Source organism: Thioclava sp. JM3 (assembly GCF_002213185.1).
In the GTDB taxonomy this organism is placed as follows: Bacteria; Pseudomonadota; Alphaproteobacteria; order Rhodobacterales; family Rhodobacteraceae; genus Thioclava; species Thioclava nitratireducens.
In genome coordinates, this window is the sequence record NZ_NBOB01000004.1 from 113144 (window position 1) to 336196 (window position 223053).

Annotated in this window: 216 protein-coding genes and 1 riboswitch (2 of these 217 only partly in view); of the genes, 93 read left to right on the top strand and 123 right to left on the bottom strand. The window is 64.5% G+C overall.

The window, feature by feature from the left end; genetic code table 11:
• Positions 1-168, bottom strand: the start of a protein-coding gene (gene lipA, locus B6V73_RS08475) for a lipoyl synthase (protein WP_075774628.1). It extends 783 nt beyond the left edge of the window; only the first 168 of its 951 coding nucleotides appear in the window; it begins with the start codon at positions 166-168; its stop codon lies off the left edge, out of view.
• A gap of 300 nt (positions 169-468) precedes the next feature.
• Here lipA and B6V73_RS08480 point away from each other — a divergent pair, with 300 nt between their 5' ends.
• The gene (locus B6V73_RS08480) at positions 469-1017 is read left to right on the top strand and encodes a peroxiredoxin (RefSeq protein WP_075774627.1); all 549 of its coding nucleotides are present in this window, start codon (positions 469-471) and stop codon (positions 1015-1017) included.
• 57 nt (positions 1018-1074) lie between these two features.
• Here the strand turns inward: B6V73_RS08480 and B6V73_RS08485 are convergent, their stop codons facing one another.
• Together B6V73_RS08485 and B6V73_RS08490 are read right to left on the bottom strand one after the other, a co-directional pair.
• The gene (locus B6V73_RS08485) at positions 1075-1968 is read right to left on the bottom strand and encodes a LysR family transcriptional regulator (RefSeq protein WP_088721709.1); all 894 of its coding nucleotides are present in this window, start codon (positions 1966-1968) and stop codon (positions 1075-1077) included.
• Positions 1969-2239: 271 nt separating this feature from the next.
• A complete protein-coding gene (locus tag B6V73_RS08490) occupies positions 2240-3364 on the bottom strand; it encodes a DUF6456 domain-containing protein (RefSeq protein ID WP_088725021.1) in 1125 nt (374 codons plus the stop codon).
• A gap of 215 nt (positions 3365-3579) precedes the next feature.
• Here B6V73_RS08490 and B6V73_RS08495 point away from each other — a divergent pair, with 215 nt between their 5' ends.
• Positions 3580-3966, top strand: coding sequence for a DUF6477 family protein (locus B6V73_RS08495; RefSeq protein WP_240504118.1), 387 nt, complete (start codon positions 3580-3582; stop codon positions 3964-3966).
• On the opposite strand, the gene B6V73_RS08500 is transcribed toward B6V73_RS08495, so the two are convergent.
• Positions 3958-5538, bottom strand: coding sequence for a helicase HerA-like domain-containing protein (locus B6V73_RS08500; RefSeq protein ID WP_199224665.1), 1581 nt, complete (start codon positions 5536-5538; stop codon positions 3958-3960). The genes B6V73_RS08495 and B6V73_RS08500 overlap by 9 nt on opposite strands.
• A gap of 561 nt (positions 5539-6099) precedes the next feature.
• Here B6V73_RS08500 and B6V73_RS08505 point away from each other — a divergent pair.
• Complete coding sequence (locus B6V73_RS08505) at positions 6100-6837, top strand: invasion associated locus B family protein (protein ID WP_088718816.1); 738 nt, start codon at positions 6100-6102, stop codon at positions 6835-6837.
• Between the two features lie 72 nt (positions 6838-6909).
• On the opposite strand, the gene B6V73_RS08510 is transcribed toward B6V73_RS08505, so the two are convergent.
• Genes B6V73_RS08510 through B6V73_RS08525 form a run of 4 tightly spaced genes read right to left on the bottom strand, consistent with a single transcriptional unit; the run spans position 6910 to position 11202 of the window.
• A complete protein-coding gene (locus B6V73_RS08510; protein WP_088725022.1) occupies positions 6910-8115 on the bottom strand; it encodes a beta-ketoacyl-[acyl-carrier-protein] synthase family protein in 1206 nt (401 codons plus the stop codon).
• Positions 8115-8396: an acyl carrier protein gene (locus B6V73_RS08515; RefSeq protein ID WP_075774623.1), complete on the bottom strand. Its 282-nt coding sequence runs from the start codon at positions 8394-8396 to the stop codon at positions 8115-8117. The genes B6V73_RS08510 and B6V73_RS08515 overlap by 1 nt, the downstream gene beginning before the upstream one ends.
• 8 nt (positions 8397-8404) lie before the next feature.
• Positions 8405-9505 carry a UDP-3-O-(3-hydroxymyristoyl)glucosamine N-acyltransferase gene (locus B6V73_RS08520; protein ID WP_088725023.1) on the bottom strand — a complete coding sequence of 367 codons (1101 nt, stop codon included), beginning with the start codon at positions 9503-9505 and terminating at the stop codon, positions 8405-8407.
• A gap of 56 nt (positions 9506-9561) precedes the next feature.
• A complete protein-coding gene (locus B6V73_RS08525; RefSeq protein WP_088725024.1) occupies positions 9562-11202 on the bottom strand; it encodes a L,D-transpeptidase family protein in 1641 nt (546 codons plus the stop codon).
• Between the two features lie 367 nt (positions 11203-11569).
• Here B6V73_RS08525 and B6V73_RS08530 point away from each other — a divergent pair, with 367 nt between their 5' ends.
• On the top strand, positions 11570-12124 hold the full coding sequence (locus B6V73_RS08530; protein WP_075774621.1) for a DUF882 domain-containing protein: 555 nt from the start codon (positions 11570-11572) through the stop codon (positions 12122-12124).
• Positions 12125-12325: 201 nt separating this feature from the next.
• The gene (locus B6V73_RS08535; protein ID WP_088725025.1) at positions 12326-12907 is read left to right on the top strand and encodes a DsrE family protein; all 582 of its coding nucleotides are present in this window, start codon (positions 12326-12328) and stop codon (positions 12905-12907) included.
• Positions 12908-13007: 100 nt separating this feature from the next.
• On the opposite strand, the gene B6V73_RS08540 is transcribed toward B6V73_RS08535, so the two are convergent.
• The 6 genes from B6V73_RS08540 to B6V73_RS08565 form a co-directional block, all read right to left on the bottom strand.
• Positions 13008-13361: a cytochrome C oxidase subunit IV family protein gene (locus tag B6V73_RS08540; protein ID WP_077701192.1), complete on the bottom strand. Its 354-nt coding sequence runs from the start codon at positions 13359-13361 to the stop codon at positions 13008-13010.
• Complete coding sequence (locus B6V73_RS08545) at positions 13361-13975, bottom strand: cytochrome c oxidase subunit 3 (protein WP_199224666.1); 615 nt, start codon at positions 13973-13975, stop codon at positions 13361-13363. Before B6V73_RS08545 ends, B6V73_RS08540 begins: the two co-directional genes overlap by 1 nt.
• Before the next feature lie 8 nt (positions 13976-13983).
• The gene (locus B6V73_RS08550) at positions 13984-16047 is read right to left on the bottom strand and encodes a cbb3-type cytochrome c oxidase subunit I (RefSeq protein ID WP_088718822.1); all 2064 of its coding nucleotides are present in this window, start codon (positions 16045-16047) and stop codon (positions 13984-13986) included.
• Complete coding sequence (locus tag B6V73_RS08555; RefSeq protein WP_088721714.1) at positions 16044-17003, bottom strand: cytochrome ubiquinol oxidase subunit II; 960 nt, start codon at positions 17001-17003, stop codon at positions 16044-16046. Before B6V73_RS08555 ends, B6V73_RS08550 begins: the two co-directional genes overlap by 4 nt.
• A 479-nt stretch (positions 17004-17482) precedes the next feature.
• Positions 17483-18130, bottom strand: coding sequence for a Crp/Fnr family transcriptional regulator (locus tag B6V73_RS08560; protein ID WP_075774617.1), 648 nt, complete (start codon positions 18128-18130; stop codon positions 17483-17485).
• A 201-nt stretch (positions 18131-18331) separates the two neighbouring features.
• Positions 18332-19060 carry a Crp/Fnr family transcriptional regulator gene (locus tag B6V73_RS08565; protein WP_075774616.1) on the bottom strand — a complete coding sequence of 243 codons (729 nt, stop codon included), beginning with the start codon at positions 19058-19060 and terminating at the stop codon, positions 18332-18334.
• A gap of 406 nt (positions 19061-19466) precedes the next feature.
• On the opposite strand from B6V73_RS08565, the gene B6V73_RS08570 reads away from it, so the two are divergent.
• Complete coding sequence (locus B6V73_RS08570; RefSeq protein WP_143597886.1) at positions 19467-19853, top strand: response regulator; 387 nt, start codon at positions 19467-19469, stop codon at positions 19851-19853.
• Positions 19854-20058: 205 nt separating this feature from the next.
• Positions 20059-21576 (top strand): acetyl-CoA hydrolase/transferase family protein, encoded by a 1518-nt coding sequence (locus tag B6V73_RS08575; protein ID WP_088725027.1) that lies wholly within the window; start codon positions 20059-20061, stop codon positions 21574-21576.
• 268 nt (positions 21577-21844) lie between these two features.
• Here the strand turns inward: B6V73_RS08575 and B6V73_RS08580 are convergent, their stop codons facing one another.
• On the bottom strand, positions 21845-22765 hold the full coding sequence (locus B6V73_RS08580; RefSeq protein WP_088725028.1) for a manganese-dependent inorganic pyrophosphatase: 921 nt from the start codon (positions 22763-22765) through the stop codon (positions 21845-21847).
• Between the two features lie 160 nt (positions 22766-22925).
• On the bottom strand, positions 22926-23927 hold the full coding sequence (locus B6V73_RS08585; protein ID WP_088725029.1) for a TraB/GumN family protein: 1002 nt from the start codon (positions 23925-23927) through the stop codon (positions 22926-22928).
• Between the two features lie 198 nt (positions 23928-24125).
• Between B6V73_RS08585 and groES the strand changes: the two genes are divergently transcribed.
• The 18 genes from groES (at position 24126) to B6V73_RS08675 (ending at position 40886) form a co-directional block, all read left to right on the top strand.
• Entirely contained in the window at positions 24126-24413 is a 288-nt protein-coding gene (gene groES, locus B6V73_RS08590; RefSeq protein WP_075774612.1) for a co-chaperone GroES, read from the top strand.
• A 65-nt stretch (positions 24414-24478) separates the two neighbouring features.
• Positions 24479-26122 carry a chaperonin GroEL gene (gene groL / locus B6V73_RS08595; protein WP_075774611.1) on the top strand — a complete coding sequence of 548 codons (1644 nt, stop codon included), beginning with the start codon at positions 24479-24481 and terminating at the stop codon, positions 26120-26122.
• A gap of 168 nt (positions 26123-26290) precedes the next feature.
• Complete coding sequence (locus B6V73_RS08600) at positions 26291-27430, top strand: hypothetical protein (protein ID WP_088718825.1); 1140 nt, start codon at positions 26291-26293, stop codon at positions 27428-27430.
• A 72-nt stretch (positions 27431-27502) separates the two neighbouring features.
• Positions 27503-28171 (top strand): HAD family hydrolase, encoded by a 669-nt coding sequence (locus B6V73_RS08605; RefSeq protein WP_075774609.1) that lies wholly within the window; start codon positions 27503-27505, stop codon positions 28169-28171.
• Between the two features lie 5 nt (positions 28172-28176).
• Positions 28177-29124, top strand: a complete 948-nt coding sequence (locus B6V73_RS08610; protein WP_088725030.1) for a sugar-binding transcriptional regulator — start codon at positions 28177-28179, stop codon at positions 29122-29124.
• Positions 29125-29261: 137 nt separating this feature from the next.
• Entirely contained in the window at positions 29262-30581 is a 1320-nt protein-coding gene (locus tag B6V73_RS08615) for a sugar ABC transporter substrate-binding protein (protein WP_075774607.1), read from the top strand.
• 88 nt (positions 30582-30669) lie between these two features.
• Positions 30670-31542: a sugar ABC transporter permease gene (locus B6V73_RS08620; RefSeq protein ID WP_088725031.1), complete on the top strand. Its 873-nt coding sequence runs from the start codon at positions 30670-30672 to the stop codon at positions 31540-31542.
• Between the two features lie 4 nt (positions 31543-31546).
• Positions 31547-32377 carry a carbohydrate ABC transporter permease gene (locus B6V73_RS08625; protein ID WP_075774605.1) on the top strand — a complete coding sequence of 277 codons (831 nt, stop codon included), beginning with the start codon at positions 31547-31549 and terminating at the stop codon, positions 32375-32377.
• 12 nt (positions 32378-32389) lie between these two features.
• Positions 32390-33385 (top strand): ABC transporter ATP-binding protein, encoded by a 996-nt coding sequence (locus tag B6V73_RS08630; RefSeq protein WP_075774604.1) that lies wholly within the window; start codon positions 32390-32392, stop codon positions 33383-33385.
• The gene (locus B6V73_RS08635; RefSeq protein WP_075774603.1) at positions 33382-34146 is read left to right on the top strand and encodes an L-iditol 2-dehydrogenase; all 765 of its coding nucleotides are present in this window, start codon (positions 33382-33384) and stop codon (positions 34144-34146) included. The genes B6V73_RS08630 and B6V73_RS08635 overlap by 4 nt, the downstream gene beginning before the upstream one ends.
• Position 34147: 1 nt before the next feature.
• Positions 34148-35614, top strand: coding sequence for a mannitol dehydrogenase family protein (locus B6V73_RS08640; RefSeq protein WP_088725032.1), 1467 nt, complete (start codon positions 34148-34150; stop codon positions 35612-35614).
• A gap of 126 nt (positions 35615-35740) precedes the next feature.
• Positions 35741-36886, top strand: a complete 1146-nt coding sequence (locus B6V73_RS08645; RefSeq protein WP_088725033.1) for an acyl-CoA dehydrogenase family protein — start codon at positions 35741-35743, stop codon at positions 36884-36886.
• Entirely contained in the window at positions 36883-37929 is a 1047-nt protein-coding gene (locus B6V73_RS08650; protein ID WP_075774600.1) for an enoyl-CoA hydratase/isomerase family protein, read from the top strand. Before B6V73_RS08645 ends, B6V73_RS08650 begins: the two co-directional genes overlap by 4 nt.
• On the top strand, positions 37926-38798 hold the full coding sequence (gene mmsB / locus B6V73_RS08655) for a 3-hydroxyisobutyrate dehydrogenase (protein ID WP_075774599.1): 873 nt from the start codon (positions 37926-37928) through the stop codon (positions 38796-38798). The genes B6V73_RS08650 and mmsB overlap by 4 nt, the downstream gene beginning before the upstream one ends.
• Positions 38799-38906: 108 nt before the next feature.
• Positions 38907-39104, top strand: coding sequence for a DUF2892 domain-containing protein (locus B6V73_RS08660; RefSeq protein WP_075774598.1), 198 nt, complete (start codon positions 38907-38909; stop codon positions 39102-39104).
• A gap of 188 nt (positions 39105-39292) precedes the next feature.
• The gene (locus tag B6V73_RS08665) at positions 39293-39718 is read left to right on the top strand and encodes an excinuclease ABC subunit A (protein ID WP_088725034.1); all 426 of its coding nucleotides are present in this window, start codon (positions 39293-39295) and stop codon (positions 39716-39718) included.
• A gap of 236 nt (positions 39719-39954) precedes the next feature.
• Complete coding sequence (locus B6V73_RS08670; protein WP_075774596.1) at positions 39955-40302, top strand: hypothetical protein; 348 nt, start codon at positions 39955-39957, stop codon at positions 40300-40302.
• Between the two features lie 152 nt (positions 40303-40454).
• Positions 40455-40886 (top strand): hypothetical protein, encoded by a 432-nt coding sequence (locus B6V73_RS08675; RefSeq protein ID WP_075774595.1) that lies wholly within the window; start codon positions 40455-40457, stop codon positions 40884-40886.
• Positions 40887-40917: 31 nt separating this feature from the next.
• On the opposite strand, the gene uvrA is transcribed toward B6V73_RS08675, so the two are convergent.
• Positions 40918-43779 (bottom strand): excinuclease ABC subunit UvrA, encoded by a 2862-nt coding sequence (uvrA, locus tag B6V73_RS08680; protein ID WP_075774594.1) that lies wholly within the window; start codon positions 43777-43779, stop codon positions 40918-40920.
• A 288-nt stretch (positions 43780-44067) separates the two neighbouring features.
• Between uvrA and B6V73_RS08685 the strand changes: the two genes are divergently transcribed.
• Together B6V73_RS08685 and htpX are read left to right on the top strand one after the other, a co-directional pair.
• Entirely contained in the window at positions 44068-44436 is a 369-nt protein-coding gene (locus B6V73_RS08685) for a rhodanese-like domain-containing protein (RefSeq protein WP_075774593.1), read from the top strand.
• A 130-nt stretch (positions 44437-44566) separates the two neighbouring features.
• Positions 44567-45508 carry a zinc metalloprotease HtpX gene (htpX, locus tag B6V73_RS08690; RefSeq protein WP_088718832.1) on the top strand — a complete coding sequence of 314 codons (942 nt, stop codon included), beginning with the start codon at positions 44567-44569 and terminating at the stop codon, positions 45506-45508.
• Between the two features lie 218 nt (positions 45509-45726).
• Here htpX and lpdA read toward each other — a convergent pair whose 3' ends face one another.
• The 5 genes from lpdA to B6V73_RS08715 all read right to left on the bottom strand — a co-directional run bounded on the left by lpdA (position 45727) and on the right by B6V73_RS08715 (position 53660).
• Positions 45727-47121, bottom strand: coding sequence for a dihydrolipoyl dehydrogenase (gene lpdA / locus B6V73_RS08695; protein WP_075774591.1), 1395 nt, complete (start codon positions 47119-47121; stop codon positions 45727-45729).
• A gap of 36 nt (positions 47122-47157) precedes the next feature.
• The gene (locus B6V73_RS08700; protein ID WP_075774590.1) at positions 47158-47742 is read right to left on the bottom strand and encodes a DUF924 family protein; all 585 of its coding nucleotides are present in this window, start codon (positions 47740-47742) and stop codon (positions 47158-47160) included.
• A gap of 84 nt (positions 47743-47826) precedes the next feature.
• On the bottom strand, positions 47827-49122 hold the full coding sequence (locus B6V73_RS08705; RefSeq protein ID WP_075774589.1) for an MFS transporter: 1296 nt from the start codon (positions 49120-49122) through the stop codon (positions 47827-47829).
• Between the two features lie 87 nt (positions 49123-49209).
• On the bottom strand, positions 49210-50271 hold the full coding sequence (gene queA, locus B6V73_RS08710) for a tRNA preQ1(34) S-adenosylmethionine ribosyltransferase-isomerase QueA (protein WP_075774588.1): 1062 nt from the start codon (positions 50269-50271) through the stop codon (positions 49210-49212).
• A gap of 8 nt (positions 50272-50279) precedes the next feature.
• Positions 50280-53660, bottom strand: a complete 3381-nt coding sequence (locus B6V73_RS08715) for an AsmA-like C-terminal region-containing protein (RefSeq protein ID WP_168174879.1) — start codon at positions 53658-53660, stop codon at positions 50280-50282.
• Positions 53661-53839: 179 nt separating this feature from the next.
• Between B6V73_RS08715 and B6V73_RS08720 the strand changes: the two genes are divergently transcribed.
• The 3 genes from B6V73_RS08720 (at position 53840) to B6V73_RS08730 (ending at position 56549) form a co-directional block, all read left to right on the top strand.
• Positions 53840-54343 (top strand): peroxiredoxin, encoded by a 504-nt coding sequence (locus B6V73_RS08720; protein ID WP_088725036.1) that lies wholly within the window; start codon positions 53840-53842, stop codon positions 54341-54343.
• 354 nt (positions 54344-54697) lie between these two features.
• On the top strand, positions 54698-56014 hold the full coding sequence (locus B6V73_RS08725; protein ID WP_075774586.1) for a M23 family metallopeptidase: 1317 nt from the start codon (positions 54698-54700) through the stop codon (positions 56012-56014).
• Positions 56004-56549: a polymer-forming cytoskeletal protein gene (locus B6V73_RS08730; protein WP_075774585.1), complete on the top strand. Its 546-nt coding sequence runs from the start codon at positions 56004-56006 to the stop codon at positions 56547-56549. Before B6V73_RS08725 ends, B6V73_RS08730 begins: the two co-directional genes overlap by 11 nt.
• A 315-nt stretch (positions 56550-56864) precedes the next feature.
• On the opposite strand, the gene B6V73_RS08735 is transcribed toward B6V73_RS08730, so the two are convergent.
• From B6V73_RS08735 to B6V73_RS08755, 5 genes are all read right to left on the bottom strand, one after another.
• On the bottom strand, positions 56865-58253 hold the full coding sequence (locus B6V73_RS08735; RefSeq protein ID WP_075774584.1) for a TRAP transporter large permease subunit: 1389 nt from the start codon (positions 58251-58253) through the stop codon (positions 56865-56867).
• A gap of 3 nt (positions 58254-58256) precedes the next feature.
• Positions 58257-58940 carry a TRAP transporter small permease gene (locus B6V73_RS08740; RefSeq protein ID WP_075774583.1) on the bottom strand — a complete coding sequence of 228 codons (684 nt, stop codon included), beginning with the start codon at positions 58938-58940 and terminating at the stop codon, positions 58257-58259.
• 113 nt (positions 58941-59053) lie between these two features.
• A complete protein-coding gene (locus B6V73_RS08745; protein ID WP_075774582.1) occupies positions 59054-60064 on the bottom strand; it encodes a TRAP transporter substrate-binding protein in 1011 nt (336 codons plus the stop codon).
• A gap of 220 nt (positions 60065-60284) precedes the next feature.
• Positions 60285-61511 (bottom strand): sigma-54 dependent transcriptional regulator, encoded by a 1227-nt coding sequence (locus tag B6V73_RS08750; protein ID WP_075774581.1) that lies wholly within the window; start codon positions 61509-61511, stop codon positions 60285-60287.
• Positions 61508-63256, bottom strand: coding sequence for an ATP-binding protein (locus B6V73_RS08755; protein WP_088725037.1), 1749 nt, complete (start codon positions 63254-63256; stop codon positions 61508-61510). Before B6V73_RS08755 ends, B6V73_RS08750 begins: the two co-directional genes overlap by 4 nt.
• 121 nt (positions 63257-63377) lie before the next feature.
• Between B6V73_RS08755 and B6V73_RS08760 the strand changes: the two genes are divergently transcribed.
• Positions 63378-64568: a cytochrome P450 gene (locus tag B6V73_RS08760; protein ID WP_075774579.1), complete on the top strand. Its 1191-nt coding sequence runs from the start codon at positions 63378-63380 to the stop codon at positions 64566-64568.
• Between the two features lie 4 nt (positions 64569-64572).
• Here B6V73_RS08760 and B6V73_RS08765 read toward each other — a convergent pair whose 3' ends face one another.
• Positions 64573-65034, bottom strand: a complete 462-nt coding sequence (locus tag B6V73_RS08765) for an Lrp/AsnC family transcriptional regulator (RefSeq protein WP_075774578.1) — start codon at positions 65032-65034, stop codon at positions 64573-64575.
• Positions 65035-65175: 141 nt separating this feature from the next.
• On the opposite strand from B6V73_RS08765, the gene cobA reads away from it, so the two are divergent.
• The 7 genes from cobA (at position 65176) to B6V73_RS08800 (ending at position 70997) form a co-directional block, all read left to right on the top strand.
• Positions 65176-65928, top strand: a complete 753-nt coding sequence (cobA, locus tag B6V73_RS08770) for a uroporphyrinogen-III C-methyltransferase (RefSeq protein ID WP_075774577.1) — start codon at positions 65176-65178, stop codon at positions 65926-65928.
• Positions 65925-66212, top strand: coding sequence for a DUF2849 domain-containing protein (locus B6V73_RS08775; protein WP_075774576.1), 288 nt, complete (start codon positions 65925-65927; stop codon positions 66210-66212). The genes cobA and B6V73_RS08775 overlap by 4 nt, the downstream gene beginning before the upstream one ends.
• A gap of 3 nt (positions 66213-66215) precedes the next feature.
• Positions 66216-67883 (top strand): nitrite/sulfite reductase, encoded by a 1668-nt coding sequence (locus B6V73_RS08780; protein ID WP_088725038.1) that lies wholly within the window; start codon positions 66216-66218, stop codon positions 67881-67883.
• Positions 67870-68640: a phosphoadenylyl-sulfate reductase gene (locus tag B6V73_RS08785; protein WP_075774740.1), complete on the top strand. Its 771-nt coding sequence runs from the start codon at positions 67870-67872 to the stop codon at positions 68638-68640. The genes B6V73_RS08780 and B6V73_RS08785 overlap by 14 nt, the downstream gene beginning before the upstream one ends.
• Positions 68637-69008, top strand: a complete 372-nt coding sequence (locus B6V73_RS08790) for a DUF934 domain-containing protein (protein WP_088725039.1) — start codon at positions 68637-68639, stop codon at positions 69006-69008. The genes B6V73_RS08785 and B6V73_RS08790 overlap by 4 nt, the downstream gene beginning before the upstream one ends.
• Before the next feature lie 145 nt (positions 69009-69153).
• Positions 69154-69972, top strand: coding sequence for a ferredoxin--NADP reductase (locus B6V73_RS08795; protein WP_088725152.1), 819 nt, complete (start codon positions 69154-69156; stop codon positions 69970-69972).
• 383 nt (positions 69973-70355) lie between these two features.
• Positions 70356-70997, top strand: coding sequence for a hemolysin III family protein (locus B6V73_RS08800; protein WP_088725153.1), 642 nt, complete (start codon positions 70356-70358; stop codon positions 70995-70997).
• 7 nt (positions 70998-71004) lie between these two features.
• On the opposite strand, the gene tgt is transcribed toward B6V73_RS08800, so the two are convergent.
• Together tgt and B6V73_RS08810 are read right to left on the bottom strand one after the other, a co-directional pair.
• The gene (gene tgt / locus B6V73_RS08805; RefSeq protein ID WP_075774572.1) at positions 71005-72132 is read right to left on the bottom strand and encodes a tRNA guanosine(34) transglycosylase Tgt; all 1128 of its coding nucleotides are present in this window, start codon (positions 72130-72132) and stop codon (positions 71005-71007) included.
• 82 nt (positions 72133-72214) lie between these two features.
• The gene (locus B6V73_RS08810; RefSeq protein WP_168174880.1) at positions 72215-72754 is read right to left on the bottom strand and encodes a sugar-transfer associated ATP-grasp domain-containing protein; all 540 of its coding nucleotides are present in this window, start codon (positions 72752-72754) and stop codon (positions 72215-72217) included.
• Positions 72755-72872: 118 nt separating this feature from the next.
• Between B6V73_RS08810 and B6V73_RS08815 the strand changes: the two genes are divergently transcribed.
• Positions 72873-73688, top strand: coding sequence for an MBL fold metallo-hydrolase (locus B6V73_RS08815; RefSeq protein WP_075774570.1), 816 nt, complete (start codon positions 72873-72875; stop codon positions 73686-73688).
• A gap of 3 nt (positions 73689-73691) precedes the next feature.
• Here the strand turns inward: B6V73_RS08815 and B6V73_RS08820 are convergent, their stop codons facing one another.
• The 3 genes from B6V73_RS08820 to B6V73_RS08830 are packed head-to-tail and all read right to left on the bottom strand — an operon-like array spanning position 73692 to position 76166.
• Positions 73692-74231, bottom strand: a complete 540-nt coding sequence (locus B6V73_RS08820; protein ID WP_240504119.1) for an N-acetyltransferase — start codon at positions 74229-74231, stop codon at positions 73692-73694.
• Positions 74232-74236: 5 nt separating this feature from the next.
• The gene (locus B6V73_RS08825) at positions 74237-74695 is read right to left on the bottom strand and encodes a DNA polymerase III subunit chi (RefSeq protein WP_088725041.1); all 459 of its coding nucleotides are present in this window, start codon (positions 74693-74695) and stop codon (positions 74237-74239) included.
• A 1-nt stretch (position 74696) separates the two neighbouring features.
• Positions 74697-76166: a leucyl aminopeptidase gene (locus B6V73_RS08830; RefSeq protein WP_088725042.1), complete on the bottom strand. Its 1470-nt coding sequence runs from the start codon at positions 76164-76166 to the stop codon at positions 74697-74699.
• A 179-nt stretch (positions 76167-76345) separates the two neighbouring features.
• Here B6V73_RS08830 and lptF point away from each other — a divergent pair, with 179 nt between their 5' ends.
• The 6 genes from lptF to rsmA all read left to right on the top strand — a co-directional run bounded on the left by lptF (position 76346) and on the right by rsmA (position 84030).
• Positions 76346-77491 carry an LPS export ABC transporter permease LptF gene (gene lptF / locus B6V73_RS08835; protein WP_075774567.1) on the top strand — a complete coding sequence of 382 codons (1146 nt, stop codon included), beginning with the start codon at positions 76346-76348 and terminating at the stop codon, positions 77489-77491.
• Positions 77488-78606 (top strand): LPS export ABC transporter permease LptG, encoded by a 1119-nt coding sequence (gene lptG, locus B6V73_RS08840; RefSeq protein ID WP_075774566.1) that lies wholly within the window; start codon positions 77488-77490, stop codon positions 78604-78606. The genes lptF and lptG overlap by 4 nt, the downstream gene beginning before the upstream one ends.
• The gene (gene lptD / locus B6V73_RS08845) at positions 78606-80834 is read left to right on the top strand and encodes an LPS assembly protein LptD (RefSeq protein WP_088725043.1); all 2229 of its coding nucleotides are present in this window, start codon (positions 78606-78608) and stop codon (positions 80832-80834) included. Before lptG ends, lptD begins: the two co-directional genes overlap by 1 nt.
• A gap of 92 nt (positions 80835-80926) precedes the next feature.
• Positions 80927-82156 (top strand): peptidylprolyl isomerase, encoded by a 1230-nt coding sequence (locus B6V73_RS08850; protein WP_088718849.1) that lies wholly within the window; start codon positions 80927-80929, stop codon positions 82154-82156.
• The gene (gene pdxA, locus B6V73_RS08855; protein WP_088725044.1) at positions 82153-83175 is read left to right on the top strand and encodes a 4-hydroxythreonine-4-phosphate dehydrogenase PdxA; all 1023 of its coding nucleotides are present in this window, start codon (positions 82153-82155) and stop codon (positions 83173-83175) included. The genes B6V73_RS08850 and pdxA overlap by 4 nt, the downstream gene beginning before the upstream one ends.
• 9 nt (positions 83176-83184) lie before the next feature.
• The gene (gene rsmA, locus B6V73_RS08860) at positions 83185-84030 is read left to right on the top strand and encodes a 16S rRNA (adenine(1518)-N(6)/adenine(1519)-N(6))-dimethyltransferase RsmA (RefSeq protein WP_088725045.1); all 846 of its coding nucleotides are present in this window, start codon (positions 83185-83187) and stop codon (positions 84028-84030) included.
• Positions 84031-84325: 295 nt separating this feature from the next.
• On the opposite strand, the gene B6V73_RS08865 is transcribed toward rsmA, so the two are convergent.
• From B6V73_RS08865 to prfA, 3 genes are all read right to left on the bottom strand, one after another.
• Positions 84326-85096 (bottom strand): DUF4167 domain-containing protein, encoded by a 771-nt coding sequence (locus tag B6V73_RS08865; protein WP_075774561.1) that lies wholly within the window; start codon positions 85094-85096, stop codon positions 84326-84328.
• 270 nt (positions 85097-85366) lie between these two features.
• Positions 85367-86224, bottom strand: coding sequence for a peptide chain release factor N(5)-glutamine methyltransferase (prmC, locus tag B6V73_RS08870; protein ID WP_088725046.1), 858 nt, complete (start codon positions 86222-86224; stop codon positions 85367-85369).
• Positions 86221-87276, bottom strand: a complete 1056-nt coding sequence (gene prfA, locus B6V73_RS08875; protein ID WP_075774738.1) for a peptide chain release factor 1 — start codon at positions 87274-87276, stop codon at positions 86221-86223. The genes prmC and prfA overlap by 4 nt, the downstream gene beginning before the upstream one ends.
• A 388-nt stretch (positions 87277-87664) precedes the next feature.
• On the opposite strand from prfA, the gene B6V73_RS08880 reads away from it, so the two are divergent.
• The 12 genes from B6V73_RS08880 to B6V73_RS08935 all read left to right on the top strand — a co-directional run bounded on the left by B6V73_RS08880 (position 87665) and on the right by B6V73_RS08935 (position 98144).
• Positions 87665-88030 carry a DUF59 domain-containing protein gene (locus tag B6V73_RS08880; protein ID WP_078519345.1) on the top strand — a complete coding sequence of 122 codons (366 nt, stop codon included), beginning with the start codon at positions 87665-87667 and terminating at the stop codon, positions 88028-88030.
• A 193-nt stretch (positions 88031-88223) separates the two neighbouring features.
• Positions 88224-89297 carry an alkene reductase gene (locus B6V73_RS08885; protein ID WP_088725047.1) on the top strand — a complete coding sequence of 358 codons (1074 nt, stop codon included), beginning with the start codon at positions 88224-88226 and terminating at the stop codon, positions 89295-89297.
• A gap of 45 nt (positions 89298-89342) precedes the next feature.
• Positions 89343-89948: a hypothetical protein gene (locus B6V73_RS08890; protein ID WP_088725048.1), complete on the top strand. Its 606-nt coding sequence runs from the start codon at positions 89343-89345 to the stop codon at positions 89946-89948.
• Positions 89945-90679, top strand: coding sequence for a DUF3307 domain-containing protein (locus tag B6V73_RS08895; protein WP_088725049.1), 735 nt, complete (start codon positions 89945-89947; stop codon positions 90677-90679). Before B6V73_RS08890 ends, B6V73_RS08895 begins: the two co-directional genes overlap by 4 nt.
• 25 nt (positions 90680-90704) lie before the next feature.
• On the top strand, positions 90705-91076 hold the full coding sequence (locus B6V73_RS08900; protein ID WP_075774555.1) for an iron-sulfur cluster assembly accessory protein: 372 nt from the start codon (positions 90705-90707) through the stop codon (positions 91074-91076).
• Between the two features lie 83 nt (positions 91077-91159).
• Positions 91160-91903, top strand: a complete 744-nt coding sequence (tpiA, locus tag B6V73_RS08905; RefSeq protein WP_088725050.1) for a triose-phosphate isomerase — start codon at positions 91160-91162, stop codon at positions 91901-91903.
• Positions 91904-92052: 149 nt separating this feature from the next.
• A complete protein-coding gene (gene prfB, locus B6V73_RS08910; RefSeq protein ID WP_088725051.1) occupies positions 92053-93177 on the top strand; it encodes a peptide chain release factor 2 in 1125 nt (374 codons plus the stop codon).
• 6 nt (positions 93178-93183) lie between these two features.
• Positions 93184-93729, top strand: a complete 546-nt coding sequence (locus B6V73_RS08915) for an AAA family ATPase (protein WP_075774552.1) — start codon at positions 93184-93186, stop codon at positions 93727-93729.
• A gap of 45 nt (positions 93730-93774) precedes the next feature.
• Positions 93775-94512, top strand: coding sequence for an SDR family NAD(P)-dependent oxidoreductase (locus tag B6V73_RS08920; protein WP_240497800.1), 738 nt, complete (start codon positions 93775-93777; stop codon positions 94510-94512).
• Positions 94513-94617: 105 nt separating this feature from the next.
• Positions 94618-95391: a DUF2189 domain-containing protein gene (locus B6V73_RS08925; protein ID WP_088725052.1), complete on the top strand. Its 774-nt coding sequence runs from the start codon at positions 94618-94620 to the stop codon at positions 95389-95391.
• A 93-nt stretch (positions 95392-95484) separates the two neighbouring features.
• Positions 95485-96720, top strand: coding sequence for a putative DNA modification/repair radical SAM protein (locus B6V73_RS08930; protein ID WP_088718857.1), 1236 nt, complete (start codon positions 95485-95487; stop codon positions 96718-96720).
• Complete coding sequence (locus B6V73_RS08935; protein WP_088725053.1) at positions 96720-98144, top strand: UdgX family uracil-DNA binding protein; 1425 nt, start codon at positions 96720-96722, stop codon at positions 98142-98144. Before B6V73_RS08930 ends, B6V73_RS08935 begins: the two co-directional genes overlap by 1 nt.
• Positions 98145-98148: 4 nt before the next feature.
• Here the strand turns inward: B6V73_RS08935 and B6V73_RS08940 are convergent, their stop codons facing one another.
• A complete protein-coding gene (locus tag B6V73_RS08940; protein ID WP_088725054.1) occupies positions 98149-98892 on the bottom strand; it encodes a cytochrome c biogenesis protein CcdA in 744 nt (247 codons plus the stop codon).
• Between the two features lie 94 nt (positions 98893-98986).
• Here B6V73_RS08940 and B6V73_RS08945 point away from each other — a divergent pair, with 94 nt between their 5' ends.
• Positions 98987-99214 (top strand): sulfurtransferase TusA family protein, encoded by a 228-nt coding sequence (locus B6V73_RS08945; RefSeq protein ID WP_075774546.1) that lies wholly within the window; start codon positions 98987-98989, stop codon positions 99212-99214.
• Between the two features lie 122 nt (positions 99215-99336).
• Positions 99337-99483, top strand: a riboswitch (FMN riboswitch).
• 80 nt (positions 99484-99563) lie between these two features.
• A complete protein-coding gene (locus tag B6V73_RS08950; protein WP_088721748.1) occupies positions 99564-99998 on the top strand; it encodes a 6,7-dimethyl-8-ribityllumazine synthase in 435 nt (144 codons plus the stop codon).
• 72 nt (positions 99999-100070) lie between these two features.
• On the opposite strand, the gene B6V73_RS08955 is transcribed toward B6V73_RS08950, so the two are convergent.
• The 6 genes from B6V73_RS08955 to purC all read right to left on the bottom strand — a co-directional run bounded on the left by B6V73_RS08955 (position 100071) and on the right by purC (position 108599).
• Positions 100071-102992: an Rne/Rng family ribonuclease gene (locus B6V73_RS08955; protein WP_088725155.1), complete on the bottom strand. Its 2922-nt coding sequence runs from the start codon at positions 102990-102992 to the stop codon at positions 100071-100073.
• A gap of 599 nt (positions 102993-103591) precedes the next feature.
• A complete protein-coding gene (locus B6V73_RS08960) occupies positions 103592-104923 on the bottom strand; it encodes a sigma-54 dependent transcriptional regulator (protein ID WP_075774544.1) in 1332 nt (443 codons plus the stop codon).
• A gap of 3 nt (positions 104924-104926) precedes the next feature.
• Positions 104927-106669 carry an ATP-binding protein gene (locus B6V73_RS08965; protein ID WP_075774543.1) on the bottom strand — a complete coding sequence of 581 codons (1743 nt, stop codon included), beginning with the start codon at positions 106667-106669 and terminating at the stop codon, positions 104927-104929.
• A 117-nt stretch (positions 106670-106786) separates the two neighbouring features.
• Positions 106787-107455 carry a phosphoribosylformylglycinamidine synthase subunit PurQ gene (gene purQ, locus B6V73_RS08970; RefSeq protein ID WP_075774542.1) on the bottom strand — a complete coding sequence of 223 codons (669 nt, stop codon included), beginning with the start codon at positions 107453-107455 and terminating at the stop codon, positions 106787-106789.
• A 128-nt stretch (positions 107456-107583) separates the two neighbouring features.
• Positions 107584-107823 (bottom strand): phosphoribosylformylglycinamidine synthase subunit PurS, encoded by a 240-nt coding sequence (purS, locus tag B6V73_RS08975; RefSeq protein WP_088725055.1) that lies wholly within the window; start codon positions 107821-107823, stop codon positions 107584-107586.
• Between the two features lie 14 nt (positions 107824-107837).
• Complete coding sequence (gene purC / locus B6V73_RS08980) at positions 107838-108599, bottom strand: phosphoribosylaminoimidazolesuccinocarboxamide synthase (RefSeq protein ID WP_075774540.1); 762 nt, start codon at positions 108597-108599, stop codon at positions 107838-107840.
• Between the two features lie 270 nt (positions 108600-108869).
• On the opposite strand from purC, the gene B6V73_RS08985 reads away from it, so the two are divergent.
• Positions 108870-109187 carry a DUF1476 domain-containing protein gene (locus B6V73_RS08985; protein WP_075774539.1) on the top strand — a complete coding sequence of 106 codons (318 nt, stop codon included), beginning with the start codon at positions 108870-108872 and terminating at the stop codon, positions 109185-109187.
• A gap of 188 nt (positions 109188-109375) precedes the next feature.
• Entirely contained in the window at positions 109376-110398 is a 1023-nt protein-coding gene (bmt, locus tag B6V73_RS08990; protein WP_075774538.1) for a betaine--homocysteine S-methyltransferase, read from the top strand.
• 121 nt (positions 110399-110519) lie between these two features.
• On the opposite strand, the gene B6V73_RS08995 is transcribed toward bmt, so the two are convergent.
• Positions 110520-111614 carry a PA0069 family radical SAM protein gene (locus B6V73_RS08995; RefSeq protein ID WP_088721751.1) on the bottom strand — a complete coding sequence of 365 codons (1095 nt, stop codon included), beginning with the start codon at positions 111612-111614 and terminating at the stop codon, positions 110520-110522.
• Between the two features lie 169 nt (positions 111615-111783).
• Between B6V73_RS08995 and B6V73_RS09000 the strand changes: the two genes are divergently transcribed.
• The 4 genes from B6V73_RS09000 to B6V73_RS09010 all read left to right on the top strand — a co-directional run bounded on the left by B6V73_RS09000 (position 111784) and on the right by B6V73_RS09010 (position 115052).
• Positions 111784-112485 (top strand): B12-binding domain-containing protein, encoded by a 702-nt coding sequence (locus B6V73_RS09000; RefSeq protein WP_088718864.1) that lies wholly within the window; start codon positions 111784-111786, stop codon positions 112483-112485.
• Positions 112486-112602: 117 nt separating this feature from the next.
• The gene (locus B6V73_RS20765; RefSeq protein ID WP_166504540.1) at positions 112603-112761 is read left to right on the top strand and encodes a hypothetical protein; all 159 of its coding nucleotides are present in this window, start codon (positions 112603-112605) and stop codon (positions 112759-112761) included.
• Entirely contained in the window at positions 112758-113435 is a 678-nt protein-coding gene (locus B6V73_RS09005) for a DUF1638 domain-containing protein (RefSeq protein ID WP_088725056.1), read from the top strand. Before B6V73_RS20765 ends, B6V73_RS09005 begins: the two co-directional genes overlap by 4 nt.
• A 138-nt stretch (positions 113436-113573) precedes the next feature.
• Positions 113574-115052: a SulP family inorganic anion transporter gene (locus B6V73_RS09010; protein ID WP_075774534.1), complete on the top strand. Its 1479-nt coding sequence runs from the start codon at positions 113574-113576 to the stop codon at positions 115050-115052.
• Between the two features lie 97 nt (positions 115053-115149).
• Here B6V73_RS09010 and B6V73_RS09015 read toward each other — a convergent pair whose 3' ends face one another.
• From B6V73_RS09015 to B6V73_RS09025, 3 genes are all read right to left on the bottom strand, one after another.
• A complete protein-coding gene (locus B6V73_RS09015) occupies positions 115150-115749 on the bottom strand; it encodes an HNH endonuclease (RefSeq protein ID WP_075774533.1) in 600 nt (199 codons plus the stop codon).
• 217 nt (positions 115750-115966) lie between these two features.
• The gene (locus B6V73_RS09020; protein WP_088725057.1) at positions 115967-116629 is read right to left on the bottom strand and encodes an alpha/beta fold hydrolase; all 663 of its coding nucleotides are present in this window, start codon (positions 116627-116629) and stop codon (positions 115967-115969) included.
• Positions 116626-117258 carry a DNA-3-methyladenine glycosylase gene (locus B6V73_RS09025; protein ID WP_088725058.1) on the bottom strand — a complete coding sequence of 211 codons (633 nt, stop codon included), beginning with the start codon at positions 117256-117258 and terminating at the stop codon, positions 116626-116628. Before B6V73_RS09025 ends, B6V73_RS09020 begins: the two co-directional genes overlap by 4 nt.
• Positions 117259-117323: 65 nt before the next feature.
• On the opposite strand from B6V73_RS09025, the gene B6V73_RS09030 reads away from it, so the two are divergent.
• A complete protein-coding gene (locus B6V73_RS09030; protein WP_075774530.1) occupies positions 117324-118547 on the top strand; it encodes an MFS transporter in 1224 nt (407 codons plus the stop codon).
• Between the two features lie 238 nt (positions 118548-118785).
• Here B6V73_RS09030 and B6V73_RS09035 read toward each other — a convergent pair whose 3' ends face one another.
• Positions 118786-119286, bottom strand: a complete 501-nt coding sequence (locus B6V73_RS09035; RefSeq protein ID WP_075774529.1) for an Lrp/AsnC family transcriptional regulator — start codon at positions 119284-119286, stop codon at positions 118786-118788.
• A 168-nt stretch (positions 119287-119454) separates the two neighbouring features.
• Here B6V73_RS09035 and trxB point away from each other — a divergent pair, with 168 nt between their 5' ends.
• The 3 genes from trxB to B6V73_RS09050 are packed head-to-tail and all read left to right on the top strand — an operon-like array spanning position 119455 to position 121487.
• A complete protein-coding gene (trxB, locus tag B6V73_RS09040; protein ID WP_088718868.1) occupies positions 119455-120405 on the top strand; it encodes a thioredoxin-disulfide reductase in 951 nt (316 codons plus the stop codon).
• On the top strand, positions 120402-120881 hold the full coding sequence (locus B6V73_RS09045; protein WP_088725059.1) for an RES family NAD+ phosphorylase: 480 nt from the start codon (positions 120402-120404) through the stop codon (positions 120879-120881). The genes trxB and B6V73_RS09045 overlap by 4 nt, the downstream gene beginning before the upstream one ends.
• 60 nt (positions 120882-120941) lie before the next feature.
• Positions 120942-121487 carry a VOC family protein gene (locus B6V73_RS09050; RefSeq protein ID WP_088725060.1) on the top strand — a complete coding sequence of 182 codons (546 nt, stop codon included), beginning with the start codon at positions 120942-120944 and terminating at the stop codon, positions 121485-121487.
• A gap of 13 nt (positions 121488-121500) precedes the next feature.
• Here the strand turns inward: B6V73_RS09050 and B6V73_RS09055 are convergent, their stop codons facing one another.
• From B6V73_RS09055 to B6V73_RS09090, 8 genes are all read right to left on the bottom strand, one after another.
• A complete protein-coding gene (locus tag B6V73_RS09055; RefSeq protein ID WP_088718871.1) occupies positions 121501-122550 on the bottom strand; it encodes a low specificity L-threonine aldolase in 1050 nt (349 codons plus the stop codon).
• The gene (locus tag B6V73_RS09060; protein ID WP_075774736.1) at positions 122547-122996 is read right to left on the bottom strand and encodes a YcgN family cysteine cluster protein; all 450 of its coding nucleotides are present in this window, start codon (positions 122994-122996) and stop codon (positions 122547-122549) included. The genes B6V73_RS09055 and B6V73_RS09060 overlap by 4 nt, the downstream gene beginning before the upstream one ends.
• A 257-nt stretch (positions 122997-123253) precedes the next feature.
• Positions 123254-124192 (bottom strand): bifunctional riboflavin kinase/FAD synthetase, encoded by a 939-nt coding sequence (locus B6V73_RS09065; protein ID WP_075774524.1) that lies wholly within the window; start codon positions 124190-124192, stop codon positions 123254-123256.
• A 29-nt stretch (positions 124193-124221) separates the two neighbouring features.
• Positions 124222-124665, bottom strand: a complete 444-nt coding sequence (locus B6V73_RS09070) for a MaoC family dehydratase (RefSeq protein WP_075774735.1) — start codon at positions 124663-124665, stop codon at positions 124222-124224.
• A gap of 141 nt (positions 124666-124806) precedes the next feature.
• Positions 124807-125685, bottom strand: a complete 879-nt coding sequence (locus B6V73_RS09075) for a TIGR01459 family HAD-type hydrolase (RefSeq protein WP_088718872.1) — start codon at positions 125683-125685, stop codon at positions 124807-124809.
• 114 nt (positions 125686-125799) lie between these two features.
• Entirely contained in the window at positions 125800-126651 is an 852-nt protein-coding gene (locus B6V73_RS09080; RefSeq protein WP_088725061.1) for a CpsD/CapB family tyrosine-protein kinase, read from the bottom strand.
• A gap of 15 nt (positions 126652-126666) precedes the next feature.
• Positions 126667-128175 (bottom strand): hypothetical protein, encoded by a 1509-nt coding sequence (locus B6V73_RS09085; protein ID WP_088725062.1) that lies wholly within the window; start codon positions 128173-128175, stop codon positions 126667-126669.
• Positions 128175-129131: an AAA family ATPase gene (locus B6V73_RS09090; RefSeq protein WP_168174881.1), complete on the bottom strand. Its 957-nt coding sequence runs from the start codon at positions 129129-129131 to the stop codon at positions 128175-128177. Before B6V73_RS09090 ends, B6V73_RS09085 begins: the two co-directional genes overlap by 1 nt.
• Positions 129132-129375: 244 nt before the next feature.
• Here B6V73_RS09090 and B6V73_RS09095 point away from each other — a divergent pair, with 244 nt between their 5' ends.
• A complete protein-coding gene (locus tag B6V73_RS09095; protein ID WP_088725064.1) occupies positions 129376-131901 on the top strand; it encodes a tetratricopeptide repeat protein in 2526 nt (841 codons plus the stop codon).
• An 81-nt stretch (positions 131902-131982) separates the two neighbouring features.
• Positions 131983-133563 carry a VPLPA-CTERM-specific exosortase XrtD gene (xrtD, locus tag B6V73_RS09100; protein ID WP_088725065.1) on the top strand — a complete coding sequence of 527 codons (1581 nt, stop codon included), beginning with the start codon at positions 131983-131985 and terminating at the stop codon, positions 133561-133563.
• A gap of 5 nt (positions 133564-133568) precedes the next feature.
• Here xrtD and B6V73_RS09105 read toward each other — a convergent pair whose 3' ends face one another.
• A complete protein-coding gene (locus B6V73_RS09105; protein ID WP_088725066.1) occupies positions 133569-133838 on the bottom strand; it encodes a hypothetical protein in 270 nt (89 codons plus the stop codon).
• 182 nt (positions 133839-134020) lie between these two features.
• The gene (locus tag B6V73_RS09110; RefSeq protein ID WP_088725067.1) at positions 134021-135217 is read right to left on the bottom strand and encodes a glycosyltransferase family 4 protein; all 1197 of its coding nucleotides are present in this window, start codon (positions 135215-135217) and stop codon (positions 134021-134023) included.
• Between the two features lie 226 nt (positions 135218-135443).
• On the opposite strand from B6V73_RS09110, the gene B6V73_RS09115 reads away from it, so the two are divergent.
• Positions 135444-136133, top strand: a complete 690-nt coding sequence (locus B6V73_RS09115; protein WP_240497026.1) for a metallophosphoesterase — start codon at positions 135444-135446, stop codon at positions 136131-136133.
• Positions 136134-136210: 77 nt separating this feature from the next.
• Here the strand turns inward: B6V73_RS09115 and B6V73_RS09120 are convergent, their stop codons facing one another.
• Entirely contained in the window at positions 136211-136894 is a 684-nt protein-coding gene (locus tag B6V73_RS09120; RefSeq protein ID WP_088725068.1) for a sugar transferase, read from the bottom strand.
• A gap of 396 nt (positions 136895-137290) precedes the next feature.
• On the opposite strand from B6V73_RS09120, the gene B6V73_RS09125 reads away from it, so the two are divergent.
• Positions 137291-137605 (top strand): TM2 domain-containing protein, encoded by a 315-nt coding sequence (locus B6V73_RS09125; protein WP_075774515.1) that lies wholly within the window; start codon positions 137291-137293, stop codon positions 137603-137605.
• Here B6V73_RS09125 and B6V73_RS09130 read toward each other — a convergent pair.
• On the bottom strand, positions 137602-138417 hold the full coding sequence (locus B6V73_RS09130) for a DUF3445 domain-containing protein (protein ID WP_088725069.1): 816 nt from the start codon (positions 138415-138417) through the stop codon (positions 137602-137604). The genes B6V73_RS09125 and B6V73_RS09130 overlap by 4 nt on opposite strands.
• Positions 138418-138462: 45 nt before the next feature.
• Complete coding sequence (locus B6V73_RS09135) at positions 138463-138879, bottom strand: DUF6314 family protein (RefSeq protein ID WP_088725070.1); 417 nt, start codon at positions 138877-138879, stop codon at positions 138463-138465.
• 71 nt (positions 138880-138950) lie between these two features.
• On the opposite strand from B6V73_RS09135, the gene purB reads away from it, so the two are divergent.
• The 7 genes from purB (at position 138951) to B6V73_RS09165 (ending at position 145178) form a co-directional block, all read left to right on the top strand.
• Positions 138951-140255: an adenylosuccinate lyase gene (purB, locus tag B6V73_RS09140; RefSeq protein WP_075774513.1), complete on the top strand. Its 1305-nt coding sequence runs from the start codon at positions 138951-138953 to the stop codon at positions 140253-140255.
• 100 nt (positions 140256-140355) lie between these two features.
• Positions 140356-140508: a hypothetical protein gene (locus B6V73_RS20770; RefSeq protein ID WP_157771572.1), complete on the top strand. Its 153-nt coding sequence runs from the start codon at positions 140356-140358 to the stop codon at positions 140506-140508.
• A 135-nt stretch (positions 140509-140643) separates the two neighbouring features.
• Positions 140644-141681 (top strand): FliG C-terminal domain-containing protein, encoded by a 1038-nt coding sequence (locus B6V73_RS09145; RefSeq protein ID WP_240497058.1) that lies wholly within the window; start codon positions 140644-140646, stop codon positions 141679-141681.
• 178 nt (positions 141682-141859) lie between these two features.
• Positions 141860-142861: a type I glyceraldehyde-3-phosphate dehydrogenase gene (gene gap / locus B6V73_RS09150; protein WP_088725156.1), complete on the top strand. Its 1002-nt coding sequence runs from the start codon at positions 141860-141862 to the stop codon at positions 142859-142861.
• Between the two features lie 31 nt (positions 142862-142892).
• On the top strand, positions 142893-143036 hold the full coding sequence (locus B6V73_RS20775; protein WP_088718884.1) for a hypothetical protein: 144 nt from the start codon (positions 142893-142895) through the stop codon (positions 143034-143036).
• A 108-nt stretch (positions 143037-143144) separates the two neighbouring features.
• Entirely contained in the window at positions 143145-144146 is a 1002-nt protein-coding gene (gap, locus tag B6V73_RS09160) for a type I glyceraldehyde-3-phosphate dehydrogenase (protein ID WP_088725071.1), read from the top strand.
• A gap of 240 nt (positions 144147-144386) precedes the next feature.
• Positions 144387-145178: a YfdX family protein gene (locus tag B6V73_RS09165; RefSeq protein ID WP_088725072.1), complete on the top strand. Its 792-nt coding sequence runs from the start codon at positions 144387-144389 to the stop codon at positions 145176-145178.
• On the opposite strand, the gene coaD is transcribed toward B6V73_RS09165, so the two are convergent.
• The 3 genes from coaD to B6V73_RS09180 form a co-directional block, all read right to left on the bottom strand.
• Entirely contained in the window at positions 145179-145676 is a 498-nt protein-coding gene (coaD, locus tag B6V73_RS09170; protein ID WP_088721770.1) for a pantetheine-phosphate adenylyltransferase, read from the bottom strand.
• A 90-nt stretch (positions 145677-145766) separates the two neighbouring features.
• A complete protein-coding gene (locus B6V73_RS09175; RefSeq protein ID WP_075774509.1) occupies positions 145767-146201 on the bottom strand; it encodes a CBS domain-containing protein in 435 nt (144 codons plus the stop codon).
• 89 nt (positions 146202-146290) lie between these two features.
• Positions 146291-147190, bottom strand: a complete 900-nt coding sequence (locus B6V73_RS09180) for a LysR family transcriptional regulator (RefSeq protein WP_075774508.1) — start codon at positions 147188-147190, stop codon at positions 146291-146293.
• Between the two features lie 115 nt (positions 147191-147305).
• Between B6V73_RS09180 and B6V73_RS09185 the strand changes: the two genes are divergently transcribed.
• Positions 147306-148808, top strand: a complete 1503-nt coding sequence (locus tag B6V73_RS09185) for a CoA-acylating methylmalonate-semialdehyde dehydrogenase (RefSeq protein WP_075774507.1) — start codon at positions 147306-147308, stop codon at positions 148806-148808.
• Between the two features lie 96 nt (positions 148809-148904).
• Here the strand turns inward: B6V73_RS09185 and B6V73_RS09190 are convergent, their stop codons facing one another.
• The 7 genes from B6V73_RS09190 to B6V73_RS09220 form a co-directional block, all read right to left on the bottom strand.
• Positions 148905-149255 carry an H-type lectin domain-containing protein gene (locus B6V73_RS09190; RefSeq protein ID WP_088725073.1) on the bottom strand — a complete coding sequence of 117 codons (351 nt, stop codon included), beginning with the start codon at positions 149253-149255 and terminating at the stop codon, positions 148905-148907.
• A 106-nt stretch (positions 149256-149361) separates the two neighbouring features.
• Positions 149362-149763, bottom strand: a complete 402-nt coding sequence (locus tag B6V73_RS09195) for a F0F1 ATP synthase subunit epsilon (protein ID WP_088718889.1) — start codon at positions 149761-149763, stop codon at positions 149362-149364.
• A 9-nt stretch (positions 149764-149772) separates the two neighbouring features.
• Positions 149773-151191, bottom strand: a complete 1419-nt coding sequence (atpD, locus tag B6V73_RS09200) for a F0F1 ATP synthase subunit beta (RefSeq protein ID WP_075774504.1) — start codon at positions 151189-151191, stop codon at positions 149773-149775.
• 21 nt (positions 151192-151212) lie between these two features.
• Positions 151213-152091, bottom strand: coding sequence for a F0F1 ATP synthase subunit gamma (locus B6V73_RS09205; protein ID WP_075774503.1), 879 nt, complete (start codon positions 152089-152091; stop codon positions 151213-151215).
• Between the two features lie 21 nt (positions 152092-152112).
• Positions 152113-153642, bottom strand: coding sequence for a F0F1 ATP synthase subunit alpha (gene atpA, locus B6V73_RS09210; protein WP_075774502.1), 1530 nt, complete (start codon positions 153640-153642; stop codon positions 152113-152115).
• Positions 153643-154203 carry a F0F1 ATP synthase subunit delta gene (locus B6V73_RS09215; RefSeq protein ID WP_075774730.1) on the bottom strand — a complete coding sequence of 187 codons (561 nt, stop codon included), beginning with the start codon at positions 154201-154203 and terminating at the stop codon, positions 153643-153645. It lies immediately after the preceding gene.
• Positions 154204-154605: 402 nt separating this feature from the next.
• Complete coding sequence (locus B6V73_RS09220) at positions 154606-155364, bottom strand: methyltransferase domain-containing protein (protein ID WP_088725074.1); 759 nt, start codon at positions 155362-155364, stop codon at positions 154606-154608.
• Between the two features lie 62 nt (positions 155365-155426).
• Here B6V73_RS09220 and gloB point away from each other — a divergent pair, with 62 nt between their 5' ends.
• Complete coding sequence (gloB, locus tag B6V73_RS09225) at positions 155427-156197, top strand: hydroxyacylglutathione hydrolase (protein WP_075774500.1); 771 nt, start codon at positions 155427-155429, stop codon at positions 156195-156197.
• A gap of 3 nt (positions 156198-156200) precedes the next feature.
• On the opposite strand, the gene B6V73_RS09230 is transcribed toward gloB, so the two are convergent.
• The 3 genes from B6V73_RS09230 to B6V73_RS09240 all read right to left on the bottom strand — a co-directional run bounded on the left by B6V73_RS09230 (position 156201) and on the right by B6V73_RS09240 (position 160622).
• A complete protein-coding gene (locus B6V73_RS09230) occupies positions 156201-156833 on the bottom strand; it encodes a LysE family translocator (RefSeq protein ID WP_088725075.1) in 633 nt (210 codons plus the stop codon).
• A gap of 62 nt (positions 156834-156895) precedes the next feature.
• Positions 156896-158653 (bottom strand): tetratricopeptide repeat-containing sulfotransferase family protein, encoded by a 1758-nt coding sequence (locus tag B6V73_RS09235; RefSeq protein ID WP_088725076.1) that lies wholly within the window; start codon positions 158651-158653, stop codon positions 156896-156898.
• A 175-nt stretch (positions 158654-158828) separates the two neighbouring features.
• Positions 158829-160622: a sulfotransferase gene (locus B6V73_RS09240; protein ID WP_168174882.1), complete on the bottom strand. Its 1794-nt coding sequence runs from the start codon at positions 160620-160622 to the stop codon at positions 158829-158831.
• 203 nt (positions 160623-160825) lie between these two features.
• On the opposite strand from B6V73_RS09240, the gene B6V73_RS09245 reads away from it, so the two are divergent.
• The 3 genes from B6V73_RS09245 (at position 160826) to B6V73_RS09255 (ending at position 165783) form a co-directional block, all read left to right on the top strand.
• Positions 160826-162223 (top strand): HPP family protein, encoded by a 1398-nt coding sequence (locus tag B6V73_RS09245; protein ID WP_088725078.1) that lies wholly within the window; start codon positions 160826-160828, stop codon positions 162221-162223.
• A gap of 261 nt (positions 162224-162484) precedes the next feature.
• A complete protein-coding gene (gene clpA, locus B6V73_RS09250) occupies positions 162485-164803 on the top strand; it encodes an ATP-dependent Clp protease ATP-binding subunit ClpA (RefSeq protein ID WP_088725079.1) in 2319 nt (772 codons plus the stop codon).
• A 56-nt stretch (positions 164804-164859) separates the two neighbouring features.
• Positions 164860-165783, top strand: coding sequence for a M23 family metallopeptidase (locus B6V73_RS09255; RefSeq protein ID WP_088725080.1), 924 nt, complete (start codon positions 164860-164862; stop codon positions 165781-165783).
• A 3-nt stretch (positions 165784-165786) separates the two neighbouring features.
• Here the strand turns inward: B6V73_RS09255 and B6V73_RS09260 are convergent, their stop codons facing one another.
• Positions 165787-167667: a cation:proton antiporter gene (locus B6V73_RS09260; protein WP_088725081.1), complete on the bottom strand. Its 1881-nt coding sequence runs from the start codon at positions 167665-167667 to the stop codon at positions 165787-165789.
• 275 nt (positions 167668-167942) lie between these two features.
• Here B6V73_RS09260 and B6V73_RS09265 point away from each other — a divergent pair, with 275 nt between their 5' ends.
• Positions 167943-169508: a DEAD/DEAH box helicase gene (locus B6V73_RS09265; protein ID WP_088718896.1), complete on the top strand. Its 1566-nt coding sequence runs from the start codon at positions 167943-167945 to the stop codon at positions 169506-169508.
• A 125-nt stretch (positions 169509-169633) separates the two neighbouring features.
• Here B6V73_RS09265 and B6V73_RS09270 read toward each other — a convergent pair whose 3' ends face one another.
• The 31 genes from B6V73_RS09270 to B6V73_RS09420 all read right to left on the bottom strand — a co-directional run bounded on the left by B6V73_RS09270 (position 169634) and on the right by B6V73_RS09420 (position 199077).
• On the bottom strand, positions 169634-171256 hold the full coding sequence (locus tag B6V73_RS09270; protein WP_077701370.1) for a ribonuclease J: 1623 nt from the start codon (positions 171254-171256) through the stop codon (positions 169634-169636).
• A 47-nt stretch (positions 171257-171303) separates the two neighbouring features.
• Complete coding sequence (locus tag B6V73_RS09275) at positions 171304-172080, bottom strand: type III pantothenate kinase (protein ID WP_075774490.1); 777 nt, start codon at positions 172078-172080, stop codon at positions 171304-171306.
• A 16-nt stretch (positions 172081-172096) separates the two neighbouring features.
• Positions 172097-172849, bottom strand: coding sequence for a biotin--[acetyl-CoA-carboxylase] ligase (locus tag B6V73_RS09280; protein ID WP_075774489.1), 753 nt, complete (start codon positions 172847-172849; stop codon positions 172097-172099).
• Positions 172839-174278 (bottom strand): NADH-quinone oxidoreductase subunit NuoN, encoded by a 1440-nt coding sequence (nuoN, locus tag B6V73_RS09285; RefSeq protein ID WP_088725082.1) that lies wholly within the window; start codon positions 174276-174278, stop codon positions 172839-172841. The genes B6V73_RS09280 and nuoN overlap by 11 nt, the downstream gene beginning before the upstream one ends.
• Positions 174279-174289: 11 nt before the next feature.
• Positions 174290-175828, bottom strand: coding sequence for an NADH-quinone oxidoreductase subunit M (locus B6V73_RS09290; RefSeq protein WP_075774487.1), 1539 nt, complete (start codon positions 175826-175828; stop codon positions 174290-174292).
• The gene (nuoL, locus tag B6V73_RS09295; protein ID WP_075774486.1) at positions 175828-178029 is read right to left on the bottom strand and encodes an NADH-quinone oxidoreductase subunit L; all 2202 of its coding nucleotides are present in this window, start codon (positions 178027-178029) and stop codon (positions 175828-175830) included. Before nuoL ends, B6V73_RS09290 begins: the two co-directional genes overlap by 1 nt.
• Positions 178030-178035: 6 nt before the next feature.
• Positions 178036-178341 (bottom strand): NADH-quinone oxidoreductase subunit NuoK, encoded by a 306-nt coding sequence (gene nuoK / locus B6V73_RS09300; RefSeq protein WP_075774485.1) that lies wholly within the window; start codon positions 178339-178341, stop codon positions 178036-178038.
• Between the two features lie 49 nt (positions 178342-178390).
• A complete protein-coding gene (locus B6V73_RS09305; protein ID WP_075774484.1) occupies positions 178391-178999 on the bottom strand; it encodes an NADH-quinone oxidoreductase subunit J in 609 nt (202 codons plus the stop codon).
• Positions 178996-179406, bottom strand: coding sequence for a carboxymuconolactone decarboxylase family protein (locus tag B6V73_RS09310; protein WP_075774483.1), 411 nt, complete (start codon positions 179404-179406; stop codon positions 178996-178998). Before B6V73_RS09310 ends, B6V73_RS09305 begins: the two co-directional genes overlap by 4 nt.
• A complete protein-coding gene (nuoI, locus tag B6V73_RS09315) occupies positions 179403-179894 on the bottom strand; it encodes an NADH-quinone oxidoreductase subunit NuoI (RefSeq protein WP_075774482.1) in 492 nt (163 codons plus the stop codon). The genes B6V73_RS09310 and nuoI overlap by 4 nt, the downstream gene beginning before the upstream one ends.
• A gap of 3 nt (positions 179895-179897) precedes the next feature.
• Positions 179898-180935, bottom strand: a complete 1038-nt coding sequence (gene nuoH / locus B6V73_RS09320) for an NADH-quinone oxidoreductase subunit NuoH (RefSeq protein ID WP_075774481.1) — start codon at positions 180933-180935, stop codon at positions 179898-179900.
• A 15-nt stretch (positions 180936-180950) separates the two neighbouring features.
• Positions 180951-181361, bottom strand: a complete 411-nt coding sequence (locus B6V73_RS09325; protein WP_075774729.1) for a hypothetical protein — start codon at positions 181359-181361, stop codon at positions 180951-180953.
• A 14-nt stretch (positions 181362-181375) separates the two neighbouring features.
• Positions 181376-183409 (bottom strand): NADH-quinone oxidoreductase subunit NuoG, encoded by a 2034-nt coding sequence (gene nuoG / locus B6V73_RS09330; protein WP_088725083.1) that lies wholly within the window; start codon positions 183407-183409, stop codon positions 181376-181378.
• A 52-nt stretch (positions 183410-183461) separates the two neighbouring features.
• On the bottom strand, positions 183462-183800 hold the full coding sequence (locus B6V73_RS09335) for a hypothetical protein (RefSeq protein ID WP_088725084.1): 339 nt from the start codon (positions 183798-183800) through the stop codon (positions 183462-183464).
• Positions 183791-184168, bottom strand: a complete 378-nt coding sequence (locus tag B6V73_RS09340) for a hypothetical protein (protein ID WP_143597887.1) — start codon at positions 184166-184168, stop codon at positions 183791-183793. Before B6V73_RS09340 ends, B6V73_RS09335 begins: the two co-directional genes overlap by 10 nt.
• A gap of 5 nt (positions 184169-184173) precedes the next feature.
• On the bottom strand, positions 184174-185469 hold the full coding sequence (gene nuoF / locus B6V73_RS09345) for an NADH-quinone oxidoreductase subunit NuoF (protein WP_075774477.1): 1296 nt from the start codon (positions 185467-185469) through the stop codon (positions 184174-184176).
• Between the two features lie 10 nt (positions 185470-185479).
• Positions 185480-185695 carry a DUF5337 family protein gene (locus B6V73_RS09350; RefSeq protein WP_075774476.1) on the bottom strand — a complete coding sequence of 72 codons (216 nt, stop codon included), beginning with the start codon at positions 185693-185695 and terminating at the stop codon, positions 185480-185482.
• A gap of 10 nt (positions 185696-185705) precedes the next feature.
• Positions 185706-186617: a hypothetical protein gene (locus B6V73_RS09355; RefSeq protein ID WP_088725085.1), complete on the bottom strand. Its 912-nt coding sequence runs from the start codon at positions 186615-186617 to the stop codon at positions 185706-185708.
• A 50-nt stretch (positions 186618-186667) separates the two neighbouring features.
• Positions 186668-187903, bottom strand: coding sequence for an NADH-quinone oxidoreductase subunit E (locus B6V73_RS09360; protein ID WP_088725086.1), 1236 nt, complete (start codon positions 187901-187903; stop codon positions 186668-186670).
• Positions 187903-189147, bottom strand: coding sequence for an NADH-quinone oxidoreductase subunit D (locus tag B6V73_RS09365; protein ID WP_075774473.1), 1245 nt, complete (start codon positions 189145-189147; stop codon positions 187903-187905). Before B6V73_RS09365 ends, B6V73_RS09360 begins: the two co-directional genes overlap by 1 nt.
• On the bottom strand, positions 189144-189755 hold the full coding sequence (locus B6V73_RS09370; RefSeq protein WP_075774472.1) for an NADH-quinone oxidoreductase subunit C: 612 nt from the start codon (positions 189753-189755) through the stop codon (positions 189144-189146). The genes B6V73_RS09365 and B6V73_RS09370 overlap by 4 nt, the downstream gene beginning before the upstream one ends.
• A gap of 12 nt (positions 189756-189767) precedes the next feature.
• Entirely contained in the window at positions 189768-190292 is a 525-nt protein-coding gene (locus B6V73_RS09375; RefSeq protein ID WP_075774728.1) for an NADH-quinone oxidoreductase subunit B, read from the bottom strand.
• The gene (locus B6V73_RS09380) at positions 190292-190657 is read right to left on the bottom strand and encodes an NADH-quinone oxidoreductase subunit A (RefSeq protein ID WP_075774471.1); all 366 of its coding nucleotides are present in this window, start codon (positions 190655-190657) and stop codon (positions 190292-190294) included. Before B6V73_RS09380 ends, B6V73_RS09375 begins: the two co-directional genes overlap by 1 nt.
• A gap of 297 nt (positions 190658-190954) precedes the next feature.
• Positions 190955-191737, bottom strand: coding sequence for a crotonase/enoyl-CoA hydratase family protein (locus B6V73_RS09385; RefSeq protein WP_088725087.1), 783 nt, complete (start codon positions 191735-191737; stop codon positions 190955-190957).
• Positions 191730-192593: a hydroxymethylglutaryl-CoA lyase gene (locus B6V73_RS09390; protein ID WP_088725088.1), complete on the bottom strand. Its 864-nt coding sequence runs from the start codon at positions 192591-192593 to the stop codon at positions 191730-191732. Before B6V73_RS09390 ends, B6V73_RS09385 begins: the two co-directional genes overlap by 8 nt.
• Entirely contained in the window at positions 192586-193254 is a 669-nt protein-coding gene (locus tag B6V73_RS09395) for a glutathione S-transferase family protein (RefSeq protein ID WP_088725089.1), read from the bottom strand. The genes B6V73_RS09390 and B6V73_RS09395 overlap by 8 nt, the downstream gene beginning before the upstream one ends.
• On the bottom strand, positions 193251-195167 hold the full coding sequence (locus tag B6V73_RS09400) for an acetyl/propionyl/methylcrotonyl-CoA carboxylase subunit alpha (RefSeq protein ID WP_088725090.1): 1917 nt from the start codon (positions 195165-195167) through the stop codon (positions 193251-193253). Before B6V73_RS09400 ends, B6V73_RS09395 begins: the two co-directional genes overlap by 4 nt.
• 130 nt (positions 195168-195297) lie before the next feature.
• Complete coding sequence (locus tag B6V73_RS09405; protein WP_088725091.1) at positions 195298-196902, bottom strand: carboxyl transferase domain-containing protein; 1605 nt, start codon at positions 196900-196902, stop codon at positions 195298-195300.
• Complete coding sequence (locus tag B6V73_RS09410) at positions 196899-197363, bottom strand: lysozyme inhibitor LprI family protein (RefSeq protein WP_168174883.1); 465 nt, start codon at positions 197361-197363, stop codon at positions 196899-196901. The genes B6V73_RS09405 and B6V73_RS09410 overlap by 4 nt, the downstream gene beginning before the upstream one ends.
• A gap of 47 nt (positions 197364-197410) precedes the next feature.
• Positions 197411-197917: a lysozyme inhibitor LprI family protein gene (locus B6V73_RS09415; RefSeq protein ID WP_088718908.1), complete on the bottom strand. Its 507-nt coding sequence runs from the start codon at positions 197915-197917 to the stop codon at positions 197411-197413.
• A complete protein-coding gene (locus B6V73_RS09420) occupies positions 197917-199077 on the bottom strand; it encodes an acyl-CoA dehydrogenase family protein (RefSeq protein WP_088725093.1) in 1161 nt (386 codons plus the stop codon). Before B6V73_RS09420 ends, B6V73_RS09415 begins: the two co-directional genes overlap by 1 nt.
• Before the next feature lie 184 nt (positions 199078-199261).
• Here B6V73_RS09420 and B6V73_RS09425 point away from each other — a divergent pair, with 184 nt between their 5' ends.
• Together B6V73_RS09425 and B6V73_RS09430 are read left to right on the top strand one after the other, a co-directional pair.
• Positions 199262-200503, top strand: coding sequence for an FAD-dependent oxidoreductase (locus tag B6V73_RS09425; protein WP_088725094.1), 1242 nt, complete (start codon positions 199262-199264; stop codon positions 200501-200503).
• A gap of 25 nt (positions 200504-200528) precedes the next feature.
• On the top strand, positions 200529-201452 hold the full coding sequence (locus B6V73_RS09430; protein ID WP_088725095.1) for an ornithine cyclodeaminase: 924 nt from the start codon (positions 200529-200531) through the stop codon (positions 201450-201452).
• Between the two features lie 19 nt (positions 201453-201471).
• On the opposite strand, the gene B6V73_RS09435 is transcribed toward B6V73_RS09430, so the two are convergent.
• From B6V73_RS09435 to B6V73_RS09445, 3 genes are read right to left on the bottom strand one after another with little or no spacing between them, the layout of a single operon-like run.
• The gene (locus B6V73_RS09435; RefSeq protein WP_088725096.1) at positions 201472-202650 is read right to left on the bottom strand and encodes an aminotransferase class I/II-fold pyridoxal phosphate-dependent enzyme; all 1179 of its coding nucleotides are present in this window, start codon (positions 202648-202650) and stop codon (positions 201472-201474) included.
• Positions 202650-203873: a TCR/Tet family MFS transporter gene (locus tag B6V73_RS09440; RefSeq protein ID WP_088725097.1), complete on the bottom strand. Its 1224-nt coding sequence runs from the start codon at positions 203871-203873 to the stop codon at positions 202650-202652. The genes B6V73_RS09435 and B6V73_RS09440 overlap by 1 nt, the downstream gene beginning before the upstream one ends.
• A 46-nt stretch (positions 203874-203919) precedes the next feature.
• Positions 203920-204591 carry an HAD-IA family hydrolase gene (locus tag B6V73_RS09445; RefSeq protein WP_088725098.1) on the bottom strand — a complete coding sequence of 224 codons (672 nt, stop codon included), beginning with the start codon at positions 204589-204591 and terminating at the stop codon, positions 203920-203922.
• Between the two features lie 107 nt (positions 204592-204698).
• Between B6V73_RS09445 and glmU the strand changes: the two genes are divergently transcribed.
• The 3 genes from glmU to B6V73_RS09460 are packed head-to-tail and all read left to right on the top strand — an operon-like array spanning position 204699 to position 208711.
• On the top strand, positions 204699-206045 hold the full coding sequence (gene glmU / locus B6V73_RS09450; protein ID WP_075774457.1) for a bifunctional UDP-N-acetylglucosamine diphosphorylase/glucosamine-1-phosphate N-acetyltransferase GlmU: 1347 nt from the start codon (positions 204699-204701) through the stop codon (positions 206043-206045).
• Positions 206046-206048: 3 nt separating this feature from the next.
• Entirely contained in the window at positions 206049-207863 is a 1815-nt protein-coding gene (gene glmS, locus B6V73_RS09455; RefSeq protein ID WP_088725099.1) for a glutamine--fructose-6-phosphate transaminase (isomerizing), read from the top strand.
• Complete coding sequence (locus tag B6V73_RS09460) at positions 207860-208711, top strand: DNA alkylation repair protein (RefSeq protein ID WP_088725100.1); 852 nt, start codon at positions 207860-207862, stop codon at positions 208709-208711. Before glmS ends, B6V73_RS09460 begins: the two co-directional genes overlap by 4 nt.
• Here B6V73_RS09460 and B6V73_RS09465 read toward each other — a convergent pair.
• From B6V73_RS09465 to B6V73_RS09475, 3 genes are all read right to left on the bottom strand, one after another.
• On the bottom strand, positions 208706-209395 hold the full coding sequence (locus tag B6V73_RS09465; RefSeq protein ID WP_088725101.1) for a D-lyxose/D-mannose family sugar isomerase: 690 nt from the start codon (positions 209393-209395) through the stop codon (positions 208706-208708). The two genes, B6V73_RS09460 and B6V73_RS09465, sit on opposite strands and share 6 nt — an antisense overlap.
• A gap of 26 nt (positions 209396-209421) precedes the next feature.
• Positions 209422-210195, bottom strand: coding sequence for a gamma-glutamyl-gamma-aminobutyrate hydrolase family protein (locus B6V73_RS09470; protein WP_075774454.1), 774 nt, complete (start codon positions 210193-210195; stop codon positions 209422-209424).
• Between the two features lie 123 nt (positions 210196-210318).
• Positions 210319-211380: a Hint domain-containing protein gene (locus B6V73_RS09475; protein WP_088725102.1), complete on the bottom strand. Its 1062-nt coding sequence runs from the start codon at positions 211378-211380 to the stop codon at positions 210319-210321.
• Positions 211381-211587: 207 nt separating this feature from the next.
• On the opposite strand from B6V73_RS09475, the gene B6V73_RS09480 reads away from it, so the two are divergent.
• Both B6V73_RS09480 and B6V73_RS09485 read left to right on the top strand, forming a co-directional pair.
• A complete protein-coding gene (locus B6V73_RS09480) occupies positions 211588-211824 on the top strand; it encodes a hypothetical protein (protein ID WP_088725103.1) in 237 nt (78 codons plus the stop codon).
• Between the two features lie 11 nt (positions 211825-211835).
• Complete coding sequence (locus tag B6V73_RS09485) at positions 211836-212183, top strand: hypothetical protein (protein WP_075774451.1); 348 nt, start codon at positions 211836-211838, stop codon at positions 212181-212183.
• Positions 212184-212525: 342 nt separating this feature from the next.
• Here the strand turns inward: B6V73_RS09485 and B6V73_RS09490 are convergent, their stop codons facing one another.
• The 11 genes from B6V73_RS09490 to B6V73_RS09540 form a co-directional block, all read right to left on the bottom strand.
• Complete coding sequence (locus tag B6V73_RS09490) at positions 212526-213764, bottom strand: aminopeptidase (protein WP_088725104.1); 1239 nt, start codon at positions 213762-213764, stop codon at positions 212526-212528.
• An 80-nt stretch (positions 213765-213844) separates the two neighbouring features.
• Complete coding sequence (gene galE, locus B6V73_RS09495; RefSeq protein ID WP_088725105.1) at positions 213845-214816, bottom strand: UDP-glucose 4-epimerase GalE; 972 nt, start codon at positions 214814-214816, stop codon at positions 213845-213847.
• Positions 214817-216121 carry an SEL1-like repeat protein gene (locus B6V73_RS09500; RefSeq protein WP_088721801.1) on the bottom strand — a complete coding sequence of 435 codons (1305 nt, stop codon included), beginning with the start codon at positions 216119-216121 and terminating at the stop codon, positions 214817-214819.
• A 20-nt stretch (positions 216122-216141) separates the two neighbouring features.
• Positions 216142-216621: a prepilin peptidase gene (locus B6V73_RS09505; protein ID WP_075774447.1), complete on the bottom strand. Its 480-nt coding sequence runs from the start codon at positions 216619-216621 to the stop codon at positions 216142-216144.
• Positions 216618-217343, bottom strand: a complete 726-nt coding sequence (locus B6V73_RS09510) for a helix-turn-helix transcriptional regulator (RefSeq protein WP_157771571.1) — start codon at positions 217341-217343, stop codon at positions 216618-216620. The genes B6V73_RS09505 and B6V73_RS09510 overlap by 4 nt, the downstream gene beginning before the upstream one ends.
• A 378-nt stretch (positions 217344-217721) precedes the next feature.
• Positions 217722-218723, bottom strand: coding sequence for a type II secretion system F family protein (locus B6V73_RS09515; RefSeq protein ID WP_088721802.1), 1002 nt, complete (start codon positions 218721-218723; stop codon positions 217722-217724).
• 16 nt (positions 218724-218739) lie between these two features.
• The gene (locus tag B6V73_RS09520; protein ID WP_075774444.1) at positions 218740-219711 is read right to left on the bottom strand and encodes a type II secretion system F family protein; all 972 of its coding nucleotides are present in this window, start codon (positions 219709-219711) and stop codon (positions 218740-218742) included.
• A gap of 3 nt (positions 219712-219714) precedes the next feature.
• Complete coding sequence (locus B6V73_RS09525) at positions 219715-221145, bottom strand: CpaF family protein (protein ID WP_088718924.1); 1431 nt, start codon at positions 221143-221145, stop codon at positions 219715-219717.
• Between the two features lie 13 nt (positions 221146-221158).
• Positions 221159-222058: a hypothetical protein gene (locus tag B6V73_RS09530; protein WP_141104879.1), complete on the bottom strand. Its 900-nt coding sequence runs from the start codon at positions 222056-222058 to the stop codon at positions 221159-221161.
• Between the two features lie 18 nt (positions 222059-222076).
• Positions 222077-222727 (bottom strand): TadE/TadG family type IV pilus assembly protein, encoded by a 651-nt coding sequence (locus B6V73_RS09535; RefSeq protein ID WP_088718926.1) that lies wholly within the window; start codon positions 222725-222727, stop codon positions 222077-222079.
• Positions 222724-223053, bottom strand: partial view of a TadE/TadG family type IV pilus assembly protein gene (locus B6V73_RS09540; protein WP_075774440.1) — the 3' portion only. Its footprint extends 180 nt past the window's final position; only the last 330 of its 510 coding nucleotides appear in the window; the start codon falls outside the window, past its right edge; the stop codon is at positions 222724-222726. The genes B6V73_RS09535 and B6V73_RS09540 overlap by 4 nt, the downstream gene beginning before the upstream one ends.

Genomic DNA, 223053 nt, shown 5'->3' on the forward strand with positions numbered 1-223053 from the left:
TTCGCAGACGGTGACCAGCTTGTTGGTCTTCAGAATGTCGCGCGTCTTCTTGTAGCCTTCCGAGACCGGCGCTTTCACGCGGATCCAGTCGGGTTTCTTGGGCTGAGCATTGTCGGCGCGATGCGCCTTTTCGGGGTGGCGTTCACCGGGCATCTTGAGATCGCGCATGATCCATCCTTTCGGAGTGCGGTTGATCGTCACATAAGCCGATTGCGTGCCGGATGCAAATGCGCAGGCCCAAAGGCAGTATTGCACACCGCGCGAGGCTGCGCGATCAGCCCGAGGCCGTGGCAAGCGGACAGAGCGGGGACGAACATTCGCAACGCCGACATCCGCCAACGGCCTCTTGTGAAGGTCGCGCGGCGAATGCTGCATCTGCAAAGTCAGCGATTGCGACCGAAAGCGACATCCGTTAGTCAGGCCTCTCTCCAAAACGCAACCTTCCCAACCGATCAAGGAGACCTCCCTATGCTTCCCGGTTCGAAACTGCCCGACGTCACCTTCCACACCCGCGTGCGCGACGAAAGCATCGAGGGGCCGAACCCGTTCCGCTGGCAGGACAAGACCACCGCGGATTTCTTCGCGGGCAAGCGCGTGGTGCTGTTTGCGCTGCCCGGCGCCTTCACGCCGACCTGCTCGACCTACCAGCTGCCCGGTTTCGAGAAGGGCTTCGACGATTTCGCCGAACAGGGCATCGACGCGATCTATTGCCTGTCGGTCAATGACAGCTTCGTCATGAACCAGTGGGCCAAGGCGCAGGGCCTCGAGAACGTGCAGGTGATCCCCGATGGTTCGGGCGAGTTCACCCGCCGCGTCGGCATGCTGGTGCGCAAGGACAATCTCGGCTTCGGTCTGCGGTCGTGGCGCTATGCGGCCGTCGTCAATGACGGCGTGATCGAAGCCTGGTTCGAGGAGCCCGGCCTCGAAGACAACCACGGCGAAGATCCCTATGGCGTGTCCTCGCCCGAGACCGTCTTGAACTGGCTGGTCGACGCCAACGCCGAAGCGGCGGCGTGACCAACTGCCGGCCCGGTTTCGGGCCGGCGCTCTAAGCCACGGGGCGCGCGGCGGGGGTCAGAACCGTCTGCGCGCCTGCGCGACCAGCCCCTCGCCCGCCTTTCGCAACACGCGCACCAGCGGATCGAACCATGCCTCGGCATCGGAGACCTCGCGGGCCCGCACCAGCCGGACCATCCGCGCGGGCTCCTCGTCGAAACGGCTGAGCGCGAGCGTCGGGACGGCGCGCGTTTCCTGCAGGCTCGCGATCTCGGGCACCAGCGTCAGCCCCATCGCCTGCCCCGCCAGCGCACAGAGCGTGCTCAGCGACGACGCACCAAGGTCGATGCGTTGCGCCGCCCGCGTCAGCCCGCACAGCGCGAGCGCCTGATCGGCAAGGCAGTGCCCCTCATCCAGAAGCAGCAACTGATCCGGGTCGATCGCCTGCGGGCTGAGGCCGCGCACCATCGTCAGCTGGTCCGGCGTGCCCGCCAGCAGGAAGCGATCCTCGAACAGCGAGGCCTCGAACAGTTCCGGTGCCGGGGTGGCGATGATCGCAGCATCGAGGCGGCCCTCGGCTATCTCGGTCAGCAGCGTCTCGGTCGTGGCCTCGCGCAGCCGCAGCGCCCCTTGCGCGCGCAGCCCGGGCAAGGCGGCGGGCAGCAGATAGGGCGCGATGGTCGGGATCACGCCGAGATTGATCTGCCCCAGCCCGCGCCGCGCCTCGGACTGCAGATCGCGCAACTCGCCCGCGACCCGCTCGGCGGTCTCCAGCACCCGCCGACCCGCCCGCGTCAGCCGCACGTCGCGCGGGCGGCGCTCGACCAGCGGCTGACCGACCTGCTCCTCCAGCTCGCGGATTTGGACCGAGAGCGCGGGTTGGCTGACATGGACCAGTTCGGCGGCGCGCGAGAACGAGCGCGCCTGGGCGAGCGCGCGCAGATAGGTGAGTTGGCGAAGCGTTATATTCATAGTCTCCAATTATCGAGACTTGGATATTTTTACAATTTCTCTTTATGGGGATGTTGATGGAGGACGCATGCGAAGAGGCCACTCTCCAATTAAAATTCTCGCAGCGAGGAAGACGTTGGCCCGCGAACATTGAAAACGGCGCAAAGGTTTTTCGCGCCTTTTCTTATATTGTCTAGGCACCTACGGGTCTTAATTGAAGTGATACCTTAACTTTAGCGACCCGTTAGGTTTGAGCATGGGGTAGCGCATTGCGCGTTCACGGCCTCACCGCTCATCCAATCATCGGACTTGCCCCGCCATAGGTCTCCTCGTAATGCCGCTTGAGGCGTTGCAGGGCGATCCGCAGGACGATCTTGCCCGACCGCGCCGACCAGCCCAGCCGCTTCTCCGCCGTCTCCAGCCCTTCGAGGAAACAGCAGCAGCGCAGCGCCATGTCGCCCAGGCCCGGCCCCAGATCGCGCAGCGCCAGCGCCACCCGCTCCCGCGCGGTGTCGGAGCCGCCGCCCATCGCCAGTTCGGGGCGATACTGCCCGCGCCCGCCACCGCCGGTCAGAAAGCGTTCCCAGTTCTGCCCGACCCGCGGACCCATCTGCGCCAATTCGAAATCCTCGCGGAGCCGCTCGCCTGCGGCGACCAGATCGGCGCTCAGGAACGGCCGTCCCTGCTTGTCGCGCCGCCGCGCCAGCACTGCGAGCGGGCTCTCGGCGAGATTGGCGCGCACACGGCGCTGGTGCCCGTCCGTGTCGGCGCGCGTCTCCTGGGCGAACTCGCCATGTTGCGCAGCGAAGGGATTGGCGGCGGTCTCCCCGCGCGCGGCGGCCTCTTCTTCGAGCACACGCTTCAGCGCTGCGCGCCCCGCATGCGTGATCTTGTAGCTGGTGACGCGCCCCTCATGGGCCACCTCGATCCAGTCCTTCAGTGCGAAGGCCTGCGCCACCGCCCGCTCCAGCACCGCCGTGCGCACCGTGCCACGCAGCACCACGGCCTTGTCCATCTCGCGCCCCACGATCAACAGCGCGCCCGGCTCGGACAGGCGGCGCAGGATGCGGCGCGTCTCGCGGCGCAGTTGCTCTTCGTTGGCGGGAGTTTCACTAGGGCGGAAAGCTGCAGTCATGGGCGTGTCCTTCTGGAGCACGGTCGGTCCCGGAGCGATGGAGGGATTGGCAGCGTCCGATCCGGCCGCACGGCCGAGACGTTCCAGCGCCTCATCGACCAGCGGATCATCCCGCCGCGCCTCGATCCGGCGCACGCGGCGCAGGATTGTCGAGGCTGCACAGCCTTCGGCCCGTGCCAACTCCCTGATCGGAATGCCGTCTTCGACATGGCGCAGATAGAGTTGGGCATGTTTGGGCAGCCAGGCGGGAAGTTCCGCCGGGGCCGGTGCGATCGAATTCATACTGTCCCCCAGATTACGCCGGGCAAAGCTCGGCGAGTCCGTCCGGTAACAACCGTGAGTTGCTTTGGTTACCCGTTCGTTAACAAACGGGACGCCAGCAAGAATTCCTTAAACTTCCTAAACAAAGCTTTGCCGGGCGCGCGCTGACGCCGAAATTTGCGCAACACCGTGTGAAGCTGCGTCACGCTCGGGATCTCACCTCAAGGGAGTTTCCGATGACCGCCGCATTTCGCCAGAAAGACACGCCCGCTCTCCGCCCTTCCGGTCAACTGTATCTCGTCGACACCACGGCACCCGCTAACGTCGCGTCCGAACCCGTCGCCGGGGTCGCGAGAATGCGTCGCCCGCGCCTGCTGATCCGCGCCGCGCGCTTCGGACTGAGCGATTACAGCCGCAAACGCGACCTCAAGCGTGTGATGCGGATGAGCGAGCTGCCGCGCCCCGGCGCGGCGCTGCGCGCATTGATGGCGGAGGAAATGGCGCTCGATCAGGCGCGGCGCGCGGGCGAGGCCACCTACTCGGTCGCCCGCCATCTTGAACTGCTGATCGCCCTGCTCGCCGAAGCCCGGCTGGCCCGAAAATCGATGTCAGCCTCAGCGTGACTTGAAGAGCGAGCCGAGAACCCCGCGCACGATCGTCTGGCCCGTCTTGGTGCCCAGCTGACGCGCGAGGCTCTTGCCAAAGGTCTCGAGTATCGTATCGGATCGGCTCGAGGATCTGCGCGTCGGCTTCGACTTCGCCGTCGGATCGTAGCGCCGCGCGTTGTTGAAATTCTCGAACCCCGCATCGAGCTCGGAGCGGCCCGCGGCGGTCTTGGCGGCCTTCTCGCGCGCTTCCGCCTCCGCCGCCTCGCGCGCGGCCAGTTCGGCGCGCTTGGCAAGGATTTCCTGCGCCGACTCGCGATCCACCGGCGTGTCATACTTGTCGCCCAAACCGCTTTCCGCAATTACCGCGGCGCGCTCGGTATCGCTAAGCGGGCCGAGGCGCGATTGCGGCGGCCGGATCAGCGTGCGCTCGACCATCCCCGGCACGCCCTTCTTTTCGAGGAAAGAGGTGACAGCCTCGCCGGTGCCGACCTCCTTTATCGCAATCTCGGTGTCGAAGCTCGGATTGGCGCGGTAGTTCTCGGCCGCGCGGTGCAGGTCGCGCTGATCCTTCGCGGTGAAGGCCCGCAGCGCATGCTGCACCCGGTTGCCGAGTTGGCTGAGAATGCCGTCGGGCACGTCACCGGGGTTCTGGGTGATGAAGAACACGCCCACCCCCTTCGAGCGGATCAGCCGCGCCACTTGCTCTACCTTGTCGACCAGCGCCTTGGGCGCGTCGTCGAACAGCAGGTGCGCCTCGTCGAAGAAGAACACGAGCTTCGGCTTGTCCGGGTTGCCGACCTCGGGCAGTTCCTCGAACAGTTCCGAAAGCAGCCACAAAAGGAAGGTGGCGTAGAGCTGCGGATTTCCCATCAGCTTGTCGGCAGCAAGGATGTTGATCTGGCCCATCCCGTTCTCATCGGTTCGGATCAGGTCGGTCAGGTCAAGCGCCGGCTCGCCGAAGAATTGCCCGCCGCCCTGGTTCTCCAGCACCAGCAGGTCGCGCTGGATCGCCCCGATCGTCGCGGTGCCGACATTGCCGTATTCCAGCGCGATCTCGTCCGCGCGCTCGCCGATATGGCGTAGCATTGCGCGCAGATCATCGAGATCGAGCAACGCCAGCCCCTCCTTGTCGGCGATATGGAAGGCGATGTTAAGCGCGCCTTCCTGCGCCTCGGACAACCCCAGCAGCCGGCTCAGCAGCAGCGGCCCCATCTCGGAGACGGTCGTGCGCACCGGGTGGCCCTTCTCGCCGAACATGTCCCAGAAGACCGTCGGATAGGCGCGGTAGTCCAGATCGAAGCCGATCGTCTGCGCGCGCTCCATGAAGGCGTCATGCAGCTTGGCCTCGGTCGAGCCGGAGGCCGCGATACCCGAAAGATCGCCCTTCACATCGGCCATGAAGACCGGCACGCCCGCCTGCGAAAATCCCTCGGCGAGGATCTGCAGCGTCACCGTCTTTCCGGTGCCCGTCGCGCCCGCCACGAGCCCGTGACGGTTGCCGTATTGGAGCTTCAATTCCTGCGGGGTCGCGTAGCCTTCGCCGCCGCCACCAACGAACACGCCCTCTTCGGTCAGAACACCTGTCATTTCGCCCTCGCCAAACAAATCCCGGCTCAGACAATACTATCTTAACCCCTTTGCGCCAGTGTGATCCTGCCCTCGGGTTACGCTTTTGCGCAGACGGGGGCACTTCCTCCCTGTCAGACTGGCCGCGCCCTCCTCGGCGCGGTCTTTTTCTTGCATGCCAAGGGATTGCGCCGCGCGCCTCATCCCCTCACCGCGCGTAACACTTCCTCAACTTTGCCTGTTGACCTGTGAAAAATTACAGCCTAGCGTGGCGTCAATGACGAAGTCGGCCAGTCCGACAGGGGGAAAAGGAAGGGGTCCTGAACGGGCCCCTTTCGCTTGGAAAGCCCCTCTATCGTGGCCCCGAAACGCCCCGTCACACCCGCGCCCGTCGCGGATGAATCGCCCCTCTGAGCCTCTCGGCATTTCCCGCTCACAGCCAGCCCGACGCGCGCGTCCCGGCACCTCACGAAACTGTGGCAGCATGCCGCCTATCCGTGAGCGCGGCTGCCGAATTCATCACTGACAGCGCCGCGGACCCGTGTTAAGCCTTCGCCCAATACGTTTCAGGAGAAGAGTAATATGTCTCAACTGACGAAACCGCTCGCCCTCGCTCTGGCCCTCGGCCTTGCAAGCGGGGCTTGGGCACAAGACACCACGTCGAGCGACACCTCCACGACCCCGTCGGCGGATGCGACCGCAGGCGCAAGCGCCGATGGCACGACGGCCCCGGCCGCGGATGCGACCAACACCGATCAGGCGACCGACGGCCAGACCGCGCCCGATGCGGCTGCGGACGCCCCGACCATGCCCGGCGCCGACCAGCAGGCCCAGAAGCCGCAGGAGCCGCAGACCTACGTCAAGGCGACCTACGAAGACTGGGAGCTGCAATGCGCCAAGTCGCCCGACGGCAAGGATCCCTGCCAGATGTACCAGGTGATCAAGGACCAGAATGGCGGCAACGTGGCCGACATCTCGGTGATCGGCCTGCCCGATGGCAGCCAGGCCGCAGCCGGCCTCACCATCATGGTGCCGATCCAGACGCTCCTGTCGCAGAACCTCGTGATGCAGGTCGATGGCGGCAAGCCGATGGTCTACCCCTATTCCTTCTGCGACCCGCGGATGATGGGCTGCTTCGCCCGTTTCGGTGTCAGCAAGGCCGAACTGGACTCGCTCAAGAAAGGCAGCAAGGCGACGATCACGATCACGCCGCTGTCCAACCCGCAGCAGAAGGTGAAAGCGGATATCTCGCTCAAGGGCTTCACCAAGGCCTTCGAGGAAACCGTGAAAACAAACAAGGAAAATGGCGTTCAGCAGTAAGCTGGATGGATGAGCTTCGACTCATAACCATTTGAGATCAAAGACGCCGCGCCCGATCCGGGCGCGGCGTTTTCATATCGCACGCAGCGCGAGAACCGCGTTGAGCCCACCGAAGGCGAAAGCATTGGACAGCGCCGCGCCGACCTGTGCCTTGCGCGCGGTATTGGGCACGTAATCGAGATCGCAGTCGGGATCGGGCGTGGTGTAATTCGCCGTGGGCGCGATCACCCCGTCGCCAAGCGCCATCAGGCAGGCGATCAGCTCCACCGCCCCCGTGCCGCCGATGCAGTGGCCGTGCAGCGCCTTGGTCGAGGAAACCGCGACCTGATCGGCCGTCGGGCCTAGCGCCGCGCGGATCGCGGCTGTCTCGATCCGGTCATTGGCCGCCGTGCCGGTACCGTGGGCGTTGATATAGCCGACCTCTTCAGGCGCCATAGCCGCATCGCGCAGCGCGCCTGAGATCGCCGCGCTCGCCCCCTCGCGCGAGGGCATTACGACGTCACGCGCATCGGAATTCATCGCGAAGCCCGCAATCTCGGCCAAGGGCCGCGCGCCGCGCGCCTCGGCGCTTTCCAGCGCCTCGATCACGAAAACGCCCGCGCCCTCGCCCTGCACCATGCCGTTGCGATCCGCCGAAAACGGGCGGCAGCCATCGGGCGACATCACCCGCAGTCCTTCCCACGCTTTCAGCCCACCGAAATTGAGCATCGCTTCCGAGCCGCCCGCGAGCATCCCCTCGGCCATGCCGGAACGCACCATCTGGAAGGCGAGGCCGATCGCGTGGTTCGAACTGGCGCAGGCGGTGGCGACGGCGAAGCTCGGCCCCTGCAGCCCGTAGCGGATCGAGAGATGCGAAGGCGCGGAATTGCCCATCAGCTTGGGCACCGTCAGCGGGTGAACGCGGTTCTTTTGGTCGGCAAAAACAGCGCGATAGGCGTTGTTCGCGGTGGTGTGTCCCCCGCCCGCCGTGCCGATGATGCAGCCCCAGGCCGCGGGATCGGGGGCGCGCTCAAGCCCGGCTTGAGCCATCGCCTCCGCCCCCGCGACCAGCGCGTATTGGGTGAAAGGATCGTATTGCGCGAGCTGCGCCGAGGTGAAGCGGCTGGTGGCATCGAAGCCGTGGATCTGGCCGCCGATGCGAATGCTCAACCGCTCCACATCAGCGAAGGAGAGCGGCCCGATACCGCTGCGCCCCTCCGCCATGGCCGTCTTGGTTGCCGCAACGCCCTCTCCAAGCGCGTTGATCGTGCCCGCGCCCGTGATGACGACGCGCCGCATCAGGCGACGGCGGTCGAGGGTTTGCCACCCGAGACGAGACGCTCCACCGCGCCGACGATCGCCCCGATCGAGGACATGTCGAATTGCGAGGCGGCGGGCTCGTTGGCGTTGAAAGGCACCGAAACGTCGAACGTCTCTTCGATGGCGAAGATCACCTCCACCAGACCGAGACTGTCGAGCCCCAACTCGTCGAGGGTCATTTCGGGCGAAAGCTCGGAGGGCTCACGAAGGGCTTCGCGGGCGATGATCGAGAAAACCTGGTCTTGCACGTCTGGCCTCATATCTGGCGTTACTCCGTGCCGCCTTTTTGCGTGAGTTTCGTAACAGTTTCTCGAAGCTCGGCCATTTGCGCAAACAATCTCGGCAGTCTGCGCAGAGATTTGTTGATCTCGAGCTGCGTTTCCATCTTCACCGCCGGGCTGCCCCAGATCGTGCGGCCCTTCGGCACGTTGGTGTAGATATTGGTCCCGCCCGCCGCGATCACGTCGTCGCCCACGGTAATATTGTCCGACACGCCGCATTGGCCTGCGAGCACCACGCGGTGCCCGATCCGGGTGGAGCCCGCGACACCGACCTGCCCGCAGAGCAGACAATCCTCGCCGACCTGCACGTTGTGACCGATATGGACGAGGTTATCGAGCTTGCTGCCCGAGCCGATGGCCGTCGCGCGCACGGTGCCACGGTCGATGCAGGTATTGGCGCCGATCTCGACATCGTCGCCGATCTCGACCGTTCCCAGAGAATGGATGCGGGTCCATTTCTGCTCGGTGATCTCTTCGCGCTGCTCGAGCGTTTGGCGGATTTCCTCGACGCCGGAGGGCTCGGGCGTGACGAAGGAAAACCCGTCCGAGCCGATCACCGCGCCGGGCTGGCAGACGAACCGGTCGCCGATCACCACCTGCGCGCCGATGCGCACTCCGGCATGGATCAGCGCCTCGGCCCCGATCCGGGCGCCCTCACCGATCGTGACCTGCCCGACGATGCGCGCGCCCGGGCCGATCCGCACGTCCGGCCCGACGATGGTGAACGGACCGATGGCCGCGTCCGCGCCGATCACGGCGGTCGGGTCGATCACGCAGGAGGGGTGAACGCCGGAGGCGATCGAGGGGCCCGGGTCGAAGGCTTTCGACAGCCCCGCCATCGCGAGCCGGGGCCGGGTCACGAAAACCGCGGCCTCCAGCCCGTAGGCGCGCCAATCCGCACCTTCCCATACCAGCGCGGCGCGGGCCTTCCCGGCTTGCAGACCTTCGGCGTATTTCTCGCTCATCGCCAGCGCGATCTGGTCGGGCCCCGCAGCGGCGGGCTCGGAAGCTCCCGTCACCTCGATCGTCAGGTCGCCTTCGGCGCGGGCCTCCAGCGCCTTCGCGATTTGCTCGATTGTCTGGGACATGGCCGATCCTCTCATGGTCGCTTGGGGGCGGGAGTACCGCCCCCGTTGCCAGAGATTTAGCTGTCCTGCGTACCCAATTCCACCCCGGCTTTTTGCAGCGCGTCGAAGAGGATCGCGTCACGCCCGTAGACGTCGCGGCGATACTCGACATGGCCGGTCGCGGTCGGCCAAGCGGTGAAGTAGGTCAGGTGCACGGGAACGTGCTTTTCCAGCGGCACCACAGTTTCGCGCCCCGAATTGAGGATGCGCTTGAACTCCGCCTCGGGATTGTCGCTTTGCGCGCTCAGAAGGGTATACGCCAGATCGAAGGGGTCGCCGACGCGCACGCAGCCGTGGCTGAACGCCCGCGTCTCTTTCTGGAAGAGCGATTTCGACGGCGTGTCGTGCAGGTAGATATTCCAGCGGTTCGGGAACAGGAATTTCACCAGCCCGAGCGCGTTGCGGCTCGATGGCGGCTCTTTCATCGCGAAGGGGAAGTTGCTCGCATTATAAGCCGCGAAATTCACCGCCGAGCGCGGCACGACCCGGCCTTGGCTGTCGATCAACTGAAGCTGGCTCGCCGCGTTCGGATTGCGCTGCATCTTCGGCAGATATTCCTTAGTCACGATCGAGCGCGGCACATGCCATGCCGGGTTGATGACCATCCGCTCCATCTCGTCGGAGAACTCCGGCGTGCGGCGATCCGAGCTATTCTGCCCGACCACCGTGACCGAGCGGAAAATGGTCTTTCCATGATCGACCACGCGAACCGAAAAATCGGTGATGTTGACCCAGACGTAGCGTTGCGAGAAATCGATGCCGTTCATCCAGCGCAGACGTTCCATCGCGACGAGGATGGATCTCATCCGCGCCTCCGGGCTCTTGTTCAACTCGCCCAGCGTGCTCGGCCCGGCGATGCCGTCGGTCGCGAGCCCCTGATCGGCCTGGTAGGCCTGCACCGCCTTCTGCATATCGGCGTCGTAACTCGCGCTGGCGGTGCGGCCCAGATAGCCCATCTTCTGCAGCCGGTTCCGAAGCGCGATCACGTCCGGCCCGCTGTCGCCGGGCTCGAGTTTGGAGCCGGGCACCGTCGGCCCCCAGCCACCCGCTTCTATCTGATGCTCCAGATCGAGACGCGCTTTCACGAGCTGCGCATATTGCGGCATCTGCGGAGCGAGTTCGCGCAGAAACAGCGCGGGGTTCGTCGAGGCCGCGAAGGCAGTGATCCGGGCCTCGGGATCGGCGCGCTTGGGTTCGCGCTTGATATCGGAAATCACGCTGTGCGGATCGAGCACGCCATGCGACAGGTCATGCGCGTAATCGAGGAAGATCTGGCTCATCTTCACTTCGAGCAGACCGCGCTGGCGCTCGGACTGGACGGCGGCGAAGGCGACACGCAGACCCGCGGGATCGTAATGCGCGGTCGGAAGTCCCTGCAGGCTCGACAGGTCGAGCGCACGCATGAAGGCCGCGCGGCGGTCGGCATCCCCGGCGGCGGTCCAGATCGGTCGGTAATCGCGCGCGGCGTAGAAGGCGGCGAGGGCGGGAGTCTTGGCGGCGGCTTCGGCGACAGCTTGGGTGAATCCCGAGAGTTCGACCCCTGCCAATGGCGACATGGCCCCTTGGGCGGCGATCTGGGCAGTGCCTTGCGCCTGGGCGCCGGCGGCGAGCGTAGCCAGCGCGAAGGCCAGCCCTATCTTACGGAAATTGCGCGTCATGGCGTCTAAACCCCTGCCCGGACCCTTCGTTCCAGATGTTCCAAACTTACCCGCAACTGTCCAGCGAAGCGTTGCCTGCGCGCAACGAATTGAGCCGAGGCCCGAGGAAAGATGCAGGCGCGCAACAGCGCCTTTCCTCCACCCGGGGCCGCGGCCTCGCGCCGCTCCCACATGGCTGTGAGGAGATTTTTACTACCGGCAGGCGAATTTTTGCCGACCCGCCTCGTTATGGCAAAGATGCATCAGTTCCGTTCTTTATCGATTAATCGGTCTATGCCATAAGAAGTGAGAAGTTTGGGTCTACCATCCCTCAACCGCCCGAAACAGGGCGGGTAAATCGAGAGACAGGCGAACACAGGAACTTGCTATGACGACGATTTCCCGGCGCGGCCTTCTGGGCGCATTTGCTGCGACCATGGTGACGGCAGCCCCCACCATGAGTAACGCTTTCGGTCTACTCAAGGGCGCTGGGGATATCCGACGGATCAAGATGTATAACGGTCGTACCGGCGAGACGCTCGACACCGTTTACTGGATCGAAGGTGAGTACATCCCGGACGCGCTGAAGGAAATCACCTACTTCGCCCGCGACTGGCGCACCAACCAGCTGAAAAACATCGACGCGCGCACCGTGGACATCGCGGCGGCCGCACACAACCTGATGGAATCGAACGAACCTTACATGCTGCTCTCGGGCTACCGCTCGCCCAAGACCAACGCGATGCTGCGCGCCCGCTCGAAAGGCGTCGCGAAGAACTCGCTGCACATGAAGGGGCTGGCGATGGACCTGCGGCTGAAGTCGCGCTCGGTCAGCCAGATGTACAAGGCAGCGACCGCCTGCCATGCCGGCGGCGTGGGCAAGTACTCGCGCTCGAACTTCGTGCATATGGATTGCGGTCCGGTGCGGCACTGGGGCTCCTGAGCCCCGCCTGCACCGTCTAGACCACCCTGAACGCCGCTTATTCGAGCGGCGTTTTTCTTTGCGTTCTCGCGCCCGAACCTGCGCTCACAAAAACTGGATCGCGCGTGAGAAATCGTAGAGGAACGTGCGCCCCCGTCTCCGGATTGTCCCTGAGCTGCGATTTCGCAGCCCGAAGGCACCTGCAATCCGAGGAGTTTCCCGATGCGCTATCCCGCCCGCCTCGTCATCCCCTATTTCGCCGCGATCGCGCTTGGCAGCACCATGGCCTATGCCGCCTCGGACGATCCCGGAACAGGCTCCGGTCAGACCGAATGGATCAACCCGGTCGTGAAGGATTACGGCAAGATGCATCCCGTGCCCGATGGCGCGCTGACCCCTGACCCGAAAAAGGACTGGAAGATCGTCTTCGACGTCGGCGGTGGCAAGACGATGGAAGACGGCGTGAACGCAGCGCTCTGGCATGTCGCGCGCGCGGTCAACGTCTACGGCAATGCGGGGGTCGACAAGGAGCATCGCAAGTTCGCGGTGGTGCTGCACGGCGCGGCGACCAAGCTCGCCCTCTCGCCGGAAGCGTATAAGAAGAAATTCGGTAACGATGATCCAGACACGAAGCTCAAGAAGGAGCTCGCGGAGGCAGGCGTCACGCTCTACGTCTGCGGGCAGGCGCTGGCCGATCACGGCTTCAGCGAGGATCAGGTCGGGCCGAATGTGGATGTGGCGCTCTCCGCGCTGGCGGCGGTTCCGGTGCTCGAGAGCCAAGGCTACCAGCTTTTCCCGATGTGACCGCGCAGCAAAGGCGGACATGAAAAAACGCGGGCAGTTTTCGCTGCCCGCGTTTCTTTTTGTCTTGGCGGCGCGGGACCGAAGGCCCCGGCCCCTCGGCTCACATGCTGCCGGCGCCCATACCCATCCGGCTTGCCAGATCGGCCAGCACCCAGACGGTGCCCGCGGCCATAAGGATGATAAGCAGGAAGGTGAACAGCACCAGATACAGGTCCGGTCGCGCCTCTTTCGAGAAATCGAGGTGCATGAAGGCCCAGAACTGGATCACCAGCTGCGCGATGCCGAGCAGCCCCACGAGGGACCATGCGACACCGACCGAGAACATGCCGCCCGCGACGATCACGACGCCTGCGAGCGTCAGGACCACCGAGAGGGCGAAGCCCCAGACATAGCGCGCCATGTCGTGCTTGTACTCAGCCGAGTCCATGCCGACGTCGGAGTTGATATAGTCCATCACAGCACCCCCATCAGGTAGACTTTCGTGAACAGCGCGATCCAGACGATGTCCAGCATGTGCCAGAACAGGCCCAGACGCACGAGGCGCGACTTGATCAGGTCGTTCATCCCGAAGGTCTTCATCTGAACCATCAACAGGATGCCCCAGATGATACCCGAGGTGACGTGCAGACCGTGCAGACCCACCAGCGAGTAATAGGCGGTCAGGAAGCCCGACACTTGCGGCGTGTTGCCCTCGGTCCAGAACTCGTGGAATTCGTAGAGTTCGATCCCGAGGAAGATCGCGCCGAGTGCCAGCGTCAGGACGAGCCAGCCCACGGTGCGCTTCATCGACGCGCCGTATTTCATCCCCAGCGTGCAGATGCCGAAGGTGAAGGTCGAGATCAGCAGCGCCATCGTCTCGATCGTGGGCAGGCCGAGGCTGAACAGCTCATGCGGGCTCGGCCCGTTCGCGATGCCGTGCCATTCGGCATCGGCGTAGTTGGCGATCATCAGCGAGAAGGCGATGAGATCCGACATCAGGAAGATCCAGAAGCCGAAGATCACCGTGCCCGTCTTGTCGTGATGGCCGTGATCGTGGGAGGCAGCGTGCGCTGCCCCCGTGTTGCTCATAGTTGCACTCATACCTGCGTCTCCATGATCAGGCCGCGGTTCTTGGTGGTGAACTCATCGTCGAGCCGGATTTGCGGCGTGGTTTCGACGAGGCGCTTATGGGCTTCATAGCCCTCACGCAGTTCTTCCGCAGTGATGGTTTCTTCCCAATCGGTGTCGTAGGAGCGGATCAGCACCAGCACCCACATGGCCACGAAGCCCACCGCCGCGATCAGCCACATCTGGAAGATCATGGCGAACGCGAAGAGCGTCGCGACGAGGCCCACGAGGAAGGGCATACCGGTCGGCTTCGGCAGATGGATGTCGACGAACTCGGTCGGATCCATGATCCGCTTGCCCGCTTCCTTCGCATCGACCCACGGCTCGCGCGAGGTCATCGCGGGAATGGTGGTGAAGTCGTATTCCGGCACCGGGCAGCCCAGCGACCATTCGATACCACGACCGTCCCACGGATCGCCCGCCGGCACCATCAGGCTCTCACGGTTCTTGACCGAGACCCAGATCTGGATGACCTGCGCGGTCAGACCCGCCAGCACGCAGAGCGCTCCGAGCATCGCGATCACCAGCCACGGGAAGTAGGCCGGCTCGGTGAAGAAGGCCATGCGGCGCGGCGCGCCCATCAGGCCGATCGCGTAGAGCGGCATGAAGGCCCCGTAGAAGCCGATCATCCACAGCCAGAAGCTGCGACGGCCCCATTTCTCGTCCAGGCGGAAGCCGAAGCAGAGCGGGAACCAGAAGTTCACGGCCGCGAACATACCGAACAGCAGGCCCGGGATGAGCATGTTGTGGAAGTGCGCCACCAGGAACAGCGAGTTGTGGGTTGCGAAGTCGATCGTCGGGTTGGCGAGCATGACGCCCGTGATCCCGCCGATCACGAAGGTGAAGATGAAGCCGGTGGAGAACAGCATCGCGGTCGAGAACCGCAGCTTGCCGCGCCACATCGTCAGCATCCAGTTGAAGACCTTCACGCCCGTCGGCACGCCGATCGTCATCGTGGCGATCCCGAAGATCGCGTTCAGGTTGGCCGTCTGGCCCATCGTGAAGAAGTGGTGCACCCAGACGGTGAAGGACAGCACTGCGATGGCAATGGTGGCCCAGACCAGCGAGGTGTAGCCGTAGATCTTCTTGCCCGAGAAGGTCGGGATGACTTCCGAGAACACGCCGAAGGCCGGCAGGATCAGGATGTAGACCTCCGGGTGACCGAACAGCCAGAACATGTTGGCGAAGTTCATCATGTTCCCGCCTTGGGTGGCGGTGAAGAAGTGGAAGCCCGCCTGACGGTCAAGCGCCAGCATCAGCGAGGCCACCGTCAGCGGCATCATCGCGAAGATCATCAGGATCGCGGTGCACAGCGTCGCCCAGGCGAAGATCGACATGTCGAACAGTTTCATGCCGGGGGCACGCTGCTTGTAGATCGTCACGAGGAAGTTGATGCCGGAAAGCGTCGAGCCCACCGATGTCAGGCCCAGCGACCAGATCCAGTAATCCACGCCCTCGTTCGGCGACAGCTTGATGCCCGTGTAGGGCGGATAAGCGGTCCAACCGCCGGTCTCGAAGTGACCGACGACGAGCGAGGCCATCACGAGCGCCGCACCGCCGATCGACAGCCAGAGCGAAACCGCGTTCATGAAGGGGAACTCCATGTCGCGCGCACCGATCTGGAGCGGCATGACGACGTTGATGACGCCGGTCAGGAAGGGCATCGCCACGAAGAAGATCATGATCGTGCCGTGGGTCGAGAACAGCTCTGCGTGGTGTTCGACCGACAGGAAGCCCGGTGCGGGCGAGACCTGCTGGGCGCGCATCACGACCGCCTCGAGCACGCCGCGGATCAGCATGATCAGGGCAAGAACGATGTAGATGACGCCGATCTTCTTGTGATCGAGCGTAGTGATCCAGTTGGACCAGAGCGGTTTCCACCAGCCTTTGACGGTCAGCAGAACCATGACCGCGAGCGCGCCGAGCACGACGACGCCGCCGGCGCCGGCCGCGATCCCGGTGGACAGAGACGGCTCCGTAAAGAAGGGAACGATGAAGATATCGTTCCAGTCGAGACTACCAAGAATACTCATTGCGCGTCCCCTTGAGGTTGAATTTGCGAGACATGCAGCTCGTCGCGGATCGCGTCATCGATCTGTTTCTGCTCGGGCGCGTTGTCGGGAAGGATGGCGGCGCCACCATCGGTCAGCATGTCGGGGTTCATAGCCACCTTGTCCCAGAAACCGGTCTCCGGCGGCTCGAAGAGTTCAGGCCCCGACCAGGTCGCGGTTTTCTTGAACTGCTTCTCGAGCTGGGCGAAGGGGTGCTTGGGCTCTTGCAGGAAGGCGTTGAACTGATCCTGGCTCACCACGTCCACTTCGAACTTGTTGAGCGGGAAAGCCGCGCCGTTGAACTGGCTGTTGAAGCCATAGGTCTGCGACGGGTTCTCCGAGGTGGTCAGGTTCATCTTCGTCTTCATGCCGGGCATCGCGTAGATCTGGCCCGCGAGACGCGGAATCCAGAAGCTCTGCATCGCGCCGGTCGCGGTCAGGTCGAACTCGACCGGGGTGTTCTCGGGAAGAACCAGCCGGTTCACGGCGGCGACCTTGCCGGGATAGATGAACATCCATTTCCACTCGGAACCGATGACCTTCACATGCATCGGGTCCTTACCCGTCGGCTTGTAGGGGTCTTCGCCCTGCACGTGGCCCCAGGTGAGCCAGCCGACGATGAGGAAGGTGAGCGTGGCACCGCCCCAGATCACGACTTCGGCCCCAACCGAGTGTGCCCAGTTCGGGTCGTACTTGCCCTTGCCGCCATGGCGGCGATAGCGCATCGCGATCCACGGCGTACCGATCAGGATCGGCAACGTGATGGGCAGCATCCAGAGAAAGAAGCTGATCAAGTGCGCGCGTTCTCCGGCCGCGACCGGCCCGAGCGGGGTCATCACCCCGTTCTCCGCGCAACCTGACAGCCATGCAGCCGCGACGGTCAACAGGACCGGGGCAGCGAGGCGGCTGGGCCGCTTGTAGATTTTTTCAAACAACACGGAAATACCTTTCCTATTCCCTCTTCTTGGCGCGGGGGCATAGGGGTCTCTCGGGGGAGGCCGCGAGGGCTCCCATCCCGCGCGTTGCCTTCCACTCTAGGGCAGCGCCCTTGAGGTCAATCGGTCTTGACAAATTGTCGCAGGAACAGCCGCAAACATATGAAATATATGCACAATTTCCATCACAGTCCTGCGACACACGAAAAAATTCCCAATAAATAAAGGGGGTTGGGCTTGAACGCGCGCATCGAAACACAGGGGCAAACGGGCCAATCTCTCGCGCTTGTGATACGGCGGTGAGCGATCCGTGAGCAAAATGAGCAACTTAGCCGATCACGCGCGCTTGAGGTCACGCCGGATGTGAGGGGCGTCGCCGGGTGCGGGACTCGCTTTGGAGGCCGGATCTGGCTCTCCTCGGCGCTGTGTCGGACCGGCGCCAAACAAGGTCGCAGCGCGTCGTTTGGGCGACAGGGAAGAGCTTAGAGAGCGGCCGCCCGACGCAGCGCCGGAAGCGAGGAAATCCGTACGCGCCCGCCGGAGATGCGGAAGAGCCCCTGATCGCGCAGACGGCGGATCGTCTTGTTGGTATGCACCAGCGAGAGCCCGAGGGAATCTGCCACGACCTGCTGGGCGAAGGGGAACGGGGCGCTGTCCTTCTCGATCAGACCGACCGCCTCGGCGCGCTCCCATGCGTGCATCACGAACCAGGCGATGCCCTCGTTGGCGTTGCGCTGCCCGACGGAGGCCAGCCAGCCCGAAAGCCGCGTCAGTTCGCGCGTCATCAGCCAAAGAAGCGCAGTGTCGCGATCTGGGCCGTTGATCGCGGGTTGGCGCAGATCGGCCGGATCGAAGCTCGACAGTATCACCGGCGTGAGCGCCTCGTAGTAACTCGCCCCGGGGCCGTGCAGCACGCTCGTGAGGCCGCAGAGATCGCCGGGATAAACCAGCGCCTCGACCTGCCGACGCCCGTCTTCGATCAGAGTATAGCGCATGGCGATGCCGCGCTCGATCCGCGCGATCAGCGGCGTGGACTCGGGCAGAAGCGCCGCGCCCACGGGCACCGCGCGTTGCGAATGGGAAACGTCCGCCAGGTTGGCGAAGTCAGATTTTCGAGACAGGTCTTCCAAGCTTGCTCGGTTCCGTTTTGTTAACTTATTCGAGGAAAGCCAGCATCTGCCGCGAAACCGATGAACGCGCTACGTCATAGGACATCGCTGCAGATCTTTTCCGGTATTCCTCGGCGTCACCCTGCGAAAAATTGCTTTTCGCCTATGTGAAAAGCTTCGAGAATCGGTGTGCGGCTGCGGTCGGGCTGGGGAATTACGCCACTACAAATAGTAGCGTGGCTTCCCGGATCCGAGCTCGACGACTCCTATGTCGGCGAGCTTTTCCAGATCTGGCAGTTGGAGAATCCCCTGCGCCCACTGAACCAACCCTTCGCTGCGCAGGCGGGCGAGGGTCTTGTTGGTGTGAACCAGGGACAGCCCAAGCGCATCCGCAAGATCCTGCTGGCGGACGGGGAACGGCATCTTGCCATCGCGCACCAGCCCGGTCTGCATGCCGCGCTCGTAGAGCGTCACGAAGGCCCATGCGAGCGCCTCGCGCGCCGAGCGCTGGCCAACCGTCACCAGCGCGTCGCCGAGGAAATGCTCCTCGCGCGCGACCTGCCATGTCAGCATCATCGCGCGCTGCGGCATTTTCGAGAACAGTTCCCAGACCTGTCTGCGGTCGAATACGCTGAGCTTCACCGGCGTCAGCGCCTCGGTCGTATGCGAGGCCACGCCCATCATGATCGCGTCGAGACCGATCAGATCGCCGGGAAAGAGGAAATTGAGCACCTGCCGCCGTCCGTCTTCCAGCATCCGGTAGCGCATCGCCTGACCCTCGAGCAGAGTAAAAAAGCGCTGCGGCTCGTTCCCTTCCATCACCACGGCCTGGCCCGAGGGCATCCGCAGCTCGCCCGCCCGGGCGGCTTCAGTGATCGCTTCTTCACCCGGATCCGGCGCCATGAAGGCGGGATTATCGACGAAGGGGCAATTTCTACAGTTACTTGTCATGCCTTGGCTCACTTTTGCGTCATAAGGCAACGCGGATGGCCTTGGCGGGTTCCTTTCGATCTTCGGGAGGAAGCGAGTGTTTCCCGTTATTTGCCTCACGTTTCCGCCGACAGGCGTTCACGATGCTTTGTAGAGCCGGAAACAAGCGGCTAGACGAATTGCGAAGGTATGTCATAGTTAAATGACCCCGAAGATTATGACGTGCATTAAGGTTCACGAGGCCTCTCAGCGCACCGTCGACCGGGACTGACGCCTAAATTTCAGATGCGACGCCGGATCAACTACGATCCCTTCCCCCTTCGAACGCAGTTATCTGCAAGGACAGGATGCTGATGCCCCGGAATATCCAGCACGAACGAAGCGAGAATCGCGCAAGCGATGCCCGCCGCGCGGCTAGGCGGTCCTCGTGACTCTTTGTGCGCCACCTCGGATCGACGGCACCGCGCTGGTTCTCGAAGACGCAATGATCGTGGCCTATGACGCGGCCGCGATGCTAAGCGAATTCGGTGCGCGCGACGTGGTCATCTTCGGCACCGTCGATGAAGCGTTGCAGCACATCGCTGGCGGCAACGATATCTCGATGGCGCTGCTCGACATCAATCTCGGCGACGAAACCTCGCTGGAAGCTGCCAAGGCGCTGCGCGAACGCGCGGTGCCAATCCTCTATTCGACCGGCTATGATGAAAAATCCGTGATGATGGATGGTTTCCCTGAAGGCAAAATACTGATCAAGCCCTTCACCGACGACGATTTCGCCCAAGCCCTGATTTCGATGGGGTTTGTCGAAGCCTGATCTCAACGCTCCCGGCGCCGCAAACTCTACGCCATGCGCCCAGCGACATGAGTCATGCGTCCAGCGCATACCGGCCAAACATGGACATCCCGCGCAACCTCGCGTTCCTCGTCAGCGGAACACGAGGTCGCGCGGCGATGCGAGGCAGAGAAGAACCCCGCTCCGCGCCATCGCGACCGAACCATCGCGAAGGAGGCGCTTGCTCATGAACCACACGATCCGCAAAGCCCATGCCGGGCTCGCCGCCAAGGTGATGTCCGCCGAAGACGCCGCCGCCCTGATCGACAATGGCGCGACGATCGGCATGTCGGGCTTCACCGGCTCGGGCTATCCCAAGGCGGTGCCGATGGCGCTCGCTTCACGGATCGAGGCCGAGCACGCGGCGGGCCGCCCGTTCAAGGTGAAGATCTGGTCGGGCGCTTCGACGGGCCCCGAGCTGGACGGCGCTCTGGCCAAGGCCGACGGAATCGAATTCCGCCTGCCCTACAATTCCGACCCGATCGCGCGCGAGCGGATCAACGCGGGTCAGATGAAATATTTCGACATGCACCTGAGCCAGGTCGCGCCGATGGCGTGGATGGGGTTCATGGGCAAGCTCGACACGGCGGTGATCGAGATTTCCGGCTTCACCGAGGACGGCAAGCTGATCCCGTCGAGCTCGGTCGGCAACAACAAGACGTGGCTCGACTGCGCTGACAAGATCATCCTCGAAGTGAACCGCTGGCAGTCACCGATGCTGGAGGGGATGCATGACATCTATTACGGCACCGCCCTGCCCCCGAACCGCGTGCCGATCCCGCTGGTGAAGCCTGACGACCGCATCGGCCAGACCTATTTCGAGGTCGATCCCGAGAAAGTCGTGGCCGTGGTCGAGACCGACGCGCCCGACCGCAACGCGCCCTTCAGCCCGCCGGATGCGGTGGCCGAGGCGATTGCGGGCCATATCCTCGACTTTCTCGGCAACGAGGTGAAACAGGGCCGCCTGCCACGCGGGCTGCTGCCGCTGCAATCCGGCGTGGGCAACGTGCCGAACGCGGTGATGGCCGGGCTGATCGAGGCCCCCTTCGACCAGATGACCGCCTTCACCGAGGTCATTCAAGACGGGATGCTCGACATGATCGAGGCGGGCAAGCTGCGCATGGCGAGCGCCACCGCCTTTTCGCTCTCGCCCGAAAAGGCGCAGTATTTCAACGACAACGCCGCCTATTTCCGCGACAAGCTGATCCTGCGCCCGCAGGAAATCTCGAACCATCCAGAGCTGGTGCGCCGATTGGGCTGCATCGCGATGAACGGGCTGATCGAAGCGGATATCTATGGCAACGTGAACTCGACACATGTGATGGGCTCGAAGATCCAGAACGGCATCGGCGGTTCGGGCGATTTCGCGCGCAACGGCTATGTCTCGATCTTCATGACTCCGTCGGTCGCCAAAGGTGGTAAGATTTCGGCGATCGTGCCGATGGCCGCCCATGTCGATCACATCGCGCAGGACGTGCAGGTAATTGTGACCGAGCACGGTCTGGCCGATCTGCGCGGGCTGTCTCCGAAGCAGCGTGCCGAGACGATCATCGAGACCTGCGCCCATCCCGCTTACCGCCCGATGCTGCGGGACTATTTCGAGCGCGCCAAGAAGGGCAGCTTCGCCAATCATGCCCCGAACCTGCTGGGCGAGGCGCTGAGCTGGCACCAGCGGTTTGTCGAGACGGGGACGATGGAGGAATGAGGCACTGAGGGGCGGGCCTGAGCCTCGGTTGGGCGCTTCGATCGGCGGGTGGCTTGGCAGTTTATCTCGCAAGCCCGAATGACGTTCGAGCCCGCGCTGACATCGCCAATGCGCCCTCCCGGGGGGAGGGTCGGGCGCGGCCCCGGGCTGGTCGCCCCGCGCCGGAGCAAAATGCTCCCGCTTCGCGATTGCGCCCGAACTGGGCGACCAAATCAGAAAAAGGGGCGCCCGACCGGACGCCCCTTCCCTATCTCAAATCTCGAAAAGCTCAGACCTTGAGCGACGGGATGATCTGCTTCTTGCGGCTCATCACGCCGGGCAGCACCACCGTGTCGCCCTCGACCGTGGCGTCGAAGCTCTTCTCGGCCACGCCCTTCACCAGATCGTTCGGCACCAGCAGCGTCGCCTCTTCCTTCAGGATGTCGATCACGAACAGGAGCACCTGATCGACGCCGTCTTCCTTCGCGACCTCTTCCATCGAGGTCATCAGCGAGGCCTTCCGGTCCAGCACCATCTTCGGCGCGGTGGTCTCCAGCACGGAAACGCGGAAGGTCGTGCCGTCGACCGGGTATTCCTTGGAATCCATCCGCAGCAGTTCTGCATCGGTGAAGGCGGAGACGTCCGATTTCGCTTCGAACATCTTCTCGGCCAGCTCGTGCATGTCGATGCCCAGATCGCTCGCCAGCGCGTCGCAGACGGCGCGGTCGTGATCGGTCGTGGTGGGCGAGCGGAATTCCAGCGTATCCGACAGGATGCAGCTGAGCATCGCGCCCTTGATGCCGCGCGGCGCTTTCGCCAAGTCGTCGCCCATCAGATCGTAGAGGATGGTCGCGGTGCAGGCGAGCGGGCGCATCGTGATGTCGATCGGTCCCTTGGTCTCGATCCCGCCGGTCAGCTTGTGGTGATCGATGATCTGGATGACGTTGGCAGCGTTGATACCGTTCGGCAGCTCGGCGGGGTTGTTGGTGTCGACGACGACCACGTCCTCGCCTTCTTCCACGTCAGAGATGATCTCGGGCTTGTCGAGGCCCCAATGCTCGATGACGAAAGCCGCCTCGGTATTGGGCTCGCCCAGCAGGCAGGGCTTGGCCGGGGTGCCTTTGACTTCGTTGAGATACCACGCCCAGGCAATGGGCGAGCCGGTCGAGTCGGTGTCGGGGGCCTTGTGGCCGAAAACCTTAATCGTCATGGGGAGATCCTCTCGGATAATCAACTGTCGGCGCAGGTTATAGGCGCTGTGTCTGGGCTTGTCACCTAGGGGTCTGGCGATGCGGAAAGGGCCGCAAGCGAGCAACCGGACAGGCGCGGACCGGGGTGGGTCACCCCAGGGCAAACTGCATTTCGACGTCTCAGCTATCGAGCCGCTCGATGCTCCAGCCGTCCTTCTCGAGCAACCGCAACAACCCCTCTTTACCCGAAAGGTGCAGCGCGCCCACCGCGACCACGACCGGCCCCTGCTTCGCCGCGGCTTCGATCTTGGGCAGCCAGTTGCGGTTGCGGGCGACCATCAGCAGATCCTCGGAGAGCTTCATCTGGCGCTCGACCTCATCGGCATTCATGCCTGCCGTGACGGCCTGTTCGCGCGCCAGTTCCCAGATCAGGCGCGGTTCGCCCCGAAAATAGAGATCACCCATCGTCACGCCCATATCGTCAGCCAAGGGCGCGCCGATCACTGCCGCGCGGAGCATTTCCAGCGCCTCGGTCTCGGTGATGCCGTTGAACAGCTTGAAGACAGTGTCCCACGGCTCCAGCGCCTCGACCGGCACGCCGTCGTCCTCGGCCTGCGTCATTACCTGCAGGTCCAGACCGCCCTCCCCCTTGGCGAGCTCGGCCGTGGCACAGGGCGGCAGCGACAGCGTCATCGCGACGAAAGCGGGCCGCATCTTCGCGGCGAGGAAAGCGGGCATCCCATGGGCCGCGAGCGCCGCCTTGGTCATGTTCCAGTCCTGCTCGGACATCATCTGTGGCAGGGTCTTGCCGGTCGAGAACATCAGCGTCGGGTCGGTCTGGATCGCGTGCTCCAGCCGCGCCTGCTCGTCCGGGCCCGCCTCCACCAGCAGCCGCGACGCTTTCTCGAGTGCCTTCGAGAGCGCCCCGACCAGCTTGTCATGACGCGGATCGGGCAGATGGTAGGTGCCGGCCAGCGTGATCTTTTCCGTGCCCTTGGTTGCAGAGAACAGCAATCCGCGAGAGAAGGGCGCGGAATCGGCGGCGGCGGTCAGCGCCTCCTGTTCGGCCTTGGGCAGCGCGTCAAAAATATTCGTGCCGCGGCACTCCGCCCATGCGGGCAGTGCGAGGCAGAGAGAAAGCGCGGGGGCCAGCAAAGGCCGAAGGAGCTTGGCGAATTTCATGAGGGCGAGAGTGCCACGCGATATGCGTTCCGCATAGAGGCGAAATCGCCGCGCCCCGATCGTTCGAATTGACGCAAAAAATTCGCTTTTCGGTTATTGACAGCCGCCCGCCTCAGTGACTAACTCCGCCATCGTTAGCACTCACCAATGACGAGTGCTAAAAGTTTTCGAACCTGGAACCTTTAGGGAGTGACCCAGATGGCATTCAAACCGCTTCATGACCGTGTGCTGGTCAAGCGCGTGGAGAGCGAAGAAAAAACCAAGGGTGGCCTGATCATCCCCGACAGCGCGAAGGAAAAGCCCGCAGAGGGTGAAGTCGTCGCAGTGGGTGACGGCGCGCGCAAGGAATCGGGCGAGCTGATCGCACCGGGCGTCAAAGCTGGCGACCGCGTTCTCTTCGGCAAGTGGTCGGGCACGGAAGTGACCCTCGACGGCGAAGAGCTGCTCATCATGAAAGAAAGCGACATCATGGGCATCATCTCGTAAGGCGCCCTGCCCTTACCGAGATCCCCTGATATCCCAAGAACAACTCAGTCAAGGAGCCAACAAACATGGCAGCCAAGGACGTGAAATTCTCCACCGACGCCCGCGATCGTATGCTCGACGGCGTCAACATCCTCGCCGACGCGGTGAAGGTCACGCTGGGCCCGAAAGGCCGCAACGTCGTGATCGAAAAGTCGTTCGGCTCGCCGCGCATCACCAAAGACGGTGTGTCGGTCGCCAAAGAGATCGAACTTTCGGACAAGTTCGAGAACATGGGCGCGCAAATGGTGAAAGAAGTCGCCTCGCGCACCAATGACGAGGCTGGCGACGGCACCACCACCGCCACCGTGCTCGCTCAGGCGATCGTCAAGGACGGCCTGAAAGCCGTGGCCGCTGGCATGAACCCGATGGACCTCAAGCGCGGCATCGATCTCGCGACCTCGAAAGTCGTCGACGCGATCAAGAGCGCGGCCCGCCCGGTCAAGGACTCGGACGAAGTCGCTCAGGTCGGCACCATCTCGGCCAACGGCGAAGAAGCCATCGGCAAGATGATCGCCAACGCGATGCAGAAAGTCGGCAATGACGGCGTCATCACCGTGGAAGAAGCCCGCGGCATGGAGACCGAAGTCGAAGTCGTCGAAGGTATGCAGTTCGACCGTGGCTACCTGTCGCCCTACTTCGTGACCAACCCCGACAAGATGGTCGCGGAACTCGAAGACTGCTACATCCTGCTCCACGAGAAGAAGCTCTCGTCGCTGCAGCCGATGGTCCCGCTGCTCGAGCAGGTCATCCAGTCGCAAAAGCCGCTCCTCATCATCGCCGAAGACGTCGAAGGCGAAGCCCTCGCGACCCTCGTGGTCAACAAGCTGCGCGGCGGCCTGAAGATCGCAGCCGTGAAAGCACCGGGCTTCGGCGACCGCCGCAAGGCCATGCTGCAGGACATCGCGATCCTGACCGGCGGCCAGGTGATCTCGGAAGACCTCGGCATGAAGCTCGAGAACGTCGGCATGGACATGCTGGGCACCGCCAAGAAGGTGAGCATCACCAAGGACGACACCACCATCGTCGAAGGCGCTGGTGACAAGGCCGAGATCGAAGCGCGCGTCAGCCAGATCCGCACCCAGATCGAGGAAACCACCTCGGACTACGACCGCGAGAAGCTGCAAGAGCGCGTCGCGAAACTGGCCGGTGGCGTGGCTGTCATCCGCGTCGGCGGCATGACCGAAGTCGAAGTGAAAGAGCGCAAGGACCGTGTGGACGACGCTCTGAACGCGACCCGTGCGGCCGTTCAGGAAGGCATCGTTGTCGGCGGTGGCGTCAGCCTCGTTCAGGGCGCGAAAGTGCTCGCCGGTCTCTCCGGTGCGAACTCCGACCAGGAAGCCGGTATCGCGATCGTCAAGCGCGCTCTCGAAGCGCCGCTGCGTCAGATCGCAGAGAACGCCGGTGTGGACGGTGCTGTCGTGGCCGGCAAGGTCCGCGAGAGCGACGACCTGAACTTCGGCTTCAACGCGCAGACCGAAGAGTACGGCAACATGTTCGAGTTCGGCGTGATCGACCCGGCGAAAGTGACCCGCACCGCGCTCGAAGACGCGGCCTCGGTTGCTGGCCTGCTGATCACCACCGAAGCGATGATCGCCGAGAAGCCGGAGCCGAAAGGCGCTGGCGGTGCCCCCGACATGGGCGGCATGGGCGGCATGGGCGGCATGATGTAATCAGCCGTTCCCGCTTCAGGGATCTATGGGAAGGGGCGCTCCGGAAGGGGCGCCCCTTTTCACATGCGTAAATCGCAGGTTTTTATGCCCGTATTGAGCTATGTCACGTGGCCGTGAACGATTGGTGTTACACTTCCCCATCGTCAATTTCGCTGGAAGGCCCCGGTTATGTCGCGCAATTTCCTCGTCAAATCCCTCGCCTGCCTCGCTGTCGCTCTGGCCGCCTCGGTCGCGGCGGCCGAGGAAACTCAAGACTGGCGCTTCGGCGGCGACGCCTATCTCGCGGGCCGAACCGTGAGTGCCACGGGTGAGAACATCCACGATCTTTTCGCCGCTGGTCAGCACGTCACTATGGGTAGCCCGATCACGGGCGCGGCGCATCTCGCGGGCCAGAATATCGTGATCGGCGCACGGGTGGGCGGCGACCTTTATGCGGCGGGTCAGGATATCGACCTCGCGGCCCCGGTCGCGGGTGCGGCGACGCTCGCGGGTCAGGCGCTCACCGTCAAGGGGACGATCTCGGGCAACCTGCGCGCGATGGGGCAGCAGGTTCGGCTCGAGGCTCCTGTCGCGGGCAGCGCGGTCATCGGCGCCGACGAGGCGCTGATCGACGCCGAAATTTCGGGCGATCTCGTGCTGGGAACAAAGACCGTCACCTGGGGCGATGGCGCGACGGTCACAGGCAAGGTTCAGGTCTATACCGACACGCCCGGTGAGGTGACCGTCCCCTCCAGCGTCGCCCCGGCCGAACGGGTAAGCATTCATCAGGCGAAGGAATTCGAAGAGGCGAAGGCACGCCCTGCCCCGGCGCGCAATTACCTGATCGAGATCCGCGACTGGCTGGGCGGCGTGCTCGTGGTCGGGATCGTGGCCACGCTTCTCGCGGTCTTCGCGCCGGGCTTGATGGACCGCATGCGCCGGCGCAGCCTCGCCCATCCCTTGCGCGCGGGCCTTGCGGGGTTCGTCGGGCTCTCGGCGCTCGTGGGGTCGATCTTGCTGCTTGCGATGACCGTGATCGGGCTGGTGCTGGTGCCGTTCTCGCTGCTCGGAGTGCTGGTGCTGGGCTTCGGCGGCTATATCGTGGGGATCTGGGTCATCGGCGCGTGGTTGCATGATCTGATCGGGCGCGGCCAGCCGGTCACGCCGGGCGAATGCGCCCTCGCGGCGTTCGGTGGCGCGGCGATCGGCGCGCTGATCTGGATCATCCCGTGGGTCGGTTGGCTCGGCGTGATGGCGATCTTCCTGTTCGGCGCGGGCGCGATCGCGCTTCGGGTGACCGGGATCGGTGCGCAGGAGGCCATGGTCTGACAGACCGTTTCCGCCTCTGGCCATCCCCGGTTTCGCACGCTATCGCTGCGCGAATGACAGGGGGGAGGAACCATGACCGATCTGGTGATTTTCGACTGCGACGGGGTGCTGATCGATTCCGAGATCATTTCGGCGCAGATGCTGATCGACGAGCTGGCCACGCTGCAGGTGAATATCGACCTCGATTACGTCGCGCGCCATTTCCTTGGCCGGTCCTATCCCACGGTGATGAAGCAGATCCGCTCCGAGTTCGGGCTTGATCTTCCGGAGGAGTTCGAGGCGCAGTATCGCGCGCGTCTGCTCGACGCGTTCGAACGAGACCTGCGGGTGACTCAGGGCGTGGCCGATGTGCTGGAGGCACTCGACGTGCCATGGTGCGTGGCCACGTCGTCGAGCCTGCCGCGCGCCGAACGCTCGCTCGAAATCGCAGGCCTGCGCGACCGGGTGGGCGATCGGCTGTTCACGGCGAGCGAGGTCGCCCATGGAAAGCCCGCACCCGACCTGTTCCTGCACGCGGCGGAGAAGATGGGCGCGGCCCCTGCCCGCACGCTGGTGATCGAGGACAGCCTCAACGGCATTCGTGCAGGGCTTGCGGCGGGGATGGAAGTCTGGCGTTTCACCGGCGGCAGCCATCTGGCCGGGCGCGACCTGACGCCGCCCGAGGATGCCCGTCCGCATCGCGAATTTGCGCATTTCACCGAGTTCTTCCAGAATGGACTCATCAGGGAGAAAGAGTCGTGAGCCGTATGAATGAGGCCGAAACTTCGCGCGATGACGAGGCGGCACGGGCCGGATGGCTCTATTACGTCGGCGGCATGACGCAGGACCAGATCGCCGCCGAACTTGGCGTGTCGCGCCAGCGCGCGCAGCGGCTGGTGAGCCGCGCGGTTTCAGAAGGACTGGTGCGGGTGCGGATCGAGCACAAGATCGGCGCCTGTCTGGAACTGGAAGCGGCGCTGATGCGTCGCTTCGGGCTGCAGACGGTGCGCGTCGCGCCGTCGCTGGGTGAACGCGGCGACCCGGCCACGGCCACCGCCGCTTTTGCCGCCACGCTTCTCGAACGGATCCTCGCACGGTCCGAGCCGCAGGTGATCGCCTTCGGGACGGGCCGCTCGCTCTCTGCGATGGTGAACGAGGTGATGCAGCGCCCCGCGACCGAGCACAAGATCGTCTCGCTGATCGGCAACATCGCCCCGGACGGTTCTGCCTCGTTCTATGACGTCATCATGCGGATGGCCGACAAGCTGCGCCTGCCGCATTATCCGATGCTGGTTCCGGTGATCTCGGAAACGGTGGAGGAACGTGCGATGTTCGACCGGCTCAAGCCGGTGCAGGCCGTGAAGCGGCTCGCGGCGGAGGCGGATGCGACCTTCGTCGGCGTCGGCCAGCTGGGCGAGGACGCGCCGGTGCACAAGGACGGCTTCGTCACCCTCGCCGAACTCGAGGAGCTGCGCGCGGCTGGCGGCGTGGGCGAGCTCGTGGGCTCGTTCTACGATGCGCAGGGCAACTACATCACCACTCCCACCACGACGCGTTTCGGCTCGTTCCGGATCGAGCCCAAGCGCGACGCCCCGGTGATCGGCATCGCCGCTGGCAGCTCGAAACTGGTCGCGATTCGTGCCGCTCTGGAAGGCGGGCTTCTCAACGGGCTCGTGACCGACGAGCCGACGGCTCAGGCCCTGTTGGAAGACTGACGCCGAAACAAGGCGTTAGAGACGGCGTTCATAATAAATCAAGACATCGCAGTAATTCTTGATTGACAGCTTGGGTTCTGTTTGTGAATATTTTCTCACAGTTTGGGCATATGCTCAGACCGCAAGGGAGGAAATCTATGACTTATACGATCCGGGCGCTCATGGGCGCCTGTGCTCTCGGCGCGCTTGCGACTGCTGCGGCAGCCGAGACCACCATCACCGTCGCAACCGTGAACAACGGCGATATGGTCCGCATGCAGGGCCTGATGGACGACTTCTATGCCGAGCATCCCGACATCAAGGTGGAATGGGTCACGCTGGAAGAGAACGTCCTGCGCCAGAAGGTCACCACCGACATCGCCACCAAGGGCGGCCAATTCGACGTGCTGACCATCGGCACCTACGAGGTTCCGATCTGGGGCAAGCAGGGCTGGCTCGTGCCGCTCGACGGCATGCCCGACAGCTATGACGTGAACGACCTGCTGCCGCAGATCCGCAAAGGCCTTACTGTGGATGGCAAGCTCTATGCAGCGCCCTTCTACGGCGAAAGCTCCTTCGTGATGTATCGCAAGGACCTGATGGAAAAGGCCGGGATGGAAATGCCCGAGAAGCCGACCTGGTCCGACATCGAAAAAGCCGCTGCCGCGATGACCGACAAGGACAATGAAGTCTACGGCATCTGTCTGCGCGGCAAGGCCGGTTGGGGCGAGAACGCCGCCTTCCTGACCACGATGGACAACTCGATGGGCGGACGTTGGTTCGACGAGAACTGGCAGCCGCAATTCAACACGGCCCCGTGGAAAGAGACCATGTCGCGTTACCTCGACATGATGAACAAATACGGCCCGCCCGGCGCGTCGGCCAACGGCTTCAACGAGAACCTCGCACTGTTCCAGCAGGGCAAATGCGGCATGTGGATCGACGCCACGGTGGCTGCGTCCTTCGTGACCAACCCCAAGGACTCGACCGTGGCCGACAAGGTCGGCTTCGCGCTCGCGCCGAACAAGGAAGGCGTCGACAAGCGCGCGAACTGGCTCTGGGCCTGGTCGCTGGCGATCCCGGCGGGCACCCAGAAGGAAGACGCCGCGAAGACTTTCATCGAATGGGCGACCTCGAAGCACTATACCGAGCTCGTGGCCGAGAAAGAGGGCTGGGCGAACGTGCCCCCGGGCACCCGTACCTCGCTCTACGAGAACCCGAAATATCTCGAAGCGGCTCCCTTCGCGAAGCTGACGCTGGACTCGATCAACGCGGCTGACCCGACCAATCCGACGGTCGACCCGGTTCCCTATACCGGCGTCCAGTTCGTCGCGATCCCCGAGTTCCAGGCGATCGGCACCGCCGTCGGCCAGCAGTTCTCGGCTGCGCTCGCAGGGCAAATCTCCGGCGATCAGGCACTGCAAAACGCACAGAGCCTGACCGAGCGCGAGATGAAGAAGGCCGGTTACATCAAGTAACCAGGCCCCTCCCCGGCCGGGGCGGTCATTTTGGGTCTGACCGCCCCGTGCCTCTTTTTTTCAACTTCCGATAACCGGAGCCGGACCGATGTCCACGCAAGCCTCGCGCTCTGCCGCGCGTCTCATGATTTCGCCATCCGTCATCCTGCTGTTCATGTGGATGGCCGTGCCGCTGGGCATGACGATCTGGTTCTCGTTCCAGCGCTACAACCTGCTGATGCCCGGTCAGGGCGGCTTCGTGGGCTGGGACAATTACTATTACTTCCTCACCGATCCCGCCTTCTTGACTGCGCTCAAGAACACTTTGGTGCTGGTGGGGGGCGTGCTGCTGATCACCGTGATCGGGGGCATCCTGCTGGCGCTGCTCCTCGATCAGCCGATCTTCGGCCAGGGCATCGTGCGGGTTCTCGTGATCGCGCCCTTCTTCGTCATGCCGACCGTGTCCGCACTGGTCTGGAAGAACATGCTCTACAATCCGGTGAACGGCATTTTCGCCTATATCGCCAAGGCGATAGGGCTACAGCCATATGACTTTCTCGCCCATGCGCCGATGCTTTCGATCACCATAATCGTGGCATGGCAGTGGCTGCCCTTCGCGACGCTGATCCTGCTGACCGCGCTGCAATCGCTGGATTCCGAGCAGCTGGAAGCCGCCGAGATGGACGGCGCGGGCGCCCTGTCGCGGTTCTTCTACATCATGCTGCCACACCTCGCACGGGCCGCGACCGTGGTGATCCTCATCCAGACGATCTTCCTGCTCTCGACCTTCGCGGAAATCCTAGTGACCACGAATGGCGGGCCGGGCAACGCGTCCACCACGCTGACCTACCTCGTCTATGTCCAGTCGCTGCTGCAATTCGACGTGGGCGGAGGCGCCGCGGGCGGTGTGATCGCCGTGATCCTCGCAAATATCGTCGCGATCTTCCTGATGCGGATGATCGGCAAGAACCTGGAGGCGTAATCCAATGGCGCGCAAAATCTCCAACCGCCGCCGCACGATCATGTCCGTGATCGCATGGGCGCTGGCCTTCGTGATCTTCTTCCCGATCCTCTGGACGATCATCCTGTCGTTCAAGACCGAGGGCGACGCGATCAAGGCGCCGTGGGACGTGCTGACCTCGGCCTGGACCGTCGATAGCTACCATCTCGTTCAGGAGCGCTCGAACTACTTCCGCCACTTCATGAATTCGGTGGTGATCTCGTTCGGTTCCACCCTGCTGGCGCTCATCGTCGCGATCCCCTCGGCCTGGGCCATGGCCTTCGTGCCGGGCAAGCGCACCAAGGACGTGCTGATGTGGATGCTGTCCACCAAGATGATGCCCGCCGTGGGCGTGCTCGTCCCGATCTACCTGATGTTCCGCGACTGGGGCCTGCTGGATACCCGGACCGGTCTGGTCATCGTGCTGTGCCTGATGAACCTGCCGATCGTGATCTGGATGCTCTTCACCTATTTCAAGGAAATTCCGAAGGACATCCTCGAGGCCGCCCGTATGGATGGCGCGACCTTGAGCGGCGAGATCCTCTACGTGCTGACCCCGATGGCCGTGCCCGGCATCGCCTCGACGCTTCTGCTCAACGTGATCCTCGCCTGGAACGAAGCCTTCTGGACGCTGAACCTGACGGCGGCGAATGCCGCCCCCCTCACCGCTTTCATTGCCGCCTATTCCAGCCCCGAAGGGCTGTTCTACGCGAAACTCTCTGCCGCCTCGACGCTGGCTATCGCACCGATCCTGATCCTCGGCTGGTTCAGCCAGAAACAGCTGGTGCGTGGCCTGACCTTCGGCGCCGTGAAATAAGGAGCTAAACCCATGGGACAGATTACCCTCAAGGGCGTCCGCAAGGCCTTCGGCGATGTCGAGGTCATCCCGCCGCTCGATCTGGAAATCAACGAAGGCGAGTTCGTCGTCTTCGTCGGCCCCTCGGGCTGCGGCAAATCCACCCTTCTGCGCCTGATCGCGGGTCTGGAAGACGTCTCGGGCGGCGAAATCGAGATCAACGGTCAACCTTCGAGCGACCTGCCCCCCGCCAAGCGCGGGCTGGCGATGGTGTTCCAGAGCTACGCGCTCTACCCGCATATGTCGGTGCGCAAGAACATCGCCTTCCCGCTGAAGATGGCAAAGCTGGACGCGGCGGCGGCCAAAGAGAAGGTCGACAATGCGGCGCGCATCCTCAACCTGACCGACTATCTCGACCGTCGCCCCGGCCAGCTTTCGGGCGGTCAGCGCCAGCGCGTCGCGATCGGTCGGGCCATCGTGCGGGAACCGGCGGCGTTCCTTTTCGACGAACCGCTGTCGAACCTCGATGCGGCGCTGCGGGTGAACATGCGGCTGGAGATCTCGGAACTGCACCAGAAGCTCAAGACCACGATGATCTACGTCACCCACGATCAGGTCGAGGCGATGACCATGGCCGACAAGATCGTCGTGCTGCAGGCCGGACGGATCGAACAGGTTGGCTCGCCGCTGGAACTGTATCGCTCGCCGCGCAACAAGTTCGTCGCGGGCTTCATCGGCTCGCCGAAGATGAACTTCATCGAGGGCGACGAAGCTGCGAAATACGGCGCCGACAGCATCGGCATCCGCCCGGAGCATATCGAGGTCTCGACGACCGAAGGCGCGTGGGAGGGCACGGTCGGCGTGTCCGAGCACTTGGGCTCCGACACGTTCCTGCATGTCGAAACGAAGCATGGCGTGATCAACGTGCGCGGCGGCGGCGAGATCGGGCTGCATTCGGGCGACAAGGTCTACCTGACCCCCGACCTCAACCAACTCCACAAATTCGACGCGCAAGGACAGGCAATCTGATGCGACTGAATGGCAAACGCGCCCTGATCACCGGGGCAGCCCGTGGGATCGGCCGCGCTTTCGCGGAGAAATACATCGCGGAAGGCGCGGAGGTCGTGATCGGCGATATCGACATCGCGCGGGCCGAGGACACCGCGGCCGAGATCGGCGCGGTCGCGCTCAAGCTCGACGTGACCGACGCGGCGAGCATCGACGCCGCCATGGAGAAGATGCGCGCCTCGGGCGGGATCGACATCCTGATCAACAACGCCGCGATCTTCACCGCCGCGCCGCTCGTGGAAATCACCCGCGAGGATTACGCCCGCGTCTTCAAGATCAACGTCGAAGGCACGCTCTTCATGATGCAGGCGGCGGCGAAGGAGATGATCGCGCAGGCCCGTGGCGGCAAGATCATCAACATGGCGTCTCAGGCCGGACGTCGGGGCGAGGCATTGGTCGCGGTATATTGCGCCTCCAAGGCCGCCGTCATCAGCCTTACGCAATCCGCGGGGCTGAACCTGATCGAACATGGCATCAACGTGAACGCGATCGCGCCCGGCGTGGTCGATGGCGAGCATTGGGACGGCGTCGATGCCTTCTTCGCGAAATACGAGAACAAACCCTTGGGCCAGAAGAAGAAAGAGGTCGGCGAGTCCGTCCCCTATGGCCGCATGGGGACCGCCGCCGACCTGACCGGCATGGCCGTTTTCCTCGCCTCGGACGAGGCCGAATACATCGTCGCCCAGACCTACAATGTCGACGGCGGAAACTGGATGAGCTGACATGACACTTTCCAACGACACCCTCTCCGAGCTTCCCGCAGACGTGGCGCGCCCCGGTTACGACCGCGCGGCGCTCACCCCCGGCATCGTTCATATCGGCTGCGGCAATTTCCACCGGGCGCATCAGGCGGTCTATCTCGACGATCTGTTCAATTTGGGCGAAGGCCATGACTGGGCGCTCATGGGCGCGGGCGTTCGACCGGGCGATGCGAAGATGCGCGATGCGGTTCTAGCACAGGACGGGCTCTATAGCGTGATCGAGCTGGACCCGGCGGCGAAATCGGCCCGCGTGATAGGCTCGATGGTTGGTTTTGCCGAAGTGGCCTCCGGAAATGCGCCGCTGATCGCAGCCATGTCGCAGCCCAGCGTTCGGATCGTGTCGCTTACCGTGACCGAGGGCGGCTATTACATCGACCCGAAGACCGGCACGTTCAGCCCGACCCATCCCGACATTCAGGCCGATGCGGCCAATCCGGACCATCCCGAGACCGCGTTCGGCGCGATCATCGCCGCGCTGAAGGCGCGCCGAGCCTCGGGCGTGCCGCCCTTCACCGTGATGTGTTGCGATAACGTGCCCCATAACGGCCATGTCACGCGCGACGCGGTTTGCGGACTGGCGGAACTCTCCGATCCGGAGCTAAGCGCATGGATCAAGGCCAATGTCGCCTTTCCGAACTCGATGGTGGACCGGATCACCCCCGCCACCGGCCCGCGCGAGCGTGCGCTGGCCCAAAGCTTCGGGATCGAGGACGCCGCCCCCGTCACCTGCGAGCCCTTCCGGCAATGGGTGATGGAGGACAATTTCCCTGCGGGCCGCCCCGCGCTGGAGAAAGTCGGCGTGACCTTCACCGATGCGGTCGCCCGGTTCGAGACGATGAAGATCCGTATCCTCAATGGCGGGCACGCGATCATCGCCTATGCCGCAGGCCTGCGGGACATCGAATACGCGCATGAGGCGATGGCAGATGATCAGATCCGCGCCTATCTCGACAAGATCGAGACGACCGAGATCCTGCCCATCGTGCCGCCGGTGCCCGACACCGACCTGAACGATTACAAGCAGCTGATCTTGAGCCGCTTCTCGAACCCGGAAGTGGCCGACACGATCCGCCGCCTGTGCCATGACGGCTCGAACCGGCAACCGAAGTTCATCATCACCTCGATCAGCGATTGCCTCGCTCAGGGCCGGGATTGCACCGGGCTGATCCTCGAGAGCGCGCTCTGGTGCCGCTATTGCTACGGCACCAGCGAGACCGGCGCCGAGATCGCGCCGAACGATCCGAATTGGGATCGCCTCGTCGCGCAGTCGAAGCTGGCGAAGGAGCGTCCCGCCGCGTGGCTGGAGATGTCCGAGATCTACGGCGATCTGGCCGAGAATGCCGAGGTCGTGGCGAAATTCACCGCGCTTCTCAATGACGTCTGGGCACGCGGGTCGCACTCGGTGATCGCGGATTATCTGGCGGGCTGACGGCACGCTTGCACTTGCACAAGCTCCCCCTTGCAAAACTCTCGCAAGGATTCGAAATTAAACGGGTGTTCAATTCATCCGGTTGAGGTCGAGCCTTTACCGAAAGTGAGCTCGGGGAGGAGTTTCATGGATTACGCGCTCAGCGAGGAACAGCAGGCCATTTTCGACATGGCTTACGCCTTCGGGCAGGACGAGATCGCCCCCCATGCGGACGCGTGGGAAGAGGCCGGCACGATCCCGAAAGAGCTCTGGCCGAAAGTGGCCGAGCTGGGTCTGGGCGGCATCTACGTCGCCGAAGACTATGGCGGATCGGGCCTGTCGCGCCTCGATGCCACGCTCGTCTTCGAGGCGCTCGCAATGTCCTGCCCCGCCGTGGGCTCGTTCCTGTCGATCCACAACATGTGCGGCGGCATGATCGACAAGTTCGGCTCGGACGAGGACAAGGCGCGCTGGCTGCCCGATCTGGTCAGCATGAAAAAGGTCTTCTCCTACTGCCTGACCGAGCCGGGTTCGGGCTCGGACGCAGCGGCGCTGCGGACCAAGGCCGAGCGCTCGAACGAGGGCTGGGTGCTCAACGGCACCAAGGCGTTCATCTCGGGCGGCGGCTATTCGGATGTCTATGTGACCATGGTCCGCACCGGCGATCCGGGGCCCAAGGGCATCTCGACGATCGTGGTCGAGGACGGCGCGAAGGGGCTCAGCTTCGGCGGGCTGGAGCGCAAGATGGGCTGGAAGGCTCAGCCGACCGCGCAGGTGCAATTCGACGATTGCCACATTCCGGCGGAGAACTTGCTGGGCGAAGAGGGCAAAGGCTTTACTTATGCGATGGCGGGTCTCGATGGCGGGCGTCTGAATATCGCGGCCTCCGCCCTGGGCGGCGCGCAGGCCGCGCTCAACAAGACGCTGGCCTATATGGGCGAGCGCAAGGCCTTCGGTAAATCGCTCGACCAGTTCCAGGCGCTGCAATTCCGCCTCGCCGATATGGAGGTGAAGCTGGAATCCGCGCGCACCTTCCTGCGTCAGGCGGCATGGAAGCTCGACAACAAGTCCCATGATGCGACGAAGTTCTGCGCCATGGCTAAACTCTATGTGACGGATGCCTCATTCGATGTGGCAAACCAATGCCTGCAATTGCATGGTGGTTACGGCTATCTTGCCGATTACGGGATCGAGAAGATCGTGCGCGACCTGCGCGTGCACCAGATCCTTGAAGGCACGAATGAAATCATGCGGCTGATCGTCAGCCGCGCGATGCTGGCGGAGCGTGGATGACCGAAGAAACGATGATCGCGAGAAAGGAAGGCCACGCCGGACGGCTGACCTTCAATCGACCCAAGGCGCTCAACGCGCTCGATCACGAGATGGCCATGGCGATCGAGGCGGCGCTCGACGCATGGCGCGACGACCCGGAGGTCGATCTTGTCGTGATCGACGCAGCGGGTGATCGCGCCTTCTGCTCGGGCGGCGACATCGCCGCCGTCTACCGGGCCGGGATCGCTGGCGATTATGCACCGGGACGCGACTTCTGGCGCGACGAATACCGGATGAACGCAAAGATCGCGGAATATCCCAAGCCCATCGTCGCCTTCATGCAGGGCTTTGTCATGGGCGGCGGTGTCGGCGTCGGCGGCCATGCCAGCCACCGGATCGTGGGCGAAAGCACGCAGGTCGCGATGCCGGAAAGCGGGATCGGGCTGATCCCGGACGTGGGCGGCACGCTCTTGCTGGCGCGCGCGCCAGGCCACGTGGGCGAATATCTCGGCCTCACGGGGGCGCGAATGAACGCAACCGACGCGCTCTATGCCGGGTTCGCCGATATGTTCGTGCCCGAGGCCGATTGGGAGGAGTTGAAGACCCGGCTCATCGAGACCGGCAATATCGACACCCTGCCCCATCCGCGCACCCCGCCCGAACCCGGCAAGCTGGAAGGCCTGCGCCCCGAGATCGACCGCATCTTCTGGGCCGAGAACCTCAGCGCGATCGTCGCCAAGCTCGAGACTTCGGGCAGCGAGTTCGCCGAGAAGACCTACAAGACGGTGCTGCGCAACTCTGCGCTGTCGATGGAGGCGACGCTGCGCCTGATCCGCATGACCCGCGCCGAGAACACGATCCGCGCCGCCCTCACCCATGAGTTCCGCTTTACCTGGCGTGCGGCGGAGCTAGGTGATTTTCTTGAGGGCGTGCGGGCGCAGATCATCGACAAGGATCGCAATCCGCAATGGAAATATGCTCTGGATGCGCTGCCGGAAGAGGCGGTCGCGCAGATGCTGGAGCCGCTCGGCCCCGAATGGGCCATCTGGGAGGAGACGACATGAAAATCGCATTCATCGGGCTTGGAAACATGGGTGGGCCGATGGCGGCCAATCTGGTCGCCGCGGGTCACAAAGTGATCGGCTTCGACCTCACCGCCCCGCCGCCCGAGGGCGTGGGTCGGGCGACGACCGCAGCGGCGGCGGCGCAGGAGGCCGAGGTCGTCATCACCATGCTCCCCAACGGCCAGATCCTGCGCGACGTCGCGAAGGAAGTGATCCCGGCGATGCAGGAAGATGCGGTGCTGTGCGATTGCTCGACCGTCGATGTCGACAGCGCGAAAGCGGTCGCGGCGATGGCGGCAGAGCGCGGCCTCGGTTCGCTCGACGCGCCTGTCTCCGGTGGCGTGGGCGGCGCGACCAACGGCACGCTGACCTTCATGGTGGGTGGTGACGCGAAAAGCTTCGAGATCGTGAAGCCCCTCTTCGACGTGATGGGCCAGAAGGCCGTGCATTGCGGCGAAGCGGGCGCGGGTCAGGCGGCCAAGATCTGCAACAACATGATCCTCGGCGTGACGATGATCGCGACCTGCGAAGCCTTCGCGTTGGCCGACAAGCTGGGCCTCGACCGCGAGAAGATGTTCGACGTGGTCTCGACCTCCTCGGGTCAGAGCTGGTCGATGAACACCTATTGCCCGGCGCCGGGCGTCGGCCCGCAATCGCCCGCCGACAACGATTACAAGCCGGGCTTCGCCGCCGAGCTGATGCTCAAGGACCTGCGGCTGAGCCAGCAGGCCGCCGAGAGCGCCGATGCCGACACGCCGATGGGCAAGCTGGCCGCCGCGCTCTATTCGGCCTTCGTGGAAACCGAAGGCGGCAAGGGCCGTGACTTCTCGGCCATGCTGCCGCGTTTCGAAAAGCGCAGCCGCACCTGAATTCCGAGTGGAGGCGCGTCACCGCGCCTCCCGCAGTTAATCCTTGCCGCCTGAGTTCGCGTAACAGTATCAAGTTGCAAGGAAGCTGCGCCACGGAAAGGGCTTTGAATGTTCAAGAACAATGTCGGCGGCATCGACCGCACTCTGCGCATCGTGGTCGGGCTGGCCCTGATCATCGCCTTCTTCATGACCCCGCCCGGCCCCTATCGCTGGCTCTTCTGGGTGGGGCTGATTCCGCTCGGGACCGGGTTGCTGGGCACTTGCCCGCTCTACTCGATGCTCGGCGTCAATACCTGTAAGAAGTAACCCCAGAAGCCTGATTTCGCCCCGAGGGCGAGCCGGACCCCGCCGAATGACCGCGCGTCTTCGGCGGGGTCTTGCTTGTGAGAGGGTTGCGCGTGGATAAAGCCCGATTCCGCGATGGAACGGCTGGCCAGCTACGTTCATTTATATCCCAACACGCGCATGAGGCGCGTCAGGAAAGGAGAGGTCACATGAAACACCTGACCCAGCTTACCCTCGCCGCTGCCCTCGGGGCGAGCCTTCTGCCCGGGGCCGCCCTTGCTGACGGCCATGGCCACGGCAAATGGAAGAACGACCGCGGCCACGCAGAGCGCGATTACAGGGGCTGCCCGCCCGGACTGGCCAAGAAGAACAATGGCTGCCGTCCGCCCGGTCTCGCCAAGAAAAGCTATCGCCACGACGACGAGCGCGACGACAAATGGCGGGACGCGGAGCGCCGTTGGCGCCGCGGTGACCGGATCACCGGCGACTACGTCCTGATCCGCGACCCGAACCGCTACGGCCTGAACGACAATCGCACCTATTGGCGCTCCAACGGCTACGTCTATCAGGTCGACCGCCAGACCGGCGAAGTGCTCGCTCTGATCGGACTCGCGCGTTCGATCCTCGGCTACTGACTTCGCAGACGCAGCGTCAACCGCGACATAGCGCCGCATCTGAACACGAGGCCTTCACGTAAAGTGGAGGCCTTTGTGATTTGACACGGAAATATCGTAATTTTTTATTAAGCAATAACAGCAACTTACAGCGCGCAACAGCTTTCGTTTCTACGCATGGCGGCAATGCGGAATCTGCAATGGACCTTTTCGCCGCAATGCGGCATTTGGTCCCTCAAGACGAAAGGAAAACGCGCATGACTTATCTCCCCCGTGTCGCGCTGATCGCGGTGATCGGCGCAGCTTTTACCCCGATGGCAGCTCTCGCAGATGGTCCGATGAGCGCCGCAGGTTCGAAAATGGCAGCAAGCGTCTCGGTCGCGAACCAGTCGCATGACCAGAAGCCCTCGGTTCGCAACGACCTGCTGTGGCAAGTTGGCCAGCAGATCACCGAGAACCACGTTCGCCTCCGCCAGCCCGCCGCGTTCGGCCTGAAGGCTGACGCGACCTACTGGCGCTCGTTCGGCTACATCTACGAAGTCAGCCCCGAGAGCGGCGAAGTGCTCGCCCAGGTCGGCAAGGCCACGGACATCGTCGGCTTCTGAGCCACAGTCCAGACGGAAATTAAAAAACGGGCGGAACCACTCCGCCCGTTTTTTATTGTCCTCGAAAGGTTGGAGGACAAAAAGATGTATCGATTCTCAATTTCGTTGCCCGATGACACGCGCGTGGATAGGCTTTCAAGATGAGGATCGTGATGCGCCCACTCGCCCTGATTGCGCTGACCTGCGCCCTGCCCGCCCTCGCCTCTGCCGAAGGATCGGCGCAAGGGGTTCAGGTAATGCGCGGTGGGAAGATCGACATGGGTAGCCCCGCAGCGCAGGAAGCCAAAGCTTCCGCAAAGGCCGCGCCGGAGTGCAAGACGCTCACGACGGGCGACACGTTCTGCAAGGTCGCCACGACGAATGGCACGTCACGCTGGGTACTGCAGGGTCAGATGGAGCCCGAGTTCAGCGTCGGCGATGTGTTTCCAGTCTATCAGCACTCGATGATCCTGAACCTGCGCCGCTACGATCTGCCGATCGTGACCGGCGCCTGGCGCTACTACAACGTGCGCGGCGTGATCTACAAAGTCGGCGCGGAAGACCACAAGGTCATGGAAGTCATCGGCCGCACCGCACGGCGCTGAGCCCGCGCGCCCGCGACCAGAGCGCGGCGGATCACTCCGCCGCGACCTTCACTCCCAGCATCTGCGCAAGGTAATGGCCGGTATGGCTGCGCGGGTTGGTGGCCACTTCTTCCGGCGTGCCGACCGCCACGATCTCGCCGCCGCCATCGCCGCCCTCGGGGCCGATATCGATGATATGATCGGCCGTCTTGATGACGTCGAGATTGTGCTCGATCACCACGACGGTGTTGCCCTGCTCCACGAGGCTGTGCAGCACTTCCAGCAGTTTTCGAACATCTTCGAAGTGCAGACCGGTCGTCGGCTCGTCGAGAATGTACAAAGTGCGACCTGTGGCGCGTTTCGACAGTTCCTTGGACAGCTTCACCCGCTGCGCCTCGCCGCCTGACAGCGTCGTTGCCTGTTGGCCGACCTTGATATAGCCAAGGCCCACCTCCATCAGCGCGTCCATCTTCTCGCGGATCGAAGGCACCGCCTTGAAGAACTCCTGCGCGTCCTCGACCGTCATGTCGAGCACGTCCGCGATGGACTTGCCCTTATACTGGATTTCAAGCGTCTCGCGGTTGTAGCGCTTGCCCTTGCAGGTCTCGCATTCGACATAGACGTCGGGCAGGAAGTGCATCTCGATCTTGATCACGCCATCGCCCTGACAGGCCTCGCAGCGCCCGCCCTTCACGTTGAAGGAGAACCGCCCCGGCTTGTAGCCGCGCGCCTTCGCCTCCGGCAGACCGGCGAACCAGTCGCGGATCGGGGTGAAGGCGCCGGTATAGGTCGCGGGGTTCGAGCGCGGCGTGCGCCCGATCGGGCGCTGGTCGATGTCGATGACCTTGTCGAGATGCTCCAACCCCTTGATCGTATCGCAGGGCGCGGGCGTCTGACGCGCACCGTTGAGCCGCATCGAGGCGGTCTTGAACAGGGTCTCGATGGTGAGCGTGGACTTGCCCCCGCCCGAAACGCCGGTGACGCAGACGAACTTGCCGAGCGGGAACTCGGCCGTGACGTTCTTGAGGTTGTTGCCGGTCGCACCCACGACCTTGAGCTTCTTCTTGTTGCCCTTGCGCCGCTCGGTCGGGACCGCGATCTCGCGCGTGCCGGACAGGTATTGCCCGGTCAACGACGCCGGATCGGCGGCAATCTCTTCGGGCGTGCCGCGCGAAACGACCTGACCGCCATGCACGCCGGCGCCCGGGCCGATATCGAAGACGTAATCGGCATGGCGGATCGCATCCTCGTCATGCTCCACAACGATCACCGTATTGCCCTGATCGCGCAGGTTTTTCAGCGTCTGGAGGAGGCGGTCGTTGTCGCGCTGGTGCAGGCCGATCGACGGCTCGTCGAGCACGTAGAGCACGCCCGTCAGGCCCGAACCGATCTGCGAGGCCAGCCGGATCCGCTGGCTCTCGCCGCCCGACAGAGTGCCCGCCGCGCGGCTCATGGTCAGGTAATCGAGACCCACATTCACGAGGAAGCCGAGGCGTTCACGGATTTCCTTGAGGATCGCCGTCGCGATTTCGTTCTTCTGGTGCGAGAGGCTGCCCGGCACGGTGGCGACCCACTCATGGGCCTCCTTGATCGACATCTCGACCACGTGGCCCACATGCTTGCCGCCGATCTTCACGGCGAGCGCTTCGGGCCGCAGGCGGTAGCCGCCGCAAGCGTGGCAGGGACGGTTGTTCTGATAGCGCTCCATCTCCTCGCGCGACCAGGCAGAGTCGGTCTCGCGGTAGCGGCGCTCCATGTTCGGGATGATCCCCTCGAAGGTGCGGCTGACCTCGTAGACGCGGCCGCCCTCGTCGAAGCGGAACTTGATCTCTTCATCGCCCGAGCCGCGCAGGAACAGCTCCTGCACGTTTTCCGGCAGATCCTTCCACGGCTTTTTCGGATCGAAGCCGTAATGTTTCGACAGCGCCTCGATCGTCTGGGTGTAATAGGGCGATTTCGTCCGCGCCCAGGGGGCCAGCGCCCCGCCCTGCACCGAGAGCGTCACATCGGGCACCATCAGGCGCTCGTCGAAGAACAGTTCGACGCCGAGGCCGTCACAGACCGGACAGGCCCCGAACGGCGCGTTGAACGAGAACAGGCGCGGTTCGATCTCGGGGATCGTGAAGCCCGACACCGGACAGGCGAAGTTTTCCGAGAAGGTCGTGCGTTCGGGCTCCCCCTCGCCTTCGCGCGGCGCGCTCTCGAAGATCGCGATGCCGTCGGCGAGGTCGAGCGCGGTGCGGAAACTGTCGGCCAGCCGCGTCTCCATCCCCTCGCGCACGACGACGCGATCCACGACCACGTCGATGTTGTGGCGGAATTTCTTATCGAGCGTCGGCGGTTCTTCCAGCTCGTAGAACTCGCCATTCACCTTCACGCGCTGAAAACCTTGCTTGCGCAGCTCGATGAATTCCTTGCGATATTCGCCTTTGCGGTCGCGCACGATCGGGGCGAGCAGATAGCCGCGCGTGCCCTCCTCCATCTGCATCACGATATCGACCATATCCTGCACCTGCTGCGCCTCGATCGGCTCGCCGGTGGCGGGCGAATAGGGCGTGCCCGCGCGGGCGTAGAGCAGACGCAGGTAGTCGTAGATTTCGGTCACGGTGCCGACGGTGGAGCGCGGGTTCTTCGACGTCGTCTTCTGCTCGATCGAGATCGCAGGCGACAGACCCGAGATGTGATCGACGTCGGGTTTGCCCATCATGTCGAGGAACTGGCGCGCATAGGCGCTCAGACTTTCGACATAGCGGCGCTGCCCTTCGGCATAGATCGTGTCGAAGGCCAGCGAGGATTTCCCGGAGCCCGACAGCCCCGTGATCACCACGAACTGGTCGCGCGGAATATCGACATCCACGCCCTTGAGATTGTGCTCGCGCGCGCCGCGCACTTCGATGAACTTCAGTTCAGCCATCCACGCCCCCTTTTATCACCAGCCCTAGATAGGTGTTTCCCCGCGAGTCTCCAATCCAAATCTGCGAACGAAATGTGAACTTTCTGCATGGCGGCAATGTCGCGCGTATCCGTCGTGCCGCTTGCACGCCTCGCAGCCCGATCAAAATTGCGGCAATTAGGCATTAAATTCCATTTCTTGAATGTATTTTCGACGGGTTTCGCGCTATCACTCTTGAAAGCGGTCCGGTATTTGCCACATGAACCGGGAAACGGGCCTGCGGGTCACGCGAATGCAAGAGGTAACGACATGCTGAATTTTCTTCGCCCTTCCGGTGGAAACCGGGTCGAGCGCATTGCCCCGCAGGACGCCGTCGCCAAGGCGAAAGCCGGTGAGCTGACCGTGGTCGACGTGCGTGAGGGCATGGAAGTGAAAAGCTCGGGCAAGGCCAAGGGCGCGCTTCATATCCCGCTCGCGACGATCCGCATGAAGGCCGACCCGTCGAGCCCGGAGAAGCATCCCGACCTCGACCCCGCGAAGCCGGTCGCGCTCTATTGCGCCTCGGGCGGGCGCTCGGCAGGTGCGGCGCAGATGCTCGTCCAGATGGGCTACGCCGAAGTCTACAACATCGGCGGTCTGGGCGACTGGCACGCAGGTGGCGGCGAGATCGAGCGCTGATCGCGCACTGTGTCGCATGATTTTGAAGGGGTCCCGCCGGGGCCCCTTTTGTTTTGCGCAGCCGATGGAATTGCGTGGGCGTGGCGCGTGCCTATATCGGATGCGTAACGATCAAAGGGTGAGACCGACAATGGGTTATGCCAAGACTGCGATGCTGATGGCGGCGATGACGGCGCTGTTCATGGGGCTGGGCTACCTGATGGGTGGTGCGACCGGCATGGTGATCGCGCTGATCTTCGCCGCCGGGATGAATGTCTATTCGTGGTGGAATTCGGATAAAATGGTGCTGCGGATGCATAACGCGCATCTGGTGGCGCCGGGCGACCGCGCGGGGCTGAACGCGCTGGTCGGGCAACTGGCCAAGAATGCCGACCTGCCGATGCCCGCCGTCTACCTGATCGACACGCCGCAGCCCAATGCCTTCGCCACTGGCCGCAACCCCGAGAACGCCGCCGTGGCGGTAACCGCCGGGCTGATGCAGAGCCTGTCGCGCGAGGAGTTGTCTGGCGTGATCGCTCACGAGTTGGCCCATATCAAACACCGCGACACCGCGATCATGACCGTGACGGCGAGCTTCGCAGGTGCGATTTCGATGCTGGCAAATTTCGCCCTGTTCTTCGGCGGCTCGCGCGAGCGGATGGGGATCATGGGCACGCTGGCGATGATGTTCCTCGCCCCGATGGCGGCGGCGCTGGTCCAGATGGCGATCTCGCGCACACGCGAATATGCGGCCGACAAGGAAGGGGCTGCGATCTGCGGCAACCCTCTCTGGCTGGCCTCGGCGCTGCAGCGGATCGAGGCTGGCGCGCGTCGGGTCGAAAATGTCGCCGCCGAGCGCAATCCTGCGACCGCGCATATGTTCATCATCAACCCGCTGAGCGGGCACGGCGCGGATAACCTCTTCGCCACCCACCCCTCTACCGAGAACCGCGTTGCAGCGCTGCGGCAGATGGCGGGCGGTGCGGGTGCGCGTCGTGAGCGCGCGGCCCCCGCGCCGGCTACGGGCGATTGGAGCGGTGCGCGCTCGATGCCGAAGGTGCGCCGGAAAGGCAAGAACGGACCTTGGTCATGACCAGCACGGGGCGACCAGCCCCGGGCCGCGCCCGACCCTCCCCCCGGGAGGGCGCATTGACGATGTCAGCGCAGGCGCATCCTACTTGCGGACTTGCAGGATAAACCGCCCGGCCACAGGCGACGCGCAGCGCCCACCCGAGGCTCGGGCGCGCCCCTTATCACCAAAACAAAAAGGCCGGGGTCCCCCCGGCCTTTCGCATTTCCCGGCACATCCGATCAGAAGTGGATCGCGCGCCCGTAAGCGTCGAGCACCGACTCGTGCATCATCTCCGACAGGGTCGGGTGCGGGAAGACGGTGTTCATCAGGTCTTCCTCGGTGGTCTCCAGCTGGCGCCCCACGACATAGCCCTGGATCAGTTCGGTCACTTCCGCGCCGACCATGTGCGCGCCCAGCAATTCGCCGGTCTTCGCGTCAAACACGGTCTTCACCAGCCCCTCGCTCTCCCCCAAGGCGATCGCCTTGCCGTTGCCGATGAAGGGGAAGCGGCCAACCTTGATGTCGTAGCCCGCCTCTTTCGCTTTCGCTTCCGTCATGCCGACCGAGGCGACCTGAGGCTGGCAATAGGTGCAGCCCGCGATCGAGCCCGGCTTGACCGGATGGGCGTGCTTGCCCGCGATCAGCTCGGCCACCATCACGCCCTCATGGCTCGCCTTGTGCGCGAGCCACGGTGCGCCCGCGATATCGCCGATGGCATAGAGCCCGTCGACGCCGGTGCGGCAGTATTCATCGGTCACGACATGGGTGCGGTCGATCTTCACGCCCGCCTCTTCAAGGCCCAGATCCTCGACATTGCCGACGATGCCGACCGCGGAGATCACGGTGTCGACTTCCAGCGTCTCGGTCTTGCCGCCCTTGTCGAGCGTTGCGATCACCTTGTCGGCCTTGCGGTCGAGCTTGGTTACCGTGGTCTTCTCGCGGATCGTCATGCCCTGTTTCTCGAACTGCTTCTTGGCGAATTTCGAGATTTCCTCGTCCTCGACGGGCAGCACGCGATCCATCACCTCGACGACCGTCGTCTCGGCGCCGAGCGTATTGAAGAAGCTGGCGAATTCGATACCGATCGCGCCCGAGCCGATGACCAGCAATTTCTTCGGCTCATGCGGCGGATTGAGCGCGTGCTTGTAGGACCAGACGCGCTTGCCGTCGGCCTCGAGCCCCGGCAGATTGCGCGCCCGCGCGCCAGTCGCCAGCACGATGTTCTTGGCGGTCAACTCTTCGCTACCCTTGTCGGTTTTCACCGAAACCTTGCCCTTGCCGGCAAGTTTCGCGGTGCCCATCACGACATCGACCTTGTTCTTCTTGAGCAAGTGGCCGACGCCCGAAGCGAGCTGCTTGGCCACCCCGCGCGAGCGTTTCACCACCGCGTCGAGATCGTAGCCGAACTTCTCGGCGCTGAGGCCGAAATCCTTCGCGCGCTCCATCAGGTGGAACACCTCGGCCGAGCGCAGAAGCGCCTTCGTGGGAATACAGCCCCAGTTCAGGCAGATGCCGCCCAGATGCTCGCGCTCCACGATCGCGACCTTGAGGCCCAGCTGTGCGCCCCGGATGGCGCTGACATAGCCCCCCGGCCCTGCCCCGATCACGATCATGTCGTAGGTTTTCGATGCCATGTCTTCCCTCCGGTCAGAAACTGGTTTGGCATTAAACTATTTTGCGGACAGCTTCAACTCATCCGCATCCGCAAGCGCCTTGCGGTAGCCGCCCTGCTCCATGAATGCCTGTTCCTCGGGCGTTGTCTCGCGATCTAGCGCGGAATTGCGCCAAGGGAAGCGCCCGAACCGTTCGATCACTGAACGATGTGCGAGCGCGTGGCGCAGGTTATCTTCAGAGCGCCAGCGCTCGGAGAACAGGGTCACCGCCCGGTCCTGATCGGCAAGCTCTTCGGAATGCATGAAAGGAAGGTAGAAGAATTGCTGCAGCGGCGGCCCGATCTGCAGGTCGAACCCTTCGGCGATGGCGCGATCGGCATGGCGCCGTGCCATCGGGTCGGTCTGGAAGGCGCGCGGATCGTCTCGGAACATGTTGCGCGGGAACTGGTCGAGTAGCAGCAGAAGCGCCAGCGCGCCCTGCGCGTTGCGCTCCCATTCGGTCAGCGCGCCTTGCGCGCCTACCTGCCAGAGCGGCGCGTAACGACGCCGGATCGCGGCGTCGATCTGCTCGCTCGACTGGTACCAGTATTTCTCGCCGACCTCGATACGCCAGAAGCGTATAATCTCGTTGATGCGATCCATGGTGACGGCCCTCCCCTGCCGTGCCTGCCCCGCTGTCATCAGATCATGGTAGGGCAAGCGCAGAGGCAGGCAAAGGGCCTTGCATCAGGCGGCGGCATCCTCGTTCTTCGCGGCCTCGGTCTCGGCTTCCTCTTCGCTGGCCGCTTCGGCCTCCTCCTGCGCGACTTCCAGACGCGCCTCGACTGCCACCGCGGTCGCCGTCGGCGAGAGCAGCGTGTAGGAGCCGGTCTCGTCCACCGAAGGCGCTTCGCGGCGCGTCATCCGCCACACTGCATAGCCAGCGATTGCGGCGCAGAGCACACCGATATAGAGGAAGAACCCGCCCGGACCCATGACGCTCATCAGCCAGCCGGTCACCAGCGGCCCCGCGACCGCGCCAAGCCCGTTTACGAACATCAGCCCCGCAGAGGCGGCCGCCATGTCGGAGGAATCGAGATAGTCGTTGGTATAGGCGATCAAGAGCGAATAGAGCGGATTGGCCACACCGCCGATCAGCGTCGCTCCGATCAGCAGCACCCAGAAGGGTGGGTTGAGCGCGAAGATCGTGAACGTCACCACCGCGCCCGCGAGTGCCGCCCCCATGATCACGCGGCGCCGGTCCATTCGGTCCGAAGCCCAGCCGATCGGATATTGCAGCACGAGGCCGCCCACGTAGATCGCCGCCACGAAGGCCGAAATCTGCTTCACGTCGAGCCCTTCGGCGGTACCCCAGACCGAGGCCATGCCGAACATCGCCGAGATGATTCCACCCAGCAGGAAGAGCCCCACCATGCCCAGCGGCGAGGCTTCCCAGAGCCGCTTGAAGGTCATGCGCTGGATCGTCTCGAAGCTGGGCGCGGGCGAGGCGGCGAGCAGAATCGGCGTGAAGGACAGCGACACCAGAACCGAGGGGATCACGAAGAGGAGATACCCCGCCGGGTCGCCCACGTTCAGCAGCGCCTGCGCCGTGACGATGCCGAACATCTGCATGATCATGTAGAGCGACAGCGCCTGGCCGCGCGTCTCGTTGGTCGACCCCGCGTTCAGCCAGCTTTCCGCCGTGATATACACGCCCGAGAAGGAGAAGCCGATCAGCACGCGCATAGCGACCCAGGCAGGCCAGTTCGGGAAAGCCGCGTAGAGGATCAGTACCGCCGAGATCAGCGAGCCGAGCGCCGCGAAGACGCGGACGTGACCGACGCGCGCGATCATCTCGGGCACCATGCGCGACCCGAACAGGAAGCCCGCGAAATAGGCCGACATCACGAGCGACATGTAGAAGGTGTTGATGCCCTCGATCTTGCCGCGGATACCGAGCAGCGTGCCCTGCATCCCGTTGCCGACCATCAAGAGCATGATGCCCAGCAAAAGCGGCCATGTCTGGCGCAGCACTAACAGCATATCGGTCTCCCGGGGGCCTGAATTGGATTGCGTCGTCCCGCGGCATCTAGTCCGCGGCGACAACATTTCCAAGCCCTGAAAGCGACTCTAGGGAATTAGAAGCGACGCATCGCCGTAAGAGAAGAAACGGTAGCCCGTCTTAACCGCATGATCGTAAATTTTGCGTATGCGATCTTGCCCCATCAAGGCCGAGACGAGCATCAGCAGCGTCGATTTCGGCAGGTGGAAATTCGTCATCAGCGCGTCGGTGATGCGAAACTCGAAGCCGGGATAGATGAAGATGTCGGTGGCATCGCGGAAGGGCACGATATGGCCTTTCGCGCCGCCCTCGGCGCGTGCGGCGCTCTCGATCAGGCGCAGCGCGGTGGTGCCGACGGGAATGACGCGGCCGCCTGCGGCCTTGGTCGCGTTGATCTCGGCCGCTGCCTGCTCGCTCACTTCGCCCCATTCGGAATGCATCTTGTGCGTGGTGACGTCCTCGACCTTCACCGGCAGGAAGGTGCCCGCGCCGACATGCAGCGTCACTTCGGTGAACTCCACGCCCTTGGCGGCCAGCGCCTCCAGCAACTCGCGGGTGAAATGGAGGCTGGCCGTGGGCGCCGCGACCGCGCCGGAATGGCGGGCGAAGACAGTCTGATAGTCGCGCTTGTCCTCGTCATCGGGGGCGCGCAGCGCCGCGATATAGGGCGGCAGCGGCATCGCTCCGGCCTCGGCCAGAGCCGCGTCGAAATCCTCGCCCGTGAGGTTGAAGCTGAGCCGCAGCTGGCCGTCCTCGATCGCCTCGACCTTGGCCGAAAGCGCGTCGGAGAAGACAATCTCCTCACCCTCCTTCACCTTGCGCAAAGGCTTCGCCAGCGCGGACCATTCGCCGCCCGGTGCGGGCTCCAGAAGCGTCACCTCGACCTTCGCGACCACCTCGCCCTGTGCGCTCTGCCGGGTCCGTGTGCCCGCCAGCCGCGCCGGGATCACCTTGGTATTGTTGAGCACCAGCCGGTCGCCGGGGCGGAAGATGTCGACCAGATCACGCACGTGGCGATCATGAATTGTATCACCTTCGGCTAACAACAATCGTGCCGCATCGCGCGGGCGCGCAGGTCGCGTCGCAATCAGCCCCTCGGGGAGCTCGAAATCAAAATCGTCTAGCTTCATCTTCAGCCTTATTCGCTCAGCACCTTGGGCGGCGCCGCCCGGAACAACTCACGCAATCCGCCGGGCGCCAGAACCGACAGCGGGTTGATCGAGACCTTCGGCGCGTCGGCGCTTCCGCGCACCGAGTAGTTGAAGCCAAAGAGCCCTTCCCCCGCCTTCGAGATGACCTGACCGATCCCGTTCACGAGATAGAAAGGCGAGATCACGCCCTTCATGTTCAGCGTCTTCGATTGCGGGTAGTAGTTGCCCGTCATCGTCACCCCCATGGAGGCCCCTACGGCGGCGCCCCGTGTGACACTCACCCCGTTGGGCGTCAAGCGGAAGGCGCCATCGACGGAACTGAACAGGATGCCCTCGCCGCTAAGCTGTTCCAGCAGCCCCACGCCCGAGGCCGCCGACAGCAGTGAGGCCAGAACCGGCGCGTCCTTCACCCGCAGGTTCGCGACGGTGAGCTTGCCGTCATAGCTTTTCTGCCCAACCGGCGTCAGCACCAGCGTGCCCTGCCCGCCGCGCGCCTTGGTGAATATTCCGGTTGCCGCCAGCGCCTGTCCCGCATCTTGCGTTTGCGCCCGGACTGCGACGCGCCCGCCCGCGGCGGGGATCACCGTGCCGTCGATCGGCGCGCTGCCGTTCAACTGTCCCTGGAACCGGCCCGACAGACCGCCCCGCGTACTGAAATCGCCGCGAAACCCGGTGAGCGCGATGCCGTCCGTTATCTGCACCCGGTCGAGGGCAGCATTAATCGACGTGCCGCCCCCACCGCCTGCGCCGGCGCCGCCGCTGCCGCCCAGATCCGCCTGTGCGAGGTTCAGATCGCCGGAGGTGACATTCACCTTCGGCGGGCGCGCCTTGCCCTGGCCTATCAGATCGACGCTACCGTCGAACCAGTTGCCGACGCTGAGGCTCGAGAACCGCGCCCGGTTCAGCCCGCCGCCCTTGTTCAGCGTGATCCCGCCCTGCGCCTTCAGCCCCGCCGCGCTCAGCGACAAGCTGTCGATATCGGGTGGCGCGCCGAGCGTGCCGGAAATCTTCAGATCGCCCGCGCTGCCCGCAGGTTTGCTCCACCCGATTTCCGGGATCGACAACCGAACCCCCTGCAGCGCACTGGTGAAGGTGAAGGCGGTCGGCTGATCCTTGCGCAGATCGAGCGCGATACGACCTTTGCCCGCGCCGCCCACCATACCGTTCGGCAAGGCAATCCCAAGACGATCCAGCCCGTCGGCGCTTACATCGACCGTGCCCGCAACCTCCGAGCGGCCCTTGTGCTCCGGCCCGAATTTCTGCGTCCAGGCTGCATCGAACCCGACACCGGACAGTGTCCCCTTGCCGGAAATCGTCATCCCCTTGGGATCGGCCTTCAGCGTCAGCAAATCGGCCCGCAGCGTCCGGTTGGGCACCAGCGTGTCGGTCTTCACCTCGGTCAGCCGGGCGGTGACATCGAAACCGATCTCGTCCTGCGGCACCTTGGGTTTAAGCGGTAGCCGGATTACCGAACGCGCCTCGGCCCAACCCTGCGCGATATCGGTGCTCATGCCTGCCTTGCTGAGAAACTCGAAAGGCGGCTGATCGAGCAGCGACAGCGCCGCCGGAATCGGCGAGCGGGTCATCAGCGTGACCTCCGCCGGGGCTGGTTTGATGCGGATATCGGGCACGATGAGCGACGAGCCCGTCACCTCGATCCGGCCGCCCGACGGCGCGGTCACATGCCCCTCCTCGACCTTGAGCGCCTGACGCGTGTCGATGATCGTGGCAAAGCCACGGCCCTGCTGAACGGGCGGCAAGGTGTTGATGATCCGCACATCCGCGCCGCGGAACTCGTAGCCAAGCGCCAGTTTCGGCTGCGCCCCCGGCACCAGCCGCAGCGCGACGCGGGCATTGCGCAGTTGGCCGGTGGTCACGTTCTTCTCGAGCCATTCGCGGGTCTTCGGCACCACCGCCGGCGGCCAGAGCGCGAGCAGCTTGGTCTGGTCGATCTGGTCGATCCCGGCATCGAGCGCGACTTTCCAACCGTCCTTCTCGGCGCTGACCTTGCCGCGCGCCGAAATCGTTGTGTCGCCCTGATCGTTCAGCTCCAGCTGCCCGATATCGACGCGGAACGGATCGAGGTTGAGCCGGAAGTCGACCGCGCCTTGCGCGAATTGCACAGGGCTCTCGAACAGACCCGCCGGGTCGAGCTGCAGATCGGAAATCGCGATCTGGCCGAGGATCTCCTTAGGCACGCCGCCCTCGAGATCGCGCAGATAGGTGTGGCCTGCCGCCCGCAGCCGCAATGCCCTGCTGTTGAGCGAAAGCGTCGAGACCTCGACGCGCTGCCGCTTCGGGTCATAGCTGAGATAGAGCTTGCCATTCTCGATCGGGATCGGCTTCACGCCCTCGTTGGGCCGGATCGCGCCGCGCCCGATCTCGAGCATCGCGTTCATCCCGGTCAGTTCGCCCTTGTCGTTCAGCCCGGAGCGCAGCGCCCCCGAGATCGGCGCATCGAGCACGCCGAGCGCCGCGAGCGCCGGCGCCTGCACCGCGAGATCGCGCGCCGGAAGCGCGGTCACGGCAGCCCCGAAACTCGCTTCGCGGCTGGCCTTCTGCGTGGTCATCGACAGCGCGACCTGCGCCGGCTTCGCCCGACCACTACCCAGATCGAACCCAAGCGCGACAGAGATTTCGCTATCGCTCTGCGTCAGTTTGAACCTGCCGTCGCTGACCTTCCAGAGCCGGTCGAGACGCTCGTCCATCAGCCGGAGTTGCAAGTCTTCGGCGCTGATCTGCTGCAGGTTGGACAGCGCTGGAACCTCGAGCGTTTTTTCAAAGGTCTCAATGAGATCGGAGGCATTGTTCAGGTCGATATTGGCGAAGCGATTGCCGCCGCCGAAATCGAGATCGAGCTTGCCGTCGGGCAGGCGATGCAGCGAAAGGCTCGCCCCGCGCAGCCGGAACGAACGCGGCTCCACCCGCCCGCGCAGCAGCGGCTCCGCCCAGAGCGTCATGCGCAGCTCGGGCAACACCGCGATCGGCAAGCCCGAAGGCCGCTCGAGCCGCACCGTGTTCAGCCGGATCCGGGGCCGGATTCCGTCATCGATATAGAGATCGATCCCGCCGGATAGCCGAACCCGCATCTGCCCCTGCAACGCGTCATTGGCGCGTGTCTCGATGCGGGAAACAACCCATTGCGGTACGGCGACCGCGCGATGCGTGATGACGAGAAAGGCCCCGGCGGCCACGATTCCGAGAAACAGGAAGCTGAGAACCAGCAAGAGCCCGGTGCGCGCCCTGCGGCCGCGACCTGCCGACGTTTCCGCCCCGGTGGCGACCGTCTCGGCGTCGCCCGTCGACGCTTTGCCCGCCCTATCGGGCGTGCCAGACGTTTCGCGGCTATCGGGACGCTCTCTCTCCATACCGTTCGTCTTGCGCCCGTTGGCTCGGGGCCGTTTCTCCCTCGGAAGCGGCGCGTGCCGACCCCGTCTCATCTGCCGGGCCCACCGCGCGCGGTCTTGCCCGGGTCTCCTGCCTCGTGGTTAAGTCTCGCGCAAGCGGGCGTGGAAAGTAAGCCCCGAACTTGCAAGGAGGTTCCCCAATGATCGAGACAGGCGAAAAAGCGCCGGACTTCACTCTGCCCGCCACGGGTGGCAAAAGCTTCGAAACACTCGGAAATCCGATCACGGAGGAGGGCAACCTGACGATGTCGGCCTTCGCCGGCCGTCCGGTCGTGCTGTATTTCTACCCCAAGGACAACACGCCCGGCTGCACCACCGAGGCGCTCGATTTCACCCGGCTCGCCCCGGATTTCGCCGCCGCAGGCGCGGTCGTTGTCGGCATCTCCAAGGACAGCCTGAAGAAGCACGAGAATTTCTGCGCCAAGCATGACCTGGGCATATATCTGGCCTCCGACGATGATGCGGAAACCTGCGAAGCTTACGGTGTCTGGGCCGAAAAATCGATGTATGGCAAGACCTTCTGGGGCATCGTTCGCGCGACCTTCCTGATCGACGCAGACGGCAAGGTGGCGAAGGTCTGGCCGAAGGTGAAGGTCAAAGGCCACGCAGAAGAGGTGCTCGGCGCCGTCCGAGACCTCGGCTGATCGAAACCCCGAAAAGGCGCTTCCCCGGGCGTCCACCCTCGCGACGCGGCGCCCGTCGCACGGCGACCGCCAGCGGCAAGCGCGGATCACACCAACGTGACGCCCGCATGACCGGCAGGACCTAAACCGCCGGGAAGTCCCGTCTTTTGGGCAAGAAACCGCTCATACCGCGCGCGCGAGGGAACCGTGACCGAATGTGCCCGGGAAAGAGGTTGCCCGGACCTGCCCCCCTTGGTAATCCCTTTGGCCAAGGGCGGAGGACTTATCCACAAGCAGGACGGGTGCACCGCCGCGAGCGACGCGCGGCCCCTTCGTGGTCGCCCTTGATCCGAAACAAACACAGGACCGACCGGCTTGCCTAGACGCATTCTCGACCGCCTGAACACCCGTCTCGAGCGCATCCTGCCCGAACAGCGGCTGTTTCTGAAATCAGACAGCGCCACGCGGTTCGTCCGACTGCGCCCCCTCACGCAGGCGAGCGTCTTGGCGATTGGCGCTGGCGTATTCGTGTGGTCGATGGTCGCGACCTCGATGCTCTTCATCGACGGGATTTCCTCTGGCGGGGCCGCGCAGAACGACAAGGTTGCGAAAATCGCTTTCGAGCGACGCCTCGACGCGCTCTCGCAAGAGCGCGACGCCCGCGCGGCCGAGGCTCTCGCCGCTCAAGACCGCTTCCAGACCGCCCTCGAGCAGGTCTCGAAGATGCAATCCGCGCTGCTCGCCTCGGAAGAGCGCAAGCGCGAGCTGGAAACCGGGATCGGCGTGATTCAGGCGACCCTGCGCCGCACCATGGAAGAGCGCGACAACGCCCGCCTCGCACTCGCCAAGGCCGAGGGCAAAGGCCCCGATGCCGGCCCCACCCCGGCTGCCCGCGCGGAGGACATGGCGAAAACGGTCGACATGCTGACCAGCGCACTCGGAGAGACAGCCAAGGAACGCGACACAGCGAATGCCGACGCCAAGACCGCGCAGCTGCAGATGGACAAGATCGCGCTGCAGAAGCGGCTTCTCGAACAGCGCAACGACGAGATCTTCACCACGCTCGAAGGCGCCGTGAAAATCTCGATGGAGCCGCTCGACAAGGTGTTCAAGCAGGCCGGCATGGACCCCGATCACGTCCTCAAGGAGATCAAGCGCGGCTATTCGGGCACCGGCGGGCCGCTCTCGCCGATCTCGCTCTCGACCAAGGGCACAGCCGATCTCGACGGCGATACCGCCCGCGCCGAGAACATCCTGCGCAAGCTCGACGAGATGAACATGTATCGCATCGCCGTCGACAAGCTGCCGCTCTCTATGCCCGTGAAGGCGCATTTCCGGTTCTCCTCGCCCTTCGGTTGGCGCTGGGGCCGGATGCATGAGGGCGTCGATATGGCGGCTCCGATCGGCACCAAGGTCTACGCGCCCGCCGATGGCGTCGTGATCGCGGCCGAGCACGAGCGCGGCTACGGCAACATCATCAAGATCCGCCACGACTTCGGCATCACCACCCGCTACGGTCACCTGAACAAATTCCACGTGAAAGTCGGGCAAAAGGTGTCGCAAGGCGAGTGGATTGCTGATATGGGCAATACCGGACACTCCACGGGACCGCATCTGCACTACGAGGTCCGGCTCGGAGGCAAGCCAATTAACCCGATGACCTTCATCAAGGCTGGTAAGAATGTTTTCTAAATCGAAAATCCATGAACCGGGCCCCAAGGCCGACGGCGACAAGCCCAAATCCGCTGAAAGCGCGACCGCTCCGAGCCGCCCCACGTCCAGCTCGAGCGACTACACGCCGAGCTCCGCGCCGCGCTCCAAGCCCGCGCCCTCGGTTCTCTCCTCGGACCTGACCATCACCGGCAACGTCAAGACGACCGGCGACATCCAGATCGAAGGCACCGTCGAAGGCGACATCCGCGCCCACCTGCTGACCGTCGGCGAAAGCGCCACGATCAAGGGTGAGATCATGGCAGACGACGTCGTGGTCAATGGCCGCGTCGTGGGCCGTGTGCGCGGCCTGAAGGTGCGCCTGACCTCGACCGCCCGCGTCGAAGGCGACATCATTCACAAAACCATCGCGATCGAGAGCGGCGCGCATTTCGAAGGCTCGGTGCAGCGTCAGGACGACCCGCTGCAGACCGGTCAGGGCACGCCGAAGCTCGCGCCGCCGGCCTCCGAGGCTGCTGCAGCCGCTGCGGCTCCGACGGGTTCGGAACAGAAATAAAATCAGGCGATAGCCAGAGCAGGAGGGGCGGCCGATCGGGTCGCCCTTTTATTTTGCGCCGGTGCCATTTCCGAGCGGGCAGCAGGGGCGCTGCCCCTCTTCGCATTCGCGAATTCACCCCGGGATATTTGCGCCAAGCCGAAAGAATATCCAGTTTTCTCGCCCTGGCGGAAATGTCCCGGGGCGCGCGCGCAGCGCGGGGGCAGAGCACCCTAGACCGACCCCACAGAAAAGCGCGCCGCGTGGGGATGCCACGGGCGCGCCTAGTTGGAATGGCGGGACATCGGGCCGGAAGCAGCCCCTGCCCCGCTCGGGTTATTTCACGACCGTCTCCGGTCCCATCGCCATCGTCGGCAGCCATGTCGACAGGAACGGCACGTAGGTGACCAGGATCAGGAAGACGAAGAGCACGGCGAGGAAGGGCGCGGCCGCCTTCACGACCCGCATGATCGGCATTCCTGCCACGCCTGAGGTTACGAAAAGGTTCAGACCCACCGGCGGCGTGATCATCCCGATCTCCATGTTCACAACCATGATGATGCCGAGATGGATCGGATCGACGCCCAGCTCCATCGCGATCGGGAAGACCAGCGGGGCGACGATCAGGATGAGGCCTGAAGGCTCCATGAACTGCCCGCCGATCAGCAGGATGACGTTGACGATCACGAGGAACATGATCTTGCCGAGACCTGCGCCGAGGAGCGCCTCGGTGATCTTCTGCGGAATTTGCTCGTCGGTCAGGACGTGCTTGAGGATCAGCGCGTTGGCGATGATGAACATCAGTGTGATTGTCAGCTTGCCCGCTTCGAACAGCGTATCGCGCGTGCCCTTGTGCCAAATGGCGGTGATCAGTGCCTGCGGCTTCTTCAGAAGTGAGGTTTTTCGCTCGCCCTCGTCGAGCGGGCCCATGTCGCGATAGATGAAGTTCGCGACGAACCACGCATAGACGGCGGCGACAGCAGCGGCCTCGGTCGGGGTAAAGATACCACCCGTGATGCCGGGGATACCGTAGAGGCCCACCATGATGATCGCGATCAGCATCAGGCCCCAGAACGCGTCGACGAAGCTTGCAGCGACTTCGCCCCAGCCCTGCCACTCGCCTTTCGGAAGGTTGCGCTTGATCGCGAAGAACAGGATCGTGGCCATCAGCATCACGCCCGCAAGAAGGCCCGGAATGACGCCCGCAAGGAACATCCGCCCCACCGACACGTCGGTCGCCGAAGCATAGACGACCATCACGATCGACGGCGGGATCAGGATGCCGAGCGTGCCGGCGTTACAAATAACGCCAGCGGCGAAATCCTTGGAGTAGCCCACCTGACGCATCGCCGCGATGACGATGGAGCCGATGGCGACCACGGTTGCAGGCGACGAGCCCGAGAGCGCCGCGAACAGCATACAGGCGAATACGCCCGCGATGGCCAGTCCGCCCGGCAGGTGCCCTACCACGGCGATGGCGAAGCGGATGATCCGTTGCGCCACACCCCCGGTCGACATGAAGCTCGAGGCGAGGATGAAGAACGGGATCGCCAGCAGCGTCGCGTGGTTGTCCATCGCGTCGTAGAGCGACTGCGCGATGGAGGCGAGCGAGGCGTCCGAAAAGATCAGCAGGAACAGCGTCGAGGCCAGGCCAAGAGAGACCGCGATCGGCACGCCGATCAGCATGAAGCCGATCACCATCACGAAAAGGAACAGGATATCCATGCCTCAGTCACCCTTGTTGAAATGGGCCACGTCGGCCACTTGGTCTTCGGCTTCGTGGCTCACGATCAGCGCCGCACGCGTGCCCGTGGCGACCCCGATCGCCGCCTGTACGAAGCGGATCAGCAAAAGCGTCACGCCGATCGGCAGGATCAGATAGGGGATGAAACGCGGCAACTTGTCATAGGCCTCGCCCATGTTGAACCGGTCGCCGAGCCAGACGGCGAGCCAATCCGCGATCGGTACCTGGTCGGTCTCGTAGAAGGCGCGGTCGCGCGTCTCCTGGAAGCCGGTCGGGAACCAGCGCCCCGAGGTCTGCTCGAACCCGGCGAACGGCGCCCAGTAATCCCAAGCCCCTTTCAGCAGCAGGACCGCGTAGAGAATGCACAGGCCCGCCGCGACGAGGCTCATGGCCTTGCGCGGTCCGGGGCGGAGCATGTTGATAATTGCATCGACGCCCAGATGCGCGGTCACTTTCACCGCGTAGCTCATGCCCAGAAGTACCAGCCAGGCAAACAGGATCAGCGTCGTCTCCAGCCCCCAGATCAGCGAGGAGTTGAAGACGTAGCGCAGTACGACGTTGACGAAGGTGATCACCGTCATGACGCCGAGGATCAACGCGATCAGCGTCTCCTCGAGGTTGTGGATCGCCCGCGAAAACCCGTTACGCGGCTCATAGCGCTGGCTCATGGCTCACTCCGGTCTGAGGTCGAGAGGTGAAAGTGGCGCGCGCGGGTGATGTGGGGGCCGCGCGCGCCGTGAGATCGGGCGACGGGTGGGGTCCGTCGCCCGTCCGTTCCGGATCAGTGCTTGGCGTTGATCGCCTGCGCTGCGTCGATGTTTTCCTGACCGACGTCATCCTTGAACTGGTCCCAGACCGGTTTCATCGCATCGACCCATTGCTGGCGCTGCTCGGGCGTCAGTTCGCGGATCGTCGCACCGGCATCGAGGATCGCCTGACGGTTCTCTTCGTTGACCTGGTTTACGGCGGCGTTGCGCTCCTGCGTGACCTCGTCGAGGATCGACTTGATCTGGTCACGCATCGCCGGATCGAGGCTGTCCCACCAGTCGACCGAGGTCACGACCATGTAGTCGAGCAGGCCGTGGTTGGTTTCGGTGATGCCGTCCTGCACTTCGTAGAACTTCTGCCCGTAGATGTTCGACCAAGTGTTCTCCTGCCCGTCAACCACGCCGGTCTGCAGCGCGCCATAGACTTCCGAGAAGGCCATCGGCTGCGGCGACGCCCCCAGCGCTTCCATCTGCGCGATCAGCACGTCGGAGGGCTGCACGCGGAACTTCAGACCCTTGGCGTCGCCCGGCACCAGCAGCGGCTTGTTGGCCGAGAACTGCTTGAGGCCGTTATGCCAGAAATCGAGGCCCAGCAGACCGCGACGCACCATCGCTTCTTTCATCGACTGGCCGACTTCGGAATTCTGGAATTCGTCCACGGCTTCCATGTTCTTGAACATGAAGGGCAGATCGAAGATGCGGTATTTCTTGGTGAAGGTCTCGAATTTCGACAGCGAGGGCGCAGCCATCTGCACGTCGCCCTGCAGCATCGCTTCCAGCACCTGATCATCGTTGTAGAGGGTGGAGTTCGGGTAGACTTCGACGCAGGCCTTGCCGTCCATCTCTTCGTTCACGCGCTTGGCGAACAGCGCCGCCGCGATCCCTTTCGGGTGCTTGTCGGTATTGGTGACGTGGCTGAACTTGATGACCATTTCGCCTTCGTCGCAGCCCGTCGGATCGGCCATTGCGACCGAGGCCGAAGCCATGAGGGCGAGCGCCGAAACGGCGGCGGTAAATTTCTTCATAATGTCCTCCCGGTATTCATGTCACGCCGGTCCTCCCCGGCATCGGGGCAAGCAGAAAGGCGCCGAGAGATCCGATCAACTGTTTCGTGAAGCTCTTGTGACAAGGCCGAATAACCAATCTAAGTCAAAGCCTTACGAGAAAGCCCCGATCCCGCGTCGACGAGAGGTGTGCGAAATCCCGCACAGATACAGGCGGCTCCGTGCGAATCCTCGCCCGCCCCTAGTCGCGGTAATCGTCGGGCCGCAGCCCATGGCGTGCGAGCTTGTCGTAGAAGGTCTTGCGCGGCAGCTTCAGCGCGGCCGCCGCCTCGGTCGCGTTGCCGCCCGCACGGGTCAGCGCTTCGGCCAGCAGCGACTTCTCGACCGCCGCCATCCGCTCGGACAGGCCCAGCTCCGCCGGCGGCTCGCCCGCCTCCAGCCCCATCGCGAAGCGCATCGCCTCGGACATAAGTGCGCGGGCATTGCCGGGCCAGTCGCGGGCCATCAGCTGTGCGGTCATCTCGGCCGGGATTTCGGGCGCGCGCAGGTTGGCCTGTTCGCAGGCCGTGGCGACATAGTGGCGAAACAGCGCGGGAATGTCCTCGGGGCGTTCCGACAGCGAGGGGATACGCACCTTCAACGCCTCCAGCCGCCAGTAGAGATCGGGGTGGAAGCGCCCTGCCCGCGCCTCGCCTGGCAGGTCGCGATAGGTGCCCGCGATAAGGCGCGTGGCAGGCCGGGTCTCCAAGAGCTCGATCAGCGCGAATTGCGCCGGGCGCGGCAGGTCGGCCACCTCGTCTAGGTAAAGCGTGCCGCCCTCGGCCTGCGCGAAACCGGCCTCCAGCGCCTCCACGTCGAGGCCCGCCGCGGCGAGTTTAACGAAGGGACGGCGCGCATTGGTCGAGAGTAGATGGATCACCTCGGCGAGCTTGGAATTGCCCGCACCCGGCGCGCCGGTGATCAGCACCTCGGCGCCCGAGCGCGCCGCGCGACGGGCCGCTTCGCGCAGGCCCTCCGCCACCGGAGAGTCGCCAACCAGCATCCGTGCCGCGGCATCGCCACGCTTGCCGGCGGCCCGCGAGAACCGCGCTTCCATCACGCGCGCGCGCGTTTCCAGCGCCTTCTCGACAACGGCCAGCAAGTCTTTCCCTGCGCAAGGCTTTTCCAGAAAGTCGAACGCGCCCGCTGCCATCGCGCGCACTGCCATCGGCACATCGGCCTCGCCGGTCAGCAGGACGACGGGCAGCTCCGCATCGGCCTTCTGCACGAGGTCCAGCAGCGCGAACCCGTCCTTCCCGGGCATCCGGATATCGGTGACCACGATCCCCTCGAACTCGGTCGAGATATGGTCCTTCGCTTCGATATAGCTGCCTGCGAGCGTCGGCTTCAGCCCCGCCAGTTCCAGCGTCTGGCCTAGCGCCTCGCGCACCGCGCGGTCGTCATCGACAAAGAGAACCCGGCGCATCATGTCTCCACCTCGGTTGGTCTGGGTTGGCTCGCAGCTTCGCGCAGATCGATGGTGAAACGCGCGCCGCCGCCGGGCACATTCTCGCCGCACAGCTTGCCGCCGAACCCTTGCACAAGCCCGTAAGAGATCGAAAGGCCGAGGCCAAGCCCCTCCGCCGATCCCGCCTCCTTGGTAGAGTAGAACGGATCGAAGATGCGCTCGGGATCGCGGATGCCCGGTCCGGTGTCGCGCAGGCTGAGGCGGATCATGCCATCCGCGCGCGCCATGCGGATCGTCAGGCGACGCTCGGGCTGGCCCTCCATCGCCTCGATCGCGTTCGAGATCAGGTTGATGACGACCTGACTGAGCCGCACCTCGCCACCCATGACGATGGCGGGGAAGTCGGGGCGCTGCCAGTCGACGGTAACGCCCGCGCGCTTCAGCCGTTCGTCGAGCATCTCGAGCGCGCTTTCCACCACCGCCGCGAGACCGACGCGGGTCGCGGGTTCGCTCTCCTGCCGCGCAAAGGCGCGCAGATTGCGGATGATGCGCGCCATACGGTGCGCCATCGCGCCGATCTTACCCAGCGTTTCGCCCGCCTCTTCTGTCCGACCGCGATCGAGCAGCAATTCGGCATTCTCTGCATAAGACGAGATCGCCATCAGCGGCTGGTTCAGCTCGTGACTGATCCCCGCCGACATCTGCCCCAGCGCCGAAAGCTTGCCCGCCTGCACCAACTCGGCCTGCGTGCGGCGCAATTCCTCGTTCGCGGTCGACAGCTCCGCCGTGCGCTCCGCCACGCGAACCTCAAGCGCGGCATTTGCCTCTGCCAGTGCGCGCCTGCGCTCCCACAGTGCGAAGATCACCGCCCCCACGGCCAAAAACCCGGCCGCCGTCGAGAGCGCGGCAAGCCGCGCCGCGCGCAGAACCGGATCGGCGGCGGCGAGCGCGTGACCCTCCATCTGGATCACCGGCAATTCGCGCGACACATCCAGCGCGGGACCGGCAAGCGAGCCATCCCCCGACACCAGACGATGGCCCGCCAGATTGCGTTCGCGCAAGTGAAGCACCCCGGCGAGCGAGCCCGCCGGATAGGTCGCGGGATCGGGGCGTGCGCCCGGTTCGGACAGTAGCACCAGGTCGGTCCGATTGGTCAGGAAGCTCACCCCGTCGGCATCGGTAAACCAGACGGGCACCGGGTTACCGCGCCCCTCGGCCTCGACATCCTCGGCATTCAGCCGCAGCAGCACGATCCCCGAGACGCGGCCGCCAGAGGCGAAGACAGGTGCGGCGAAGACGAACAGCCGGTCGCCGGTATCGGGATCGACGAAATGTTCTGACCCAGTCGCGCCTTGCGCGGCGCGGGCCAGCGCCCGGTTCATCGTGACCCGATCGGGACTGTCCGCAGGGCCCGCGAGCACCGTGCCTCCCGGCGCGATCAGCCAGATGTCGCGCGCGCCCGCGTGATCGGCCAAGCGCTGCAAGGTCAGGCTCACCGCGTCATCGCGCCACGTGCCGACCGCCTTGCCTCCTTCGGCAAAACGCCCCGCCAGCGCGACCACGTCGGGATGATCGGCGGCCAGAACGGCCACTTCGCGAAACTGCAGAAGGGCCGCCACCAGACGATCCGAGGCCAGCCGCAGGTCGGACTGCCCCTGCGCCTCGATCCGCGCCAGACCCTCGCGCGCCGATACCCGCCACACCCCGATCGAGGCGGCGAGCGTCAGCGCGATCCAGATGAGCAATATGGCGACACGGCCCAGCATCAGCACTCTCCCGCCCTTTCCTTGCGACCAACCGCGCGGCAATGCAAGGCGGCGTGTTCGCTTGGTCTTGCATCGCGCGGCGCCTTCTGCCCAATCTGGCCTCCGACCAAACGGAGCGCCGATGCAGACCCTTTCCCAATCCCCGCTCGACCCAGATTTCGTGCAGAACCCTTACCCGTTCTATGACCGCGTGCGTCAAGGCGCGCCTCTCGTTCAATGGCCCGAATACGGGTTTCACGTGACTGCGCGCGCCGCGATCGTCGGCGCGGCGCTGCGGGACCGGCGGTTGGGGCGCGAAGCCCCGCCAGAACACGCGGTGGAGGTTCCGAAGCATCTCGAGCCCTTCTATGCGATCGAACGTCATTCGATGCTGGAGTTGGAAGCGCCGACCCACACCCGCCTGCGCAAGTTGGTGACGAAGGCCTTCACCCCGCGCCGGATCGCAGGCATGGAGGACGAGATCGCGACACTCTGCCACCGGCTGGTCGACGAACTGCCCGAGGGCGGCTGCGACCTGCTGGAGCATTTCGCGAAACCCCTTCCGGTGATCGTGATTGCGCGGCTTCTGGGCGTGCCGGAGAAGGATGCCGACAAGCTTCTCGCGTGGTCGAACGCGATGGTGCAGATGTATCAGGCCCGCCGCGACATCAGCCTCGAAGAAGACGCGGCGCGGGCCTCAGCGGAATTCGCGGAGTATCTCGGGGATCTGATCGAGACCCGCCGCAAAGCGCCCGGCGACGATCTGATCTCGGAACTGATCGCGGTCGAGGAGGAAGGCGTTCACCTGAGCCGCGACGAGCTGATTTCCACCGTGATCCTGCTCCTGAACGCGGGTCACGAGGCGACCGTCCACCAGATCGGCAACAGCGTGAAGACCCTCGTCGAGCAGACCGTCGCGCCGCATTGGCTGGAGCCAGAGCGGATCGACGGCACGGTAGAGGAACTTCTGCGCTTCGATCCGCCGCTGCACTTGTTCACGCGATGGCTCTACGAGGACATGGAGTTTCAGGGGCAAATGCTGCGGAAAGGCGAACGGATCGGGCTGCTACTCGCCGGTGCGAACCGCGACCCGTCGGCTTGGGACGATCCGAGCGCCTTCGACCCGTCCCGCCCGGTGCGCATCAATTTCAGTTTCGGCGCGGGGGCGCATTTCTGCATCGGCGCGCCGCTGGCCCGGCTGGAGTTGAAACTCGCGCTGCCGATTCTGATGGAGCGGCTACAGGGGCTCGATCTGCCGCGCCGCCCCTATTACGCCGATCTCTACCATTTCCACGGGCTGGAGAAGCTGGAGACCACCTACACCAAGCGCTGATCGCTCACAGCGGCAGTGCGGTGGTGGATTTCAGCTCTTCCATCGACAGAAGCGCCGTGACGTTGTGAATTTTCACTTCCGAGATCAGCGCCTGATAGAAGCGGTCATAGGCGCGCGCATTCTCGACCCGCACTTTCAGGATGTAGTCGATATCGCCGGCAAGGCGGTGCGCTTCCATCACCTCGGGGCGCGCGCGCAGGGTGGCGAGGAACTTGTCCTGCCATTCGGCCTCGTGCTCGGACGTTCGGATCAGCACGAAGAAGCAGGCGTCGAACCCAAGCGCCTCGGGATCGAGGATCGCGGTCTGCTTTCCGATCACCCCCGCCGTGCGCAATTTGCGAATCCGGTTCCAGACCGGGGTCTTGGAAGAGCCTGTTTTCCGCGCGATTTCGTCGAGCGACTGGCTCGCATCGTCCTGTAGCTCCGCGAGGATTTTCCGATCCAGCTCGTCGATCTGCACCGCCATTCCGATTTCCCTCCGATAGAAAGAAGATTGTTACTCCCATCAAACCCATAATGAACGCACGTCCTTATTGGCAAGGACATATAGCCAAAAACGAGAATATTTTCCTATATTAACACTCAAGACGCAGACGAGGAGCGTGACATGGAAACTCTCGAAACTCAGACCCAGGTGACCCTTGCCGGCGCAGGTCCGGGCGACCCGGACCTGCTGACCGTGGCGGTGCTGCGCGAGATGACGTGCGCCGATGTCATCCTGCACGACACGTTGGTGAGCGCCGAGGTGCTCGCACTTGCAGGTCCGCAGGCGAAGTTGATCGAGACCGGCAAGACCGGTTTCGGCCCCTCGATGAAGCAAAGCGACATCTCGGACCTGATCGTCCGCCTCGCGCGCGAGGGACAGCGGGTGCTCCGCCTGAAATCCGGCGATCCGGGTGTGTTCGGGCGGCTGGGCGAAGAGTTGGACGCGCTCGACGCGGCCGGGATCGCCTATCGCGTGCTGCCGGGCATCACCGCTGCTTCCGCCGCCGCCGCATCGCTCGGCCAGAGCCTGACCGAACGCGGCCGCAATCGCGAGCTGCGCCTGCTCACCGGCCATGACGCCGACGGGCTCGCCGAACAGGATTGGACGGCGCTCGCTCGTCCCGGCGCGGTCGCGGCGATCTACATGGGCAAGCGCGCGGCCCGCTACGTGCAAGGGCGCCTGATGATGCATGGCGCCTCCCCCGCGACCCCGGCCTGCGTGGTCGAGAACGCCTCGCGCGCCGATCAGGTGATCCGCCCCGCGACGCTCGCCACCCTTCCCACCGTTACCGCCGAGGCCAAGGGCCCCGCCGTGATCCTGCTGGGCCTCGCCCCGCGCGACGCCCGCATCGCCCTGAAGGAGGTCGCGCTATGAGCAAGAAATTCATCCCCGGCGTGATCAGCGCCAACGATCTGCGCGAAGGCCATGTCGTCTACATGAACGACGCGGGCCAATGGGTTCTGCGCCTGAGCGACGCCGCTTTCCTCGACGATCCGGTGATTGCCGAGATGTGGCTCGATCTGGCCAATGCGCAGCCCGACAAAGTCGTCGGCGCCTATCTCGCGCCCGCCACGCTTGGCCCGAATGGCCCCGAGCCCGCGCATTTCCGCGAGGCCTTCCGCGCCTCCGGCCCTTCCATTGAGCTACCCGGGAGCTGATCCATGTTCCAACCCAGCGATTTCGACCGCGCCGCCGTCCGCGCGCGCGCCGAGCAGTTTCGCCATCAGGTCGCGCGCCGCCTCGACGGCAGCCTGACCGAAGACGAGTTCAAGCCGCTGCGCCTGATGAACGGGCTCTATCTGCAGCTGCACGCCTACATGCTGCGGGTGGCGATCCCCTATGGCACGATCAACGCGCGTCAAATGCGCCAGCTCGCCAAGATCGCAGATGTCTGGGATCGCGGCTATGGGCATTTCACGACGCGCCAGAACATCCAGTTCAACTGGCCGAAGCTGGTCGATGTGCCGGACATGATCGACGCGCTGGCCGATGTCGGCATGCACGCGATCCAGACCTCGGGCAACGCGATCCGCAACACGACGACGGACGCCTTTGCGGGCGCCGCCGCCGACGAGATCGCCGATCCGCGCCCCTATGCGGAGTTGATCCGTCAATGGTCCACCGACCATCCGGAATTCCAGTTCCTGCCGCGCAAGTTCAAGATCGCGATCAATGGCGCGCGCGCCGACCGCGCCGCGATCCGCGGCCACGATGTCGGCCTGCAACTGGTCGAGCGCGATGGCGAGATCGGTTTTCAGGTCTTCGTGGGCGGCGGTCTTGGCCGCACCCCGATGATCGCGAAGGAACTGCGCAGCTTCCTGCCAGTGGCCGATCTGCTGCCCTATCTGGAGTCGATCGTAGCGGCCTGGAACCTCGCAGGCCGGCGCGACAACAAGTATAAGGCACGCATCAAGATCACCGTGCACGAGCTTGGAATCGAGACGTTCTCCGAGATGGTCGAGGCCGAATTCCCGGCCCGCCGCGCGGCCTTCAAAGGTGCCGATCAGGCGATCCTCGAAGATCTCAAGGCGCAATTCGCGCCGCCCGTTTTGCCTGCGCGGGAGAGCAAGAGCTTCGAAGCCGCGCTCAATGTCGATGCGCTACTGCGCGACTGGGCCGCACGCTCGGTCTCGCCCCACCACAACCCCGATTACGGAGTCGTCACGGTCAGCCTGAAGGATCACGGCGCGCCTCCGGGCGATGCCACCTCGGACCAGATGCGCCTGTTGGCGGAGCTTGCCGAACGCTACGGCCAGTCGGAGCTGCGCATCAGCCACGAGCAGAACGTGATCCTGCCGCATATCGCGAAGGCCGATCTGCCCGCGCTGTTCGAGGCCCTGCGCAAGGGCGGCCTCGCTACTGCGAATATCGGCCTGACCTCGGATATCATCGCCTGCCCCGGCATGGATTACTGCGCGCTGGCCACGGCCCGCTCGATCCCGCTGGCACAGCAGATCGCGACCCATTTCCGCGACCTCGGGCTGGAGCAGGAGATCGGTGCGCTCAAGATCAAGATTTCGGGCTGCATCAACGCCTGCGGTCATCACCATCTGGGCCATATCGGCATCCTCGGTCTCGACCGCGCGGGCGTGGAGAACTACCAGATCACGCTCGGCGGCGACGCGACCGAGACGATGGCGCTTGGCGAGCGCGCTGGCCCCGGCTTTGCCTATACGGAGGTGATCCCCGCGCTGGAGCGTCTGCTGCGTGCCTATCTCGAACTGCGCGAAAACGCGACCGAGAGCTTCCTCGAAGCGCTGCGTCGCCTTGGCCCGGACCCGTTCAAAGAGGCGCTCTATGCAGAGGCTCAACGCCATGCCGCTCAATGATCGCCCGGATATCGCAACGCGCGTCGCCGGGCTGAACGAACGCTACCGCCACCACGCCGCGACCGCGGTGATGGAGCGGGCGTTGCGGGACGCTGACGTGGGCGAAGTCGCGCTGGTCTCCTCCTTCGGAGCGGAATCGGTGGTGCTCTTGCATATGGTCTCGGTGATCGCGCCCGGCACGCCGGTGCTGTTCATCGACACGCAGATGTTGTTTCCTGAGACGCTCGCCTATCAGCGCGACGTCGCGCACAAGCTGGGCCTGACGAATGTGCAGGTGATCCAGGCCGATCGGGCCGCGATCGCCCGCGACGATCCGGATGGCACTTTGCACCAGTACAGCACCGATGCCTGCTGCACACTGCGCAAGACGGTGCCGCTGGAAAACGCGCTCTCGGGCTATGACGCCTGGATCACCGGGCGCAAACGCTTTCAGGGCGGCCAGCGCGCGGCGCTCGACTTCTTTGAGGTCGAGACCGAGGCGCGGATGAAGATCAACCCGCTCGCCCATTGGGACAAGCAGGATGTGCAGGATTACATGGTCGAGAACCGCCTGCCGCGCCACCCGCTCGTGGCGCAAGGCTATCCCTCGATCGGCTGCGCGCCCTGCACCTCGCCTGTGAAACCGGGCGAGGACGAACGCGCGGGCCGCTGGCGCGGCGCCGCCAAGACCGAATGCGGCATCCACTTCATCGGCGGCAAGGCCGTACGTGTGAACAGTGAGGGCCAAGTGATTGAGAACAAGGAGAATGTGGCATGAGCGTGATCGTTCGCGACGACGGCTTCCACGAGGATGACTTCACCGGGGCGAGCCTCGATATCGCGCCGGAGACCGATGCGGGATATCTGCCCGCGCTGATCGACGGCGCCGAGATGATCCGCGTCCTGTTCCCGACCTTCTCGGACGGGCGTGGCTTCTCGCTGGCGCGCCGCATCCGTGCGCTCGGCTATTCCGGCCGGCTGCGCGCGGCGGGCCCGCTGATCGCGGATCAATACGCGATGGCGCGGCGCGTCGGCTTTGACGAGGTCGAAATCCCACGGGAGCTGGCCGAGCGCCAACCGCAGGCGCAATGGCTCTTCCGCGCCGACTGGGCCGCGCATGACTACCGCGCGCGGCTTGCCGGCTGAGGCTTTCGCCCGCATCCGATATCCGATAAACCCCACCCGTGACCGGCAATTGAGCCAGATCAAGGGCCAGCGCTGACGCAAGCTGTATCCGATCTGCATATTTGCCAGACCGAGGCGCCTGCCCCGGCCCGAGAGAGATATGACAATGAACGAGAGCGCCGTGACCGAGATCCCCAAGGTGAAAACCCTGCCCGACGCGCAGACCGTGACCGAAGTGACCCACTGGACGGACCGGCTGTTTTCCTTCCGCGTGACGCGGCCGCAATCCCTGCGCTTCCGCTCGGGTGAATTCGTGATGATCGGACTGATGGGCGACAATGGCAAACCGCTGCTGCGCGCCTATTCCATCGCCTCGCCGAACTGGGACGAGGAGCTGGAATTCTACTCGATCAAGGTGCCCGACGGCCCGCTGACCTCGAAGCTGCAGCATATCAATGTGGGCGACCAGATCATCCTGCGTCCGAAGCCCGTGGGCACGCTGGTCCATGACGCGCTGCTGCCCGGCAAGCGCGTGTGGTTCCTCGCCACCGGTACCGGCATCGCGCCCTTCGCCTCGCTGATGCGCGACCCCGAGACCTACGACAAGTTCGACGAAGTCATCATGATGCATACCTGCCGGACCGTCGCCGAACTTGAATATGGCCGGCAGCTGGTCGAGAACCTGATCAACGATCCGCTGATCGGCGAGATGGTCGAGGGCAAGCTGAAATATTACCCGACCACGACCCGCGAGGAATCCCCCCATATGGGCCGGATCACCGACAATCTCGAGAACGGCAAGGTGTTCAAGGATCTCGGCCTCGAGCCGATGAACCCCGAGTCCGACCGCGCGATGGTCTGCGGCTCGCTCGCCTTCAACAAGGACGTGATGGCGGTGCTCGAAGGGTTCGGCCTGCGCGAAGGCGCGAATTCCGAGCCCCGCGAATATGTGGTCGAGAAGGCCTTCGTCGGCGACGGCATCTGAGCATATCTGGGGGCGCTGCCCTCGCCGGCGCCGGACCGCGGCAAACGTCAGAGAATGAGGGGGCTCTACCCCCTCGGGCTTCGCCCTCACCCCCGGGATATTTGAACAAGCCCGATGGGAACACCCGACGCGCGGCCGAACCGGTCGCGCCGGGTGCCGTCGGTCTTGACGGTCATCGGCGTCCCCGCCTGTACCGTGCTTCGTTTATCGCCGCGAATTAGTTGAATTCTCGTTAATGCCTTCGGGTTTGCGCATATATCCTCATGGGGGGCGCGCCAGCGCGCGGGCGCAGAGCCGTTCGTGACCCAGCGTTTTTTCCGTCACGGCTTGGGAGATCGCCTCATCGTTGCTATCTTGAAAGGATGACCGAGGGGATCACCACGATGACGCGCCACCAATTGAGCCACAGCTTTCGCGAACATGTCGCCGATGGCGTCGTCCATGTGCTGGGCGTCGTTTTCGCCGTGGCAGGCGTCAGCGCGCTGATCGTCTGGGCCTCGCTCGCAGCACCTGCGGGGCGCGTCTGGCCTCTTGCGGTCTATTCGGTGGGGCTGATCGCCTCTTTCTCGCTCTCGGCCGCCTATAACCTGACGCTGCATGCACCGACGCGTGCGGTGTTGCGGCGCCTCGACCACGCGGCGATTTATCTACTGATTGCAGGCACATACACACCGATGGCGCTGATCGGCCTCGGCGGGGTCGCGGGCTGGGCGCTGACCGCGACGGTCTGGACGCTCGCGACCTTCGGCATCGTGATGAAGCTCGGCTTCTTCCACCGCGCGGAGCGCACGGGGTTCTGGCTCTATCTGGCGATGGGCTGGCTCGGGATGATCGCGATGTGGCCGTTGATCGTGGCCCTGCCCTTGCCCGCGCTGATCCTGCTGGTCGTGGGCGGGCTGACCTATACGGTCGGCGTGATCTTCTACCAGACCGAACGCATCCCCTTCTCGCGCGCGATCTGGCACGGCCATGTGCTGGCCGCCGCCGCGACGCATTACGCCGCGGTGATCGTGATCTCGCACTGAGCGGGGTTCAGAGCGGCTCGATATCGCCCATCGCGCGGGTCTCGTGGAATTCCGAGACGAAGCGCGCCAGCGCTCCCTCGTCGATCGCCGCGCGCAGGCCCGCCATCAGTTCCTGATAGTAATGCAGGTTGTGCCAAGTGAGCAGCATCCCCGAGATCATCTCGCCGGAGCGGAAGACGTGGTGCAGATAGGCGCGCGAATAGTTCGAGCAGGCGGGGCATGTGCAAGCCTCGTCCAAGGGGCGCGGGTCGTCGGCATGGCGGGCGTTCTTGATGTTCACCTGACCGCGGCGGGTCCAGGCCTGACCCGTGCGCCCCGAGCGCGACGGCAGCACGCAATCCATCATGTCGATGCCGCGCTCGACCGCGCCCACGATATCATCGGGTTTGCCGACGCCCATCAGGTAGCGGGGTTTGTCTTGCGGCAGCATGCCGGGCGCATAGTCGAGCACGCCGAACATCGCCTCCTGCCCCTCGCCCACGGCGAGGCCGCCGACCGCGTAGCCCTCGAAGCCGATCTCCTTGAGTTTCTCGGCACTTTCCTCTCGAAGCTCACGCGTCACGCCGCCCTGCTGGATGCCGAACAGCGCATGGCCCGGACGGTCGCCAAAGGCGTCACGTGAGCGCTGCGCCCACCGCATCGAGAGGCGCATGGATTTGGCCACTTCTTCCTCGGTCGCAGGCAGCGCGGGACACTCGTCGAAGCACATCACGATGTCCGAGCCCAAGAGCTTCTGAATCTCCATCGAGCGTTCGGGCGAAAGCATATGTTTCGAGCCATCGACATGGGAGGCAAAGGTCACGCCTTCCTCGGTCAGCTTGCGCAGAGATGCCAGGCTCATCACTTGGAACCCGCCGGAGTCGGTCAGGATCGGCTTGTCCCAGTTCATGAACTTATGCAGCCCGCCCAGACGCGCCACGCGCTCTGCACCGGGGCGCAGCATCAGATGGTAGGTGTTGCCCAGCAGGATATCCGCGCCGGTCGCGGCCACGCTTTCGGGCATCATCGCCTTCACGGTGGCGGCGGTACCCACGGGCATGAAAGCCGGCGTACGGATCTCGCCGCGCGGCGTCGAAATCGTCCCGGTGCGCGCCGCGCCGTCGGTGGCCTTGAGGGTGAAGCTGAACTTGGTCATCTGGGGCTCTCCTTCGGCCCCGGCTGATAGACCCAAAGCGGCGCAAAGGGAAGGCCGCGCGCGGCAGCAGAGCGAAGAGCGATCAGAAGGGCAGCAGGCTCTTTTTCGGGCGGAACTTCACACCGCAGCTTTCGAAAAAGGCGCGCACCTCCGGAGTGAGCATGCCGCGACCATTGGAATATTGCGGAAGATCGAACCCGCCGCCTGCGTTGATCTCTACCACAACGGGGCCATCCGCAGTGATGGCGATATCGGTGGATTGATACCGGACGGGGGCGAAGCTGCGCGCGGCCCGCTCGTTGATTTCGAGGAGTTCTTTCCAGAAAGGCAATTCCATCCCCATCAGGCCAGGCCGGTCGTCGTAAAGCCCGAAGCGCACATATTCGACGAGGTTGATCCGCGTCTCCGACCTCGCAAGTTGGCGATAGTCGCGCAGCACCTGCAACACCGAACGGCCCGACTTCTTGGCCGCGTAAACCAGAAGATTCTGGAAGGAACTGTCGCGCGCGCTCTGATAAGCGGTTTGGTCGAGTGTGGCGAGGGACATGGCGGCCCCAAGTGAAACAATCATCGATCTTTCGTTAAATTTGATCCTATGAAGAAACGCCGCAAACTTGGGCAAAGCGACGATCTTTTCGCGGTCAGCCCTTTGAAATCGTCGGGGGTCGCACGGCATCTTACGTAGGGGCATAGACCGGAATCAGCTTTTCGCTTTACGTTAAGGCAAAAGGAGGCTCGCCATGTTCCGCGCCCTACTTCTCGCCCTCTTCACCACGCTTGCGCCGGTCGTCGCGGCCGCGCAGAACCAGCGGATCAGCCACTGCATCGCGATCGCCGATGCAGCGCCCGGGATCGAATATCTGCACAAGGCCAGTTGGTCCGACCCGGTGCCGGACCAATCGGTGCGGCTGCATTACATCGACCATTCGATGGTGCTGTTGCAGACCGAGGGCGGGCTGTCGGTCATTACCGATTTCAACGGCTGGACCGGCGGGGCCCGGTTTGCCCCCGATTACGTCACGATGAACCATGCTCATTCGAGCCATATGACCGATATGATCCCGGACGGGACGGTGGCGCTTAAGGGCTGGTCGGATCAGTTCGGCATCGCTGCCGAGCATCATCTCGATCTGGGCGAGATGCTGATCCGCAATGTGCCCACTGATATCCGCAGCTGGGGCGGGGTCGAGGAGAACGGCAACTCGATCTTCGTTTTCGAGGTGGCGGGGCTGTGTATCGGCCATCTGGGCCACCTGCATCACGAGCCCGATCCCGCGCAATATGCGGCGCTCGGGCGGCTCGACGTCGTGATGGCAGCGGTGGACGGCTCCTACACGGTCGATCAGCCGACGATGATCCGCATCCTGAACCGGTTGCGCTCACGCATCGTGATCCCGGTCCATTGGTTCGGCGAGCCGACCCTGCAGAGCTTTCTCGACGGGATGAAGGGTGTCTTCGCGGTGGAGCGGCCCGGCGTGAGCGAGGTGATCGTCTCGCTCAGAACCTTGCCGCGCGAGCCGACCGTGATGGTGCTGGAGCCCGACCGGCTGCGGTAGCGCTCACCAGATCTCAGGTCTCTGGAAGGCTGCCACGCAATGCGGCCTCCCCGCGAAGGTGCCGAGCGGCGTCGGCGTCAGGGATTGGCCGAGCCAGCCCTGCGGGATCGTCAGCGGATAGGGCGCAGCAATGGCGACCTCGGCAATCGGAGCAAATCCCACCCGTCCGTAATAGGCCGGATCGCCATAGGTCAGCACGGCCTCGACACCCGCCGCTGAAAGCTCCGCGAGGGCATGACGGATCAGCCTCTGCCCGACGCCCTTGCGTTGCTGCGTCGGGGCGACTGCCATCGGCGAAAGCAGAAAGACGCGGCGTGGATCTTCGACATAGCGCAGGCGGGTGAAGCAGACTGCGCCGATGAGGGTCTCTCCGTCGCGCGCGACGAAACAGTACAGATCGCCGGGCTCGGTTCGGGCGAGGATGTCGCGCACGAGCGACCCGATCAGCGTACCTTCGTCGAGGCCTTCAGAGACTGCGAAGCTATCCGCGAAGAGACCGGCGAAGCGCTCCGCATCTCCGGCATATCCTGCGCTGATCTCCACCCGGCTCAACTCTCCGCCTTTTTCTCCCAGCGGCCGCCCTCTTCCGACCAGTAGATCGCTTTCGCGCCCACGCCGGTGAGTGTCTTCCACTGGCCGCGCGCATGTTGCACCGCCTGCGGGTCGTTGCCGTCGAACAGGATCCAGACGCGTTTATGGGCGTCGGTCTCCTCCGCCGCGACCTCGGCACCGTCCACGGCCATCATCGCCTCGCGCCCGTCGCCTGCGGGCGTGGTGCCCAGCAAGATCGGCTGCAACGCGTCATGTGGCCCGCCTGCGAGCCCGTGCGGCAGAAAGCTGGCCTCGCTTCCCATCAGCCAGAGTCTCTGGTCGAGCCAGTCGAGGCGCGCGGAATCGGTACCGCGCAACTCCACCTTCCAACCCTGCTCCACCGCCCGGGAGGCGAGGTTCAGCACCACCCCCTCGAGACTGGAGCGGGTAAGATGGTAGAAATTGACCTGCCCCATCTCAGGCTTCGAACTTGTCGCGGATCAGACGGTCGAGCATGCGCACGCCCCAGCCAGTCGGCCCTTTCGGGGCCAGCGTGGTCTCGTTTGGCGGAAGCGCGACGCCCGCGATGTCGATATGGCACCACGGGACCTCGTCCTTGACGAAGCGCTTCAGGAAAGCGGCCGCGGTGATCGCGCCGCCCCAGCGGTTTCCGACATTGCGCATATCCGCCAGCCGCGATTTCAGCGCCTTGTCATAGGCGGGCTGCAGCGGCATCTGCCACGCGCCCTCACCCTCGGTCTTCGCCGCTTTAAGAATGTCGGCTACAAACTTGTCATCATTGGAGAAAAGGCCCGCATTCTCGTGACCGAGCGCGACGATCACCGCGCCGGTCAGCGTGGCGAGATTGACCATCGCCTTGGGCTTGAACCGATCCTGCGCATACCAGAGCACATCTGCCAGAACGAGGCGGCCTTCGGCATCGGTGTTGATGACTTCGATCGTGTCGCCCTTCATCGAGGTCACGATATCGCCGGGGCGTTGCGCGCGCCCGTCGGGCATGTTTTCGACGAGACCCACGAGGCCCACGACATTCGCCTTGGCCTTGCGCAGCGCCAGCGTGCGCATCACGCCCGAGACGACGCCTGCGCCGCCCATATCCATCGTCATCTCTTCCATGCCCGCGCCGGGCTTGAGCGAGATGCCGCCCGCATCGAATACGACGCCCTTGCCGACGAGCGCGAAGGGCGCCTCACCTTCCTCGCCGCCCTTCCACTGCATGACGACGAGTTTGGAGGGCATTTCCGAGCCCATGCCGACACCCAGAAGCGCGCCCATGCCGAGCTTCTTCATGTCCTCTTCCTCGAGGATTTCGACATCGAGGCCCAGCTCCTGCATCGCGGCGAGGCGGGCGGCGAAGTCGTCGGTGGTGAGGATGTTTGCGGGCTCGTTGACCAGATCGCGGGTGAAGAACACCCCCTCGGCGAGTGCTGCATGCGGGGCGGCGGCAGCGGCGACTTCTTCGGGCTTGTCGACCATGATCGTCACCGGGCCGAAGCCCTTTTTGCCCTCGCCGGTGTGATAGTCGAAGCGATAGGCGCGCAGCGCTAGCCCCAGCGACAGATCAGCCGCGCGCGGATGGCCTTGCGCCACCACGAGAACCCCGGCTTCGCCGAGCTTGGCCCCGATCGCGGCCCCCGCCTTGCGGGCCTCGTCGGCACTGGATTTCCGGTCGAGCCGCACCAGCTGCACCGCTTCGGCGGCGATCGCGGCGGGCCAGCTCAGATCCATCGCCTCGCCCGCACCCAAACCCGCGAAGGCTTCCGAATCCACCGCGCGCTTGATCGCGCCCTTCATCGCGCGGTCCAGCTTGCGCCCGGCCTGGCCCAGCTTGCCGTCCCCGCCCACGATCAGAGCGATCCGCCCGCTTTGGGTGGCAAAGCCCTCCGGATCGGTTTCCTTGAAGGCGATGGCGACGGGTTGGGTCATGTGGGGCTCTCCGCAGATGGGACCGTCGCGCGGATCGGCGGCGCGCGGTCGCGATTGGCATCATTTCGCGCGAGAGCCTAGCCCTGCCTCCGGAAAATGAAAAGCACCCCCGCTGCGCCCTTCCCTCACTTCGCCCGACAGGCTAGAGAAAGGGAAATATTCGGGGGTATTGAGGGGTCGTGACGCGACTGGACAGATATGTTTTGTCCAAATTGATGGCGCTGTTCGGGTTTTTCGCGCTCGTGCTGGTCTCCGTCTATTGGGTCAACCGGGCTGTGATCATGTTCGACAGCCTGATTTCGGATGGCCAGACCGCAACGGTGGTGCTGGAATTCACCGCGCTGACCTTGCCTTACGTCATCCGCATCGTGCTGCCGGTCGCGGCCTTCGCCGCCACGATCTACGCGTTCAACCGGCTCGATCAGGACAGCGAACTGGTGGTGATGCGCGCCACCGGAACCTCGAACTGGCGGCTGGCGCGTCCGGTACTGGTCTTCGGGCTGATCGCCTCGGTGATGATGGCGTTGCTGGTGAACTTCCTCGTCCCCGCCGCGAAGGCCCGTCTGGCCGAGCGCCAGCAGGAGGTCGCGCAAAACCTGACCGCGAAATTCCTCACCGAAGGCACGTTCCAGCATCCCGCGCCGGGCATCTCGATCTATATACGGCGCATTTCTGATCTGGGGGAGTTGCAGGATATCTTCGTCTCCGACAGCCGCTCGGCACAGACGAGCACGATTTATACCGCCGACAAGGGGGTGATCGTGAAGACCGAGACGGGGCCGAAACTGATCATGTTCTCGGGTATGGCCCAGACCCTGCGCAAACCCTCCGATCACCTGTCTGTCACCCGCTTTGCCAATTTCACCTACGACATCGGCTCCTTCCTCAAGTCCGGGAAAGCGCGGGCGCTGAAGATCGACGAGATGATGACCCCGCGCCTCGCCGCGATGATGGCGGGGAGCGGACTCGACGCGACTCCGGGCGCCGACAGCGCCAAGGCCGCCCGCGACGCGCTACGACTGGAGCTCGCTCGGCGGATCACGCAACCGCTATTGGCCCCGATCGCGGCGCTGATCGGATTCTCGGCGCTGATGATGGGCACCTTCTCGCGCTTCGGCATGTGGCGGCAGATGACGCTCGCGATCGGCGGGCTGATCGTGATGCAGGTACTTCAGAACGCCGCCGAAACCAGTTCCGGGCGCGACCCCTCGCTCTGGCCGAGCCTGATTGCGCCGACGCTGGGCGGGATCGTGATGGTGCTGTTCATGCTGTGGTGGTCCGGTCGTCCGCGCCGTATCCGGCCCAAGCGGGAGGCTGCCGCGTGACGCTTGCTCTCTATCTTGCGAAACGGTTTCTCCGCAGCTTCCTGATCGTCGCGGCAAGCTTCTGGAGCATCCTGTTTCTGATCGACGTGGTCGAGGAAATCCGCCGCTTCTCCGATCAGGGGCTGAGCCTTTTGCAGGTCTCGTTGCTCTCCGCGCTAAACATCCCGGAGACGCTTTACACGATCCTGCCGCTGATCGTGATGCTGTCCTCCGTGGCGCTGTTCATCTCTCTCGCGCGCAGTTCGGAACTGGTCGTGATCCGGGCCGCGGGCCGGTCTGCACTGCGTATGCTGGCTGCACCGATCGCGGCGGCGCTGGTGCTCGGGCTGCTGACGCTGCTGGTGGGCAACCCGCTCGTCTCGGCCACGTCGAAGCGCTATGAGACCCTCCTGGATCACTACACCTCCAATGGGGGCTCGACCGTGTCGATCGGGCGCGAAGGCGTCTGGATGCGACAAAGCGCGGGGCTTTCCTCGGACGGCAAAACGCTCGCGCAGGCGGTGATTCATGCCGATCGCGCGAATGGCGATGCAACGACGCTGCATGGAGTGACCTTCCTGATTTTCGACCCTCAACGCGGCCCGGTGCGCCGGATCGACGCGAAAACCGCGACGCTGGTGCCGGGCGCGTGGCAGTTGCAGGACGTGAAAGACTGGCCGTTGGGCGACTCCACCAACCCCGAGCGCGACGCTACGATCGAAGACAGCCTCTCGCTGCCCTCCGACCTGACGGTGGCGAGCATCCGCGACAGTTTCGGCAAGCCCTCCGCAGTGCCGATCTGGCAATTGCCGGGCTTCATCGCCTCGCTGGAGGCCGCAGGCTTCTCCGCGCGCCGCCATATCGTGTGGCTGCAGATGGAGCTCGCGCTGCCGGTGCTCTTCGTTGCGATGGTCCTGATTGCGGCGAGCTTCACGATGGACCATGTGCGCTTCGGCGGCATCGGCGCGAAGGTTCTTTTCGCCTTGGCCGCCGGTCTGGGCTTGTTCTTCCTGCGCAATATCGCGCAAGTTCTGGGCGATAACGGACAGATTCCCGTTCTACTCGCGGCCTGGGCGCCGCCGGTGATCGGGTTGATGCTGCCGCTGGCGCGGCTTCTGCACCGGGAGGATGGGTGATGCGGCGGCAATTCGGCGCTTTGGCAGGACGGGCGAGCGCTCTGGCGCTGATCGTCGCGCTTGGCGTGGCAGGGCCGCAGCCCGGGCGCGCGCAAGACCAAACAGCGACCGATACGGCCCCCGCAACGCAGGGTGCGGCGATCCCCGCCTCGGACGAATTGGCGACGCTGCTGGCCGATCGGGTGGCGATCCGCAACCAGAACGAGTTGGTCGCAGAAGGGAATGTCGAGGTCTTCTACAAGTCGAACCGACTGTCTGCAAAACGCGTGGTCTATGACCAGAAGGCCGACAAGCTTTACCTCGAAGGTCCGATCCGGCTGGTTCAGCCCGGCCAGTCGCAGGCGGTGATCCTCGCCTCGCAGGCAGAACTGTCCTCCGACCTGCAAAACGGCATCCTGCTGAGCGCGCGCATGGTGATGGCGCGCGAATTGCAGCTCGCCGCCGCCCGGATCGAGCGGCGCGAGGGCGCGATCACCATCATGGACAAGGTCGTGGCGTCGTCTTGCGAGGTATGCCGGACCAACCCGACGCCGCTTTGGGAAATCCGCGCGAGCCGCGTCGTGCATAACGCGACGACGCGCCAGATCGTATTCGAGGACGCCCAGTTCCGCGCGGCGGGCGTGCCGATCGCCTACCTGCCTCGGCTGCGGCTGCCCGCGCCAGGCGTGAAGCGGATGACGGGCTTCCTCGCTCCGCGTTTCCGCACCACGAGCGGTCTCGGCCCGGGGCTTCTGGTACCCTATTTCATCGCGCTCGGACCCAGCCGAGATCTGACGGTGACGCCCTATTTCGCCACTTCGCGCACCGAGACGCTGAACCTGCGCTATCGGCAGGCCTTCAACTGGGGCAAGATGGAATGGTCCGGCGCGCTGAGCAATGACGACATTCGCAGCGGCACGCGCGGCTATCTCTTCGGCGATCTCGAGGCGCAGCTTCCGCGCGAGTTTCGCCTGACCGCGCAGCTTCGGCTGGTCAGCGACGACAGCTACCTGCTCAATTACGGTCTCAGCGACGATGACCGCCTGTGGTCGGGCGTCACGCTCGAACGGGTACGCAGCGACGAATTGATCTGGGCCCGCGTCGGCAATGTCCACTCACTGCGCGCGGGTGAGAGCAACGCCACCGAGCCAATGCAGAGCGGCACCGGAGAATGGCTCCGCACCTTCCGCCCCGCCGGGATCGGCGGACAGGCCAGCGTGCGGTTTTCCACCCTCGCCACGCGGCGCGCTTCGAATGCGACGGTCGATCTGAACGGCGACGGTCGCCCCGACGGGCGCGACATGGTGCGTGGCTCGCTCACCGCCGATTGGCGGCGCAACTGGCTGTTCGGGCCGGGCATGCTTGGGTCGATCGAGACCCAATTCGCGGGCGACATCATCGAGACCAACCAGGACCCCGCCTTCAGCGAAACGATCCTGCGTGGCCAGCCAACCGTCGCCGCGGAGATCCGCTGGCCCTGGGTCAAGACGAGCGGTCGCGCGGCCTATGTGATCGAGCCGGTTGCGCAGGTCGTCTGGGCGCCGGATCACCTGAAGGACGCTCCCAACGAGGACAGCCAGCTGCCTGAATTCGACGGCGGCAACCTGTTCTCGCTGACCCGCTTTCCGGGCGAGGATGCCCGCGAGACGGGTTTGCGCGCCAATGTCGGGCTCGGCTGGACGCGTTATGACAGCTCCGGCTGGTCGCTTGGCGTCGCGGCGGGCCGTGTGTTCCGCCAGCGCGACCTGAACCAGTTCTCGCAGGGCACCGGGCTGTCGGGCACGAAATCCGACTGGCTTCTCGCGACCCATCTCGCAACCGCGAACGGGCTGACGCTGTCGAACCGCGCGCTGTTCGACGATAACTTCTCCGTGTCGCGCGACGAAGTGCGGCTATCGCGGGTCGGCACTGACTTCGACATCTCGGCGGGCTATCTCTGGCTCGAGAAGAACCCCGCCGAAGGACGCGACGACAACATGTCCGAGCTGATGCTGGACACGGCGTGGCGCTGGGGCGCCGGCTGGTCGGGCACGATGAGCACACGTTACGATTTTACCGCCGAGCGCGCCGCGCGCGCCAAGCTCGGCCTGCGCTACCAGACCGAATGCATCGCGGTTGATCTTTCCCTCTCGCGCCGCTTCACGTCATCCACTAGTGTAGCCCCTGAGACCGATTTCGGCCTATCCGTCCAACTCGTCGGCTTCGGCGCGAGCGACGGTGCGCCCGCGCGGCGAATGTGCGGAAGTTGAGGCCGGGGATCGCAAAGCGGCCCAGCGGGCCCAGAGGATCAACGAGGCCCCAAGGGCCAGGACTGAACGAGACGAAACGGACAGGCACGCTCATGACGATGATGACCCGACTGCTCACCCTTCTGGCGCTGATGCTCGCCCTGCCCTTCGCCGCAGGAACGGCGCAGGCGCAATCGGGCGGTAGCTTCGCGCCCGTCGTCACCGTCAACGGCATGGGCGTGACCGACTACGAAATCAACCAGCGGCAGCGCTTCATGCAGCTGCTGAACGCCGGCGCGAACACGCGCGAGGACGCCGAGAAGGCGCTGATCGAGGACCGTCTGCGGATCTGGGCCGGCAAGCGCATCGGCATCAAGCTCGACGAAGCCGCGATCCAGAAGGGCATGGATGAATTCGCTGGCCGCGCGAACATGACCGGCGACGAATTCGTGCAGGCACTGCAGAAGGAAGGCGTCGATCCGAACACGTTCCGCAACTTCACCGAAGCCGGCCTTGTCTGGCGCCAGGTGATCCGCGCACGCTTCGGGCCGCAGGTGAACATCACGAAATCCGACGTCGACCGCGCGATGATGCCCGAGAGCCAGACCGGCAAGGGCGTGAAGGTGCTGATATCGGAGGCGATCATCCCCGCGCCGCAGGGCCGCGCCCGGGCCGCGATGGGGCAAGCGCGTCAGCTGTCGGCCGCGCAGGGCGAAGGCGCTTTCGCCGCGCTCGCGCGTCAATATTCGGCCGCGCCGTCGCGTGCACGCGGTGGGCGTCTGGACTGGATGCCGATCGACAAGCTGCCGCCGCAACTGCGCGGCGTGGTGCTCAAGCTCAAGCCCGGCACCGCGACCCAGCCGATCGAGCTTCAGGGCGCGGTCGCGGTCTTCATGCTGCGCGCGATTGGCGATGGCGATGCGCCGTCGGGCCCGCAGACGCTCAGCTACATGACCTTCGCGATCGGCCCGACCGGCTCGCAGCAATCGGCCAAGATCCAGAGCCAGGTGGCCGCGGCGCGCGAATGCAACCAGCTCTACACGATCGGCAAGGGCTTCCCGCCGAGCGCGCTCACCAAGCATGAGGACGTGGCGCAGGCGCAGGTGCCGACCAATATCGGTCTCGCGCTGGCGCATCTCGATGTGGGCGAGACCGAAGTGATCCCGCAAGGCGCCAACGACGTGCTCGTGATGCTCTGCGATCGCAAGGTTGCGCCCCAAGGTGACCAATCGGCTCCCGACCGCGATCAGGTCCGCGCGGCTCTGGAGAACAAGGCGCTGGAATCCTACGCCAATGGCTACATGGCCGATCTGGAAGCCGAAGCGGTCATCGTGCGCAAATGAGCGCCCAGCCGACCGATCGCACTGCGGCCCGTGCGCCCGACCGCCCCGTGATCCTCAGCTGCGGCGACCCTTCGGGCATTGGCCCCGAGATCGCCGCCCGCGCCTGGGAACATTGCGGCGCGAAACTACCCTTCGTCTGGATCGGTGACCCCGCGCATCTGCCGCGCGGCACAAAGATCCGAGAGATCGACCGACCCGCCGACGCGCTGCGCCACGCCAGCGCCGGGCTGCCGGTGCTGCCCCACCAGTTTCCCGCCGCCGCCCTTCCGGGCGAGCCCGATCCCGCAAATGCGAAAGCCGTGATCGACGTGATCGCGCGCGGCGTCGATCTGGTGATGCGCGGCGAAGGGGCTGCGCTCAGCACCGCGCCGATCAACAAGAAAGCGCTGAAAGACGGGGCAAAGTTCACCTTCCCCGGCCATACCGAATATCTGGCCCATCTCGCGGGCGTCGAGCGGGTAGTGATGATGCTCGCCTCGTCGCGAGTCGACCCGCCGCTGCGCGTGGTGCCCGCCACGATCCATGTCGCGCTCTCCGAAGTACCGAAACTTCTGACCCCGCAGCTTCTGCGCGAGACGGTGCGGATCACCTATGAAGGGTTGCGGCGCGATTTCGGCTTCTCGGCCCCACGGATCGCGGTGGCGGGGCTGAACCCGCATGCAGGCGAAGGCGGGGCGATGGGCATCGAGGAAGGCGACTGGATCGCCGACACGCTCGACGGTCTGCGGGAAGAGGGCTACGCGGTTGCGGGCCCGATGCCCGCCGACACGATGTTCCACGCGCGCGCCCGGCAGAATTACGACGCGGCGATCTGCGCCTATCACGATCAGGCGCTGATCCCGATCAAGACGCTCGATTTCGACGGCGGGGTGAATATCACGCTCGGCCTGCCCTTCGTGCGCACCTCACCCGATCATGGCACCGCCTATGACATCGCGGGTCAGGGCCGCGCCAACCCTGCCTCGTTGATCGCGGCGCTGGAGATGGCGGCCCGGATGGGAGCGGCCCGGCATGACTGAGGCTGCGTGATGGCCACGATCGACGGGCTGCCCCCGCTGCGCGAGGTTCTGCAGACGCATGACCTGGTGGCAAAGAAGAGCCTCGGGCAGAACTTCCTGCTGGACCTGAACCTGACCGCGAAGATCGCGCGCTCGGCGGGCGATCTGACGGGTGCGGACGTGCTGGAGGTCGGTCCCGGCCCCGGCGGTCTCACGCGCGGGCTGCTGGCCGAGGGCGCGCGCAAGGTGCTCGCGATCGAGAAGGACACACGCTGTCTGCCCGCCTTGGCCGAGATCGCCGAGGCCTATCCGGGCCGTCTCGAAGTGATCAATGGCGATGCGCTGCAGGTCGATCCGCTCGCGCATCTCACGCCCCCGATCAAGATCGCCGCGAACCTGCCCTATAACGTGGGCACCGAGTTGCTGGTGCGCTGGCTGACGCCGAAAGACTGGCCGCCCTTCTGGGAAAGCCTGACGCTGATGTTCCAGCGCGAGGTGGCTGAGCGGATCGTGGCGAAGCCGGGCTCTAAGCATTACGGCCGCCTCGCGCTCCTCGCGCAATGGCGCGCCGAGGCGAAGATCGTAATGAGCCTGCCGCCCGAGGCATTCACGCCCGCACCCAAGGTGCATTCGGCGGTGGTGCATCTGCGCGCCCTGCCCGAGCCGCGCTATCCGGCCGATGCGGCAACGCTCAGCCGGGTCGTGGCTGCGGGCTTCAACCAGCGCCGCAAGATGCTGCGGGCTTCGCTCAAGGGTGTCGCCCCTGATATCGAGGCGAAGCTGGAGCAGGCTGGGATCGCGCCCACCGAACGCGCCGAACGGGTCACGCTGGAGCAGTTCTGCCGCCTCGCGCGCATCGTCGCGGGACAGGAATGATCTGCGCCGCGCGCGAGGACGACTTGCCTCGCGGTGCCGAGATCGTCTTCGCTTCCCTCATTTCCGGGATTGGCCAGTTGCCCACGTCGATGCTGACCGGTCACACCGCTGAACTGCCGCGATAGAGAGAGCTGCGCGGTTCGCGCGTGTCGGCTTGCACGTGGCACATCTGATGGATGGCAGCTGCGGCCGGTTGTATCCGTACACGGACCAGACGGGCGAAGCGTCCGCCCCGCTCCCAAGATGCAAAAAGGCCCGCCAACCTGGCGGGCCTCGCGCTATCTCTTGGGAGGCTTTACTCGCCTGAAGCCTTCGGCAGCTCGGCACTCGCCTCGGCTTTTTCGGCCTTCTCGGCTTTCGGAGCGCGCGGCTTGCGCGGGGCGCGCGGACGCTTGGGCTTCTCGGCCTTTTCAGCTTTCTCGGCCTTCTCCGGCTTTTCGGAGGGCTCTTCCGCCTTCGGCGCGTCGTCGCCGCGACTACGGCTTTCGGGCGTATCGACGAGGGTGGAATCGTCATCGGAGTCCAGCTGCGGCATCGGCGGCATCATCTCGGAGCTTTCGCTCCGCTTACGCCCGGACGACTTGCCCTCGGAGCGCTCGTCGCGGCGCTCGGACGCATTGTCCTGAGCCTCGCCTTTCGAGCCGGTCTCGTTTTGACCGTCATTCTGCTGACCGTCGTTCTGACCGCTGTTCTGGCCGCCGCTTTGCCCGTGGCCGCCGTGGCTCTGACCACCATTATTCTGGCCACCATTGTTCTGGTTGCCGTTATTCTGGTTGTTCTGCTGGCGCTGCTGGTTGCGGGCTTCCTGCTCGCGGGCCTGTTCTTTCTGCGCCTCGCCCAGCATTCGCGTGTAATGCTCTGCGTGCTGCAGGAAGTTCTGTTCGGCCACGCGGTCGTTGCCGAGCTGCGCATCGCGCGCGAGCTGCAGATATTTGTCGATGATCTGTTGCGGCGTACCGCGCACCTTGCCTTCGGGGCCGGAGCTGTCGAAGACGCGGTTGACGATATTGCCCATCGACCGTTGACGGTTCGACTTGTTACGCGAACGGGATTTCGAAGATCTCATGGCTTTCGTTTTCTTGGCCCGTTGTCACGGGCTTTTCGGAAATGGCCGCTAATGCAGGGCCTGCGGGCTGAACTGTCACGCTGGGCATACCTGCCCGGTTTCGTTCCAAACACCCGCGCTGTGAAGCTGAGCCGTGCGGGGGATCAATATCCGGCCTGCACAGGCTTGACTAAACATGCGAGGGGCGACCTTTCAAGTCAGAAAATCGGTCAAATCCGCGATTTCGATGGATTCGCGGGGTTTTCCCCAAGTTTTTGCGCGATTTCGTGCTCAGGACGTGCCGCAATCCGCCGGATCACCGGGTTTATGCGCCAAAATGACGCGGTCGCGGCCGTCGAGATCACGGCGGGTCTCGATGTTCTCAAGGCCCTGCGCTGCGAAGAGATCGCTCACCGCCTGCGCCTGCGTCGGACCGATCTCGACGGCGAGGCGTCCGCCCGCCATCAGCCGCGCCCCCGCGCCGCGGGCAATGGCGCGATAGGCGTCGAGCCCGTCCCCGCCCGGCGTCAGCGCCGAGAGCGGCTCCCAGTCACGCACGTCCTGAGAGAGCCCCGCCATCTCGTATTCCGCAATATAAGGAGGATTCGAGACGATGAGGTCGTATCGCCCCGGCACATTGGCAAACCAGTCTGAAATCAGGAACTTGGCGCGTTTGGCCACACCGAGCGCCTCGGCATTGGCTTTCGCGACCTCGAGCGCGGCTTGAGACAGGTCTGTCCCCGTCCCTGCCGCGAAGGGCATGGATTTCAGCAGCGAGATCAGGATGCAGCCGGTGCCCGTTCCGAGGTCGAGCGCGTGAACGAAGGGCCGCTCCAGCGCCACCTCGACCAGCAATTCCGTCTCCGGGCGCGGATCGAGCGTGTCGCGGGTGACGCGGAATTCATGCCCCCAGAACAGCCGCTTGCCGGTAATCTGGGCGACGGGCTGGCGTGCCTCGCGGGCAGTCAGCGCAGCCTCAAACCGGTCGACCGCGTCGTCCGGCAGCGGGTCTTGCAAGGCGAGCGTCAGCCGGTCGGGTGCGATCTGCAGCGCATGGGCCAGCAGCCTGCGCGCATCGGTTTGCGCACCCTCGATCCCGGCCTCGCGCAGACGGCGGGACGCAGCGACCAGCGCATCCTGCGCCCTCACGCCTCCATCTCCGCGAGCTTGGCCGCCTGATCGTCTGCGATCAGCGCGTCGACCACTTCGTCGATCTCGCCTTCCATAACCTTATCAAGGGAATAGAGCGTGAGGTTGATGCGGTGATCGGTCAGCCGCCCTTGCGGGAAATTATAGGTGCGGATGCGCTCCGAGCGGTCGCCGGAACCCACCTGGGATTTCCGCGTCTCGGCACGTTCCGAAGCCGCGCGGTCGCGTTCGGCCTCGAACAGCCGCGCGCGCAGAACGGCCATCGCATTGGCGCGGTTCTGGTGCTGGGATTTCTCAGACGAAGTCACGACGATCCCGGTCGGGATATGGGTGATGCGCACCGCGGAATCCGTCGTGTTGACGTGCTGCCCGCCCGCCCCGGAGGCTCGCATCGTGTCGATCCGGATATCATTGGCGGGGATGTCGATATCGACCGCCTCGACCTCGGGCAGAACGGCGACGGTCGCGGCAGACGTGTGGATGCGTCCGCCGGCTTCGGTTTCCGGCACGCGCTGAACGCGGTGCACGCCGGATTCGTATTTCAGCCGGGCGAAGACGCCCTCACCTTCGATGCGCGCCACCGCTTCCTTGACGCCGCCCAGCTCGGTCTCGGTCAACTCCATCATCTCGAAACGCCAGCCATGTTTCTCGGCGTATTTCTGATACATACGCAACAGGTTACCCGCGAACAGCGCCGCTTCCTCGCCACCCGTGCCGGGGCGGATCTCCAGGATCGCGGGGCGCGCGTCGGCGGCATCCTTGGGCAGAAGCGCCACGCGCAAGGCCTGCTCCATCTCGGGGATGCGGGCTTTGAGACGCGGCAATTCCTCTTCGGCCAGATCGCGCATTTCCGGATCGGTCATCCAGCCTTCCGCCTCGGCCAGATCGGCGCGGGCCTGACGCCATGCTTCGATCTGGGTGACGACCGGCTTCAATTCGGAATATTCGCGGCTGATCTCGGCGATCTTGGCGGGTTCCGCGCCAGCGTTGAGCAGCGCCTCGAGGTACTCGAAGCGCGCGAGGATCTGGTCGAGTTTCTCTTCGGGCAACATGGGATCGGTTTGGCGCGAAGCGTGCGGGGCGTCAAGCGGCGAGCGTTGTGAAGAGAGCGCCGCTTCCTCCCGTTGGTCCGGGGCGACCAACCCCGGGCCGCGTCCAACCTTCCCCGGGAAGGCGCGTTGTCGATGTCATCGCAGGCTCAAGCGCCCACCGGGCTTGCGAGATTAAGCGCCCGGCCCCACACAAAGCCACGCACCACCCGGGGTTCGGACGCGTCCCTTACAAACAACGTTCCGTCATTGCCTCTTCGCAGCGCTGCGTCATCACATATCAGCAGACTGCCCACAGCTCCCTTTACGGCTCGGGTCCTATCACCTAGATAAACAGTCGAGTAATTCGATAGGCGCCCTGCCGGCGCCCCTGCCGATGGAAGAAGCCGCCATGACCGCCACGCCCGAAGAGCCGCTTGAAGGCACGCCGCTGATCAAGCCCTCGACGACCGACCATCCGCTCTACGAAAATGTCGTGGAAGCGTGCCGCACCGTCTATGACCCGGAAATTCCGGTGAACATCTATGATCTCGGCCTCGTCTACACGATCGAGATCAGCCCTGAGAATGACGCGAAGGTGATCATGACGCTCACCGCTCCGGGCTGCCCCGTCGCGGGCGAGATGCCGGGTTGGGTTCACGATGCCGTGGCCTGCGTCGGTGGTCTGCGCGATGTCGATGTCGAGATGACCTTCGACCCGCAATGGGGCATGGACATGATGTCCGACGAGGCGCGGCTGGAACTAGGCTTCATGTGAGGCTTGGAGGGGCTCTGCCCCGCACCCTGCGGGTGCTTCCGGGATATTTCCGACCAAGAGGAAGGGAGCCGCGCGGCTCCCTTTTTGTTTCCTTGCATTTGCGCACACAACCTTCGCACTGCGATGGACTTGCCGCCCGCGCGCGCAGCCCCATGTCATCTGGCCGAACGTCAAACCCGATGAGAGGACTGACATGGCTGATACGCTATTCTCCCCCACGAAGCTCGGCGCGATCGAGATCGCCAACCGCTTCGTGATGGCGCCACTGACCCGCAACCGTGCCCCCGATCTGCACCCGACCGATATGACGGTCGAGTATTATCGCCAGCGTGCAGGCGCCGGGCTGATCGTCACCGAAGGCACGCAGATTTCGCCGATGGGTCAGGGCTACGCCTGGACGCCAGGCATCTACAGCGAGGAGCAGGTCGCGGGCTGGAAGAAAGTCACCGACGCGGTGCATGAGGCTGGCGGCAAGATCGTCGCGCAAATCTGGCATGTCGGCCGGATCTCGGTGCCGCAGCTGCTGAACGGGCGTGACCCGGTCGGGCCGTCTGCGATCTCGGCCGAGGCCAAGACCTTCGACGGCGAAGGCTTCGTGGCGACCACCACGCCGCATGCGCTGACGGTCGAGGAAATCGCAGCGACGGTCGAAGATTACCGCAAAGCCGCCCGCAATGCGCAGGCCGCGGGCTTCGATGGCGTCGAGATTCACGCCGCGAATGGCTATCTGATCGATCAGTTCCTGCGCGACACCTCGAACAAACGAGAAGACGAGTACGGCGGCTCGATCGAGAACCGCACCCGCTTCCTGCGCGAAGTGGTCGATGCGGTCACCGAGGTGCTGGGCGCCGAGCGTGTGGGCATCCGTCTCTCGCCGTGGTCGAACGCGAATAACGTGGGCATCGATAGCAACACGGCCGAGCTGTTCGGCGCGGTGGTCGATTTCCTCAACACCAAGCCGATGGCCTATGTCCATTTCGTCGAAGGCCAGACCGGCGGTGCGCGCGAGTGGCCCGAGGACGGGATAGAGACGCTGCGCGCGAAGTCGAAGGCGCCCTATATCGCGAATAACGGCTACGACAAGGCGATGGCCGAAGCGGCGCTGAAAGAGGGTGCGGCGGCGGTGGCCTTCGGCAAGCTCTTCATCGCGAATCCGGACCTGCCCAAGCGTTTCGCGAAGGACGCTCCGCTGAACGAGCCGAACTCGGAAACGTTCTACGGCGGCGGTGCTCAGGGCTACACGGATTACCCGTTCCTCGACGAGTGACGCGAGCGCTAGAAAACGACCATGGAAGGGCTTAATAGCCCTTCCATGAAGGATCTTATTGTTTTCACCGGCGATATCGTCGGCTCAAGCCGACTAACGGCGTCGGAGCTGAGCGCGGCGCTCGATGCGATCGAGGGGGCGGCGGCAATACTGCGGCCCGCACTGGGCGAAACGGCTTTCGCCCGCAATCGCGGGGATGGCTGGCAGATCGCGATCACCGAGCCGCGTCTTCAGGCCCGGCTCGCGCTGCTGATCCGGGCCAAGTTGCGCGCTCTGGGCGAAGCGTTCTCGACCCGGATCGCGATGGCCGAGGGCGACGGCACGCTGCCTGCCGATGGCAACCTGAACGGGGCATCGGGGGCGGTCTTCACCGCTTCGGGCCAACTTCTCGACAGTCTCGAGGGCCCGCGCATCGCCCATGCGACAGGCGGACCGCTTGGCGCGGCACTGCGACTTTTCGATCATCTCTCGGAGGGCTGGACCCCGGCACAGGCACGCGCGGTCATGCCGATGCTGCGCCCCGATCCTCCAACCCAGACCGCCGCCGCCAGTGAAATCGGGATTACCCGACAATCGCTCGCCCAAGCCTTGGCAAGTGCGGCCTATCCCGCCATCGTGGAAGCGCTGAGATTAATCGAGAACACCAGATGATCGAAACTTTCACCGCTTTGCTTTTCACACATACATTGACCGATTTCGCATTCCAAAGCGACCGGATGGCTCACCGCAAGGCCAAGCGAGAAATAACAGCATTCGCATCGCATCTTGCGATCCTTCTCGGTCTCAGCGCAGTTGCGCTCTTACAATTTTCGACCGGCTTTCTGATCGCACTCGCGCTCGTCTTCGCGAGTCATCTCTTGATCGACTTCGCGAAGAGCTTTGCTCCGCCGACCTTGAAATCATTCGTTTTCGACCAAGCCGCGCATCTGATCGCATATGCATTTATTGCAGCTTGGTTTTCTGACCTCTGGGCTCAAGCGCTATGGTCAGACCATAAGTGGATTCCAGGAGTATACGACTTGATCGCTGGCTCATTTATTACCGTGCGAGCCGGTGGCTTTGCTATCGAAAGGCTATTGACGAACTCAGGTTTTGGCCAAGAAAGTGCAAGCGCTCCAGCGGGTGGAGAGCTGATCGGCCTCCTTGAGCGAAGCTTAATATTCATTTTGATACTGGCAAACCAACCTAGCGCGATTGGATTTCTAATAGTCGCGAAGGTTTGGCGCTTCGATGCTCTTTCGAAGAGCGACACGCAGCTTAAATCCGAATATGTGATCATCGGCACGCTGGCCTCCTTCGGCTGGGCGCTCGCCGCCTCTTACGCCACGCTCGCGCTTTTGGGACATTTGCCGCCCCTTGGAATCCTGCCCGTGCCCGACTAAATTACTCGGTGAAGGAGAGCCCCCCATGTTCAACGTTCCCGGACAAGACCCCGTAACCCTGACCGACGCCGCCGTCGCGCAGATCGCCAAGCTGATGTCGCGCGAAGACGCGGCTGGCTTCCGCATCGGCGTGAAGAAAGGGGGCTGCGCGGGCATGGAATACACGATGGAGGTCGCGGCCGAGGCCGGTCCGATGGATATCGTCGTGGAAAAGGGCCCCGCCCGGGTTCTGATCGCACCGATGGCGCAGATGTTCATGCTGGGCACAGAGATCGACTACGAGACCGGTCTTCTCGAAAGCGGCTTCAAGTTCCGCAATCCGAACGTCGTCGATGAATGCGGCTGCGGCGAGTCGATCAAATTCGCCGATATGGAAGCCCCCCAGACCAACGGCTGAGCCCCGCTCCCGCGCCAATTTGCCCTTTGCGAGTGCGATCCCCCTGCCCTAATGTCGGCCCGAATGACATAAGGGAGACAGGCATGCGCAAGAAGCTGGCCGCCGGCAATTGGAAGATGAACGGGCTCAAGAGCAACCTGAGCGAGGTGAAATCCCTTGTCGAGGCGCATCCCTCGTCCGCCTGTGACGTGCTCCTGTGCCCGCCCGCGACTCTGATCGGCGCGATGACCGAAGCGGCGGGTGGCAAGCTCGCGGTCGGCGGGCAGGATTGCCACATGAACGAGAGCGGCGCACATACGGGCGACATCTCGGCGCAGATGATCGCGGATGCGGGTGGCTCTCACGTCATCGTCGGCCATTCCGAACGCCGTGCCGATCATCATGAAAGCGATCTGATCGTGCGTGCCAAGGCCGAGGCTGCGATCGCCGCAGGCCTGATCGCGGTGATCTGCGTGGGCGAAACGGAAGCGCAGCGCGACGGCGAACAGACGCTCGACGTGATCGGCGAACAGCTTGCCGGCTCCGTCCCCGACGGTGCGACGGCCGCCAATTGCGTGATCGCCTACGAGCCCGTCTGGGCGATCGGCACGGGTCGCACGCCGACGCTGGATCAGATCGCGGAGGTCCATGACTTCATGCGCAACACGCTGATCGCGCGCTTCGCCGACGCAGGCAACGGCATGCGGCTGCTCTATGGCGGCTCGGTCAAACCCGGCAATGCCGAGGAGATCTTCGCGACCTCCAACGTCGACGGCGCGTTGGTGGGCGGGGCCTCGCTCAAAGCCAGCGATTTCGGCGCGATCATCGCCGCGCTAGAGGCGAGCTGAGCCGCATCCCGCTCGGCATCCGGGGGGCTCGAACACAAGGGCCACGCGGCTTTCCAACGCCGCGTGGCCCACGCAATTTCCCCCGTCCCGCCTTGCGGGCGCCGCGCCGATCTCGTATCACGCGGACCAAGCTTTCAAGAGGATGACAGATGCGCGCCGAGACGCAGAATACCGTCGAACAGATCCGCAAGTCCCTGACCTTGCTCGGCCAGCGGATGGACCTCGAGACCGCGCCGCACCGGATCGAGGAATTCAACGCGATGATCGAAGACCCCACCCTGTGGGACGATCAGGCGCGCGCGCAGAAACTGATGCGCGACCGGCAGCAACTGATGGACAAGTTCGAAACCTATAACCGGATCAAGCAGGATCTGGAGGACAATGTCGAACTGATCGAACTTGGCGAGATGGAAGACGACGAGGAAGTCGTCTCCGAAGCAGAAGCGTCGCTCGCCGCGCTGAAGGAAACCGCCGCGTCGAAAGAGCTGGAAGCCCTTCTCGACGGCGAGGCCGACGGCAACGACACCTTCCTCGAGATCAATGCGGGCGCGGGAGGCACCGAGGCCTGCGACTGGGCCTCGATGCTGCAACGGATGTATGTCCGCTGGGCCGAAAAGCGCGGCTACGAGGTCGAACTGCAATCCGAAGAACCGGGTGCCGAGGCCGGGATCAAGTCCTGCGCCTACAAGATTTCCGGTCCCAATGCCTATGGCTGGCTGAAATCGGAATCGGGCGTGCACCGCCTCGTGCGGATTTCACCCTTCGGCAAGGGCACGCGCGAGACCTCTTTCGCCTCGGTCTGGGTCTACCCGGTCGTTGACGACAATATCGAGATCGAGGTGAACCCCGCCGATATCCGCATCGACACGTTCCGCTCCTCGGGGGCTGGCGGTCAGCACGTCAACACGACCGACTCGGCGGTGCGGATCACCCACCACCCGACCGGCATCGTTGTCACCTCGTCCGAGAAATCGCAGCACCAGAACCGCGACATCGCGATGAAGGCGCTGAAATCGCGGCTCTATCAGATGGAGCTGGAAAAGCGCACCGCGGCGATCAACGAAGCCCACGAGAACAAGGGCTCGGCCGGCTGGGGCAACCAGATCCGGTCTTACGTGCTTCAGCCTTACCAGATGGTGAAGGACCTGCGCACGCAGCACGAGACCTCGGACACGCAGGGCGTGCTCGACGGCGACCTCGACGGGTTCATGGCGGCGACGCTGGCGCTTGGCCTCGAAGGCAAATCCCGCGCCGACGCGCAGGCGGATAGCTGATCGCGAATGACGGCGCGGGTTCACATCACCGGCGCCGCAGGATCGGGCACATCATCTTTGGGGGAACGCCTGGCCGACCGCTTGGGCGTCACCCATCTCGATACCGACGAATTCTATTGGGCCGAGAGCGACCCGCCCTATACCGTCAAACGCCGCCCCGCAGAGCGGCTCGCCTTGATGGAGGCGGCGAAAAAGCCCGAAGGCTGGGTGATCTCCGGCTCGCTCGACGGTTGGGGGGAGCCCGCGATCGCGGGCGCCGACCTTATCGTCTTTCTCACCGCTCCGACGCCGATCCGCCTCGCGCGCCTGCGCAAGCGCGAGGCGATGCGCTTCGGCGCGCGTATCCGCAAGGGCGGCGACATGGAGGGCAATCACGGCTCCTTCCTGACCTGGGCTGCGGGCTATGACGATCCGTATTTCTCGGGTCGCTCGCTAAGCCGCCATCACGAATGGCTGGCGGGCCGGTCTGAACCGATACTGGACCTCTCGGGCACACGGCCGCTGGATGAACTGCTGGCGGAGTGCCTCGAGGCCCTCGGAATGAAACCCTGATCCGGTTTGGCGCGTATCCTCACCACTAGCGAAAGGATGACCGCCGTGGAGTTCAAGGACAAACGCATCTGGATCATGGGCGCGAGCTCGGGCATCGGGCAGGCGCTGGCGCGCGAACTGGCCGCCCGCGGGGCGCGACTGGTGCTGTCTGCGCGCTCGGTCGAGCCGCTGGACGCGTTGAAGGCAGAACTGGGTCAGGGCGAGGTCGTACCCTGCGACGTCGCCGATCCCGAAAGCCTCGACGATGCGCGCGGCGAAATCCTGAGCCACGGGCCGCTGGATGCGATGATCATCACCGCCGCGCTTTACGATCCGGGCCGCGTGGAGCAGATCGAACGGGAGGCTGCGCGCAAGCTGGTGGAGGTGAACCTGCTCGGCACGCTATGGTTCGCGCAGGCCGCTCCCGGCTTGCTACGCGAAGGTGGGCAGTTGGTGATCTTCGGCTCCGTCGCGGGCATCTTCGGCCTGCCGAAAGGGCAGCTCTACTCCGCCTCGAAAGCCGGCGTGATCAACCTAGTGGAAAGCCTGCGGGTCGAATATGCGCCCAAGATCGACGTGCGGCTGATCTCTCCCGGCTTCGTGAAGACTCGCCTGACCGAGAAGAACGACTTCGCCATGCCCTTCATGATCGAAGCCGACGAGGCTGCCCGCCGCATCGCCGACGGGCTGGCCAAGGACCGGTTCGAAACCCACTTCCCCCGCCGCCTGACATGGCAGCTCAAGCTGTTGAAACGCCTGCCCTATGCGCTCTCCCTGCGGCTGACGAAACGGATGGGCGGCTGAGCCTCGCGGCGACGCAGCGAGCAATTCTCTGGACAGATCACGCCCGCGTGACGCAACGTGAAGTTGCGGGCCTTTGGGAGAGGCCCTCAGTCAGGGAGAAAAGCAATGCAAACGATCCTGTCGCCGCCCTCCGAGGTGCCGCCTATCCGCGACCTTCAGGCCTCGGACATACCAGACATCCTGAAGGCCGGATGGAACGATTTCAAACGCGCCCCGGCCTTCGGTCTGATGTTCTCGGGCTTTTACGTGCTTGGCGGCATCGTGCTCTGGATGGTGTTCGCAGCGCAGGGCGAGGAATGGTGGCTGATCCCCTTCGCGCTCGGCTTTCCGCTGCTCGCCCCCTTCGCGGCGATCGGGCTTTATACCGTCTCGCGCAAGCTGGAGGCGCAGGAGCCTCTCATCTGGCGCGAGGTGATCGCCAGCTGCGTCTCGGAGAAGGATCGCCAAACGCCGTCCATGGCGATGCTGATCCTGATGATGTTCATGTTCTGGGTCTTCGTCGCCCATACCACCTTCGCGCTGTTCATGGGGCTGTCGGCCTTCACCAACATCTCCAGCTCGCCTGAGATCCTTCTGACCGGGAACGGGCTGATGATGCTGAGCATCGGCACCCTGATCGGGGCGGGTTTCGCAGCGATGCTGTTCTCCTTCACCGTGGTCGGCCTGCCGCTGATCATGGATCGCGAGATCGACATCATCACCGCCATCCTCACCTCGATGCGGGCAGTCGCGGCCAACCCGGTCTCGATGGCGATCTGGGCACTGGTGATCGCGGCGAGCCTGTTCGTTGGGATGCTGCCGATGTTCCTTGGCCTCTTCATCGTGCTGCCGGTTCTGGGTCATGCCAGCTGGCACATGTATCGCCGCCTCACTTCCTGAGGTCCGCGCGCCGTTTTCCGAGGGGCGCGAGATTTCGCGCCCCTTTGTCATGGAATTATTGAAAGGGAGATGGCGTGAACATATAGTGAACACATGGCAAGGATGACCCTCGATCAGAAACTGGCGATCCTCTCGGATGCGGCGAAATACGATGCCTCCTGCGCGTCGAGCGGCGGGCAGCGGCGCGACTCGAAGGATGGCAAAGGGATCGGCTCGGTCACCGGCTCCGGCATCTGTCACGCCTACACGCCGGACGGGCGCTGCATCAGCCTGCTGAAGATCCTGATGACGAATTTCTGCATCTATGACTGCGCCTATTGCGTGAACCGGGTGAGTTCCAACGTCACCCGCGCGCGGTTCTCTCCCGAGGAGGTCGTGACCCTCACGCTGGAATTCTACCGCCGCAACTATATCGAGGGGCTGTTCCTCTCCTCCGGCATTATCCGCTCGCCCGATGACACGATGGCCGACATGGTGCGGATCGCGAAGCTCTTGCGGGTCGAGCATAATTTCCGCGGCTATATCCATCTGAAGACCATCCCCGACGCAGCCCCCGAGCTGATCGAGGAGGCCGGCCTTTACGCCGATCGCCTCTCGATCAATGTCGAGCTGCCGACCGACCGCGCGGTGCAGGACTATGCGCCGGAAAAGGATCCCGCGCAGATCCGGCGCGCGATGGGCGACGTGCGGGTGCTGCGCGAGGCGCGGAAAGAACGCAGCTTCACCGGCAAGCGCCCTCCGAAATTCGCGCCCGCCGGGCAATCGACGCAGATGATCGTCGGCGCGGACGGGGCGAATGACACGACGATCCTGAAGACCTCGACGCGGCTCTATTCAAGCTACGCGCTCAAGCGTGTCTATTACTCCGCTTTCTCGCCGATCCCGGACAGCTCCGCCGCCCTGCCCCTGATCAAGCCACCACTGATGCGCGAGCATCGGCTCTATCAGGCGGATTGGCTGCTGCGCTTCTACGGCTTCGACGTGGACGAGATTTCGCAAGGCACCACCGACGGCAATCTCGATCTGACGGTCGATCCCAAGCTCGCCTGGGCGCTGGCGAACCGGCATCTCTTTCCGCTCGACGTGAACCGGGCCGAGCGCGAGATGCTGCTGCGCGTGCCGGGGCTGGGGGTGAAGACGGTGAACCGGGTGCTGGCGACCCGCCGCTACCGGACCCTGCGCTACGAAGACCTGAGGCGCATGGGGGCGAATCTGAAGCAAGCGAAACCCTTTATCACGCTGCTGGACTGGCACCCGCGCGCGCTGACCGATGCGGCAGACCTGCGCGCCCGTTTCGCCCCACCGCCGCAGCAGTTGCGGCTGTTGTGATGCGGACGATCACCCTGCCCGAGATCGGCACGTTCGAGGCCTGGCGAGACGAGGCCCGCGCAGCCTTGGGCGCTGGCATCCCGCCCGAGGAGCTTCTCTGGCATCGCGGGGCGGCGGAGGCCGATCTCTTCGCGCAGGACGCCCCTGCCCCCACGGGCAGCGCTGTGAGCGTGCCAAAGGGCTTTGTCGACCTCGCCCGGCTCGTGGTGTGTCATCGCGACCCGGAACGCTTCGCGCGGGCTTACGCGGTGCTCTGGGCGCTGCGATCCGACAAGCGCCTGCTGGAAGACCGCGCCGATCCGCGCATCGACCGACTGAACCGCATGGCCAAGGAGGTCTCGCGCGACCGCCACAAGATGACGGCCTTCGTGCGCTTCCGCGAAATCGGGGCGCCCGACGCCCCACGTCGCCGCTTTGCCGCGTGGTTCGAACCCACGCATTACATCTGCGAGCTGACCGCGCCGTTCTTCGTGAAACGTTTCGGCGACATGGACTGGTCGATCTTCACGCCCGATCTGACGGCGCATTTCGAAGCGGGCAAACTGCGCTTCAGCGAGGGGCAGCCGCGCCCCGACCTGCCCGAGGATGCCGCCGAAGACCTCTGGCGCACCTATTTCCGCAACATCTTCAACCCGGCGCGGCTGAAGGTCGACGCGATGCAATCCGAAATGCCGCGCAAATATTGGCATAACCTCCCCGAAGCCAGCCTCATCCCCGAGATGATCGCCACCGCACAGGCCCGCGCCGAGGAGATGGCATTAAGTGCCCCCACGCTGGCCCCGGCCCGAGCTGGCAAGATCACCGAGCGGCTGGCGAGCGAACGCGCCAGGCCGCAGCCCGCGGGTGACCGCGCGGAACTGCTGGCCGCGCTGAACGCTTGCCGCCGCTGCCCGCTTTGGGAGAACGCAACGCAGGCAGTACCGGGCGAAGGGCCGCTGGATGCGCCGCTGATGATCGTGGGCGAGCAGCCGGGCGATTTCGAGGATCTCGAGGGCCGCCCCTTCGTCGGCCCTGCAGGCCAGCTTTTCGACGAGGTGGCTGCGCGTGCGGGTCTGTGCCGCGATCGCGTCTTCATCACCAATGCGGTCAAGCATTTCAAGTTCACCCCGCGCGGCAAACGGCGCATCCACCAGTCGCCCGACCGGCAGGAAATTCATCACTGCCGCTTGTGGCTCGACCGGGAACGCGCGTTGGTGAAACCCAAGGCGATCCTCGCGATGGGCGCGACCGCGCTGGAGAGCCTCACCGGGGATCGGCGCGGACTATTGAAACGGCGGGGCACGGTGGAGGTACTCGACGATGGCACGCCGATGCTCATCACCGTGCACCCGTCCTACCTGCTGCGCCTGCCCGACATGGAAAAGCCCGCTATGCTGCGGGCTTTCGAGGCGGATCTTGTCCGCGCGGTGCAGATGGTGGCGTGAGGCGTCAGCCCAGCACTGCAAGGCTCGGGAAGGTCTCCAGCAGCCAGAAGCTGATTGCCGAGAACGCATTGGTCAGCAGCAGAATCCCGACGACGACCAGCAGCGCGCCCATCGTCTTCTCGATGATGCCCATATAGGCCTTGAGCCGGTTCATTACCCCGATCGCACGCTGGATGAACAGCGCGGCCAGCAGGAACGGAATGCCCAGACCCAGCGCATAGACCGCCAGCAGCGCGGTGCCGCGCGCCTGATCGCCGCCTTGGGCGGCCAGCGACAGGATCGCACCCAGCTGCGGGCCGATGCAGGGCGTCCAACCGAAGGCGAAGGCGAGCCCCAGCACATAGGCACCCAAACTCGAGCCGCCCCGGTCGCCCGCGTCCAGCCGCGCCTCGCGGTCGAGGATCGGGATGCGGAATACGCCGAGGAAATGCAGGCCGAGGATCACGATCACCCCGCCCGCGATCCGTCCGAACAGCACCTGATTGGTCAGGAAGAACCGCCCGAAGGTCGAGGCGGCGAAACCCATGAACAGGAACACCGTCGACAGGCCAAGAACGAAGAACAGCGCAGGCACCGCCGCCGAGCGTTTGCCCTCGCGCAGGTCGCCCATGCTGACCCCGCCCATATAGGCGAGATAGGGCGGCACGATCGGCAGCACGCACGGGCTGAGGAATGACAGCAGACCCGCAAAGAGCGCCACGAAAGCGGCGGGCAGGAAAGCGGCAGAGAGGAGATCGATTCCAAACATGTTCTTCCTCTACCCCATTCCTCGCGCGCGGTCACCGGGTCGTGAGATAACAACAGCGTGGACAAATCAGCGCGGGCGCGCGAGAACCTCCGGCATGAAACCCGATGTCGAAATCGATGCAAAGGGGTTGTTGTGCCCCCTGCCCGTCTTGCGCCTGCGCAAAGCGTTGGAGGCGGCCGCGCCCGGCACGCTGGTCCAGCTGGTCGCGACCGACGGGGCGAGCTGGATCGACGTGCCCCATTTCTGCGCGCAATGCGGACACGAGCTGGTCGAGGCAGAGGATTGGGAAGGCGTGAAGGTCTATCTCGTACGCAAGGGCTGATGGCCCTCGCGTTGCGCACCTGCCCGGCGTCGGCCCGCCGCTGATGATCAGTCTCCCGATGCTAGTAAGGCTGGCCGAGGAACTGAGCCCCTTGCCGAGGACATAAGCGCGTGCCAATCTCCGGCCATTCTCAGGGCGGGGCGAAATTCCCCACCGGCGGTATGCGGCGAAATCCGCGAGCCCGCGAGCGCCTCGCCGTCGTGCGAGGGTCAGCAGATCAGGTGCGAGGCCTGAGCCGACGGTTACAGTCCGGATAGAAGAGAATATGCAGCCGATCCCGGGCCTTCTCGCGCGGGCACGGCCTGTATGTGATCGCCTTGGGTGACGTGTCGCTAGCAAGGAGATCACGATGACACACACCCGTTACGCTTTTATCAAGGCCAATTGGCACGCTGATATCATCGACCGCGCGCTCGAGGGGTTTCTCGAAGAGATCCCGGCGGCGCAGGTCGATGTCTTCGACGTGCCCGGCGCGTTCGAGCTGCCGCTGAGGGCGCAGGAACTGGCCCGAACGGGCCGCTACGCGGCGATCGCGGGCGCGGCTCTGGTCGTCGATGGCGGAATCTACCGGCATGATTTCGTGGCGCAGGCCGTGGTGAATGGCCTGATGCAGGTGGGGCTGGAGACGGGCGTGCCCGTGCTGTCGGTCTCGCTGACACCGCATCAGTTCCAGGAGACCGATCACCACCGGGCGATCTTTGGCAGCCATTTTGTCGAGAAGGGCCGCGAGGCGGCGCGGGCGGCGCTGCAACTGACCCGCCATGCACAGGAACTGGCCGCCTGAGCGCGGATAAGCAGATATGAAAACGAAAAAGGCCGGGCGCTCTGCCCGGCCTTTCTCAAATCTGAGGCTGCCTCAGCGGCTCCACCAGCCCCGTTTCTTGGGCTTGGGCGCCTCCTCGGTCATGGTTTCGCCCTCGGCTTCGGTTTCCGCGAAGGCTGGACCACCGGGCAATTCGACCGGAGCATCAGGCTGCGGCGTTTCCGGAGGCTGCTCGAACGGGGTTTCCGGCTCGGGCGCGGGCGGCGTTTCCTGCGGCACGTCGGCAGGGGTTTCCTGCGGCGTAGGCTCGGGCGTCTCGACGGGCGCGTCGGGCTGCGGCGTCTCCTGCGGCTCGGTCGGCGCGTCGGGCTGCGGGGTTTCGGGCGGCTCAGGGCTCTCGGGCGTCTCCGCTACGGGCTCTTCGACCTTCTTGCGCGCACGGGAGCGGCGCTTGGGTTTGGGCGCCTCTTCCTCCGCCGCTGCGGCGGCCTCGACCTTTGCGCCGGCGGCGCTGCCTTCGACGGCGGCTTGCGCATCCGCCTCGGGATCCACCTTCTTGCGCGACCGCGTGCGGCGCTTCGGCTTGGGAGCTTCTTCCTCGGCCTTGGCCTCGGTGCCCTCAACCGCAGCTTCCGCAGTCTCGGCGTCCGCTTTCGGTTCTTCGACCTTCTTGCGGGCGCGCGAGCGGCGCTTCGGCTTCGGCGCTTCTTCCTCCGGCTGAGCCTCGGTCTTGACGTCGGTCTGCGCCTCGGTCTTGGCCTCGTCCGCCGGAGCCTCTGCCGCTTGCGCGGGTTCGGCCTTGGCGGGCGCGTCCTGACCTCCGGTCGGTTCAGACTTCTGATCGTCCGACTTGTGGTCGCCCGACGACTGATCGCCGTTCTCCGAAGAGTCGTTATTCTCCCCGTTCTCGCCATTCGACTTCTTGCGACGGCGACGGCGGCGGCGCTTCTTCTTAGGCTGCTCCTCGGCCTCGGTCTCGACCTCCGGGGTCTGCGCCTCGGCTTCGGCCTCGGTCTCGTCCTCCGCCTCGTCGATTTCGGCCATCAGGCTTGCCGACGCGGACACCACGGGGCTGTCCACTTCCGCAACATTGCGGGTCGCGGTCTTGAACTTCTCGATGGTGAAATCGGGCGAGACTAGCTCGGGCGCGGCCTCGATGCGCACGGACATACCGTAGCGGGCCTCGATCACTGCCACATGTTCGCGCTTAGCGTTCATAAGGTAGTTGGCGACCGCGACGGGCGCACGCACCAGAACCTCGCGGGTCCGTTTGCGGGTGCCCTCTTCCTCGATCGCGCGCAGAACGCTCAGCGCGAGGCTGTCGTCGGAGCGGATCAGGCCGGTGCCGTGGCAATGGGCGCAGGGCTGCGTCGTGGATTCGATCATGCCCGGACGCAGGCGCTGGCGGCTCATCTCGAGCAGGCCGAAGCCGGAGATGCGTCCGACCTGAATGCGCGCGCGGTCGGTCTTGAGGCGCTCTTTCATGCGCTTTTCGACGGCCGAGTTGTTCTTGCGCTCGTCCATGTCGATGAAGTCGATCACGATCAGCCCGGCGAGGTCGCGCAGGCGCAGCTGGCGGGCCACTTCGTCGGCGGCTTCAAGGTTGGTCTTGAGCGCGGTTTCCTCGATCGAGCCTTCCTTGGTGGCCCGGCCCGAGTTCACGTCGATCGCGACGAGCGCTTCGGTCACGCCGATCACGATATAGCCGCCCGACTTCAGCTGAACCGTCGGGTTGAACATCGAGGCGAGGTAGCTTTCCACCTGATGGCGCGCGAAGAGCGGCAGCGATTCCGAGTAGTGCTTCACGTTCTTGGCGTGGCTCGGCATGATCATCTTCATGAAGGCCTTGGCCGCGCGGTAGCCGCGCTCGCCCTCGACAAGAACCTCGTCGATATCCTTGTTGTAGAGATCACGGATCGAGCGCTTGATCAGATCGCCTTCTTCGTAGATCGGCGCCGGTGCGACGGATTTCATCGTCAGATCGCGGATCTGCTCCCACAGGCGCATCAGGTATTCGTAATCGCGCTTGATCTCGGTCTTGGTGCGCTGCGCGCCCGCCGTACGCACGATCAGGCCGGCACCTTTCGGCACGTCCAGCTCGCCTGCGATTTCCTTGAGCTTCTTGCGGTCGGCGGCGTTGGTGATCTTGCGCGAGATGCCACCACCGCGCGCGGTGTTGGGCATGAGCACGCAGTAGCGGCCTGCCAGCGAGAGATAGGTGGTCAGAGCGGCGCCCTTGTTGCCGCGCTCTTCCTTGACGACCTGCACCAGCATGATCTGGCGGACCTTGATCACTTCCTGGATCTTGTAGCGGCGCGGACGCGGCTTGCGGGCCGGACGGATCTCTTCCTCGACATCCTCGTCGGCGACGGATTCGATGCCGCTATCGGCCTCCGCCGCGTCGTCGTCATCCTCGTCCGTGTCGTCGCTGTCATCCTCGTCGGATTGCGCAGCTTCCACAGCCGCGGTTTTCTCAGCAGCTTCCGAAGCGGGCGCTTCCTCGGCCGGAGCTTCGGAGGTTTCCGTCTGCGCGTCCGCTTCCGCCTCTTCGCTGGCGGCATCGGCGTTCTCGTCTTCCGCCTCGGGATCGACGACGCCCATGCCCGGGATCTCGTCCGAGCTGACGACCGCGTCGTCCTGCTTGGCCTTCTCCGCCTTGTTCGACGACCGGCGCGAGCGGCGGCGGCGTGATTTCGGCTTTTCCTCTTCCTCGGCAGCGGCCTCGGCAAGCTGTCGCTCTTCTTCGAGGAGCGCTTCGCGGTCGGCGACAGGGATCTGGTAGTAATCGGGGTGGATTTCCGCGAAGGCGAGGAACCCGTGCCGGTTTCCGCCGTAGTCGACGAATGCCGCCTGCAGCGACGGTTCGACGCGCGTTACTTTCGCGAGATAGATATTGCCGGCGAGCTGCCGTTTGTTGATGGTCTCAAAGTCGAATTCCTCGACCTTGTTGCCGTCCACCACCACGACGCGGGTCTCTTCCGCGTGGGTGGCATCGATAAGCATCTTCTTTGCCATGTAATTCCAATAGGTCAGCCCTTTGCGACCGGCCCGGGGGCGCGGCGCTGTCTTGGGCTGAAACTGTCCTTGAGGCGAGGCTGCGGACATGCGCGCAGACGGCGGTGGCGTCGAGCCTGCCCGTCTTCATCTGCGAAATCCCGTCACGCATCATCGCGGTTCTTTCCAAGGCGCGGTCGGCCTTAGCCGCTTGGCGCCCAATTAACGGCCTCCATCCCGGCATATGCGGCAGAGGGAGACAAACTTGCGGCCTTTCGGCCAATCGGTTGAGCCGGGGCCCCTTGCGCATCATCTGCGCCGGATCGGCCAAGGCATCAGCGAATTTCGGAGGGTTCACACGCTTGGCGTGAAACCGACTGGTTTCGACCATAGCGGCACAGCCACCGGGAACACAATCGAATTTTCGTAACGGAAGGGTTAATCGCGCCCCGATTCCGGGCAAAGATCAACGATTGGGCAGGCCCGTCCCGGAGATTTTTCGCCCTGGGCCTGAAAATGCCGCGGCGCGGTGCCATCCGGGCCCGCGCCGCTGACGTCGTCTTGTTCGAAAGCTGCCTGCACGCGCACGCATCGGGGGGGAGCCTGCGCGGGCGCAGGCCTCACAGGTAATCGGCGCGCGCGAGGCCGTATTTCGCCATCTTCTCGTTCAGCGTCCGACGCGGCAGGCACAGTTCTTCCATCACCGCCGAGATCGACCCCTTGTGGCGCCGCATCGTGTTGTCGATCAGCATCTTCTCGAAGCTCTCGACATATTCTTTGAGCGGCTTGCCCTCGGTGGTGATCGCAGCTGGGCCCGCCTCTTCGTCGTCGGTCATCAAGAGCGACGCGATGGAACCCGACCCCCGGCGCGATTGGAGCACCGCGCGTTCAGCCACGTTGATCAGCTGGCGCACGTTGCCCGGCCACGGGGCCTGCAACAGTTGTGCCGCTTCCTGCGCCGTCACTTCCGGCACGTCGCAGCCGTATTCGTCCGCGAATTGCTCGGACATGCGGTTGAACAGCGTCAGGATATCCTCGCCGCGCGCACGCAGCGGCGGCAGGGTAATCTTCAGAGCGGCCAGACGATAATACAGATCGGGGCGCAGCGCGTCCTCGACCGTCTTTCCCTCGCCATGGGTGTTGCAGATCGCGACGATCCGGGTCTCCGCAGGCGCGCCCTGATCGTTGATGAACTGCAAAAGCCGCGCCTGCAGCGACTGGCTGAGCGCCTCGACATCCTCGAGACAGAGCGTGCCGCCGCGGGCCTCTTCCATCAGCGGCAGACCGCCCTCCTCGACCGGGCCGAACAGCTTGGCAGAGAGGGCTTCCTCGGTCAGCGCGGCGCAGCTGACCATGACGAATTTCTTTCCCGCGCGGGGACCCGTCGCGTGCAATGCATGGGCCACGAGCGTCTTGCCGGTGCCGGTCTCGCCATCGATCAGAACGTGGCCATCAGCCTGAGACAGATCGAGAATATCCTCGCGCAGGCGTTCCATCGGTTCGGAGGTGCCGATCAGCTTGCCCATCACCTTCTCGCCCTCGGCCAGATCGCGGCGCAGCGCGCGATTATCCAGCGTGGTGCGCCGCGCCTGCGTGGCGCGTTTGGCCAGTTCGGTCATCCGGTCGGGCGAGAACGGCTTCTCCATGAAGTCCATCGCGCCAAGGCGCATCGCCTCGACCGCCATCGGCACATCGCCGTGGCCGGTGATCATGATGACCGGCAGACCGCTATCGATGCCCATCAGCCGCTTGAGGAAGGCCATCCCGTCCATGCCGGGCATCCGGATATCGGTGATCACCACGCCCGGCCAGTCGGGGCCGATCACTTTCAGCGCATCTTCGGCGCTGGCATAGGTCTCGGCGTCGAAGCCCGACAGCGCCAGCCATTGGCTGACCGACTGCCGCATGTCTTCCTCGTCATCGACGATCGCTACCTTCATTAGTCTTGCCATGTCTTACTCCGCGGCCTTTATGGCCCTGTTCTTGTCCGCCAGAAGGGGCAGCTGCACTTCGAACACCGCGCCCCCGCTTTCGGAATTATGGGCGGTCAGACGCCCCCCGAAATCACTGATGATGGAGGACGAGATCGCGAGGCCCAGCCCCGTCCCCTCCCCCGGTTTCTTCGTGGTCCAGAACGGCTCGAACAGCTTGTCGAGATCCGAGATTCCGGGACCATTGTCACGCACGCTCAGAACGGCCGTTTCCCCCGAGGTAAGCAACAACTCCACCTGCGGTTCCTCAACGGACTTGGTAGCGTCGAGTGCATTGCGCAACAGGTTGATGATCACCTGCTCCAGCCGGATGCGGTCCGCCATAACCATAACAGGACTCCGCGGCATGGTGCGGGAAATGTGCAATTTGCGAATTTTCAGCTGCGGCTCCATCATCGAGAGCGCCTCCGACAGCGCCACCCGCAGGTCCACCGGCTCGAACGCCTCGCCGCCCTTGCGGGCATAGGATTTAAGCTGCCGCGTGATCGCGCCCATGCGACCGATCAGGTCGTCGATGCGCTGGAAGGAGGACAAAGCCTCCTCCACCCGGGCGCGCTGCAACAGCAGTTTCGCGCCAGCCAGATAGGTCTTCATCGCGGCCAGCGGCTGGTTCAACTCGTGGCTGACGGCAGCCGACATCTCGCCCAGAGCGGCGAGCTTCGAGCTTTGCGCGATCGTCTGCTCGGCCACTGCCAGATCCTGCTGCGCCTTCTCACGCTCGGCGATCTCGCGGCTCAGGCGCGCGTTCAACTGGCGCAGCTCCGCCGATTCCGCCCGCAATTCCTGGCTTTGCCGCCGCGCCCGGCGTGATAGCGCGTAAAAGACCAGCGCCAGCAGGATCGCGAAGCCCATGATCTCGAGCGCGAGCACGGCGTTCACCCGTTCGCGCACGGAATCGTAGCTGGTAAAGGCGATCATTTTCCAGCCGCGGAACGGAATGCGCGCCTCGGTCCGCATCACCGCACGGCCCTTCAGATAGGCGTCGGGCGCATCATTCGCCCAGTCCGCGGTCGCCTGCAGCGCGCGTTCGATCGCGGAGGGGGCCGAGCGTGCGGCCAGCGCCTCCGACATCGTCACGCCGCGCCAGCGCGGCTCGGTCGTCAGGATGATCTTGCCCTCGCTGTCGACCACGGCCAGCGCATCGGAAATCCCGGCCCAGGCACGCTCGAATTTCGACAGGTCCGCTTCGACGACGATCACGCCGACGGGCTTGTTGTTCTGGATCACCGCCCGCGAGTAGTCGAACTCGGTGCCGCCTGCCTCGGGCTCGTTGACCGAGAAGATCGTCCCGCGCGAACGGGTCGCATCGACGAAGAAGGGCGCGTTCGGAAATGGCGTGCCGATCTGCGTGCGATTGGTCGAGGCCACAACGCGGCCCTGCATGTCCAAAAGTCGGATCGAGGCGACAGCGACCTCTTTCTTGGCCGTGATCAGCTGCGCGGAGGCAGTGGAATAATCAGTCGTATCAAGAGCTTGCGTCAGTTGCGGATCGCGCGCCAGCAACAGCGGCACCACGGAGGTCCGCTGCAATTCCGACATGATGTTGCCGGTGTAGAGCGCGAGGCGCAGCTCGGTGCGCACGCGCGTCGTCTCGGTGAAACGCTGAGTGAGCCACTGGTTGGTGATCCACATCACCGTCCCGGCCAGCGCGAGGATCAGCACCACCGCGATGCGCAGCAGCCAGCGGGCCCGCGGCGAGCGCGCCATAACGCCGAGCCCGCCCTCACCTTCGGGCGGCTCATCCGGTAAAATCGTCGAACGTGTCTGCACGTGCGTCATGCGCGAAGTCTAAGCCAAGGCCCAGAGCGCAACAAGCGCGCGAGATCAGGCGGTTGCCAGCATCCCGCTCAACGCGCGGAAAAGCGCCGCCCCGTCGGCGCCGCCCTGCGCAGCCTCGATCGCGCGTTCGGGGTGGGGCATCATGCCCAGCACCCGGCGGTTCTCGCTTAGCACGCCCGCGATATCGTCGACGGACCCGTTGGGGTTCTCCACATAGCGGAACGCCACGCGGTCCTCGCCCTCGATACGCGCGAGGCCCTCGGGGTCGATCTGATAGTTGCCGTCATGGTGTGCGACCGGGATCATGATCTCCTGACCAAGCTCATAGCCCGAGGTATAGGCGCTGTCGGTCGTCGCCACGCGCAGCGCCAGCGGTTTCGATACGAATTTCAGCCCCGCATTGCGCATCAGCGCGCCCGGCAGAAGCCGCATCTCGGTCAGCACCTGGAAGCCGTTGCAGATCCCCATGACATAGCCGCCCTTGCCCGCGAAATCCGCCACGGCCTGCCCGATGGGCGAGCGCGAGGCGATGGCGCCGCAGCGCAGGTAGTCACCATAGGAGAACCCGCCCGGCACACCGATGATGTCGATGCCTTCGGGCAATGCGGTTTCCTTGTGCCAGACCTTGACGACATCCGCCCCGGCTGCCGCGAAGGCCATGCTCAGGTCACGGTCGCAATTCGATCCTGGGAAGGTGATGACGGCGGCTTTCATGGGTGCAAACTCCTGGCCTTGAGGGTCGAACCTGTCGAGTAAGGCCAGTACGGCCTTCGGCTTGGTACAAATATCCCGGGGGGAATTGGCCGGCAGGCCACGGGGGCAGCGCCCCCACCCTGCCCGGATCAGGCGATCTCAATGGTGTATTTCTCGATCACGGTGTTGGCGAGGAGCTTCTCGCACATTTCCTTCACCTCGGCCTCGGCGGAGGCGGCGTCGGTGGCGGTCAGGTCCAGCTCGATCACCTTCCCCTGACGCACGCCTTCGACGCCGCCGAACCCCATATGGCCCAATGCGTGACGGACGGCCTCGCCCTGCGGGTCGAGCACCCCATCCTTCAGCATCACATGAACGCGGGCTTTCATCACGAGCGGTCCTTTCAGTTGATCAGCGTCGGTTTGATCGGCTGGGTATTCGTCGGTAGCACGCCAAGGCGCTTGGCGACTTCGGTGTAGGCATCGGTCAGATTGCCCAGATCGCGGCGGAACACGTCCTTGTCGAGCTTCTGGCCCGTCTTGACGTCCCACAGGCGGCAGCTGTCGGGGCTGATCTCGTCGGCCACGATCAGACGCATGAAATCGCCGTCCCAGACCCGGCCAATCTCGATCTTGAAATCGACCAGCTTGATGCCGACGCCATAGAACACGCCGGTCAGGAAGTCGTTCACGCGCAGCGCCAGCGCCACGATGTCATCAAGATCCTGCTGGCTCGCCCAGCCAAATGCGATGATGTATTCCTCGGGCACGAGCGGATCGCCCAGCTCGTCGTTCTTGTAGCTGTATTCGACGATCGGGCGCGGCAGCGGCGTGCCCTCTTCCAGCCCCAGACGCTTCGCGATCGAACCGGCGGCGAAGTTGCGCACGATCACCTCGAGCGGCACGATCTCCACCTGGCGGATCAGTTGCTCGCGCATGTTGAGACGTTTGATGAAGTGGTTCGGCACGCCGATATTGGTCAGGCCGGTCATGAAGTATTCGGACAGGCGATTGTTGAGCACGCCCTTGCCCTCGATCACATCGCGCTTCTGCGCGTTGAAGGCGGTCGCGTCGTCCTTGAAATACTGGACCAGCGTTCCGGGCTCGGGGCCTTCATACAGAACCTTCGCCTTGCCTTCGTAGATCTTCTTGCGCCGGGGTGCCATCGCGTCTCCGTTCTCGCTTGGCGCGGACGTCGTGGGAGCCTGCGCCACATCCCGAACGGAATACCGCGCCGCCCCTGCGCGCCGTCCGCGAAAGGGTGTCGCCCGCCCTATAGGACAAGCCCGCGAGTCTCGCAAGGTAAAGCGCACAGCCGTTCACGCGGATGCACAGCCCCGTCAAACCGGCCAAATCGCGGCCCTTTCCTCTTGCGGCGCGCCCTGTGCATGTGCATATCGATGGTAACGGAGACTTTACCGGGAGGGACGAGGGCCATGACCACCTTCGACGATCGCGAAAACGCTTATGAGAACAAGTTCGCGCATGATGCCGAACTGCAGTTCAAGGCCGATGCGCGCTGCAACAAGATGCTGGGCCAATGGGCCGCGGGCCTTCTGGGCAAGACCGGCCCCGAGGCCGATGCCTATGTCCGCGAGGTCGTGACCTCCGATTTCGAGGAAGCGGGCCACGAAGACGTGTATCGCAAGCTCTCGGGCGATCTAGGCGACAAAGCCGATGAACAAACGATCCGCGCGAAGATGGCCGAATGCATGGCCGAGGCGCGCCGTCAGGTGGTCGACGAGGCCGAGTGAGCCCTCGCCCATGACACGGATTGAAAGGCCGGATGCCCTGCGCGTCCGGCCTTTTGCATATCGAGCCGAGATCGCAGCCCCTTCATCAAGAACATGAAGGAAACGAATTTGCCAAATCCCGCCTGTCATGGCAGGACAAAGCCAACCGCCGCGCCAGACGCGGCCCTTTTGCATTTGACGAGGCCCTTATGACCGCCCCGAAAACCGACGCGCTGAGCCGCCTTCTGGAAACCCGCGATTGGCTGATGACCGATGGCGCGACCGGCACGAACCTGTTCAACATGGGGCTGGCCTCGGGCGAAGCGCCGGAACTGTGGAATGCCGACGAGCCCGCGAAGATCGCGAAGCTCTATTCGCTCGCCGTCGATGCGGGCTCGGACCTGTTCCTGACAAACAGCTTCGGCGGCAATGCCTCGCGACTGAAACTGCACAACGCCCAGAACCGCGTGCGCGAGTTGAACCGCCTCGCCGCCGAGATCGGCCGCGAGGTCGCCGACAAGCAGTCGCGCCCGGTGGTCGTTGCGGGCTCGATGGGCCCGACGGGTGAGATTTTCGCGCCGATGGGTACGCTGACCCACGAACTCGCGGTCGAGATGTTCCACGAACAGGCCGAGGGTCTGAAAGAGGGCGGCGCGGATATCCTCTGGGTCGAGACGATCTCGGCGCAGGAAGAATACAAGGCCGCCGCCGAGGCCTGCCATCTGGCGGGGATGCCGTGGTGCGGCACGATGAGCTTCGACACTGCAGGGCGCACGATGATGGGGCTGACCTCGCAGGCGATGGTCTCGATGGTCGACAAGCTGGCCCACCCGCCGCTGGCCTTCGGCGCGAATTGCGGGGTCGGCGCATCGGACCTTCTGCGCACCGTTCTTGGCTTTGCCGCCACCGGGACCGAGCGCCCGATCATCGCCAAGGGCAATGCGGGCATCCCGAAATATGTCGACGGTCATATCCATTACGACGGCACGCCCGAGCTGATGGCGGAATATGCGGTGATGGCGCGCGATTGCGGCGCCACGATCATCGGCGGCTGCTGCGGCACGATGGCCGAGCATCTGGTCGCGATGCGCGAGGCGCTGGAGACGCGTCCGCGCGGCGAGCGCCCGACGCTGGATCAGATTTCCTCGGTTCTGGGTGGGTTCTCGTCGGAGGATGACGGCCTGAGCGGGGATGCGCCCAAGCGCGAACGTCGGGGACGTCGGCGCAGCTAGGCGCGGTTTGAGGGGCGCTGCCCCTCGGCCTTGCGGCCTCACCCCGGGATATTTGAACCAATACGAAGGAAGGGCCGGGATTTTTCTCGGCTGATGGAGCATGCACGCGTCTCAGACGAAATCAGAACAGTTCGAGCTGATCGCCCGGCCGGGGCGGCACGCGGAACTGCGTCACGTCGAGATCGGGCAGATGACGCGCGAAGCCCAGCCGCTTGCAGCTCAGCTTGAACCGCTGCTGCAACAGCTCGGCCATTTCGCCCTCGCCCTTCATCCGCTCTCCGAAGCGCGGGTCGTTGAGCTTGCCGCCGCGCATGTCGCGGATCCGGCCCAGCACCTTCTCGACCTTGCCGGGGTGATGCCGCTCCATCCAGTCGGCGAAAAGCGGCGCCACCTCGTGCGGCAGGCGCACCGGCATCATCGAGGCGGCCTTGGCCCCTGCCCTGCGCGCCTCGGTCAGGATCGCTTCGAGCTCGTGATCGGTCAGTCCCGGGATCATCGGAGCGGCCATGACGCGCACCGGGATGCCCGCGCGCGACAGTTCGCGGATCATGCGGATCCGGGTCGGCGGGCTCGGGGCGCGGGGCTCCAGATCGCGGGCGAGTTTGGCGTCGAGCGTCGTGACCGACACGCCGACCTGCGCCAATCCCGCCTCGGCCATCGGCGCGAGGATGTCGAGATCGCGCAGGATGGTCGAGCCGCGGGTGACGATGGAGACCGGATGGCGATAGGCCTGCAGCACTTCCAGAACGGCGCGCATGATCTCCATCTTGCGCTCGAGCGGCTGATAGGGATCGGTATTCGTGCCGATGGCGAGCACGTTCGGACGATAGCTTTTCTTGCGCAGCTCTTCTTCGAGCACCTGCGGCGCCTCGGGACGCGCAATCAGCCGGGTCTCGAAATCCAAGCCCGCCGAAAGGCCGAGATAGCCGTGACTGGGGCGCGCGAAGCAGTAGATGCAGCCATGCTCGCAGCCGCGATAGGGGTTGAGCGAACGCTCGAAGGGCACATCTGGCGACTGGTTGCGGGTGATGACGGAGCGCGGTCGCTCTACCGAGACTTCGGTTCGGGTCAGACGCTCCTCTTCGGGAATGTCCCAGCCGTCATGTTCGGGCGCGCGGGAGAAGGGCTCGAACCGGCCCACGGGGCGCGCCGCGGCGCCGCGCGCGCGCAGACGCTCGGACGGGTTCGCGGGGGGAAGGTCGAATGGCAGACTCATGCTCGGAATTTAGAACGAAATGAGAACATTTGCCAAGTAGAGTCCGGGCATCCGCCCGGCAACACCATGCGAGGTCGGACAAAACACCGCGCATGTCGCAATTCGCCAAGACTTGACGGGGCCACGGCCCCACCACAGGGTAACACCGGCTAGCAGGAGACTATTGGACATGGCCGAAGACGACGACGATATCATCCTCTCGGAACTCGACGATGACGAGCTTACCGCGCAGATGATGGATGACCTCTATGACGGTCTCAAGGAAGAGATCGAAGAGGCCACCCGCATCCTGCTCGACCGCGGCTGGACGCCGTATGACATTCTGACCAAGGCCCTCGTCGCGGGCATGACCATCGTGGGCAACGACTTCCGCGACGGTATCCTGTTCGTGCCGGAAGTTCTGCTGGCGGCGAACGCGATGAAGGGCGGCATGGCCATTCTCAAGCCGCTGCTGGTCGAGACCGGCGCGCCGCGCATGGGCAAGATGGTGATCGGCACGGTGAAGGGCGATATCCACGATATCGGCAAGAACCTCGTTGCGATGATGATGGAAGGCGCAGGCTTCGAGATCGTCGATCTGGGCATCAACAACCCGGTCGAGAACTATCTCGAGGCGATCGCCCGCGAAGAGGCCGATATCCTCGGCATGTCCGCGCTGCTGACCACCACGATGCCCTATATGAAGGTCGTGATCGACACGATGAAGGAACAGGGCATCCGCGACGATTACATCGTTCTGGTTGGCGGTGCGCCGCTCAACGAGGAATTCGGAAGGGCGATCGGTGCCGATGCCTATTGCCGCGACGCCGCCGTGGCGGTCGAGACGGCGAAGGATTTCATCGCTCGCAAGCACAACCAGATGAGCGCCTGATCGCCGATCGCGGCCGCATCACGCCTCACATACATGGAGAGGGCCCCGATTTTTTCATCGGGGCCTTTTCATGTGCCCTTCCCCGCCCCATACTTGAAAGGAAGGGGGAAACGCGAAATGCCGCTGCCACATTTTCTGCTGCTGATCCTGTTCGTGATCGTTCTGGCCGGCCTGACGATCTGGGCCTTCGCCGCATCGGGGTTCCCGATGGCGATGCTCGGGCTGATGGTTCTCGTCGCAGCAGGCGTTGCCCGGATGATGGCCCGGGTGGAATGACCGCCCGGACAGGTGCCTCGCTTCCCGGCGACACGACCTTAACGAAAGATGGCTTAGCTCCCGAGGGGTCGGGACGGCTTCTGCTGATCGCCTGCGGGGCGCTCGCGCGGGAGATTCTCGCGCTCAAGCGGATCAATGGCTGGGATCATATCGACCTGACCTGCCTGCCCGCCAATCTGCACCTCTACCCCGAGAAGATCACCGCCGCCGTCGAAGAGGCGGTGCTGCATTATCGCGACCAATACGACGATATCTTCGTGGTCTATGCCGATTGCGGCACGGGCGGACAATTGTCGGAAAAGTGCAAGTCCCTGGGCGTCGAGATGGTCGAAGGCCCGCATTGTTATTCGTTTTTCGAAGGCAATGCCGCCTTCGCCGAAACGGCGGAAGACGAAATCACGGCCTTCTACCTCACTGATTTCCTGACGCGGCAGTTCGACGCTTTCGTCTGGAAGCCGATGGGCTTCGCCCGTCATCCGGAACTGATCCCGATGATGTTCGGCAATTACGACCGGCTGATCTATCAGGCCCAGACCGACGATCCGGCGCTCGATGCGAAGGCGCGCGAGGCGGCGGAGCGGCTCGGACTGCGCTATGAGCGGCGTTTTACCGGCTATGGCGATCTGGCCACCAGTCTCGCGAAATTTGCCGCGAAATCGGGCAATCCGGCCTAATCTTCTTTGAATTTTTCTTAAAACCCGGCCTACGGGGCTTGGCATCGCGACGTCAGCCGGGTATTGGCTGCGCCAAATCTCACATCCTCCGGCCCGCCCCTCCCCGGTCGCGGGCCTTTCTAATTGCAGGACGATCTTATGACCCTGTCGCAATGGCGCAGCCAGTGGACTGGCAACTTCCGCGCTGACATCCTTTCCGGTCTCGTGGTGGCGCTGGCGCTGATCCCCGAGGCCATCGCTTTCTCGATCATCGCGGGCGTCGACCCGAAAGTGGGCCTCTATGCCTCCTTCATGATCGCAACGATCACCGCCTTCTTCGGCGGCCGCCCCGGCATGATCTCGGCCGCGACCGCCGCGACCGCGGTGCTGATGGGCACGCTCGTGCGCAGCTACGGGTTGGATTACCTGCTGGCCGCGACGGTGCTGGCGGGCGTGATCCAGGTGATCGCGGGGGCGCTCAACCTCGGGACGGTGATGCGCTTCGTATCGAAATCGGTGATGACCGGCTTCGTGAACGCGCTCGCCATCCTGATCTTCATGGCGCAATGGCCTGAGCTGAACCCGGCCAACGTGCCGGTGGTGGCGACCTATGCGCTCGTCGCGCTTGGCCTTGCGATCATCTATCTGCTGCCGCGCTTCTTCCGCGCCATCCCCTCGCCGCTGATCGCGATCCTCGTTCTCAGCGCGGTCTCGATGGGGCTTGGGCTCGACGACGTGCACACGGTGTCCGACATGGGCGCCCTGCCCGATCAGCTGCCCTCGCTGTTGATCCCCAACGTGCCGTTCAATTTCGAGACGCTGCAGATCATCCTGCCCTATTCGGTGGGCGTGGCGGTCGTGGGCCTGCTGGAAAGCCTGATGACCCAGAACATCGTCGACGAGATGACCGACACTCGCTCGGACCGTCGTCAGGAATGCTTCGGTCAGGGCATCGCCAACTTCTGCACCGGCTTCATCGGCGGCATGGCGGGCTGCGCGATGATTGGCCAGTCGGTGATCAACGTCACCTCGGGCGGGCGCACGCGCCTGTCGACCCTGACCGCGGGGATCGCGCTGCTGATCTTCTGTGTGGTTCTGGGCGAATGGGTGGGCCGCATTCCGATGCCCGCGCTGGTGGCGATCATGATCATGGTCTCGATCGGCACGTTCAGCTGGGCCTCGCTGGGTCAGCTGCGCACCATGCCGATGTCGTCCAACGTGGTGATGCTGGCCACCGTCGCCTTCGTCGTCGCCACCCATAACCTCGCGATCGGCGTGCTGGTGGGCGTGCTGCTCTCGGGCATCTTCTTCGCGGGCAAGATCGCGCGGATGACCGAGATCACCTCGCGCTACAACGAGGCGCATCACCTGCGGACCTATTACATCAAGGGCCAGATCTTCTTCGCGACCGTCGAAGAGTTCAATCGTGCCTTCGACTTCCAGGAGAAGCTCGACCGCGTGGTGATCGACCTGACCCACGCGCATATCTGGGACATTTCCTCGGTATCGGCGCTCGACCGAGCGGTGGGTAAGTTCCGGATGTCCGGAACGGATGTGAAGGTCGTGGGGATGAACCAGGCGACCGAGACGATCATCGACAAGCTGTCGAATGGCGGTCAGGTCGCAGTAGGGCACTAAGCGTCTCAGAGGGGGCTCTGCCCCCGCTTGCTGCGCAAGCCCCCCGAGATATTTCCCCCAATACGAAGGGCGTGTCGGATAAGGCGCGCCCTTTTTCTCAGGCTTCCAGCTCGGTGTCCCAGTAGAGGAAGTCCATCCAGCTTTCATGCAGATAGCCCGGCGGGAAGCGCCGCCCGATGCGGAGCATGTCTTCGGGCTGGGGCTGGCGCGCGGGCTTGAGAAGCTGCATCCCCGAGCGTTCCAGCGGCTTGTTGGCCTTGCGCAGATTGCACGGCGCGCAGGCGGCCACGACATTCTCCCAGCTGGTGATTCCACCGCGCGAGCGCGGAATCACGTGGTCGAAGGTCAGATCGCCCTTCTTGCCGCAATACTGGCACTTGAATTCGTCCCTCAGAAAAAGATTGAAGCGCGTGAAAGCCACGCGCTTCTGGGGTCGGACATATTCTTTGAGGACGACGACGGAGGGGATTTTGAAGGCCTGCCTCTGGCTGCGCACCACCTCTTCGTATTCGGCGAGGATCGTCACCCTGTCGAGGAAGACCGCCTTTATCGCCTCCTGCCAAGGCCATAGCGAAAGCGGGTAATAGGAGAGCGGCCGGAAATCGGCGTTTAGCACCAGTGCCGGATGCTGTCTCAGCGCCGCCGGTTCACGGGTGAATTGCGTTCGAAAATCGGTCCTGTCGCATTCGTCCAGCATGGGTGACTCCGTCCTCGCCCTGTCGCCTGCCTCGGCTCAGGGGCGGGGTCCGCCCCTGCCTTATCCATGACTATATATGGCGTTCGCGATCTGGCAAGCCTCTTGATCTCGCGATTGCTGCCATGCGGCATGGGTAGCAAACTGCCATGACAGGGAAATGACGGCCCAAGACGGAGAATGGAGCCGGGCGTCGCGGCGCTGCGGCATGCCCCGCCGATCAGCCGGGCAGCTTGTCCTGCAGGAAGGACAGCGCCACCGAGAGTCCGTCCGGTGCGATTCCGTGCCCGGTGCCCTTCATTACATGGGCATAAGTGTCGAAACCCGCCGAGACCAGCGCATCGCCAGCCTTGCCCATATCGGCAAAGGGCACGACCGGATCCTGATCGCCATGGATCAGCAGCACCGGCGGCTTCGAGATCGCCTCATTGCCCAGGGCTTCCGGGCGCAGCAGACGCCCCGAGAAGGCCACCAGACCCGCGACCGGTTCGGCGCGGCGCGGCAGCACTTCGAGCGCGGTCATCGTGCCTTGCGAGAAGCCGATCACGGCGAGCTGCGCGGGCGTCAGCCCCTGCTCTTCCAGCACGGAGTCGAGGAACGCATCCACGTCGGCTGCAGCATCCTTGAGACCTTGAGCGGATTCCGCTTCGCTGGAATTGTCGATCCACGGAATCGGGAACCATTGACGACCGTAAGGGGCCGCGCGGCAGGGCTCAGGCGCGTCGGGCGCGAGAAACAGCGTGTCGGGCAAATGCTGGCCCAGCGGATCGGCGAGGCCCAGAAGGTCCGCACCGTCCGCACCGTAGCCATGCAGAAACACCACGGCGGATTTCACCGTACCGGATTGCGGCTCTCTGCGTCCGGCGTCCAGCTTGCGGGTCATGGGGCAACTCCTTCACGATCTTTACACGTCGCGTAATAGGCCCAGAGGCCACGCGCCGCAACCGCGCGCCACGGCGACCAGGCCGCCGATAGCTCATTGAATTGCTTGCGCTTGGGCCGCTCGGGTAGATCGAATAACAGCCGCGCCCCTTCGGCGAGCGCCAGATCGTCGACCGCAAAAACATCGGCGCGGCCCAGAGCGAAGATCAGGTACATCTCCACGGTCCAACGCCCGATGCCGGGGATCGGCAGGAGCTGCGCGACCACCTCCTCGTCGGGCATCGCGCGCAGCCCCTCGAAATCGACACCGGAATTGGAGAGCGCCTGCAGGTAGCGCACCTTCTGGCGCGAAAGGCCACAGGCGCGCAGGTCCTCTTCCGAGGCGCCGGCGATCGAGACCGGATCGCCGAAGCCCGCGCCGATAACCTTGTTGCGGATCGAATTCGCGGCGGCGACCGAGACCTGCTGGCCGATGATCGCGTCGCGCAGCGCCTCAAACCCGTCCTCGCGGCGGCGTAAGGGCCAAGGCCCCGTCAGCGCACAGACCTCCGCAAAACGCGGCTCGGCGCGGCAGAGAAATTCGGTGCCTTCGGCAATGTCGTCTTCGCAGGTAATGATACGTCCAACCATGCGCGACACCCTGCCTCATGCCGCGCCCGCTTGCCAGCCCCCAATCGCCACGCTAGCAAGCTGTCATGAGTGACATTCCCGCCCCTCCCGCCACGCGCGAAATGCGCAACACGATCGTGCTGGTCCTGGCACAGGCGCTGCTTGGCGCGCAGATGCCGATGATCTTCACCGTGGGCGGGCTCGCGGGCCAGATGCTCTCGCCCAACCCCTGCTTCGCGACGCTGCCCCTGTCGCTGATCATTCTTGGCTCGGTCCTCTCGGCACAGCCGATGTCGGAATTCATGGCAGCAAAGGGTCGCCGCGCGGGTTTCATCCTCGCCAATGCGATGGGCGCGCTGGGGGCGGCGACCGCGGCCTATGCGCTGTTCCACGGCTCCTTCGCGCTCTTCATGCTGGGGTCGTTCTTCACCGGTACATACATGTCGGCGCAGGGCTTCTACCGCTTCGCGGCGACCGATACTGCCAGCGCGGAGTTTCAGCCCAAGGCGATATCATACGTGATGGCGGGCGGGTTGGTGGCTGCGATCATCGGGCCGCAGTTGGTGAAAGTCACGAGCGAGGCGATGGTCGTACCCTTCATGGCGACATATCTCGCGATCATCGCGATCAATGCGCTCGGGCCGATCCTGTTTTCCTTCCTCGACATCCCCGCCCCGGGACGGCGCAAGAAGCACGAACGTCACGAGGGCCGCAGCCGCCGCGAGTTGCTGAAAGATCCGGTCATCCTCGTCGCGATGATCTGCGCCATGGTCTCCTACGCGTTGATGAACCTCGTGATGACCTCGACGCCGCTCGCGGTCGTCGGCTGCGGGTTCGAGCAAGCGGACGCGGCCAATATCGTCTCGGCGCATGTGCTCGCCATGTATGTGCCGAGCTTTTTCACCGGCCACCTGATCGCCCGTTTCGGCAAAGAGGCGATCGTGGGCACAGGACTGGCCATTCTCGCCGCAGCGGGTGCGATGGCGCTGAGCGGCGTCGATCTCGCACAGTTCTACGCCACGCTCATCCTCCTCGGGCTCGGCTGGAACTTCGGCTTCATCGGGGCGACCGCGATGCTCGCCTCAGCCCATAGCCCGGAAGAGCGCGGGCATGTGCAGGGGATGAACGATTTCGTGGTGTTCGGCGGCGTCTTCCTCGCCTCGCTCGCCTCGGGTGGGCTGATGAACTGCACCCAGAGCGGCAATGCCCAGGCTGGCTGGCAGGCAGTCAACCTCGCGATGATCCCGTTTCTGACGCTGGCCGGCGCCGCGCTGATCTGGCTGGTGCTGCGCCCGAAAGAGACGCGCTGAGGGGCGCCGCCCCGTCGCCGGACGGCGAAATATATCAAGAAACGCTTCGCCGGCCGGCGACATATATCAAAAAAGACGTGGGCTCTGCCCCCGGGGCCTACGGCCCCCTCGGGATATTTCTCAAGAGCGAAGCGGCCACGCGCCCCTTCGGCTTGGCGAAAATATCCCGGGGCGGGAATTCGCGACAGCGAAGGGAGGGGCAGCGCCCCTCCGGCAACGGATGGGGTCAGGGCAAGGCTCAGGCCAGTTTGGCGATACGCTCTTCGAGCACGTCGAAGGGCACGCCCGGCTCGTCCTTGGCACAGCGGATTACCAGCGAGGTTTTCACGCTGGCGACGTTCTCGGCGGCGGTAAGTTGCCCGGTCAGGAAGCTCTGGAAGCTCGACAGGTCGGGCGCTACGCATTTCAGCACGAAATCGATCTCGCCGTTGAGCATGTGGCACTCGCGCACGAGCGGCCATTCCCGGCAGCGCGCCTCGAAATTCGACAGGTCCGCCTCGGCCTGGCTATGCAGGCGCACCATCGCGAAGACCTGCACCTCGAATCCCAGTTCGCGCGGGTTTACATCGGCATGGTAGCCACGAATGTAACCCGCCTCTTCGAGCGTGCGCACGCGGCGCAGGCACGGCGGGGCCGAAATCCCCACGCGTTTCGCCAATTCGACATTCGTCATCCGCCCGTCCGCCTGCAGTTCAGCAAGGATTTTGCGGTCGATATCGTCGAGCCGAGAGGTGGCCATGTTGAAATAATCCTTCGTGCGTTGCGGCAGAACTTACCGCCGGAAGAGAGGAGGCGCAATAATATTTCGCGACACGCTCCGCAAGTGCTATTTGTCGCGGCATGCAGGGGCTTTTCGGCGCGCTTCGCTCCGACTATATCCGTCGGGCAGATTTCCAAGGAGGCGGGCATGTCCGAGACGAAGAAAACCAAGGTTCTGATCATCGGTTCCGGCCCTGCCGGCTACACGGCGGCGGTCTATGCGTCGCGTGCGATGCTCGAGCCGGTTCTGGTGCAGGGCATGCAGCCGGGCGGCCAGCTGACCATCACCACCGAGGTCGAGAACTGGCCCGGCGAGAGCGAGATCCAGGGCCCCGAGCTGATGGTGAAGATGGAAGAGCATGCCCGCGCGATGGGCACCGAGATCATCATGGATATGATCACCGAGCTCGACACGTCGAAGCGCCCCTTCGTTGCAAAAGGCGATTCGGGCACGACCTACGAGGCTTCGGCGGTGATCCTCGCCACCGGCGCGCAGGCGAAATGGCTGGGGCTCCCCTCGGAAGAGAAGTTCAAGGGCTTCGGCGTCTCGGCCTGCGCGACCTGTGACGGGTTCTTCTATCGCGGCAAGGAAGTCGTGGTGATCGGCGGCGGCAACACCGCGGTCGAAGAGGCGCTGTTCCTGACCAACTTCGCGTCCAAGGTGACGCTGATCCACCGCCGCGACACGCTGCGTTCGGAGAAGATCCTGCAGGAGCGCCTGTTCAAGAACCCCAAGGTCGAGATCGAGTGGAATCACACGGTCGAGGAAATCCTCGGCGACGAAAATCCGCTGGGCGTGACCGGCGTGCGCGTGAAATCCACCGCGGACGGCTCGGAGAAGGTGATCCCCTGCGACGGGTTCTTCGTGGCGATCGGCCACGCGCCTTCGTCGGAACTGGTCAAGGACAGCCTGAAGATGCAATCGGGCGGCTATGTCTGGGTGGAGCCGGGCTCGACCCGGACCTCGCAGCCGGGCATTTTCGCGGCAGGCGACCTGACCGATCACACTTATCGTCAGGCGGTCACCTCCGCCGGCATGGGCTGCATGGCCGCGCTCGACGCCGAGAAATTCCTCGCCGAGCAGGGCGAAGCCGAGTGATCTCTTTCCACGGCACGGTCTGGCGGATCCTCTCTGCCGATCGTGCCGAAGATGCTTGCGAACCGGCCCGCCATCCGGAGGGCCGGTTTCATCGTTCCGGGCAGGTAGCCCTTTATGCCTCGCTGAGTGCCGAAGGCGCTGGCGTAGCCCTGCGGCGTTACGTGCGGACCAGCGATCCGCCGCGGGTGATCGTTCCGTTGCAGATCACAGCGCAGGCGGTGGACGACCTGCGAGGCACGCCCGATCAGGCGGCGGCGTCGGCGGTCTGGCAGGATGAGAGGGCGAGCGGCGCGCCCTCGTCCACTTGGCACTTCTCGGATCGAGCGCGGAACAGCGGCGCGCAAGCGATGCTCTATGCGTCGCGCTCGCGCCCCGATCTGAGCCATCTCGTGCTGTTCGAGGTTACCCCCGCGACGGTCCGGCAGCTTGCCCCCGCGAAGGTCTGGCAGCCGCCCTACCCTATCCCGTCTGCGTGAAGCGTCATTGCATGGTCGCCTGCCTCCTTTAGTGTGAAGGCAACCGAAAGGAGGCCTCTCATGCGCTGGCGCGGGGTCAATCACGTCGAATTTTCGGTGCTCGACTATGAAAGGTCGATCGCCTTCTACGATGCGATGTTCGGATCGCTCGGATATAAGAGCTTCTGGACGCTCGATATCGGATATCGGTCGACCTATTACATGGCGCGCTTCCCGATGCCGCATTCCTATATCGGAATCCAGCCCGCGCATTCCGGCAAGAAGCTGGATCATGACGCGCGGGCGGTGGGCATACATCACATCGCGCTCTGGGCGAAGTCGCGCGCCGAAGTGGATGCGTTTCACCGAGATTTCCTGATCCCGCGCGAGCTGTCGGTGACCGACGCCCCGCAGGAATATCCCGTCTATGCGCCGGGCTATTACGCGGTGTTCTTCGACGATCCGATCAACGGCATTCACTGGGAGCTCGCACATATCCCGCGCATTCCGGGCCTTGGTGCGATCCGCCGGTTTCGCGCGGCCCTGAGAGCCGCGCAGAAAGAGCATCCGGAATGGGATGGCCCGCCCGAGAAGATCGCCTTTCGCGAGCTGCCCGGGCGGCGCTGAACTTCGGCGCCGATTACGCCAGGTGGCTGAGGAAGGCGTCGATTTCCTCGGGCGTTGTGGCCCAGGAACAGACCAGACGCGCGGCCAGAAGCTCGTCTTCAGGGCCTTCCAGCGACTGATCGAAAGGCCAGAGATAGTAATAGGCCCCGGCCGCATTCGCGCGCTTATGCGCCCCGCGCGGCAAGGCGGCGAAGACCGCATTGGCCTGCGTCGGGTGGATCAGCTTCGCGCCCTCGATCTGGCCGATGCCTTCCGAGAGTTTGCGTGCCATTTCATTTGCATGCCGCGCGGTCTTCAACCACAGATCATCGGCCAGATAGGCCTGCATCTGGGCCGCGAGGAAGCGGTGTTTCGAGAAAAGATGGCCACCGCGCTTGCGGCGCAGCTCGAATTCCCAAGCGCGTTTGGGATCGAAGATCACCACCGCCTCAACCGCCATGCAGCCGTTCTTGGTGCCGCCGAAGCTGAGCACGTCGACGCCCGCCTTCCACGTCATCTCCGCAGGAGTGCAACCCGCAGCGACCAGCGCATTGGCAAAACGCGCGCCGTCCATATGCACCGGCAGATGGTAGCGGCGTGCGACATCGGTCAGCGCCTTCACGTCCTCGGGCGAATAGACTGCGCCTGCCTCGGTCGAGTTGGTGATCGAGACCATGCCGCGCTGCACGTTATGGATACCACCGCGGCCCGTGTGCGCGATGGTGCGCGCCAGCGCGTCGGGGTCCATCTTCGCATCCGGCCCGTCGACGAGAACCAGTTTCGAGCCGTTGGTGTAGAATTCCGGCGCGCCGCACTCGTCTTCCTCGATATGGGCGTTGCGGTGGCAGAAGATCGCGCCCCAAGGATCGGTCAGCACCGCACAGGAGAGCGCATTGGCCGCCGTCCCGGTCGCGACCAGATAGACACGCGCTTCGGGTGCCTCGAAGATCTCGCGGATCTTCGCCTGAACGCCCTCGGTGATCGGATCGTCGCCATAGGAATGCAGATGACCCTCATTCGCGGCCGTGAGGCCCTCGAGAATGGCGGGATGGGCGCCGGACGTGTTGTCGGAGGCAAAATTCATGAGAGATCCTCGATCGTGTATTCGTCCCACTCGTCTTCGGGCACTTCGAACTCGGGCACGGTCCAGCCGCGCACGCTCTCCCCGGCCTCATGGACCGTCTCGCGCGAGCCCGAGATCAGGTAGTGCCAGTCGTGTAGAGGTTTGTCTTCGAAGCGCAGCCGGTAGGCGCAGGTCGCGGGCATCCAATAGGCGATCTTGTGGATCGTCTTGGGGCTCAGCGTCACGCATTCAGGGACGAACTGGTGGCGAATGTCATATTGCGTGCAGCTGCAGCTCTCACCATCGAGCAGCCGGCAGGCGACGCGGGTGAAGACGACCTCGCCCGTATCCTCGTATTCGAGCTTGTTCAGGCAACATTTGCCGCAGCCATCGCACAGCGCCTCCCATTCGGGGGCGGTGAGCTTCTTCAGCGGCAGTTTCCAGAACTCGGGGCGCAATTTGGTCATGGCGCGGAAAATGGGGCAGCGGCGGGGAAATGGAAAGGGCAGATCGGCGTATCGTGAGCGGATCTGCGATTTGGACATGGCGGGACGGGCAGACCGACGACTTTTGGCGCGGGGCGACCAGCCCCGGGCCGCGCCCGACCTCCCCCCGGGAGGGCGCATTGGCGAGGGAGTCGCGGTTCACGCGTCATTCGGGCTTGTGAGATAAAGCGCCCAGCCACTGGCGACATAAAGCGCCCACCCGAGGTCGGGCGCGGCCCTCAGCGCTCCGCCAGAATCTCCCGCGCGCGGACGCAATCGGCATCCATCTGCGCGACCAGCGCCTCGAGCCCGTCGAACTTCATCTCGGGACGCAGGAATTCGACCAGCGCGACCGAGACATGCTCGCCATAAAGGTCGCCTTTGAAATCGAAGACATAGGTTTCGAGGTTCGGGGTGTTCTCGCCGAACATCGGACGCACTCCGAGGCTCGCCGCCCCCAGATAGCTACCCTTGTAGGGACCGGTCAGCACGTCGAACTTCACCGCATAGACGCCAAGCTTGGGCAGATGCAGCCCGGCCATCGACATGTTCGCGGTCGGATAACCCAGATCGCGTCCGCGCTTGTCACCGTGGAGCACTTCGCCCTCGATCCGGTGCAGGTGACCCAGCATCGCGGCGGCATCCTCGGGACGGCCCTCGGCCAGCGCGGTGCGGATCGCGGTCGAGGACGCCTCGACCCCCTCGACATGCAGAAGCGGCGCGACGGTGACCTCGAAGCCGTATTTCGCGCCCAGCTCCGTCAGCATCGCCACGTCGCCCTCGCGCCCCTTGCCGAAGCGGAAATCGCCGCCCACCGCGACATGGGTCACGCCCAGACCTTCGGCCAGCACCTCGCGGGCGAACATGTCGGCGCTCATATCGGCCAGTTCGTCGTTGAAGGGCAGCTCATAGAGGCGATCGACGCCGAGCTTGGCGAGCCGGTTGGCGCGCGCCTCGGGGTTCATCAGCCGGAACGGCGGCAGGGTCTTGCCGGCGCGCGCTGCGAAGAATTCGCGCGGATGGGGTTCGAAGGTAATGACGCCCAGCGGCGCATCTTTCCCGCGCGCCTGATCGATCACCGATTGATGGCCGAGATGGATGCCGTCGAAATTGCCCATCGCGACGGAGGCCCCGCGCGAGGATTTCTCCAGCGATTTCCAAGTGGTCAAGCGTTTCATCCACCCCGCCCTCCGGCGAGGTCGCCGGGTCAGTCGAACTTGCGCGAGGGCGCCAGAACCAGCGCCTCGCCTTTCACGACCACCGTATCGCCCACCGCGCAGTGGGTTTCAAGCGTGACACGGCGACGCGAATGGTCGATCGCCGTGACCTTGACCTCGGCGTAGACCACATCGCCCGGGCGCACGGGGGCCATGAATTTGAGCGACTGGCCCAGATAGACCGTGCCGTGACCGGGAAGCTGCTCGCCGATCACCGCCGAGATCAGACCCGCGGTCAGCATGCCATGCGCGATTCGACCCTCGAAAATGGTGTCTTGCGCATAGGCATCGTCCAGATGGACCGGGTTATGGTCGGTGGAAACCTCCGCGAACATCTCGATGTCGCGGTCGGTGACCTCCTTGCGGAGGTAGCGCACCATGCCGATTTCCAGATCTTCGATGCAGATCGTGCCACGGGGCAGGTTGTCGAGCATATCCATAGGTCCCAGCCGGAAGTTCATGTTGCACTGCGGCATAGCACATGCGGCAGAGCACAGGCAAGGCGCCTGCGCAACTTTTTTACCCTACCGAGACAAAAGTCGCAACAAAGTTACGTAGGGAATTCGATGCTCCGCTCAGGTCAGTTGCCCCATGCTGTAGAGTGGATCGCGCTGACGCGCCTCCAGCCAGGTGCGCAGCAGCTCCGGATTGGGGTTCTGCGGATCGGCGCCGAACTGGTCATGCGCCAGACCGCCGGTGATGAAGAGGCAATCCATCCCCTCCCCCGCGGCGCCGGCCACATCGGTATTGATCCCGTCGCCGATGGCGAGGATGCGCGCATCCTCCGCGCCGCCCAGACGGCTCAACTTGCGCCGCGCGAGATCGTAGATCGGCGGATGGGGCTTTCCGAAATACATCGCCTCGCCGCCCATTTCCTCGTAGAGCGCGGCCAAAGCGCCTGCGCAATAGATGCGCTTGTCGCCCAGATCCACGACGATATCGGGGTTCGCGCAGAGCATCGGCAACTCGCGCATCTTCGCCAGCAGGAATTTCGGGCGGTAATCCTCGGGAACTTCGTTCACCTCGTCGAAGGGACCGGTGCAGACGATACCCTCTGCATCGTCGAAATCGACGCGAGTGATCTCGGCTTGCCCCTGCCATTCTTCCGGCACCTCGGTGAAGAAGCCGTCATCCTTGGATGGCCCCAGATGCCAGACCTTCTTGCCAACGGCGCCCGCGAACATCGCATCCTGCGCGGCATCGCCGGAAGAGACGACGAGGTCATAGGCGTCGCGCGGACAGCCCAGCTTGTCGAGTGACTCCATCACGAACTTCGACGGACGCGGCGCGTTGGTCAGGAGGACGACCTTGCCGCCCTTCGCGCGAAACGCCTGCAGCGCCGCGACAGCCCCGGGGAAAGCCTCGACCCCGTTATGCAGGCAGCCCCACAGATCGCAGAACAGCGCGTCATACGAGTCGGAAATCTCGGAGAGAGAAGAGATGATGCGGGTCATATCGGCCTTTCGTCAGCAGGGTTTGGCGCGGTCCGAAGCCTCGGCCTGCGGGACCTCGCTCGCTTACCGAGGCTATATGGCACGGGCGTGACGGAAGGCAAAGCGGCGCACCGCTCAGTTCGCGTCCGAAACGACCCCGTAACCGTAACCATAGGCATAGCCATATTCGGGGGCCGCGAAGCGGAACTTGTTGACCACGACGCCCATCACGTTGGTACGCTCGGCCAGCTCGCGCTCGCAGATGTCGATTTCCCGGATCGTGGTCTCTTCGGTCGCGGCGATGATCAGCACGCAATCGACATGGGCGGCGAGCGAGAGCGTATCGTCGCTGACAAGCACGGGCGCGGTGTCGAAGATCATAAGGTCGGGGGCGTAGATAGCCTCGATCCGCTCCAGCGCCTCGGTCGCGCGGCGCGACTGGATCAGCTCGGCCGGGGTCGCGACCGGTTTGCTGTTTGCTCCGATCGCGAGGTTGGCGCCCAGACGCAGCGCGTGATCGGCGAACTCGGCTTCCCCTGCGAAGACGTCGGAAACCTGCGGGCCGCGCGGCGCGTCGAGCAGTTTAAGAAGCGAGGGCTTGCGGAAATCGGCCTCGATGAGCAGGGTGCGCCGCTCTTCTTGCCGTGCGAGGCTCAGCGCGAGATTGAGTGCGACGGTGGATTTCCCGCAGCCTGCCGAGGGCGAGGTGATCGCCAGCCGCCGCCAGCCATTGGCCCGCATCTGCTGCACGATCTTCGTGCGCATCAGGTCGATCGGGGCACTCTCGGCGCTGCTGTCGGGACTGACGATGCGCTTGCCGCGCAGTCGCCCGAGGTTCGGGGCAATCGGCGTCAGCGCCTGCCACGCGTCCGCGGTGAGACTGTCACTGCCCTGATACGCTGGCGCGCGCGCGGCAGGCTCGAACGCCGTACGCCCGGTGCGGGCGGCCCGGGCCTTGGCAATCGCATCTCGAAGTCTTTCGGCCATCTCGCTCTCCTTGCCTCAGAACAGCCGGTCTAGCGGCATGTAGAACGCGCTGAACAGCACCACGACCGCGATGAACGCTGCGCCGACCATCGAGCCGGAGACCGCCACCTTGCGGCGACGGCGGCGCGCGTCTTCGGGCGCGCTCAGATAAGGCAGCGTCGCGAAAGCCGCGATGCCCAAATGGCGCTGCAGGTCTTCGGGGCGACGGATACCGGTGCTGAGCAATTCCTTCAGCGCGATCGCGACGAGGCCGAGCAGTAGCCCCACTCCGACCCCGGCCAGCGCCAGCGTCTTGCGGTTGGGTTTCACCGGCTCGCCCGGTGCCACCGCCTGATCGATCACGGTCAGCTTCTCGCCCTTGGCCAGCGACTCGATCGTGTCGCCCGTCTCGGCCACCGCGCGCGCTTGCACGGCGCTGTCGTACTGATCAGCGAGATTGTCGTGATCGCGGCGCAGCGCTTCGAGCGCCGATGCATTGGCGGGCACTTTCGCCATGGCTTCGCGAAGCTGCGTCATCTTCAAGTCAGCGGCCTCGCCCGCAGCCTGCGCCACGAAAAGCGCATCGGTCAACTCGCGCAGACGGTTCTCGAAGGCCGACTTCGCTTTCGGCAGCGGTAGCTGTGCCTGCTGCGACAACTCCTGAATTTGCGCCCCCAGCGCCGCGAGGCGCGCGTCATCAGCGGGCAGAAGAGGTTTGAGCGCGTCGCGCTGCGCTTCCAGCCGGGACAGTTCGCGGGCTGCGGGCGGGTAGATCGCGTCGCGGTCGACCTTGCGCCCTGCCGCCTCGCGCAGGCGCACCAGCCGGTCGATCTCCGTTTCGGTCTCGTTCACATGCGCGAGCCGGGTCTCCGCGTCCGCCTGCACCGCGGCGAGACGGTCGCGAAGCAGCGGCAGCTCCTCGGGCAGCGCGTCGCCGTTCTCCTGCTTGAACTGCAAGATCGCAGCGGAGGATTTCGACAGCTCCGCCTCCAGCCGATCCACCTCGCGCGAGAAGAAATCGAGCGTATCGCGCGCGGCCTTGGTGCGAATATCGGCGTCTTCCTTCAGAATGCGCGTCACCAGCTCGTTCGCGACCCGCGCGGCGCGGGCCGGAGCGCCGGCGCGGAAAGACACCGTCATGAAAGTCGCGTCCTTGGGGGCGGAGCGCGATCTGCTCTGCTCTGAAATTTCGATCGCGACCGAATTCTTCAGCGCCTCGAACACTGCGTCGGCATCGCGCGCGCCGGTCTCGGTGCGCAGGTCCGGAAACAGCGCCATCCGACGCGCCATGTCGAGAAGGCTCTCACGCGAGAGCACGCGCTTGCGGATCACCTGCAGCTTGGCGTTGGTATCGGTGTGCGCGGTCGAGGCGGCGAGACGGTCGGGGATGCGATCGCCTTCGACAACCAGAAGCGCCCTGGCCTCGTAGATCGGTGTGATCATCCGTCCGGCCGCCAGCCCGACAAGCGCCCCCAGCAGCACCGCCAGCAAGAGCCAGTGGATCCGCCGGGCGAACAGGGCCGCGTAGAAGCGGAGCTCCCGCATCAGCGCCCTCCCCTGTGCAGAAAGGCGGGCGCGGGCTCCGGCTGTGAGGGACGGGGCGCAAGGCCGGCATGCCCAGCGCTTGCAGCAGAGATCGGCGCGGGTGCGATCACGCGCGGCTTGGCGCGCTGCGTCTCGACCGGGAGATAGAAGACATTGTCCTCGATCACCCTGTCGATGATCTCGCCGGTGACGACCTCCGAACGCGCCGAATAGGCATAGACCATGCCCAGATCGGCCAGCTGGTTCATCAGCCGCGGCAGGCCGCCGCAATGGGCGTGCAGTTTCTGTGCGGCCTCGGGGGTGAATATCTCCCGCGTCGCACCTGCAACCCGCAGGCGATGGGTGACATAGGGCTGCGCGCAATCGGCGGGCATCGGCCCGAGATGGAAGCCGGAAGACACACGCTGCGCGAACTGGCGCAGCTCTGGCCGCGCGATCAGGTCACGCAGTTCCGGCTGCCCCATCAGGATCAGCTGCACCAGCTCGTCTTTGTCGGCGTTGATATTGGTGATCATGCGCAGCTCTTCGAGCACGCCCGCATCGAGGTTCTGCGCCTCGTCGATCACCACCACCACGCGCCGCCCGGCAGCATATTCCTGGATCAGAAGCTGCTGGAACCGATCGTAGATCAGGACGTAATCCTCGCCCGCCTCCACCCGCTGGCCGAGCGAGAGCATGATCCAACGGATCACGTCATCGCGCGAGCCCCGCGCGTTGGAGACCAGAGCGATCGTTACATCCTCGGAGATGGTCGCCATCAGGTGACGTAGCAACGTCGTCTTGCCCGCCCCCACCTCTCCCGTGATGAGCGTGATCGGCGCGCGCGAGAAAAGCCCGTATTCGAGCATCGTCGCCGCGTGCTTGTGCTCTGGCGACCAGAACAGGAAGTCGGGATCGGGCAGCAGCGAAAAAGGTCGCTCCGCCAGTCCGAAGAATTCAGTGTAGATTTCGTTCATGCCTGTACCGGGCCTTTGGCCTCTTGGATTTGCGCCAGTAAGCGGCATCCCCCCGCACTTCGCAAGAATTCGTGAGGAAATCGTGAGAAGTTACGGCCAAACTGTCGCAAAAACGCGTCTATCCCTCGAAAAACTGGCCTTTTAGACAGGGGTAGGATGTTCAAATCTCTTTATAGTTGACGTCGCAGCAGCTAGCCTTCTTGCCAAGCGCCGATCAGAGCGCAGCAGCAGACAGGCAAGACAGATGCCCCGATACCAGTATGCGCGCGCGAGCTGTCTCGCGCTTTGCGCAGCGCTCGCATTGAGCGGTTGCAAGAGTGACGACGACAAGGCCGAGGCCCATTACCAATCGGCCCAGACGCTTCTGGCCGAAGGCGATCCGGTCCGCGCGATGGTCGAGCTGCGCAATGTCTTCGAATATGACGGCACGCATAAGGCCGCGCGGCGCGCCTATGCCGATCTGCTGCTGGCGCAGGGACGGCTGCAGGAAGCCTTCAGCCAGTATCTGCGCCTTCTCGAACAATATCCAGAGACCGTCGATGTCCATCGCATCCTTGCGGAGCTGTCGCTGCGCACAGGCAACCTGCCCCGCGCGCAGGAAGAGGTGGACGCGGTCAAGGAACTCGCGCCCGACGATCCCGGCGCGCAGGCGGTGCAACTTGCGCTCGACCTGCGGGACGCGAACCTGTCGCGCGATACCGCGCGCCGCTCCGAGATCGCAGCGACGGCCGAAGCACTGACCGAAGCGCATCCGGAGATCCTGACCGGCTGGCACGTACTGATCGACGCGCGAAACGCGGAAGGCGATGACGCGGCGACGCTTACAGCCCTCGATGCCGCGCTGACCCGCGACCCGGCGCAATACCGTTTGCAGGTCCTTAAGCTGGAGCTGATCTCGAAACAGGGCTCAAGCGCCGAGATCGGCGCGCAGCTCGAAGTGATGCAGAGGCTGTTTCCCGAGGACACGAAGACCCGCACCGCGCTGATCGCATGGTATGTGCTGCGCGACGATCCGGCGGGGGCCGCGCGCTTCCTGCACAAGCTCACGACCGATCGCGACCGGCAGACGAGCGGCTATCTGGAACTGGTGCGCTTTCTGGCCCGCGCAAAAGGGGCCGACGCTGCGCGGGCGGAACTCGACTCTTTGATCGCGCAGTCGCAGGGCGAGCCGAACGAGGCGATCTTCACCGCGATGCGCGCCGATCTGGATTTTCAGGCGGGTGACCGGGCAGCGGCGCTTGCGCGGATGCAGGCACTTATCACCCGCCATCCCGACAGCGAGGAGATGCGTCAGGTCCGCACCGCTTACGCCCGTATGCTCGACCACGACGGGCAACGCGAAAAGGCGAAGGCCGAGATTGCGGCCATCCTGAAGACCGACCCGACAAACGTCCCTGCCCTGCAACAGCGCGCGACTTGGCGGATCGAGGAAGATCGCACCGATCTCGCGATCACCGATCTGCGCAGCGCCTTGCAACAGTCCCCCGACAACCCGCAGACCCTGACCCTGCTGGGCGAGACCTATCTGCGCGACGGCGCCCCCGATCTCGCGCTGGGGCAGTTCAGCCAAGCCTATGACGCGGCGGGCCGCGCCGCGCCGGAGGCGATCCGCTATGTCGATTTCCTTTTCGCGCACGACCGCGCCAGTGCCGCGCGGACGGTTCTGGCCGAGGCCGTGGAGGTCACTCCGAACAGCCCGGGCCTGCTCAAGCGACAGGCCGATCTGGCGCTGGCCGATCACGACTGGGCACTCGCCCATCGCAGTGCCGACCGGCTCGCCGCGCTTGCCGCGCCGGGCACCGAGGGGTTGGCGCAGTCGATCCGTGCCGCGATCCTCCTCGGGCGCGGGCGAAGCGAGAGCGCGATAGAGACGTTGAAAACTCTGGTGCAGGCGTCCGGCCCCGGCGACGACGGCATCACCACGGCCACGGCAGTCTCCGCAGCGGCGGTCTCGGCGGTGGTGCAGGCGCAACTGGCCTCCGGACGTGGGGCCGAGGCCCGCGCCTATCTCGACGCTCAACTGGAGCAACAGCCCGGTAATCGCGGCTTGCGCCTGCTGGCGGCCAATCTCTCCGCGATCCGGGGCGACACCGATCAGGCGGAGGCGGCGCTGCGCACACTGATGCATGAAGCCCCCGCCGATCCGCGTCCCGCGCGCCAGCTCTATCGCCTGCTTGCGTCCCAAGGGCGCGAAGGCGACGCGCTTGCGGTGATCCAGACCGCTCTGGAGAAGGCTCCGCAGGCCGATCCGGTGCTACTGCTCTACCGGGCGCGGTCGGAAGAGAAATCGGGCCGGTTCGACGCGGCGATCGCGACCTATGACGATCTCTACACGCGCGACAGCAGCGACCTGATTGTCGCCAATAACCTTGCGAGCCTGCTGAGCAGCCATCGCGACGACCGGCCCAGCCTCGAGCGCGCGGCCCGGATCGCGAAACGCTTCCGCGAGCGACCTGAACCTGCCTTCAAGGACACCTATGGCTGGACAGAATACCGGCTGGGAAATTACGGCGCCGCGCGCCCCCTTCTTGCCGCTGCCGCGGCCGGGCTGCCGGAGAACGCGCTGGCGCAATATCACTACGCCGCCGTGCTGATCGCGCTGGAAGAGACAGACCTGGCCGAGGCCGCCTTGCGCGATGCGCTGCGCTTGGCCGGCGCGCCACTGCCGCCCGCCATGCAAGGCGCGCAGGAGCAGCTTGCAGCGTTGACCGGGACCGCGCGGGCGGGCTCGTCGGGCAACACCCCGCGCCGGGCCCCGGACCAGCGCTGATTTTGTCTTTGGATCAAAGCTCTCGCAGGGTAAGCTCATGTGAAAGCGCCGCGTCAGACGGCCTATGAGCGAGCAGTCGAGATGATCACCACGAGCCCCCCTCTGCGCGAGGTGCGTGCCCTGCCATGGGGCACGCTCGGTCTGCTTTCGCTGGCCGTCCTTTCCTATCCGTTCTTCGCATTGGGGCTGGCGAGCCTCGGGGCCGCGTGGTCCACGCCGGAATACAGCCACGGGCCGCTGATCCCGCTGATTTCGCTCTATCTTTTCGCGCGCGAACTGCACCACGCGCCGCTGCAACTGGACGCCCGCCCGCAACGCTGGCAAGGCGTCACGGTGATCGCAGTGGCGCTCTCCCTCGCTGTCTTCGGCGCGCGCGCGCAGATCGCCGACCTCGTGACCTATGCGCTGATTATCTGGACGATGGGCGTGGTGCTGCTGAGCATGGGCTGGCAGGCGGGCAAACGCCATTGGAAGCCGGTGCTGCATCTGATCTTCATGCTGCCGCTGCCGCAGATCCTCTACTGGAAACTCACCATCGCCCTCCAGCTCGTCTCGTCCGAGCTGGGTGTGATGCTGGTGCGCGCCGCTGACATTCCAGTGCATCTGAGCGGCAACGTCATCGACCTCGGCGTCTACAAGCTGCAGGTGGCCGATGCCTGTTCTGGGCTGCGTTACCTCTTCCCGATCCTCAGCTTTTCCTACCTGTTCGGAATTCTCTATCGCGGGCCGTTCTGGCATAAGGCGGTGCTCTTCGCGATGGCCGCGCCGCTGACGGTGTTTCTGAATTCGCTGCGCATCGGCATGGTCGCGATCCTCGTCGACGCTTACGGCATCGAGCAGGCCGAGGGCTTTCTGCATGTCTTCGAGGGTTGGGTGATCTTCGGCGCGGCGATCGCCATCCTCAGCCTCACCGCGATCGGGCTGCAGCGGCTGGTGGCGGAGCCGAAACCGCTCTCCGAGGCGCTCGATCTGGACTATCGCCGCTTTGCGCCTGAGGCACGCCGCTTGCGCAATCTCGCACCGTCGCGCGATCTGGGGCTGGCGTTCGTCCTTACGGGTGTGGCGCTGGCGCTCTGGTCGGGCCTGCCGCAAATGACGACGCTCCCGCCGGAGCGCGCGCCCCTGTCGTCCTTCCCGACGCAGATCGACAGCTGGCAGGGCACGCGCCGCCCGCTGGAGCCTGCGACCGAGCAAGTCCTAGCGGCGAGCGATTATCTCAACGCCGTCTATGCCGATCCCGCTCAGAACGCGCCGGTGAACCTGTTCGTCGCCTGGTATGCCGATCAGAGCCAGGGCGACGGCATCCATTCGCCCGAGGTGTGCCTGCCCGTCGGCGGCTGGGAGGTCAGCGCCTTCCGCCCGCATCGCATCGCCCTGCCCCATCGCGCCCCCTTCGAGGTCAACCGCGCGATCATCACCAAGGGGCTCAACAGGCAACTGGTGTATTACTGGTTCGACGGACGTGGCCGCGCGATGACGAGTGACTGGCGCGCGAAGCTGTCGGTGATCGCGGATGGTCTCACGCGCGGACGAACCGATGGCGCGCTGGTACGCTATGTCACGCCGATCCGCCGCGACGAGGATATCCGCGCGGCCGACCGGCGCCTTACACGTTTCATCGGGCAGTCCCTGCCCAGGCTGAGCGCCTCTATTCCGGAGTGACGGGCCTACGAGCCCAGCGCGACGGTCCCGCCCCAGCAACCCGGGATCGGGTTACGGGTGTCGAAGACGAGCGGACATGTTTCCACGGCTTTGATCGCGCGGTCCACGCGCGCATCTGCCATCGCAGGCGTCAGCCCGATCGCGAGCGCATGGGCCACCGGATCGTAAAGCGAGCGGCCCGTCTGACCGGGCATCGAAGCCGGAGCGGTTTCGCGCAAATCACCCGCGAAAGAAGAGCTGGCCACACCGGTCACAACCAGTGCGGCAAACGCCACCGCCGATGTCCTCCAATGCGCCATACAGGATCCAAGCCGAATGCCGAATGAAACAGCGCGAACCGCAACGCTGCTCGCCCCTTGAGTTTGTGGCGCAATTGGGGCCGCGCGCAACTGGAATCTTGGCGAAAATCAAGCGAAAGTAACGATTTAGGAGAAACAGTTTCGCCTGATCTCAGGCTTTATTTCTCCATCTTGGAGAATATCCGATCATAGGCCGCAAGGAGCTGTCGCGCCGAGAAATCCCAGGACAGCGCATCGAGCACCCGCGCTCGGCCCAGCCGACCCATCGAACGCGCGCGCTCGGGCGCCTCGATCAGCGCCGCGATCCGGGCGGCGAAGTCCTTCGGATCGTTGGCACGTGCATAAAGCGCGGCCTCCCCTGCAGAGGCCCGCCCTTCGGTCAGGTCGAACTGCACCAAAGGCTTCTCGAGCGTCATGTATTCCATGACCTTGTTCATGGTGGAAATGTCGTTCATCGCGTTTTTCGGATCGGGCGCGACGCCGATATCGATCGCATTCATCGCCGCGAGCATATCCTCCCCGTAAAGCGGGCCGGTGAAGGTGAAAGACTCGCTCAGGCCCCGCGCGGCGACGTCGGCCTCCACGTTAGGCAGTTCGGGGCCGAAGCCCACGATCACCACATGTAGATCGGTATGGCCGAGTTTGCGCACCAGATGCTCCACCGCCTGAACCAGAAGGTCCATCCCCTCCTGCTGCCCGATCACGCCGATATAGCCAAGCACGGTCTTCGCGCCCCTGCGGTAGGCGGGATCGCCGGGTCCGGGCAGGAAGGTCTCGACACGAGGGGCGGAGCGGACGACGAAGACGTCCTCGGGGGCCATGCCACCGCGGGTGATCGCGATCTTGCGGAAGCTCTCATTGGTGGCCATCGAAACCGAGGCGCTGGCGAAGGTGATCCGCTCCCAGATGCGCATCACGGCCCAGAGGAGCCCCTTCTTGCCGAACTTGGCCTCGAACAGCTCCGGGCAGACGTCGTGGTGGTCGAACATGTAGCGCACGCCCGAGAGGCGATAGCGCCAGGCCAGAAGCCAGATCAGATCAGGGGGGTTGCAGCCTTGGATCACGTCGAAGCCGCGCTCGCGTTTCACCTGTTTCGCCAGCCGGAACCACGCCTTGATCGCGTGCCAGTATTCCCGCGCATAGGCGACCGCGCCGGAATGGGCTTCGGGTGGTGCGGGATGGCGGTAGATATGGATGCCCTCGATCTCTTCATAAGCCGCGTCCCAGCCGCGCCCCATCGGACAGATCACCGAGACCTCGTAGCCCGCCGCGCGCAATGTCGTGGCCTCCAGCCAGACCCTGCGATCCAGCGGCACCGGCAGGTTCTCCACCACGATCAGAATGCGTCTCGCCATGCCGCTTAAGACCCGCCCTTGCCACGGGGGCGGTTTGCCGCCCATTTTTATGTGAGCCCCTTTCGCTCACGTCTTGCGACGGTTATGTCCCAGCCACGCGTTGGTTTCCACCCCGCATAACTCCGGATTTCCCCATATGTTGCGCTCTCTACTCTCCCGTCTCAAACCAGAGACCGCTCCCTCCTCGGCACCCAATGGTCTGCCCCGTCCGGAGGCGCCGATCTGCGTGATCGGGGACCTTCACGGCCGCGCAGATCTCTTGGCCAAGATGTTCGAGCGGATCGGGCAGGAACCGGAAGGCGCAAAGGCCCGGATCATCACGCTCGGCGACATGATCGACCGCGGCCCGAATTCGGCGCGGGTGCTCGCGACGCTGCACGCGGCGCAGCTTGCCAACCCCTCGCGGATGATCTGTCTGATGGGCAATCACGAGCGGATGATGCTCGATTTCCTGCTCGCGCCCGACGCACGCACGGCCGGTTGGCTGCGCGTCGGTGGGGCGCAGACGCTGCAAAGCTATGGCATCGCGCCGCCCGATCCCAACGAGACCGATCTCGAGGTGCTCGACGCGGTGCGGATGGATCTCGCGCGTGCGCTGGGGCCCGATCTGCTGGCCTGGCTCGATGCGCGGCCCGCGATGTGGCGCGAGGGGCGGTTCGCCGCGACCCATGCCGGGGCCGATCCCTATCACCCGATGGAACGCCAAAGCCGCGATGCGCTGCTCTGGGGCCATCCCCGTTTCGGACAGATGACCCGGCGCGACGGGGTCTGGATCGCATTCGGCCATTGGGTCGTCGATCAACCCATGGCCGATCAGGGCCGCATTGCAGTTGATACCGGCGCCTATGAAACCGGGCTCCTGAGCGCGGCATGGCTCGACAAGGGCGGGCTGCGCTTCCTGCAAGTCGCGAATTGAACCAAGACGGGCGCCCCGATGGGAGCGCCCGTTGGCAGGTTACAAGCCGTCTCTCTCTCTCGCAACCGGTGTCGGAATTATTTGCCCGTCTGGCGCAATACCACGGCGACGGTCATCAGGCAGAGCCACAGATCGGTCAGCAGCGACAGTTTCGCGTAGTAGCGTTCGTCGAAGCGCACACGGTCCACGAAGGCGGTGGTCGAACGCCCGGCGACCTGCCACAGCCCGGTGATGCCGGGGCGCATCTTGTAATAGGCCCGGCCCATGGCGCCTTTGTAGCTAGCCTCCTGATCGAGCATGAAGGGGCGCGGCCCCACAAGGCTCATCGAACCGAAGAGCACGTTGAAGAACTGCGGCAGCTCATCGAGGCTGGTGCGGCGCAGGAAGCGGCCGATACGCGTGATCCGCGGATCGTCGTCGAGCTTCTGGTTCACCGACCATTCCAGCGCAAGCGCCGGGTTTTCGTTGCACATACGCACGAGCTGCGCCTCGGCATCGACATGCATGGTGCGCAGCTTGTAGCAGCGGAACCGCTTGCCGCCCTGCCCGACGCGTATCTGCGAATAGAAGGCGGGACCGCCATCGGCGCGCACTGCGAGCGCCAGAAGCGCGATCAGCGGCAGCAGAACCGGAAGGATCGCGACCACGGCGAAAATGTCGAACAGGCGCTTTCCCATGCCTTCGTAGCGCAGAATACGCGCTCCTGTCCGGGTCGCGCCCGTCGCATTTGCCAGTTCGAAGTTGGTCGAGAGATCCGACATTTTCTTCCCTATTGACTGCCTCAAAGTGCGAACTTTCGAGCCCGCTTTTCTTTAACCCGGTTTTTACCTTTGATTCGTCCATAATTGTGACGAAAGCCGCCAATTGTTGCGGCTCCGGCCCATAAACGGATCTCGACAAAAAATCACAAGTCGTTGATCACCGTTTTTTATCTTGTTGTTTTATATGTTACATTTCTTCCTAACTGCGGCAATCCGCAGCCTCTCTGCACTCGCGCATAAGGCGAATAGCGCTACGCAGCCCTTAGGTAACCTTTGGTTAAAGACTTATAAAACCGGACGCCTGCGTCGCCCCGCCGCCATGGCGGAATTTTCGCCCCCTCTTGATCCCGCGGCGCAATTGCCCATATCGGCTGGGAAGATGTTATGGAGATTAACATGACCCGAGACGATGCCCGCGCGCTCTATATCGAGCAGCGCGTCGCGAATGAGAAGAAGTCGGCCCTGCTGGGCTATGTGCTGTGGTTCATGCTGCCCATGCTTGGCGTGCACCGGATGTATATGGGGCGCGTCTTCTCCGGCGTGGTGATGCTGGCGCTGACCGGGATCGGCACGCTTCTGTCGCCCATCCTGATCGGCTTCATCCCGCTCGGCCTTGCAGGCCTGTGGTGGCTGATCGACGCGCTGCTGATCCCCGGCATGGTCTCGCAGGATATGGCAGAGACGCGCTGGCGGCTGATGCAGGAAGCTTAATCTGCTTGCCGGATCGGGTGTTCGGCCAACGCCTGCGCCTGATCCGGGCTGAGGCTTTCCGGTCGCACGACCTGCGTGTGGATCGAGAAGACCACGGCATTCGTGCGCGGCAGCCGGAACAGGCATTGCCGCTCCACCCTAATATAAGGGGCGTCGGCGGGCGCGTGGGCGAATTCGTATTCAGAGCGCGGATCGTGCAGATGTGCGGCAGAGCGCGAGGCGGTGCCCCGCATCAGCCCCCTGCCCTCACGCACCCCATCGAGCAATCGCTGCACCCGTTTGCCGAGATCGTCGGTGTAGATCTCGATCGGCTCGTGAATGCGCATCATCGGGCGCATGAATTTCTCGCGCAGCGTCCAGCCCGAGGGAAAACACAGCACACCGCCGGTCAGCACATGCTCGGTATGGCCGAACGCGTCGGGGTCGGCTTCCATCAGGCATAGATCGCATTGCAGCAGCCGCCCGAGCGTGGCGAGCGGGTCCGTGCGATCCAGCGCGACCACCGCCCCATCGGGCCGCGTGACCGTCTCGGCACTGCAGGCAAATCCCAGCGCCGGAAGCATCGGCAGGATCAGATCGTAGAGTTCTTCCGCCGCAGGACGTCCGTGCTCCGACAGGCCCAGCACCAGATCGCGCGCCTCCCCGATCAGCCGGTCGCGCAGGCCCATCTGGGCGGCGTAGGCATCATCGACCTCAAGCCAATCTTCATATGTCACCGGGATCACACCCGGCAGCCGCCGCGTGCGTGGATCGGCCCAGGGCGCGAAGCTCAGGCGGTTTTGCAGGATCGGTGTGGCGACAAGGTCTTTCATCCCCGCAGATTGCCGCGCGCCGCGGCCCTCGACAAGAGGCCCTCGTCAGGGCGGCCCCGCGCTGCGCACATAGTCCGAGATCATCTCGTAATCCTTGCGCGGCCCCTGCACCCGCCAGATCGCCCGCCATGCGGGCCAGGCCTCGAAATCGTAGCTGACGCGGTAGTCATCGGGATCGCACCAATGGCTTGCGGTGGGCTTCAGTGGATCGAAGCTGTGGAAAGGCCGCCCATCCTCGAACGCGACCGCGATCTGCCCCGCCTCCAGCCGCCAGAAATAGCTGCGCTCGGCATGAAAGCTCTGGCCGCCCGGCATCATCAACTCGCCGCTCTCGCGATAATGCAACCCGACCCCTTCGGGCGCGAAACTGGCGCGGCCCTCGAACCGGGCCTCGGTGCCATCCGCATGCAGAATACGGCGCGTCAGCACCCAGTCCCCCTCGAAATCCGACAGCTGCGGCATTGGCTCTCCCTTGCCCCAAAGGCAGGTGCAGTCTAACAAGCGCGCAACCACACGCAATCAAGAGGCCGCCGATGATCCCGCGTTATGCCCGCAAAGAGATGGTCGACATCTGGGAACCCGCCACCAAGTTCAAGATCTGGTACGAGATCGAGGCGCATGCCTGCGACGCTCAGGCCGAGCTGGGCGTGATCCCGAAAGAGAATGCCGAGGCCGTCTGGAAGGCCAAGGATGTCGAATTCGACGTCGACCGCATCGACGAGATCGAAGCCGTCACCAAGCATGACGTGATCGCCTTCCTCACCCATCTGGCCGAGCACGTGGGCAGCGACGAAGCGCGCTTCGTCCATCAGGGCATGACCTCGTCGGATGTGCTCGACACCTGCCTCAACGTGCAGCTGGTACGCGCCGCCGATATCCTGCTGGCCGATCTCGACAAGGTTCTGGCCGCGCTGAAGAAGCGCGCCTACGAGCACAAGGACACGGTGCGCGTGGGCCGCTCCCACGGCATCCATGCCGAGCCCACCACGATGGGCCTGACCTTCGCGCGCTTCTACGCAGAGATGGACCGCAACAAGGCGCGCCTCGCGGCCGCCCGCGAAGAAGTCGCCACCGGCGCGATCTCGGGCGCTGTCGGCACCTTCGCCAATATCGACCCGCGCGTCGAAGAACATGTCTGCAAGATGCTGGGTCTGCGCCCCGAGCCGATCTCGACGCAGGTGATCCCGCGCGACCGTCACGCGATGTTCTTCGCGACGCTGGGCGTCATCGCCTCGTCGATCGAGAACGTCGCGATCGAAATCCGCCACATGCAGCGCACCGAAGTGCTCGAAGGCGCGGAATTCTTCTCGATGGGCCAGAAGGGCTCTTCGGCGATGCCGCACAAGAAGAACCCGGTCCTGACCGAGAACCTCACCGGCCTCGCCCGCCTCGTGCGGATGACCGTGATCCCGGCGATGGAGAACGTGGCGCTTTGGCACGAGCGTGACATCTCGCACAGCTCGGTCGAGCGCGGGATCGCCCCCGACGCCACCGTGACGCTGGACTTCGCGCTGAACCGTCTCGCCGGTGTCGTCGACAAGATGATTATATACCCCGAGAACATGCTGGAGAACATGAACAAGTTCCCCGGCCTTGTGATGAGCCAGCGCGTCCTGCTGGCGCTGACCCAGGCTGGCGTATCGCGCGAAGACGCCTATGCGATGGTGCAGCGCAATGCGCTGAAGGTCTGGGAAGACCGCGTCGATTTCCGCGAGCAGCTGCTGGCCGACAAGGACGTCGTGGCCGCGCTCGGCGTGGACGGCATCAACGAAAAATTCGACATGGGCTACCATACCAAGCATGTCGACACGATTTTTGCCCGCGTTTTCGGCGAATAATCGAGACCCAAGCCCGTTTCGCGCCGCCTATGTCGACAGACTATAGGCGGCGCGCGTGATTCGGGCTTACCCTAGGGCATCTGGCAAAGGGAGATTGCAGATGATCCGAACCATCCTTGCAGCCACCGTGCTGATCTTCGCCCCGCTCGTGGCTTCCGCCGAATGCTACGGCGATCATCAGGCCTCCATGTCCTGCCCGCAGGGCAAGGTCTGGGATAAGGACGCGAATGCCTGCGTCCTGCAATCCAGCTGACCGCTGAGACGGTAAGTCCGTCTTAACGTCCTCCGTGCAAAGCTGACCGCGAAACCGCATTGGCCGCCCGCGCGGCCGATGCCCAGCACGGAGGTTCTCGCGGTGAATGCGATCGCGCCCATGGCGCTCGGCCATATGCCCGGGTCCGACTCGGCCAGCGACAAAGCTGCCCGCCCCGGGCCGCTGTCGCGGCGCCAGAAAGCTGCGATCATCGTGCGGCTGCTCGCCTCCGAAGGGCTGAAACTTCCGCTGACGGAGTTGAGCGACGATCAACAGACCGAATTGACCGAGACCGTGGCGCAGTTGCGCCTCGTCGATCGCGACACCGTCGTCAGCGTGGTCGAGGAGTTCTGCGGAGAACTGGAGGCGGTCGGCCTCGCCTTCCCCGGTGGGCTGGAAGGGGCGCTGTCTCTGCTCGATGGGCAGCTTTCGCCCTCGGCGTCGAACCGACTGCGCCGACTGGCCCTCGGCTCCTCCCGGGGCGACCCGTGGCAGCGGATCGCGGGCCTCTCGGCAGAGGTACTTCTACCCGTGCTGGAAGGCGAAAGCGTCGAGGTGGGCGCCGTGATGCTGTCGAAGCTCTCGGTCGCGAAATCGGCGGAGCTGCTTGGTCTCCTGCCGGGAGAGAAGGCGCGCCGGATCGCCTATGCCGTCTCGCTGACCGGGAATGTCGCGCCGGAAACGGTGCTGCGCATCGGGCAGGCGCTTGCCGCGCAACTCGATGCCGCCCCACCGAAAGCCTTCGATTCCGGTCCTGTGGAAAGGGTCGGCGCGATCCTGAACTACTCCGCATCTGCGACCCGCGACGCGGTGCTCAAGGGGCTCGAGGAGGAGGACAAGACATTCGCCGACGAGGTGAAGAAGGCAATCTTCACCTTTGCCAACATCCCCGCCCGCATCGACGCGCGCGATATCCCGAAGGTGCTCCGAGTCGTCGATCAGGCGCAGCTGACCGTCGCACTTGCCGGGGCGACCGGGTCGCTTAAACCCTCGGCAGAGTTCATTCTCACGAACATGTCCCAACGCATGGCGCAATCGCTGCGCGACGAAATGGCGAATCTCGGCAAGGTGAAGGAGAAAGACGCCGAAGAGGCGATGAGCGCGGTCGTCGCCGCCATTCGGGAGATGGAAGCGGCGGGCGAGATATTCCTCGTCGCGGAGGATGAGGATTGAACGAAAGATTCTGTCGCAGAGTCCCGTCTGGCGAAGCCCTTCACCTCAAAGTCCCGCCCTGCCCCGAAATGTTATCGCAAACACCGCGTGTTTACGCTAACATACTGTTTCAAAACCTTTTCTCACTCTGCATGCAATGGTATCCAGCGCCGAAATCACGCGCTTCGGAGAGATCATCATGACCGTCACCATCGGCATCAACGGCTTCGGCCGCATCGGGCGCTGCACGCTCGCGCATATCGCGGAAGCCGCACGCAACGACGTGCAGGTCGTCAAGATCAACGCCACCGGCCCGATCGAGACCAACGCGCATCTCCTGAAATACGACTCCGTCCACGGCCGGTTCGGCGGACAGGTGAAAGTCGCGGGCAACACGCTCGACCTCGGGCGCGGCCCGATCGACGTGATGTCGACCTATGATCCGGAAGAACTCGACTGGGACGGCGTCGATGTCGTCCTCGAATGCACCGGCAAGTTCAACGCCCGCGACAAGGCCGCAGTCCACCTGGGTCGCGGCGCGAAGCGGGTGCTGGTCTCCGCGCCCGCGAGCGATGCCGACAAGACCGTCGTCTACGGCGTCAACCATCGCGAACTGACTCAGGCGCATCACGTCGTTTCGAACGGGTCGTGCACCACGAACTGCCTCGCCCCGCTCGCCAAGGTGCTCAACGACGCGATCGGCATCGAATCGGGCGTGATGACGACGATCCACTCCTATACCGGCGATCAACCCACGCTCGACCGCCGCCACAAGGATCTCTACCGCGCCCGCGCCGCCGCGATGGCGATGATCCCGACCTCGACCGGCGCTGCCAAAGCCTTGGGAGAAGTGCTGCCCGAGTTGAAGGGCCGACTCGACGGCACCGCGCTGCGCGTTCCGACCCCCAATGTTTCCGCAGTTGATTTGACCTTCGAGGCCCGCAAGTCCGTGACCCGCGAGGAGGTGAACGAGATCGTCCGCGAAGCCGCCGCCGGCTACATGGGCATGGTGCTGGGCTACGACCCCGAGCCGAAAGTCTCGATCGACTTCAACCACACCCAGCAATCCTCTATCTTCGCGCCGGACCAGACCAAGGTCGTGGGCAAGCTTGTCCGCGTCCTCGCCTGGTACGATAACGAGTGGGGGTTCTCCTGCCGGATGGCCGATGTGGCCGGGGCGATGGGGCGACTTGTGCATTGACGCGCCGGGCAAGGGCGCGCGAAGGGAATAGATGACCAATCGGATCGCGCTCTGGCTTGGAGGCCTCCTCATATTTCTCATTCTGGCGGATGTATTGGCCGATGACGGCCGGATCCTGCTCTTTCTGGCGAAAAAAATCGTCGATCTCGTTCAATATGTCGCGTTCTGGCGCTAGCTTCAGGGTGTAACCCCGTTGACCTTTGGCGCTGAACGCGCTTGTTAGCGTTAACGGAAGACCTGCCCGTGCAACTCCCTGCCGGGCAGCCAGCCAGAGGAGACGGATATGACGGTTAAAGTTGCCATCAACGGGTTCGGTCGCATCGGCCGCAACGTGCTGCGCGGGATCATCGAGTCGGGTCGCACCGATATCGAGGTGATCGCGATCAACGATCTCGGCCCGGTCGAGACGAACGCGCATCTGCTGCAATTCGACTCCGTGCACGGCAAATTCCCGCAGGAAGTCACGACCGGCGAAGACTGGATCGATGCTGGCCGCGGCAAGATCAAGGTCACCGCGATCCGCGACCCGAAAGAACTGCCCTGGGGCGATGTCGATGTCGCGCTGGAATGCACCGGTATCTTCACCGCGCGCGAAAAGGCAGCCTTCCACCTCGAGAACGGCTCGAAGCGGGTTTTGGTCTCGGCCCCGGCCAGCGGCGCTGACAAGACGATCGTGTTCGGTGTCAACGACGGCGCGCTGACCGCGGACGACCTCGTGGTCTCGAACGCGTCCTGCACCACGAACTGCCTCTCGCCGGTCGCGAAAGTCCTGAACGATGCGATCGGGATCGAGAAGGGCTTCATGACCACGATCCACAGCTACACCGGCGACCAGCCGACGCTGGACACGATGCACAAGGATCTCTACCGCGCCCGCGCCGCGGCACTGTCGATGATCCCGACCTCGACCGGCGCGGCCAAGGCCGTGGGCCTCGTGCTGCCGGAGCTCAACGGCAAGCTCGACGGCGTCGCGATCCGCGTGCCGACCCCGAACGTCTCGGTCGTCGATCTGGTCTTCGAAGCTGCGAAAGACACCAGTGTCGAAGAGATCAATAACGCGATCCGCGCCGCCGCGGACGGCCCGCTGAAAGGCATCCTCGGCTATACCGACAAGCCCAACGTCTCCAGCGACTTCAACCACGACCCGCATTCGTCGATCTTCCACATGGATCAGACCAAGGTGATGGAGGGCCGCATGGTCCGCATCCTGAGCTGGTACGACAACGAATGGGGCTTCTCCAACCGCATGGCGGATACCGCCGTCGCGATGGGCAAGCTGATCTGACGTGATCGGGGCGCTGCCCCGGCAAGGCGAAGATGACGAAGGGCGGTCCAAGTTGGGCCGCCCTTTTCGCGTTCACCTCTCACACACGGCTCACAGAGGGCGCACGGCCCCTCTCGGGCGCGCCGTGAGCCTTGATGCGTGGTGATAGAACCCTTTGAAATCGGGGACGTTTCAGGGTCATGGAGCGCGCCGCCCGGCGGCTCCGCCTTAGCTGAACCCCATCACGAAAGGGAATATCCCATGGAACGCAGCAAGAAATTCCTCGCCCTCGCCCTCTCCTCCGCGCTGATCGCGGGTCCCGCGGGCTTCGAGATGGCCTCCGCGGCCACGACGAATTCCAACAGCAATTCCGGGGGGAGCGCGATCCAGAGCAGCCAGAGCCAAAGTAATGACGCGGTCTCGCAGACCACGGCGAGTTCCACCGACAAGGAATTGCTGACCACGGTCGACGACGCTTACACCGCGATGCGCGAAGTACGCGCCGCGCGGCTGGCGATCTTCGACGGCAATACCGACATGGCGACGAAGATGACCAAGGACGCCACGGCGAAAATGCAGGCCGCCGAGAAAGCCGAGAGCCAATGGGGCGTGCCCTCGAAGGCTGGCACGAAAGGCGTGACCTACCTGCCCTTCGACAGCTCCATCGCGCTTGGCGAGAGCTTCACCGTGACGCCGGAGAACCAGAAGGCAGTCGGCAAGGCCAATCAGCAGATGGCGAAAGGCAATGCGAAGGCGGCGGCCAAGACGCTGAAGGATAACGATATCGATGTGTCGATCTCGGCGGCGTTGGTGCCCGCGAAGTCTTCGCTCACCCATCTGCAGGATGCGTCCAAGCTGATCAAATCGGGCAATTACTACGAGGCGAACCTCGCGCTGAAAGGCGTCGAGGATTCCGTCGTGATCGATCAATGGGGGCTCGACAACCTGCCGCAGCAGGCGGGCAACGCCTCCAAAGCATCCGCGAATGCGAGCGGCAGCACCCAGATGCAGCAGAAATCGCAGCAATCCGGCAAGTCAGCCTCGAAAGGCTGATCAGCGGTTGGCGTAAGCCTTGATCAAGGCATCGCGCACGGCGGGGGTGACGAATTTCGAAACATCCCCGTCGAGCCGCGCAATTTCCTTCACCAGTTTCGAAGCAATCGCCTGCCGCCGCGCATCGGCCATAAGGAACACCGTCTCGACCGAGGAATCGAGCGCGCGGTTCATTCCGACCATCTGGAACTCGTATTCGAAATCGGCCACCGCACGCAGCCCGCGCACGATCACGGTCGCGCCGACATCCTTGGCGCAATCGATCAGCAGGTTTTCGAAAGGATGCACGACGATCTCGCCGCCGCGGCGGTCGGTGATCTTGGCGCATTCTTCCTGAAGCATGGCGACGCGTTCCTCGAGCGGGAAAAGCGGCCCCTTGTCACGGTTGATCGCGACCCCGATCACGAGCCGATCCACCAGAGCCATCGCGCGCTCGATAATATCGAGGTGACCCAGCGTGACCGGATCGAAAGTTCCGGGGTAAAGACCGATCCGCATGGCATCCTCCCTCGTCGCCCGCCAAAAAGCTCAGCGCACGCAACTATATTGCGCAATCAAATGCAAGCGGGAAGGTGCTGCAATGCGGCATCAGTTGCCCATGATCATGCCCTGAAGCGACTCTTTCTCCATGTGAAGCTCGTTCAGGCGCGCCTTGACCACGTCGCCGATCGAGATCACACCGACCATCTTGCCATTTTCGCGCACCGGCATGTGGCGGAAACGGCCCTCGGTCATAAGGCTCATCACCTCTTCGGTACTGTCCATCGGGGCGCAGTGCTTGACGTCACGGGTCATGACATCCGCGGCCGTCATCACCAGACACTCCGCACCGCGCTTGGCGATCTCGCGCACGACATCGCGCTCCGAGACGATCCCGTCCACGGTTTCGCCATCCTGCGAGACGATCACCGCACCGATGCGTTTCGAGGCAAGCTTGGCGATTACCTCGCTCAGCTTCATGTCCGGGGCGACGGTAAAAATTTCCATCTCGCCCTTGTTCTTGAGAATCTGCATCACCTGCATCGACGTCTCCCTGAAAAGGTCGTGTAGACTCGAGCGTCCCACTGCTTTCATAGATTTGTCAACGGCTTTGCGGTTCACGGGGCCAACAGTTATATTTCAACCGCAGCGTGTTCGAGCCGTGCAACCTCATCGCGAAGCCCCTGCCCCAGCGCCTCCGCGAAGCGCGTCAATCGCTCGGAACGGCGATCATCCGCGTGGCGGATCAACCAAAAGGCGCGGTTGAGCCGGATCTCGCCACCCAGCACCCGCTGCACCCCGGGGGCGAAGGGAAGCGCGAAATCATGCACGATCCCAACACCCGCACCTGCCTCGATCATCCGCGTCTGCACCGCCGCCGAGTTCGAGGCGAGCCCCATCACCTCTGCCTCGGTCTCGGCGAAATAGTCGAGTTCCTTGTCGAAGATCATGTCCGGGATGTAGCCGATCATCCGGTGATGACGGAGATCCTCCTTGCAGGTAATTGGCGGCGCTTTCGCGAGATAGTCGCGATGGGCGGCGAGGCTGAGATGATAATCGCTCAATTTTTGCACGGTCAGACGGCCCGCCGTCGGGCGCGATACCGCGATCGCCATATCCGCCTCACGCTTCGAGAGGTTGAAGACGCGCGGCAGGGCGACGACCTGAATCTCCAGCCCCGGATTTTCTTCGGCGATCTTCGCGCAGACCTGCGGTAGAAGGTAATTCGCGCAGCCATCGGGCGCGCCGATCCTCAGCTGGCCGGTCAACTGGCCCGCGATCCCGGACATTTCCTCGTCCGCGCCCGCAAAGACCTGCTCCGCCGCTTCGGCATGCGGCAGGAGCCGATCCCCGGACTCGGAAAGCGCATAGCCCTGCGGCGACTTCACGAAAAGCTTCGCGCCCATCCCCTCTTCGAGCCGCGCGATCCGACGCCCCACGGTGGCCGCGTCCAGCTTCAATCGCCGCCCCGCACCCGACAGGCTCTCGGCCCGCGCGACGGCAAGGAAAATCCGCAGATCGTCCCAATCCATACCACGCCCCTCTTTGCAAAAACGCAAAACGCTTTTGAGCTACTTCCTCTTTTATGCTCATTTTCGCAAGGCTAGAGTGCGCTCAAGCCAAGATTATCTGTAGGAGGAGCGTCTCATGGAAGAAATCGGTCACTGGATCAACGGCAAGCGCGTTGCGGGCACTTCGGGCCGCTTCGGCGAAGTCTTCAACCCCGCTACCGGCGAGCAGATCGCCAAGGTCGCACTGGCCACCCCGGCCGAGCTCGACGCAGCGATCGCGGACGCCGCGAAAGCGCAGCTGGAGTGGCAGAAGGTCAACCCGCAGCGCCGCGCCCGCGTGATGATGAAATTCGGTCAGCTGATCGAACGCGACATGGACAAGCTCGCCGAGGCTCTGTCGAAAGAGCACGGCAAGACCATCCCCGACGCGAAGGGCGACGTGCAGCGTGGCCTCGAAGTGATCGAGGTCTGCATGGGCGCGCCGGCGATGCTCAAGGGCGAATACACGGGCGACGCAGGCCCCGGTATCGACCTCTACTCGATGCGTCAGCCGCTGGGCGTCGTGGCCGGTATCACGCCGTTCAACTTCCCCGCCATGATCCCGCTCTGGAAGATGGGCCCGGCGCTGTCGGCCGGTAACGCGATGATCCTAAAGCCGTCCGAGCGCGTGCCGACCACCGCGATCATGCTCGCTGAACTGGCGCAGGAAGCCGGTCTTCCCGATGGCGTGCTGCAGGTCGTCAACGGCGACAAGGAAGCTGTGGACACGATCCTCGATCACGAGACGATCCAGGGCGTTGGCTTCGTGGGCTCGACCCCGATCGCGCAATACATCTACGGTCGCGCCGCCACCAACGGCAAGCGCGCGCAGTGCTTCGGCGGTGCGAAGAACCACATGATCATCATGCCCGATGCGGACATGGACAAGGCCGCCGACGCGCTGATCGGCGCGGGCTACGGCGCCGCTGGCGAGCGCTGCATGGCGATCTCGGTCGCGGTTCCGGTGGGTGACGGCACGGCGGATGCGCTGGTCGAGCGTCTCGTGCCGAAAATCGAGAAGCTGAAAGTCGGCCCCTATACCGGCGGCGACGACGTGGACTACGGTCCGGTCATCACCAAGCAGGCGCAGGAGCGGATCAAGTCGCTCATCAATTCGGGTGTCGAGCAGGGTGCGAACCTCGTGGTCGATGGCCGCGACTTCTCGCTGCAGGGTTATGAGGACGGCTTCTTCGTCGGCCCGTCGCTCTTCGACAACGTCACCCCCGACATGGACATCTACAAAGAGGAAATCTTTGGCCCGGTCCTGTCGATGGTGCGCACGAAGTCCTATGACGAGGCGCTCGATCTGGTGGTCGACAACCCCTATGGCAACGGCACCGCGATCTACACCGCCGATGGCGACGTCGCTCGCGACTTCGCGGCGAACGTCAATGTCGGCATGGTCGGCATCAACTTCCCGATCCCGGTTCCGCTGAGCTACTACACCTTCGGCGGCTGGAAGAAGTCGGCCTTCGGCGACCTCAACCAGTACGGCCCGGACGCCTTCCGCTTCTACACCAAGACCAAGACCGTCACGGCGCGCTGGTTCTCGGGCATCAAGGACGAAGGCGCAGCGCTCAACTTCAAAGCGCTCGACTGATCTTGAGACGGGCGGTTTGCGAACCGCCCTCCCCCACACATAGGAAAACGCCCCGCCGATCGGCGGGGCGTTTTTCGTCGGCCTTATCGACGCGGCTCAGTCGATATCCCAATCATCCTCATGCGAGGCCCCGCCCAACGCCAGCCAGTCGGCACGCACACGTGCCACGCGGCTGTCCCCCCAGGTGCGAAAGACGATCACGAAGCCCTCGGGCGTGACGCCGTCGCTCGAGATATCCATCCGCGAATTGTGCTTGCTGTCCACGTCCCACATCGACAGGGAGACCTGCACCATCGGGGTCGCGCGGAACGGCTCGGGGAAGGCGACCTTCTTGCGCAACTCGCGCGGGCCCTCGCCCGTCCACATGGCGCCGCCATCCTGAAAATCGGAGAACAGCACGAGCGAGCCGCGTTGCATTCCCAGACGGTGGCTTTCGATCGTGATCATCGCGAGAGGGCCTTTTCCTTTCAACCTGAGGCAGAGCTTACTCGAACTGCAGGCAATAAAAAGCCCCGGAAAATCCGGGGCTTCCTAAATCTTATCGCGAAAGCTCTCAGCCCAGCATATGCGAGCCGAGGGCCTCCATGTCGGCCAGAAGCTTCGCGGTCATGTCGGCCACCGAAGGATGCGCCTCGTCATGGACGCGACGGGCTTCCTCGATGAGGCGCTCGTGCACTTCCTTGGTGAACTCTTCCGCAGGCAGCGAACGTTCGGCCAGAACCGTGATCCCCTCGGGGGTGATCTCGGCGAAGCCACCCGTCACCGCGTAGCTCTGGGTTGCCGACCGCGTCACCATGGTCAGCTTTCCCGGACGCAGCGTGGTCAGCATCGGGGCGTGGCCCGGCATGACCGTGAGGTCACCATCCGCGCCGGGCACCATGACCTCGACCGCCGCCTCTTCCGAGGCCAGCTTGCGCTCGGGCGCAACGAGATCGAATTGCATCGTGTCGGCCATAATGCCTCCTTACGCCGCAGCGGCGAGTTTCTCGGCTTTCGCTTTCACGTCCTCGATGCCGCCAACCATGTAGAAGGCCGCTTCGGGCAGGTGATCGTATTCTCCTGCAACAACCGCCTTGAACGACGCGATGGTGTCTTCGAGCGGAACCTGAACGCCGTCCGAACCGGTGAACACTTTCGCAACGTCGAAGGGCTGCGAGAGGAAACGCTGGATCTTACGGGCACGTGCCACGGTCAGCTTATCCTCTTCAGACAGTTCGTCCATGCCGAGGATGGCGATGATGTCCTGCAGAGCCTTGTAGCGCTGAAGGATCTCCTGCACCTGACGCGCGACCTTGTAGTGCTCTTCGCCGACGATGCCCGGATCGAGGATACGCGAGGACGAGTCCAGCGGGTCCACGGCCGGGTAGATGCCGAGTTCCGAAATCGCACGCGACAGAACGGTCGTGGCGTCAAGGTGGGCGAAGGTGGTCGCCGGAGCCGGGTCGGTAAGGTCGTCAGCCGGAACGTAGACGGCCTGGATCGAGGTGATCGAGCCGGCTTTGGTCGAGGTGATGCGTTCCTGCATCGCGCCCATGTCGGTGGCCAGCGTCGGCTGGTAGCCCACTGCCGAGGGGATGCGGCCCAGAAGTGCCGACACCTCGGAACCCGCCTGCGTGAAGCGGAAGATGTTGTCCACGAAGAACAGAACGTCGGTACCCGACTGGTCGCGGAACTGCTCTGCCAGGGTCAGACCGGTCAGAGCGACGCGCGCACGCGCACCCGGAGGCTCGTTCATCTGGCCGTAGACCAGTGCCACCTGCGAGCTCGACAGATCGTCGGGCTTGATGACGTTGGATTCGATCATCTCGTGATAGAGGTCGTTCCCTTCACGGGTCCGCTCGCCCACACCGGCGAACACGGAGTAACCCGAGTGCACCTTCGCGATGTTGTTGATCAGCTCCATGATCAGAACGGTCTTGCCGACGCCAGCGCCGCCGAACAGGCCGATCTTACCGCCCTTGGAGTAGGGTGCGAGCAGGTCGATGACTTTGATGCCGGTCACGAGAATTTCCGAGGACGTCGCCTGAGCTTCGAAGTTCGGCGCGGGCTGGTGGATGGCACGGGTTTCTTCCGCTTCCACGGGACCCTTCTCGTCCACGGGCTCACCGATCACGTTCAGGATGCGGCCGAGCGTGGCGTTGCCGACCGGCACCGAGATCGGCTTGCCGGTGTTCTTCACTTCGGCGCCGCGCACGAGGCCTTCGGTCGCGTCCATCGCGATGGTGCGCACCGAGTTTTCGCCGAGGTGCTGAGCCACTTCGAGAACGAGGCGCTTGCCGTTGTTCTCGGTTTCCAGCGCGTTGAGGATCGCAGGCAGCTCGCCGTCGAACTGCACGTCGACGACGGCGCCGATGACCTGGGTCACTTTACCATTGCTTGCCATGTCTGTTTTTCTCCGGTTCCGTCAGAGCGCCTCGGCGCCCGAAATGATTTCGATGAGTTCCTTGGTGATCGCGGCCTGGCGCGTGCGGTTGTATTCGATCGTCAGCTTGTCGATCATTTCGCCCGCATTGCGCGTCGCAGCGTCCATCGCGGACATCCGCGCACCTTGTTCCGAGGCACCGTTCTCCAGCAGAGCCGTGAAGATCTGCGTCGCGACCCCACGCGGCAGCAGGTCGGTGAGGATCTGCGTCTCGCTGGGTTCGTAGTCGTAATTCACGCTCGGCGTTTCTTCGCCCTCTTCCGGTTCGTAGGAAGCGGGGATGATCTGCTTCGCGGTCGGGCGTTGCGCGATCACGCTCTCGAAGAGCGAGAAGAAGATCGTCGCGACGTCGAACTCGCCCTTGTCGAAGCGGCCGATCAGGTCGCGGGCGATCTTCTGCGCGTCGTCATAGCTCAGGCGCTTGACGTCGCTCAGATCGACATGGCCGATGAAGTACTGACCGTATTCACGGCGCAGCGCATCGCGGCCTTTCTTGCCGACGGTGATGATCTTCACCTCTTTGCCCTCGGCCAGCAGCTTGTCAGCCGTCTGGCGCGCGAGCTTCGCAATATTGGCGTTGAAGCCACCGCACAGGCCGCGTTCGGCGGTCATGACCACCAGAAGCTGCACCCGGTCCGAACCGGTCCCCGAGAGCAGGCGCGGCGCATTGTCCGATCCCTGCACCGAGGCCGCGAGCCCGGCCATCACGGAGTGCATCCGCTCGGCATAGGGGCGCGCAGCCTCCGCCGCCTCTTGGGCGCGGCGGAGTTTCGCGGCGGCGACCATTTGCATCGCCTTGGTGATCTTCCGCGTGTTCTTGACGCTTCCGATCCGGTTTTTGAGGTCCTTAAGGCTGGGCATGTCCCTGTCCTTTCAGGCCAATCACGCGTAGGTCTTGGCGAATTCGTCGATAGCGGCTTTCAGCTTGTCGGCCGCGTCACCCTTGATCTTCGGATCCTCGTTCGTGAGCCAGTCGAGGATGTCCTTGCGCGAGTTGCGCAGGTAATCCAGCAGACCCTGTTCGAACTTGCCAACCTCGGACACCGGGATGTTATCGAGATAGCCGTTGGTCCCCGCGAAGATGACCGCAACGATTTCCGCGTTGGTGAGCGGCGAATACTGCGGCTGCTTCATCAGCTCGGTCAGGCGCGCACCACGGTTCAGCAGCTTCTGGGTTGCGGCGTCGAGATCCGAGCCGAACTGAGCGAAGGCCGCCATTTCGCGATACTGTGCGAGTTCCAGCTTAACCGGGCCTGCAACGGTCTTCATCGAGTTCGTCTGAGCCGACGAGCCGACGCGCGACACCGACAGACCGGTGTTCACGGCGGGACGGATACCTTGGTAGAACAGTTCCGTCTCGAGGAAGATCTGACCGTCGGTGATCGAGATCACGTTGGTCGGAATGAAGGCCGACACGTCGCCGCCCTGGGTTTCGATGACCGGCAGAGCGGTCAGCGAACCGGCGCCGAAGTCCTCGTTCAGCTTCGCCGAACGCTCCAGCAGGCGGGAGTGCAGGTAGAACACGTCGCCCGGGTAAGCTTCGCGGCCCGGCGGACGACGCAGCAGCAGCGACATCTGACGATAAGCGACAGCCTGCTTCGAGAGGTCATCATAGATGATCAGCGCGTGCATGCCGTTGTCGCGGAAATATTCGGCCATCGCGGTCGCGGTGTAGGGCGCGAGGTACTGCATCGGCGCGGGGTCCGACGCGGTCGCGGCGATCACGGTGGTGTATTCGATCGCACCGGTCTCTTCGAGCTTCTTCACCAGCTGCGCCACGGTCGAGCGCTTCTGGCCGATCGCGACGTAGAAGCAGTGCAGCTTGTTGCTGGGATCGGCGTCGTTATACGACTTCTGGTTCAGAATGGTGTCGAGCGCGATTGCGGTCTTGCCGGTCTGACGGTCGCCGATGATCAGCTCGCGCTGGCCACGGCCGATCGGGATCATAGCGTCAACCGACTTGAGGCCGGTCGCCATCGGCTCGTGAACCGATTTACGCGGGATGATGCCCGGAGCTTTCACGTCGGCGACGCGACGCTCTTTCGCTTCGATGGCGCCTTTGCCGTCGAGCGCGTTGCCGAGACCGTCGACCACGCGGCCGAGCAGCGCTTCACCGACCGGCACGTCCACGATGGAGTTCGTGCGCTTGACGGTGTCGCCTTCTTTGATGTCCTGGTCCGAACCGAAGATCACGACGCCGACGTTGTCGGTTTCGAGGTTCAGTGCCATCCCGCGGATACCACCGGGGAATTCGACCATCTCGCCGGCCTGGACGTTGTCGAGCCCGTAGACGCGCGCGATACCGTCGCCAACCGACAGCACGCGACCGACTTCGGCCACTTGGGCGTCCTGCCCGAAATTCTTGATCTGCTCCTTGAGGATCGCAGAAATCTCAGCTGCTTGGATGCCCATTTATCCGACCTCTTTCATGGCGTTCTTGAGAGAAGCGAGCTTCGAACGGATCGACGTGTCGACCATCCGCGAGCCCAGCTTTACGATCATGCCACCGATGAGGCTTTCATCGACGGCGGTGTTCAGTTTGACGGTCTTGCCCGTCTGGTTCTTCAGCACTTCGGCGAGTTTCTTGGCCTGCGCGGCGCTGAGCTCGTTGGCCGAGGTGACATCGGCGGTCACTTCGCCCTTCTCGTCCGCGATCAGGTCCGACAGCGCCTTGAGAAGCTGCGGCAGCACGAAGAGGCGACGCTTGGCACCCATCAGCTGCAGGCCATTAGACATCGGGTCCGACAGACCCATTTTCCCCGCCAGAGCGCCAATCGCGGCTGCCTGCTGGTCGCGCGTGTAGACCGGCGATGCGATCACCTCACGCAGCTCGGCAGAGCCCGCCAGCGCCTCCGACAGCGCGGAGACATCGGCTTCGAGCGCGGCGAGGGCATTTTCTTCGCGCGAGAGTTCAAAAATGGCCAGCGCATAGCGGCCGGCGATGCTTGCGGAAATCGAAGCTGGTTCGGACACGTCCACCCTTCCGATGCTTTTTTGCCCCGACCCGGAACAGGCCTTGGGGCGCTCCCCCGGCGCGCTTGAGACATGCCCTCCGCGCCGCTTATCGGGGAGGTCACTAGCAGAGCAATCCCCCCCTCGCAACCGTCTTGAGCACGAGAATGTGAGCAGAAGCCCCCCAATATGCCCTTCGTCGCGGGAAGGTGACAGGAAGAGGAGGATTTTGTGGGCGCTAACAGGAATTTGGAGCGCTCGGTCACGGATCGCTGTGCGGAAGTGATTCACCTCAATGCGCGTTGGTTGTCGGATAATTATTCCGCACCTGCGGCGGACGACCGAGAGTTGCGCCCCAGGGCGGTACGCGAACCTGAGTGTTGCGCGGCGACGTTCTGCCGCGCGCGAGGCGTTAACTCTGGCTCAAACCGGGTCCGTCGCCGGCTTCACCGCCCCTTCGAGAATCGAAAGCGGCTTGCGCACGCGCGCGCCCAGACCTGAATCGCGGCGCGCATGGACTTGCTTGGAGACCTCGAGCATCACCACCCCGGCGGCCAGCACGCCGGCGGCCTTGGTGCCCACGCGTTCCCACATAGCGGCCGAGCGCAGCCAGAAGCGGCGATGGCTCGGCGGGATATAGAGCGCACCGGTATGACGTTCGGGCACGAAGCCGGAACGGCGCGCGAGCTGGTCGAGCTGCCCCAGAGTGTAGGGCTTGCCGAAGCCGAAGGGCGTGGCTTCGCGCGGCGCCCAGAGCCCGGCCCGGTTCGGAACGATGAACATCGCCCTGCCCCCCGGGCCCAGCACCCGCCAGCATTCCTGCATCAGGGCCTCGGAATTGTCCGAGGTCTCCAGCCCATGCATCACGATCAGCCGATCCACCCGGCCCGTCTCCAGCGGCCAGCGCGCCTCGTCGCACAGGACAGAGACATTGGGCATGCCCGCTGGCCACGGCATCACGCCCTGCTCTGCCGGCATCAAGCCGATCACCCGGCGCGCGGGCTCTAGGTAAGGACGCAGCAGCGGCACCGCGAAGCCGTAGCCCGCCACCGTGAGCCCCGCCATCTGCGGCCCCGTCGCGGGCCACATCGAAATAACCCGGTCCCGGATTGCCCGCTGCGCCGCGCGGCCTAGCTGCGTCCGGTAGTAGAAATTCCGCAGGTCGAGTACGTCGAGATGCATTGCGCCTTTCGCTTCCTTCGGCTTAGCTATGTTCCAAGATAATCAAAGCGGTAGAAAACACCATGGCCGTTGAGCTTCTCATCATTCCCTGCCTCTCCGACAACTATGCCTATGTCGTGCATGAGGCGGCGACGGACACAACCACCGTGATCGACGTTCCAGAAGCGCCTCCGATCCTGAAGGCGCTGAACGAACGGGGCTGGAAAGCGAATCTCATCCTGCTGACACATCACCACGCCGATCACATCGACGGCGTTCAGGCGTTGTCGGCGGCGACGGGGGCGAAAATCGTCGGGGCCAAGGCGGATGCGCATCGCCTGCCCAAGCTCGATCAGGAGGTCTCGCCGGGCGAGAAACTCGCGATCGGGATGGAGCATGTCGAAATTCTTGCCGCTGACGGCCACACGGTCGGCCATATCGCCTATTACTTCCCCGAAGGCGGCCTGCTGTTCTCCGGCGACAGCCTGATGAGCTGGGGCTGCGGAAGGCTCTTCGAAGGCTCGGCGCAACAGATGTTCGACACGCTGAGCCGGTTCTGCGAACTGCCCGACGATACACTGGTCTGTTCGGGGCACGAATATACCGAGGCGAACGGTCGCTTTGCGCTCTCGATCGAGCCGGAGAATCCGAACCTTCTTGCGCGGATGGAAGATGTTCGCGCCACCCGCGCCCAGTCCCGGCCCACGGTTCCGGTCGAACTGGCACTCGAGAAGACCACCAACCCGTTCCTGCGCGGCACCGATCCGCAACTGCGCGACGCGCTCGGCCTGCCCGAGAGCGCGTCACCCGTCGAGGTTTTCACCGAAGCCCGCGCCCGCAAGGACCGGTTCTGAACCTCACCGCCGCGCATCGCGCAACACGCTCAGCGCCAACGCGGCGAGCACCGTCCCCATCGCCCAGCATTGCACCCGCATCCAGAGCGGGCGCGTCGCGAGGAACCGGGCCATTGCGCCTGCGCCGATCACGATGGCGACATTCACGCTCACCGAGATCACGATCTGCACCGCGCCAAGCGCCAGAGATTGCGCCAGCACCGATCCGGCTGCGGGGTCGATGAATTGCGGCAGCAGCGACAGATAGATCACCGCGATCTTGGGATTGAGCAGGTTGGTGACGAACCCCATCAAGAACAGCTTGCGCGGCCCGTCGACCGGCAACTCGCGCGTCTCGAAGGCAGAGCGCCCGCCCGGTCGCACGGCCTGCCATGCCAGCCAGAACAGATAGAGCGCCCCGGCAATCCGCAGCGCGTCAAAGGCATAAGGCACGGCAAGAACGACTGCGGTGATCCCGAAGGCGGCACAGAGCATGTAAAAGACGAAGCCCAATGCCACCCCGCCCAGCGAGACCAGCCCCGCGCGCCGCCCTTGGCAGATCGTGCGTGAGACGAGATAGATCATGTTCGGACCGGGGCTCAGCACCATCGCAAGCGCCACGGCACCGAAAGCGAGCATATGTGAGAGTTCGGGCATGGCGGAACTTTCCGTTGGGTGCGGTCAGCTTAGCGAGCCTTCCTCACGCCACAAGCCCGCGCTCAGTCGAGCTTCGCGAAAGCGGCCTCCAGATAGGGCGCATATTTCTCCCATGCCTGCGAACTGCCCTTGTAGATGGGCTTGCGCACCTGCGTGTCCGATGTCGTCGCGACCGTGCGGGCGTTGTCCTGCGGGCGCAGGCAGGCGTCTTCCCAGCGCAGCCCGAGCGCATCGATCAGCGCGCGGCTGCGCGCCTCAGGGGCTTCCGTCAGCGCCTCATAGTCGCAATCGACGATCGCACCGGGCTGCACCGCCCAATGCGCCATCAGATCGCGATAGAGTCCGTGATAGGCCACGAGATCGTCCAGATCATGTGCGTAGCCATTGCCCGTGCTGGAAAAGAAGTTGCGATAGATCGACCAGAGGGTCGCGCGCGGATCGCGATGGACATGCACGATCGAAGCGCGCGGAAACAGCGCCCGGATCGCTCCGATCCAGCGGAAATTGAGCGGCATCTTGTCGGTCACGAACGGCTTGCCATCGGCCAGTCTGGTGAGCGTCTCGTAATAGGCGGAACGTATCCGCCCCGCCTCCCGGCTAAGCGCCTCCGGGTCGCTCCAGTCGAGCGCACTCATCTCGCGATCGAGCGTGGCGATCTCATCTCCGGGCGCGACCTGACTGTGCTGGGTGACGATCTGCTCGACCAGCGTCGTGCCCGAGCGCGGAAGGCCCAGCAGGAAGATCGGCACCGGTGCGGCCTTGTCGGTCTCTGTCTCAGGGATTGGCGGATGGTGCGCGGCAAAACGCTTGCGCAGCTGCGCAAAGAGCTTGAGATCCTGCGCGATGTGATAGCCCAGTTCAGCCTTGCGCCGCGCATTGGCCGACTGCCAGAGCGCGAAGGCCCGCTCCGTCCCGCCCACATCGTGCATCGCCTTGGCGAGCGCGAATTCGAGCAGCATCAGGTCATGCTCGGAATGCGCCTCCGCCGCGACCTGCGCCTCGAGTTGCGAAAGCAGTGGATCGTCCGGCGCGAAGCCATGCAGGCGAGAGAGATTCCACCACGCCTCGGCATAGCTCGGATCGGCCCCGAGCGCCGCCTCGAACCGCGTCCGTGCCCCGGCGATGTCGCCTTCGGCGAGTAGAATGTTGCCAAGGTTGTTCAACGCGAAGACATGGCGCGGGTCGGGCGACCGCGCTTGTGCGGCCCCAGACATCGCATCGCCAGTGAGCTTATCGTCCGCTACGGCCTCCAGCGCCGCCTCGAACCGTTTGCGCGCCTCGATCTCGCGGCCGAGCGCGAGGAAGGCATTGCCCTGATTGTTCAGCGCCACGGGGTCACCCGGGCGCAGCGCCAATACGCGGTCGAACGACGCGATCGCGTCTTCGAAGCGCCCCAGTTCCATCAGTTCATTGCCCAGGTTGCCGTGGGTGTCGGCGTGATCGGGCCGCAGGGAGATCAGGTGGCGATAGGTCTCGGCTGCAGCGTCGTGATCGCCCAGGGCCCCCTCCCCCGCAGCTTTTAATTCGAGCAAGAGGATGGCCTCCGGAAACTCTGTCAGCGCCCGTTTCGTCTGCTGGACGAGCTCGCGGTTGCGCCCCGTCTGCATCAACCCCATCAACTGCTGCAGCAGCGCGCGCGGCGGCCCCGCGGCCGGTATCGCCTTGCTGACCTGCGCGAGCGCTTCTAGCCCCGCCTTGGCGCGCTTGTTGCCCGGAAAACGGCCGAGCACGTCACGGTAAAGCGCCTCGGCCTGCCGGTATTCCCCGCGCTTGGCATGGCCACGTGCAGCGAGCAGCATCTTGTCAACGGACCCGGCCATCGGCTCTCCTTCGCGAAATCGACCCGACCATAGCGAGCCGCCGCGCGATGACAAGCACGGCAGCAGCGCCACCGGGAGGGGCGCCGACAAGCGGGAACGAAGACCGTCCGAGAACGGAACGCTCAGCGAAATGCGCCCGCAGAGGAGCGGGCGCAGTTAGGCCTAAGACCGAACATCAGTCGAGCTTCGCGAACGCCGCCTCCAGATACGGGGCGTATTTCTCCCACGCCTGAGAACTGCCCTTGTAGATCGGTTTGACCACCTGATCGCGCGATGCGGTGCGAGCGATGCGCTTGTTGTCCTGCGGGCGAAGGCAAGCCTCGTCGAAGGGCAATTCGAGATAGTCGAGCAGCGCGCGAATTTCGGTCTCCGGATTTTCCACCAGACGCTCGTAGTTCAGGTCGTAAATCGTCTCGGCGAAGAGCGATTTCCAATGCGCCATCAGGTCCTGATGCAACGCCCGATAAGCCACCAGATCATCGAGGCTATGCGCGTAGGCGTTGCCATCGGAGCCGAAATTCAACCGATAGATCGACCAGATCACCGCGCGCGGGTCGCGCTGAAGATGGATGATCTTTGCCTTGGGAAACAGCGCCCGGATCGCCCCGACCCAGCGGAAGTTGAGCGGCATCTTGTCGGTCACGAAAGGCGCGCCTTTGGCGTGCGCGCGCAAAACCTCGCGATATTCGGCCCGGATTTCCTCGGCCTTCGCGCGGAAGTCCTCTGGATTCGACCAGTCGATCTGGGACAAGGGGCTGCCGAGTTCGATCAACTCGCCGCCCGGCGCGACCATCGGATGGGCGCTCACGATCTGTTCGCTCAGTGTCGTGCCGGAGCGCGGCAGGCCGACGATGAAGATCGGCTCCGGGCCATCTTGCGCGGCCTCGGGAATGGCTGCAGGCACGGCCGGGAAGGCCTGCTCGATCTGCGCGAACAGCGTCTCGTCCTGTTCGATCGTGTAGCCCAGCAGCTCTTTGCGACGCGCATTGCCGCGTGCATAGAAAGCGAAGGATTTGTCGATGTCGCCGATATCCTCATAGGCTTTGCCCAGGGCGAATTCGTATCGGACCCGTTCCCTCTCCGTGTGATGAGGTGCCTCAAGCAGACCTTCGAGACGTGCGACGAGAGGATCGTCTTCGGAAATACGCGTCGCCATAATCAGCGACGCCAGCGCTTCGACATGGTCTGGATTGATTGCGAGCGCGCGCTTGTAATAATCGATCGCACCCGGTTTGTCGCCGAGTTCGCGTCGCACGTCGCCCATCGTCGTCAAGGCGCGGAAATTGTCGGGCAACTTCGCAAGAACTTCCAACAGATGAGGCTCGGCCTCTTGCGCTTTATGGCTCAGGACGAGCGCGTTGGCGAGGTTCAGCTGTGCCTCGACGAAATCGGGCGCGGCCTCATGGGCGGCGCGATACATCTCGAGCGCCTCGCTTTGCTCGCCCGCGCGGCGCTTGGCGTTACCGATATTGTTGAGCGCAACCGGGTCGCCTGGGCGCAATTCCAGAACGCGCTCGAATTCGACCACGGCTTCGTCGTCACGATTCAGCGCCATCAACTCGTTGCCGTAGCTGCCGTGGGCATCGGGCGCGTCGGGAAACATACCTACCAGTTCGCGATAGAGCGTCGCGGCTCCCTCGTGATCGCCCAGGGTCGAGAGCGCTGCGGCCCGCACTTCCATCGCGGCGGGGGCGCGCGGAAATTGCTTGAGGACACGGGCGGCGACTTCGGCGGCCTCGCGATCGCGGCCCGCCTTCTTCAGGCCGAAGAGCTGGTCGATCACCGGGCGCGGCGGGTTCACCGGGCGGCTCGCGCGCGATTGCGAGATCTCGGCCAACCCGGCCTGCGCGCGCTTGTTGCCGGGAAATCGCGCGAGAACCTCGCGATAGAGCGCCTCGGCCTCCGCGAAAGCTCCGCTTTTTGCATGGGTCTTCGCCGCGCGCAGCGTCTTGTCTATCGGTCCGGCCATCGCGCTCTCCCCGTTTTTCGTCCTGCCTGAGAATTCGCGCCCGACCATAGACGCGCCGCGCCTGATGGCAAGATGCCAGACGGGCTTCGGGGAGCGTTTAGCCCTGAGATGGCGTTCCCGCCGCCCGGCCTCTCGCCGCCCCCGCGCTTGCATCCGCGCGTGGCAGGCGCGATACCTGTCGCGAATTCAACCCCAGCGAACCGATGCCGATCTCACGCCTGCCCAAGAATGTCCGCCGCCAGCTGCGTCGCTTCGGCCCCTCCATGGGGCGTAGGCCCGCGGTCGACATCCTGCGCGGCGCGGTGGGCGCAGGAGTGGCGATCCTCGTCGTGACCTTCATCGTGGCCACCCTGCCCCATTCACGACAGGCCGGGATCTATCTCGTGTCCAGCTTCGCCTCGATGGCGGTTCTCCTGTTCGTTCTGCCGAACTCGCCGCTGGCGCAGCCGTGGTCCGCGATGATGGGGATGATGATCTCCGCCGTGGTGCCGGTCGCGGTGCTGATGGTGACCCCTCCACCCTATGCGGACGGGCTCGCAGTGGGCGGGTCGATCGCGGCGATGATGGCCGCGCGCGCGCTGCATCCGCCAGCCGCCGGGATCGCGCTGCTCGTGATCTTGGAACACGAGGCGGGGCGGCGTCTCGGCTTCGATTTCGCGATCTTCCCGATCTTCGTGATGACGGTGCTGATGATCGGGTTCGCAATGGTCTGGAACCGGCTCTTCGGCATTTCCTACCCGACGCGCCCTCTCGCCTATTCCCCGGCCCATGTCGGACGTGCGCGCGGCCCGGCCCGCTCGCTCAGTCAGCGCGACCTGTCGAACCTGCTGGTCGAGTTCAACCAGTCGGCCAACATGGACCCCGCCGATCTGGCGCGGCTCATGGCGGTGGCCGAACACCGCGCCGCCGAGTCGCTTCTGGCCGACACGCATGTGCGCGATCTGATGACGCAGAACCCGGTGACCGTCAGCCCCGAAGCGCCGCTGTCCGAGATCGTGCGCAAGATGACCGCGCTCAACGTCCACACCCTGCCGGTGGTCGACAATTCGGGATACTATCTGGGCGTGGTCGACCAGCATGACGCGCTCGAAGAGCTGTTCAAGGAATTCGACATCCTGCGCCGCCCCCTGCGGTTCCGCGCCGCCCCGCCCGAGGCCGAGGTGCGCGCGATCTTCCATACCGATATCGAGACCGTCGAGGGCGACACGCCGGTGGGCCAATTGCTCGAACGGCTGGCCCGACGCGAGGCGCGGGTCGTGCCCGTGACCGAAAGCGGGCGGCTCGTCGGCATCCTGACCCGGACCGACATCATCGCGCTGCTGCTGGAACATTCGCCAGCCGCCCATTCCGAGGCGGAGCTCGAGGAGGAAGGCGACGAGGACGAGGAGGAGGAGGAGGACGCCCCAAAGAAAAGAGGGGATGCTTCCTCGGGAACCGGAGCCACCAAGCGCCCCGGCGAGGCGCCCGCATCCAAGGGCAAAACCGACCCCGAAGACGCCGAACTGGCGGCGGAACTGCACCAAAGTGCCGCGCGCCGCCCGCCAGTCCACGAGGACACGCAGCACGACACCGCGCAAAGCCGCGCCGAGTCGCCCAAGTAACCGTCAGGGCGCTTGAACCCGCGAAAACCCTCCCCATATGGGAGAGGTCAAACGCAACTCCCCTAGATATTGCGCGCCTCATCGGTATCCCTGCACCGTCGCGCCCGCTAAATGATCGTTTTTTCCGTACGAATCGGAGTCCGATCGGTTTTTGGGCATGAAAAGACTTGAAGCGCGACGAATTCCACCGAACTTTAATCTTATAGGGCAACACTAGGCTGGGTATCCTCCCGCGCCGCCCTTCGAGGAAAGGAGCAGATAATGCCGTCGTTTTCCAATACGCTCGAACAGGCAATCCACGGGGCGCTGGCGCTCGCCAATGCCCGAAAGCATGAACTCGCGACGCTAGAACACCTGCTCCTCGCCTTGATCGACGAGCCGGACGCCGCGCGGGTGATGAAGGCCTGCGCCGTCGATACCGACGAATTGCGCCAGACCCTGGTGGAGTTCATCGATGATGAACTGTCCACCCTCGTGACCGAAATCGAAGGCTCGGAAGCCGTGCCGACCGCCGCCTTCCAGCGCGTGATCCAGCGCGCGGCCATCCATGTCCAAAGCTCGGGCCGCTCGGAAGTCACCGGGGCGAATGTGCTCGTCGCGATCTTCGCCGAGCGCGAAAGCAACGCCGCCTACTTCCTGCAAGAGCAGGACATGACCCGCTACGACGCGGTGAACTTCATCGCGCATGGCGTGGCGAAGGATCCGGAGTTTGGCGAAACGCGCCCGGTGTCGGGTGCCGAGGAAGAGGCCAAGGCCGAAGGGGCGACCCAGGCCGAAGCCAAGGATTCCGCGCTCGAGAAATACTGCGTGAACCTCAATGCGAAATCCGAGAAGGGCGATGTCGACCCGCTGATCGGGCGCGAGCATGAGGTCGAGCGCTGCATTCAGGTCCTCTGCCGCCGCCGCAAGAACAACCCGCTTCTGGTGGGCGATCCCGGCGTGGGCAAGACCGCGATCGCGGAAGGCCTCGCGCTGAAGATCACCCGGGGGGAGACCCCGGAATTTCTCGCCAATTCGACGATCTACTCGCTGGATATGGGCGCACTGCTCGCCGGCACCCGCTATCGCGGCGACTTCGAAGAGCGCCTGAAGGCCGTGGTGAAGGAGCTTGAAGAGCATCCCGACGCGATCCTCTTCATCGATGAGATCCACACCGTGATCGGTGCGGGCGCGACCTCGGGTGGTGCCATGGATGCCTCGAACCTCCTGAAGCCCGCGCTTCAGGGCGGCAAGCTGCGCACCATGGGCTCTACCACCTACAAGGAGTTCCGCCAGCACTTCGAAAAGGACCGCGCGCTGAGCCGCCGGTTCCAGAAGATCGACGTGAACGAGCCCTCGGTGCCGGACTCCATCAAGATCCTGATGGGTCTGAAGCCCTATTTCGAGAAGCACCACGACATCCGCTACACCAACGACGCCATCAAGACGGCGGTGGAACTGTCGGCGCGCTATGTCCATGACCGCAAGCTGCCCGACAAGGCGATCGACGTGATCGACGAGGCGGGCGCGGCCCAACATCTCGTGGCCGAAAGCAAGCGGCGCAAGACCATCGGTCCGAAAGAGATCGAGGCGGTCGTCGCCAAGATCGCGCGGATCCCGCCGAAATCGGTCTCGAAGGACGATGCCGAGGTGCTCAAGGATCTCGAGAAGTCCCTCAAGCGCGTCGTGTTCGGCCAGGACAAGGCGATCGAGACGCTGTCCTCCGCTATCAAGCTGGCCCGTGCGGGTCTGCGCGAGCCGGAGAAGCCGATCGGCAACTACCTCTTCGCGGGTCCGACCGGTGTCGGCAAGACCGAGGTCGCCAAGCAGCTCGCCGATACGCTCGGCGTGGAACTGATGCGCTTCGACATGTCGGAATACATGGAGAAGCACGCGGTCTCGCGCCTGATCGGTGCGCCTCCGGGCTATGTCGGCTTCGATCAGGGGGGCATGCTGACCGACAGCGTCGACCAGCACCCGCATTGCGTGCTGCTGCTCGACGAGATCGAAAAGGCCCACCCGGATGTCTACAACATCCTGCTGCAGGTGATGGATCACGGGAAGCTCACCGACCATAACGGCCGGACCGTTGACTTCCGCAACGTGATCCTGATCATGACCTCGAATGCGGGCGCCGCCGAACAGGCGAAGACCGCAATCGGCTTCGGGCGCGATCGGCGCGAAGGCGAGGATATGGCCGCGATCGAGCGGACCTTCACGCCCGAGTTCCGCAACCGTCTGGACGCGGTGGTCAGCTTCGCGCCGCTGCCGCGCGAGGTGATCTTGCAGGTGGTCGACAAGTTCGTGCTGCAACTCGAAGCGCAGCTCATCGACCGCAACGTCCATATCGAGCTCACCCCGGCCGCCGCCAATTGGCTCGCCGAGAAGGGCTACGACGACAAGATGGGCGCGCGTCCGCTGGGCCGGGTCATTCAGGAGCATATCAAGAAGCCGCTCGCCGAAGAGCTGCTCTTCGGCAAGCTCACGAAGGGCGGTGTCGCCAAGGTCTCGATCAAGGACGACAAGATCGTCATCAAGGTCGAGGAACCGGGCAAAAAGCGGATCTCCGGCTCCAAGCCGCGCCTGCTGACCGCCGAATGATCTAGGCCGTGCTCCGCGCGGTAGTGATAAGCCTTCTCGTCCCGGCCGTGCCCTGCATGGCCGGGACTTTGCTATTTGACGCGCCGACGCTGCAAATGCCGGTCGACTGCACCCTTGGCCAGGATTGCTACATCCAGAATTACGTCGACCGCGACCCCGGTCCCGGCGCGCGCGATGCGGGTTGCGGCGGGCTGACCTATGACGGCCACAAGGGCACCGATTTCGCGCTCCTGACCGAAGCGCAGATGCAGGAGGGCGTGAAGGTGATCGCCGCCGCCCCGGGCCGGGTCGTCGCCACCCGCGATGGAGAGCCCGACGGGGCTTATGTCAACGGACAGATGCTCGCGGGCAAGGAATGCGGCAACGGGATCGTCATCGATCTAGGACGCGGCTGGCAGACCCAGTATTGCCATCTACGCGAAGGCTCGATTTCCGTTGCACGTGGCGCGCGGGTCGAGGCGGGCACCCCGCTCGGCCTCGTCGGCCAATCGGGTCAGGCGGAATTCCCACATCTGCATCTGTCGCTGCGCCATGAGGGCACGGTCGTTGATCCCTTCGACCCTGAGATGCAGGACAGCTGCGCGGCTGCCGCATCGCAGAGTCTCTGGTCCGATCCTTTCCCCTACACACCAAGCGGCTGGCTCGCGACCGGGTTCACCGCCGCACCGCCGCGCTTCAACGCGATCCTCGCCGGCGACCCCCTGCCGCCGCCCCGCGAAACCGGACCCGCCCTCATCTTCTGGGGCTACGGCTTCGGCCTGCGTGCGGGAGACACGATCAGTTTCGAGATCACCGGCCCGGATGGGATCAGCATCAGTACGACCAGCGAGGTCGACGCACCCAAGGCCCGGTTCTTCCGCTATGTCGGCAAAAAGACCCCGCCTGACGGCTGGCCCAAAGGTCCCTACGCGGGCCAGATCGCGCTGCGCCGCGACGGCGCGGTGATCGCCCGCCGATCAGCCACCGCCCGGATCGAATGAACCTCAAGGGATCCGCGCGGCGGGGCCAGGCTGGCCCGAGGGTTTCTCCCCGGCCTTGGCCTTCTGCGCGGTCTCTTCCTCGAACGCCTCGGGCGGCAGCAGCGAGATGATCCGCCCGCCCGGCTCGACCTTCATTTCGGCCGGGTCGATCACGAAGCGAAGGTCACCGCTCTTCGCCACGACCATCACGGGCTTCGCCTTGGGTCGCTTCTCGCGCCACTGGGCAAGCGTGTATTCCTCGGTGATCCGGGTCACGCGGAAGCGCCAGCCCTCGGCGAGCAGTGCCTCCCACCCCTCGAGCGTGCGCCCCTCACCAAAGCGGCGCCCACCGAGCTGCGTCGGCAGCGCGTGGCGTTCGCGATCGTCCTTCTGGCGCGGCACCTGCCAGACTTTGTCGCGGCCCAGCTCGGGCGCGAGATCGGTCGCGACAAGCGTGTTATAGGCGTCGTTGTCGGTCGCGGCGAGCAGGGTCGAATAAGCCATCAGCTCGACCTTGTCCTCCGCCGCCTCGCCCAGAATGTCGCCGTAGAAAGTCTTGAGCCCATTGGCGCGGGGCCGGATCAGGTGCGCATGGTTCGGATCGGTGATCAGCACCGGCACCTCGGCCTTGTTCAGCGTCTCGGCCAGCGCCGACGTGAAGCGCGAGCCGCCCACGATCAGCAGCCCCGGCTTGTCGGCATTGGCCAGTCCCAGCTTCCGCGCCAGCGGCGCCAAGGTGAAGCCGTGCACGATCACAGTCACCAGCACCAGTACGAAGGCCAGCGGCCCGATGCGCAGCCCGTCGGCCACCCCGATCTCGGCCAGACGCTGTCCGAAAAGGCCCGCAACCGCCACGAGCACCACCCCGCGCGGGCCGGTGAAGGCGATCAGCAGGCGCTCGTTGCGCGGCAGGCCCGTCCCTATCAGCGAAATCAGCACCGTCATCGGGCGGGCCACCAGCACCACCAGGACGACGAACAACAGCGCGTGCCAGTCGAGGGCGGCCAGCTGGTCGATCTCGATATTCGCGGCGAGCAGGATGAACACGCCCGAGACCAGAAGCACCGTCGCATGCTCCTTGAACCGGCGCAGCTCCTCGTAGGAGGGCAAATCGGCATTTCCGATCACCAGCCCCATCACCGTCACTGCGAGCAGCCCGCTTTCGTGCAGCACGTAATCGGTCACCGCGAAGGTCGCCAAAAGGGTCGCGAACAACACCGGGACTTTCATGAATTCCGGCACCCATCCGCGCGAGAAGCTGCGCGCGATGCCCCAGCCGACCGCGCCGCCGATCGCCGCGGCGAAGCCGATCCCGAGCGCGAGATGCCAGACCGCCTCGCCCATCGGCAGGTTGGAGCGCAGCGTGAACACCACCTCGAAGGCCAGCACCGCCGCCAGCGCGCCGATCGGGTCGTTCACGATGGCTTCCCATTGCAGCAGCCGTGCGGGGCGGCGGGCGAGTTTCGCCGTGCGCAGAAGCGGCGCGATCACCGTCGGGCCGGTAACGACCATGATGCCGCCGAAGACCGCCGCGCTTTCCCAACTCAGCCCCGCGCCCCAGACGAGCGCGAGTGCCGAGAGAAACCAGCCAAGCGGCGCGCCGATGAAGACAAGCCGCCTGACCCCGGTTTTCGCGTCGCCCAGACGGTGGAAATCCAGCGAGAACCCGCCCTCGAACAGGATCACCGCCACCGCGAGCGCGATCAACGGGCTCAGCAGCTCACCGAAGTCGCGGCTCGGGTTCAAAAGCCCGGTCGCTGGACCCGCAATAAGCCCTGCGACCAGCATGATCACGATGGCCGGCAGGCGCATACGCCATGCCAGCCATTGCGCGCCGACACCACAAACACCTACCAGCGCAAAGGCCAATACCGGGCCGAGACCCGCCGATTCCGCGACTGCCATATCTGTCCCTCGTCACACTTCGGGATCAAACCCCGTTCAGAAGGTCAGGTTCCGTGCCCCTTTGCAAGAGCCCCTTGCCATAGGAGCGTCCCGCCCGCCGGTTAGTGGCCCTGCCCTGAAAAGATTGACCTTTGCGTCGCAATCCGGTACGCCGCAGCCAAGCTCCGTAATCCGGCGGGGCTCTTCCTGGGCGCCCGGTTCCTCAAGCGCCCGATAGCGGCCCCGCCCGATGCGGGTCGCGACAGGACGCGATTAAAGGTAAACCAAGGATACCCATGACGAAATTCACCGATCTGAAGCTGGACCCGAAGGTCCTTTCCGCCGTTGTCGACGCTGGCTACGAAGAGCCGACGCCCATTCAGGCTGGCGCCATTCCGCCCGCACTCGAGGGCAAGGACGTGCTCGGCATCGCGCAGACCGGGACCGGCAAGACCGCCAGCTTCACCCTGCCGATGCTGACGCTGCTGCGTCGGGGCCGCGCCCGCGCCCGGATGCCGCGCTCGCTCGTGCTGTGCCCGACGCGCGAATTGGCAGCGCAGGTCGCCGAGAACTTCGACCTCTACGCCAAGAACACCAAGCTCACCCGCGCGCTGCTGATCGGCGGCGTATCGTTCGGAGAGCAGGACAAACTGATCGACAAGGGCGTCGACGTGCTCATCGCGACGCCGGGCCGCCTGCTCGACCATTTCGAGCGCGGCAAGCTGATCCTGACCGACGTGAAGGTCATGGTCGTGGACGAGGCCGACCGGATGCTCGACATGGGGTTCATCCCTGATATCGAACGCATCTTCCAGCTGACGCCCTTCACGCGCCAAACTCTGTTCTTCTCGGCCACGATGGCGCCCGAGATCGAGCGGATCACCAACACCTTCCTGCATGCGCCGGTGCGCATCGAAGTGGCGCGTCAGGCGACGACGGGCGCGAATATCACCCAGAAGCTGATCGAGATCGAACCGGCGCGCCGCGACCAGACCGCGAAAGCCAAACGCGAATTGCTGCGCGCGGTGATCGAGGCCGAGGGCGAGGCCTGCACCAATGCGATCGTCTTCTGCAACCGCAAGGTCGACGTGGATATCGTTGCGAAAAGCCTGCAGAAATACGGCTTCGACGCGGCCCCGATCCATGGCGATCTCGACCAGAGCCAGCGCACCCGCACGCTCGAGAGTTTCCGCGATGGCAAGCTGAAGCTGCTGATTGCCTCTGACGTCGCCGCGCGCGGCCTCGACGTGCCGTCGGTGAGCCACGTGTTCAACTACGACCTGCCGATGCATGCCGAGGACTATGTCCACCGGATCGGCCGCACCGGTCGCGCGGGCCGCAAGGGCACGGCGATCTCGATCGCGGTCCCCTCGGACGAGAAATTCCTCGGCCAGATCGAAAGCCTCGTCGAGCAGGAAATCCCGCGCGCCGAGCCGCCGGAAGGGTTCGAGCTGTCCGAAGGTGCGAAGCAGCCCGCGCGCAAGCGCGAGGACTCCAAGGGCGGTCGCTCGCGTGGCGGGCGCAGCCGCGATCGCGGCGGGCGTGGCTCGAAACGCGAGCGCAGCGAAGAGACGCAGCAACCGCAGATCGCCGCGCCGCAAGAGCAAAAAGAAGTTTCCAAGACCGAGGCTCAACCCGAAGAGGCTCGCAGCGAGCCCCAGGAGACCGCGAGCGCGCCGAAATCGCAGCCCCGCGATCAGGGTAGTGACGAAGGCAACGCACGCCGCTCCCGCGGGGGCCGCAACCGTCGCGAGCGTGAGAACGAAGTGGTGGGCATGGGCGACCACGTCCCGGACTTCCTCACCGTTTCCTTCCGCCCCGGCGCGATCGAAGAGACCGCCGAGGACAGCGCGGACAGCTGACGCTTTCGTATTGGTAAAAGTATCCCCGCCGGAGGCGTCCTCCGGCGGGGCTTTTCTTTGTCTCTGAGGATGGAGCGATGCCCTACCCGTTCGCGATCCGCGCCATCGACGGCGCGGACTCGCGCTCACTCGGTCAGACGGCTCGTGACGACGATCACTTCGGGCTTCTTGCCAATCTCTTCCATCGCGACCTGACGGGCGATGCGGCGCAGGCCCTCGTCCAGCTTGTCGTCATTGCTCAGGATCTTGACCGGCGCGCGCTCAAGATATTCGGTCATTTCGTCCTCGATCGTCTCGGCCAGCGGCGCGCCGGAGCGGCCCAGTTTCGGCAAGCCGTTCAGCTCGACCCAGGGCTCGCCCAGCGGCTGGTCCTGCTCGTCGAGGATCACCGTCACGAGGCACAAGCCGTTCAGCGCCATGCGCATCCGGTCGCGCACCACGCCGTCCATCGCGCCGATCTGCACCGAACCGTCGAGATAGGTGCGGCCCGCTTCGATATATTCGACGACTTTCGGCACCTCGCCGGTCAGGTCGATCATCGTGCCGTTCGTCGCGACTTCCGACGCGATGCCCTTGTCCGCGGCCAGCTTCGCATGTTCGCGCAGGTGGCGATGCTCGCCATGCATCGGGATCAGCATCTTCGGCGCGATCAGTTCGTGCACCGCTTCGAGATCGGGGCGGTTGGCGTGGCCCGAGACATGATAGAGCCCGCCGTGATCGTCCACCACGTCGACTCCCATCTCGGAGAAGGCGTTCATGATCCGGATCACGCCGCGCTCGTTGCCCGGGATCGTCTTCGAGGAGAACAAGAACGTGTCCCCCTCCTTCATCTCGAGCCCCAGGTACTTGCCGCGGCTCAGCTGGGCCGAGGCAGCGCGTCGCTCGCCCTGGGATCCGGTCACGATCAGCATCAGGTTCTGGCGCGGCACGTCAGTCGCCTCTTCCGCCGAGATCGTGCCGGGCATGCCTTTCAGCACGCCGGTTTCCTCGGCGACCGAGACCATGCGCTTCATCGCGCGCCCCAGCAGGCAGACAGACCGACCCGCGGCTTTGCCCGCTTCGGCAAGCGTCTTCAGGCGCGCCACGTTCGAGGCGAAGGTGGTCGCGACGACCATGCCGGTCTGCGCGCGGATGAGTTCCGAGATCGGCTCGGCCAAAGTGGCCTCCGAGCGGCCCGGCAGCGGCGAGAAGACGTTGGTGGAATCGCTCACCAGAACCTTCACGCCTTCGCCTTCCTTGGCAATGGCGTGCCACATTTCGGGGTCGAAGGGCTCGCCGACGATCGGGTTGCCGTCGAGCTTGAAGTCGCCCGTATGCACGACGCGGCCCGCAGGTGTGTCGATGATGAGGCCGGAGCTTTCGGGGATCGAATGCGAGATCGGCACGAATTGCACCTTGAACGGGCCGGCCTCGATCACCTTCGGGCGCGGCTCGACGATCTGGATCGTCTCGGGCGGGATGCCCGCCTCTTCCAGCTTCAGCTGGCCGATCCGACCGGTGAAAGCGCGCGCGTAGACCGGCTTGCGCAGCTTGTTCCAGACATGCGGCAGCGCGCCGATGTGGTCCTCATGCGCGTGGGTGATGAAGATCGCGTCGATGCGGTCGGCATTCGCTTCCAGCCATTCGAGATCGGCGAAGATCAGGTCGACGCCGGGCGTGCCGTCCATATCCGGGAAAGTCACGCCCAGATCGACAACGATCAGCCGCTCTTTCCCCTCTGGGCCGTAGCCGTAGACATAGGCGTTCATGCCGATTTCGCCGGCACCGCCGAGGGGGAGGTAGATCAGTCTGTCACTCACGCGGGAAGGTCCTTGTTATAGTCGTTGAGGAGGCGAAGGCCGTGCATGGTAAGGTCGTATTCCACACTGTCAAACAGGTCGAACCCCTGACTGAACAGCTCTGCCAGACCGCCGGTCGCGATGACTTTCATCGGTCGGTCCCGCTCGAGCCGGATTTGGCGCACGACGCCTTCGACGAGGCCGATATAGCCCCAGAAAACGCCCGATTGGATACAGGCGACGGTGTTGGTGCCGATCGCCTTCTCGGGCATCGTCACATCGACATGAGGTAGGGCGGCCGCGGAGGCGTGCAACGCCTCGAGCGACAGGTTGACGCCGGGTGCGATCACCCCGCCGATATAGGCCCCGTCGGAGGCGACCACGTCGAAAGTGGTCGCAGTACCGAAATCGACGACGACGATATCGCCGCCATGCCGGTCATAGCCCGCAACCGTGTTCACGAGGCGATCCGGCCCGACGGTCGTGCCCGGATCGACGCGGGGCTCCACCGGTAGGCGGCATTCGGGCTTGCCGACGACCAACGGGCGGCAGTTGAAGTAACGGTTAGACAGAACCCGCAGGTTGAAGACCACCCGCGGCACGGTCGAGGAGATGATGACCTCGGTGATCGCGCCTGCGATCTCCTGCACGCGCATCATGCCGGACAGCCAGAGGAAATATTCGTCCGCCGTTCGCTGGTGATTGGTTTCCATCCGCCAAGTGGCGATGAAATCCGTCCCGTTCCAGACCGAGAAGACGGTGTTGGTGTTGCCGCAGTCGATGCAGAGAAGCATGGCTCCCCCCTTCCGCTCAGAAAAAGATATCCGCCGCCGAGATGGCACGGCGGCCCTCGGGCGTCGTCAGGATCAGCGCGCCGGTCTGGTCAATCGTCTCGAAGGTGCCGCGATAGGTTTCGCCGCCGACGCGTGCGGTGATTTCTTCGCCCAGACGCGCCGCCCGCGCGAGCCACGCATTGCGGATCGCGTCGAAGCCGTAATCGCGGAACTGTCGATCATAATGATCGAAGGCCTGCGCCAGCATCGGCAGGAAGTCGACCGGAGCGATCTGCATCCCGGTCTCGCCCAGCAGGCTGACCGGCGCCATCGCTTCGGGCTCGATCTCGGACCGCTCGGGGGCCACTGCGAGGTTCACGCCGATGCCAATCGCGATTGTCTCTGCGCCCTGCAGGCTCTCGAGTAGGATGCCCGCGACTTTGCCGCCGTTCAGCAGCACGTCATTGGGCCATTTGATGGTCAGCCGCGCATGCGGTCCCGCGACATGCGCGAGCGCGGCCTCCAACGCGAGTGCCGCGACGAAGGAATAGAGCGCGGCATGAGCCAGCCCGCCTTCGGGCCGCATCACCAGGGTCGCCGAGAAATTGCCGGATGGCGCGCGCCACGCCCGTCCGCGCCTCCCGCGCGCGGCGGTCTGCTCATGCGCGAAGATCCAGGCTGAACCGGAGAGGCCCGGCGCTAGCCGGGCCGCTTCATCCATGGTGCTATCGACCGAGGGCAGGACGTGTCGCGCCACGCCCTCGGGCCAGTCATCGCGCTCAGTTGACAAGAGCCGCCGCCGCAGCCTGGGCCGCGCCCTCGATGCCGAAGAGGTTGAAGATGCCGATCAGCATCGCCAGCGCCGAGACCACCAGAAGGCCCCACTGGACCGCGGGCATCCGATTGTCGAGCGGATCCGTCTCCTTGCCGAAATACATGTAGAACACGATCCGCAGGTAGTAGAAGGCCGCCACGACCGAGGCGATCACGCCGAGCAGCACGAGCCAGATATAGCCCGCGTGCAGCGCCGCTTCGAGCACCGCGAACTTGGCGAAGAAGCCCAGCATCGGCGGCACACCGGCGAGCGAGAACAGCAGCACCAGCATCGCCAACGCCTTGACCGGGGCCTGACGGGCGTATTGATTGAGCGCCTTGAGTTCGGTCACCGGCTGGCCGTCACGCTCCATCGAAAGCATGAAGGCGAAGACGCCGACATTCATCGTCACGTAGATCGCCATGTAGGTCAGCATCGACTGCACACCCTCGACCGTGCCCGCCGAGAGGCCCAGCAACACGTAGCCCATATGGGTGATCGAGGAATAGGCCATCAGGCGCTTGATGTTCGACTGACCGATCGCCGCGACCGAGCCCCAGACCATCGACAGGCCCGCGAGCAGCGCGAGGATCTGGCCCCACTCCGCCGGCACCTGGCCGAAGGCGTCGAAGACGAGACGGGCGATCAGCGCCATCGCGGCGATCTTCGGCGCCGTTGCGAAGAAGGCGGTGACCGGCGTGGGCGAGCCCTCGTAGACGTCGGGCGTCCACATGTGGAACGGCACTGCCGAAACCTTGAAGGCGAGACCGGCGATCAGGAAGACCATGCCGAACAGTAGGCCGATCGGCAGGTGACCGGCTTGCACGACCCCGATGATGCCCGCGAATTGCGTGGTGCCCGCGAAGCCGTAGGTCAGCGAAGCGCCGTAGAGCAGGATGCCCGAGGACAGCGCGCCAAGGACGAAATACTTCAGACCCGCTTCCGAGCTCTTCTCGCTCTCGCGGCGCAGCGCGGCCACGATGTAGAGCGCGAGCGATTGCAGCTCGAGCCCCATGTAGAGCGACATCAGGTTGCCCGCCGAAACCATCATCATCATGCCGATGACGGCCAGCGTCGCCAGGATCGGGTATTCGAAGCGCAGCAGGCCGCGGCGCTGCATGTAATCGGTGCCCATCGCGAGCACCAGCGCGGCCGCGATCAGGATCATCACCTTGGTGAAGCGCGAGAACGCGTCGTCGATGAAGAGGCCGCCGAAGGCCTCATGCGAGCCCACCTCGGCCAGGCCGATCCAGGCCGCGATCACCAGCATGACGCCGGAGGTGATCCACAGCAGCGTCGGCGCAAGCTTGTCCTTGCCGAACCACACACCCGCGAGCAGGGCCACCATCGCGTAGACGGCGAGCAAAAACTCCGGAAGGACGATCGAGAAATCCGCAGAAGTCATCCCTCAGCTCCTCAGTGTTCGACCAGGTCGGACAGATACGTGTCCGGCAAGGCATCGTGATAGTTCTGGACGAGTTGCGTCACCGACGGCCCGATGATGTTGGTCACCAGATCGGGGTAGACGCCAAGGATCAGGGTCATCGCCACCAGCGGCGCGAAGATCCACTTCTCGCGCGTGGTGAGATCGGTGATCGAGCGCAGGCTCTCCTTGATCAGGTCGCCGAAGACGACCCGGCGATAGAGCCAGAGCGCGTAGGCGGCCGAGAGGATCACGCCGGAGGTCGCGAACATCGCGGCCCAGGTGTTGACCTGGAACGTCCCGGCGAGCGTCAGGAATTCCCCGACGAAGTTACCGGTACCCGGCAGCCCCACATTGGCCATGGTGAAGAACATGAAGATCGTCGCATAGGCCGGCATCCGCTTGACGAGGCCGCCATAGGCGTCGATCTCGCGAGTGTGCATTCGTTCGTAGATGACGCCGACCAGAAGGAACAGCGCGCCCGAGACGAAGCCGTGCGAGACGACGAGGAAGATCCCGCCCTCGATGCCCTGCTGCGTCCCCGAGAAGATCCCGAGCAGCACATAGGCCATGTGCGCGACCGAGCTATACGCGATGACGCGTTTGATATCGGTCTGCACCAGCGCCACCAGCGAGGTCCAGATGATCGCGATCACCGCGAGCCACATCGCCCAGGGGCCCACGACGATGTTGCCCACCGGGAACATCGGCAGCGAGAAGCGCAGGAAGCCGTAATCAGCCAGTTTCAGCAGGATCGCGGCCAGCACGACCGAACCGGCCGTCGGGGCCTGAACGTGCGCTGCGGGAAGCCAGGTATGCACCGGCCAGAGCGGCATCTTGATCGCGAAGGAGATGAAGAAGCCGATCCACAGCAGCGTTTGCACCCCGCCGGGGATCGATATCCCCAGAACATCCACCGGTGTGTACGGGAACTCGTAGACGAGTAGCCCCGGCATGTCCGTCGTTCCGGTGTGGAAGTAGATGTAGATGATCGACACCAGCATGAAGACCGAGCCGAAGAAGGTATAGAGGAAGAACTTGAACGCGGCGTAGACGCGCTGCTTGCCCCCCCAGATGCCGATGATCAGGAACATCGGGATCAGGCCTGCTTCGAAGAACAGGTAGAACAGCACCAGATCGAGCGTGACGAAGGTGCCCACCATCAGCGTCTCGAGGACGAGGAAGGCGATCATGTATTCCTTCACGCGGTCGGTGACGTTCCAGCTGCCGATGATCACGAGCGGCATCATGAACGTGGTCAGCATCACGAAGAGGATCGACAGCCCGTCGACACCCACGCGGTACTGGAAGCCCATGATCCAGGAGTATTTCTCCATGAACTGGAAGCCGGTGTTGGACGGGTCGAACCCGGCCAGCAGGAACAGCGAGATCAGGAAAGTGACCGAAGTCGCGGTCAGCGCCACCCATTTCGCGTTGCGGTCCGCCTCGGGCGAGCCGCCACGCAGAACCAGCGCGAGGATCAGCGCCGCCACGGCGGGCGTGAAGATGACGATGGAAAGAAGGTGTTGCATCAGTTCGCCCCCCCGTTGAGGACGACCCAGAGCATGAGACCGACGATCCCGATCACCATGGCGAAGGCGTAGTGGAACAGATAGCCCGATTGCATCCTGTTAAGGAACCTCGTGAATGTCGGGACGATGCCAACGGCCATACCGTCGATGACCCGGTCAATCGAGCCCTCGTCCCCTTTCTTCCAGAATTGATAGCCGAACCAGAGCGCCGGGCGCATGAAGACACGCTCGTACAGCTCGTCGAAATACCACTTGTTAAGCAGGAAGCTGTAGAGCCCGGGTTGGGCTTCAGCCATCCGCCGCGGCAGGCTCACATCCTTGATGTAGAACATCCAGGCGACAAGCAGCCCGGCCAGCATCGCCACGAAGGGCGAGACCTTGACCCAGGCCGGCGCGTGGTGCGCCTTGTCGATCACCTCGTTCTCCTGCCCCATGTAGATGGAGCCCTGAGGTGCGACACCCGGATACTCGATGACCGCGGTCGAGGCGCCGACGCTCGGCGAGGTCTTGGCCTCGTCCATCAGCTCGGCCTCGGCCTGCTGTTCGGACATGTTCGGATCCGGCACCGGCGGCGTTTCACCCTGCCCTGCGGCATGGCTTGCCTCGCCCGACTGCGCGGCTTCGCCACTCGTCGCGTGCCCGGCATCCGCCGTCTGCTCGGCATGCGCGGGAAGGCCGAAGAACTTCACCAGCTTCGCGTGATCGCCGAAGAAGACGTTGTACCAGATCATGCCGGCGAAGATCGCGCCGAAGGACAGTACGACCAGCGGCACCGTCATGACCCACGGGCTCTCTTTGGCGTGATCATGCGCATGATGATCGCCGCGCGGCTTGCCGAAGAAGGTCATGAAGATCAGGCGCCACGAATAGAAGGACGTGAAGGCCGCCGCGATGACCAGAAGCCAGAAGGCATAGCCAGCACCCGAGCCGCCCCAGACGCTCTCGATGATCGCGTCTTTCGACAGGAAGCCTGCGAAACCGATATGGGTGAAGGGAACGCCGACACCGGTGATCGCCAGCGTGCCGAAGATCATCGCCCAGAAGGTCAGCGGCACCTTTTTGCGGAGGCCACCGTAGTTGCGCATGTCCTGCTCGTGGTGCATCGCGGTGATCACCGAGCCTGCCGAAAGGAACAGCAGCGCCTTGAAGAAGGCGTGGGTCAGCAAGTGGAACATCGCCACCGAATAGACGCCGACGCCCGCGGCCGCGAACATGTAGCCCAGCTGCGAACAGGTCGAATAGGCGATGACGCGCTTGATGTCGTTCTGCACCAGACCCACGGTCGCTGCGAAGAAGGCGGTCGAGGCACCGATGACGACGATGAAGGTCTGCGTATGCGGCGCGTATTCGTAGACCGGCGACATCCGGCAGACGAGGAACACACCCGCGGTCACCATGGTCGCGGCGTGGATTAGCGCCGACACCGGCGTCGGGCCTTCCATCGCGTCCGGCAACCATGTGTGCAGGAAGAGCTGCGCCGATTTGCCCATCGCACCGATGAACAGAAGGAAGGCACAGAGCTCGACCGCGTTCCAGTTCCCCCAGAGGAAGTCCAGGCTCGTTTCGGACAGGGCCGGGGCCGCAGAGAAGACGTCGTCCATCTTCAGCGAACCGGTCATGTAGAACAGACCGAACAGCCCGAGCAGGAAGCCGAAATCGCCGATACGGTTCATGATGAAGGCTTTCATCGCCGCCGCATTGGCCGAAGGCTTCTTGTAGTAGAAGCCGATCAGCAGATACGAGGCGAGACCCACGCCTTCCCAGCCGAAGAACATCTGCAGCAGGTTGTCCGAGGTCACCAGCATCAACATGGTGAAGGTGAAGAAGGACAGGTAGGCGAAGAAGCGCGCCTTATAATTCTCGCCCTTCCCTTCGTCGAAATTCTCGTCATGGGCCATGTAGCCCCACGAGTAGAGATGCACGAGCGAGGAGACCGTCGTCACCACGATCAGCATGATCGCGGTCAGCCGGTCCATCCGGATCGCCCATGCGACGTCGAGGTCGCCCGAGGTGATCCAGTTCATAACATGGATGTGCTGCGTCTGATCGCCCAGCGTGAGAAAGACGATCCAGCTGAGAGCGGCGGCGAGGAACAGAAGGCCCGTGGTCAGGACCATCGCGCCCTTTTCGCCGATCACCCGCCAGCCGAAGCCACCAAGGATCGCACCGACCAGCGGCGCAAAGAGAATGATCGTTTCCATCGTCCCTTATCCCTTCATCACGTTGACGTCTTCGACCTCGATCGAGCCGCGGTTGCGGAAGAAGACCACGAGGATCGCAAGGCCGATCGCGGCCTCGGCTGCCGCAACGGTCAGCACGAAGAGAGTGAAGATCTGTCCGACGAGGTCATCCAGATAGGCCGCGAAGGCCACCAGGTTGATATTCACCGCCAACAGCATGAGTTCGATCGACATCATGATGACGATCACGTTCTTGCGGTTCACGAAGATCCCGAAAATGCCGATCACGAACAGCGCGGCAGCTACGCCAAGGTAATGTTCCAATCCGATCATGCGTTCACCCTCGTTTCCGAACTCGCGTTTTTCGCTTGCTTTTGTTCGCTCACAGCCCCTGCCCCGGTTTGACGTCCACCATTTCCATCGTCTTGGACGGATCGCGATGCATCTGCGCGATGACGTTCTGGCGCTTGACGTTGGTGCGATGGCGCAGCGTCAGCAGGATCGCCCCGATCATCGCGACCAGCAGGATCAGGCCCGCCGTCTGGAAGAGGTAGAGGTATTTGTCATAGACGAGCAGACCGATCGCCTGCGCGTTGGTCATGCCCTCGGGCACCGGATCGGCACGGAGGTTTTCCGCCATGCCGGAGGTCTGCCACGCCCCGAAGGCGATGCCCAGCTGCACCAGCATGATGACCGCGATCAGAAGACCCAGCGGCATGTAGCGCGCCAACTCTCCCTTGAGCGCGGCGAAATCGATGTCGAGCATCATCACCACGAAGAGGAAAAGCACCGCGACCGCGCCGACATAGACGATGATCAGCAGCATTGCGACGAATTCCGAGCCCAGAAGCACGAAAAGCCCCGCCGCCGACAGGAAGGTCAGGATCAGCCAGAGCACCGAGTGGACCGGGTTCTTGGAAATCACCACCATGAAGCCCGCGACCAACGCCGTAATGGCGAAAAGGTAGAAGGCGAAAGCAAACACCGTCATTCGTTCTCTCCCGAATTCTCGTCGAAGACCGATTGCGCGATCTCGAGCGCGCGGGTCATGGCGGGCACCCCGCCGAACATGCTCATCTGAAAGATCACCTCGGCGATCTCGCGTTGCGTGGCCCCGGCCTCGAGCGCGTGGCGGATCGTCAGGCGCAGCTGCGAGTCCGCCTGCGCGCCCAGCACCGTGAGCGCCGCAATCGTCACCAGAAGCCGGGTCCGGCTGTCGAGCCCTTCACGGTTGAAGGTCTTGCCGAACCACATCTCCATCATGTCCTTGGACATGGTGGGGAAGAGCTTCTCCATCGCAGCCGGGTTGAAACTTTCCAGCGCCGGATTGAACAGCCGGGCCATCTCGGCCGACTGCTCCATCATCGTGCTGAAGAGTTTCGAAAAATCGTCGGTCATCTGTAAGGCGCATCCAGTTCGAGGTTGCGTGCGATCTCGGCTTCCCAACGGGCCCCGTTCTCGAGGAGCTTCTGCTTGTCGTAGAACAGCTCCTCGCGGGTCTCGGTCGAGAATTCGAAATTCGGACCTTCGACGATCGCATCGACCGGGCAGGCTTCCTGACAGAAGCCGCAATAGATGCATTTCGTCATGTCGATATCATAGCGCGTCGTGCGGCGCGAACCGTCGGCGCGGGGTTCCGCGTCGATCGTGATCGCCTGCGCCGGGCAGATCGCCTCGCACAGTTTGCACGCGATGCAGCGCTCTTCCCCGTTGGGGTAGCGGCGCAGGGCGTGCTCGCCGCGGAAGCGCGGCGAAAGCGGGCCCTTCTCATGCGGGTAGTTCAGCGTGGGTTTCGGCGCGAAGAAATAGCGCATCCCCAGACCGAAGCCTTTGATGAAGTCCACCAGCAGGAAATACTTGGCAGCGCGGTTATAGTCGAAAGCCATCTATCAGCTCCCCATCGCCCAGCGGGCCCAGAAGTGCCCGAAGATTTCGAATTTCGCGAGGAAGGCGATGATCACCACCCAGGCCAGCGACAGCGGCAGGAAGACTTTCCAGCCAATCCGCATAAGCTGGTCGTAGCGGTAGCGCGGCACGATCGCCTTCACCATCGCGAACATGAAGAAGAAGAACACCATCTTGGCGAACATCCACAGCACCCCGTCGGGCAGCCCCGGGATCGGGGACAGCCAGCCGCCGAAGAACAGGATCGACATCAGCGCGCACATCAGCCAGATCGCGATATATTCGCCGGCCATGAACAGCAGATACGGCGTCGAGCTGTATTCAACCATGAAGCCCGCGACGAGTTCGGATTCCGCTTCCGGAAGGTCGAAGGGCGGGCGATTGGTCTCGGCCAGCGCCGAGATGAAGAACAGCGCCACCATCGGCAGGTGCGGCAGCCAGTACCAGCCCAACAGGCCCCAGCCGGTATCCTGCGCGCGCACGATGTTCGACAGGTTGAGCGAGCCGGTCGAGATCACGACGCCGATGATGATCAGGCCGATCGAGACTTCGTAGGAGATCATCTGCGCCGCGGAACGCAGCGAACCGAGGAACGGGTATTTCGAGTTCGACGCCCAGCCGCCCATGATCACGCCATACACCTCGAGCGAGGAAGCCGCGAAGACGAACAGAAGTGCAACGTTGATATCGGCGAGCACCCAACCGTCGGCAAACGGGATCACCGTGAAGGTCAGCAGCGCCAGCACGAAGCTCAGGATCGGGGCGAGGAAATAGACGAACTTGTCGGCGCCCGCCGGCACGACGATTTCCTTGACCACGTATTTCAGCGCATCCGCGAAGGTCTGCATCAGGCCCCACGGCCCGACGACGTTCGGCCCGCGACGCATCTGCACGGCAGCCCAGATCTTGCGGTCGCCATAGACCAGCCAGATCATCGAAAGCATCACGAAGGCGATAACCGCCAAGCTCTGCAGCACGATCAGCAGGAAGATCCCGAAAGGTGTCGTGAAGAATTCAGCCATGATGTCCCACTCTCTTCATACGGTCGGAATGCCGCGATCCTTGCAATCGGCGACGGTCACTTCCGCGTCGATCGTCTTGAGTCCCTGCGGCAAGGCGGGCGAGATGGTGTAGACCGCATCTGCCCGCCAGATGCCACCCTCTTCAGTCACATTCGTGCGCACATGGCGCGCAAATCCATAGCCACGCACCAGCGCGTATTGCGCGGCTGCGCATTGGGCATAATCGGTCGCCGCTTTCTCGCTGGCGCCCTCGCCCGAGACACGCGCGCGGATCTCCACCAGATCGCTGTCGAGGAGCCGCGTTTCGGTGCCCCGATAGACCGGTTTGACCGCGCTATCCCCCTGCGCCCCGCCGGTCGGCGTGCACGCCGCCAGCCCGGCCAGAAGGCCGGGAGCGAGCGGTGCGATATTGGGCAGGGTCTGCATCATCCGTCTCAATCTCACTCGGCGGCCACCGGCGCTTCGGCCCGCGCTTTCGCGAGGCTGGCGCATTCGCCCATTACCACAGAGGCCCGTGCGATCGGATTGGTCAGGTAGAATTCGCGGATCGGGAGGCGGAAGGTGGCCTTGCCCATGTCGCGCGGCTCGATCGCCTGCACTTCGTTCTCCACGACCTGATCGACCTGCGCCAGATGCGGCACCGCCTCGACCATCGCGCGGCGCAGACCTGCAAGCGTGTCCCAGGGCTGCTTGGCGTCCAGCTCAGCCGAAAGCGCGCGCAGGATCGCCCAGTTCTCTTTCGCCTCGCCCGGCGGGAAGGCCGCGCGGAAGGCAAGCTGCGGACGGCCTTCGGTGTTCACGAAGAGGCCGTTTTCTTCCGTGTAGGCCGCGCCCGGCAAGATAACGTCGGCGCGGTTGGCTCCGCGGTCGCCGTGGCTGCCCTGATAGATCACGAAGGGACCGCCCTCGGCGCGCGGGGTGATCTCCACCTCGTCGGCGCCCATGTTGTAGATGACTTCTGCGCCGTCGATGGCCGCGAGCAGACCGCCCTCGGTCACTGCGCCCACATCCATCGCGCCGACACGGGCCGCAGCGGTATGCAGCACCATGAACTTGGCGTTGGAGTTCTCGGCCAGCTTCATCGCATGGGCCAGAACCGCCTCGCCGTCGGCTTCATTCAGAGCGCCCTGCCCGATGATGACGACCGTGTTCTTGGCCTTCGTCTCGTCGGAGATCGTCTTGGAGGACAGCTCGGCCAGCGCGGCGCGGTCGGTGCCGACATGCTCATAGTCATAGGTCAGGTCGCAGGCTTCACCGACGAGACCGACGTTCGCGCCCTTGGCCCAGGCCTTGCGGATGCGCGCGTTCAGTACGGGTGCTTCCACGGCCGGGTTCGCGCCGATGATCTGCACCATCTCGGCGTTGTCGAGATCCGCGATTGTCGCGTTGCCCACATAGCCGTAGCGGTTGCCGATCGGCAGGCGCGCGCCATCGGTGCGGCATTCGACTTTGCCGCCCAGCCCCTCGATCAGCTGCTTGAGCGAGAAGGCTGCCTCGGTCGAGACGAGATCGCCGACGAGACCAGCGACTTTCTTGCCCTTCATCGCTTCGGCGGCGGCGCTCAGCGCCTCGCCCCAGCTTGCGGGCTTCAGCTTGCCGTCGACGCGGACGTAAGGCCGGTCGAGACGCTGGCGGCGCAGGCCGTCCCAGACGAAGCGGGTCTTGTCGGAGATCCACTCCTCGTTCACCTCGTCATTGTTGCGCGGCAGGATGCGCATCACTTCGCGTCCCTTGGTATCGACGCGGATGTTGGAGCCCACGGCGTCCATCACGTCGACGGTCTCGGTCTTGGTCAGCTCCCACGGACGCGCGGTGAAGGCGTAGGGCTTCGAGACCAGCGCGCCCACCGGGCACAGGTCGATGATGTTGCCCTGCATGTTCGAGTCGAGCGTCATGTTCAGGTAGTTCGCGATCTCCGCGTCCTCGCCCCGGCCGGTCTGGCCCATCTGGGTGATGCCCGCGACTTCGGTGGTGAAGCGCACGCAGCGGGTGCAGGAGATGCAGCGCGTCATGTGCGTCTCGACCAGCGGGCCGAGGTTCAGCTCGGTCGCGGCGCGCTTGGGCTCACGGTAACGGCTGAAGTCCACCCCGTAAGCCATTGCCTGGTCTTGCAAATCGCATTCGCCGCCCTGGTCGCAGATCGGGCAGTCGAGCGGGTGGTTGATGAGCAGGAACTCCATCACCCCCTCGCGGGCCTTCTTGACCATCGGCGAATTTGTCTTGATCACCGGCGGCGCCCCTTCCGGCCCCGGGCGCATGTCGCGCACCTGCATCGCGCAGGAGGCGGCGGGCTTCGGCGGGCCGCCCACGACTTCCACGAGGCACATCCGGCAGTTGCCCGCGATCGACAGACGCTCGTGGTAGCAGAACCGCGGGATCTCGATCCCCGCCTGCTCGCACGCCTGGATCAGCGTGAGGTTCGGATCGACCTCGACCTCGTTCCCGTCGATGATGATCTTTCTCAGGTCAGCCATGGCTATCCGTCTCGTCTCTTCGGGCGCGGGGTTGCCCCCGCGCGGGTTTATTTCACGCCGCGTTGCCGCAGCCCATCGGGAAGACCCAAGCGCCATCCCGGTAAGTATCATTGATCGACGAGGCCACAGCCCCGCCGCAGATGGCGTTCGCGGCCCGCTTGGCCTCGGCGCCCTCGTAGTTCGCAAAGGACGCGGCCTGTCGCATCACGACCAGCGCGCCGTTCGCGTCATAAGCCGCCGTGTAGCCCTCGAGTGCCGCCAGACGGCGCGGCCCTTTCGAGGCCTCGTTGCCGCTCGTCGTGCCCATGCAGCCGCCAAGCGCCAGCGCGCAGCCCGATATGATCACAGCCCGCATCATGCCGCCCTGTGCCGTGGTAGGGTTCAGTTCCATCTGAGCACCTCCGCGACGGTGCTGCGCCGCAATCCGCCCTGATCCCACAAGATATGCGCGTGATCGTCCTGATTGATCTGGATCGCAACGAGCGAGGGATTGCCCGGCGGAAGCAGCGCCCCGGTCGCGACCTCGAAAGAGCGGCCGTCCGGCTGGGCGCAGCGGAACACCACGTCTCCGGTATCGCCCTTGATTGTGTATTCGATCTCGCGCCCGGTCCGCAGCGAGACCTTGCCGGTGGTGTTGAACACCTGGCACGCCGTCCCCTTCGGGAAGAACCCGAAATCGACCGTCAGCTTCGCCGGCTCGGCGGCGGCACCGCCGGCGAGCGAAAGAAGGGTCAAACTGGCAAGGGACAGGCGTTTCACGATACTCACTCCGCAGCCATCGCGCCCATGCGGCCCGTCTTGCGGGCCTTGATGCGGTCTTCGATCTCTTCGCGGAAGTGACGGATCAGGCCCTGGATCGGCCAGGCGGCCGCGTCGCCGAGCGCGCAGATCGTGTGGCCTTCGACCTGTTTCGTCACATCGAACAGCATGTCGATCTCTTCGATCTCGGCCTCGCCGCGCACGAGGCGATCCATCACGCGCATCATCCAGCCGGTGCCTTCGCGGCAGGGCGTACACTGGCCGCAGCTCTCGTGCTTGAAGAACTTGGACAGGCGCCAGACCGCTTTGATCACGTCGGTGTTCTGATCCATGACGATCATGCAGGCGGTGCCGAAGCTGGATTTCAGCTCGCGCATACCGTCATAGTCCATGATCGCGTCTTCGCATTGCTCGGCGGGCAGGATCGGGCAGGATGCGCCGCCCGGGATCACCGCCTTGAGGTTCTTCCAGCCGCCACGGACGCCGCCGCCATGCTTCTCGATCAGTTCCTTCATCGAGATCGACATGGTCTCTTCGATGACGCAGGGCGTGTTGACGTGGCCCGACATTGCAAACAGCTTCACGCCGGTGTTGTTCGGACGACCGAAGGAGGCATACCACTCCGCGCCGCGACGCAGGATGGTCGGGACAACGGCGATGGATTCCACGTTGTTCACTGTGGTCGGGCAACCGTAGAGGCCCGCGCCTGCCGGGAAAGGCGGCTTCATCCGGGGCATACCCTTCTTGCCTTCGAGGCTCTCCAGCAGCGCCGTTTCCTCGCCGCAGATATAAGCGCCCGCGCCGTGCGACAGGTAGACGTCGTAATCATAGCCGGAGCCGCAGGCGTTCTTGCCGATCAGCCCGTCTTCATAGGCTTCGTCGATCGCGCGCTGCAGCGCCTCTTTCTCGCGCACATATTCGCCGCGGATGTAGATATACGCCGCCGCGGCGCCCATCGCGAAACCTGCGATCAGCGCGCCTTCGACCAGCGTATGCGGATCGTGGCGCATGATTTCGCGGTCCTTGCAGGTCGCGGGCTCGGATTCGTCAGCATTGATCGCGAGGAAGGCGGGACGCCCGTCGCTTTCCTTCGGCATGAAGGACCACTTGAGACCTGTCGGGAAGCCTGCCCCACCGCGCCCGCGCAGGCCGGAGGCCTTCACTTGCTCGATGATCCAATCCTTGCCTTTCGACAGGATCTCGCCAGTGCCGTCCCAATGCCCGCGCATCTTCGCGCCCTGCAGAGAGCGGTCATGCATCCCGTAGAGATTGGTGAAGATCCGGTCTTGATCCTTCAGCATATCGCTTCCCTCACTTGCCGGCTTTCCGGCGCCAGATGCGCCAGACGAGTGCCAGCGCGTAGATATAGGCGGCTATCGCCGCGAGATCGCCGATCAGCGCGACCTGCGCCGACCAGCCCTGTTGTTTTCCGATCCATTGCAGGAGGAGCCAGAGGATCGTGGCGACGGCGATGATAAGGGCGGCCCTACGCCCCAACGCCCTGTCGTGCTCGTCGATCTGGCTCATTCACCCCCGCTCAGTAATCGTTCGTCTTCGCCCGTTCGAGGAACGCATCCATGCCTTCCTCGACGATGATTTTCGCCTGGCTGACCCACTTGTCGCGGGTGCAGCGGCCCTTGAAACGCGGCACGTTCTGGTCCGCATAGGCAATCTCTTCGGGGCCCCATTTCGCGATTTGGTCGAAATGGTAAATGCCCCAGCCGTTCAGCGTTTCTTCAAGCTTCGGCCCGACGCCTTCGATCTTCTTGAGATCGTCGGCCCCAGCCTTGCGCGGCTGCTTGAGCCCGCGCGGCTTCTTGCCGGCGCCTTCGGCGGCCTCGGGTTGGCCCCCGGCACCGGCAGAGGACGTGTCCGCGACCTGCGCCGACATCGCGGAGAGCGGGGTCGCATCCTCGCTCTCGGGCTCCGGCGCGTCCGCTTTCGGCTCAGCTTCGGCCTCTGCCGCAGTCTCTTCCGCTGCAGGCTCAGCTTTCGGCTCTTCCGCCTCGGCTTCGTCCGTCGCGGGCTTGGTTGTCGGGCCGGGCTCGGGCCTGTCGGCCTCGGGCGTGGCCGCCTCGTCTTTCGGCGCGACCGCGTCGGCGCGCTCCACCTCGCGCTCGGCTACGGGCGTCGGAGACGCCGCCGCCGCCTGCGCCTGTGCGGCAACGCCTTCGGGAGACGACGCGTTGAAGCTCTCAACGGGGCTTTCGGGGATCTCGGAGCCCTCGTCCGAGGCCCCGGTGCCGTCCGCCTCGCCTTGAACCCCATGCTCGGAGCAGAACGCCCAGATCAGGAAGGCCCCGAACAGCAGGAAGGTCATCAGGCCAAGGAAGAGCGCCACGAAGAAGGGCTCATGCGCCACAACCATCAGGAAAACGGTGACCACGATCCCCGTAATGCCTGCCCAGATACCTGCCTTGCCGCGGCACCCCTGTGTCTGATCACCCATTCCCGTCTCTCCATTCACGCCGCCTAACGGCGGTCTCTACCCTGTTGCGCTTACTCGTAAATGCCATCTTTCTTTGCGCGGGACGAGAATTCGGTCTCTGCCCCGCTGGCCAGTTTCTCTGCCTGACCTTTCCAGTCGTCGCGGCTCGCGCGACCCTTGAACCCTTCGAGATTTGCGTCAACCCATGCGAGTTCCGCATCGGACCAGGCCGCGATCTGGTCGAAGTGATAGATGCCCATCGAATGCAAGAGCGTCTCCAGCTTCGGCCCGACGCCCTTGATCATCTTCAGATCATCTGCCCCGCCGTCGCGCGGCGCATCGAGAAGCTTGGGCTGTTCACCCTCGGACACGGCGGTGTCGGCCTTCGCATCGGCTTCGGTGCCCACGGGCTCGCGCTTCGAGCGCGGAACGGACTTCGAGGTGGCGGGCGCCTCGGCCTCGGTCACGCCGGTCTTGTCCGCGGGCGTGCCCTTGGCAGGCTTGGCCTCGGTCTTCTTGGCCGCCTTGCGGGCCTCGTCCTGTTGCGCGGCGGAGCGCGGACGCTCCTGCCCCATCGTGCCGATCGGACCGCGCTGGCCGGAGCTTTGCCACGGCGCTTCCAGCGGCACCTCGGTGCCGTCGATGCGCTTGATGGTGTCGCCGATCGCGAGCGCACGGGCGACGGAATAGTTGTAGTCTTCCTTGTCACCCTTGGTCTCGATGAGCGCGGTCAGACCCGAAGCGGGCTCCGACGAGAAGCGACCGGTCTGCGAGCCGGGCTTCGGCACGGTGCCGTTGCCCATCTCGTCGATCAGCTTCGCGAGGCTCTCCTCGGTCAGATCTTCGTAGTAATCCTTGCCGACCTGCATCATCGGGGCGTTCGCGCAGGCGCCGAGGCATTCGACCTCTTCCCACGAGAACTTGCCGTCTTCCGAGAGCTGGAACGGCTCGGGGGCGATCTTCTCCTTGCAGACCTTCATCAGGTCTTCCGCGCCGCAGATCATGCACGAAGTGGTGCCACAGATCTGCAGGTGTGCGACCGAGCCGACCGGGGCCAGCTGGAACATGAAGTAGAAGGTCGCGACCTCGAGCGCCCGCATATAGGGCATGTCGAGCATCTCGGCGACGTATTCGATTGCCGGACGGCTCAGCCAGCCTTCCTGTTCCTGCGCGCGGAACAGCAGCGGGATGATCGCCGAGGCCTGACGGCCGACCGGGAACTTGGTCATCTGGGCCTTGGCCCATGCGAGGTTCTCGGGCGTGAACTCGAAACTATCGGGTTGTTCCGGGTAAAGACGGCGAAGCATTAGCGGTCAACCTCCCCGAACACGATATCCATCGTGCCGATGATTGCAGAAACGTCGGCGAGCATGTGCCCCTTGGCGACGTGATCCATGGATTGCAGATGCAGGTAACCCGGAGCGCGGATCTTCGCGCGATACGGCTTGTTCGTGCCGTCGGCCACCAGATAGACGCCGAACTCGCCCTTCGGCGCTTCGACGGCGGCATAAACCTCGCCCGCGGGGACGTGGAAACCTTCGGTATAAAGCTTGAAGTGGTGGATCAGCGCTTCCATCGAACGCTTCATCTCCGACCGCTTCGGGGGCGTCACCTTGCCGCGAGCAAGCACGTCGCCCTGATTTTCCGGCATCCGCAGTTTCTCGATCGCCTGCAGGACAATCTTGGTCGACTCGCGCATCTCGGCCATCCGGCAGAGGTAGCGGTCGTAGCAGTCGCCGTTCTTGCCGATCGGAATCTGGAAGTCGAACTCGTCATAGCATTCGTAGGGCTGCGCACGACGCAGATCCCATGCAAGGCCGGAGCCGCGCACCATCACGCCGGAATAGCCCCATTGTTGGATTTCTTCCTCGGAGATGACGCAGATATCGACGTTGCGCTGCTTGAAGATGCGGTTCTCGGTCAGCAGCCCTTCGATGTCGTCGAGCACTTTCGGGAAGTGATGCGCCCATTCCTCGATATCGTCGAGCAGCTTCGGCGGCAGATCCTGGTGCACGCCGCCGGGCCGGAAATAGGCCGAGTGCAGACGCGCGCCGCATGCCCGCTCGTAGAAGACCATCAGCTTCTCGCGCTCTTCGAAGCCCCAGAGCGGCGGCGTCAGCGCGCCGACATCCATCGCCTGCGTCGTCACGTTCAGCAGGTGGTTCAGGATGCGCCCGATTTCGGAATAGAGCACGCGGATCAAAGAGCCGCGACGCGGCACTTCCACGCCGGTCAGCTTCTCGATCGCCAAGCACCACGCATGTTCCTGGTTCATCGGCGCAACGTAGTCGAGCCGGTTGAAGTAAGGCAGGTTCTGCAGGTAGGTGCGGCTTTCCATCAGCTTCTCGGTGCCACGGTGCAGCAAGCCGATATGCGGGTCGGCGCGTTCCACCACCTCGCCGTCCAGCTCCAGCACCATGCGCAGCACACCGTGGGCGGCCGGGTGTTGGGGACCGAAGTTGATGTTGAAGTTGCGGATGCGCTGCTCGTCGGTCAGCGTGTCCTTCGAGCCGTCATCATAGACATTGTTGCGGATATCGCCGTCCATCATTTCGCCTCCTCGCCCTTCTCGTCACCGGGAAGGATGTATTTGGCCCCTTCCCATGGCGAGAGGAAATCGAACTGCCGGTATTCCTGCGTCAGTTTCACCGGCTCATAGACGACGCGCTTGAGCACTTCGTCGTAACGAACTTCGACATAGCCCGTCGTCGGGAAATCTTTGCGCAGCGGATGGCCGCGGAACCCGTAATCGGTCAGCAGACGGCGCAGGTCCGGGTGGCCCGAGAACAGGATGCCGAACATGTCGAAGACCTCGCGCTCGAACCAATCGGCACAGGGGTGCAGCTTGGTGATCGAGGGCACCATGTCCTCTTCGCGGATCGCCGTTTTCACACGGATGCGCTGGTTGCGATACATCGAAAGGTAATGCCAGACGACATCGAAACGCTGCGGACGCTCGGGCCAGTCGATAGCCGTGATGTCCACGAGGTTCGTGAAGCGGCAATTCGGATCGTCGCGCAGGAACTCGGTGAAGGCGGGAACCGATTGGGTGGTGATCGTAACCGTCAGCTCGTCGAAGGCGATCTCGGTCGAGACCACGTCATCGGGGCGCTTCAGCTCGATATGGCCGGCCAGTTCGCGAAGGGCAGTATCGTCCATCTCTCGCTCTCCTCAGCGCACCAGCGTGCCGGTGCGGCGGATTTTGCGTTGCAGCTGAAGGATGCCGTAAAGCAGCGCCTCCGCCGTGGGCGGGCAGCCCGGAACGTAGATATCGACCGGCACGACGCGATCGCAGCCGCGCACCACCGAATAGCTGTAGTGATAATACCCACCGCCATTCGCGCAGGAGCCCATCGAGATCACGTAGCGCGGCTCGGGCATCTGGTCGTAGACCTTGCGCAGAGCGGGCGCCATCTTGTTGGTCAGGGTGCCGGCGACAATCATCAGGTCGGACTGGCGCGGCGAGGCGCGCGGCGCGGTGCCGAACCGCTCGAGGTCGTAGCGCGGCATCGAGACCTGCATCATCTCGACGGCGCAGCAGGCAAGGCCGAAGGTCATCCAATGCAGCGAGCCGTTGCGCGCCCAGTTGATGATGTCTTCCGTTGAGGTCAGCAGGAAGCCTTTGTCCTGCAGCTCCTTGTTCAGCGTCTGCGTCGCAACTTCGCGATCCGCACCTGCGGTATTGGCAGAGGTCATCACGCCCATTCCAGCGCCCCTTTCTTCCACTCATATGCGAATCCTACGGTGAGAACCGCGAGGAAGACCATCATTGACCAGAAACCGACCATGGAAATCTGGCCGAAGGCCACCGCCCAGGGGAACAGGAAGGCCACTTCGAGGTCGAAGATGATGAAGAGGATGGAAACGAGGTAGAAACGAACGTCGAACTTCATCCGGGCATCGTCGAAGGCGTTGAAACCGCATTCATAGGCCGACACCTTCTCGGGGTCGGGATTGCGGACCGCCACCACCGCCGCTGCGAGCATGAGCACAAGGCCCAACACGATCGCCATGGCGAGAAAGATGAGGATGGGAAGATATTCGCGCAGCATGTCATGCATGGGCTTGGCTCCCTAACATCGCGACGACTTGTCGCGCAGGTTCTGGCTAGGCGAGCAATAGCCTTGCGCCCCATTGGGGTCAACCGAGAGCAGGCCGGAAAATCATGCAAATGCGGGCCGCGGGTGCTTTTTGCATACGAAGGTATGCGAAATCTGCGAGCTTGCAGAGCCGCTCAGAGCCTGCCCGCGTTGGACTGCGCCGCTTTTGTCGCGACGCAGTCTTTTGACAAACTTAATCAGAGTTTGAATTTTCGGAATATTTGCCTTGCGCGTGGTGGGGCGCTTCTTAAGGCCGCCTTAAGCTTTCCATGCCGGATCGCGCTTCTCGAAAAACGCGGTGATTCCTTCATCCGACTCGGCGGATTCCCAGCGAGTCACCAGCGCCTCGATCGTCATGTCGATCACGCTCTCGTCGATCCGCGGCCCCAGCGACCGGACGAGCGCCTTCGCCTCTGCCACCGCGCCCGGTGCGCAGGCGAGATAGGGCTCGGCCTCGGCCATCACGGCCCGCTCCAGCATCTCGGGCAGGACAACCTTGGCCAGCAACCCCAGATCACGCGCCTCGGCGGCCTCGAAGAGTCGCGCGGACATGAAAACGCGGCGCGCCCGCGCCTCGCCCATGCGCGCGACCACGTAAGGAGAGATCGTCGCGGGCGTCAGACCCAACCGCGTCTCGGTCAGGCCGAATTTCGCACCCTCGACGCCGATGGCCACGTCACAGACCGACATCATGCCGATCCCGCCGCCGAACGCATTGCCCTGCACCGCGCCGATCACCGGTTTCGGGCACGTGTTGAGCGCCTGCAGCATCCCCGCGAGCTTGCGCGCTGCCGCCGCGCGCTCTTTCGCGCCCGCCGCGATCTGGCTCTGCATCCATTTCAGATCCCCGCCCGCGCAAAAGCTGCGGCCTTCAGCGGCGAGGATCACCACGCGCACGGCGTCATCGGTGCCAAGCTGGCCGATGGCCGCGGTGATCTCTTCCATCATCTGCTCGGAGAGCGCGTTATGCTTCTCCGAACGCGCCAGCGTGAGCCGCGCGATGCCACGCGCATCGGTCTCGGTCTTGATCGTGTCAAACATCGCCCTGCCCTTTCATTTTCTTCGCCATTGCGGCGGCCTCAACCAGAACGGCCGAATCCAGCCCAGTCTCGTAGCCTAAAGCCCCGAGTCGCGCCTGCACCGCCTCCGTCGCGACATTGCCCGCCGCGCCGGGCGCATAGGGGCATCCGCCCAAACCGCCGACGCAGGCATCGAACACCCGCAGGCCCATCTCCAGCGAGGCTTCGATATTCTCCAGCGCCCGCCCGGAAGTGTCGTGAAAATGCCCGGCGAGCTTTTCCGCCGGAACTTCGTTCAGCACCGCGCGCAGCATGGCCGTCACGCTCTCGGGTGTGCCCTGCCCGATCGTGTCGCCGAGGCTGATCTCGTAGCAGCCCATGTCGTGCAGCTGCGCTGCGACGCGGGCGACACTCTCCGGCGGCGTCTTTCCGTCGAAGGGACAATCGGTGACGACGGAGATGTAGCCACGGACTTTCACATTATCGGCTTTTGCGGCCTCCATGATCGGCAAGAACCGCTCCAGACTTTCACTGATCGAACAATTGAGGTTCGCGCGCGAGAAGCCCTCGGAGGCAGAGGCGAAGATCGCCACCTCATCGGCCCTGGCCGCTTTCGCTGCCTCATAACCTTTCATGTTCGGCGTCAGCGCGGCGTAGGAAACGCCCGGTCGGCGCGCGATCCCGGCGAAGACCTCTGCCGAGTCGGCCATTTGCGGCACCCATTTCGGGCTGACGAAAGACCCTACTTCGATCCGACGGAACCCGGCCCGGCTCAGGCAATCGACCAGCGCGATCTTGTCGGAAAGCGCGATCTGGCGCTTTTCGTTCTGCAGCCCGTCACGCGGGGCCATCTCGAAGATTTCGACACTCTCAGCCATGGGTTTGCTCCATCGGGGGCAGCTCGTAGAAATCCTGCGCATACATGCTCGCACCGCCCTTCTCGACCGCGCGCTGATAGGCAGGCCGCGCCTCGATCCGGTCGCGATAGGCGGAGATGTTCGGGAAGCCCTCGCGCGGCACGAAGCGGAACATCGCGTCGATATTGAACCCCATCATGCAATCGGCCGCCGAGAACGTCCCGATCATCCAATCGCGCCCGACCAGATGCGCCTCCAGCGCCTTCATCGTGACGCCAAGCCGCTTCGTCTCGAGCGCCATCATCGCGAGCGAGCGCGCCTCGGGCGGGCGCAGGAAGATGTGTTGAATGTTAAGGCTTTGCAGGATGTTGCCCTGCGTCTCCGCGAAATGCACCCATTCGAGGAAATCCGCGCGGGTGGGTTCGCCCGTGACCGGCGCAAGCCCTGCCTCGGGCCGCGTCTCGGTAAGGTATTCGACGATCGCGCCGCTCTCGAAGATCGAGCGCCCGTCGACCTCCAGCGCCGGGATGCGCCCCGCAGGCGAGAGTTCGCGAAACTCGGGACTGCGCAGCGAACCATCCGTGAGCGACCATGTCTGAAGCTCGTAGTCGAGCCCCATCTCTTCCAGCAGCCACAGCACTCGCATCGAACGCGCGCCGGGGATGTGATGCAGTCGGATCATGCCTCGTCCTCCAGCCGGATCAGCGCGGCGCCCGCTTCGACCTGTGCGCCTTCGGCGACCAGAACCTCGGCCACGACACCGTCGCGGGCTGCGCGCATCGTGTGTTCCATCTTCATCGCTTCCATGATGGCGAGCCGGTCGCCCGCCGCCACGGTGTCGCCGGCAGAGACGAAGACCGCCTTCACCAGCCCCGGCATCGGCGCCAGCGTCAGATCGGAGGCGTCGGCATCCGCGCCGCGCGCCAGCGGGTCGGGGATATCGAAGCGATGCGCGCCATGCAGGAAGATGGTGATCGTGCCATCCGACTGCGCCATCCGCGCGCCGGTCTTAGCGCCGTTCACCCGCCAGCCATCCTCGGCCAGTTGGCACGCATGGGCCTCCTCGCCCAGCTCGACCGTGACTTGGCCCGGCCCGTGCACTCGGATCGCAGCCTCTTCCTCGAAGGGTACGGCGCGGCGCGGCGACTGCCAGAGGCTGAAGCCGCTCGCCTCGCCGTCCCAAAGCCCGGCAGCGGCGATCACGGCCAGCGCCTTCGCGGCAACCGGCGTCTCGGTCGGCGCGGCGAGCGCGTCGATCTCGCGCCCGATCAGGCCGGTATCGACCTCGCCCCGAGCGAAACCCTCGTGCCGCGCGAGCCGCGCGAGGAAGGCGAGGTTCGTCACCGTGCCCGCGACTTCCGTCTCTTCCAGCGCTCGCGCGAGTTGCCCTAGCGCGGTCGCCCGCGTCGGCCCGTGGGTGATGACCTTCGCGATCATCGGGTCGTACCACGGGCTGATCGTGTCGCCCGTACGCACCCCGGTATCAGCGCGACATCCATCGGCGAAACGCAGATGCGATAGCGTCCCCGTCGCGGGCAGGAAGCCTGCAGGCACGTCTTCGGCATAGAGACGCGCCTCGAACGCATGGCCGGTGATCGTCAGATCGCCTTGCGCGCAGGGCAGCGGCTCGCCCGAGGCCACGCGCAATTGCCATTCGACCAGATCGACGCCGGTGATCGCCTCGGTCACGGGATGCTCGACCTGCAGGCGAGTGTTCATCTCCATGAACCAAAACCGATCCGGGCGCAGCCCGTCCGAGCCGTCCACGATGAACTCCACCGTGCCCGCACCCTTGTAGCCGATGGCCTCGGCGGCGCGCGTCGCCGCCTGCCCCATCGCCTCGCGCATCTCGGGCGTCATGCCCGGCGCGGGGGCTTCCTCGATCACCTTCTGGTGGCGGCGCTGGAGCGAGCAGTCGCGCTCGAACAGATGCACCGCTTTATCACCATCGCCGAATACCTGCACCTCGATATGGCGCGGCGAGCCGATGAATTTCTCGATCAGCACGGCGGGGTTGCCGAAGGCGGTCTGCGCCTCTCCCTGCGCGGAAGCCAGTGCATCCGCGAAGTCGGACGGCGCCTCGACCAGCCGCATCCCCTTGCCGCCGCCGCCCGCGACCGCCTTGATCAGCACCGGGTAGCCGATCGTGTCAGCCGCGCCCGCAAGATGCTCGGGGTCCTGATTGTCGCCGTGATAGCCCGGCACGACAGGCACGCCCGCCTTTTCCATCAGCGCCTTGGCCGCGTCCTTGAGCCCCATCGCGCGGATCGCCTTGGCCGAGGGGCCGATGAAGACCAGCCCCGCCGCCCCGACGGCGTCGACGAAATCTGGGTTCTCCGAGAGGAACCCGTAGCCCGGATGGATCGCCTGCGCGCCGGTCTGTTTGGCGGCCTCGATGATCGCATCACCGCGCAGATAGCTGTCTTTGGGCGCGGGGCCGCCAATGGCCACCGCCTCATCGGCCATCGCCACATGGCGCGCCTCGCTGTCGGCCTCGGAATAGACGGCTACGGTCGCCACGCCTAGTTTGCGTGCAGTCTCGATCACGCGACAGGCGATCTCCCCGCGATTGGCGATCAGGATCTTGGAAAACATGTCGGTCTCCCCTTTGAGAGCGTCGGAGGGGGCGCTGCCCCCGCTCCTGCGGAGCCCCCCGGGATATTTCGGCCAAGTCGAAGATTTGCACTTCCTCTTGGCCGAAATATCCCCGCCGGAGGCATGAAAGTTACATCCGGAACAGGCCGAAGCGGGTCGGCTCGATCGGGGCGTTCAGCGCGGCGGAGAGCGAGAGCGCCAGCACGTCGCGCGATTTGCGCGGGTCGATGATGCCGTCGTCCCAAAGCCGCGCCGAGGCGTAGAGCGGGTGCGACTGGCGCTCGAACATCTCGATGGTGGGGCGCTTGAACTCGGCCTCTTCTTCGGCCGACCACTGGCCACCCTTGCGCTCGATCCCGTCGCGTTTGACAGTGGCGAGCACGCCCGCCGCCTGTTCGCCGCCCATCACGGAGATTCGCGAGTTGGGCCAGGTCCAGAGGAAGCGCGGGGAATAGGCGCGCCCCGCCATACCGTAATTGCCCGCCCCGAAGGAGCCGCCGACCAGCATGGTGATTTTCGGCACCGAGGTGGTGGCGACGGCGGTGACCATCTTCGCGCCGTGACGCGCGATGCCCTCGTTCTCGTACTTGCGCCCGACCATGAAGCCGGTGATGTTTTGCAGGAAGACGAGCGGGATCGAGCGTTGCGAGCACAGTTCGATGAAATGCGCGGCCTTCTGGGCGGCTTCCGAGAACAGCACGCCGTTATTGGCGACGATGCCGACGGGGCAGCCTTTGACATGGGCGAAGCCGGTTACGATCGTCTCGCCGAAGCGCGGTTTGAACTCGTCGAAGCGCGAGCCGTCCACGAGGCGCGCGATGACTTCGCGGATATCATAGGGGGTGCGCAGGTCTGCAGGGACCACGCCGAGGATTTCCTCGGGATCGTAGGCAGGCTCCTCGGGCGATTGCCAATTCACCGTCGAAGGTTTCGTGTAGTTGAGATTGCCGACCGCGCGGCGCGCCAGCGCCAGCGCATGGGCGTCGTCTTCGGCGAGATAATCGGCCACGCCCGAGAGCCGCGTATGCACATCGCCGCCGCCGAGGTCTTCGGCGGTGACCACCTCCCCCGTCGCCGCTTTCACCAGAGGCGGCCCGGCGAGGAAGATCGTGCCCTGCTCCTTCACGATGATCGTCACATCAGACATCGCGGGCACATAGGCACCGCCTGCCGTGCAGGACCCCATCACCACCGCGATCTGGGCGATGCCCTTCGCGGACATCCGCGCCTGATTGTAGAAGATGCGCCCGAAATGGTCGCGATCGGGGAAGACCTCGTCCTGATTGGGCAGGTTCGCGCCGCCCGAGTCGACGAGGTAGATGCAGGGGAGATGGTTTTCCTCGGCGATCTCCTGTGCGCGCAGGTGCTTCTTCACCGTCAGCGGGTAATAGGTGCCGCCCTTCACGGTGGCGTCGTTGGCGACCACCATGACTTCCTGGCCCTGCACCCGGCCGATCCCGGCGATCACGCCCGCACAGGGAGCCGCGTTGCCATACATGTCATGCGCCGCCGTCGCGCCGATTTCCAGAAACGGCGAGCCGGGATCCAAGAGCCCCGCCACCCGTTCGCGCGGCGCCATTTTGCCGCGCGACAGGTGCCGTTCCAGCGCGGCGGGACCACCGCCTGCCGCCGCCTGTGCGGCAGCCTCTTCGATCTGCGACAGCGCGTCGAGATGCGCCTTGCGATTGGCCTGAAAGTCCTCCGACGAGGTCAGGGCCTGCGATACCAGTTTCATTCCATCCTCCCCAAATCGCGCAGTTCCAGCGCGCGTTGCGCCGTACGCTCGAGGTAGCATTGCGACGCCACGACCGTGCGGATCGTGCCGTCCTTCCAGATCTCGTAGAGCAGCCCGCAATCGGCGTCGCGATACTGCCCCCACGCGCTTTGCGCATCGAGAAGCATGTTGGCGAGGTCGGTGCCCCCCTGCTCGAGCAGACGGGCGCGCGCCGCCTTGTATTGCGACTTCGCGATATCGTCCCAGACTTGCGCCTCGCCCTGAAGGCACGCCGAAATACCCAGAGTCGTAGCGCCGCCCGGCTCATCCTGACAGGCTGCGGCCGCCTCGCCGATACAGGCGGGATGGGTGTCCTTCGCCCCGTCGAAACAGGCGCGCACCGCGTTCGGGTCAACGCTCGGTTCCTGCGCCAAGGCGGGGGACGCGAGCATCAGGCCGCCGAGCAACCATGCCAATTTCATCGCGGGTTTCCTTTTTTCAGAGCGCCCGTGAAGGCGGAGTGTCCGTGTCATGGGCGCGCCTCGCCAGCCAGCAGCCCGGCCCAACTCTGCAATTCGAGCGCATGTTCGGCGGTCTTGCGCATCAGGCAGCCCGCCTCCTCCGCCTCTGCGCCCTCGCTCTGCAGCGCGGCCCCATAGGCGCAGGCGCCATCGCGGTAGCGCGCCCAGGCAGCTTCCGCCTCGCCCAGCTGCGCGCCTTGCAATCCGGACGGAGACTTGCCCGCCGCGATCTTCGCCGCGTCGCTGGCCGCTGCCGCCCGCCGCAAGCTGTCGAGGGCTGTCGCGGCCCGGTCGGACCAGAGGGCGCGCTCGGCATCATAGCAGGCGCGGCGGTCCTGGACGCTCGCAGCGTCACCGATGCATTGCTGCGCCGCTTTGCCGATGCAGGACGCAGGGTCGTCAGCGCCCGAAAGGCAGCTCTCCAAAGCGGCCGGATCGAAATCCGCCCCTGCCCCTTGGGCCTGCGCCGCCAAAGGCGCCGCAAGCCCGATCAGGAGGAGAGCGCCGGCGCGCATCACGCGGCTCCCATGATCTCGCGACCGATGAGCATCCGGCGGATTTCCGAGGTGCCCGCGCCGATCTCCATCAACTTCGCGTCCCGGAACAGGCGCGAGACGTTGGAGTCGTTGAGGAACCCGGCGCCGCCAAGCGCTTGCACCGCCTGATGCGCCTGCACCATCGCCTGCTCGGAGGCGTAAAGCACGGTCGCCGCAGCATCCTGACGGGTCACGGCGCCGCGATCACAGGCTTTCGCGACCTCGTAGGTGTAGGCGCGCGCGGTGTTCATCGCGACATACATATCGGCGATCTTGCCCTGCATGAGCTGGAAATTCCCGATCGGCTGGCCGAACTGCTCGCGCTCCTTGCAATAGGGCACGACCTCGTCGAGGCAGGCCATCATGATGCCGGTGCCGATGCCGGAAAGCACCACGCGCTCGTAATCGAGACCCGACATCAGAACGCGCACCCCACGCCCCTCTTCGCCCAGCACATTCTCGAAGGGCACCTCGCAATCCTCGAAGTACAGCTGTGCCGTGTTCGAGCCGCGCATGCCGAGCTTGTCAAAATGCTTGGAGGTGGAGAAGCCCTTGAAATCCTTCTCGACGATGAAGGCGGTGATGCCCTTGGAGCCAGCTTCCGGGTCGGTCTTGGCATAGACCACGAGCGTGTCGGCATCGGGCCCGTTGGTGATCCAGTATTTATGGCCATTCAGGACGTAATAGCCGTTGCGCTTCTCGGCCTTGAGCTTCATGCCCACCACGTCCGAGCCCGCGCCGGATTCCGACATCGCGAGCGCGCCGACCGACTGTCCCGAGATCAGTCCGGGCAGGTATTTCTTCTTCTGCTCGTCCGAACCGTTCAGCTTGATCTGGTTCACGCAGAGATTGGAATGCGCGCCATAGCTGAGCGCGATCGAGGCCGAAGCCCGCGCGATTTCCTCGGTGGCCACGACATGAGCGAGATAGCCCATCCCGGCCCCGCCGAATTCTTCAGACACGGTGATCCCGAGCAGGCCAAGCTCGCCCATCTCGGTCCAAAGCTCGTTCGGAAACTCATTGTCCAGATCGGTTTTGGCCGCGATCGGGGCCACGCGCTCGGACGCCCAACGGCGCACCATATCGCGCAGTGCGGCGATATCCTCGCCCAGATCGAACTCCATCGAACCTGCGAACATCGGATCTCCTCCCCCGGTTTATTGAACGCACGTTCATTTATGCGCAATTGCCGAGTCGGGTCAAGAGCCGTGGCCCCGGCCCCGGGCAAACGACGTAGCGGCACGAACTCGCGGCGCAGGGGCTGGTAAGGCGCGGCGATTGCCGCCACAAAGAGGCTTGGGACATGGAAACACGGGAGCGGAGATGGGGCAGCCACGTCATATCGTGATCGGAGCGGGCATCGTCGGCATGATGACCGCATGGGCGCTGGCGCGGCGCGGGCTGCCGGTGACGGTGGTCGACCGCCTGCCCGGCCCCGCGGAGCTGTGTTCGCGCGCGAATGCCGGGATCGTCTCGATCGGCCATTCGAGCGCATGGGCGGGGCCGGATGCCTTGCCGCAGCTGCTGCGCGCGATGGCCGGGCGCAATCCCGGTGTGAAGCTGACCGCGCCGTTCGATCCGGCGCTATGGCGTTGGGGGACGCGCTTCCTGCTCAACTGCACAGGCGCCGCGCAGGCCCGGAATACCGCGCGAATGATGCGGCTGGCCGAGACCGCGCGCGCCGCCCTGCCCGAGATGGCGCAGGAGTTGGAGCTGGACGCACTTATCCGCTTCGAGGGCGGACTTTATCTTTATAATGCGACGAATGAGATCGACGCCCATGACGACGGGCGGTTGACGCGGATCGACCCGGACTGGCTGGCCGAGAACGATCCGCTGCTCGCCAGGGCGGGTTTTGCGGGCGGGTTCCTCTCGCCGATGGATGCCGCGGGCAATTGCCACGAGGTGACCCGCGCCGCCGCCAAAGCGCTTTCCGCCAAGCACGGTGTGCAGTTTCGCTACAACAGCGCGGTGACCGGGTTCAGCCATGCCCATGGCAAGATCACCGGGGTCAACCTCGCCGACGAGACGCTGCCTGCGGCGCAAGTGATCCTCGCCGCCGGGGTAGAGACGCCCGATCTGGCCCGGCCTCTGGGCTTTGCGCCGGATATCTACCCGGTGAAGGGGTATTCTGGGACATGGGAAGTGCGCGACCAGAGCCGCCTGCCCCGCCACCCCTATATCGACGAGGCCGCGATGCTGGCCGTGGCGTCTTATGGCGGGGTGTTGCGGGTGACCGCGATCGCCGAATTCGCCGGGCGCGACCGGACGCTGCGCGAGGATCGCACCAAGGTGCTGACCGATTACGTCGCCGCACGCTTCGGCGATGCGGTGAGCGACGCGCCGCCCGTTCTCTGGACCGGGCTGCGGCCCTCGACCCCGCATGGCCCGCCCTTCCTTGGCCGGGTGAAGGCTTACGACAACCTGTGGGTCAATGCGGGCCACGGGCAGTTGGGCTGGACGCTTTCGGCGGGCTGCGGCGCGCTTCTGGCCGATGCGATCACCGGTGCCGCCAACGGCCCGCGCGAGGTGTCGGCCCCGGCGCGCTGGCTGGTTCCTCTGTGACGCCCGAGACAATGAAGGAGACGACATGAGCCCGAAGATCATCGCCTATGACATCGCGGAAAAGCTCGACTGGCCCGGCGCGATAGCTGCATTGCGCGCGGGCCATACGCGCCCGAAGGCGGAGTTGGGCGATACGTTTCTCGGACCCTCGGATGCGGTGCTGCTCAGCCGCGCGGCTTACATTCCGGGGCTCGGTTACGGGGTGAAATCCTTCACCGTGTGCGATCGCAACGCCAAGGCGGGGTTTCCCACGGTGCAAGGCGCGATGGTGGTGTTCGAGCCCGAGCATGGCCAGCCCACCGCGATCGTCGATTGCCCGCTGGTGACCGAGTTCAAGACGGCTGCCGATTCCGTTCTGGGCGCGCAACTTCTGGCCCGCCCGGACAGCCGCCGACTGCTGATCGTGGGCGGGGGCCGGGTCGCGCGCTCGCTGATCGCGGCCTATGCGGCGGGCTTTCCGGGGCTGACGGAGATCACGCTCTGGACGCGCCGCCCCGAGCAGGCGCAGGAGCTGGCGGCTGGGCCTGCCCCCGAGGGCGTCACGCTGCGTGCGGTGAGCGATCTGGCCGACGCTGTGGCCGAGGCCGATATCGTCAGCAGCGCCACGATGGCGCGCGCGCCGGTCCTGAAGGGCGAATGGGTCAAGCCCGGCACCCATGTCGATCTGATCGGGGCCTACAAGGCCGATATGCGCGAGGCCGACGATGCGCTGATCTCGACGGCGAGTCTCTTTGTCGACAGTCGCGACACCACATTGGGCCATATTGGCGAGCTGCTGATCCCGATCCGCGAAGGGGTGATCGCGCCCGAGGCGGTGAAGGCCGATCTCTACGACCTCATCGGCGGCGCGCGCGGGCGGGAAAGCGCCGAGGAGATCACGCTCTACAAGAATGGCGGTGGCGCGCATCTCGATCTGATGATCGCCGACTGGATCTCGCGCGCAGGCTGAGTGTCAGCGCTGCACCTCTTCAAACCTCGGCCTCTTCGCGCAGGATGCGCGCGATCTGGGCGGCATCGTCCGTCGAGAAAGTCAGCGGCAGGCGCAGGTCAAGCAGCGTCGCCAGCACCGCATCGGTGCGCGGCAGGTTCTGCGCTTCTGCGTAGCGCCAGCTGTCATGGCGCGAGGTGAAGCCCGCAGGCTCATCCGCGCCGAACCATTTCAGCTCAACCCCGCGGGCCGCAGCCCGGGCGACGAAATCCAGCATCTCGGGGGCGGAGCGCCCCGGCAGGCGGAACTGGAAGGACGAGCCGACATAGCTCTCGGCCTCGGGGCGTTCGATCAGCGCCACACCCTCTGCCCCGGCAAGCCCGGCCTCGATTTCTCGGTACAGCGCATTCCAGCGCGCCACCCGATCCGCCAACGTCGGCAGCTGCGGGCGCAGGATCGCGGCGCGCAGATTGTCCATTCGGCCCGAGACATTGGGCGTGTCGTATTTCAGCCCCTCGAACACCTCCGGCCGCGGCGCGGCGCGGTGCCGCTCATAGAGCATGTAGCTGCCCGACAGCAGGATCATCCGCGCCGCCAGTTCCGCGTCGTCGGTTACGATCAGACCGCCCTCGCCCGAATTCATGTGCTTGTAGGTCTGGGTCGAATAGCACCCGATCGCGCCATGCCGCCCCGAGGGGACACCGCCCCAAGCCGCCCCCATCGTATGAGCGCAATCCTCGATCACCGTCAGATCACGGGTGCGCGCGATCTCCATCAGCGCATCCATGTCGCAGATATGGCCGCGCATATGGGAAAGCATCAGCACTCGGGCCTGCGGGGCTTTCGCCGCCAGATCGTCAAGATCGATGGTCAGCTGGTCGGTGACCTCGACCAGCACGGGCTTGCCGCCGACCGCCGCGATGGCGCCGGGCACGGGCGCAAGCGTGAAGGCATTGGTCAGCACCGGATCGCCCGGACCGACGCCCACGGCGCGCAGTGCACAGCCCAAGGCATAGCCGCCCGAGGCCACCGCAAGGCAATAGGGCGCACCGGTCAGCCCCGCGAATTCCTCCTCCAGCAACGCCACCTCGCCCGGTTCACCCGGCACCGTATTGTAGCGATGCAGACGTCCCGAGCGCATCACCTCGACGGCACGTTCGATCGCCTCCTCCGGGATCGGCTCCTGCTGGGTGAAATTGCCGTTGAAGACCTCGGACATCACTCGACCTTTCTTGCACGCACGAACAGCGCCAACGCCGCCAGCAGGATTACGGAGGCCACGTAAAAGGCCATGTCCGGCGTGCGGATCGGGGCGTTCTCGGCGAGGAATATCCCGAACACTTGGGTGAAGAACAAGGTGCCCGCCAGCATCGCGAGGTTCATCAGCGCGGAAATGCCACCCTGCAGGGCGCCCTGCGCATCCTCGGGCACCGAGTTGGACATCAGCGAGGCGATCATCGGGTGCACCAGCCCCTCGATCCCGGTGATCAAGAGGACGATCAGTACCATCACCAGCGAGGTCGACAGCCCCAGCGCAATGGTCATGCCGATCCCGACGATCAGCCCGATCGCCGCCACCCGCGCCTCGCCCAGTCGGGACGCGAGCGGCCCAGCGAGTCCGCCCTGAAAGATCGCCGCGACGACGCCATAGCCTGCGAGTGTCAGCCCCACCATTCCCTCGGACCAGCCGAATTTCGCCATCCCCCAATAGGGCCAGATCGCGGGATAGACCGCCGAGGCGAACAGATAGACGCCAAGGGCAGTGCCCATAGGCAGCACGCCCGGATACCGCGCGAAGACTTTCAGCGTGCCCAGCGGATTGCAGGCGCGCCAGTTCACCGGACGGCGCAAGCCCTGCGGCAGACTTTCAGGCAGCACGATCAGGCCGTAGATCAGGTTCAGCCCCGAGAGCGCGGCGGCGACGAAGAAGGGAATGCGCGAGCCAAGCTCGCCCAGAAATCCGCCAAGCGCGGGCCCCGCGATGAAGCCGAAGCCGAAGGCCGCGCCGATCAGTCCGAAGGCGCGGGCACGCTCGGCCGGCGGGGTGATATCGGCGAGATAGGCGTTCGCGATGACGTAGGACGCGCCGCAGATGCCAGCGACGATCCGGCCCACGAAGAGCCAGAGCAGCGTCGGCGCGAAGGCGTGAAACAGGTAATCGACACCCAGTCCGCCGATCGCAAGCAAGAGGAGCGGACGCCGCCCGAAGCGATCCGAAAGGTTGCCCATCAGCGGCGCGAACAGGAATTGCGCGAGGCTGAAGGCCGCGAACATCCAGCCCCCGATCCGGCTCGCCTGCGCCAGATCGACGTGGCCCACATCCGCGATCAGCGAGGGCAGCACGGGAATGATCAGGCCGAACCCGACCATGTCGAGAAACACCGCGATCAGAACGAAGGCGGTGGCGTGAAAGCGCGAAGGACCGATGGGCGCTGCGGTCATGGCTGTTTAAGGGGCCATCCGGGGCGGCACAGCCCTGCCGCGCCCCTCATTCGAGCATCCGCGCCACGAGCGCGGGCAGATCGTCGAAATGGTCGAGCATCGCCTCGGGCGCGAGACGCTCGATGCCACGCCCCTCGGGCCCGAAGGTCACGAGAACGCAGGGCACACCGACGGCACGAGCGGTCTCGCGATCGGTATTGGTGTCGCCCACCAGCAGAGAGGTCTCGACCTTACCACCCGCACCCTCGACGGCGGCGAGATATGGGTCGGGTGAAGGTTTGCGCAGCGGCAGCGTATCGGCACCGATCAGCGCATCGAAGAGACCGGTGACGCCGAGCCGCTCGAGCAGAACACGTGCGAGACCTTCGGGCTTGTTGGTGCAGACAGCCGTGGCAAAACCCTGATCACGCAGCGTTTTCACGGCCGTTTCAGCCCCGGGATAAAGCTGCGTATGCCGGTCGATATTCTCACCGTAATGCGCGAGTAGCGGGTAATAATCGGCCTCGACCAAGGCTGCGATCTCGCCTTCCGCCAAGCCCAGTCGGCCATAGCCCGCCTTGAGCATCGCGCGGCCACCGTGGAAGGCGATCAGCGCGTCGCCCGCGGGATCGAGAAGCGGCGCGTGGCCGCGCGCCGTGAAGCAGGCGTTGGCCGCCGCGATCAGATCGGCGGAGGTGTCGGCCAAAGTCCCGTCGAGGTCGAAAACCACCGTGCGCATTGCCCATTGCTCCTTCCGTAACACCGCGAAAGGAAGCGTGAAGACGCACCACTTGCGGCAAGCAAGCCAATGGTTAAAACGGGGCCGAGCAGAAGAAAAGGTATCTCATGGCGATTGCATTGATCACCCTCGCGGCGGGCCAGGGCACCCGAATGAACTCCGACCTGCCGAAGGTGCTGCATCAGGTGGGCCGCGCGCCGCTTGTGGCCCATGCGCTGGCCGCCGGACGGGCACTCGAACCCGAGACCGTGATCGTCGTCGCAGGTCACGGTGCCGAGAAGGTGAAGAAAGCCGTCGCAAAGATTGATCCCGAGGCACAGATCGTGCTGCAGGAAGAGCAGCTCGGCACCGGCCATGCGGTGGCGCAGGCCCTGCCTGCGCTCGACGGGTTCGACGGCCGCGTAATCGTGCTTTACGGCGACACGCCCTTCATCCGCCCCGAGACGCTGGAGCGGCTCGCGGCGTCCGAGGCAGCGGTGACCGTGCTGGGCTTCGAGGCCGCCGATCCGGGCCGATACGGGCGCTTGGTGGCGCAAGGCGACACGCTGGACCGGATCGTGGAATTCAAGGATGCCACGGATGAAGAACGCGCCATATCCCTCTGCAACTCTGGCGTTATCGCCTGTGACGCGGTGCTTCTGACCGAGCTCGTCGCGGGGCTGTCGAACGAGAACGCTTCGGGGGAATACTACCTCACCGACATCGTCGAAGCCGCACGCAAGAAAGGTCTCTCGGCCAAGGTCGTGACCTGTGATGAAGCCGAGACGCTGGGCATCAACACCCGCGCCGAACTCGCCCGCGCCGAGGCCCTCTTCCAGGAACGGATGCGCGCCGAGGCGATGGAAAACGGCGTGACCATGGTGGAGCCCGCCAGCGTCTGGTTCGCACTCGACACCTATATCAGCCGCGATGTCGTGCTGGGACCGAATGTCGTGTTCGGCCCCGATGTCACCATCGAATCCGGCGCGGTGATCGAGGCCTTCTGCCATCTCGAAGGCTGCCACATCTCGCGTGGCGCCACCGTCGGTCCCTTCGCCCGCCTGCGCCCCGGCGCGGAGCTCGCCGAGGACGTGCACATCGGCAACTTCGTCGAGGTGAAGAACGCGATCCTCGCCGAAGGTGTGAAAGTCGGCCATCTGACCTATCTGGGCGATGCCGATATCGGTGAACATACGAATATCGGCGCGGGCACGGTGACCTGCAATTACGACGGGGTGATGAAGCATCGCACGACTATCGGCGCGAACGCCTTCATCGGCTCCGACACGATGTTGGTGGCCCCGGTGACGGTGGGCGACGGCGCGCTGACGGGCTCGGGATCGGTGATCTCGAAGGACGTCCCGGCCGAGGCGATCGCGATCGAGCGCTCCGAGCAGGTGAACCGCCCGGGCCTCGCCACGAAACTCTTTGCGAAGCTGCGCGCGGAGAAAGCGCGGCGCATGAAGAAAGATTGATAAATGTGCGGAATTATTGGCGTTCTCGGGAAGCACGAGGTTTCCCCCTGGCTCGTTGAGAGCCTCAAGCGGTTGGAATATCGCGGCTATGACAGTGCCGGGATCGCGACGGTGAACGAGGGCAAGCTGGACCGCCGCCGGGCGGTAGGCAAGCTGTGGAACCTGTCCGATCTGCTGGTGCATGAGCCGCTTCCGGGCAAGTCGGGCATCGGCCATACCCGCTGGGCGACCCATGGCGCTGCAACCCAGGGCAATGCGCATCCGCATCGCTCGGGGCCCGTCGCGGTCGTGCATAACGGCATTATCGAGAATTTCCGCGAGTTGCGGGCCGAGCTGGCCGAGGCCGGGATCACCCCGGAAACGCAGACGGATACCGAAACCGTCGCGCTGCTGACGCGGATGTTCATGGATCGCGGCATGGACGCGCGCGAGGCGGCAGTCGCGACGCTTGGCAAGCTCGAAGGGGCATTCGCCCTGCTGTGGCTGTTCGACGGCGAGGACGATCTGTTGATCGCGGCGCGCAAGGGCTCTCCGCTCGCGATCGGGCATGGCGACGGCGAGATGTTCGTGGGCTCGGACGCGATTGCACTCGCGCCGATGACCGACCGGATCACCTATCTCGAAGAGGGCGATTACGCCTTCGTCACCCGCGCGGGCGCCGAGATTTTCGACGCCGCGGGCCGCCGCGCGAACCGCGACGAGAGCCGCATCGACCTAGGCCAGGCGCAGGTCGAGAAGGGTGGCTACAAGCACTTCATGGCGAAGGAAATCGCCGAGCAGCCCGTCGTGCTTGCTGACGCTTTGCGACATTATCTGCCCGAAACCGGGCTGAACCTGCCGGATGACTTGGACTTTTCCAACATCGACCGGATTGTCCTGATCGCCTGCGGCACGGCGCATTACGCCTGTGCGGTGGCGAAATACTGGTTCGAGGAATTCGCGCGTATCCCGGTCGAAATCGACGTGGCCTCGGAATTCCGCTACCGCGAACCGCCCTTGTCGAAGCGCAGCCTCGCCGTCTTCGTCAGCCAGTCGGGCGAGACCGCCGATACGTTGGCCGCGCTGCGCTATTGCTCCGAGCGCGTCGCGAAGACCGTGGCCGTCGTGAACGTCCCCACTTCTTCCATCGCGCGCGAAGCCGACATCATGTTGCCGATCTTCGCCGGCGTCGAGGTTGGCGTGGCCTCGACCAAGGCCTTCACCGCGCAGCTTCTGGTTCTCGCAGTCATGGCGCTGAAGGCGGGTCGCGACCGCGGCGAAACGGACGCGGCGACGCTTGCCGCCCATGCCGAGACGCTACGCGCCCTGCCCGGCCTGCTCAACCAGGCGCTGGCGATTTCCGAGCCAATCTCGCATCTGGCCGAGCAACTTGCCGAGGCGCAGGACATTCTCTTCCTCGGACGCGGCGCAATGTATCCGCTGGCGCTGGAAGGCGCGCTGAAACTCAAGGAAATCAGCTACATCCATGCCGAAGGCTATGCCTCGGGCGAGCTGAAGCACGGGCCGATCGCGCTGATCGACCGCACCGTGCCGGTGATCGTGATGGCGCCCCATGACAAGCTCTTCGACAAGACCGTGTCGAACATGCAGGAGGTGATGGCGCGCCACGGGATGGTGCTGTTGATCTCCGACAGCAAAGGCATCAGCGCGGCGCAGGACGGCACTTGGGGTACGCTGCAACTTCCTGATATCGCTGAACCTTTCGCGCCGATCCTTTACGCGGTCCCGGCGCAGCTGCTCGCCTATCACACGGCGGTCGCGAAGGGCACCGACGTCGATCAGCCGCGCAACCTCGCCAAGTCGGTGACGGTCGAATGAGCCGCAAGAGGGGCAAGAAGCGCGTCGCGCGGCCGAGCGCGGCGGATTACGCTCCGCTCGACCCGGCGGAGGACGCAAAGCTGCGCGCCGAGGCCGAGGCCTACGCGGCCTCAGATGCGGAATATGAGAGCTTCACCGAGGCAGAAGACGCCGACGAGCCGCTCGGCCCGCCGCCCACGCTGGAAGATGCGCTTTTCGCGTTGGAAAGCTGGGCGGATGCCGAGAAAGCCGCCGAAATGGCCGCCTATCACAAGGCGGAGCGGCGCTATTTGGGCGTGGCCGTGCCCGCGATCGAGGACATGGTCGCACTATGGCGTGGCCAGCTCGACGTGCCGGGGCGGGTCGAACTCGCCCGCGGACTTTGGGACAGCGACATTCACGAGGCGCGGATCGCGGCGGCCAAGCTGCTGACGCAAGCGCGGCTGCGCCCTGACGACGCCGCATGGGAGTTGATCGCAAGTTGGGTGCCGCAATTCGACGCTTGGGCGATTGCCGATCACGCGGCCAAGGCGGGCTCGAAACGGCTTCAGGCCGAGCCCGCGCGGCTTGACGAAGTGGCGGATTGGGTGCGCTCGGATCACATGTGGACGCGGCGCGCGACCTTCGTCTTCACCCTGCCCTGGACCAAGCAACGCAATCCCAGGCCCGAGGACGAGGCGGTCCGCGACGAAGTTCTGGGCTGGGCCGCGCAACTGGCAGAGGATCGCGATTGGTTCATCCAGAAGGCCATCGCATGGTGGCTACGCGAGCTGAGCAAGAAAGACCCGGCGCGGGCACAGGCCTGGCTGGCCGAGCACGGCGAAAGGCTGAAGCCCTTCGCCCGCAAGGAAGCCAGTAAATACTTATGAAGTCAGGAACTTGTCGTAGTCGCTGACCAGCAGGTGGCGGGGAGATTCGTCTTCCTCGATCTCGGAGAACCGCCCGATATCTTCGCGGAAAATGTTGTCGGTGTTGTCGTCATTGACGGTCGAGACCTCGCCGATCAGAACGTCGCCGCCCTCACCCCAGAAGGCATGCCAGTCGCCGGGGCGCAGGGTCACGCTCTCGCCCGGACGCAGGATCAGAACCTCGCCGGGCTCGTAGCGGCGCGGGACACCGTCACACATCACCTGCCCGCCCGCAGTGTCGTCAAATTTTCCATCTGCATCAGAGCCATAGAGCTCGATCGCGAGGTTCGCGCCGCCGCGGTTGATGATGTCCTCGGCCTTGATGATATGGGTATGCATCGGGCTGATCTGGTCCTTGCGCGAGATCAGCAGCTTTTCGGCATAGGCCATGCCATGGCCCGCCTGAAGATCGCGCAGATCGCCGTTGCGCAGGGTGAAGAGAAACAGACCCAGCTTGTCGAAATCGCCCTGCCCGTAATCGGTGATGTCCCAGCCCATCGCAGCTTCCACGATGCGCTGTGCCTGCGGCAGGCGCGCCTTGAACTCGGCCGGGCTCCACCACGCGAAGGGCGGCAGGCGGAAGCCGAATTCCTGGATCATATCCTCGGCCGCGGCCATGATTTCGTTCACGCGCGAGCGTTTCATCTGTCTCTCCGTTTTGTCTTCGCGGCTCAGGCGACGCAGGCGGCGGGCCGTTCGCCGCGCGCCCAAGCGCGTACCGCATCGCCGAATGCCTCGAACAGAGGCCGCGAGACCGGATCTTCCGCCGCACGCCATTCGGGATGCCATTGCACCGATAGGGTAAACCCGGGGGCGTCCTTAACATAGATCGCTTCGGGAGTACCATCGGGGGCGCGCCCCTCGATCACGATCCGCGTACCGGCGGTGCAAACGCCCTGCCCGTGCAGCGTGTTGGTCTCGACCTCATCCGCGCCGAAGAGACGCGCGAACCGGCCGCCGGGTGTAAGCGTGACCATGTGACGGTTCGAGAACCCTTCCTCGAGCGTCCCCTCGGGGGGCATCCGGTGGTTCAATCGCCCGGGAAGCTCGCGGATCTCGGGGTGCAGCGTGCCGCCCATCGCGACGTTTACCTCCTGAAACCCCCGACAGATGCCAAGGAAGGGCTGCCCGTTTTCAACGCAGGCGCGCACCAGAGGCAGGGTGATCGCGTCGCGGGCACGGTCGAAGGTGCCGTGCTTTTCGGTCGGCTCTTCGCCATATTCATGCGGATGGACGTTCGGCCGCCCGCCGGTCAGCAGGAAGCCGTCGCAGACCTCCATCAACTCCTGAACGGACACATATTCGGGATCGGCGGGGATCAGCAGCGGGATGCAATCGGAGACCTTGCTCACCGCTTCCGAGTTGAGCTGCCCGCCTTCATGGACGGGGTAGCGGTCACCTACGAGGCCTCTGTTGCCGATGATGCCGACGACGGGTCTGGTCATTGAATTCTCCTTTGTCCCGAAGCTAAGGCGGCGTCCGGGCGGAGAAAAGGCGCAAAATGCGCACGAAGCCGTGCATCTGACGCACAGCCCAAGCTTGCAGCGATCTCCCGCGGATTTGCCCGTTCACGCGGCCAGATCATGGCGCAGGATCGCGGCCTCGGAGGGCTTGAGCGCGCGGCGCGCGAAGGCGCCATAGCTGAGCGGGTTCTCCGCGACCTCGGGCAGCAGTGCCTCGAGCCCCGCGCGCTGATCGCGAGCGATCATCTCGAGCCGGGTCGAGGCGGGGTGGAAACTCTCCGTCTCGAGCCCGTTCGCGGTCAGCACCTGATGGCGCTCGAACATCAGGTGGATGTAGCTCAGGCCTTTTACCATGCCCTCGAAGCGGATCTCGTGGCCATTCACCAGATCGCATGCGCGCACCAGAACCTCGTCCTCGGCGAACAGCGCCTGTGCGGCGCGGCCCCGCACCAGCATCCGGTGCTGCGGCGACACGATCAGATCGCGGTCGGGCCGCGCGATGCCGAACGCTCCGGCCGAGATGCGCACCGGGCGCAGATGCGGCATCGCATGGAGCCGCGCGCCGGAGATGTCGCGCTTCCCGATCCAGCAGATCGGCTGCGCCCCGTCATCGCGGGTCATCACGCGGTCGCCCTCGCGCAAAGCTTCGACCGGGCGGCGGCCCCGGTCGGTTTCGATCAGCGTGCCGGGCGTGAAACAGATGACGCCCGCAGGTCCCTGCCGCGCCGCTTTCGGTCGCAGATCGAGGGCGCGATCAACCACCCACAGATCGCTGTCCACCGGCGGCATCCGACCGGCGAACATCAAGATGCGGGTGCCGCTTTCGGGCAGTTCGATCAGGGTGACGACATAGGCGTGATAGCCATCAGTCACGGTAAAGCTTTGATTGGGCGTCTCGATCTCGTCGGGCTCGTCGAGCGTGCGGGGGCTTCCCACCGCCTCGCCCAAAAGGCGGCGCACCGCGCGGGCGGCTTTCGTGCGCCGCTCCGCCTCGCCGCGCGCATTATGCAGGATGAGCCGATCGTTTGGCCCGTCGACGCAGATCGCCTGCCCCGTCCAGCGCCAGCACGCGCCAACGGTCACGACCTCCAGCGGCGGCACCGGCGTGCCGTCGACCTCTGTCTGCGCCCATGAAATGACGAAGGTGCCCTGATAGCCCGCCTTCATTGCTCTGATCCTGCCCGTATTTTTGCGAGGACTTATGTCTGCCCCCTGCTTATTGAGTGTCACGGTATCATGATGAATTTCCGATGTGAATCCCCATCCTGACGCTTGGGGCAAGCCGCATTCACCGAAACTTGCGCGCGCCCGAGCTTGCCCCGCGCCCGCGCAACTGCATCTTCCGTCGGGAAGAGCAGCCTGAGGAGACTCACGATGAAAGCTATTGCCCTGATCGCAGCCCTCGCCTGCGCGGCGATGCCGTCGCTGGCCGCCGCGCAGCAGCAGCCGCTCAATGCGATTGAGATTCAGCGCGTTCACGCTCTGGTCGGAAATGTCGACCTGTCCAACCTCACCGACCGCCAGATCGTGCAGATCAAGGACGCACTGGTTCAGAATGTCGATCGCACCGCGAAAGAGACGCTGATCCGTATGGCGCTGAAGAAGAAATGAGGAACCTGCTTATGACCATCCGATTAACCGCTTCCGCGCTTGGTTGCAGCCTGGCAGTCGCTCTTGGCCTCGGCACCGGCATCGCGCAAGCGGGCGCCGCGTCGCAACCGCCTGGCGGCCTCGGTCCGCAAGCTCCCAAACCGCAAAGCTCGAGCGGCCCCGACCCGGCCTATTTCATGCCCGCCAATCCGCATCTCAGCATGCTCGATCAGACGCGCGCCGCGAAATTCGCAAAAGGCAAGTCGCTCGAAGATATTGGCTTCACGCAAGTCGCGGCGATCGAGAACGCATTGCTGCATCCCTCGCTCGCGCAGAACCGCGAGGCGCTCATCACCAAGAGTCTCGATACCGGTCAGTGAGCAATACGGGAATTCGGGCTCTTTCCGCTCAGGCTGGGCACCGCCCGGCCTGAACGCGTTTTCGGGGAGGAGGATCGAAAGTCCGCGTCGGCCGGGCGGCCCTTCACACGGCGCAAGATGCGCGGGTTGCCCAAGAGGGTCAGCCAAGCCCGACCCTTGCTTTCAGATTTCGCCTAGTTTCCGTTTTCGTCAAGCGGCACCCGCGTAGCGCGGTGCCCTGCTACCCCGACCGTTTCGAACTGCGCAGAACGGGGCGAAATTCCCTGCATCCGCACAAAAAATAAGCGCCCGACACACCAATCGGCGTGTCGGGCGCTATACTTTGTCAGGTTCCGCGGGCGATCAGGCCCATTCGCCCTTGCGGAAGACCGGCACGCGGGTGCCGTCGGGTTTGATCCCGTCGATATCAGTCTCGGGACCGCCGATCATCCAGTCGACATGGATCATCGAGCTGTTGCCGCCCTTCGCCGCGACCTCGTCCTCGCTCAGTTCACCGCCGTTGATGAAACATTTCGAATAGCACTGCCCCATCGCGATATGGCAGGCCGCGTTCTCGTCATAGAGCGTGTTGAAGAACAACAGCCCCGAGGCCGAGATCGGCGAGCCATGCGGCACCAGCGCGACCTCGCCCAGACGGCGCGCGCCCTCGTCGGTGTCGATCAGCTTTCGCAGCACCGCCTCGCCGCGGCTGGCCTTCGCCTCGACCACTCTGCCGCCCTCGAAACGCATCTCTATATTCTCGATCAGGCTGCCTTGATGCGACAGCGGTTTGGTCGCGCGAACGATCCCGTCGACGCGCTCGGCATGGGGCGTGGTGAAGACCTCTTCGGTCGGGATGTTCGGGTTGCAGACGACGCCGTTATTGGCCTCCGACGCACCACCGCTCCATTCGTGATCGTCGGCGAGGCCCACGGTCAGATCGGTGCCACCACCGGTGAAGTGCAGCGCCGAGAAGCGCTGATCGTTGAGCCAATCGCGGCGCTTGCGCAGGGCGGCGTTATGCGCCTCCCAAGCGGCGACGGGATCGGGCTGGTCGGCGCGCGAGGCCGCGAAGATCGCGTCGGCCAGTTTGCCCACGGCCTCCTCTTCGGGCAGGTCGGGGAAGACGCGCTTGGCCCAGGCCACGGTCGGGTAGCTCACGATCGACCAGTTGATCTCGAAATTCGAGATTTTCTCCAGCGCCGGCTTGTAGGCGATGGAGTTGGCCTTGCCCGCGCGCGAGACTTTTTCCGGGTCTTGTTCCGACAGCAGCATCGGGTCTTCGCCGACGATCGCCATCCGGGCCGCGCCGCCTCCGTAGGCTTTCGCCATGCCCTGATAGAGCCAGTCGGGCGCGCGGTCGAAGCTTTCGTCCTTCGCGTTCTCGAAGCGGGCCAGCGTGATCTGACCATCGCTGAGGATCGGGGTGAAGGTGCCAGCGCCCGCGCGATAGGCTTCGGCGGCGATCCGGCGCACCAGCGGCAGCGCCTCGACGGGCGCGGTCAACACCAGATCCTGACCGTCTTGCAGGTTCAGCCCCACCTGCACGGCAACCTCGGCCAGCCGGTCGAGAAGTTGCGGATCGATTGCGTCGCTTGCCATGAGAGCCTCCTGAATTGCGTTGAGCCGCAAGATAGATGGCTGGGCGGCAGGCTCAACCCCGGCGATGGGCGAACCCGAGGTCAGAGACCGAACCACGGGGCGGCATGGGACACGATCTCGTCAAGTTCACGGTAGCGCGCGGTAAAGCCCAGAGCGTCGCGCGCCCGCGACGGATCGGCCACCAGTTCCGCCGGATCGCCGGGGCGGCGCGGCGCGTCCTTGAAGGGCACCTTGCGCCCCGTCACCCGCTCGACCGAGGCGATCACCTCGCGGATCGACGCGCCCCGTCCGGTCCCTAGGTTCAGTTTCAGGCTATCTCCGCCGCCCTCCAGGTGATCGAGCGCCAGAAGATGCGCGCGGGCCAGATCGTCGACATGGATATAGTCGCGGATGCAGGTGCCGTCGGGCGTCGGATAATCCGTGCCGAAGACCTTCACCGCCGGGCCCTGCCCCGAGGCCGCACGCAGCACCAGCGGGATCAGATGGGTTTCCGGGTCGTGGCGCTCGCCGATCTCGCCGCTCGGCTCGGCGCCGCTCGCGTTGAAGTAGCGCAGGGCCGCGAACCGCAACCCGGTCGCGGCAGCGGCATCCTCCAGCATCCATTCGCAGATCAGCTTGCTGCGGCCATAGGGGTTGATCGGGTTTTGCGGCGTGTCCTCGGAAATCGGCAGCGTCTCGGGCGTGCCATAGGTGGCGCAGCTCGACGAGAAGACGATCTTGTCGAGCCCCACCGCCTGCATCGCGCCCAGAAGGGCGGTCATCCCACCCAGATTGACGTCGTAATATCGGGTGGGCTCGGCCACGCTCTCACCGACATAGGCCAGCGCCGCGAAATGGATCACGGCGTCGATCCGGTGGTCCTCGAGCGCTGCCTCGACCAGATGCCGGTCGCGCAGATCGCCCTCGACCAGAGGCCCCCAGCGCACCGCATCGGCATGGCCGCGCGACAGATCGTCAAAGACCACAGGGGTGTGCCCCGCCTCGGCGAGCGCCTTGCAGCAATGCGACCCGATGAAGCCAGCGCCCCCGGTGACCAGAACCTTCGACGTCACTTAGGCGCCCCACCCGTCGCGCAGCATCGCCCCCACGATCTCGGGCGCGAGAACCCCGTCACGGCAGGCCATATCGCCCGGCATCTTGCCGCAGGCGCGCTCCATCGCGCGCAGCGTTCCGCGCCCGGCGAAGCCGTCGAGCGGGCCACGGTACAGCCCCTGCTTGGCGAGATGTTTCTGGATCAGATAGACCGCGAGCCTCGGATTGGCCTTGAAAAGGTCGCGTGCCTCTGCGGCGGACATCTTGGCCATGGCCGGCGCGATCTCTCCGGCGAGCGGCGCGAAATCTGCGTCGTGCCGATGCATCGCTGCGCGGATGGTCATCTCGTAATTCGCCCGCTCTTCCGGCGTGAACAGATCGGCATGCGCTTCTAGGAACGTCGACGCCCCCTTGGGATCGCGCCGCACGTTGTAGGCGTTTCCATCGCGCAAGAGACCGACGAGATAGCGCGCCGCCGTGCGGTTGCCTGCTTCGGCGGCCTCACGCAGTTGCGCCACCGCCATCTTGCCATCACCGCGCATCGAGATGCCCCAGATGCGGCGTGTGGCGTCGAGCACTTCGATCCGCTCGTTTCCGGCCGCACGGGCGGCCTTGGCGTAGCCGTCGAACTTGGCCCGCGAGACCTTGCCGCTGCCGAGATAGCCATACATCGCGCCCTCGGCCAGCGTCGCATAAGCGCTGCCGATGCCCGCGGCCCCTGCGCGCTGCAACATCGTCTCAGCCGCGGCCGGATCGCGCTGCGACCACATCATCTCCTCGCCAAATTTCCACAAGCCGGTTGCGTCGCCCGCCTCCGCCGCAGTCTCGAACAGGTCGCGCGCCTTTTCGCGGTTCCGGGGCACGCCGATGCCATAGAGATAGGCTTCGCCCAGCTTGATCGCCGCATCCCGGTTTCCCGATTTCACCTGCGCCTCGAGAAGGGCCCGGCCACGGTCGGTGTCTCGCGGCAGTACCCAGCCGCCCAGCAATTGCTCGCCCAGCACGCGCGCGGCGCCGGCATCGCCGGCATCCGCGGCTTGCGACAGGAGCTCCGTCGCGCGGGCGCGATCCGTCGGGACCGGACCACCCCAGAGGAGCAACTCTCCGGCCATCCGCGCGGCCTGGGCATTACCCTCCGACGCCGCGCGTTCCAGCATCGCGAGCCCCGTCTCGGGATCGGCGGGAACCTTCGGTGTCCCCCAGATCAAATCATGAGCACGCGCCGTCGTGTCGGGCTGCGTCTCCTCTGCCTGCACCGCGCCACCTGCGACGCAGAGCACGAGGGCGAAAGCCCCCAACGTGTCGGTCCAAATCTTGCGTGACATAGGTCCTCCCTTGGCGGGGCCTACCCGCCGACCAGATAAGGCAAAGCCAGACCGGCAAGCGCGATCGAGACGCCCATCGGGAGCTTTCCCCGTGCGTAACAGCTCTTCCAACCCAAGCGAGGCCCGAGGCGCGCCGCAACTGGCGCGCTTTGCAGCCCCATCGTCAGCGCCGAGCCTGCGAAAAGCGCGACGGAAAAGGCGATCAAAAACTCCCCCATCGCCGCAGAGGGCACGAACAGCATCAGGGCCGCGAGGAATTTCACGTCCCCGCCTCCGAAGGCGCGCAGCACGAAGAAGACGTAGCCAACCGCGAAAGTGATCGCTGCCGCGGCCAGCCGCAGGCTCAGCTCGTGCAGAGCTAGGAACGGCGCGCAGAGCGCAAAGAAGCCCAGCGTAATCAGCACGATCCTGTTTGGGATGCGCATCTCGCGCAGATCGCTGAGCGCGACCCAGATCAACACCGGGGCCAGCGCCGCCAGCGGCAGGAGTTGCGCAGTCATGCGACCCGTCCGGATTTCGCGCCGCCGAGTTCGAACGGCAGTCCGGAGACAAGCTGGAAGGTCAATTCCGCCAGGTTGCGCGCGCCCGTCTTGGAATAGAGATTGCTTAGATGGGTGCGCAGGGTGGATTCCTTGATCCCCAGCTCCGCAAGCATCTGATCGGGCGACTGGCCATGGCGCAGCAGCAGGCAGACGCGATATTCCGACCGGCTAAGGCGCGCCGGGTTATCCGCGCTCAGGATCGGCGAGCCGATGAGCGGCGCGGCCTGCTTGGCGGCCGATTTCAGCAAGCTCTCGGTGAACATGCCTCGCGCGCGGTTGTGCCAGGTGCGGCTAAGCGTATCGCCGAGCGTCGTCAGCACAGCCTGCTGATACTGGCGCAACTTCTCCGTGAAATGCAGCTCCAGCGTATCGACCCAGCGATCGCTGATCTCGAGCGGGATGACCACCATCTCGATCAGGTTGCGACGGGCGAGCGCCGAGGCGACCGCAGGCGGCACGTCCTCGTCCTGCATCGAGCGATACCAAGTCGAGCCCTTCTTCGCCTTGTCCAGGTAATCGCCCAGCAGATCGCCCGCGAAGCTTTGCTCCAAGGGGATCCGGCAACCCGATCTCGCCCTGTCATGAACCAGCGCCCGCGCCGGTGCGCCCGCATCTCGCGGATAGCGCGCCAATATGATGGCCTCGGCCCCGATACTGTCGGTCAGATATCTCAATGCCATGCGGAGCGGGTTCGTCCCGTGCAAACACTCACACCACTGTGCAACGGCCCCAATCATGCCCGCTTCGATAGCGCGCTCCTGCCCGGGCGGTGCCCCGGCTGTTCCATAGTCTCGCATGGTCCCCACCATCCCCAGAAACTATTATATGTGGCCCCTTTTCTTAGCGTGACAGCGCGTGGGCCATCTCTAAGCGTAACTCCTAAATGGTTTAATTCCTAAGCTAGCCATTTGGACTATATCCACAGAACCCAGGAATGTATCCACAGGCAGCCGATACACCCAAAGGTTGCAATTTCGGCATTTAGGTCGAAATTTCGTCCGTAAAAATTGCCCGTAAACAATGCCTTGGGAAAAGCGCCGATTTGGAAACGATTCGATTTACTGGGCGTAGTTCATAAAATATCGAATCACCACGGGGCCGACCGCGATCAGGATCAGCGCCGGCAGCATCAGCGAAGCGAGAACCCCGGACATCTGCACCGGCAGGCGATTGGCCTTTTCCTGCGCGCGCATCTCGCGGATGCCACGCAGATCGGCGGCATAGGTGGTCAGGGCCTGTGCCATGGACGCCCCGAAGCGCAGCGACTGGCTCGCGACATTGGCGAAAGCGCGCACGGTCTCGACCCCGGTGCGGTCGGCCATGTCCCGCAGGGCCGCCTCGCGCTCGCGACCGGCCTGGACCTGTCGCTGCACCGAGAGGAACTCGAAGGAGATCTCCGGCGAGGTCTCGGCCAGTTCGTTGCCGACGCGAGTCATCGCCGCATCGAACCCCATGCCGCTCTCGATGGCGACCTGCATCAGGTCGAGCGCGTTCGGAAAGCTTTCCTCGATGCGCAACCGCCGCTCACGCATCCGGCCGTTGAGCCACATCAGCGGCAGCAGGTAACCGCCAGCGACAAGGCCGGTGAGTATCTGGTAGGTCGCGATACCGCTCAGGCTGCCGAGGCGGGCATCCAGCCCCAGCGGCAGCGCGATGTCGGGGCTACGCGCGGCGATCAGGAGCCCCATGAAAATCCCCGGCAGACCGATCCCCAGCGCGATCCGGATCAGAGTGAAGCGGCGCAAGGCGCTCGCCCCGGACAGCCCGGCCTGCGCGAGTTTGCGTTCGAGCTTGGAGCGGGTCTGGCGGTCTGCGGGCACGAAGGCCTTCAGGATCTGACCCGGACGGGCTTCCGGCGCCTTGAGATAGCCATGCTCGGCACGTCCCCCCGTTTTCGGCCCGCCAATGGCCGCAATGCGCTCGGCGGCACGGTCGCGCTGGAAGGCGGCCTGAAGCCCGACGATCAGCAGCAGCAGGCCGAAGCCGATCCCGGCGGCCAGAAGCGTTTCGGGCGCGATGCCCATCCGAAGCGCAAAATCCTCGATCCGTGTCATCAACATGGTCTCTCTCCCCGGCTCAGATCCGGAACTGCACCAAGCGGCGCAGCACCACGGCATTCAGGACAATCAGCGTGATGACGATGATCGCCATCGTGCGGAACATCGGCTGATCGGCGACCTCGCCATAGTAATTGGGCGAAATCAGCGAGGTGAAGCCGAACATGATGAAGGGCAGAGCGGTCAGGAACCACGCCGAGGCGCGTCCCTCCGCCGAGATCGCGCGGATCTTGCGCCGCATCGAGATCCGGCCCCGCGTCGTCGCCGCCAGCACTTCGAGGACGCGGGCGAGATCGCCGCCCGTGCCATGCTGGATGCCGATGCTGGCGGCGAGATAATCGGCGTCTTCCAGCCCCACCCTCTCGGCGAATTCCAGCACCGCGTCAGGAAGATCTTCACCGTAGGTGACCTGATCGAAGATGATGCCGAACTCGGTGCCGATCGGGTCCGGCATTTCCTCGGCCACGGCGCCGATCGACATGTTCAGCGGATGGCCGATCTTCAGACCGCGCGCCAGCATGTCGAGCGCGTCGGGAAGTTGGCCGGTCAGCACCTTCATCCGCTGCGTCGCCCGCGAGCGCAGGACCAGAAAAGGCAGCACCAGCCCGATGACCAGTGCCGCCGGGGCCGCCCGCAACGGGCCGAGCGGCGCAAGCGCGAGTACGAAACTCCCGATCGTAAGCGCGGCGCAGAGCAGCAGGAATTTGTCCGGCCCGATCCGGAAGCCCGCACGATGCAGCAGGCGCGGCAGGTCGAAGCTCTTGGGGAGCCGCGCGATCCATCCCTTGCGCGGATCGGGCTTGAGCAGCGCAAGCACCTCCTCGGTGTCGCGGCCCTTCGCGATCATCTTCATCCGGCGGCTCTTGGCCTCGCCGCTGGTCTCCGTCCGGTTGAGCAGATGCAGCCCCCCGGTCAGCGCCAGCAGCACGCCAAGCGCGATGCCGCTATAGGCGACATAGGCGGCAAGGTCTTTTTCTATTATCTCCCACATGGCTCAGTGCCCCCGCATCTTGAAATCAGTCGGATCGACCGCGACGCCCGCTGCGATCAGGTCTTCGAGGCAGCGCGGGCGCAGGCCGGTGGCGGTGAACTCGCCCTCGATCGCGCCATCTGCGGTGGTGCCGGTCTTCCGGAACGTGAAGATGTCCTGCATCATCACGATATTGCCCTCCTGCCCGGTGATTTCCGAGATTGACAGCACCCGGCGGCGGCCGTCGGAGAGGCGCGCAATCTGCACCACGATGTCGAGTCCGGAGGCGATCTGCGAACGGATCGCGGTCAGCGGCATGTCGAGGCCGATCATGGTCACCATCTGCTCGATCCGCCCCAGGGCATCACGGGCGGAATTGGCGTGGACGGTGGTCATCGAGCCGTCATGGCCGGTGTTCATCGCCTGCAACATGTCGAAGGCTTCCGAGCCGCGCACCTCGCCCACGATGATCCGGTCGGGCCGCATCCGGAGCGCGTTCTTCACGAGATCGCGCTGGAGCACCGCGCCCTGCCCGTTCGGATTTGGCGCCCGGGTTTCCAGCCGCACGACGTGCTCCTGCTGCAGCTGCAGTTCCGCTGCATCCTCGATCGTCACGATCCGCGTGCGCGGGTCGATGGCGGCAGAGATCGCGTTCAGCAGCGTCGTCTTGCCCGAGCCGGTGCCGCCGGAAATCAGGATGTTCTTACGGGCATGGACCAGCCCCTGCAGGAACCGCGCCGCCGCCCCGGTCATCATCCCGGTCTCGACGAGCCGCTCCAGCGTATAGGGCTGGCGCGAGAACTTGCGGATCGAGAGGCTCGGCCCGTCGATCGCGCAAGGCCGGATGATCGCGTTCACGCGGCTGCCGTCATCGAGCCGCGCATCGACCCAAGGGTTGCTCTCGTCGATCCGGCGACCCACCCGCGAGACTATCTTGTCGATGATCCGGAGCAGATGACGCTCGTCGCGGAAGCGCACCGCGGTGCGCTCCAGCACGCCGTGACGTTCGACGAAGACGCGGTTGCAGCCGTTGACGAGAATATCGTTGATCGAGGGATCGGCCAGCAACGGCTCGAGCGGGCCAAGGCCCAGCACCTCGTTGAGAAGCTCGTCGACCAGCGTCTTGAACTCCTCCGCGCGCAGCGGGGTTTTCGCGTCGCGCAGTTCTTCGCTGACCAGTGCGGCCACTTCGCGGCGGAGTTCCTCAGGCACGACCTTGTCGAGCATCGACAGGTTCAGCCGATCAAGAAGCGCATCGTGCAACCGGCTTTTCAACTCCAGCGCGCGGCGCTGGCTTTCTTCGTCGATCGAAGGCGCCGCCGGTTTCGGCGGGTTCTTTTGCGCGACCATCTCGCGCGCCTCTTTCGGCGGACTTCCCGCGAAGGGCTTGCCGAGCGGGATCACCTTTTCGGTCTCGGTACGTTTGGACCCGCGATCCGTGAAATTGCGAAACATCTCGTGTTCCCCCTCAGTTCGACCGGGCCGCGCTCTGTGCGAGCCGCCCTTTCGCAAGACCGGCGATCGCTTTCGACAAGGCGGAGCGCCGTCCGATCCGCGCCAGCGGCACTCCGCGATCGGCGGCCTCCCGTGCGGCGCGCGGGTCGTCGGGAAGCCAGTGGCTGAGGTCGCGATCGAGCGCCTTCGCCGCTTCCTGCTGCAGCCGTGAGCGCATCAGCGGACGGCTTTGATGGTTCACGACCACCTCGATCTCCAGTGCGAGGTTTTCCTCGCGATAGGCGTCGATCAGGCGGCGTGCCTGCTGCAGCGACGGCACCGCGAGATCGGTCACCAGATACAGCAAGGAGGCGCGCGCCAGCACCGGCGAGACCCAGTCGATCAGCGCATGCGGCAGATCGACGATGACGTAATCGCAGCGCGCCTGCATCAGCGTGATCAGCTCGGTCACCTGATCGGCCCCGAGCGCGCCGAGCGGCGCGAAGGCGGCAGGAGCGCAGAGCACTTCCAGCCCGTCTTTCGAATATTGCAGCGACTGGTCGAGGAAGGTCTCATCGGGCATCGCGCCGCTACGCGCCATGTCGTAGAGCGCCGGGCTCGGCTCGAGGTCCAGGAACCCCGCGACCATGCCGAATTGAAGGTCGAGGTCAATCAAGCCGACGCGGCGCGGCGCCTGCCCTTTCTTGGCGCCCTGAGCCGAGAGCTGATGCGCGAGGTTCACCGCCAACATCGTCGCCCCGATGCCACCACGGCTGCGCGCAACCGCGATCACCTGGCCTTCATCGTCGGGTGCCTCCGTCTGCGCCATACGCCCGGTCTCGGCAGAAAAGCTCAGCCGGCGCTTGGCGGGTGCGGCAAGGTCGCGAGCGCTCGGCTCGGGCACCAGGACCATCGGATTGGTTCTACGAGTCATTTCATCTCTCCCCTTGCTTTAGCTACCCGCGCCCTGCGCGAGATCCTCGCCCGGCATCGACGTACTCATGCTCGGGAAGGCGATATCTGCATCAAGATTTTCATCGGCGGTGCCCGTCACGAGCCCCACCAGCGCGCCCAGCGGCGTCGCGAATACGAAGTTCACATTCTGCAATTCGACCGTGACCATCGGCACATAGGGCCCGCCGAGGAACCCGAGTTCGGGATCGTAGGAATAGCTGAAGGACAGGTTCGCCGCGCTCGAGCCATTGGGCAGCGCCGGGGCCACGATCGGCCAGATCTCGGCCACGGTCGGATTCGTCATCGCGCCCGAGCAGCTTACCGTCGCTGGTGCGGAGCAGACCCAGCTCTCGGCGCTGCAATTGGTGCCGAATTGGGGCTCCGCCTGGTCCTTCGGCGTCACGCCGCGCGTATTCGTCTCGGGCACACCGGCGCAGGCCGGCGGGCGCACCGCGGCGAGCCGCGCCGCAACCTGCAGCCCGCGCTGCATGTTCACGTAGTGATAGGCCAGACGACCGAAATCCAGCAGCCCGAAGAACACCAGCAGGTAGAGGCCGAAGACCAGCGTGAACTCGACAAGGGTCGCGCCCTCTTCGTCACGCAGGAAGCGGCGGAAGCCATGTGCCCGATATGCGAAACGCGCGCTCATGAGCCGAAGACCCGGTTCTGGTCGGCGACGACCGTGGTCACGGTGCCGAGCGTGGAGGGCGTCACGAGGGTGAAGAGACCGGCGAAGGGGAAAGTGATCGTGACATTCGCCGCAACTTCGACGATTGGCGCATCGCCGAAGCGATAGCTTCCTGCGATGCAGTCGAGGCTCGGTTCGACGCTGGTGACTGTCACGCCGCCGCCCAGAACGCTGCCGCCGGTGATCGCGTTGCCGACGATATTCGCGAGCGTCGCCGCCTGACCGTCGACGCTGCCACCGGTTTCGCAGATGCTGCGCGGGGTGATGCGGGCGAGGTAGCGGCTCGC

What these genes read in the sequence shown, in the direction of transcription:
- B6V73_RS08480 (WP_075774627.1), top strand. Translation starts at nt 469, where the DNA reads ATGCTTCCCGGTTCGAAACTGCCCGACGTCACCTTCCACACCCGCGTG.
- B6V73_RS08485 (WP_088721709.1), bottom strand. Translation starts at nt 1,968, where the DNA reads ATGAATATAACGCTTCGCCAACTCACCTATCTGCGCGCGCTCGCCCAG.
- B6V73_RS08490 (WP_088725021.1), bottom strand. Translation starts at nt 3,364, where the DNA reads ATGAATTCGATCGCACCGGCCCCGGCGGAACTTCCCGCCTGGCTGCCC.
- B6V73_RS08495 (WP_240504118.1), top strand. Translation starts at nt 3,580, where the DNA reads ATGACCGCCGCATTTCGCCAGAAAGACACGCCCGCTCTCCGCCCTTCC.
- B6V73_RS08500 (WP_199224665.1), bottom strand. Translation starts at nt 5,538, where the DNA reads ATGACAGGTGTTCTGACCGAAGAGGGCGTGTTCGTTGGTGGCGGCGGC.
- B6V73_RS08505 (WP_088718816.1), top strand. Translation starts at nt 6,100, where the DNA reads ATGTCTCAACTGACGAAACCGCTCGCCCTCGCTCTGGCCCTCGGCCTT.
- B6V73_RS08510 (WP_088725022.1), bottom strand. Translation starts at nt 8,115, where the DNA reads ATGCGGCGCGTCGTCATCACGGGCGCGGGCACGATCAACGCGCTTGGA.
- B6V73_RS08515 (WP_075774623.1), bottom strand. Translation starts at nt 8,396, where the DNA reads ATGAGGCCAGACGTGCAAGACCAGGTTTTCTCGATCATCGCCCGCGAA.
- B6V73_RS08520 (WP_088725023.1), bottom strand. Translation starts at nt 9,505, where the DNA reads ATGTCCCAGACAATCGAGCAAATCGCGAAGGCGCTGGAGGCCCGCGCC.
- B6V73_RS08525 (WP_088725024.1), bottom strand. Translation starts at nt 11,202, where the DNA reads ATGACGCGCAATTTCCGTAAGATAGGGCTGGCCTTCGCGCTGGCTACG.
- B6V73_RS08530 (WP_075774621.1), top strand. Translation starts at nt 11,570, where the DNA reads ATGACGACGATTTCCCGGCGCGGCCTTCTGGGCGCATTTGCTGCGACC.
- B6V73_RS08535 (WP_088725025.1), top strand. Translation starts at nt 12,326, where the DNA reads ATGCGCTATCCCGCCCGCCTCGTCATCCCCTATTTCGCCGCGATCGCG.
- B6V73_RS08540 (WP_077701192.1), bottom strand. Translation starts at nt 13,361, where the DNA reads ATGGACTATATCAACTCCGACGTCGGCATGGACTCGGCTGAGTACAAG.
- B6V73_RS08545 (WP_199224666.1), bottom strand. Translation starts at nt 13,975, where the DNA reads ATGAGCAACACGGGGGCAGCGCACGCTGCCTCCCACGATCACGGCCAT.
- B6V73_RS08550 (WP_088718822.1), bottom strand. Translation starts at nt 16,047, where the DNA reads ATGAGTATTCTTGGTAGTCTCGACTGGAACGATATCTTCATCGTTCCC.
- B6V73_RS08565 (WP_075774616.1), bottom strand. Translation starts at nt 19,060, where the DNA reads ATGACAAGTAACTGTAGAAATTGCCCCTTCGTCGATAATCCCGCCTTC.
- B6V73_RS08575 (WP_088725027.1), top strand. Translation starts at nt 20,059, where the DNA reads ATGAACCACACGATCCGCAAAGCCCATGCCGGGCTCGCCGCCAAGGTG.
- B6V73_RS08580 (WP_088725028.1), bottom strand. Translation starts at nt 22,765, where the DNA reads ATGACGATTAAGGTTTTCGGCCACAAGGCCCCCGACACCGACTCGACC.
- B6V73_RS08585 (WP_088725029.1), bottom strand. Translation starts at nt 23,927, where the DNA reads ATGAAATTCGCCAAGCTCCTTCGGCCTTTGCTGGCCCCCGCGCTTTCT.
- groES (WP_075774612.1), top strand. Translation starts at nt 24,126, where the DNA reads ATGGCATTCAAACCGCTTCATGACCGTGTGCTGGTCAAGCGCGTGGAG.
- groL (WP_075774611.1), top strand. Translation starts at nt 24,479, where the DNA reads ATGGCAGCCAAGGACGTGAAATTCTCCACCGACGCCCGCGATCGTATG.
- B6V73_RS08600 (WP_088718825.1), top strand. Translation starts at nt 26,291, where the DNA reads ATGTCGCGCAATTTCCTCGTCAAATCCCTCGCCTGCCTCGCTGTCGCT.
- B6V73_RS08605 (WP_075774609.1), top strand. Translation starts at nt 27,503, where the DNA reads ATGACCGATCTGGTGATTTTCGACTGCGACGGGGTGCTGATCGATTCC.
- B6V73_RS08610 (WP_088725030.1), top strand. Translation starts at nt 28,177, where the DNA reads ATGAATGAGGCCGAAACTTCGCGCGATGACGAGGCGGCACGGGCCGGA.
- B6V73_RS08615 (WP_075774607.1), top strand. Translation starts at nt 29,262, where the DNA reads ATGACTTATACGATCCGGGCGCTCATGGGCGCCTGTGCTCTCGGCGCG.
- B6V73_RS08620 (WP_088725031.1), top strand. Translation starts at nt 30,670, where the DNA reads ATGTCCACGCAAGCCTCGCGCTCTGCCGCGCGTCTCATGATTTCGCCA.
- B6V73_RS08625 (WP_075774605.1), top strand. Translation starts at nt 31,547, where the DNA reads ATGGCGCGCAAAATCTCCAACCGCCGCCGCACGATCATGTCCGTGATC.
- B6V73_RS08630 (WP_075774604.1), top strand. Translation starts at nt 32,390, where the DNA reads ATGGGACAGATTACCCTCAAGGGCGTCCGCAAGGCCTTCGGCGATGTC.
- B6V73_RS08640 (WP_088725032.1), top strand. Translation starts at nt 34,148, where the DNA reads ATGACACTTTCCAACGACACCCTCTCCGAGCTTCCCGCAGACGTGGCG.
- B6V73_RS08645 (WP_088725033.1), top strand. Translation starts at nt 35,741, where the DNA reads ATGGATTACGCGCTCAGCGAGGAACAGCAGGCCATTTTCGACATGGCT.
- B6V73_RS08650 (WP_075774600.1), top strand. Translation starts at nt 36,883, where the DNA reads ATGACCGAAGAAACGATGATCGCGAGAAAGGAAGGCCACGCCGGACGG.
- mmsB (WP_075774599.1), top strand. Translation starts at nt 37,926, where the DNA reads ATGAAAATCGCATTCATCGGGCTTGGAAACATGGGTGGGCCGATGGCG.
- B6V73_RS08660 (WP_075774598.1), top strand. Translation starts at nt 38,907, where the DNA reads ATGTTCAAGAACAATGTCGGCGGCATCGACCGCACTCTGCGCATCGTG.
- B6V73_RS08665 (WP_088725034.1), top strand. Translation starts at nt 39,293, where the DNA reads ATGAAACACCTGACCCAGCTTACCCTCGCCGCTGCCCTCGGGGCGAGC.
- B6V73_RS08670 (WP_075774596.1), top strand. Translation starts at nt 39,955, where the DNA reads ATGACTTATCTCCCCCGTGTCGCGCTGATCGCGGTGATCGGCGCAGCT.
- B6V73_RS08675 (WP_075774595.1), top strand. Translation starts at nt 40,455, where the DNA reads ATGCGCCCACTCGCCCTGATTGCGCTGACCTGCGCCCTGCCCGCCCTC.
- uvrA (WP_075774594.1), bottom strand. Translation starts at nt 43,779, where the DNA reads ATGGCTGAACTGAAGTTCATCGAAGTGCGCGGCGCGCGCGAGCACAAT.
- B6V73_RS08685 (WP_075774593.1), top strand. Translation starts at nt 44,068, where the DNA reads ATGCTGAATTTTCTTCGCCCTTCCGGTGGAAACCGGGTCGAGCGCATT.
- htpX (WP_088718832.1), top strand. Translation starts at nt 44,567, where the DNA reads ATGGGTTATGCCAAGACTGCGATGCTGATGGCGGCGATGACGGCGCTG.
- lpdA (WP_075774591.1), bottom strand. Translation starts at nt 47,121, where the DNA reads ATGGCATCGAAAACCTACGACATGATCGTGATCGGGGCAGGGCCGGGG.
- B6V73_RS08700 (WP_075774590.1), bottom strand. Translation starts at nt 47,742, where the DNA reads ATGGATCGCATCAACGAGATTATACGCTTCTGGCGTATCGAGGTCGGC.
- B6V73_RS08705 (WP_075774589.1), bottom strand. Translation starts at nt 49,122, where the DNA reads ATGCTGTTAGTGCTGCGCCAGACATGGCCGCTTTTGCTGGGCATCATG.
- queA (WP_075774588.1), bottom strand. Translation starts at nt 50,271, where the DNA reads ATGAAGCTAGACGATTTTGATTTCGAGCTCCCCGAGGGGCTGATTGCG.
- B6V73_RS08715 (WP_168174879.1), bottom strand. Translation starts at nt 53,660, where the DNA reads ATGGAGAGAGAGCGTCCCGATAGCCGCGAAACGTCTGGCACGCCCGAT.
- B6V73_RS08720 (WP_088725036.1), top strand. Translation starts at nt 53,840, where the DNA reads ATGATCGAGACAGGCGAAAAAGCGCCGGACTTCACTCTGCCCGCCACG.
- B6V73_RS08730 (WP_075774585.1), top strand. Translation starts at nt 56,004, where the DNA reads ATGTTTTCTAAATCGAAAATCCATGAACCGGGCCCCAAGGCCGACGGC.
- B6V73_RS08735 (WP_075774584.1), bottom strand. Translation starts at nt 58,253, where the DNA reads ATGGATATCCTGTTCCTTTTCGTGATGGTGATCGGCTTCATGCTGATC.
- B6V73_RS08740 (WP_075774583.1), bottom strand. Translation starts at nt 58,940, where the DNA reads ATGAGCCAGCGCTATGAGCCGCGTAACGGGTTTTCGCGGGCGATCCAC.
- B6V73_RS08745 (WP_075774582.1), bottom strand. Translation starts at nt 60,064, where the DNA reads ATGAAGAAATTTACCGCCGCCGTTTCGGCGCTCGCCCTCATGGCTTCG.
- B6V73_RS08750 (WP_075774581.1), bottom strand. Translation starts at nt 61,511, where the DNA reads ATGATGCGCCGGGTTCTCTTTGTCGATGACGACCGCGCGGTGCGCGAG.
- B6V73_RS08755 (WP_088725037.1), bottom strand. Translation starts at nt 63,256, where the DNA reads ATGCTGGGCCGTGTCGCCATATTGCTCATCTGGATCGCGCTGACGCTC.
- B6V73_RS08760 (WP_075774579.1), top strand. Translation starts at nt 63,378, where the DNA reads ATGCAGACCCTTTCCCAATCCCCGCTCGACCCAGATTTCGTGCAGAAC.
- B6V73_RS08765 (WP_075774578.1), bottom strand. Translation starts at nt 65,034, where the DNA reads ATGGCGGTGCAGATCGACGAGCTGGATCGGAAAATCCTCGCGGAGCTA.
- cobA (WP_075774577.1), top strand. Translation starts at nt 65,176, where the DNA reads ATGGAAACTCTCGAAACTCAGACCCAGGTGACCCTTGCCGGCGCAGGT.
- B6V73_RS08775 (WP_075774576.1), top strand. Translation starts at nt 65,925, where the DNA reads ATGAGCAAGAAATTCATCCCCGGCGTGATCAGCGCCAACGATCTGCGC.
- B6V73_RS08780 (WP_088725038.1), top strand. Translation starts at nt 66,216, where the DNA reads ATGTTCCAACCCAGCGATTTCGACCGCGCCGCCGTCCGCGCGCGCGCC.
- B6V73_RS08785 (WP_075774740.1), top strand. Translation starts at nt 67,870, where the DNA reads ATGCCGCTCAATGATCGCCCGGATATCGCAACGCGCGTCGCCGGGCTG.
- B6V73_RS08790 (WP_088725039.1), top strand. Translation starts at nt 68,637, where the DNA reads ATGAGCGTGATCGTTCGCGACGACGGCTTCCACGAGGATGACTTCACC.
- B6V73_RS08795 (WP_088725152.1), top strand. Translation starts at nt 69,154, where the DNA reads ATGAACGAGAGCGCCGTGACCGAGATCCCCAAGGTGAAAACCCTGCCC.
- B6V73_RS08800 (WP_088725153.1), top strand. Translation starts at nt 70,356, where the DNA reads ATGACGCGCCACCAATTGAGCCACAGCTTTCGCGAACATGTCGCCGAT.
- tgt (WP_075774572.1), bottom strand. Translation starts at nt 72,132, where the DNA reads ATGACCAAGTTCAGCTTCACCCTCAAGGCCACCGACGGCGCGGCGCGC.
- B6V73_RS08815 (WP_075774570.1), top strand. Translation starts at nt 72,873, where the DNA reads ATGTTCCGCGCCCTACTTCTCGCCCTCTTCACCACGCTTGCGCCGGTC.
- B6V73_RS08825 (WP_088725041.1), bottom strand. Translation starts at nt 74,695, where the DNA reads ATGGGGCAGGTCAATTTCTACCATCTTACCCGCTCCAGTCTCGAGGGG.
- B6V73_RS08830 (WP_088725042.1), bottom strand. Translation starts at nt 76,166, where the DNA reads ATGACCCAACCCGTCGCCATCGCCTTCAAGGAAACCGATCCGGAGGGC.
- lptD (WP_088725043.1), top strand. Translation starts at nt 78,606, where the DNA reads ATGCGGCGGCAATTCGGCGCTTTGGCAGGACGGGCGAGCGCTCTGGCG.
- B6V73_RS08850 (WP_088718849.1), top strand. Translation starts at nt 80,927, where the DNA reads ATGACGATGATGACCCGACTGCTCACCCTTCTGGCGCTGATGCTCGCC.
- pdxA (WP_088725044.1), top strand. Translation starts at nt 82,153, where the DNA reads ATGAGCGCCCAGCCGACCGATCGCACTGCGGCCCGTGCGCCCGACCGC.
- rsmA (WP_088725045.1), top strand. Translation starts at nt 83,185, where the DNA reads ATGGCCACGATCGACGGGCTGCCCCCGCTGCGCGAGGTTCTGCAGACG.
- B6V73_RS08865 (WP_075774561.1), bottom strand. Translation starts at nt 85,096, where the DNA reads ATGAGATCTTCGAAATCCCGTTCGCGTAACAAGTCGAACCGTCAACGG.
- prfA (WP_075774738.1), bottom strand. Translation starts at nt 87,276, where the DNA reads ATGTTGCCCGAAGAGAAACTCGACCAGATCCTCGCGCGCTTCGAGTAC.
- B6V73_RS08880 (WP_078519345.1), top strand. Translation starts at nt 87,665, where the DNA reads ATGACCGCCACGCCCGAAGAGCCGCTTGAAGGCACGCCGCTGATCAAG.
- B6V73_RS08885 (WP_088725047.1), top strand. Translation starts at nt 88,224, where the DNA reads ATGGCTGATACGCTATTCTCCCCCACGAAGCTCGGCGCGATCGAGATC.
- B6V73_RS08890 (WP_088725048.1), top strand. Translation starts at nt 89,343, where the DNA reads ATGAAGGATCTTATTGTTTTCACCGGCGATATCGTCGGCTCAAGCCGA.
- B6V73_RS08895 (WP_088725049.1), top strand. Translation starts at nt 89,945, where the DNA reads ATGATCGAAACTTTCACCGCTTTGCTTTTCACACATACATTGACCGAT.
- B6V73_RS08900 (WP_075774555.1), top strand. Translation starts at nt 90,705, where the DNA reads ATGTTCAACGTTCCCGGACAAGACCCCGTAACCCTGACCGACGCCGCC.
- tpiA (WP_088725050.1), top strand. Translation starts at nt 91,160, where the DNA reads ATGCGCAAGAAGCTGGCCGCCGGCAATTGGAAGATGAACGGGCTCAAG.
- prfB (WP_088725051.1), top strand. Translation starts at nt 92,053, where the DNA reads ATGCGCGCCGAGACGCAGAATACCGTCGAACAGATCCGCAAGTCCCTG.
- B6V73_RS08915 (WP_075774552.1), top strand. Translation starts at nt 93,184, where the DNA reads ATGACGGCGCGGGTTCACATCACCGGCGCCGCAGGATCGGGCACATCA.
- B6V73_RS08925 (WP_088725052.1), top strand. Translation starts at nt 94,618, where the DNA reads ATGCAAACGATCCTGTCGCCGCCCTCCGAGGTGCCGCCTATCCGCGAC.
- B6V73_RS08930 (WP_088718857.1), top strand. Translation starts at nt 95,485, where the DNA reads ATGGCAAGGATGACCCTCGATCAGAAACTGGCGATCCTCTCGGATGCG.
- B6V73_RS08935 (WP_088725053.1), top strand. Translation starts at nt 96,720, where the DNA reads ATGCGGACGATCACCCTGCCCGAGATCGGCACGTTCGAGGCCTGGCGA.
- B6V73_RS08940 (WP_088725054.1), bottom strand. Translation starts at nt 98,892, where the DNA reads ATGTTTGGAATCGATCTCCTCTCTGCCGCTTTCCTGCCCGCCGCTTTC.
- B6V73_RS08945 (WP_075774546.1), top strand. Translation starts at nt 98,987, where the DNA reads ATGAAACCCGATGTCGAAATCGATGCAAAGGGGTTGTTGTGCCCCCTG.
- B6V73_RS08950 (WP_088721748.1), top strand. Translation starts at nt 99,564, where the DNA reads ATGACACACACCCGTTACGCTTTTATCAAGGCCAATTGGCACGCTGAT.
- B6V73_RS08955 (WP_088725155.1), bottom strand. Translation starts at nt 102,992, where the DNA reads ATGGCAAAGAAGATGCTTATCGATGCCACCCACGCGGAAGAGACCCGC.
- B6V73_RS08960 (WP_075774544.1), bottom strand. Translation starts at nt 104,923, where the DNA reads ATGGCAAGACTAATGAAGGTAGCGATCGTCGATGACGAGGAAGACATG.
- B6V73_RS08965 (WP_075774543.1), bottom strand. Translation starts at nt 106,669, where the DNA reads ATGGCGCGCTCGCCGCGGGCCCGCTGGCTGCTGCGCATCGCGGTGGTG.
- purQ (WP_075774542.1), bottom strand. Translation starts at nt 107,455, where the DNA reads ATGAAAGCCGCCGTCATCACCTTCCCAGGATCGAATTGCGACCGTGAC.
- purS (WP_088725055.1), bottom strand. Translation starts at nt 107,823, where the DNA reads ATGAAAGCCCGCGTTCATGTGATGCTGAAGGATGGGGTGCTCGACCCG.
- purC (WP_075774540.1), bottom strand. Translation starts at nt 108,599, where the DNA reads ATGGCACCCCGGCGCAAGAAGATCTACGAAGGCAAGGCGAAGGTTCTG.
- B6V73_RS08985 (WP_075774539.1), top strand. Translation starts at nt 108,870, where the DNA reads ATGACCACCTTCGACGATCGCGAAAACGCTTATGAGAACAAGTTCGCG.
- bmt (WP_075774538.1), top strand. Translation starts at nt 109,376, where the DNA reads ATGACCGCCCCGAAAACCGACGCGCTGAGCCGCCTTCTGGAAACCCGC.
- B6V73_RS08995 (WP_088721751.1), bottom strand. Translation starts at nt 111,614, where the DNA reads ATGAGTCTGCCATTCGACCTTCCCCCCGCGAACCCGTCCGAGCGTCTG.
- B6V73_RS09000 (WP_088718864.1), top strand. Translation starts at nt 111,784, where the DNA reads ATGGCCGAAGACGACGACGATATCATCCTCTCGGAACTCGACGATGAC.
- B6V73_RS20765 (WP_166504540.1), top strand. Translation starts at nt 112,603, where the DNA reads ATGCCGCTGCCACATTTTCTGCTGCTGATCCTGTTCGTGATCGTTCTG.
- B6V73_RS09005 (WP_088725056.1), top strand. Translation starts at nt 112,758, where the DNA reads ATGACCGCCCGGACAGGTGCCTCGCTTCCCGGCGACACGACCTTAACG.
- B6V73_RS09010 (WP_075774534.1), top strand. Translation starts at nt 113,574, where the DNA reads ATGACCCTGTCGCAATGGCGCAGCCAGTGGACTGGCAACTTCCGCGCT.
- B6V73_RS09015 (WP_075774533.1), bottom strand. Translation starts at nt 115,749, where the DNA reads ATGCTGGACGAATGCGACAGGACCGATTTTCGAACGCAATTCACCCGT.
- B6V73_RS09020 (WP_088725057.1), bottom strand. Translation starts at nt 116,629, where the DNA reads ATGACCCGCAAGCTGGACGCCGGACGCAGAGAGCCGCAATCCGGTACG.
- B6V73_RS09025 (WP_088725058.1), bottom strand. Translation starts at nt 117,258, where the DNA reads ATGGTTGGACGTATCATTACCTGCGAAGACGACATTGCCGAAGGCACC.
- B6V73_RS09030 (WP_075774530.1), top strand. Translation starts at nt 117,324, where the DNA reads ATGAGTGACATTCCCGCCCCTCCCGCCACGCGCGAAATGCGCAACACG.
- B6V73_RS09035 (WP_075774529.1), bottom strand. Translation starts at nt 119,286, where the DNA reads ATGGCCACCTCTCGGCTCGACGATATCGACCGCAAAATCCTTGCTGAA.
- trxB (WP_088718868.1), top strand. Translation starts at nt 119,455, where the DNA reads ATGTCCGAGACGAAGAAAACCAAGGTTCTGATCATCGGTTCCGGCCCT.
- B6V73_RS09050 (WP_088725060.1), top strand. Translation starts at nt 120,942, where the DNA reads ATGCGCTGGCGCGGGGTCAATCACGTCGAATTTTCGGTGCTCGACTAT.
- B6V73_RS09055 (WP_088718871.1), bottom strand. Translation starts at nt 122,550, where the DNA reads ATGAATTTTGCCTCCGACAACACGTCCGGCGCCCATCCCGCCATTCTC.
- B6V73_RS09060 (WP_075774736.1), bottom strand. Translation starts at nt 122,996, where the DNA reads ATGACCAAATTGCGCCCCGAGTTCTGGAAACTGCCGCTGAAGAAGCTC.
- B6V73_RS09065 (WP_075774524.1), bottom strand. Translation starts at nt 124,192, where the DNA reads ATGAAACGCTTGACCACTTGGAAATCGCTGGAGAAATCCTCGCGCGGG.
- B6V73_RS09070 (WP_075774735.1), bottom strand. Translation starts at nt 124,665, where the DNA reads ATGCTCGACAACCTGCCCCGTGGCACGATCTGCATCGAAGATCTGGAA.
- B6V73_RS09075 (WP_088718872.1), bottom strand. Translation starts at nt 125,685, where the DNA reads ATGACCCGCATCATCTCTTCTCTCTCCGAGATTTCCGACTCGTATGAC.
- B6V73_RS09080 (WP_088725061.1), bottom strand. Translation starts at nt 126,651, where the DNA reads ATGGCCGAAAGACTTCGAGATGCGATTGCCAAGGCCCGGGCCGCCCGC.
- B6V73_RS09085 (WP_088725062.1), bottom strand. Translation starts at nt 128,175, where the DNA reads ATGCGGGAGCTCCGCTTCTACGCGGCCCTGTTCGCCCGGCGGATCCAC.
- B6V73_RS09090 (WP_168174881.1), bottom strand. Translation starts at nt 129,131, where the DNA reads ATGAACGAAATCTACACTGAATTCTTCGGACTGGCGGAGCGACCTTTT.
- B6V73_RS09095 (WP_088725064.1), top strand. Translation starts at nt 129,376, where the DNA reads ATGCCCCGATACCAGTATGCGCGCGCGAGCTGTCTCGCGCTTTGCGCA.
- xrtD (WP_088725065.1), top strand. Translation starts at nt 131,983, where the DNA reads ATGATCACCACGAGCCCCCCTCTGCGCGAGGTGCGTGCCCTGCCATGG.
- B6V73_RS09110 (WP_088725067.1), bottom strand. Translation starts at nt 135,217, where the DNA reads ATGGCGAGACGCATTCTGATCGTGGTGGAGAACCTGCCGGTGCCGCTG.
- B6V73_RS09120 (WP_088725068.1), bottom strand. Translation starts at nt 136,894, where the DNA reads ATGTCGGATCTCTCGACCAACTTCGAACTGGCAAATGCGACGGGCGCG.
- B6V73_RS09125 (WP_075774515.1), top strand. Translation starts at nt 137,291, where the DNA reads ATGACCCGAGACGATGCCCGCGCGCTCTATATCGAGCAGCGCGTCGCG.
- B6V73_RS09130 (WP_088725069.1), bottom strand. Translation starts at nt 138,417, where the DNA reads ATGAAAGACCTTGTCGCCACACCGATCCTGCAAAACCGCCTGAGCTTC.
- B6V73_RS09135 (WP_088725070.1), bottom strand. Translation starts at nt 138,879, where the DNA reads ATGCCGCAGCTGTCGGATTTCGAGGGGGACTGGGTGCTGACGCGCCGT.
- purB (WP_075774513.1), top strand. Translation starts at nt 138,951, where the DNA reads ATGATCCCGCGTTATGCCCGCAAAGAGATGGTCGACATCTGGGAACCC.
- B6V73_RS20770 (WP_157771572.1), top strand. Translation starts at nt 140,356, where the DNA reads ATGATCCGAACCATCCTTGCAGCCACCGTGCTGATCTTCGCCCCGCTC.
- B6V73_RS09145 (WP_240497058.1), top strand. Translation starts at nt 140,644, where the DNA reads ATGCCCGGGTCCGACTCGGCCAGCGACAAAGCTGCCCGCCCCGGGCCG.
- gap (WP_088725156.1), top strand. Translation starts at nt 141,860, where the DNA reads ATGACCGTCACCATCGGCATCAACGGCTTCGGCCGCATCGGGCGCTGC.
- B6V73_RS20775 (WP_088718884.1), top strand. Translation starts at nt 142,893, where the DNA reads ATGACCAATCGGATCGCGCTCTGGCTTGGAGGCCTCCTCATATTTCTC.
- gap (WP_088725071.1), top strand. Translation starts at nt 143,145, where the DNA reads ATGACGGTTAAAGTTGCCATCAACGGGTTCGGTCGCATCGGCCGCAAC.
- B6V73_RS09165 (WP_088725072.1), top strand. Translation starts at nt 144,387, where the DNA reads ATGGAACGCAGCAAGAAATTCCTCGCCCTCGCCCTCTCCTCCGCGCTG.
- coaD (WP_088721770.1), bottom strand. Translation starts at nt 145,676, where the DNA reads ATGCGGATCGGTCTTTACCCCGGAACTTTCGATCCGGTCACGCTGGGT.
- B6V73_RS09175 (WP_075774509.1), bottom strand. Translation starts at nt 146,201, where the DNA reads ATGCAGGTGATGCAGATTCTCAAGAACAAGGGCGAGATGGAAATTTTT.
- B6V73_RS09180 (WP_075774508.1), bottom strand. Translation starts at nt 147,190, where the DNA reads ATGGATTGGGACGATCTGCGGATTTTCCTTGCCGTCGCGCGGGCCGAG.
- B6V73_RS09185 (WP_075774507.1), top strand. Translation starts at nt 147,306, where the DNA reads ATGGAAGAAATCGGTCACTGGATCAACGGCAAGCGCGTTGCGGGCACT.
- B6V73_RS09190 (WP_088725073.1), bottom strand. Translation starts at nt 149,255, where the DNA reads ATGATCACGATCGAAAGCCACCGTCTGGGAATGCAACGCGGCTCGCTC.
- B6V73_RS09195 (WP_088718889.1), bottom strand. Translation starts at nt 149,763, where the DNA reads ATGGCCGACACGATGCAATTCGATCTCGTTGCGCCCGAGCGCAAGCTG.
- atpD (WP_075774504.1), bottom strand. Translation starts at nt 151,191, where the DNA reads ATGGCAAGCAATGGTAAAGTGACCCAGGTCATCGGCGCCGTCGTCGAC.
- B6V73_RS09205 (WP_075774503.1), bottom strand. Translation starts at nt 152,091, where the DNA reads ATGCCCAGCCTTAAGGACCTCAAAAACCGGATCGGAAGCGTCAAGAAC.
- atpA (WP_075774502.1), bottom strand. Translation starts at nt 153,642, where the DNA reads ATGGGCATCCAAGCAGCTGAGATTTCTGCGATCCTCAAGGAGCAGATC.
- B6V73_RS09220 (WP_088725074.1), bottom strand. Translation starts at nt 155,364, where the DNA reads ATGCATCTCGACGTACTCGACCTGCGGAATTTCTACTACCGGACGCAG.
- gloB (WP_075774500.1), top strand. Translation starts at nt 155,427, where the DNA reads ATGGCCGTTGAGCTTCTCATCATTCCCTGCCTCTCCGACAACTATGCC.
- B6V73_RS09230 (WP_088725075.1), bottom strand. Translation starts at nt 156,833, where the DNA reads ATGCCCGAACTCTCACATATGCTCGCTTTCGGTGCCGTGGCGCTTGCG.
- B6V73_RS09235 (WP_088725076.1), bottom strand. Translation starts at nt 158,653, where the DNA reads ATGGCCGGGTCCGTTGACAAGATGCTGCTCGCTGCACGTGGCCATGCC.
- B6V73_RS09240 (WP_168174882.1), bottom strand. Translation starts at nt 160,622, where the DNA reads ATGGCCGGACCGATAGACAAGACGCTGCGCGCGGCGAAGACCCATGCA.
- B6V73_RS09245 (WP_088725078.1), top strand. Translation starts at nt 160,826, where the DNA reads ATGCCGATCTCACGCCTGCCCAAGAATGTCCGCCGCCAGCTGCGTCGC.
- clpA (WP_088725079.1), top strand. Translation starts at nt 162,485, where the DNA reads ATGCCGTCGTTTTCCAATACGCTCGAACAGGCAATCCACGGGGCGCTG.
- B6V73_RS09255 (WP_088725080.1), top strand. Translation starts at nt 164,860, where the DNA reads ATGGCCGGGACTTTGCTATTTGACGCGCCGACGCTGCAAATGCCGGTC.
- B6V73_RS09260 (WP_088725081.1), bottom strand. Translation starts at nt 167,667, where the DNA reads ATGGCAGTCGCGGAATCGGCGGGTCTCGGCCCGGTATTGGCCTTTGCG.
- B6V73_RS09265 (WP_088718896.1), top strand. Translation starts at nt 167,943, where the DNA reads ATGACGAAATTCACCGATCTGAAGCTGGACCCGAAGGTCCTTTCCGCC.
- B6V73_RS09270 (WP_077701370.1), bottom strand. Translation starts at nt 171,256, where the DNA reads ATGAACGCCTATGTCTACGGCTACGGCCCAGAGGGGAAAGAGCGGCTG.
- B6V73_RS09275 (WP_075774490.1), bottom strand. Translation starts at nt 172,080, where the DNA reads ATGCTTCTCTGCATCGACTGCGGCAACACCAACACCGTCTTCTCGGTC.
- nuoN (WP_088725082.1), bottom strand. Translation starts at nt 174,278, where the DNA reads ATGACTTCTGCGGATTTCTCGATCGTCCTTCCGGAGTTTTTGCTCGCC.
- B6V73_RS09290 (WP_075774487.1), bottom strand. Translation starts at nt 175,828, where the DNA reads ATGCAACACCTTCTTTCCATCGTCATCTTCACGCCCGCCGTGGCGGCG.
- nuoL (WP_075774486.1), bottom strand. Translation starts at nt 178,029, where the DNA reads ATGGAAACGATCATTCTCTTTGCGCCGCTGGTCGGTGCGATCCTTGGT.
- nuoK (WP_075774485.1), bottom strand. Translation starts at nt 178,341, where the DNA reads ATGATCGGATTGGAACATTACCTTGGCGTAGCTGCCGCGCTGTTCGTG.
- B6V73_RS09305 (WP_075774484.1), bottom strand. Translation starts at nt 178,999, where the DNA reads ATGACGGTGTTTGCTTTCGCCTTCTACCTTTTCGCCATTACGGCGTTG.
- B6V73_RS09310 (WP_075774483.1), bottom strand. Translation starts at nt 179,406, where the DNA reads ATGACCGACGATTTTTCGAAACTCTTCAGCACGATGATGGAGCAGTCG.
- nuoI (WP_075774482.1), bottom strand. Translation starts at nt 179,894, where the DNA reads ATGGCTTTCGACTATAACCGCGCTGCCAAGTATTTCCTGCTGGTGGAC.
- nuoH (WP_075774481.1), bottom strand. Translation starts at nt 180,935, where the DNA reads ATGGCTGAATTCTTCACGACACCTTTCGGGATCTTCCTGCTGATCGTG.
- B6V73_RS09325 (WP_075774729.1), bottom strand. Translation starts at nt 181,361, where the DNA reads ATGCAGACCCTGCCCAATATCGCACCGCTCGCTCCCGGCCTTCTGGCC.
- nuoG (WP_088725083.1), bottom strand. Translation starts at nt 183,409, where the DNA reads ATGGCTGACCTGAGAAAGATCATCATCGACGGGAACGAGGTCGAGGTC.
- B6V73_RS09335 (WP_088725084.1), bottom strand. Translation starts at nt 183,800, where the DNA reads ATGGAACTGAACCCTACCACGGCACAGGGCGGCATGATGCGGGCTGTG.
- nuoF (WP_075774477.1), bottom strand. Translation starts at nt 185,469, where the DNA reads ATGCTGAAGGATCAAGACCGGATCTTCACCAATCTCTACGGGATGCAT.
- B6V73_RS09350 (WP_075774476.1), bottom strand. Translation starts at nt 185,695, where the DNA reads ATGAGCCAGATCGACGAGCACGACAGGGCGTTGGGGCGTAGGGCCGCC.
- B6V73_RS09355 (WP_088725085.1), bottom strand. Translation starts at nt 186,617, where the DNA reads ATGGGTGATCAGACACAGGGGTGCCGCGGCAAGGCAGGTATCTGGGCA.
- B6V73_RS09360 (WP_088725086.1), bottom strand. Translation starts at nt 187,903, where the DNA reads ATGCTTCGCCGTCTTTACCCGGAACAACCCGATAGTTTCGAGTTCACG.
- B6V73_RS09365 (WP_075774473.1), bottom strand. Translation starts at nt 189,147, where the DNA reads ATGATGGACGGCGATATCCGCAACAATGTCTATGATGACGGCTCGAAG.
- B6V73_RS09370 (WP_075774472.1), bottom strand. Translation starts at nt 189,755, where the DNA reads ATGGACGATACTGCCCTTCGCGAACTGGCCGGCCATATCGAGCTGAAG.
- B6V73_RS09375 (WP_075774728.1), bottom strand. Translation starts at nt 190,292, where the DNA reads ATGACCTCTGCCAATACCGCAGGTGCGGATCGCGAAGTTGCGACGCAG.
- B6V73_RS09380 (WP_075774471.1), bottom strand. Translation starts at nt 190,657, where the DNA reads ATGCATGACATGCTGCGCGAATATCTTCCCATCCTCATCTTTCTCGCC.
- B6V73_RS09385 (WP_088725087.1), bottom strand. Translation starts at nt 191,737, where the DNA reads ATGTTTGACACGATCAAGACCGAGACCGATGCGCGTGGCATCGCGCGG.
- B6V73_RS09390 (WP_088725088.1), bottom strand. Translation starts at nt 192,593, where the DNA reads ATGGCTGAGAGTGTCGAAATCTTCGAGATGGCCCCGCGTGACGGGCTG.
- B6V73_RS09395 (WP_088725089.1), bottom strand. Translation starts at nt 193,254, where the DNA reads ATGATCCGACTGCATCACATCCCCGGCGCGCGTTCGATGCGAGTGCTG.
- B6V73_RS09400 (WP_088725090.1), bottom strand. Translation starts at nt 195,167, where the DNA reads ATGTTTTCCAAGATCCTGATCGCCAATCGCGGGGAGATCGCCTGTCGC.
- B6V73_RS09405 (WP_088725091.1), bottom strand. Translation starts at nt 196,902, where the DNA reads ATGAAACTGGTATCGCAGGCCCTGACCTCGTCGGAGGACTTTCAGGCC.
- B6V73_RS09410 (WP_168174883.1), bottom strand. Translation starts at nt 197,363, where the DNA reads ATGAAATTGGCATGGTTGCTCGGCGGCCTGATGCTCGCGTCCCCCGCC.
- B6V73_RS09415 (WP_088718908.1), bottom strand. Translation starts at nt 197,917, where the DNA reads ATGCGCGCCGGCGCTCTCCTCCTGATCGGGCTTGCGGCGCCTTTGGCG.
- B6V73_RS09420 (WP_088725093.1), bottom strand. Translation starts at nt 199,077, where the DNA reads ATGTTCGCAGGTTCGATGGAGTTCGATCTGGGCGAGGATATCGCCGCA.
- B6V73_RS09425 (WP_088725094.1), top strand. Translation starts at nt 199,262, where the DNA reads ATGGGGCAGCCACGTCATATCGTGATCGGAGCGGGCATCGTCGGCATG.
- B6V73_RS09430 (WP_088725095.1), top strand. Translation starts at nt 200,529, where the DNA reads ATGAGCCCGAAGATCATCGCCTATGACATCGCGGAAAAGCTCGACTGG.
- B6V73_RS09435 (WP_088725096.1), bottom strand. Translation starts at nt 202,650, where the DNA reads ATGTCCGAGGTCTTCAACGGCAATTTCACCCAGCAGGAGCCGATCCCG.
- B6V73_RS09440 (WP_088725097.1), bottom strand. Translation starts at nt 203,873, where the DNA reads ATGACCGCAGCGCCCATCGGTCCTTCGCGCTTTCACGCCACCGCCTTC.
- B6V73_RS09445 (WP_088725098.1), bottom strand. Translation starts at nt 204,591, where the DNA reads ATGCGCACGGTGGTTTTCGACCTCGACGGGACTTTGGCCGACACCTCC.
- glmU (WP_075774457.1), top strand. Translation starts at nt 204,699, where the DNA reads ATGGCGATTGCATTGATCACCCTCGCGGCGGGCCAGGGCACCCGAATG.
- glmS (WP_088725099.1), top strand. Translation starts at nt 206,049, where the DNA reads ATGTGCGGAATTATTGGCGTTCTCGGGAAGCACGAGGTTTCCCCCTGG.
- B6V73_RS09460 (WP_088725100.1), top strand. Translation starts at nt 207,860, where the DNA reads ATGAGCCGCAAGAGGGGCAAGAAGCGCGTCGCGCGGCCGAGCGCGGCG.
- B6V73_RS09465 (WP_088725101.1), bottom strand. Translation starts at nt 209,395, where the DNA reads ATGAAACGCTCGCGCGTGAACGAAATCATGGCCGCGGCCGAGGATATG.
- B6V73_RS09470 (WP_075774454.1), bottom strand. Translation starts at nt 210,195, where the DNA reads ATGACCAGACCCGTCGTCGGCATCATCGGCAACAGAGGCCTCGTAGGT.
- B6V73_RS09475 (WP_088725102.1), bottom strand. Translation starts at nt 211,380, where the DNA reads ATGAAGGCGGGCTATCAGGGCACCTTCGTCATTTCATGGGCGCAGACA.
- B6V73_RS09480 (WP_088725103.1), top strand. Translation starts at nt 211,588, where the DNA reads ATGAAAGCTATTGCCCTGATCGCAGCCCTCGCCTGCGCGGCGATGCCG.
- B6V73_RS09485 (WP_075774451.1), top strand. Translation starts at nt 211,836, where the DNA reads ATGACCATCCGATTAACCGCTTCCGCGCTTGGTTGCAGCCTGGCAGTC.
- B6V73_RS09490 (WP_088725104.1), bottom strand. Translation starts at nt 213,764, where the DNA reads ATGGCAAGCGACGCAATCGATCCGCAACTTCTCGACCGGCTGGCCGAG.
- B6V73_RS09500 (WP_088721801.1), bottom strand. Translation starts at nt 216,121, where the DNA reads ATGTCACGCAAGATTTGGACCGACACGTTGGGGGCTTTCGCCCTCGTG.
- B6V73_RS09505 (WP_075774447.1), bottom strand. Translation starts at nt 216,621, where the DNA reads ATGACTGCGCAACTCCTGCCGCTGGCGGCGCTGGCCCCGGTGTTGATC.
- B6V73_RS09510 (WP_157771571.1), bottom strand. Translation starts at nt 217,343, where the DNA reads ATGGCATTGAGATATCTGACCGACAGTATCGGGGCCGAGGCCATCATA.
- B6V73_RS09515 (WP_088721802.1), bottom strand. Translation starts at nt 218,723, where the DNA reads ATGTTGATGACACGGATCGAGGATTTTGCGCTTCGGATGGGCATCGCG.
- B6V73_RS09520 (WP_075774444.1), bottom strand. Translation starts at nt 219,711, where the DNA reads ATGTGGGAGATAATAGAAAAAGACCTTGCCGCCTATGTCGCCTATAGC.
- B6V73_RS09525 (WP_088718924.1), bottom strand. Translation starts at nt 221,145, where the DNA reads ATGTTTCGCAATTTCACGGATCGCGGGTCCAAACGTACCGAGACCGAA.
- B6V73_RS09530 (WP_141104879.1), bottom strand. Translation starts at nt 222,058, where the DNA reads ATGACTCGTAGAACCAATCCGATGGTCCTGGTGCCCGAGCCGAGCGCT.
- B6V73_RS09535 (WP_088718926.1), bottom strand. Translation starts at nt 222,727, where the DNA reads ATGAGCGCGCGTTTCGCATATCGGGCACATGGCTTCCGCCGCTTCCTG.